The organism is Lentzea sp. DG1S-22 (genome assembly GCF_036321065.1).
In the GTDB taxonomy this organism is placed as follows: Bacteria; Actinomycetota; Actinomycetes; order Mycobacteriales; family Pseudonocardiaceae; genus Lentzea; species Lentzea jiangxiensis.
The window spans coordinates 2,969,803-3,196,088 of sequence record NZ_CP143276.1; the positions used below are offsets into that span (position 1 = coordinate 2,969,803).

Annotated in this window: 215 protein-coding genes, 2 tRNA genes and 7 pseudogenes (2 of these 224 only partly in view); 104 read left to right on the forward strand and 120 right to left on the reverse strand. The window is 71.3% G+C overall.

From position 1 onward, the window contains the following. Nucleotides 1-455, reverse strand: the beginning of a protein-coding gene (locus tag V1227_RS12825; RefSeq protein WP_442916530.1) for an aldo/keto reductase. The gene continues 580 nt to the left of window position 1, outside the view; only the first 455 of its 1,035 coding nucleotides appear in the window; it begins with the start codon at nucleotides 453-455; the stop codon falls past the left edge of the window. 62 nt (nucleotides 456-517) lie between these two features. Here V1227_RS12825 and V1227_RS12830 point away from each other — a divergent pair, with 62 nt between their 5' ends. Together V1227_RS12830 and V1227_RS12835 are read left to right on the forward strand one after the other, a co-directional pair. Continuing rightward, on the forward strand, nucleotides 518-907 hold the full coding sequence (locus tag V1227_RS12830) for a MerR family transcriptional regulator (protein WP_236224713.1): 390 nt from the start codon (nucleotides 518-520) through the stop codon (nucleotides 905-907). Nucleotides 908-917: 10 nt separating this feature from the next. Continuing rightward, nucleotides 918-1,586 (forward strand): MOSC domain-containing protein, encoded by a 669-nt coding sequence (locus V1227_RS12835; RefSeq protein WP_329792736.1) that lies wholly within the window; start codon nucleotides 918-920, stop codon nucleotides 1,584-1,586. 136 nt (nucleotides 1,587-1,722) lie between these two features. Here V1227_RS12835 and V1227_RS12840 read toward each other — a convergent pair. Continuing rightward, a pseudogene (locus V1227_RS12840) lies at nucleotides 1,723-1,918 on the reverse strand (transposase); the annotation flags it as partial. A gap of 42 nt (nucleotides 1,919-1,960) precedes the next feature. Here V1227_RS12840 and V1227_RS12845 point away from each other — a divergent pair. Beyond that, nucleotides 1,961-2,080, forward strand: a pseudogene (locus V1227_RS12845) (IS5/IS1182 family transposase); the annotation flags it as partial. Nucleotides 2,081-2,098: 18 nt separating this feature from the next. On the opposite strand, the gene V1227_RS12850 reads toward V1227_RS12845, so the two are convergent. The 5 genes and pseudogenes from V1227_RS12850 to V1227_RS12870 all read right to left on the reverse strand — a co-directional run bounded on the left by V1227_RS12850 (nucleotide 2,099) and on the right by V1227_RS12870 (nucleotide 6,594). Then, a complete protein-coding gene (locus V1227_RS12850) occupies nucleotides 2,099-4,468 on the reverse strand; it encodes an ATP-binding protein (RefSeq protein WP_329792737.1) in 2,370 nt (789 codons plus the stop codon). 327 nt (nucleotides 4,469-4,795) lie between these two features. Further along, nucleotides 4,796-5,235, reverse strand: a pseudogene (locus V1227_RS12855) (IS701 family transposase); the annotation flags it as partial. 159 nt (nucleotides 5,236-5,394) lie between these two features. After that, a complete protein-coding gene (locus tag V1227_RS12860) occupies nucleotides 5,395-5,799 on the reverse strand; it encodes a protein-tyrosine phosphatase family protein (RefSeq protein WP_329792739.1) in 405 nt (134 codons plus the stop codon). Between the two features lie 19 nt (nucleotides 5,800-5,818). Beyond that, nucleotides 5,819-6,208, reverse strand: a complete 390-nt coding sequence (locus V1227_RS12865; RefSeq protein WP_329792740.1) for a DUF1304 family protein — start codon at nucleotides 6,206-6,208, stop codon at nucleotides 5,819-5,821. Next, entirely contained in the window at nucleotides 6,205-6,594 is a 390-nt protein-coding gene (locus tag V1227_RS12870) for a cupin domain-containing protein (protein ID WP_329792741.1), read from the reverse strand. Before V1227_RS12870 ends, V1227_RS12865 begins: the two co-directional genes overlap by 4 nt. Nucleotides 6,595-6,683: 89 nt before the next feature. Here V1227_RS12870 and V1227_RS12875 point away from each other — a divergent pair, with 89 nt between their 5' ends. Beyond that, nucleotides 6,684-7,670: a response regulator transcription factor gene (locus tag V1227_RS12875; RefSeq protein WP_329792742.1), complete on the forward strand. Its 987-nt coding sequence runs from the start codon at nucleotides 6,684-6,686 to the stop codon at nucleotides 7,668-7,670. A gap of 37 nt (nucleotides 7,671-7,707) precedes the next feature. Here the strand turns inward: V1227_RS12875 and V1227_RS12880 are convergent, their stop codons facing one another. After that, nucleotides 7,708-8,190, reverse strand: coding sequence for a hypothetical protein (locus V1227_RS12880; protein ID WP_329792743.1), 483 nt, complete (start codon nucleotides 8,188-8,190; stop codon nucleotides 7,708-7,710). A 24-nt stretch (nucleotides 8,191-8,214) separates the two neighbouring features. Beyond that, nucleotides 8,215-8,616, reverse strand: coding sequence for a VOC family protein (locus V1227_RS12885; protein WP_329792744.1), 402 nt, complete (start codon nucleotides 8,614-8,616; stop codon nucleotides 8,215-8,217). Nucleotides 8,617-8,718: 102 nt separating this feature from the next. Here V1227_RS12885 and V1227_RS12890 point away from each other — a divergent pair, with 102 nt between their 5' ends. Beyond that, nucleotides 8,719-9,684, forward strand: a complete 966-nt coding sequence (locus V1227_RS12890) for a helix-turn-helix transcriptional regulator (protein ID WP_329792745.1) — start codon at nucleotides 8,719-8,721, stop codon at nucleotides 9,682-9,684. On the opposite strand, the gene V1227_RS12895 is transcribed toward V1227_RS12890, so the two are convergent. Continuing rightward, nucleotides 9,638-10,300, reverse strand: coding sequence for a Clp protease N-terminal domain-containing protein (locus V1227_RS12895; RefSeq protein ID WP_329792746.1), 663 nt, complete (start codon nucleotides 10,298-10,300; stop codon nucleotides 9,638-9,640). The genes V1227_RS12890 and V1227_RS12895 overlap by 47 nt on opposite strands. 93 nt (nucleotides 10,301-10,393) lie before the next feature. Here V1227_RS12895 and V1227_RS12900 point away from each other — a divergent pair, with 93 nt between their 5' ends. From V1227_RS12900 to V1227_RS12910, 3 genes are all read left to right on the forward strand, one after another. Further along, nucleotides 10,394-12,178: a serine/threonine-protein kinase gene (locus tag V1227_RS12900; protein ID WP_329792747.1), complete on the forward strand. Its 1,785-nt coding sequence runs from the start codon at nucleotides 10,394-10,396 to the stop codon at nucleotides 12,176-12,178. A 7-nt stretch (nucleotides 12,179-12,185) separates the two neighbouring features. Next, nucleotides 12,186-12,923, forward strand: coding sequence for an SDR family NAD(P)-dependent oxidoreductase (locus tag V1227_RS12905; RefSeq protein WP_329792748.1), 738 nt, complete (start codon nucleotides 12,186-12,188; stop codon nucleotides 12,921-12,923). 114 nt (nucleotides 12,924-13,037) lie between these two features. Next, a complete protein-coding gene (locus V1227_RS12910; RefSeq protein ID WP_329792749.1) occupies nucleotides 13,038-14,372 on the forward strand; it encodes a glycosyl hydrolase family 18 protein in 1,335 nt (444 codons plus the stop codon). On the opposite strand, the gene V1227_RS12915 is transcribed toward V1227_RS12910, so the two are convergent. Further along, the gene (locus tag V1227_RS12915) at nucleotides 14,265-14,663 is read right to left on the reverse strand and encodes a DMT family transporter (RefSeq protein WP_329792750.1); all 399 of its coding nucleotides are present in this window, start codon (nucleotides 14,661-14,663) and stop codon (nucleotides 14,265-14,267) included. The two genes, V1227_RS12910 and V1227_RS12915, sit on opposite strands and share 108 nt — an antisense overlap. Next, entirely contained in the window at nucleotides 14,663-14,977 is a 315-nt protein-coding gene (locus V1227_RS12920) for a DMT family transporter (protein WP_236224698.1), read from the reverse strand. The genes V1227_RS12915 and V1227_RS12920 overlap by 1 nt, the downstream gene beginning before the upstream one ends. A gap of 51 nt (nucleotides 14,978-15,028) precedes the next feature. On the opposite strand from V1227_RS12920, the gene V1227_RS12925 reads away from it, so the two are divergent. Then, entirely contained in the window at nucleotides 15,029-15,901 is an 873-nt protein-coding gene (locus V1227_RS12925; RefSeq protein ID WP_329792751.1) for a 5'-nucleotidase, read from the forward strand. A 187-nt stretch (nucleotides 15,902-16,088) separates the two neighbouring features. On the opposite strand, the gene V1227_RS12930 is transcribed toward V1227_RS12925, so the two are convergent. The 3 genes from V1227_RS12930 to V1227_RS12940 form a co-directional block, all read right to left on the reverse strand. After that, a complete protein-coding gene (locus V1227_RS12930; protein ID WP_329792752.1) occupies nucleotides 16,089-21,554 on the reverse strand; it encodes an ATP-binding protein in 5,466 nt (1,821 codons plus the stop codon). Between the two features lie 230 nt (nucleotides 21,555-21,784). Then, on the reverse strand, nucleotides 21,785-22,276 hold the full coding sequence (locus V1227_RS12935; protein ID WP_329792753.1) for a LysM peptidoglycan-binding domain-containing protein: 492 nt from the start codon (nucleotides 22,274-22,276) through the stop codon (nucleotides 21,785-21,787). Between the two features lie 78 nt (nucleotides 22,277-22,354). Beyond that, nucleotides 22,355-22,439: transfer RNA gene (locus V1227_RS12940), tRNA-Tyr, on the reverse strand. Nucleotides 22,440-22,576: 137 nt separating this feature from the next. Here V1227_RS12940 and V1227_RS12945 point away from each other — a divergent pair. Next, entirely contained in the window at nucleotides 22,577-22,786 is a 210-nt protein-coding gene (locus V1227_RS12945; RefSeq protein WP_329792754.1) for a hypothetical protein, read from the forward strand. Between the two features lie 9 nt (nucleotides 22,787-22,795). After that, complete coding sequence (locus tag V1227_RS12950; RefSeq protein WP_329792755.1) at nucleotides 22,796-23,224, forward strand: DUF4383 domain-containing protein; 429 nt, start codon at nucleotides 22,796-22,798, stop codon at nucleotides 23,222-23,224. A gap of 6 nt (nucleotides 23,225-23,230) precedes the next feature. Here the strand turns inward: V1227_RS12950 and V1227_RS12955 are convergent, their stop codons facing one another. The 3 genes from V1227_RS12955 to lnt all read right to left on the reverse strand — a co-directional run bounded on the left by V1227_RS12955 (nucleotide 23,231) and on the right by lnt (nucleotide 26,037). Then, nucleotides 23,231-23,704, reverse strand: coding sequence for a TspO/MBR family protein (locus V1227_RS12955; RefSeq protein ID WP_329792756.1), 474 nt, complete (start codon nucleotides 23,702-23,704; stop codon nucleotides 23,231-23,233). Between the two features lie 115 nt (nucleotides 23,705-23,819). Next, complete coding sequence (locus tag V1227_RS12960; RefSeq protein WP_329792757.1) at nucleotides 23,820-24,587, reverse strand: polyprenol monophosphomannose synthase; 768 nt, start codon at nucleotides 24,585-24,587, stop codon at nucleotides 23,820-23,822. Then, the gene (gene lnt / locus V1227_RS12965) at nucleotides 24,571-26,037 is read right to left on the reverse strand and encodes an apolipoprotein N-acyltransferase (protein ID WP_329792758.1); all 1,467 of its coding nucleotides are present in this window, start codon (nucleotides 26,035-26,037) and stop codon (nucleotides 24,571-24,573) included. The genes V1227_RS12960 and lnt overlap by 17 nt, the downstream gene beginning before the upstream one ends. A gap of 185 nt (nucleotides 26,038-26,222) precedes the next feature. Here lnt and V1227_RS12970 point away from each other — a divergent pair, with 185 nt between their 5' ends. From V1227_RS12970 to V1227_RS12980, 3 genes are all read left to right on the forward strand, one after another. After that, complete coding sequence (locus V1227_RS12970) at nucleotides 26,223-26,372, forward strand: hypothetical protein (RefSeq protein WP_329792759.1); 150 nt, start codon at nucleotides 26,223-26,225, stop codon at nucleotides 26,370-26,372. 344 nt (nucleotides 26,373-26,716) lie between these two features. Then, nucleotides 26,717-27,322, forward strand: a complete 606-nt coding sequence (locus V1227_RS12975) for a TetR/AcrR family transcriptional regulator (protein WP_236224690.1) — start codon at nucleotides 26,717-26,719, stop codon at nucleotides 27,320-27,322. 120 nt (nucleotides 27,323-27,442) lie between these two features. Continuing rightward, the gene (locus tag V1227_RS12980; RefSeq protein WP_090098842.1) at nucleotides 27,443-27,637 is read left to right on the forward strand and encodes a PspC domain-containing protein; all 195 of its coding nucleotides are present in this window, start codon (nucleotides 27,443-27,445) and stop codon (nucleotides 27,635-27,637) included. Between the two features lie 56 nt (nucleotides 27,638-27,693). Here V1227_RS12980 and V1227_RS12985 read toward each other — a convergent pair whose 3' ends face one another. After that, nucleotides 27,694-28,473, reverse strand: a complete 780-nt coding sequence (locus tag V1227_RS12985) for a bestrophin-like domain (RefSeq protein ID WP_329792760.1) — start codon at nucleotides 28,471-28,473, stop codon at nucleotides 27,694-27,696. 262 nt (nucleotides 28,474-28,735) lie between these two features. Between V1227_RS12985 and V1227_RS12990 the strand changes: the two genes are divergently transcribed. From V1227_RS12990 to V1227_RS13010, 5 genes are read left to right on the forward strand one after another with little or no spacing between them, the layout of a single operon-like run. Beyond that, complete coding sequence (locus V1227_RS12990; RefSeq protein WP_329792761.1) at nucleotides 28,736-30,796, forward strand: hypothetical protein; 2,061 nt, start codon at nucleotides 28,736-28,738, stop codon at nucleotides 30,794-30,796. A 21-nt stretch (nucleotides 30,797-30,817) separates the two neighbouring features. Then, nucleotides 30,818-31,372: an EF-hand domain-containing protein gene (locus V1227_RS12995; protein WP_329792762.1), complete on the forward strand. Its 555-nt coding sequence runs from the start codon at nucleotides 30,818-30,820 to the stop codon at nucleotides 31,370-31,372. Between the two features lies 1 nt (nucleotide 31,373). After that, nucleotides 31,374-32,147: a GNAT family N-acetyltransferase gene (locus tag V1227_RS13000; protein ID WP_329792763.1), complete on the forward strand. Its 774-nt coding sequence runs from the start codon at nucleotides 31,374-31,376 to the stop codon at nucleotides 32,145-32,147. Beyond that, nucleotides 32,144-34,540, forward strand: a complete 2,397-nt coding sequence (locus V1227_RS13005; RefSeq protein WP_329792764.1) for an excinuclease ABC subunit UvrA — start codon at nucleotides 32,144-32,146, stop codon at nucleotides 34,538-34,540. The genes V1227_RS13000 and V1227_RS13005 overlap by 4 nt, the downstream gene beginning before the upstream one ends. Before the next feature lie 16 nt (nucleotides 34,541-34,556). Next, nucleotides 34,557-35,114, forward strand: a complete 558-nt coding sequence (locus V1227_RS13010; protein ID WP_329792765.1) for an EF-hand domain-containing protein — start codon at nucleotides 34,557-34,559, stop codon at nucleotides 35,112-35,114. On the opposite strand, the gene V1227_RS13015 is transcribed toward V1227_RS13010, so the two are convergent. The 6 genes from V1227_RS13015 to V1227_RS13040 form a co-directional block, all read right to left on the reverse strand. After that, complete coding sequence (locus V1227_RS13015; protein WP_329792766.1) at nucleotides 35,111-35,533, reverse strand: SRPBCC family protein; 423 nt, start codon at nucleotides 35,531-35,533, stop codon at nucleotides 35,111-35,113. The genes V1227_RS13010 and V1227_RS13015 overlap by 4 nt on opposite strands. Before the next feature lie 13 nt (nucleotides 35,534-35,546). After that, nucleotides 35,547-36,680: a Glu/Leu/Phe/Val dehydrogenase dimerization domain-containing protein gene (locus tag V1227_RS13020; RefSeq protein ID WP_329792767.1), complete on the reverse strand. Its 1,134-nt coding sequence runs from the start codon at nucleotides 36,678-36,680 to the stop codon at nucleotides 35,547-35,549. Between the two features lie 21 nt (nucleotides 36,681-36,701). Further along, nucleotides 36,702-37,727 (reverse strand): transcription termination factor Rho, encoded by a 1,026-nt coding sequence (gene rho, locus V1227_RS13025; RefSeq protein ID WP_329792768.1) that lies wholly within the window; start codon nucleotides 37,725-37,727, stop codon nucleotides 36,702-36,704. A 239-nt stretch (nucleotides 37,728-37,966) separates the two neighbouring features. Continuing rightward, entirely contained in the window at nucleotides 37,967-38,524 is a 558-nt protein-coding gene (locus V1227_RS13030; RefSeq protein ID WP_329792769.1) for a DUF4360 domain-containing protein, read from the reverse strand. 30 nt (nucleotides 38,525-38,554) lie between these two features. Next, a complete protein-coding gene (locus tag V1227_RS13035) occupies nucleotides 38,555-40,825 on the reverse strand; it encodes an acetate--CoA ligase family protein (protein WP_329792770.1) in 2,271 nt (756 codons plus the stop codon). Beyond that, complete coding sequence (locus V1227_RS13040) at nucleotides 40,822-41,988, reverse strand: acyl-CoA dehydrogenase family protein (RefSeq protein WP_329792771.1); 1,167 nt, start codon at nucleotides 41,986-41,988, stop codon at nucleotides 40,822-40,824. Before V1227_RS13040 ends, V1227_RS13035 begins: the two co-directional genes overlap by 4 nt. 560 nt (nucleotides 41,989-42,548) lie before the next feature. Here V1227_RS13040 and V1227_RS13045 point away from each other — a divergent pair. After that, the gene (locus V1227_RS13045) at nucleotides 42,549-43,019 is read left to right on the forward strand and encodes a hypothetical protein (RefSeq protein WP_329792772.1); all 471 of its coding nucleotides are present in this window, start codon (nucleotides 42,549-42,551) and stop codon (nucleotides 43,017-43,019) included. A gap of 154 nt (nucleotides 43,020-43,173) precedes the next feature. On the opposite strand, the gene V1227_RS13050 is transcribed toward V1227_RS13045, so the two are convergent. The 9 genes from V1227_RS13050 to V1227_RS13090 form a co-directional block, all read right to left on the reverse strand. Then, entirely contained in the window at nucleotides 43,174-43,527 is a 354-nt protein-coding gene (locus V1227_RS13050) for a GntR family transcriptional regulator (protein WP_236224676.1), read from the reverse strand. 124 nt (nucleotides 43,528-43,651) lie between these two features. Further along, on the reverse strand, nucleotides 43,652-44,020 hold the full coding sequence (locus V1227_RS13055; RefSeq protein ID WP_329792773.1) for a hotdog fold domain-containing protein: 369 nt from the start codon (nucleotides 44,018-44,020) through the stop codon (nucleotides 43,652-43,654). A gap of 26 nt (nucleotides 44,021-44,046) precedes the next feature. Next, nucleotides 44,047-44,799, reverse strand: a complete 753-nt coding sequence (locus V1227_RS13060; protein ID WP_329792774.1) for an OAM dimerization domain-containing protein — start codon at nucleotides 44,797-44,799, stop codon at nucleotides 44,047-44,049. Further along, nucleotides 44,796-46,364 carry a lysine 5,6-aminomutase subunit alpha gene (locus V1227_RS13065; RefSeq protein ID WP_329792775.1) on the reverse strand — a complete coding sequence of 523 codons (1,569 nt, stop codon included), beginning with the start codon at nucleotides 46,362-46,364 and terminating at the stop codon, nucleotides 44,796-44,798. Before V1227_RS13065 ends, V1227_RS13060 begins: the two co-directional genes overlap by 4 nt. Nucleotides 46,365-46,367: 3 nt before the next feature. Then, nucleotides 46,368-47,057, reverse strand: a complete 690-nt coding sequence (locus V1227_RS13070) for a toll/interleukin-1 receptor domain-containing protein (protein ID WP_329792776.1) — start codon at nucleotides 47,055-47,057, stop codon at nucleotides 46,368-46,370. Beyond that, the gene (locus tag V1227_RS13075) at nucleotides 47,054-48,607 is read right to left on the reverse strand and encodes an amidohydrolase (protein WP_329794016.1); all 1,554 of its coding nucleotides are present in this window, start codon (nucleotides 48,605-48,607) and stop codon (nucleotides 47,054-47,056) included. The genes V1227_RS13070 and V1227_RS13075 overlap by 4 nt, the downstream gene beginning before the upstream one ends. Further along, complete coding sequence (locus V1227_RS13080) at nucleotides 48,600-49,610, reverse strand: L-erythro-3,5-diaminohexanoate dehydrogenase (RefSeq protein ID WP_329792777.1); 1,011 nt, start codon at nucleotides 49,608-49,610, stop codon at nucleotides 48,600-48,602. Before V1227_RS13080 ends, V1227_RS13075 begins: the two co-directional genes overlap by 8 nt. A gap of 70 nt (nucleotides 49,611-49,680) precedes the next feature. Beyond that, on the reverse strand, nucleotides 49,681-51,189 hold the full coding sequence (locus V1227_RS13085; protein ID WP_329792778.1) for an alpha-amylase family protein: 1,509 nt from the start codon (nucleotides 51,187-51,189) through the stop codon (nucleotides 49,681-49,683). Then, entirely contained in the window at nucleotides 51,186-52,145 is a 960-nt protein-coding gene (locus V1227_RS13090; protein WP_236224670.1) for a TIGR03885 family FMN-dependent LLM class oxidoreductase, read from the reverse strand. Before V1227_RS13090 ends, V1227_RS13085 begins: the two co-directional genes overlap by 4 nt. 100 nt (nucleotides 52,146-52,245) lie before the next feature. Between V1227_RS13090 and V1227_RS13095 the strand changes: the two genes are divergently transcribed. Beyond that, nucleotides 52,246-52,641: an SsgA family sporulation/cell division regulator gene (locus V1227_RS13095; protein ID WP_329792779.1), complete on the forward strand. Its 396-nt coding sequence runs from the start codon at nucleotides 52,246-52,248 to the stop codon at nucleotides 52,639-52,641. A 4-nt stretch (nucleotides 52,642-52,645) separates the two neighbouring features. Here the strand turns inward: V1227_RS13095 and V1227_RS13100 are convergent, their stop codons facing one another. Both V1227_RS13100 and V1227_RS13105 read right to left on the reverse strand, forming a co-directional pair. Further along, a complete protein-coding gene (locus tag V1227_RS13100) occupies nucleotides 52,646-53,206 on the reverse strand; it encodes a GNAT family N-acetyltransferase (RefSeq protein WP_329792780.1) in 561 nt (186 codons plus the stop codon). Next, nucleotides 53,203-53,667 carry an FxsA family protein gene (locus V1227_RS13105; protein WP_329792781.1) on the reverse strand — a complete coding sequence of 155 codons (465 nt, stop codon included), beginning with the start codon at nucleotides 53,665-53,667 and terminating at the stop codon, nucleotides 53,203-53,205. The genes V1227_RS13100 and V1227_RS13105 overlap by 4 nt, the downstream gene beginning before the upstream one ends. A gap of 130 nt (nucleotides 53,668-53,797) precedes the next feature. Between V1227_RS13105 and V1227_RS13110 the strand changes: the two genes are divergently transcribed. Next, the gene (locus V1227_RS13110; protein WP_329792782.1) at nucleotides 53,798-55,186 is read left to right on the forward strand and encodes a KamA family radical SAM protein; all 1,389 of its coding nucleotides are present in this window, start codon (nucleotides 53,798-53,800) and stop codon (nucleotides 55,184-55,186) included. 97 nt (nucleotides 55,187-55,283) lie between these two features. Here the strand turns inward: V1227_RS13110 and V1227_RS13115 are convergent, their stop codons facing one another. Together V1227_RS13115 and V1227_RS13120 are read right to left on the reverse strand one after the other, a co-directional pair. Then, a complete protein-coding gene (locus V1227_RS13115) occupies nucleotides 55,284-56,126 on the reverse strand; it encodes a cytochrome c biogenesis CcdA family protein (protein WP_329792783.1) in 843 nt (280 codons plus the stop codon). Beyond that, nucleotides 56,123-56,683 (reverse strand): protein disulfide oxidoreductase, encoded by a 561-nt coding sequence (locus V1227_RS13120; protein ID WP_329792784.1) that lies wholly within the window; start codon nucleotides 56,681-56,683, stop codon nucleotides 56,123-56,125. The genes V1227_RS13115 and V1227_RS13120 overlap by 4 nt, the downstream gene beginning before the upstream one ends. Before the next feature lie 155 nt (nucleotides 56,684-56,838). Between V1227_RS13120 and V1227_RS13125 the strand changes: the two genes are divergently transcribed. From V1227_RS13125 to V1227_RS13150, 6 genes are all read left to right on the forward strand, one after another. Further along, the gene (locus tag V1227_RS13125; RefSeq protein WP_329792785.1) at nucleotides 56,839-57,210 is read left to right on the forward strand and encodes an STAS domain-containing protein; all 372 of its coding nucleotides are present in this window, start codon (nucleotides 56,839-56,841) and stop codon (nucleotides 57,208-57,210) included. A gap of 199 nt (nucleotides 57,211-57,409) precedes the next feature. Then, nucleotides 57,410-57,850, forward strand: a complete 441-nt coding sequence (locus V1227_RS13130) for a hypothetical protein (protein ID WP_329792786.1) — start codon at nucleotides 57,410-57,412, stop codon at nucleotides 57,848-57,850. Then, on the forward strand, nucleotides 57,847-59,064 hold the full coding sequence (locus tag V1227_RS13135; RefSeq protein WP_329792787.1) for a PPE domain-containing protein: 1,218 nt from the start codon (nucleotides 57,847-57,849) through the stop codon (nucleotides 59,062-59,064). The genes V1227_RS13130 and V1227_RS13135 overlap by 4 nt, the downstream gene beginning before the upstream one ends. Then, nucleotides 59,061-59,333, forward strand: a complete 273-nt coding sequence (locus V1227_RS13140; protein WP_329792788.1) for a hypothetical protein — start codon at nucleotides 59,061-59,063, stop codon at nucleotides 59,331-59,333. Before V1227_RS13135 ends, V1227_RS13140 begins: the two co-directional genes overlap by 4 nt. Then, nucleotides 59,326-59,997, forward strand: a complete 672-nt coding sequence (locus V1227_RS13145; RefSeq protein WP_329792789.1) for a hypothetical protein — start codon at nucleotides 59,326-59,328, stop codon at nucleotides 59,995-59,997. The genes V1227_RS13140 and V1227_RS13145 overlap by 8 nt, the downstream gene beginning before the upstream one ends. After that, complete coding sequence (locus V1227_RS13150; protein ID WP_329792790.1) at nucleotides 59,994-60,602, forward strand: hypothetical protein; 609 nt, start codon at nucleotides 59,994-59,996, stop codon at nucleotides 60,600-60,602. Before V1227_RS13145 ends, V1227_RS13150 begins: the two co-directional genes overlap by 4 nt. Here V1227_RS13150 and V1227_RS13155 read toward each other — a convergent pair. Next, a complete protein-coding gene (locus V1227_RS13155) occupies nucleotides 60,517-61,287 on the reverse strand; it encodes an AraC family transcriptional regulator (RefSeq protein ID WP_329792791.1) in 771 nt (256 codons plus the stop codon). The two genes, V1227_RS13150 and V1227_RS13155, sit on opposite strands and share 86 nt — an antisense overlap. A 28-nt stretch (nucleotides 61,288-61,315) precedes the next feature. Between V1227_RS13155 and V1227_RS13160 the strand changes: the two genes are divergently transcribed. Beyond that, nucleotides 61,316-62,086 (forward strand): ESX secretion-associated protein EspG, encoded by a 771-nt coding sequence (locus V1227_RS13160; protein WP_329792792.1) that lies wholly within the window; start codon nucleotides 61,316-61,318, stop codon nucleotides 62,084-62,086. Here the strand turns inward: V1227_RS13160 and V1227_RS13165 are convergent. The 4 genes from V1227_RS13165 to V1227_RS13180 are packed head-to-tail and all read right to left on the reverse strand — an operon-like array spanning nucleotide 62,083 to nucleotide 64,403. Then, nucleotides 62,083-62,391, reverse strand: a complete 309-nt coding sequence (locus tag V1227_RS13165) for a hypothetical protein (RefSeq protein WP_329792793.1) — start codon at nucleotides 62,389-62,391, stop codon at nucleotides 62,083-62,085. The genes V1227_RS13160 and V1227_RS13165 overlap by 4 nt on opposite strands. Next, a complete protein-coding gene (locus V1227_RS13170) occupies nucleotides 62,388-62,669 on the reverse strand; it encodes a YbaB/EbfC family DNA-binding protein (RefSeq protein WP_329792794.1) in 282 nt (93 codons plus the stop codon). The genes V1227_RS13165 and V1227_RS13170 overlap by 4 nt, the downstream gene beginning before the upstream one ends. Further along, nucleotides 62,666-63,685 (reverse strand): CHAP domain-containing protein, encoded by a 1,020-nt coding sequence (locus V1227_RS13175; protein ID WP_329792795.1) that lies wholly within the window; start codon nucleotides 63,683-63,685, stop codon nucleotides 62,666-62,668. The genes V1227_RS13170 and V1227_RS13175 overlap by 4 nt, the downstream gene beginning before the upstream one ends. 1 nt (nucleotide 63,686) lies before the next feature. Then, the gene (locus V1227_RS13180; protein WP_329792796.1) at nucleotides 63,687-64,403 is read right to left on the reverse strand and encodes a type VII secretion target; all 717 of its coding nucleotides are present in this window, start codon (nucleotides 64,401-64,403) and stop codon (nucleotides 63,687-63,689) included. Nucleotides 64,404-64,572: 169 nt separating this feature from the next. On the opposite strand from V1227_RS13180, the gene V1227_RS13185 reads away from it, so the two are divergent. Together V1227_RS13185 and V1227_RS13190 are read left to right on the forward strand one after the other, a co-directional pair. Beyond that, nucleotides 64,573-65,607, forward strand: a complete 1,035-nt coding sequence (locus tag V1227_RS13185) for an aldo/keto reductase (protein ID WP_329792797.1) — start codon at nucleotides 64,573-64,575, stop codon at nucleotides 65,605-65,607. A 122-nt stretch (nucleotides 65,608-65,729) separates the two neighbouring features. Continuing rightward, a complete protein-coding gene (locus V1227_RS13190; protein ID WP_329792798.1) occupies nucleotides 65,730-66,137 on the forward strand; it encodes a peptidase inhibitor family I36 protein in 408 nt (135 codons plus the stop codon). A gap of 127 nt (nucleotides 66,138-66,264) precedes the next feature. On the opposite strand, the gene V1227_RS13195 is transcribed toward V1227_RS13190, so the two are convergent. Both V1227_RS13195 and V1227_RS13200 read right to left on the reverse strand, forming a co-directional pair. Then, complete coding sequence (locus tag V1227_RS13195) at nucleotides 66,265-67,620, reverse strand: AfsR/SARP family transcriptional regulator (protein ID WP_329792799.1); 1,356 nt, start codon at nucleotides 67,618-67,620, stop codon at nucleotides 66,265-66,267. A gap of 242 nt (nucleotides 67,621-67,862) precedes the next feature. Continuing rightward, nucleotides 67,863-68,384 (reverse strand): hypothetical protein, encoded by a 522-nt coding sequence (locus V1227_RS13200; protein ID WP_329792800.1) that lies wholly within the window; start codon nucleotides 68,382-68,384, stop codon nucleotides 67,863-67,865. A gap of 341 nt (nucleotides 68,385-68,725) precedes the next feature. Between V1227_RS13200 and V1227_RS13205 the strand changes: the two genes are divergently transcribed. After that, complete coding sequence (locus tag V1227_RS13205; RefSeq protein WP_329792801.1) at nucleotides 68,726-69,427, forward strand: GAF and ANTAR domain-containing protein; 702 nt, start codon at nucleotides 68,726-68,728, stop codon at nucleotides 69,425-69,427. Beyond that, a complete protein-coding gene (locus tag V1227_RS13210; RefSeq protein ID WP_329792802.1) occupies nucleotides 69,424-69,951 on the forward strand; it encodes a hypothetical protein in 528 nt (175 codons plus the stop codon). Before V1227_RS13205 ends, V1227_RS13210 begins: the two co-directional genes overlap by 4 nt. Here the strand turns inward: V1227_RS13210 and V1227_RS40640 are convergent. The 3 genes from V1227_RS40640 to V1227_RS13220 form a co-directional block, all read right to left on the reverse strand. Beyond that, nucleotides 69,869-70,315 carry a hypothetical protein gene (locus V1227_RS40640; protein WP_442916489.1) on the reverse strand — a complete coding sequence of 149 codons (447 nt, stop codon included), beginning with the start codon at nucleotides 70,313-70,315 and terminating at the stop codon, nucleotides 69,869-69,871. The genes V1227_RS13210 and V1227_RS40640 overlap by 83 nt on opposite strands. A 26-nt stretch (nucleotides 70,316-70,341) precedes the next feature. Then, entirely contained in the window at nucleotides 70,342-71,064 is a 723-nt protein-coding gene (locus tag V1227_RS13215) for a substrate-binding domain-containing protein (protein WP_442916490.1), read from the reverse strand. Between the two features lie 61 nt (nucleotides 71,065-71,125). Further along, entirely contained in the window at nucleotides 71,126-73,000 is a 1,875-nt protein-coding gene (locus V1227_RS13220) for a Stk1 family PASTA domain-containing Ser/Thr kinase (RefSeq protein ID WP_329792803.1), read from the reverse strand. A gap of 267 nt (nucleotides 73,001-73,267) precedes the next feature. On the opposite strand from V1227_RS13220, the gene V1227_RS13225 reads away from it, so the two are divergent. Next, nucleotides 73,268-75,367 carry a putative bifunctional diguanylate cyclase/phosphodiesterase gene (locus V1227_RS13225; protein WP_329792804.1) on the forward strand — a complete coding sequence of 700 codons (2,100 nt, stop codon included), beginning with the start codon at nucleotides 73,268-73,270 and terminating at the stop codon, nucleotides 75,365-75,367. 21 nt (nucleotides 75,368-75,388) lie between these two features. Here the strand turns inward: V1227_RS13225 and V1227_RS13230 are convergent, their stop codons facing one another. Beyond that, nucleotides 75,389-75,988, reverse strand: a complete 600-nt coding sequence (locus tag V1227_RS13230) for a biliverdin-producing heme oxygenase (protein ID WP_329792805.1) — start codon at nucleotides 75,986-75,988, stop codon at nucleotides 75,389-75,391. A 218-nt stretch (nucleotides 75,989-76,206) separates the two neighbouring features. Continuing rightward, nucleotides 76,207-77,199, reverse strand: coding sequence for a MerR family transcriptional regulator (locus V1227_RS13235; RefSeq protein ID WP_329792806.1), 993 nt, complete (start codon nucleotides 77,197-77,199; stop codon nucleotides 76,207-76,209). A 115-nt stretch (nucleotides 77,200-77,314) separates the two neighbouring features. Between V1227_RS13235 and V1227_RS13240 the strand changes: the two genes are divergently transcribed. After that, nucleotides 77,315-77,980: a DUF6226 family protein gene (locus tag V1227_RS13240; protein ID WP_329792807.1), complete on the forward strand. Its 666-nt coding sequence runs from the start codon at nucleotides 77,315-77,317 to the stop codon at nucleotides 77,978-77,980. A 35-nt stretch (nucleotides 77,981-78,015) separates the two neighbouring features. Here V1227_RS13240 and V1227_RS13245 read toward each other — a convergent pair whose 3' ends face one another. The 11 genes from V1227_RS13245 to V1227_RS13295 all read right to left on the reverse strand — a co-directional run bounded on the left by V1227_RS13245 (nucleotide 78,016) and on the right by V1227_RS13295 (nucleotide 87,645). Beyond that, nucleotides 78,016-78,798: a glycoside hydrolase family 16 protein gene (locus V1227_RS13245; RefSeq protein ID WP_329792809.1), complete on the reverse strand. Its 783-nt coding sequence runs from the start codon at nucleotides 78,796-78,798 to the stop codon at nucleotides 78,016-78,018. 180 nt (nucleotides 78,799-78,978) lie between these two features. Then, complete coding sequence (locus tag V1227_RS13250) at nucleotides 78,979-79,962, reverse strand: hypothetical protein (RefSeq protein WP_329792811.1); 984 nt, start codon at nucleotides 79,960-79,962, stop codon at nucleotides 78,979-78,981. A gap of 45 nt (nucleotides 79,963-80,007) precedes the next feature. Next, the gene (locus tag V1227_RS13255; RefSeq protein WP_329792813.1) at nucleotides 80,008-80,694 is read right to left on the reverse strand and encodes a S1 family peptidase; all 687 of its coding nucleotides are present in this window, start codon (nucleotides 80,692-80,694) and stop codon (nucleotides 80,008-80,010) included. Further along, nucleotides 80,646-81,032, reverse strand: a complete 387-nt coding sequence (locus V1227_RS13260) for a hypothetical protein (RefSeq protein WP_329792815.1) — start codon at nucleotides 81,030-81,032, stop codon at nucleotides 80,646-80,648. The genes V1227_RS13255 and V1227_RS13260 overlap by 49 nt, the downstream gene beginning before the upstream one ends. Before the next feature lie 214 nt (nucleotides 81,033-81,246). Next, nucleotides 81,247-82,380, reverse strand: coding sequence for a glycerate kinase family protein (locus tag V1227_RS13265; protein WP_329792816.1), 1,134 nt, complete (start codon nucleotides 82,378-82,380; stop codon nucleotides 81,247-81,249). Between the two features lie 8 nt (nucleotides 82,381-82,388). After that, complete coding sequence (locus V1227_RS13270; RefSeq protein ID WP_329792818.1) at nucleotides 82,389-83,675, reverse strand: SLC13 family permease; 1,287 nt, start codon at nucleotides 83,673-83,675, stop codon at nucleotides 82,389-82,391. 64 nt (nucleotides 83,676-83,739) lie between these two features. Beyond that, entirely contained in the window at nucleotides 83,740-84,393 is a 654-nt protein-coding gene (locus V1227_RS13275; protein WP_236224635.1) for a response regulator transcription factor, read from the reverse strand. Next, entirely contained in the window at nucleotides 84,390-85,685 is a 1,296-nt protein-coding gene (locus V1227_RS13280) for a sensor histidine kinase (RefSeq protein ID WP_329792821.1), read from the reverse strand. The genes V1227_RS13275 and V1227_RS13280 overlap by 4 nt, the downstream gene beginning before the upstream one ends. Before the next feature lies 1 nt (nucleotide 85,686). Further along, the gene (locus V1227_RS13285; protein ID WP_329792823.1) at nucleotides 85,687-85,974 is read right to left on the reverse strand and encodes a hypothetical protein; all 288 of its coding nucleotides are present in this window, start codon (nucleotides 85,972-85,974) and stop codon (nucleotides 85,687-85,689) included. 67 nt (nucleotides 85,975-86,041) lie between these two features. Then, nucleotides 86,042-86,698, reverse strand: coding sequence for a hypothetical protein (locus V1227_RS13290; protein ID WP_329792825.1), 657 nt, complete (start codon nucleotides 86,696-86,698; stop codon nucleotides 86,042-86,044). 107 nt (nucleotides 86,699-86,805) lie between these two features. Next, nucleotides 86,806-87,645: an ATP-grasp domain-containing protein gene (locus V1227_RS13295; protein WP_329792826.1), complete on the reverse strand. Its 840-nt coding sequence runs from the start codon at nucleotides 87,643-87,645 to the stop codon at nucleotides 86,806-86,808. Nucleotides 87,646-87,848: 203 nt separating this feature from the next. Here V1227_RS13295 and V1227_RS13300 point away from each other — a divergent pair, with 203 nt between their 5' ends. Next, the gene (locus V1227_RS13300) at nucleotides 87,849-88,226 is read left to right on the forward strand and encodes a hypothetical protein (protein ID WP_329792828.1); all 378 of its coding nucleotides are present in this window, start codon (nucleotides 87,849-87,851) and stop codon (nucleotides 88,224-88,226) included. Nucleotides 88,227-88,282: 56 nt separating this feature from the next. Beyond that, nucleotides 88,283-88,750, forward strand: coding sequence for an SRPBCC family protein (locus V1227_RS13305; RefSeq protein WP_329792830.1), 468 nt, complete (start codon nucleotides 88,283-88,285; stop codon nucleotides 88,748-88,750). 246 nt (nucleotides 88,751-88,996) lie between these two features. Here V1227_RS13305 and V1227_RS13310 read toward each other — a convergent pair whose 3' ends face one another. Together V1227_RS13310 and V1227_RS13315 are read right to left on the reverse strand one after the other, a co-directional pair. Beyond that, the gene (locus V1227_RS13310) at nucleotides 88,997-89,332 is read right to left on the reverse strand and encodes a hypothetical protein (RefSeq protein WP_329792832.1); all 336 of its coding nucleotides are present in this window, start codon (nucleotides 89,330-89,332) and stop codon (nucleotides 88,997-88,999) included. 130 nt (nucleotides 89,333-89,462) lie between these two features. Then, nucleotides 89,463-89,699: a hypothetical protein gene (locus tag V1227_RS13315; RefSeq protein WP_329792834.1), complete on the reverse strand. Its 237-nt coding sequence runs from the start codon at nucleotides 89,697-89,699 to the stop codon at nucleotides 89,463-89,465. A gap of 333 nt (nucleotides 89,700-90,032) precedes the next feature. Here V1227_RS13315 and V1227_RS13320 point away from each other — a divergent pair, with 333 nt between their 5' ends. From V1227_RS13320 to V1227_RS13330, 3 genes are read left to right on the forward strand one after another with little or no spacing between them, the layout of a single operon-like run. Further along, nucleotides 90,033-90,212: a hypothetical protein gene (locus V1227_RS13320; RefSeq protein ID WP_329792836.1), complete on the forward strand. Its 180-nt coding sequence runs from the start codon at nucleotides 90,033-90,035 to the stop codon at nucleotides 90,210-90,212. An 18-nt stretch (nucleotides 90,213-90,230) separates the two neighbouring features. Next, entirely contained in the window at nucleotides 90,231-90,476 is a 246-nt protein-coding gene (locus V1227_RS13325) for an SRPBCC family protein (protein WP_329794017.1), read from the forward strand. 6 nt (nucleotides 90,477-90,482) lie between these two features. Further along, a complete protein-coding gene (locus V1227_RS13330; protein ID WP_329792838.1) occupies nucleotides 90,483-91,292 on the forward strand; it encodes a glycosyltransferase family 4 protein in 810 nt (269 codons plus the stop codon). Here the strand turns inward: V1227_RS13330 and V1227_RS13335 are convergent. Next, on the reverse strand, nucleotides 91,284-91,664 hold the full coding sequence (locus tag V1227_RS13335) for an NAD-binding protein (RefSeq protein ID WP_329792840.1): 381 nt from the start codon (nucleotides 91,662-91,664) through the stop codon (nucleotides 91,284-91,286). The two genes, V1227_RS13330 and V1227_RS13335, sit on opposite strands and share 9 nt — an antisense overlap. After that, nucleotides 91,661-91,972, reverse strand: coding sequence for a DUF3099 domain-containing protein (locus tag V1227_RS13340; protein ID WP_329792842.1), 312 nt, complete (start codon nucleotides 91,970-91,972; stop codon nucleotides 91,661-91,663). Before V1227_RS13340 ends, V1227_RS13335 begins: the two co-directional genes overlap by 4 nt. Nucleotides 91,973-92,586: 614 nt before the next feature. On the opposite strand from V1227_RS13340, the gene V1227_RS13345 reads away from it, so the two are divergent. Continuing rightward, nucleotides 92,587-92,838 carry a hypothetical protein gene (locus V1227_RS13345; RefSeq protein WP_329792844.1) on the forward strand — a complete coding sequence of 84 codons (252 nt, stop codon included), beginning with the start codon at nucleotides 92,587-92,589 and terminating at the stop codon, nucleotides 92,836-92,838. Here the strand turns inward: V1227_RS13345 and V1227_RS13350 are convergent. Continuing rightward, a complete protein-coding gene (locus V1227_RS13350; RefSeq protein WP_329792846.1) occupies nucleotides 92,831-93,496 on the reverse strand; it encodes a hypothetical protein in 666 nt (221 codons plus the stop codon). The genes V1227_RS13345 and V1227_RS13350 overlap by 8 nt on opposite strands. 158 nt (nucleotides 93,497-93,654) lie before the next feature. Here V1227_RS13350 and V1227_RS13355 point away from each other — a divergent pair, with 158 nt between their 5' ends. Together V1227_RS13355 and V1227_RS13360 are read left to right on the forward strand one after the other, a co-directional pair. After that, the gene (locus tag V1227_RS13355; RefSeq protein ID WP_090098728.1) at nucleotides 93,655-93,942 is read left to right on the forward strand and encodes a WhiB family transcriptional regulator; all 288 of its coding nucleotides are present in this window, start codon (nucleotides 93,655-93,657) and stop codon (nucleotides 93,940-93,942) included. Beyond that, a complete protein-coding gene (locus V1227_RS13360) occupies nucleotides 93,942-94,799 on the forward strand; it encodes a MerR family transcriptional regulator (RefSeq protein WP_329792848.1) in 858 nt (285 codons plus the stop codon). Before V1227_RS13355 ends, V1227_RS13360 begins: the two co-directional genes overlap by 1 nt. Here V1227_RS13360 and V1227_RS13365 read toward each other — a convergent pair. After that, entirely contained in the window at nucleotides 94,780-96,150 is a 1,371-nt protein-coding gene (locus V1227_RS13365; RefSeq protein WP_329792850.1) for a cryptochrome/photolyase family protein, read from the reverse strand. The genes V1227_RS13360 and V1227_RS13365 overlap by 20 nt on opposite strands. Before the next feature lie 210 nt (nucleotides 96,151-96,360). Here V1227_RS13365 and qcrB point away from each other — a divergent pair, with 210 nt between their 5' ends. Continuing rightward, entirely contained in the window at nucleotides 96,361-98,025 is a 1,665-nt protein-coding gene (qcrB, locus tag V1227_RS13370; RefSeq protein WP_329794018.1) for a cytochrome bc1 complex cytochrome b subunit, read from the forward strand. 4 nt (nucleotides 98,026-98,029) lie between these two features. Here the strand turns inward: qcrB and V1227_RS13375 are convergent, their stop codons facing one another. Both V1227_RS13375 and V1227_RS13380 read right to left on the reverse strand, forming a co-directional pair. Then, nucleotides 98,030-98,689, reverse strand: coding sequence for a response regulator transcription factor (locus V1227_RS13375; RefSeq protein ID WP_329792852.1), 660 nt, complete (start codon nucleotides 98,687-98,689; stop codon nucleotides 98,030-98,032). After that, the gene (locus tag V1227_RS13380) at nucleotides 98,686-99,894 is read right to left on the reverse strand and encodes a sensor histidine kinase (protein WP_329792854.1); all 1,209 of its coding nucleotides are present in this window, start codon (nucleotides 99,892-99,894) and stop codon (nucleotides 98,686-98,688) included. Before V1227_RS13380 ends, V1227_RS13375 begins: the two co-directional genes overlap by 4 nt. 261 nt (nucleotides 99,895-100,155) lie before the next feature. Between V1227_RS13380 and V1227_RS13385 the strand changes: the two genes are divergently transcribed. Together V1227_RS13385 and V1227_RS13390 are read left to right on the forward strand one after the other, a co-directional pair. Then, a complete protein-coding gene (locus V1227_RS13385) occupies nucleotides 100,156-100,620 on the forward strand; it encodes a MauE/DoxX family redox-associated membrane protein (RefSeq protein WP_329792856.1) in 465 nt (154 codons plus the stop codon). After that, on the forward strand, nucleotides 100,617-102,092 hold the full coding sequence (locus V1227_RS13390; RefSeq protein WP_329792857.1) for a phytoene desaturase family protein: 1,476 nt from the start codon (nucleotides 100,617-100,619) through the stop codon (nucleotides 102,090-102,092). Before V1227_RS13385 ends, V1227_RS13390 begins: the two co-directional genes overlap by 4 nt. 1 nt (nucleotide 102,093) lies before the next feature. Here the strand turns inward: V1227_RS13390 and V1227_RS13395 are convergent. Next, nucleotides 102,094-103,761, reverse strand: a pseudogene (locus V1227_RS13395) (ABC transporter permease subunit); the annotation flags it as partial. Next, complete coding sequence (locus V1227_RS13400) at nucleotides 103,761-105,254, reverse strand: ABC transporter substrate-binding protein (RefSeq protein WP_329792858.1); 1,494 nt, start codon at nucleotides 105,252-105,254, stop codon at nucleotides 103,761-103,763. The pseudogene V1227_RS13395 and the gene V1227_RS13400, both read right to left, overlap by 1 nt. Before the next feature lie 169 nt (nucleotides 105,255-105,423). Between V1227_RS13400 and V1227_RS13405 the strand changes: the two genes are divergently transcribed. Then, nucleotides 105,424-105,738, forward strand: coding sequence for a hypothetical protein (locus tag V1227_RS13405; protein ID WP_329792859.1), 315 nt, complete (start codon nucleotides 105,424-105,426; stop codon nucleotides 105,736-105,738). After that, the gene (locus tag V1227_RS13410; protein WP_329792860.1) at nucleotides 105,731-106,036 is read left to right on the forward strand and encodes a hypothetical protein; all 306 of its coding nucleotides are present in this window, start codon (nucleotides 105,731-105,733) and stop codon (nucleotides 106,034-106,036) included. The genes V1227_RS13405 and V1227_RS13410 overlap by 8 nt, the downstream gene beginning before the upstream one ends. Here V1227_RS13410 and V1227_RS13415 read toward each other — a convergent pair. Both V1227_RS13415 and V1227_RS13420 read right to left on the reverse strand, forming a co-directional pair. Then, nucleotides 105,949-106,374 carry a hypothetical protein gene (locus V1227_RS13415; protein WP_329792861.1) on the reverse strand — a complete coding sequence of 142 codons (426 nt, stop codon included), beginning with the start codon at nucleotides 106,372-106,374 and terminating at the stop codon, nucleotides 105,949-105,951. The genes V1227_RS13410 and V1227_RS13415 overlap by 88 nt on opposite strands. A 554-nt stretch (nucleotides 106,375-106,928) precedes the next feature. Further along, nucleotides 106,929-107,252, reverse strand: a pseudogene (locus V1227_RS13420) (FHA domain-containing protein); the annotation flags it as partial. A gap of 282 nt (nucleotides 107,253-107,534) precedes the next feature. Between V1227_RS13420 and V1227_RS13425 the strand changes: the two are divergent. Continuing rightward, nucleotides 107,535-108,821, forward strand: coding sequence for an ABC transporter substrate-binding protein (locus tag V1227_RS13425; protein WP_329792862.1), 1,287 nt, complete (start codon nucleotides 107,535-107,537; stop codon nucleotides 108,819-108,821). Nucleotides 108,822-109,157: 336 nt separating this feature from the next. After that, on the forward strand, nucleotides 109,158-109,871 hold the full coding sequence (locus V1227_RS13430) for a cellulose binding domain-containing protein (RefSeq protein WP_329792863.1): 714 nt from the start codon (nucleotides 109,158-109,160) through the stop codon (nucleotides 109,869-109,871). Between the two features lie 21 nt (nucleotides 109,872-109,892). On the opposite strand, the gene V1227_RS13435 is transcribed toward V1227_RS13430, so the two are convergent. After that, the gene (locus V1227_RS13435; protein ID WP_329792864.1) at nucleotides 109,893-110,285 is read right to left on the reverse strand and encodes an STAS domain-containing protein; all 393 of its coding nucleotides are present in this window, start codon (nucleotides 110,283-110,285) and stop codon (nucleotides 109,893-109,895) included. 275 nt (nucleotides 110,286-110,560) lie between these two features. Here V1227_RS13435 and V1227_RS13440 point away from each other — a divergent pair, with 275 nt between their 5' ends. Together V1227_RS13440 and V1227_RS13445 are read left to right on the forward strand one after the other, a co-directional pair. After that, complete coding sequence (locus tag V1227_RS13440) at nucleotides 110,561-111,574, forward strand: BtrH N-terminal domain-containing protein (RefSeq protein WP_329792866.1); 1,014 nt, start codon at nucleotides 110,561-110,563, stop codon at nucleotides 111,572-111,574. Nucleotides 111,575-111,696: 122 nt separating this feature from the next. Further along, a complete protein-coding gene (locus V1227_RS13445; protein WP_329792868.1) occupies nucleotides 111,697-113,940 on the forward strand; it encodes a transglycosylase domain-containing protein in 2,244 nt (747 codons plus the stop codon). Nucleotides 113,941-113,955: 15 nt separating this feature from the next. Here the strand turns inward: V1227_RS13445 and V1227_RS13450 are convergent, their stop codons facing one another. From V1227_RS13450 to V1227_RS13465, 4 genes are all read right to left on the reverse strand, one after another. Beyond that, nucleotides 113,956-114,726: a L,D-transpeptidase family protein gene (locus tag V1227_RS13450; RefSeq protein WP_329792869.1), complete on the reverse strand. Its 771-nt coding sequence runs from the start codon at nucleotides 114,724-114,726 to the stop codon at nucleotides 113,956-113,958. 64 nt (nucleotides 114,727-114,790) lie between these two features. After that, nucleotides 114,791-115,453 carry a DUF4166 domain-containing protein gene (locus V1227_RS13455; RefSeq protein ID WP_329792870.1) on the reverse strand — a complete coding sequence of 221 codons (663 nt, stop codon included), beginning with the start codon at nucleotides 115,451-115,453 and terminating at the stop codon, nucleotides 114,791-114,793. Continuing rightward, nucleotides 115,450-116,160: a hypothetical protein gene (locus V1227_RS13460; protein ID WP_329792871.1), complete on the reverse strand. Its 711-nt coding sequence runs from the start codon at nucleotides 116,158-116,160 to the stop codon at nucleotides 115,450-115,452. Before V1227_RS13460 ends, V1227_RS13455 begins: the two co-directional genes overlap by 4 nt. Before the next feature lie 74 nt (nucleotides 116,161-116,234). Further along, complete coding sequence (locus tag V1227_RS13465; RefSeq protein WP_329792872.1) at nucleotides 116,235-116,930, reverse strand: TetR/AcrR family transcriptional regulator; 696 nt, start codon at nucleotides 116,928-116,930, stop codon at nucleotides 116,235-116,237. 94 nt (nucleotides 116,931-117,024) lie between these two features. Between V1227_RS13465 and V1227_RS13470 the strand changes: the two genes are divergently transcribed. Then, nucleotides 117,025-118,164, forward strand: a complete 1,140-nt coding sequence (locus V1227_RS13470) for a sensor domain-containing diguanylate cyclase (protein WP_329792874.1) — start codon at nucleotides 117,025-117,027, stop codon at nucleotides 118,162-118,164. Between the two features lie 7 nt (nucleotides 118,165-118,171). On the opposite strand, the gene V1227_RS13475 is transcribed toward V1227_RS13470, so the two are convergent. Then, nucleotides 118,172-119,239 (reverse strand): spore photoproduct lyase family protein, encoded by a 1,068-nt coding sequence (locus V1227_RS13475; protein ID WP_329792876.1) that lies wholly within the window; start codon nucleotides 119,237-119,239, stop codon nucleotides 118,172-118,174. A 181-nt stretch (nucleotides 119,240-119,420) separates the two neighbouring features. On the opposite strand from V1227_RS13475, the gene V1227_RS13480 reads away from it, so the two are divergent. Both V1227_RS13480 and V1227_RS13485 read left to right on the forward strand, forming a co-directional pair. Continuing rightward, nucleotides 119,421-120,017, forward strand: coding sequence for a hypothetical protein (locus V1227_RS13480; protein ID WP_329792878.1), 597 nt, complete (start codon nucleotides 119,421-119,423; stop codon nucleotides 120,015-120,017). Between the two features lie 56 nt (nucleotides 120,018-120,073). Next, a complete protein-coding gene (locus V1227_RS13485; RefSeq protein WP_329792880.1) occupies nucleotides 120,074-120,277 on the forward strand; it encodes a hypothetical protein in 204 nt (67 codons plus the stop codon). 14 nt (nucleotides 120,278-120,291) lie between these two features. On the opposite strand, the gene V1227_RS13490 is transcribed toward V1227_RS13485, so the two are convergent. Further along, nucleotides 120,292-121,188: an oxidoreductase gene (locus V1227_RS13490; RefSeq protein WP_329792881.1), complete on the reverse strand. Its 897-nt coding sequence runs from the start codon at nucleotides 121,186-121,188 to the stop codon at nucleotides 120,292-120,294. A 43-nt stretch (nucleotides 121,189-121,231) separates the two neighbouring features. On the opposite strand from V1227_RS13490, the gene V1227_RS13495 reads away from it, so the two are divergent. Further along, the gene (locus V1227_RS13495; RefSeq protein WP_329792882.1) at nucleotides 121,232-122,500 is read left to right on the forward strand and encodes an erythromycin esterase family protein; all 1,269 of its coding nucleotides are present in this window, start codon (nucleotides 121,232-121,234) and stop codon (nucleotides 122,498-122,500) included. On the opposite strand, the gene V1227_RS13500 is transcribed toward V1227_RS13495, so the two are convergent. Further along, nucleotides 122,436-123,362, reverse strand: a complete 927-nt coding sequence (locus tag V1227_RS13500; RefSeq protein WP_329792883.1) for a DMT family transporter — start codon at nucleotides 123,360-123,362, stop codon at nucleotides 122,436-122,438. The two genes, V1227_RS13495 and V1227_RS13500, sit on opposite strands and share 65 nt — an antisense overlap. 69 nt (nucleotides 123,363-123,431) lie before the next feature. On the opposite strand from V1227_RS13500, the gene V1227_RS13505 reads away from it, so the two are divergent. The 3 genes from V1227_RS13505 to V1227_RS13515 all read left to right on the forward strand — a co-directional run bounded on the left by V1227_RS13505 (nucleotide 123,432) and on the right by V1227_RS13515 (nucleotide 126,142). Further along, on the forward strand, nucleotides 123,432-124,280 hold the full coding sequence (locus tag V1227_RS13505) for a LysR family transcriptional regulator (protein WP_329792884.1): 849 nt from the start codon (nucleotides 123,432-123,434) through the stop codon (nucleotides 124,278-124,280). Between the two features lie 63 nt (nucleotides 124,281-124,343). Beyond that, complete coding sequence (locus tag V1227_RS13510; RefSeq protein WP_329792885.1) at nucleotides 124,344-125,192, forward strand: MEDS domain-containing protein; 849 nt, start codon at nucleotides 124,344-124,346, stop codon at nucleotides 125,190-125,192. Next, on the forward strand, nucleotides 125,189-126,142 hold the full coding sequence (locus tag V1227_RS13515; RefSeq protein WP_329792886.1) for an anti-sigma factor RsbA family regulatory protein: 954 nt from the start codon (nucleotides 125,189-125,191) through the stop codon (nucleotides 126,140-126,142). The genes V1227_RS13510 and V1227_RS13515 overlap by 4 nt, the downstream gene beginning before the upstream one ends. Nucleotides 126,143-126,641: 499 nt before the next feature. On the opposite strand, the gene V1227_RS13520 is transcribed toward V1227_RS13515, so the two are convergent. Then, complete coding sequence (locus tag V1227_RS13520) at nucleotides 126,642-126,944, reverse strand: hypothetical protein (protein ID WP_329792888.1); 303 nt, start codon at nucleotides 126,942-126,944, stop codon at nucleotides 126,642-126,644. 95 nt (nucleotides 126,945-127,039) lie between these two features. Continuing rightward, nucleotides 127,040-127,276, reverse strand: a complete 237-nt coding sequence (locus tag V1227_RS13525; RefSeq protein ID WP_329792890.1) for a hypothetical protein — start codon at nucleotides 127,274-127,276, stop codon at nucleotides 127,040-127,042. Nucleotides 127,277-127,887: 611 nt separating this feature from the next. Between V1227_RS13525 and V1227_RS13530 the strand changes: the two genes are divergently transcribed. Continuing rightward, nucleotides 127,888-128,979 carry a glycosyltransferase gene (locus tag V1227_RS13530; protein ID WP_329792892.1) on the forward strand — a complete coding sequence of 364 codons (1,092 nt, stop codon included), beginning with the start codon at nucleotides 127,888-127,890 and terminating at the stop codon, nucleotides 128,977-128,979. A gap of 10 nt (nucleotides 128,980-128,989) precedes the next feature. Here the strand turns inward: V1227_RS13530 and V1227_RS13535 are convergent, their stop codons facing one another. The 4 genes from V1227_RS13535 to V1227_RS13550 are packed head-to-tail and all read right to left on the reverse strand — an operon-like array spanning nucleotide 128,990 to nucleotide 132,416. Then, entirely contained in the window at nucleotides 128,990-130,216 is a 1,227-nt protein-coding gene (locus V1227_RS13535; protein ID WP_329792894.1) for a glycosyltransferase, read from the reverse strand. Next, complete coding sequence (locus V1227_RS13540; RefSeq protein WP_329792895.1) at nucleotides 130,213-131,082, reverse strand: DUF3152 domain-containing protein; 870 nt, start codon at nucleotides 131,080-131,082, stop codon at nucleotides 130,213-130,215. The genes V1227_RS13535 and V1227_RS13540 overlap by 4 nt, the downstream gene beginning before the upstream one ends. A 15-nt stretch (nucleotides 131,083-131,097) precedes the next feature. Beyond that, a complete protein-coding gene (locus V1227_RS13545) occupies nucleotides 131,098-131,808 on the reverse strand; it encodes a hypothetical protein (RefSeq protein WP_329792896.1) in 711 nt (236 codons plus the stop codon). Continuing rightward, nucleotides 131,805-132,416: a hypothetical protein gene (locus V1227_RS13550; protein ID WP_329792897.1), complete on the reverse strand. Its 612-nt coding sequence runs from the start codon at nucleotides 132,414-132,416 to the stop codon at nucleotides 131,805-131,807. Before V1227_RS13550 ends, V1227_RS13545 begins: the two co-directional genes overlap by 4 nt. Nucleotides 132,417-132,641: 225 nt before the next feature. On the opposite strand from V1227_RS13550, the gene V1227_RS13555 reads away from it, so the two are divergent. Next, on the forward strand, nucleotides 132,642-133,007 hold the full coding sequence (locus V1227_RS13555) for a hypothetical protein (protein ID WP_329792898.1): 366 nt from the start codon (nucleotides 132,642-132,644) through the stop codon (nucleotides 133,005-133,007). 42 nt (nucleotides 133,008-133,049) lie between these two features. Here the strand turns inward: V1227_RS13555 and V1227_RS13560 are convergent, their stop codons facing one another. The 3 genes from V1227_RS13560 to V1227_RS13570 form a co-directional block, all read right to left on the reverse strand. After that, nucleotides 133,050-133,574, reverse strand: coding sequence for a hypothetical protein (locus V1227_RS13560; RefSeq protein WP_329792899.1), 525 nt, complete (start codon nucleotides 133,572-133,574; stop codon nucleotides 133,050-133,052). 115 nt (nucleotides 133,575-133,689) lie between these two features. Continuing rightward, nucleotides 133,690-134,868: a putative glycoside hydrolase gene (locus V1227_RS13565; protein ID WP_329792900.1), complete on the reverse strand. Its 1,179-nt coding sequence runs from the start codon at nucleotides 134,866-134,868 to the stop codon at nucleotides 133,690-133,692. 4 nt (nucleotides 134,869-134,872) lie between these two features. Beyond that, on the reverse strand, nucleotides 134,873-135,613 hold the full coding sequence (locus tag V1227_RS13570; RefSeq protein ID WP_329792901.1) for a lysozyme: 741 nt from the start codon (nucleotides 135,611-135,613) through the stop codon (nucleotides 134,873-134,875). 284 nt (nucleotides 135,614-135,897) lie between these two features. Here V1227_RS13570 and V1227_RS13575 point away from each other — a divergent pair, with 284 nt between their 5' ends. Genes V1227_RS13575 through V1227_RS13585 form a run of 3 tightly spaced genes read left to right on the forward strand, consistent with a single transcriptional unit; the run spans nucleotide 135,898 to nucleotide 139,375 of the window. After that, entirely contained in the window at nucleotides 135,898-138,156 is a 2,259-nt protein-coding gene (locus V1227_RS13575; protein ID WP_329792902.1) for a transglycosylase domain-containing protein, read from the forward strand. A 58-nt stretch (nucleotides 138,157-138,214) separates the two neighbouring features. Beyond that, complete coding sequence (locus tag V1227_RS13580; protein WP_329792903.1) at nucleotides 138,215-138,946, forward strand: anti-sigma factor; 732 nt, start codon at nucleotides 138,215-138,217, stop codon at nucleotides 138,944-138,946. 42 nt (nucleotides 138,947-138,988) lie between these two features. Then, nucleotides 138,989-139,375: an NAD-binding protein gene (locus V1227_RS13585; RefSeq protein ID WP_329792904.1), complete on the forward strand. Its 387-nt coding sequence runs from the start codon at nucleotides 138,989-138,991 to the stop codon at nucleotides 139,373-139,375. 62 nt (nucleotides 139,376-139,437) lie between these two features. Here V1227_RS13585 and V1227_RS13590 read toward each other — a convergent pair whose 3' ends face one another. Both V1227_RS13590 and V1227_RS13595 read right to left on the reverse strand, forming a co-directional pair. Continuing rightward, nucleotides 139,438-140,085 (reverse strand): fasciclin domain-containing protein, encoded by a 648-nt coding sequence (locus tag V1227_RS13590; protein ID WP_329792905.1) that lies wholly within the window; start codon nucleotides 140,083-140,085, stop codon nucleotides 139,438-139,440. 224 nt (nucleotides 140,086-140,309) lie between these two features. Next, nucleotides 140,310-141,815 carry a molybdopterin-dependent oxidoreductase gene (locus V1227_RS13595; protein WP_329792906.1) on the reverse strand — a complete coding sequence of 502 codons (1,506 nt, stop codon included), beginning with the start codon at nucleotides 141,813-141,815 and terminating at the stop codon, nucleotides 140,310-140,312. Between the two features lie 315 nt (nucleotides 141,816-142,130). Here V1227_RS13595 and V1227_RS13600 point away from each other — a divergent pair, with 315 nt between their 5' ends. Next, complete coding sequence (locus V1227_RS13600; RefSeq protein ID WP_329792907.1) at nucleotides 142,131-142,964, forward strand: endo alpha-1,4 polygalactosaminidase; 834 nt, start codon at nucleotides 142,131-142,133, stop codon at nucleotides 142,962-142,964. Nucleotides 142,965-143,019: 55 nt separating this feature from the next. Here the strand turns inward: V1227_RS13600 and V1227_RS13605 are convergent, their stop codons facing one another. Together V1227_RS13605 and V1227_RS13610 are read right to left on the reverse strand one after the other, a co-directional pair. After that, entirely contained in the window at nucleotides 143,020-144,249 is a 1,230-nt protein-coding gene (locus V1227_RS13605; RefSeq protein WP_329792908.1) for an extracellular catalytic domain type 2 short-chain-length polyhydroxyalkanoate depolymerase, read from the reverse strand. Nucleotides 144,250-144,451: 202 nt separating this feature from the next. Beyond that, the gene (locus V1227_RS13610; RefSeq protein WP_329792909.1) at nucleotides 144,452-144,916 is read right to left on the reverse strand and encodes a MarR family winged helix-turn-helix transcriptional regulator; all 465 of its coding nucleotides are present in this window, start codon (nucleotides 144,914-144,916) and stop codon (nucleotides 144,452-144,454) included. Between the two features lie 102 nt (nucleotides 144,917-145,018). Here V1227_RS13610 and V1227_RS13615 point away from each other — a divergent pair, with 102 nt between their 5' ends. The 4 genes from V1227_RS13615 (at nucleotide 145,019) to V1227_RS13630 (ending at nucleotide 149,576) form a co-directional block, all read left to right on the forward strand. Beyond that, complete coding sequence (locus tag V1227_RS13615; protein ID WP_329792910.1) at nucleotides 145,019-146,182, forward strand: FAD-dependent monooxygenase; 1,164 nt, start codon at nucleotides 145,019-145,021, stop codon at nucleotides 146,180-146,182. Between the two features lie 9 nt (nucleotides 146,183-146,191). Continuing rightward, complete coding sequence (locus V1227_RS13620) at nucleotides 146,192-147,022, forward strand: PhzF family phenazine biosynthesis protein (RefSeq protein WP_329792911.1); 831 nt, start codon at nucleotides 146,192-146,194, stop codon at nucleotides 147,020-147,022. Nucleotides 147,023-147,177: 155 nt separating this feature from the next. Further along, nucleotides 147,178-148,563: a PP2C family protein-serine/threonine phosphatase gene (locus tag V1227_RS13625; RefSeq protein WP_329792912.1), complete on the forward strand. Its 1,386-nt coding sequence runs from the start codon at nucleotides 147,178-147,180 to the stop codon at nucleotides 148,561-148,563. Further along, nucleotides 148,560-149,576, forward strand: coding sequence for a cobalamin B12-binding domain-containing protein (locus V1227_RS13630; protein WP_329792913.1), 1,017 nt, complete (start codon nucleotides 148,560-148,562; stop codon nucleotides 149,574-149,576). Before V1227_RS13625 ends, V1227_RS13630 begins: the two co-directional genes overlap by 4 nt. A 37-nt stretch (nucleotides 149,577-149,613) precedes the next feature. Here the strand turns inward: V1227_RS13630 and V1227_RS13635 are convergent, their stop codons facing one another. The 3 genes from V1227_RS13635 to V1227_RS13645 are packed head-to-tail and all read right to left on the reverse strand — an operon-like array spanning nucleotide 149,614 to nucleotide 150,859. Beyond that, complete coding sequence (locus V1227_RS13635; RefSeq protein ID WP_329792914.1) at nucleotides 149,614-149,868, reverse strand: Smr/MutS family protein; 255 nt, start codon at nucleotides 149,866-149,868, stop codon at nucleotides 149,614-149,616. 27 nt (nucleotides 149,869-149,895) lie between these two features. Continuing rightward, on the reverse strand, nucleotides 149,896-150,240 hold the full coding sequence (locus V1227_RS13640) for an STAS domain-containing protein (protein ID WP_329792915.1): 345 nt from the start codon (nucleotides 150,238-150,240) through the stop codon (nucleotides 149,896-149,898). A 1-nt stretch (nucleotide 150,241) separates the two neighbouring features. Then, a complete protein-coding gene (locus V1227_RS13645; protein WP_329792916.1) occupies nucleotides 150,242-150,859 on the reverse strand; it encodes a DsbA family oxidoreductase in 618 nt (205 codons plus the stop codon). A 72-nt stretch (nucleotides 150,860-150,931) separates the two neighbouring features. Between V1227_RS13645 and mrf the strand changes: the two genes are divergently transcribed. Beyond that, nucleotides 150,932-152,020, forward strand: a complete 1,089-nt coding sequence (mrf, locus tag V1227_RS13650) for a ribosome hibernation factor-recruiting GTPase MRF (protein WP_329792917.1) — start codon at nucleotides 150,932-150,934, stop codon at nucleotides 152,018-152,020. 14 nt (nucleotides 152,021-152,034) lie between these two features. On the opposite strand, the gene V1227_RS13655 is transcribed toward mrf, so the two are convergent. From V1227_RS13655 to V1227_RS13665, 3 genes are read right to left on the reverse strand one after another with little or no spacing between them, the layout of a single operon-like run. Continuing rightward, nucleotides 152,035-153,294: a glycosyltransferase 87 family protein gene (locus V1227_RS13655; protein WP_329792918.1), complete on the reverse strand. Its 1,260-nt coding sequence runs from the start codon at nucleotides 153,292-153,294 to the stop codon at nucleotides 152,035-152,037. Then, nucleotides 153,284-154,510 carry a mannosyltransferase gene (locus V1227_RS13660; protein WP_329794019.1) on the reverse strand — a complete coding sequence of 409 codons (1,227 nt, stop codon included), beginning with the start codon at nucleotides 154,508-154,510 and terminating at the stop codon, nucleotides 153,284-153,286. The genes V1227_RS13655 and V1227_RS13660 overlap by 11 nt, the downstream gene beginning before the upstream one ends. Continuing rightward, nucleotides 154,503-155,576, reverse strand: coding sequence for a glycosyltransferase 87 family protein (locus V1227_RS13665; protein WP_329792920.1), 1,074 nt, complete (start codon nucleotides 155,574-155,576; stop codon nucleotides 154,503-154,505). Before V1227_RS13665 ends, V1227_RS13660 begins: the two co-directional genes overlap by 8 nt. A gap of 212 nt (nucleotides 155,577-155,788) precedes the next feature. Here V1227_RS13665 and V1227_RS13670 point away from each other — a divergent pair, with 212 nt between their 5' ends. Beyond that, complete coding sequence (locus V1227_RS13670) at nucleotides 155,789-158,125, forward strand: ATP-binding protein (RefSeq protein ID WP_329792921.1); 2,337 nt, start codon at nucleotides 155,789-155,791, stop codon at nucleotides 158,123-158,125. Nucleotides 158,126-158,206: 81 nt separating this feature from the next. Here the strand turns inward: V1227_RS13670 and V1227_RS13675 are convergent, their stop codons facing one another. From V1227_RS13675 to V1227_RS13690, 4 genes are read right to left on the reverse strand one after another with little or no spacing between them, the layout of a single operon-like run. Beyond that, entirely contained in the window at nucleotides 158,207-159,112 is a 906-nt protein-coding gene (locus tag V1227_RS13675) for a carbohydrate ABC transporter permease (protein ID WP_329792922.1), read from the reverse strand. After that, entirely contained in the window at nucleotides 159,109-160,386 is a 1,278-nt protein-coding gene (locus V1227_RS13680) for an ABC transporter permease subunit (protein WP_329792924.1), read from the reverse strand. The genes V1227_RS13675 and V1227_RS13680 overlap by 4 nt, the downstream gene beginning before the upstream one ends. Before the next feature lie 8 nt (nucleotides 160,387-160,394). After that, nucleotides 160,395-161,669 (reverse strand): ABC transporter substrate-binding protein, encoded by a 1,275-nt coding sequence (locus tag V1227_RS13685; protein WP_329792926.1) that lies wholly within the window; start codon nucleotides 161,667-161,669, stop codon nucleotides 160,395-160,397. Nucleotides 161,670-161,681: 12 nt separating this feature from the next. Continuing rightward, nucleotides 161,682-162,872: an ABC transporter ATP-binding protein gene (locus tag V1227_RS13690; RefSeq protein ID WP_329792928.1), complete on the reverse strand. Its 1,191-nt coding sequence runs from the start codon at nucleotides 162,870-162,872 to the stop codon at nucleotides 161,682-161,684. Nucleotides 162,873-163,006: 134 nt separating this feature from the next. On the opposite strand from V1227_RS13690, the gene V1227_RS13695 reads away from it, so the two are divergent. The 4 genes from V1227_RS13695 (at nucleotide 163,007) to V1227_RS13710 (ending at nucleotide 167,057) form a co-directional block, all read left to right on the forward strand. Then, entirely contained in the window at nucleotides 163,007-163,693 is a 687-nt protein-coding gene (locus V1227_RS13695) for a response regulator transcription factor (RefSeq protein WP_329792930.1), read from the forward strand. Continuing rightward, complete coding sequence (locus tag V1227_RS13700) at nucleotides 163,690-164,904, forward strand: sensor histidine kinase (RefSeq protein ID WP_329792932.1); 1,215 nt, start codon at nucleotides 163,690-163,692, stop codon at nucleotides 164,902-164,904. The genes V1227_RS13695 and V1227_RS13700 overlap by 4 nt, the downstream gene beginning before the upstream one ends. 333 nt (nucleotides 164,905-165,237) lie before the next feature. Next, nucleotides 165,238-166,707 carry a sigma-70 family RNA polymerase sigma factor gene (locus V1227_RS13705; RefSeq protein WP_329792934.1) on the forward strand — a complete coding sequence of 490 codons (1,470 nt, stop codon included), beginning with the start codon at nucleotides 165,238-165,240 and terminating at the stop codon, nucleotides 166,705-166,707. 131 nt (nucleotides 166,708-166,838) lie between these two features. Beyond that, complete coding sequence (locus tag V1227_RS13710) at nucleotides 166,839-167,057, forward strand: hypothetical protein (protein ID WP_329792935.1); 219 nt, start codon at nucleotides 166,839-166,841, stop codon at nucleotides 167,055-167,057. Between the two features lie 218 nt (nucleotides 167,058-167,275). Here the strand turns inward: V1227_RS13710 and V1227_RS13715 are convergent, their stop codons facing one another. Continuing rightward, nucleotides 167,276-168,004: an SDR family oxidoreductase gene (locus tag V1227_RS13715; protein WP_329792936.1), complete on the reverse strand. Its 729-nt coding sequence runs from the start codon at nucleotides 168,002-168,004 to the stop codon at nucleotides 167,276-167,278. A 107-nt stretch (nucleotides 168,005-168,111) separates the two neighbouring features. Here V1227_RS13715 and V1227_RS13720 point away from each other — a divergent pair, with 107 nt between their 5' ends. Next, entirely contained in the window at nucleotides 168,112-168,495 is a 384-nt protein-coding gene (locus V1227_RS13720) for a MerR family transcriptional regulator (protein ID WP_329792937.1), read from the forward strand. Nucleotides 168,496-168,839: 344 nt separating this feature from the next. Here V1227_RS13720 and V1227_RS13725 read toward each other — a convergent pair whose 3' ends face one another. Beyond that, a complete protein-coding gene (locus V1227_RS13725; RefSeq protein ID WP_329792938.1) occupies nucleotides 168,840-171,557 on the reverse strand; it encodes an AfsR/SARP family transcriptional regulator in 2,718 nt (905 codons plus the stop codon). 156 nt (nucleotides 171,558-171,713) lie between these two features. Here V1227_RS13725 and V1227_RS13730 point away from each other — a divergent pair, with 156 nt between their 5' ends. From V1227_RS13730 to V1227_RS13740, 3 genes are all read left to right on the forward strand, one after another. Next, nucleotides 171,714-172,730, forward strand: a complete 1,017-nt coding sequence (locus tag V1227_RS13730; RefSeq protein ID WP_329792939.1) for a LacI family DNA-binding transcriptional regulator — start codon at nucleotides 171,714-171,716, stop codon at nucleotides 172,728-172,730. Between the two features lie 159 nt (nucleotides 172,731-172,889). Continuing rightward, a complete protein-coding gene (locus V1227_RS13735; RefSeq protein ID WP_329792940.1) occupies nucleotides 172,890-173,786 on the forward strand; it encodes a hypothetical protein in 897 nt (298 codons plus the stop codon). A gap of 20 nt (nucleotides 173,787-173,806) precedes the next feature. Continuing rightward, entirely contained in the window at nucleotides 173,807-174,505 is a 699-nt protein-coding gene (locus V1227_RS13740) for an aminoglycoside 3'-phosphotransferase (RefSeq protein WP_329792941.1), read from the forward strand. Here V1227_RS13740 and V1227_RS13745 read toward each other — a convergent pair. Next, on the reverse strand, nucleotides 174,502-175,242 hold the full coding sequence (locus V1227_RS13745) for a DUF1684 domain-containing protein (protein WP_329792942.1): 741 nt from the start codon (nucleotides 175,240-175,242) through the stop codon (nucleotides 174,502-174,504). The genes V1227_RS13740 and V1227_RS13745 overlap by 4 nt on opposite strands. Nucleotides 175,243-175,368: 126 nt before the next feature. Then, complete coding sequence (locus V1227_RS13750; RefSeq protein WP_329792943.1) at nucleotides 175,369-175,596, reverse strand: hypothetical protein; 228 nt, start codon at nucleotides 175,594-175,596, stop codon at nucleotides 175,369-175,371. Between the two features lie 273 nt (nucleotides 175,597-175,869). Between V1227_RS13750 and V1227_RS13755 the strand changes: the two genes are divergently transcribed. Beyond that, nucleotides 175,870-176,421 carry an inositol monophosphatase family protein gene (locus tag V1227_RS13755; protein ID WP_329792944.1) on the forward strand — a complete coding sequence of 184 codons (552 nt, stop codon included), beginning with the start codon at nucleotides 175,870-175,872 and terminating at the stop codon, nucleotides 176,419-176,421. A gap of 108 nt (nucleotides 176,422-176,529) precedes the next feature. Here the strand turns inward: V1227_RS13755 and V1227_RS13760 are convergent. Then, nucleotides 176,530-176,602, reverse strand: a tRNA-Gln gene (locus V1227_RS13760). A gap of 297 nt (nucleotides 176,603-176,899) precedes the next feature. Here V1227_RS13760 and V1227_RS13765 point away from each other — a divergent pair. The 9 genes from V1227_RS13765 (at nucleotide 176,900) to V1227_RS13805 (ending at nucleotide 195,869) form a co-directional block, all read left to right on the forward strand. After that, the gene (locus V1227_RS13765) at nucleotides 176,900-178,441 is read left to right on the forward strand and encodes a glycoside hydrolase family 13 protein (protein WP_329794020.1); all 1,542 of its coding nucleotides are present in this window, start codon (nucleotides 176,900-176,902) and stop codon (nucleotides 178,439-178,441) included. Between the two features lie 91 nt (nucleotides 178,442-178,532). Further along, entirely contained in the window at nucleotides 178,533-179,417 is an 885-nt protein-coding gene (locus V1227_RS13770; RefSeq protein ID WP_329792945.1) for a WGR domain-containing protein, read from the forward strand. Beyond that, complete coding sequence (locus V1227_RS13775; RefSeq protein WP_329792946.1) at nucleotides 179,414-181,990, forward strand: DUF4132 domain-containing protein; 2,577 nt, start codon at nucleotides 179,414-179,416, stop codon at nucleotides 181,988-181,990. Before V1227_RS13770 ends, V1227_RS13775 begins: the two co-directional genes overlap by 4 nt. Nucleotides 181,991-182,070: 80 nt before the next feature. Beyond that, nucleotides 182,071-185,739, forward strand: coding sequence for a DUF4132 domain-containing protein (locus V1227_RS13780; RefSeq protein WP_329792947.1), 3,669 nt, complete (start codon nucleotides 182,071-182,073; stop codon nucleotides 185,737-185,739). A 120-nt stretch (nucleotides 185,740-185,859) separates the two neighbouring features. Then, entirely contained in the window at nucleotides 185,860-189,699 is a 3,840-nt protein-coding gene (locus tag V1227_RS13785; RefSeq protein ID WP_329792948.1) for a DUF4132 domain-containing protein, read from the forward strand. Further along, complete coding sequence (locus tag V1227_RS13790) at nucleotides 189,696-190,766, forward strand: ATP-binding protein (protein ID WP_329792949.1); 1,071 nt, start codon at nucleotides 189,696-189,698, stop codon at nucleotides 190,764-190,766. The genes V1227_RS13785 and V1227_RS13790 overlap by 4 nt, the downstream gene beginning before the upstream one ends. Then, nucleotides 190,766-192,967, forward strand: a complete 2,202-nt coding sequence (locus V1227_RS13795) for a DUF5682 family protein (protein WP_329792950.1) — start codon at nucleotides 190,766-190,768, stop codon at nucleotides 192,965-192,967. Before V1227_RS13790 ends, V1227_RS13795 begins: the two co-directional genes overlap by 1 nt. Further along, complete coding sequence (locus V1227_RS13800; RefSeq protein WP_329792951.1) at nucleotides 192,964-194,067, forward strand: VWA domain-containing protein; 1,104 nt, start codon at nucleotides 192,964-192,966, stop codon at nucleotides 194,065-194,067. Before V1227_RS13795 ends, V1227_RS13800 begins: the two co-directional genes overlap by 4 nt. Then, on the forward strand, nucleotides 194,064-195,869 hold the full coding sequence (locus V1227_RS13805) for a hypothetical protein (protein ID WP_329792952.1): 1,806 nt from the start codon (nucleotides 194,064-194,066) through the stop codon (nucleotides 195,867-195,869). The genes V1227_RS13800 and V1227_RS13805 overlap by 4 nt, the downstream gene beginning before the upstream one ends. Nucleotides 195,870-195,879: 10 nt before the next feature. Here V1227_RS13805 and V1227_RS13810 read toward each other — a convergent pair whose 3' ends face one another. The 3 genes from V1227_RS13810 to V1227_RS13820 all read right to left on the reverse strand — a co-directional run bounded on the left by V1227_RS13810 (nucleotide 195,880) and on the right by V1227_RS13820 (nucleotide 198,737). Further along, nucleotides 195,880-197,151 carry a tetratricopeptide repeat protein gene (locus V1227_RS13810; protein ID WP_329792953.1) on the reverse strand — a complete coding sequence of 424 codons (1,272 nt, stop codon included), beginning with the start codon at nucleotides 197,149-197,151 and terminating at the stop codon, nucleotides 195,880-195,882. A 14-nt stretch (nucleotides 197,152-197,165) separates the two neighbouring features. After that, nucleotides 197,166-198,083, reverse strand: a complete 918-nt coding sequence (locus tag V1227_RS13815; RefSeq protein WP_329792954.1) for an ArsR/SmtB family transcription factor — start codon at nucleotides 198,081-198,083, stop codon at nucleotides 197,166-197,168. 96 nt (nucleotides 198,084-198,179) lie between these two features. After that, nucleotides 198,180-198,737 (reverse strand): TetR/AcrR family transcriptional regulator, encoded by a 558-nt coding sequence (locus V1227_RS13820; RefSeq protein ID WP_329792955.1) that lies wholly within the window; start codon nucleotides 198,735-198,737, stop codon nucleotides 198,180-198,182. 149 nt (nucleotides 198,738-198,886) lie between these two features. On the opposite strand from V1227_RS13820, the pseudogene V1227_RS13825 reads away from it, so the two are divergent. After that, nucleotides 198,887-200,187, forward strand: a pseudogene (locus V1227_RS13825) (MFS transporter). Here the strand turns inward: V1227_RS13825 and V1227_RS13830 are convergent. Then, complete coding sequence (locus V1227_RS13830; RefSeq protein ID WP_176959810.1) at nucleotides 200,138-200,296, reverse strand: hypothetical protein; 159 nt, start codon at nucleotides 200,294-200,296, stop codon at nucleotides 200,138-200,140. The pseudogene V1227_RS13825 and the gene V1227_RS13830 sit on opposite strands and share 50 nt — an antisense overlap. Before the next feature lie 19 nt (nucleotides 200,297-200,315). Here V1227_RS13830 and V1227_RS13835 point away from each other — a divergent pair, with 19 nt between their 5' ends. The 5 genes from V1227_RS13835 to V1227_RS13855 all read left to right on the forward strand — a co-directional run bounded on the left by V1227_RS13835 (nucleotide 200,316) and on the right by V1227_RS13855 (nucleotide 208,610). Then, on the forward strand, nucleotides 200,316-200,930 hold the full coding sequence (locus tag V1227_RS13835; RefSeq protein ID WP_329792956.1) for a hypothetical protein: 615 nt from the start codon (nucleotides 200,316-200,318) through the stop codon (nucleotides 200,928-200,930). A 99-nt stretch (nucleotides 200,931-201,029) separates the two neighbouring features. Next, the gene (locus V1227_RS13840) at nucleotides 201,030-203,582 is read left to right on the forward strand and encodes a glycoside hydrolase family 97 catalytic domain-containing protein (RefSeq protein ID WP_329792957.1); all 2,553 of its coding nucleotides are present in this window, start codon (nucleotides 201,030-201,032) and stop codon (nucleotides 203,580-203,582) included. Beyond that, entirely contained in the window at nucleotides 203,576-206,461 is a 2,886-nt protein-coding gene (locus tag V1227_RS13845) for a discoidin domain-containing protein (RefSeq protein WP_329792958.1), read from the forward strand. Before V1227_RS13840 ends, V1227_RS13845 begins: the two co-directional genes overlap by 7 nt. Nucleotides 206,462-206,465: 4 nt before the next feature. Then, entirely contained in the window at nucleotides 206,466-207,782 is a 1,317-nt protein-coding gene (locus V1227_RS13850; RefSeq protein ID WP_329792959.1) for a DUF2185 domain-containing protein, read from the forward strand. Between the two features lie 84 nt (nucleotides 207,783-207,866). After that, nucleotides 207,867-208,610: an alpha/beta hydrolase gene (locus tag V1227_RS13855; protein ID WP_329792960.1), complete on the forward strand. Its 744-nt coding sequence runs from the start codon at nucleotides 207,867-207,869 to the stop codon at nucleotides 208,608-208,610. Here V1227_RS13855 and V1227_RS13860 read toward each other — a convergent pair. After that, complete coding sequence (locus V1227_RS13860; RefSeq protein ID WP_329792962.1) at nucleotides 208,532-209,023, reverse strand: metallophosphoesterase family protein; 492 nt, start codon at nucleotides 209,021-209,023, stop codon at nucleotides 208,532-208,534. The two genes, V1227_RS13855 and V1227_RS13860, sit on opposite strands and share 79 nt — an antisense overlap. Nucleotides 209,024-209,248: 225 nt before the next feature. On the opposite strand from V1227_RS13860, the pseudogene ku reads away from it, so the two are divergent. After that, nucleotides 209,249-210,034 (forward strand): annotated as a pseudogene (gene ku, locus V1227_RS13865) (non-homologous end joining protein Ku); the annotation flags it as partial. Between the two features lie 10 nt (nucleotides 210,035-210,044). On the opposite strand, the gene V1227_RS13870 reads toward ku, so the two are convergent. Continuing rightward, nucleotides 210,045-210,719 carry a PP2C family protein-serine/threonine phosphatase gene (locus V1227_RS13870; RefSeq protein ID WP_329792964.1) on the reverse strand — a complete coding sequence of 225 codons (675 nt, stop codon included), beginning with the start codon at nucleotides 210,717-210,719 and terminating at the stop codon, nucleotides 210,045-210,047. A 70-nt stretch (nucleotides 210,720-210,789) separates the two neighbouring features. Beyond that, a complete protein-coding gene (locus V1227_RS13875; RefSeq protein ID WP_329792966.1) occupies nucleotides 210,790-211,728 on the reverse strand; it encodes a helix-turn-helix transcriptional regulator in 939 nt (312 codons plus the stop codon). A gap of 43 nt (nucleotides 211,729-211,771) precedes the next feature. Here V1227_RS13875 and V1227_RS13880 point away from each other — a divergent pair, with 43 nt between their 5' ends. Both V1227_RS13880 and V1227_RS13885 read left to right on the forward strand, forming a co-directional pair. Then, nucleotides 211,772-212,848: an epoxide hydrolase family protein gene (locus V1227_RS13880; RefSeq protein ID WP_329792968.1), complete on the forward strand. Its 1,077-nt coding sequence runs from the start codon at nucleotides 211,772-211,774 to the stop codon at nucleotides 212,846-212,848. A gap of 32 nt (nucleotides 212,849-212,880) precedes the next feature. Then, nucleotides 212,881-215,496: an AfsR/SARP family transcriptional regulator gene (locus tag V1227_RS13885; protein WP_329792969.1), complete on the forward strand. Its 2,616-nt coding sequence runs from the start codon at nucleotides 212,881-212,883 to the stop codon at nucleotides 215,494-215,496. On the opposite strand, the gene V1227_RS13890 is transcribed toward V1227_RS13885, so the two are convergent. The 3 genes from V1227_RS13890 to V1227_RS13900 form a co-directional block, all read right to left on the reverse strand. After that, nucleotides 215,476-217,023, reverse strand: coding sequence for an outer membrane protein assembly factor BamB family protein (locus tag V1227_RS13890; protein ID WP_329792970.1), 1,548 nt, complete (start codon nucleotides 217,021-217,023; stop codon nucleotides 215,476-215,478). The two genes, V1227_RS13885 and V1227_RS13890, sit on opposite strands and share 21 nt — an antisense overlap. Before the next feature lie 180 nt (nucleotides 217,024-217,203). Continuing rightward, entirely contained in the window at nucleotides 217,204-217,575 is a 372-nt protein-coding gene (locus V1227_RS13895; RefSeq protein WP_329792971.1) for a hypothetical protein, read from the reverse strand. Nucleotides 217,576-217,621: 46 nt separating this feature from the next. Further along, nucleotides 217,622-218,395: a TetR/AcrR family transcriptional regulator gene (locus tag V1227_RS13900; protein WP_329792972.1), complete on the reverse strand. Its 774-nt coding sequence runs from the start codon at nucleotides 218,393-218,395 to the stop codon at nucleotides 217,622-217,624. A gap of 78 nt (nucleotides 218,396-218,473) precedes the next feature. Between V1227_RS13900 and V1227_RS13905 the strand changes: the two genes are divergently transcribed. Both V1227_RS13905 and V1227_RS13910 read left to right on the forward strand, forming a co-directional pair. Beyond that, a complete protein-coding gene (locus tag V1227_RS13905) occupies nucleotides 218,474-220,732 on the forward strand; it encodes an excinuclease ABC subunit UvrA (RefSeq protein WP_329792973.1) in 2,259 nt (752 codons plus the stop codon). Further along, nucleotides 220,729-221,511, forward strand: a complete 783-nt coding sequence (locus V1227_RS13910) for a siderophore-interacting protein (protein ID WP_329792974.1) — start codon at nucleotides 220,729-220,731, stop codon at nucleotides 221,509-221,511. Before V1227_RS13905 ends, V1227_RS13910 begins: the two co-directional genes overlap by 4 nt. Here the strand turns inward: V1227_RS13910 and V1227_RS13915 are convergent. Next, on the reverse strand, nucleotides 221,501-222,490 hold the full coding sequence (locus V1227_RS13915; protein WP_329792976.1) for a methyltransferase: 990 nt from the start codon (nucleotides 222,488-222,490) through the stop codon (nucleotides 221,501-221,503). The genes V1227_RS13910 and V1227_RS13915 overlap by 11 nt on opposite strands. A gap of 154 nt (nucleotides 222,491-222,644) precedes the next feature. Here V1227_RS13915 and V1227_RS13920 point away from each other — a divergent pair, with 154 nt between their 5' ends. The 4 genes in view from V1227_RS13920 to V1227_RS13935 are tightly spaced (at most 13 nt apart) and all read left to right on the forward strand, a layout consistent with a single transcriptional unit that may run on beyond the window. Further along, entirely contained in the window at nucleotides 222,645-223,559 is a 915-nt protein-coding gene (locus V1227_RS13920; protein WP_329792977.1) for an ABC transporter permease, read from the forward strand. After that, nucleotides 223,556-224,551, forward strand: coding sequence for an ABC transporter permease (locus V1227_RS13925; RefSeq protein WP_090098238.1), 996 nt, complete (start codon nucleotides 223,556-223,558; stop codon nucleotides 224,549-224,551). Before V1227_RS13920 ends, V1227_RS13925 begins: the two co-directional genes overlap by 4 nt. Nucleotides 224,552-224,564: 13 nt before the next feature. Continuing rightward, on the forward strand, nucleotides 224,565-226,235 hold the full coding sequence (locus V1227_RS13930; protein WP_329792978.1) for an ABC transporter substrate-binding protein: 1,671 nt from the start codon (nucleotides 224,565-224,567) through the stop codon (nucleotides 226,233-226,235). Then, nucleotides 226,232-226,286: the beginning of an ABC transporter ATP-binding protein gene (locus tag V1227_RS13935; protein ID WP_329792979.1), read on the forward strand. It continues 1,478 nt past the right edge of the window; 55 of the gene's 1,533 nt are visible here — the first part of the coding sequence; it begins with the start codon at nucleotides 226,232-226,234; the stop codon falls past the right edge of the window. The genes V1227_RS13930 and V1227_RS13935 overlap by 4 nt, the downstream gene beginning before the upstream one ends.

Below are 226,286 nucleotides of genomic sequence, written 5' to 3' on the forward strand. Positions count from 1 at the left end.
GTCGACGAGCCGAACGCACGGATCTTGCCCTGCCGCACCAGGTCCGTGAGCACGGACAGGGTTTCCTCGACGTCGGTCCTCGGATCGGGCCGGTGCACCTGGTAGACGTCGATCCAGTCGGTGCCGAGGCGGCGGAGGCTGTCCTCGACGGCGCGCACGACGTACCTGCGCGAGTTGCCGCCGCGGTTGCGGCCCTCCCCCAGCGGGAAGTGGAACTTGGTGGCGAGCACGACGTCGTCGCGCCGGCCCTTCACCGCCTTGCCGACGATCACCTCGGAGTCGCCCACCGAGTACATGTCGGCGGTGTCGACGAAGTTGATGCCCTCGTCGAGGGCCCGGTGGATGATCCGCACGCCCTCCTCGTGGTCGTTGTTGGCGACCGAGCCGAACATCATGGCGCCGAGGCAGTGGTGGCTGACCTCGATGCCGGTTCCCCCGAGCACGCGATAACGCATAGTCATGCAGGGCAACCTAGGAACTAGAGTCGTCTCCAGGTCAAGAACCTATGCTCGGACGCATGGGCTTGAGCATCGGACAGGTCGCCGAACGCACCGGGCTGAGCGTGCACGCGCTGCGGTTCTACGAGAAGGAAGGCATCCTCGCGCACCAGGTCCACAGAGGACCGGGTGGCCGCAGGGTCTACACGCAGCAGGACGTGGACTGGCTGCGCATGTGCATCATGCTGCGCATGTCCGGGATGCCGGTGCCGGAGATCCGCCGCTACACCGAGCTCGTCCGCCAGGGCGACGGCAACGAGCCGCAGCGGCTCGACATCCTCAAGGAGCACCAGGAGCGCGTGCGGCAGCAGATGGTGCAGCTGCAGGAGTGCATGGACCTGATCACCTACAAGGTCGGGAAGTACGAGGACTACGTCAATTCGATCGCCGCCCGCGCGGTCGGGCAATAGGGTGCGGACCATGTCTGTCGTGCTCTCGCTGAACATCGCCCGCAAGACGGTGCCCGTCGACTACGCCCGCACGGGGGCGACCGGAATCGGCAAGCACCCGGTCGACGGCCCGCTGGAGGTCACCGCGCCCGGTCCCAGGGGGACGGCCGGCAGCGGTGTCGCTGGCGACTCGATCGGTGACCGGTCGGTGCACGGCGGCGACTACCAGGCCGTGTACGGCTACGCGCGCGAGGACCTCGACTGGTGGGCGTCCGAGCTCGGCGTCGAGCTCGGCAACGGCCAGTTCGGCGAGAACATCACCACGCAGGGCATCGACCACACGACGGCGCTGGTCGGCGAGCGCTGGCGGATCGGCACGGCGCTGCTGGAGGTCACCGCGCCGCGCATCCCGTGCCGCACGTTCGCCGAGTTCCTCGGGCAGCGCGGCTGGGTGAAGCGGTTCACGCAGGTCGCGCGCCCCGGCGCCTACTTCCGCGTGCTGGAGCCGGGCCTCGTCGGGCCGGGTGACGAGATCACCGTGGTGCACCGGCCCGGCCACGACGTGACGGTCGAGCTGTTCTTCCGCGCCGTGACGACCGAGGCGGACCTGCTGCCCCGGCTCCTGGAAGCCGGCGACTCGGTGCCGCCCGAGGTGGTCGAGCTGGTGCACAAGCGTTCGGTGGTCGAGCTCGACTCCTAGTGGTGCTTTGTCAGGCGCTGCTGACCTGAGTTGTTGTTGTGGGGTGTTCGGGTCTGGACGGGTTGTCGGCAGGTGTGGCAGATGCCTGTCCAGACCGCGAGTAAGGCCTGGAGTTCGCGCAGAACCGCGTAGAGGGTCAGGCCTGCGCAGGGGCTTTGGGGTGCGGCGGAGCTGGGTGCAGATGGCCTGGGCGACGGTGGCGAGGGTGACGTGGCGGTGCCGGCCGAGCCAGGAACGGCTTTGAAGTGGTCCAGGCCGAGGCCGTCTTCGAGTTCGCGGTGGCCGTGCTCGATGCGCCAGCGGATCTTGGCCAGCCGCACCAGGTCCCGCAGTTCTCGGCTCCGACCTGGGCACGGTCAGGTAGGTCGTGGAGCGCACGATCAGCCTGGTACCACGGCATGAAACGGCTGCGCATCCGTTGGGAACGCCGCGACGACATCCACGAAGTCCTCCTCGGCCTCGCCACCTGCATCATCTGCTGCCGACACGTCTGACGATGGTGTCAGGGCCAGTTAGTCTCGACCGCCCCGATCGGTCTCGTTCAGTTCGTCGAGTTGCCGTTGGACGCGTTGGGCGTCGGTGACGCGGCTTTGTTCCCGGTACAGCTCCAGTGCCTCCCGCCAGACCGCGCGGACCTGCTCGTGCCCCAGGGCGGCGTGGGGGTGGCCGAGGTTGTCGAGGGTGTTTGCGATCAAGTAGGTGTTGCCGAGAGTGCGGAACAGGGTGAGGGCCTGCTGGTAGTGATCAAGGGCCTGGTGGTGGTCGCCGGTGCGGTGAGCGATGAACCCCAGGCTGTCCAGGACGGACGCCTCGACTTCGAGGTCATGTTGGTGTCGCAGCAACGCAAGGGCGGCGCCGCAGTGGTCGCGGGCGGTGTCGAAGTCGCCCAGGCGCGCGGCGTACCAGCCCACCGCGTTGAGCGCGATGGCTTCCCGCACCGGATGGCCGAGGGTGCGATGGAGAGCGAGGGCATGTCGGGCGTGGTCGAGAGCCTGCCGGTCGTCCCCTCGTCGTTCCCAGGCGAGTGCAAGCATCTGGTGGGTGTGTGCTTGTTCGGTGAGATCACAGTGGCGCACGGCTTGGTCGAGGGCGCGGTTGAGGTGTCCGGATGCCTCCTCGTGCAGTCCCAGCAGCGAGCAGACATTGCCGAGGAACCGGTGAGTGCGACTGCGGATGGTGGGATCGGACAGGTGTTCGGCGGCGTCCAGCGCCATCCGCCACGAGGCGAGCGCATCGCGCAGGTGCCCCCGTCGGCGGAAGAAAGTCTCCAACGTCCAGGCAAGGTGCCAGACGATGTGGTGGCGTCCCAAGGCGATTGCGGTGCTTTGGGCGGCGAGGAGGGTGGCGTGTTCGGCCTCCAGCCAGGCCGTCGCGGCTGCGGCGTCGGGCAGCGGGTGCGGGTGGACGTCGGGCGCGGGTGGGTCGGGCCGTACGGGCTGGCGGTGAGGAGCGAGGAGGCGGTCGGCGGTGCGGGCAGTGTGCAGATAGAAGTCCACCACCCGTACCAGGGCTGTCTCTCGTACGTTGTCGGGCAGGTTGTGGGCAGTGGTGGCGGCGTAGTCACGGACCAGGTCGTGCATCGCGTACCGGCCATGTGACTGTCGTTCAGTGAGAGATGCTTCTTCCAAAGCGGAGAGGGCCTTCCGTGCACGGGCCGGAGACAGACCGGTAAGGGAGACCACGGCTGGCAGGGTGGTGTCGGTGCCGGGAGCGATGCCCAGCAACCCGAACACGGCGCGCTGCGTGTCAGTGAGTTGGCGTAGGGACCAGGACAGCACCTTGGGCAGGCTCGCTGCGGGGTCGGTGTCGTGGTCGAGTGTCTCAAGTCCCAGTTGGCGCAGTTCGGCGGCGGTCTCAGCAAGGGAAGTGGCGGGGCGGGTAACAGCGTTGCGGGCAGTGATCGACAGTGCCAGCGGGTAGCCCCGGCACAATTCGATCAGATCCTCGACGGCGTCGGATTCGGCGACGATGCGGTCGCTGCCGACGCGCGCGGCCAGCAGGGCGTGTGCCTCGTCCGGGGTGAGGACGCCCAGGGTGAGGTGGCGGGCGCCGTACCGGTCGATCAGGGAGGCGAGCCGGTGGCGGCCAGTGACCAGCACGGTGCAGGTGGGACTGCCAGGCAGCAGCGGAACGACCTGATCGGCGGTCGCTGCGTTGTCCAGCACGATCAGCATCCGCCTGCCCGCGACCAGGGTCCGGTACAACGCCGCCTGCGTGTCCAGGTCCGGTGGAATGCGTCCGGGATCTACACCGAGGGCGTCGAGGAACCCGCGCACCGCCGCCGCCGGGGCCACCGGGTCGCTAGCCGCGCTGAACCCCCGCAAATCCACGAACAACTGCCCGTCGGGGAAGCGGTGCAGGTTGCGGTGCGCCCAGGCCAACGCCAACCAGGTCTTGCCGATTCCTCCCGCTCCGCCGATCGCCGAGACCATCACGGTCGCACCTGCGACGGGTAGTTCGGTGCGGATCGGTCCAGGTAAGGCGGTACCCGCTCCACTCGGGGCGGCGGTGATCAAAGCATGGTCCAGCTCGATCAGGTCTGCTTCCCGCCCAGCGAACAGCCCCGGCGCGGCGGGCAGTTGCCGCGGTACCACCTGCGCCAGCGGAGAAGGTGCCGCGTGCAGGTGCACATCGCCGTGAATTGCGCCGGCTTGCACTACGCCGCCCGCATGACCTGATGTCGTGTTATATACCTCAGGTCTGTGTCGAGCGTGGGACGCGTCAGGCTCTTGGGACTGCTGCGGCTCGGGTGCCATCACCTCGAACACCTCCTCGGCCTGGTCGGCAAGTCGCAGCGTCGCACCGCGGTCGCCGGATGCCGGCCAGCGCTGGCGAAGTTCACCCGACCGCTCGAACTCGCTCCACAGAGTGACGGACATCATTGGCGAGTCGTCACCGCGACCTACTCTTCGTGAGCGGAGTGCACTGTCCGGTCACTGGTCACCGGGCTGGGGTTCGATCTCACGGCCGGGTTGTGGTGGTTCGGGGTCGTCGCGGTGAGGTTGGTGACCGGCGGCTGGTTTCCGGTGCGCGACCAGCGCGATCGTGTGCGGGGATCAGTTCCGTGTGAACGTTCCTGTCGTCCCCGATCGCGGACGCCCTCGGGTTCATCCGCGCGCAGCTCGAACTCGTTGTGCAGGCTGTCGATCCGCCTGGTGCAGTGGTGGCGTTCGGCGCGGTCCTGCACGATGGGTGAGGGCGGGATGGCGCCAAGACTCGGGCAGGAACAACCGCCAGTCCACCGCGGCCGAGGCCCAGTCGGTGACGGCGTGCACCCTCACCTCGATCTGGCAGTTGCCGCGCTTGCCCACCCCTCCGCAACACATCCGCGCCACACCCGGCGACGACGTGCCGTCCTCGGGAAACCGGTGTCGTCGATGGCCAATGCGTCCGGATCGACGAACTCCGCCGCCCACACCGCCAAACGACGCCGGACCTCCATGTGATCCCAGGTCGAGGTCGTGACGAACTGCTGTAACTCCTGATGGTCAACATGCAAGCGCTCGGCCGTGGGCTGCATCGACTTGCGCTTGCCGTCCAGCAACAGCCCAGGCAGATACAACTCGCCCTTGCCCCGCTGATCACGCCGAGCGAACCCGTCGAACATCTCCGCGGCGAAGTTTTCGATTGCCGGGCGAATCACGGCCATCTTCTCCGGCCCCACCCGCCAAAAGATCACCCCCGCGACACTTCCAACACCGCACCTGGCAAAGCCCTACTAGCGGTGCGGCGCAGAACGTGGCGGTGGGTCCGCACTCAGACGGCGCGCTGAGCACGGATCGCGCCACCGACGTTCCGCGACGCGCCACTAGACCGGGAAACGCCTGACCCAGCGCTTCTGCCACGGCGTCTCGACGGCGCGTCGGTGGTAGTTCGCGCGCGTCCACGCCACGGCCTCGTCGGCGGGCACCCCGGCGAGCACGGCGAGGCACGAGATCACCGTCCCGGTGCGTCCCACGCCCCCGCTGCACGCCACCTCGACCTCCTCGCCCGCCAGGGCACGGGCGTGCAGCGAGCGGATCAGCCTGATCGCGGCCTCGTGGTCGCGCGGCAGCCGGAAGTCCGGCCAGTCGATCCAGTCGTGCTCCCACGGCACGTCAACCGGCTTGGGCTGCAGGTACACCCCGTACCGCGGGTGCGGTTCCACGATCTTGCCGTCGCGCAGGCCGCGGCCCGTGATCACCGCGCCGTCCGGCAGTCGGACCTTCTTCACGCCACTCCCCAGAGGTCTCTCAAGCGAAGACCAGCACCACCAGCGGCGGAACCCCTTCCGCCGCAACGCCTCCCCACGCCTGGTTGCGGGGACGGCTCAGCTCCGGCTGGTCGGCCACGGCCAGCACCACGCTGCCCAGCAGCGTGAACCACGACACGTAGAAGATCAGCGTACGACCCACGAGCTCCTGCCCGCCGTGCAACGCGAAAAGCCCCACGACCAGACCGCCGGCCAGGAACAGGTTGTAGAACCCCACCCCGAACGCCCACAGCCGGATCGCCGGCACGTCCGAGGCGGGCTGGCCGAACATCGACCGGTGCACCCGCCCGATCGGGAACGCCTCGCAGATCCACACGACCACGTGGACCAGGGCGGCGATCCCGGCGGCGACCTGGGCGACGACGCTCACTGCGACACCCCGTGCCGCGACAGCGCCTCCAGGCCGTTCGACGACAGGTCGCGGAAGAACGCGCCCATCCGCTCCCCCACGGCGAACGCCAGGAACTGCACGGACGGCGTGTGCACGGTGAAGGTGTGCAGGGCGTCGGGCGGGATGGCGATGGCGTCACCCGGTGACAGGTCGTGCAGCTCTCCCTCGAGGAACACGGCCATGCGCCCGTGCAGCACGTAGTACACCTTCGGCCACGGAGTCCGGTGCGGTGGCGCGGCCTCGTCGCGCGGTGCGTCCACCTCGAACAGTTCGCAGGCACCACCGGTGTCCTTGCCGGAGATGCGGACGGTGATCTTCGCGTCGGGCACGGACAGCTCTTCGCCCTCGCCGGCTGTTGTCAGCATGCCCGGAAGGGTCCGCTCGTGGCGGGAGCGGCTGCATCCCGGAAAACTGGGATCCCCGCCGGGGCCGGCCCGGGCGCATACTGCGAAGCATGTGGGAGGGTCGGGCGCAGGGCGCGCGACGCGACGTCACGGCACTGGCGAGCGCGGGGCTCAACGTCGCGGAACTGCACGCGGCGGCCATCGCGCTGGTGGACCACGTCGTCCCGTGCGAACTCACCTGCTGGGCGTCGATGGACCCGGACTCCGGAGCGTTCAGCACCATGACGAGCGGCGCCAACCGCATCCCGCAGCAGTACGAACCCGTGCTCGCGACGTGCGAGTACACGCCCGGCGAACCGCACACGTTCGCGGCACTGGCCCAGCGCGGCGACACGGTGGCAAGGCTCGAGGACCAGCGGTCGACCCGGCTCAACGAGGTCTGGCGGCCGCTGGGCCTACGGCACGAACTGCGGGCGTTGTTCCGCGCCGACGAGACGTGCTGGGGTGGCGCGGGAATGGTGCGCACCGGCGACTTCAGCGAGCGCGAACTGGAGTTCATGGTCTCCGTGGCTCCCGCTCTCGGCGCCGCCACCCGGGTCGCGGCACGGACGGCGGCCCGGCGGACGGGGACGCCCGCCATCGTCGTCGTCACCGGTGACGGGACGATCCGCGCGTCGACCGCCTCCACGGCGCAGTGGCGCGACGAGCTGGAGGAGGTCGCGCCGGGCCGGTTCGCGGTGATGCTGCGGGCGGCGGCCGCGGGAGCGCGCTCGGGCACGTTCAAGGCGCGGGTCCGCGACGCCCACGGCGGCTGGGTCCTGCTGGAGGCGAGCAGGCTCGTGGGCGACGACGACTTCGACGCGGCCGTGACGATCAGCCGGGCGTCCGGCGCGGACCTGCTGGGGCTGCTGCTCAAGGCGCACGGCGTGACCAGCCGCGAGCAGGACGTCTGCCACGAGGTGCTGGCCGGGCAGCCGACGTCGGAGATCGCGGCACGCCTCACCATCTCGCCGTACACCGTGCAGGACCACCTCAAGTCGCTGTTCGCGAAGTTCGGCGTCCGCAGCCGCGCGGAGCTCGTCGCCAAGCTGTCCTGACCGGCCGCCCCGCCGGAGGTGCTGCCGGGCCGCAGGTTCAGCGAACGGCGCCCTGCGGCCACAGAACCGTGACCGGCACACCGCGCGACCGCGCGTAGGCCACCACGTCGGCCGTGCCGCCGGGGCCGCGTCCCGGCCGGCCGTCCCACACCGCGAGCAGCGAGTCGGACTCGTCGACCATCCGCCGGCCCGCCTCCCTGTAGGCCTCCGGGTCCGGTGTGACGTGCGGGAGCTGGACGACCCGGCCCGCACGCGCGAGCAGGCCGTCGTACACGGGCCGGTACCCCTCCGGCAGCGCCTCGCGGTAGCGCGTGGCCGGCAGCACGGCGACGAGCTCACCCCCGGCGTCCAGCACGGCCTGCGCGAACACCGCGTCCGCGCCGTCGGCAAGGCACGACACGCCCACCACCGCGGTGTCCGAGCCGTCGCGTGCGACGACGGCGCGGATCATCCGGCCGACCTCCTCCTCCAGTTCGGAGGAGAGGCCGCGGTGTCCGGTGATGGCGAGCCGAGTCGTCACCCGTGAAGGATAGGCAGAGCGGTGTCAGCGGCGGTTCCGTTCCGCGATGGCCAGGTAGTGGACGTTGGTCATGACGCCGAGGACGTTGCCGAACGGGTCGACCACCGACGCCGTCACGAACCCCTCGCCCCGCACGCGCGGCTCGTCGTGCGGCTTCGCCCCGAGCTCGCGGAGCCGCTCCAGCGTCGCCTCCAGGTCGTCGACCGCCCAGTACAGGATCTGCCCGCCGGGGGCGTCCGAGGGCGTCACCGCGAACTTCCGGTTCACGATGCCGAGCTCGGCCTGGTAGTCGCCGATCCGGAACTCGACGTAGCCCAGCACGCCGTCGGGGGTGCTCCGCTCGAAGTACGCGTCGACCCCGAGGAACTCCGCGTACCAGTCGCGGGCCTCGGCCAGGTCGTCGGCGAAGTAGGACACGGTCGACATTCCTCGCAACACAACTGCCTCCAGGGAGTTTCGGTCCGTTGCCGGTGAGCTTCGGCCGTAAAGTGCTCATCCACTGAGCACTTTCCGCGGGAATCTGGAGACATGCGCGCAGACCGTCTCGTCGCCACCCTTCTGCTGATGCAGGCCCGCGGCCGGGTGACCGCCGCCGAACTCGCCGAGGAGCTGGAGGTCTCCCGCGCCACCGCGCGCCGCGACCTGGAGGCGCTGTCCGCGGCGGGGGTACCCGTGTACCCCCAACGCGGACGGGGCGGCGGCTGGTCGCTGGTCGGAGGTGCCCGCACGGACCTCAGCGGGCTCACCTCGGCGGAGGCGCGGGCGTTGTTCCTGGTCGCCGGGCCCGCGACGTCCGTCGCACCGGAGATCAGGTCGGCTCTGCGCAAGCTCGTGCGGGCGTTGCCGCGGACCTTCCGCGCCGACGCCCAAGCCGCTGCCGGGGCGACGGTCGTGGACACGGCGGCGTGGGGCGAGGACGCGAAGGACCGGCCGGACCTGGTGGCGGTGCTGCAGGAGGCCGTGGTGCGGCAGGTGCGGGTCCGGCTGACCTACCGCAAGCGGGGCGAGGCACCCCGAGGCCGCGTGGTCGACCCGTGGGGGCTCGTCGACAAGGACGGCACCTGGTACTTCGTCGCCGGCACGGACGACGGGCAGCGCACGTTCCGGCTCGACCGGGTTCTCGGCGCCTCCCTCACCGGCACCCCCGCGTCCCGGCCCGCCGGCTTCGACCTGGCGGGCGCCTGGGACGAGGTGGTCACCACCGTGGAGCGCAAGCGGTCGGAGACGACGGCGGTCGTGCTGGTACCCACGCGGTTCCTGGAGATCTTCCGGCACCAGCACGGCCGCCACTGCACCGTCGTCGAAGAACGGGGCGAGCACGCGAAGGTCGAGCTGACGGCGCCACGCCCGCTGGACATCGCGCGCAACGTCGCGGGCTGGGGCGGCCTGGTCACGGTCGAGTCGCCCGAGGTCGAGGAGCACCTGGCGCGCATCGGCGCCGAGCTCGTCAGCCGATACCCGCGTGCCGCTCCAGCCGAGCCAGCCGAGTCATGATCATCTCCAGGACCTGGGCCGGGTCCGGTGCCGCCTTGCGCTGCTTCTGCAGGTGCGCGATGCCCGCGAGCGCCGTCTGCACCGCCCGGCGCGCGCTCTTGATGTCCACGCCCAGCCGCCGCAGCTCCTCGCCGCCCCCGCCGTCCGGTTCGGCGACGATGCCGAGCAGCAGGTGCTCGCAGCCCACGTAGTTGTGCCCCAGCGCGATCGACTCGACGACCGCGAGCTCCAGCGCGGACGCCGCGTCGTCGGCGAACCCCGGCCCGTCACCGGTGCTCGCGGGAGCGGACGACAGCGAGCCGGGGTCGATGTCGAGCGCCCGGAGCACTTCCAGGGCGAGGTTCGCGCCTTCGGAGACCATGCCGGCCAGCAGGTGCGCCGTGCCGATCTTCGAGCCCCGCGCGCTCCCGGCGGCGTTCTCGAGCGCCTTCCACGCCCGCTCGGTGAACTGCGGGGGTCTGTCGCTTGCGAGATCCTCGAACGTGAGTGCGCGGATCGCGGTGATCCGCTTGACCGAACCTTCGAGTGCCCGTTGGCAGATCGCCGACACGGGGATGTTCATGTCCTTCACGGATTCCGCCAGGTCATCGGGGAGGTACACGTTGATTTTTGGCATAACCCCATTAGTACCCCCATATGGGGTTATGGTCAACGGCGAACGCGGCAACCGTCACACTTGTGAGTGATCAGAGGGGACGGGAGCACCCGCGTGGAGGAGAGCAGCAGGCTCATCGGTAGCCGCTACCAGCTGAAGAAGAAGATCGGCCAGGGCGCGATGGGAGTCGTCTGGCAGGCCTATGACGAGCAACTCCAGCGCGTGGTCGCGGCGAAGGAACTGCTCGCGCTGGACGGTGTCGACGACGCCAGGGTCGAGCGCGCGAAGGTCAGGGCGATGCGCGAGGCCCGGCTGGCGGCACGACTGGAGCACCCGAACGCCATCCGCGTCTACGACGTCGTGGAGGACGACGGGCGCCCCTGGCTGATCATGGAGTACCTGCCGTCGCGCAGCCTCGCCGCCGTCATCGCCGAGCAGGGCACCCTGCCGCCGCGCGAGGTGGCCCGCATCGGCTGCTACACCGCCGCCGCGCTGGCCGCCGCGCACCGCCACGGCATCCAGCACCGCGACGTGAAGCCCGGCAACGTCCTGATCGGCGACCAGGAGGTCAAGATCACGGACTTCGGCATCTCGCGCGCCACCGGCGAGGACGCCACGGCCACCGCGACCGGCACCGTCGGCACACCCGCGTTCTTCTCCCCCGAGGTCGCCCGCGGCGAGGACACCGGTCTGGCCTCCGACGTCTTCTCGCTCGGCGCGACGCTCTACAACGCCGTCGAGGGCAACCCGCCCTTCGGCACCGCGGACAACCACCTCGCGATGCTGCACCGCGTCGCCGGCGGCGCGATCATGCCGCCCGCCAACGCCGGTCCGCTGCTCGCGCCCGTGCTGTTCCGGCTGATGGCCAACGAACCCGAGCGCCGGCCGACCATGCAGGAGGCCGTCCACCTGCTGGCCGCGGTCGTCAACGAGACGCCGCAGGCCTCCGAGGCGACGGTGGTCATCCCGTCGACCGTGCAGCTGCCGGTCGAGGCCCAGCCCGAGGGGAAGGCGAAGCAGGATGCCGGTGCCGCGGCGGCCGGGCTGGTCGCGGGTGCGGCGGCGAGCGAGGCGGCCGGACTGACGGCCCCCAAGCCCGAGGCCGCCGAGGCGACTCCCCAGGCGACCCCCGAGCCGGAGCCGGAGCCGGAGCCCGAAGCGGTACCGGAACCCGAGCCATTGCCGGCACCGGAACCCGAGCCGCAGGCGGCACCGCAGCCCGCGCCCGAACCCGAGCCGAAGCCCACCGTCGTCCAGGCGGCCGTGCCGAGCGCCGCGGCCGCCGAGACGCCCCCGCCCGCGCCTCCCGCCGAGGACGAGAACCGCCGCAGGTTCCCGCTCGTCCCCATCGCGATCGTCCTGCTGGTGATCGCGGTCGGCGTCGGCTCGTTCCTGTTGTGGCCCAAGGGCGACGGCGGCCAGAACGCCCAGGCTCCGACGAGCGGCCCGCAGTCGACGGGAACGCAGGCCCAGCCGACGACCGGGGAGACCCAGTCGCAGTCGCAGCCGCCCGCGGAGACCAGCCAGACGCCACCGGCCGGCTCGCAGACGCCCCCGCCGCAAAACACCCCGAGCCAGCCCCCGCAGCCGCCCGCCGGACCGGCCAACGCCCAGGAGGCGCTCACCTCCTACTACGCGTTGCTGCCCGGCGACCTGCCGACGGGCTGGACGTTGCTCACCGACTCGTTCAAGGCGGGACGCGGGCTGACCTGGGAGGGCTACCAGTCGTTCTGGCGCAATTACACCTCGGTGCAGCTCTCGAACTTCGTGCCGCAGGGTCCCAACGCCGTCACGGCGACGCTGCAGTACCTGCAGGGCCAGAACGTCGTCCTGACCGAGACGCACACGTTCACGTTCGTGCAGCAGAACGGCAAGTGGCTGATCAACAGTCAGGCATGATCTCCCCATGACCCGACGCGCACTCGTCACCGGAGCCTCCCGCGGCATCGGCGCCGCCATCGCCCACGCGCTCGCGAGCGGTGGCCACCGCGTCGCCGTCCACTACCGCTCCGGCGCGGACGAGGCGCGGGCGGTGGCGGCAGCGCTGGACGGAGACGGCCACGTCACCGTCCAGGGCGACCTGGGCGCTGACCAGGCGGGGCAGGTCGTGGCCGAGACCGTCGAGAAGCTCGGCGGTCTCGACGTCCTGGTCAACAACGCGGGCATCTACTTCCACCACCCCATCGGCACCACGAGCTTCGAGGAGTGGCAGCAGGCCTGGCGCCGCACGGTCGAGCTCAACCTGTACGGACCGGCCGATCTCGCCTGGCACGCCGTGCGGCACATGCAGCCCGGTGGTCGCATCATCAACGTCGGCTCCCGGGGCGCCTTCCGCGGCGAACCGGACGCCCCGGCGTACGGCGCGGCCAAGGCCGGTCTGCACGCGATGACCCAGTCGCTGGCCCAGTCCCTCGCCCCGAAGGGCATCGCGGTCGCGGGCGTCGCGCCGGGGTTCGTGCGCACCGAGATGGTCACCGACCTGCTCGACAGCCCGGCGGGCGACGAGATCCGCGCGCAGAGCCCGTTCGGGCGCGTCGCCGAGCCCGAGGAGGTCGCCGCGGCCGTCGCGTGGCTCGCCACCGAGCACGCGGTCTGGGCCAGCGGCACGATCATGGATGTGAACGGGGCCTCCTACCTGCGGTGACGTCTCGCAGGTCCGACCGGAACGAGTTCCGGTCCCGAGTCGATCTTCCGGCAACCGGTCTAGACCACTAACGTCCGCGGTGGGCGCTCGACGAAGTGGAAGGCCACCCCTGCAATGCGTTCACTCCGCTCCCGCCTCGGTGCCGCCGGCCTCGCGCTGGCCGCCGCCGCGGCGACCCTGACCGTCATGGCGCCTGCCGCGCAGGCCGCCTACCCCGCCGGGTTCAAAAGCGTCGGCTACATGCCGTCGTGGTCCGGCAACGTCAGCACGCTCCCCTACAACAAGCTGACGCACATCAACTACTCGTTCGTGCTGCCGAACGCCAACGGCACGCTCCAAGGAGTGCCGGACCCCGCCAAGCTGCAGCAACTGGTGAGCCTCGGCCACCAGAACGGCGTCAAGGTCTCGATCGCCGTCGGCGGCTGGAACGACGGCAACGACGACAACTTCGAGATCCTCGCGGCCAGCGCCAACGGCCGCACGACGTTCGTCAACGCGTTGATCAACCTCGTCAACCAGTACAACCTCGACGGCGTCGACATGGACTGGGAGTACCCGGACCCGGGCGTCGAGGGCGACAACTACACGCTGCTGATGCGCCAGCTCGGCGACCAGCTGCACAGCCGGGGCAAGCTGCTGACCGCGGCCGTCATCTCCGAGGGCGGCACGGCGAACGGCGTGCAGCCCGCGGTGTTCGGCATCGTCGACTGGCTGAACATCATGGCCTACGACGGCGGCAGCCCGCACGCGAACTACGACTGGTCGATCGCGTCGGTCAACTTCTGGAAGAACCGGGGGCTGCCCGCGAGCAAGGCGGTCCTCGGCGTGCCGTTCTACAGCCGGCCGACCTACATCTCCTACCGCGACCTCGTCGCGCAGGACCCGGCCAACGCCAACCGCGACACCTACAACGGCAACTCCTACAACGGCCTGCCGACGATCCGGCGCAAGACCCAGTGGGCGCTGGCCAACGCGGGCGGCATCATGAACTGGGAACTGTCCCAGGACACCACCGGCAGCACCAGCCTGCTCAACGCCATCTGGGAGACCGCCGGCGGCGGCACCCAGCAGCCCACCGGCGGCACCATCACCGGTTTCGGCGGCAAGTGCGTGGACGTGGCCGCGGCGAGCTCCGCCAACGGCAGCGCGGTGCAGCTCTACACGTGCAACCGCACCAACGCGCAGCAGTGGACGCGCAACGGCAACACCCTGCGCGCCCTGGGCAAGTGCCTCGACGCGTCCGGTACCGCCAACGGCTCCGTGACGCAGCTGTGGGACTGCACGGGTGCGGGCAACCAGCAGTGGACCTTCGAGTCGAACGGCCAGCTGCGCAACGCGGCGTCAGGAAGGTGTCTCGACGCCACCGGGAACAGCTCCGCCGACGGCACCAGGCTCCAGCTCTGGGACTGCGCCGGCACCGCCAACCAGCGGTGGACGATCAACGCCTGACTTCAGGAACTTCAGACCGATGACGCAGCCGATGATCCCGGCGAGGAACACGATCTTCCACGCGGAGACCGGTTCCTCACCGGTGATCATCGCCCACGTCACCGTCAGGGCCGCACCGACGCCGACCCACACGGCGTACGCGGTGCCGACCGGAATCCGTTTCATGCCCACGGAAAGCCCGACCATGCTCAGCGTGGCGGCCACCACGAAGAGCACGTAGGCCCCCTGGGACAGCGCCGTCGCCCACACGGCTTCGAGCACGGCGCTCGCCAGCAACACGGCCCAGTGCATCAGCTCACCACCTTCAGGCCCGCGACGCAGCCGATCAGCGCGACCAGCAGCAGCGCCCGCGCCACCCCGAGCTTCTCCTCACCGCGCAGCACCGCGACGAGCACCGTGAGCACGGCCCCCACGCCGACCCACACCGCGTACGCCGTGCCGACCGGGATCCCCCGCATCGCCCACGCGAGACCGACGACGCTCAGCGTCATCGACACGGCGAACACCACCACCGGCCAAGGCCTGCGGAACCCGCGCGACGCCGCGAGCGCCGTCGCCCACACCGCCTCCAGCACGCCGGAGGCCACCAGCACCACCCAGTACATTGGTACGATCGTACCAGAAACGCTCCCGCGTGGCCGCTACGATCCCGTGCTGTGGCTCCCAGCCTGGAGAACCTGCTGGTCGTAGGCGTCGCGTCGAGCGCCCTGTTCGACCTGTCCTCCTCCGACGCCGTCTTCCACGCCGAGGGCGAGCAGGCCTACCGCGCCTACCAGGAGGCGCACCTGGACGACCCGTTCGCGCCGGGCGTCGCGTTCCCGTTCCTGCGCAGACTGCTGCGGCTCAACGCGTCGGGACCGCTCGTCGAGGTCATCGTGCTGTCGCGCAACTCCCCCGACACCGGCCTGCGCATCCTGCGGTCGGCGGCCCACCACGGCCTCACGATCACCCGCGCGATCTTCACCGAGGGCCGCGCGCCGCACGAGTTCATGCCGGCGCTGAACATGTCGCTGTTCCTGTCCGCCAACGAGAACGACGTCCGGAAAGCGACGCTGGCCGGCATGCCCGCGGGCCAGGTCCTCAAGTCCTCGTTCCAGGACGACGATGATCCCGCGCTGCGCATCGCGTTCGACTTCGACGGCGTCCTGGCCGACGACGCCTCCGAGCGCATCTACCAAAGCGGCGGCCTCGACCACTTCCAGCGGCACGAGGCCACGAACGTCGTCACCCCGCTCGACCCCGGCCCGCTGCGCGACTTCCTGGCCGGCGTGAACCGCGTCCAGCGCCAGGCCGAGTCCCGGATCCGCGTGTCGGTGGTGACCGCCCGCTCCGCGCCCGCGCACGAGCGCGCGATCAACAGCCTCAAGGCCTGGGGACTGACGGTGAACGACGCGTTCTTCCTGGGAGGACTCGAGAAAGCCCCGATCCTCGACGTGTTGAGGCCGCACATCTTCTTCGACGACCAGCGCGGCCATCTCACCCAGACAGTGCCGTGCGTGCACATCCCGTTCGGCATCGCCAACGAGTGATCAGCGGTGCCACCACCGCTTCGGCTTTCCCGGCGCCCGCACCGGGTCCAGCCCCTGCCCTCCAGCCACGTCACGCTTTCGGCGTCGGTCGTGGTGTTCACCGGGAGCGCCACGATCCGCGGATCGCCGTCGCAGGGAAGAAAAGGCCCGGCCATCCGAAGACGACCGGGCCTGATCCTGAGCGGGCCTACCTCGTGAGACCGTCCTCGATCGCCTTGATGATCGCCGGCCGCAGCTCCGCCGCCGTGATGATCGCGTCGACCGCGCCGACCTCCACCGCGCGCTGCACGCTGTGCACGCGGTCGAACTCGGCGGCCATCTCGTTGAGCTTCTCCGTCCGCACCGACTGCCGCGTGGACGACAGCTCGGCGGTCAGCGCGGCGCGCTCGGCACCGGATGCCTCGGCCACGGCGGACTCCAGCTTCTTCACGCGCGGGTCGTTGGCCGTGCGGCCGTCGACCTCGCGGGCGAACACCACGGCCGCGGCGGGTGCGCCGCCGATGACCGAGGCGAAGGAGCCCTCGACCGCGAGCACGGTCATGGACGGGTTCAGGGCCTTCGAGAAGACCACGAACGCGCCGCCGTGGTAGCGCGAGATCACGGTGAAGACGATCGGGCCGCGGAAGTTGACGATCGCGCGGCCGATCTCGGCGCCGTACTCGAGCTGCAGCTCCCGCATCGACTCCGGTGAGCCGTCGAAGCCGGACAGGTTCGCGAGCACCACCAGCGGGCGGTTGCCCGAGGCCGCGTTGATCGCGCGGGCCGCCTTCTTCGACGACTTCGGGAACAACGTGCCGGCGGTGTAGGTGTCCGGGCCGTCGGTGGGCGGGAAGCCGGTGCGGGCCACGCCACGCGACTCGATGCCCAGCAGCGTCACCGGGATGCCGCCGAGGTGCACGTCCTGCACGACGGCGGTGTCGGCGTCGGCCATGCCCGCCCAGCGCTCCAGCACGTCGTGGTCCTGGTCGGACAGGGCGCGCATCACCGTGCGGATGTCGAACGGCTTCTTGCGGTCCGGGTTCGCCTCGGTCGAGAAGATCTCGCCGACCGTGGTGAACGGGCTGTCGCCGACGACGTGCGGGTACGACGAGACGTCCCGGGACACGGGGTCCGACGTGGCGACGCGGCGCGGACCGGCCTCACCGGGGGCGATGTAGCTGTGCTCGTAGTGCGCCAGCAGCACGTCGAACGCCGACCGCAGGTCCGGGGCCCAGTACTGCGCCTGGCCGTTCGGGCCCATGACGCGGTCGTAGCCGCCGATGCCGTAGTTGTCCTCGGCCGAGACGCCGCCGGAGAAGTCGAGCGCCTGCTTGCCGGTCAGCACCATCGCCGAGTCCGGCGTCATGACCAGGATGCCCTTGGTGTGCATGAGCATCGTGGCCTCGGCGTTCCAGTACGGCTGGGCGCCGACGTTGATGCCGTTGACGACGACGTTGATCTCGCCGCCGTCCTGCGTGAACTCGACGATCCGCTTGAGCGCCGCGGCCACCCAGTCCATGTTCTCGACACCGGAGCTCATCGAGATCTTCGCGCCGGACGACAGGGAGAACCACTCCAGCGGAACGGAGAGCTCCGACGCCAGGTCCAGGGCGTGGATCACCCGCGAGCACTCGGGCTCGGCCAGCGCGCCCAGCGACTTGGTCGGGTCGCCCAGCAGCACCACGCGCTTCATGCCCTCGGGGTACGCGGGCGTCGGCGTGGTCACCACACCGACGACGATGCCGGCCTTGTTGCCACCGCGCGGGCGGTCGACCGGCACCAGCGCGCCGTCGACGAGGTCGTGCTCGACGAACGAGCCGCCGTCGCCGACGAGCATGTCGACCAGCTCGTACGGGTAGATCGTGCCGCGCGACTGGGCGCGCAGGACGTTCTGCCGGTAGTCGTCGAGCGGCTGGATCGGGGTGGTCGGCGGCTGCACGAACGAGAACCGCACGCCCGAGCCGGCGTCCTGGGCGATCCGCACGCCGACGTCGCTGAGCTCGCCGGACACGGGGTCCTTGCGGCGCGCCAGGAACAGCACCTCCTCGAGGTCGAGGCCCGTGGTCGTCGGCAGCACGCGCTGGCCGATCGCGTCCAGGTCCTTCGACGACAGGTCGGTGGGCGGCCACGCGTAGAGCACCACGCGGTTCGTCGCGAGACGGGTGCGGCCACCGGACTGCGCACGGGCGCGGCGGATGCCGTCGAGGCACGTGGCCAGCACGTCCTCCGCGGCGGGCAGGGCGACGATCCGGCCCTCGTCGTCGCGCAGCGGCGTCAGGTCGCGGACCTGGCCGAGCGCGACGAGGCGCTCGTCGGACTTGTTCGCCTTGGCCACCGCGCGGAACAGGTACACGTCCTCGTCCACCGAGGACAGGCGGGTGAGGTCGAACTCGCGCAGGCGTTCGAGCTGCATGCGTTCGGCGATGCGCGGGTGGAGCCCGCGCACCAGCCTCTCCTCCGCGAACCCGCCGGACGACGGGCGGAACGTGAAGTGGTGGTGCATCGACTCGCCGCGGCGGCCCGCGACCGTGGTGGTGATGCGGGTGATCGTCGGCGGCAGCTGGTGCGCGGCCAGTGCCGCACCGAGCCCGGCGGCCATCTCGTCCTGGTCGGACGGACCGTCGGCCCAGTTCACGTAGAGGTCGGCGACGACGGCGCTGCCCTCACCGTGCTTGACGACGTCACCGATGGCGTCGGTCAGCGACGGGAACTCCACCGCGGTCGTGATGAGCCGGGTCTGCTCCGGTTCGTTCTCCGCGATGAAGAACGAACCGCTGACGCGCGGGTTCTCCAGCGCCTTCTTGGTGTAGTAGCGGCGGGCCAGCACCTCGAGCAGCGGGGTGTTGTCGGCGCCGGGCTTGCCGATGCGCTGGCCGAGCAGGCGCACCAGCGGTTCGGCCGACGCGACCATGGCGACGATCCGCTCCTCGCGGTCGGCGGCCCGCGGGTGCGCGTCGAGGTGGATCAGGTGCTTGCGGACCTCGCTGTGCACGCGGGCGCGGTTGCGGCGCACCAGCGGCTGCGCGAACCACGTGAACACGACGCTGCGGGCGAGGTCGGCGACCGCCGGGTAGCGGACCTGCGTCGCGGCGACGATGCGCTCCAGCACCAGGCCGACGCGCACCCGCTCGGACTCGACCGGCGGCGCCTCCTCGACCCACAGGCGCAGCAGGGCCGTCGCGACGGCCGCGTCGAACACACCGCGACGCTGCGCCACGAAGATGCGGAAGACCGCCTGCTCCAGCTGCGGCGTGCGGTCCAGCTCGGTGATGCCGTAGTGGCCCATCACGTTCGTCAGCTTGGCGCGGAAGCTCTCCGGCAGCGCCGCGCGGTCCGCGTCGAGCGTCTTCAGGTAGGTGTGGAAGTGCTCGCGCGGGGAGTGGATGTGGTTCTCGGGCTTGCTCTCCTCGCCCGCGGGACGGTTGCGCGAGAGGTCGCACAGGTCGGCGAAGATGCCGAGCAGCTGCGCCTCCGCGACGAGCGGCCGTTCCTTCAGGTCCTTCCGCGCGCGCAGGTAGTCGGTCAGCACGCGGTCGGTGTCCGCGGCCGTGGTGTCGAAGCCCAGCAGCAACGCCCGCAGGTCGTCCTGACCGCGTGCGGCGAGCTCCTCGGGACGGACGTCCGTGCGCGGGGCCGGCAGCTCCAGCTCGACCGACGACTCGGACTTCGCCACGTCGGCGGCGCCGGAGGAGTCCTCGACCTCCTCGAGCTTCAGCAACGCGCCACCGGCGGGCACCTGCGTGCCGACGACGACGTTGAGCTCCTTCAGGCGGGCGCGGAACGGCGCGCGCAGCACCGTCTCCATCTTCATCGCCTCGAGCACCAGGACCGGGGCACCGGCCTCGACCTCGGCACCGACCGCGAGCGGCGTGGCGACGACCAGCGCCGGCATGGGCGAGCGCAGGACGCCGCCCTCGTCGCGGGTGACGCGGTGCGTGACGCCGTCGACCTCGACCTGGTGGACCGGGCCGTGCGTGCCGGTGACGACGCGGAACCGCGTGCCGTTGACGGTGATCTGGCCGACGTGGTGGTCGAAGCGCTCGACGTCGACGTCACCGGTCAGCACGGTGTCGGAGTCCGCCGCGCACACGCCGACGCGGTACTTCGCGGGACCGACGCGGGCGACGTTCACGACGTAGGGCTGGCCGCGCAGCACGAACTCCAGCTTGCGCGCGCCCTCGTGGTTCGTGCGCGGCTGGCCGCCGCGGGCGGACGCCAGCAGCTCGGAGCGGTTGATCTGCTCCTCGTCCTCGTAGACCTCGATGCCGGCCGCGGCCAGCGCGATCGCGGAGTGGCGGTGCGAGACCAGGCCGCCGTCGGCGCGGACGCGGTCGATCCACGAGGTGTCGGCGGAGCCGTCGATCACGGCGGGCTCGTCGAGCAGGTCGAGCACGAAGCTCTTGTTGGTCGTGCCGCCCTCGATGATGACCGTGGTCTCGGCCATCGCGCGGCGCAGCTTGCCGAGCGCCTCGTCGCGGTCGCGGCCGTACGCGATGATCTTGGCGATCATCGAGTCGAAGTCGGCGGGGATCTGCGAGCCCTCGGCGACACCGGTGTCGACGCGGATGCCGGGGCCCGCGGGCAGCTCCAGACGAACGATCGTGCCGGGGCACGGCGCGAAGTCGCGGTCCGGGTCCTCGGCGTTCAGGCGTGCCTCGACGGCGTGGCCCTGCTCGACGGGCTTGGCGCCTTCGAGCTTGCCGCCACCGGCGACGTGCAGCTGCGCCTTGACGAGGTCGAACCCCGTGGTGATCTCGGTGATCGGGTGCTCGACCTGCAGGCGGGTGTTGACCTCGAGGAACGCGAAGAGCTTCTCACCGGGGTGGTAGAGGAACTCGACGGTGCACGCGCCGCGGTAGCCCACCGCGTTCGCGAGCCGCTCGGCCGAGGCCTTCAGCTCGTCGACCTGGTGCTGCTCCAGCACGCAGGAGGCCGACTCCTCGATGATCTTCTGGTTGCGCCGCTGCACCGAGCAGTCGCGGACGCCGAGCGCCCACGCCGTGCCCTGGCCGTCGGCGATGACCTGCACCTCGACGTGCCGGGCGCCGGTGACGAGGCGCTCCAGGAACATCACGCCGGAGCCGAACGCGCGTTCGGCCTCCAGGCTGGTGCGCTCGAAGTTCTCCTCCATCTCCTCGGGGGAGGTGATCTTGCGGATGCCGCGGCCACCACCACCGGCGGTCGCCTTCAGCATCAGCGGGTAGGTGACCTCCTCGGCCACCTCGAGCGCGCGCTCGAGGTTCTCGACGGCGCCACGGCTCCACGGCGCGACGGGAACGCCGACCTCCTCGGCGATCAGCTTCGAGCCGATCTTGTCACCGAGCTTGCGCATGGCCTCGGCGGACGGCCCGACGAAGGTGACCCCGACCTTCTCGCACAGCTCGGCGAACTCGGGGATCTCGGCGACGAAGCCCCAGCCGACCCACGCGGCGTCGGCCTTCGTCTCGACGAGGGCCTTCTCCAGCACCTGGAGGTTCAGGTACGGGCGGTCGGCCGCCAAGCCGAGGTTGTAGGCGAGGTCGGCTTCCCTCACGAAGGGCGCCGACTTGTCGACATCGGTGTACAGGGCGACGGTCTCGATCCGTTCCCCTGACTCGGCGGCGAGTTCACGGACGGCGTGGATCAGCCGCATTGCGGCTTCCCCGCGGTTGACGATCGCTACACGACTGAACAACGACTTCTCTCCTCGCGGACAGACAACCTCAGCGGCAGTCGCCGCCCAATCGATGTACACACTCTCGTCTACTACCCGGTAACAAAACCGCTGGAGCGGAACGAGTTGAGCAGCGTGCTTTGTATGAAATCAACAAGGCGCCAGGTCCTCGGCACAGCTTCACTTGAGCCCGTGTCCCAACTCACCGCCGCATCGGGGCGACCACGACCGCGGGCCGCCCCGCCACGGCGTCAGGACAGCGGGACGCGGATCACGCTCCCCGGGGTGATGGTGTCGGGATCCGTGATGACGTGCGGGTTGGCCCGCACCAGCCGCGTGTAGAGGTTGCCGGCGCCGTAGAAGTGGGTGGCGATCCCCCACAGCGTGTCGCCGGGTTTGACCTCGTACTCCTGGTAGACGCGGTAGCCGGGCACGATCCGCGGCCCGTACACGACCGGCACGATGACCTTGTCGAGCTCCGCGCCGTCCTTGGGCGACTGCCAGAACACCTCGACGAAGAGCCGGTCGAGCGCGAACGACGCGCCCGAGACGTCGACCTCGATCCGGAACTGGCCGTGGCCGCCGCCCCCGTCGCCTGCCGTGAAGCCGCCCACGACCTCGTCGTGGCCTTCGTGGATCCGGTAGCCGAACTGCGCCTCGAACGCCCCGCCCGCGGTACCCGCGACCTGGACACGGCTCCCGACCAGGCCGAGCGGCCGGGGCTGCTGGATGTCGATGGACATGGTTCCCCTTTCCTCCGCTGTTGAGGTCGCGGGGAGCGAGGGGGTCGTTGCCGGGGTTCACCCCGGTGGCGCAACGGCTGGTGGTGGAGGTCGGAGTCGAACCGACTCTGCGCGAGGGCTCCCGTTTTACAGACGGGCGGGGCTCCACAGCCCCTTCTCCACCATTGCTCGTTCATTCTTCGAGCGCACGAAAAAGCCGCCCGACCCGCTGTGCACGGGTGGGCGGCTCTCGACGTCGGCGAGGCCTTACGGCGTCACGACGGAGAGCCTGAGCTGGGCGGATAGCTGCGATAACGGCGCATGCGGATCATCATGCGCGTTCACTCGCAGCGGCGCCAGCCATTTCTCGCGGACTTCCACGGAAACGCGGCTCCGGCCTCGGGCGATGTTGCCGACGACAAATCGCGGCGTGGAGGAGCACTTCACCGGCTCCGGCTCAGCCGTCCCGGTGCGTCCGCGATCACCGGGATGGAGGTGGTGCGGGAGTTCATTCCGGCCACCGCCGGGTAGCCACCTCGCATGCGACCAGTTCAAAAGGCCTCCGCAGCGGTCGGCGCGGCGTTCCTGCTCGTCGGGGTGCTCGGGTTCGTCCCCGGGATCACCTCGCGCTACGACGAGCTGGCGTTCGCCGGCCACTCCGGTGCCCTCCTGCTCGGCATCTTCGCCGTGTCCGTGCTGCACAACCTCGTGCACCTGCTGTTCGGCGTGCTCGGCCTGCTCGCCGCGAAGAGGGCCCAGGCCGCCCGCGCGTTCCTGATGGTCGGTGGCGGCCTCTACGTGTTCCTGTGGGTCTACGGCTCGGCGATCGGCGAGCACACCGACTCGAACTTCCTGCCGGTCAACACCGCCGACAACTGGCTGCACCTGGGCCTCGGCGCCGGGATGCTCCTGCTCGGCGTGGTGACCACCGCGGTCGAACGCGCCCGCAGCAAGTCCCCCGTCAACTGAACGGGGTCAGTTGAGCAGGGCGATCGACAGGTTCAGCGCCGCCGCGAAGCTCACCCAGCCCAGGTAGGGCACGAGGAGCAGAGCGGCGGCCCTGTTCCGCCGCCGGAACGCCACGACCAGCGCGGCGATCGCGAGCCACAGGACGACGATCTCGGCGAACGCCACCCAGAACCAGCCGAGACCGAAGAACAACGGCGTCCACGCCGCGTTGAGCACGAGCTGCCCGCCGAACAACGCCAGCTCGCCGCGGGTGGCACCGGACCGCCAGGCGAGCCAGCCCGAGACGGCGATCATCACGTAGAGCGTCGTCCAGACCGGTCCGAACAGCCACGCGGGCGGCGCCCAGGACGGCTGCTCCAGCGCCGTGTAGGTCGAGCCGGCGGAGACGGAGAACAGCGAGCCCACCACGGCGGTGACCAGCACCGCCCCGGCGACCAGGGCGAATGCGCGGACCGGGTGCCGGTCGGATACGAGCGTCATGCGACGCAGGTACCCGTTCACCGTCGCGGCGAAGCTCGCACGATCCCCAGCACGGCTTGGCGCGCTCGGCGGTGTCCGGCGGCCGGCCTCCCCGCCGCCGGACACCCGCGCCGCGCTACTTCCTCTTGCCGCTGAACAGGTCCTTGACCTGGTTGCCGCGCCGCCGCAGGCCCCATTTCGTCACGCGGATCAGCGCCTCGCGCACGATGTTGCCGCTCATCTTCGACTCGCCGAACTCGCGCTCCTGGAACGTGATCGGCACCTCGCGGACCCGGAAGCCCAGCTCGAGCGTCCGCCACAGCAGGTCGATCTGGAAGCAGTAGCCCGCGGAGGCGACCGAGGCGAGGTTGAGCTTGCGCAGGGTGTCCGCGCGGAACGCCCGGTAGCCGCCCGTCATGTCGCGGATGTTCGCGCCCAGGGCGAGCCGCGAGTACAGCGAGCCGCCCAGCGAGAGCAGCTTGCGCTGCGCCGGCCAGTTCACGACCTCGCCACCCGGCACCCAGCGCGAGCCGAGCACCAGGTCGGCCTGGGGCAGGGCGTCGAGCAGCCGGTGCAGCTGTTCGGGGGCATGCGACCCGTCGGCGTCCATCTCGCACACGACGCCGTAGTCCCGCTCCAGCGCCCACTGGAAGCCCGCGACGTACGCGGCGCCCAGACCGGCCTTCTCGGTGCGGTGCATCACGTGGACCCGGTCGTCCGCGGCCGCCATCTCGTCGGCGAGCTGCCCGGTGCCATCGGGGCTGCCGTCGTCGACCACCAGCACGTGCACGTCGGGCAGTGCCGTGTGCAGCCTCTTGACGATCTTTCCGATGTTGTCCCGCTCGTTGTAGGTCGGGATCACCACCAGCACCTGCCCGAGTTCCTGGTCAGGCTGCTGCGCCATTCGAGTCCTTCCGTCGTCGTGTGAAGCCCAGCGCCAACGCCACAAGGCCCGCAGCGGTGATCACCCACTCGGGCCAGGCTCCTAGCCGAGTCGCCAGCGTAGTCTGTGACCTCAGCGGCAGTGTCGCGACCAAGGCGTCCGGCTCGAACAGCCCCGTCTTCCGAGTGACGGAACCGTCGGGTTCGACGATAGCGCTGACGCCCGAGGTGGCGGCCACCACGACCGCCCTGCCGTGCTCGACGGCGCGGACCCTGGACATGGAAAGCTGCTGGTAGGTCATCTCCGTGTACCCGAACGTGGCGTTGTTCGTCGGGATCGCGATGATCGTCGCGCCGGCCGTCACGGAGTCGCGGACCACTGAGTCGAACGCCACTTCGTAACACGTGTCGATCGCGACCTTCGCGGGTCCCATGACGAAACCCTCCGGGTCCGTGCCGGGCTGGAAGACGCCCGCCCGGTCGACCTCGGACGCGAACAGCCGGAAGAACGACCGCATGGGCATCGTCTCGCCGAAGGGCTGCAGCTTGCGCTTGGTGTAGGTGTCCGTCGGCCCCTTCTCGGGGTCCCAGAGCACGACCTGGTTGCGCGGCAGCCCGTCGGTGCGGTCGAGCACCACGGCACCGACCGCGACCGGCGCCTTGATCGCCTTGGCGGCCGCGTCGATCACCGCGGCGGCGTCGGCGTTGCGGAACGGGTCGATGTCGGAGGAGTTCTCCGGCCAGATCACGACGTCGGGCTGCTCGGCCCTGCCCGCGGCGATATCGGCCGCGAGCTGCGTCGTCCGCTTGGCGTGGTTGTCGAGCACCGCCCGGCGCTGGGCGTTGAAGTCGAGCCCGGCGCGCGGCACGTTGCCCTGGATCGCGGCGACCGTGACGGTCCCGGCGGACGGGTCCACGCCGACGGGCACCACCAGCCCCGCCACCACCGGCACCGCGACCAGCGGCAGGCCGAGCTTCCAGTTCCTCACGAGCCAGAACAGCCCGAAGCCGGACAGCACCACCGCGAACGTCACGAGCGGCGCCCCGCCCAGCGACGCGAGGGGCAGGAACCAGCCCTCCGGCTGCCCGAACGCGATCTTGCCCCAGGTGAAGCCGCCGAACGGGAACACCCCGCGCAACGCCTCGTCCGCCACCCACAGGCACGCCGCCCACAACGGCCAGCCGGGCACCCGCGAGACGAGCGCCATCGCCGTCGTGCCGAGCGAGATCATCAGCGCGCACGCCAGCGACAGCGGCAGCGAGGCGACCAGCCCGACGAACTCGCCGGTCCACTGCAGCAACGGCACCATGAACCCGAGCCCGAACAACAGCCCGTATCCGAAGCCTGCGCGCGCACGCTTGCCGTAGATCACGTGCGCGAGCACCGCGAAGCCGACCGGCGCCAGGAACCACAGGGGGCGCGGCGGGAAGCTGAGGTAGACGAGCACTCCGCCCGCGACGGCGAGAGCCATGCTTGTGAGCAGCGGAAAGCTCACCTTCCGCCGGCGGGCGGGCGAGTGCGGCGATTCCGGCGCGACGGGGGGTGCGACCACCCGGCCAGCCTACGAGGCCGGAGGTGGACGGGACGTGTGGCCTCCGTCGATCCCGTGCCGGAACGGCGTCCACGGAGCACGATCGGCAAGCCACCCCGTTCGCCGTGGTCGAGATCCGGGAGGGCGACATTCGGGTACGTGACCCATTGGCCGTGGACGACTATTGGGGTGAACCGCCGTTGAGCGAAATGGCGGATGGCTGGTTCAACACCGGCCGCACGGACTATTTCGACAACGATGGCACCCGCACTTGAACGATCGCGGCAAAGACGTCATCGTGACCGGCAGGACTTCTGACAACGTTTGCCCGCGACTTCTCGACGGCTTCGTCGTCGCGCTTCCCGGCGTCCGGCACACGGCGGCTTTCGGGGGCCTGACATGGCACTCGACGAGGTCGAGCACCGGTTTCGGATCACCGGCGGACCGGATGTCGACGCCGACGGCATTGGGGACGGCGGCCGCAGAATTTGGGCGAGTTCCACCGGCCGCGGGCGTCGCGGTCGTCCCGGAACTGCCGTCGGCGAAAGCCGGAAAGGCGGACAAGCGCAAGCTCCGCCGGAAGTTTCGGTAAGGTTCCGCGTAAATCAGGAGGTGACGGATGCCCCGTCCAAGCGTGGAAGCCGAACGCAAGGCGCAGATCCTCGCGTCCACCTGCAAGGTGATCGCGGCCGAGGGCTTCCGCCACCTCCGGGTGTCCGACGTCGCCAGGGACGCGGGCGTCTCCGGTGGCACGGTCCACTACTACTTCGAGACCAAGCGCGAGCTCACCGACGCCGCGTTCGAGCACTGCTTCGAGCTCTCGGTCAAGCGCCGCCGCTGGATCCTCGAGTCCGACGAGCCCCCGCTGTCCCGCCTGCGCATGGTGGTCGAGTCGTACCTCCCCGAGGGCGCCGAGACCGTCGAGGCGTGGAAGGTCTGGGCCGAACTGTGGGTCGAGGCCATCCGCAGCCCCGAGCTGCAGGAGCTCAACGAGCGCTTCTACGGCGAATGGCGCGACATCGTGGCGGGGATCTTCCGCGACGGCCAGGCCTCCGGCGAGATCGCGGCGCCCGGAGACCCGGTCGAGCTGGCGAACATGATGGTGAGCATGCTCGACGGCCTCGCCCTGCAGGTGCTGGCCGGGTCGAAGGCCATGACGGTCGACACGATGCGCACCACGTGCCTGAGGTTCGTCGACCAGCTCACCACCGTGTCCGTCGGCTGACGCTTCGCGGGCCCCTGCTGTTGCGGTCAGGAGCCCCGGTATCGGGTGACGTGGCTCATCCGGGTCAAATCAGGGTTGGTCCCGATGCAACAAACCGCTGATCCTGGGCATCCTGGGTGCATGACCACGACAGTTGCTTTGAGCAGGCCCAGGACCAACCGGATGATCGCGGGTGTCTGCGCGGGGCTCGCCCAGCGCTGGGGGATGAAGGCGAGCACCGTGCGCCTTCTGTTCCTGCTGTCCTGCCTTCTGCCCGGACCGCAGTTCGTCGTCTACATCGTGCTCTGGGTGATCATGCCCAGCCGCAACTACTGATCAGCCCGCTGCCCCGTGCCGCTCACCGGCACGGGGCAGCGGCATGGTCTTCACGGCTACCGGCTCTGCTCGGAAGGTATGCCCGCCAGCTCCTCCATCAGGCTCGTGAACGCCTCCGGTTGCACCCGGAACCATCCGTCGAACGGCTGTGTCATGCCCACGCACAACACGCACACGATCGCCAGCACGGCCGAGGCGAGGCCCATCTGCAGGAAGTGCCGCTTGCGCGCGGTGAATCCGATCAGGATCGGGTAGATGACCATCGCGACGGCTCCGACGATCGTCCCGACCAGCATGATGCTGCCGGTGTTGTCGAGGCCCCTCGCCGAGTCGAGCCGGTCGCGCCGCAGGTCGGTGATCTCCCGCATCCGTTCGAGGGAGCGTTCCCGCGCGCTCTTCACCTCCTCCGGGGTGGAGGGCAGGCCGAGGATCTCGGCGTGCAGCGCGTGGAGCGTCTCGGTGGTCTTGCCGTCCGACTCGCCCACCTGGAGCTTCGGCCACTCCCGGTAGGCCACCAGCTTCGGGTACTCGGTCAGCAGCGAGCGGATGTGGTCGCGCTGGGGTTGCGGCATGGCGGCCGTCTGCCAGTAGACGTCGGCGACGGCGGCGGCCTCCCTGGACGCGTTGCCCTCGGCGGTACCGCCCGCCTCCCAGACGATCACCATGTAGAAGGCCAGCGCGACGATGAACAGGCCGCTGATCACCGCGCCGAGGAAGCCGCGCGAGTCCCCGTCCCGGTCGTCGGCCTGCTCGTGGGTCCGTGAACGCCCGAAGAGCAGGAGCGCTGCCGCCGTGACGACCACCGACGCGAGAACGACTACCAGCCCGGTCCACATGGCATCAATCACCCCACAGCGGACGCCGTTTGACCACCAACACCACGCTTCCCGGCACTGTTGTGCGCCCAACGGGAGCAACGGGCGTTGATCATGAGCACGGTCCGTCCACATCGGAACCCGGACGCCGAAGCCGTTGACACGAACAGGAGAACCGAGGCTGTCCGTCCTCGACGGAGAGTGAGGACATCATGATCAACGCTCGGTGACAACCGGGGCGGAGCGTGCCAACCTGTGGCCGATCCCGACCGGAAGGCGTGGCATGCGTGCACCGATCCTCATCGCCGTCGTGCTGCTGGTCCCCCTGCTGGCACCCGGCCCGCCGGTGGCCGCGGACGAGGTGTGGCGCACGCAGTTCGACGCGGCGGTGTACGGGGACGTCACGGTCATCGGCAACTCCGTCCTGAGCTGTCCGACGCCCGAGCAGGCCGGGCCCCACCCGAAGTACCCGCCGAAGTCCTGCGCGGACGCGCTGGACCGCAAGGGCCACGGCCCGTCGGCGCTGAACAACAGCCACCGCATGTCCTGGACCGACGTCGACGACGACCCGGCGACGTTCACCTCCTCCCGGGCCCAGCTGGCGATCCCGGCCGGCGCCACCGTCGCCCACGCGAAGCTCGGCTGGGCGGGCAGCGCCACCTGCCGCGACGCGGTCGCACCTCCCGGCTCGCCGCGCGACCCGGTCGTCCTCAACGGCACGCCGGTCAGCCCCGGCCGGTTCGTCCAGGACTCCCCCGAGGACCTCTCGCACACCGACAACGCCTTCTACAGCGCCGAAGCCGACGTCACCCGCGCGCTGACCAGCGGCACCGTGACCGTGGGCAACGTCTGGGCACCGCAGGGGTTCGACTGCTTCGGCGGCTGGTCGCTGACGGTCGTGTGGAAGTTCGAAGGCCCCACCGCGGCGGCACCGGCCCGGCGCCACGTCGCGGTGCACGGCGGCCACGTCCGGCTCCCCACGAAGAAGCCGGTGCTGACCACCCCGATCGCACCCACGCACCCCGCCGGAGGGGCGATCCGGGTGGGGGTGACCGCCTACGAGGGCGACTGGGCCACGGACGGCGACCAGCTGCTGGTCAACGGCACCTCCATCGGCGGGAGCAACGCGTTCATGTCGTCCGCACAGGGCGCACCGCACCTCAACAACATGAGCGTCGACGCGCGCACGTTCACCCTCGGCGACAACGTCCTCAAACCCGGCAGCAAGAGCGCCGAACTGGAGTTCCGGAGAGCCGACGACGCGTTCCTGGTGCAGAACGTCGCCTGGTCGTTCCCGCTGCCCGAGCTCGCGCTGGAGGTGACGCCCGAGCAGCCCGCGGCGCACCCCGGGACCACCGTCACGCAGACCGCGACGATCACCAACACCGGTGACGCGCCCGCGGCCGGGGTGTCGGTGTGCGGCCACCAGGTCGGTACGGTCGACTCGCGCGCCACGGTGACCCGCACCTGCTCGTCCACGGCGGCGGACGACGACTACCAGGCCACCGTCGCGGTGACCGGGAGCAGCCTCGCGGGTGACCCGCTCGCGGTGCAGAAGGCGTCGGCGGTCGACGTGCTGCACCCGGCGTTGCGCGCGATCGCCGCGACCGAGTCGATGACCGCCCTGCCGGGCCAGGCCGTGAAGTTCACGACGACCGTCACGAACACCGGCGACACCCCGCTCTACGGCCTCAGCGCCCGCGCGACGTCGGGGTGCGAGCCCATGCAGGGCCAGCTCGACCCCGGCGCGATCTCCGCCGTCGACTGCACGGCGCCCGCGGGCGACGAGAGCGGCGTGCTGACCGCCACCGTCACGGCGTCGGACAAGATCGGCGGCAAGGTCGAGGCGACGGCGTCGACGCAGGTCGAGGTCATCTACCCGCGGCTGACGATCAGCGCGCTGTGGTCGAAGGACCGCGCTCGGGACGGTGAGGTCGTCACGGTCACCATCACCATCACGAACCTGTCGGACCTGCCGATCACCGACGTCCGCGTCGAGGGCGAGCCCGCCGCGTGCCGCCGGGTGTTCCCGGTGCTGCAACCGCGTCAGCGCATCACCTACACGTGCCTGGTCACCGCGCCGGTGAACTCCCGGCTGACGGTGTCCGGCGCGGGAGCGGGTACCGCGATCAGCGAGAGCACCGTCGTGCGGATCGACTCGGTGGCCGCGCCGCCGTCCTCCGAGCCGGCACGGCCCACGCCGCCCGCCGAACCGGCGCCTCCCCGTCCGATCGCGCACGTGCAGCCGGTGTCGAAACCGGTGGCCGGCGCTCTGGCCGCGCTGCTCGGCGTGGTCGGCATGGTGGTCGTCGCCGCCGGGCTCTCCGGGCTGGGCCGCCGCTGACAAATGAGGTAGAAGGACCTCATGGAGATCACCGCCTTCCTGGAGCGCAAGCTGGCCCGCCGGTTTCGCACGTACGACACCGACGGCGACGGTTTCGTCGAGCGCGAGGACTTCACACAGGCGGGTGAGCGCACCACGGAGGCGTTCGGGCTGGCGGCCGACGCCCCGAAAGCCGTCCGGTTCCACGCGCAGCTGGCCGGGTTGTGGGAGCTGCTCTCGTCGGTCGCCGACACCGACGGCGACGGGCGGATCAGCGTCGAGGAGTACAAGACGGCGTTCGCGAACGGGCTGCTGGAGGCGCCCACGTCGTTCGACGAGCACTACGTGCCGTTCCTCGACGCGGTGATGGCGATCGCGGACTCCGACGGCGACGGCAGGCTGACCCTCGAGGAGCACGTCCGGTGGACCGGCGCGCTGATGAACCTCTCCGAGCACGACGCGCGCGGGATCCACGACCTGCTGTCCGACGAGGACGGGTTGCTGGCCACCAAGGCGCTGCTGGAGGCGATCCGGGAGTTCTACTTCTCGGAGGACCCGGCCGAGGCCGGCAACTGGCTGCTGGGGTCGTTGGACTGACGTGCTGCTCAAGACGCTGCAGGAGCACGCGGCACGGGCCCAGCCGGCCGCGCACGTCGAGGAGGCGGGCGGCTGGTGGCTGCGGCACTCCCCCGGCGACGCCTGGTGGGTGAGCGCCGCGCTGCCCCACGACCGGGAGGACCGGGTGGCGCTCGCGGAGGAGTTCTGCGCCGAACGCGGGGCGCCGGTGCGGATCCAGATCACGCCGGGCGTGTGCGCGGCCGACCTGGACGCGAGGCTGGGCGACCGGGGCTACGAGCGGGGCCGGGACATGTCCCTGCAGATCGCCTCGACCGCCGAGGTGCTGCGCCAGGCCCACTCCGACGCCGGCGAGGTCGTCACCCGGCCGACCGACGCGTGGCTGGCGGCGTGGCACTCGGTGACCACGCGGGACGTCGGCGCCGAACGCGACCTGCTCAGCCGGGTCGAACACCCGAGCGCGTACGCGTACGCGCAGGTCGACGGCCAGGTGGTGGCCGTGGGCCGTGCGGTGGCCGAAGAGGGGTGGGCAGGCGTGTTCGGCATGGCGACGCTGCGGCACGCACGGGGCCGAGGCGCCGCGCGGTCCGTGCTCGCCGCCCTGGCCACGTGGGCGGCCACGCAGGAGGCGAACCACATGTACCTGCAGACGCAGCGGGGGAACGCCACGGCGTTCCGGCTCTACGAACGGACGGGCTTCCGCGAGGTGTCCGCCTACCACTACCGCATCCGTCCACATCCGATCAGGAATCAAGAAGGCAGGAGCGGGGTGCGCGGGCTAGGTTCTGCGCCATGACCAGGACAGCACCGACGCCGCACGATGCCGACACCCACGACCTGATCCGCGTGCAGGGCGCACGCGTGAACAACCTGCGCGACGTCGACGTCGAGATCCCGAAGCGCCGTCTGACCGTCTTCACCGGTGTCTCCGGGTCCGGCAAGAGCTCGCTGGTGTTCGGCACGATCGCCGCGGAGTCGCAGCGGCTGATCAACGAGACCTACAGCGCGTTCGTCCAGGGCTTCATGCCGACGCTGCCGCGTCCCGAGGTGTACCTGCTGGAGGGCATCACCACGGCGATCCTGGTCGACCAGCAGCGGATGGGCGCCGACCCGCGCTCGACCGTCGGCACCGCGACCGACGTCAACGCGATGCTGCGCATCCTGTTCAGCCGCCTCGGCACCCCGCACATCGGCGGTCCGCAGGCGTTCTCGTTCAACGTCGCCTCGATCTCCGGCGCGGGTGCCGTGACGATCGAGAAGGGCGGCCAGAAGGTCAAGGAGCGGCGCGAGTTCTCCATCACCGGCGGCATGTGCCCGCGCTGCGAGGGCCGCGGCCAGGTCTCCGACATCGACCTGACCGAGGTCTACGACGAGACGAAGTCGATCCTCGAGGGCGCGATCAAGGTGCCCGGCTACAACGTCGACAACCAGTGGACGGTGCAGACGTTCACGCAGTCCGGGTTCATCGACCCGGCCAAGCCGATCCGCAAGTACACGAAGAAGGAGCTGCACGACTTCCTGTACAGGGACCCGGTCAAGATCAAGGTCAACGGCATCAACCTGACCTACGAGGGCCTGATCCCGAAGCTGCAGAAGTCGATGCTGTCGAAGGACCGCGAGGCGCTGCAACCGCACATCCGCGCGTTCGTGGACCGCGCGGCGACGTTCGGGACGTGCCCGGAGTGCGCCGGCACCCGCCTGACCGAGGCGGCGCGGTCGTCGAAGGTCAGGGGCCAGTCCATCGCGGACCTGTGCGACATGCAGATCACCGACCTGGCGGAGTGGATCCGCGGGGTGGAGGACTCCTCCGTCGCCCCGTTGATCGACAAGCTCGCGCACACGCTCGACTCGTTCGTCGAGATCGGTCTCGGCTACCTGTCGCTGAACCGGCCCGCGGGCACGCTGTCCGGCGGTGAGGCGCAGCGCGTCAAGATGGTCCGGCACCTCGGGTCGGCGCTGACCGACGTGACGTACGTGTTCGACGAGCCGACGATCGGCCTGCACCCGCACGACATCCAGCGCATGAACAACCTTCTGCTCCGGTTGCGGGACAAGGGGAACACGGTCCTGGTCGTCGAGCACAAGCCGGAGACGATCGCGATCGCGGACCACATCGTCGACCTCGGTCCGGGTGCGGGCCGGGGCGGCGGCACGATCTGCTTCGAGGGGACGCTGGAGGGGCTGCGGTCCAGCGGCACGGTGACCGGGCGCCACCTGGACGACCGGGCGTCGCTGAAGCCGTCGGTGCGGGAGCGGACCGGTGTCCTGCAGATCCGCGGGGCGTCGGCGAACAACCTGCGCGACGTGGACGTCGACATCCCGCTCGGCGTGCTGACCGTGGTCACCGGCGTCGCGGGCTCGGGCAAGTCGTCGCTGATCCACCGGTCGATGCCGCGCGACTCGGGCGCGATCGTGGTCGACCAGACGCCGATCAAGGGGTCGCGGCGCTCGAACCCGGCCACCTACACCGGCCTGCTGGAGCCGATCCGCAAGGCGTTCGCCAAGGCCAACGGCGTGAAGCCCGCGCTGTTCAGCGCGAACTCCGAGGGTGCCTGCCCGAACTGCAACGGCGCCGGCGTGGTGTTCACCGACCTCGGCATCATGGCGACGATCGAGTCCCCGTGCGACGTCTGCGAGGGCAAGCGGTTCGACCAGGCCGTGCTGGAGTTCAAGTTCGGCGGCCGCGACATCTCCGAGGTGCTCGCGATGCCCGTCGCCGAGGCCGTCGAGTTCTTCGGCTCGGGTGACGCCCGCACGCCCGCGGCCCACGCGATCCTGCAACGGCTCGACGACGTCGGCCTGGGCTACCTGTCGCTCGGCCAGCCCCTGACCACGCTGTCCGGCGGTGAGCGGCAGCGCCTGAAGCTGGCCACGCACATGGCGGACAAGGGTGGCGTCTACGTCCTGGACGAGCCGACGACGGGTCTGCACCTCGCCGACGTCCAGCAGCTGCTCGGGCTGCTCGACCGCCTGGTCGAGGCGGGCAAGTCGGTGATCGTGATCGAGCACCACCAGGCCGTGATGGCCCACGCCGACTGGATCATCGACCTCGGTCCCGGCGCAGGTCACGACGGTGGCAAGGTGGTGTTCGAGGGCACACCCGCCGATCTCGTCGCCGACCGCTCCACGCTGACCGGCGAGCACCTCGCCGACTACGTGGGCGCCCCCGCGCGTCGCAAGAAGCGGTGAAGGGTAAACAGGAGACATGAAGATCACGCCGTTCCTGGACCGCAGGCTGAGCCACAGGTTCTCCACCTACGACACGGACCAGGACGGCCACGTGCAGCGCTCGGACTTCGAGCTGGCGTGCACGAGGCTGACGTCGGCGTTCGACCTGGACGCCGGCGACGAGCGCGCCAAGCGGCTGCACGAGCAGCTGCTGGGTGTGTGGGAGCACCTGGTCGCCATGACCGACGTGAACGACGACGGGCAGATCAGCCTGGCCGAGTACAAGTCGGCGTTCGTCCGCGGCCTGCTGGGCCGCCCCGAGGCGTTCGACGACGTCTACGTGCCCTACCTCGACGCGCTGCTGGCCGTCGCCGACCACGACGGTGACGGCCGGATCGGCCTGGAGGAGCACGTCCGCTGGTCGCAGGCGATGATGGACGTCTCCGAGGCCGACGCACGCGCCGTGCACGCCCGGCTGGACCACGACGGCGACGGTCTCATCGGCACCGAAGACCTGCTGGCGGCGTGGCGGGGGTACTACTTCTCGGAGGACCCGGACGGGCCGGGCGCGTGGCTGCTCGGGCCGCTGCCCTAGGCGGTCTCCGCGACTTCCTTGATCGAGGCGGCCTCGGTCTCGACGTACCGCGTGATCGTCGACCTCGTCATCAGCCAGCCGAGCCCGGACATCAGCCCGCCGAGGGTCAGCGCGAGGGTGAGGCGGCTGCCGCCGGGGTGCGGTTCGACGACGTGCCCCGCCGTGACCGTGACGCCGCTCGACCTCGACTCCCAGGTGAAGGACCGGCCGTCGGTCAGTTCGGTGACCGTCAGCACCGCCTCGGCCAGCTTCGGCTGCTTGATGCTGGCCCGTGACCCGACGGCCAGCGGCCCGTCGTCGAGCTTCCGCAACGACTCGACCGTGGGGATGCGCTCGGGCCAGCGCTCGACGTCGGTGAGCACCGCCCAGACCCGCTCGGGAGGGGCCGCGACCGTGACTGTGCGCTGCAGGCCAGGCATGGCGCGAGTGTACTCAGAACCGCCGTTCGACCTCCTCGATCGCCTCTGCCGCAATCCGTCTCGCCGCCTCGCGCGGTGACGCTTCGTCGTCGAGGACCCGGGCGACGAGCCGGCGCATGGTCGTGCCGATCTTCGCGAACGCCGACTCCGCGGTGGGCTCGATGTCGCCGAAGAGCGTCCACCACCACCAGGAGTTCGTGGCGGAGTTGGCGACGACGTCCGGGATGACCAGCGCGCTGATCCTGGCCTCCGCCTCGGCCGTGACCGGCATGTTGGCGGCCTCGACGAGGAGCTTCGCCTGGACGGCGTGGGCGTTGTCCTCGTGGATCGCGTAGCTGGTGGCGGCGGGGACGAGGACGTCCGCCTCGACGCTCAGCCACCGGTCGCCGTCGAGTTCCCGGTCCTCCGGCCTGAGCTGCGCCCGGTCGATGCCGCCGTGCGCATCCCGGGACAGCAGGAGGGTTTCCACGTCGAGTCCGTCCGGATTGGACACCACGCCGTGGATGTCGGCGAGCCCGACGACCCTGACGCCCGCGCGGGCGAGGTAGCGGGCCGTGGCGCCGCCCATCGAACCGAAGCCCTGCACGAAGGCCGTGGGGTTCTCGATCCGGAGGTGTTGGACGCCTTGGAGAGCTGCTTGCGCCACTCCGTAGCCACCGACGAGCTCGTCCAGGCCGACGCCGTCGACGGTGACGCCGAAGGCGTCCGCAAGCCGTTGGCGTGCTTCGTGTTCGTCGTCGAGCAGCGGGTAGACCGCCTGGATGGACGACCGCAGCCCGATCTTCCCGATGGCTTCGTCGATCGTGGACTGCCTGAGCCCGAGGTCCTCCCCCATGGTCCAGAACCGTTCGATGTACGGCGACATGGCGAACAGGTAGGCCGTGAGGACTTCGGTCGCCCTGGCGTCGTAGGGGTCGAAGTCGATGCCGCCCTTGGCGCCGCCGAGCGGGACGTAGCGCGCCTCGGGGTCGTAGTTGAGGGCTTCCTTGGCGGTCATCCCCTCAGCGAGACCGCGCACCTCGTCGAGCGTGCACCCCGCGCGCATCCGCAGACCGCCGCTGCTGACCCCGCGCACGAGCCGGTCGATGACGAGGTAGCCACGTGCCCCGGTGGCCGGGTCGTTCCACGTGACCTCGAGATAAGTCATGCGGCACAGCGTATGCCGTGCTCACCTCGCCATCTGGAGGAGGAACTCCGCGTTGCTCTGCGTCTTGCGCAGCCCGTCGAGGAGCACGTCGACGTCGCGCTCGGCCACGGCACGGCGGATCGCGTCCGTGATGGCGAGCTCCTGCCGCGACACCAGCAGCTCCGCCTTGCGCGTGCTGGACTGGTGCAGGTCCACCGCGGGGTAGACCCGGCGCTGCGCGGCCTTGCGGTCGAGCTTCAGCTCGGCGTTGCCGGTGCTCTTGAGCTCCTCGAAGATCGCGGTGTCGGCCAGCGACCCCGTCTCGACGAGCGCGGTGGCGAAGATCGTGAGGCTGCCGCCGTTCTCGATGTTGCGCGCGGCGCCGAGGAACTGCTTGGGCGGCGTCAGCGCCCTGGCGTCGATGCCACCGCTGAGGATGCGCCCGCCGTTCGGTTGCGCGAGGTTGTAGGCCCGCCCCAGCCTCGTCAGCGAGTCGAGCAGGACGACGACGTCCTGCCCGTCCTCGACGAGCCTCTTCGCGCGCTCCACCGCGAGCTCGGCGACCCGGATGTGCTCGCCGGGGTGCTCGTCGAAGGTGGAGGTGAACATCTCGCCCGGGATCGTCGTGCGCATGTCGGTGACCTCTTCCGGCCGTTCGCCGACGAGCGCGACGATGAGGTGGACGTCCGGGTGGTTCTTCGCGATCGCCTGCGCGATCTGTTGCAGCACAACGGTCTTGCCTGTTTTGGGCGGCGCGGCGATCAGCGCCCTCTGCCCCTTGCCGACCGGCATGACCAGGTCGACCGTCCGGCTGGTCAGCTCGTCCGCGTCGTGCTCGAGCCGCAGCCTTTCGTTGGGGTAGAGCGGGGTCAGGTCCTCGAACCTCGGCCGGCGGTGCGGCTTGAGCCCGTTGACCGTGTCGACGCTGACGAGCCTGTCGTTCCCGGCCTCACCGCTGATCCGGTCGCCGCGGCGCAGGTCGTGCTGCCGGACGAGGCTCTGCGGAACCTGCGGTCCGTCAACGAGAAATGCCTTGTTGTTGCGAATGTCGAGTACACCGAGGTGCATCGGGTCTGTCCTTTCAGGAGGGTGAAGTCGCGCTTCATCGACTCCGCACCTTCTGACGCGGGAGGAGAGCGCTCGCAGATGCAGCCGCATCTGAGGTGTGTGTCCACCGGCTTCGCCGAAACCGGGGGCTGTCCACTGCGAACCGGAGAAGGTCCAGCAGCTGGTCGGAGCTTACGTGCGACTGGTCGCGCACTGCCGTTACAAGCGGACTGTAGCAGACAACGCCCGCAGCGCGCTCGCTATTCCGCGCACTTCTTCCACGAGAGCCGGAACGTGCTGCTCACGCTGGAGTCCGTCGAGTCCATCGTCAGGAAGCTGCCCGGACCCCTGCCGGTGACCTTCAGCTCGGTCTCGACGGCCAACGGCTTGCGGTCCTTGCACGGCCCGTGCGCGATCCCGCTCGGCGTGTCCGTGACGTGCCAGTTGTCGCTCATCGCCTGGAACTCGCGGCTGCTGTGCCGCGTCGGGAACCCCGCGAACCGGTAGCTGTTCCGCACCACGCCGCGCGCTTTGTCCGTGAGGTGCGCGAACCCCCGGTAGTCGGTCGCCGCGATGCCGTACGTGTAGCCCGCCGCGTGGTGGAGCCCCAGCTCGATCGTGCAGCTCTTCTTGGCCTCGCTGCCGTTGCCCTGCACCAGGAAGTCGCTGTAGGTGATCGTGAAGGCCTGGTTGTCCTCGGACATCGCCACCGTCGTCGTGCCGGCCGGGCACCCCGTGCCCGCGACGCTCGTCACCTCGACCGCCACCGGCCCGGGAGGAGGTACCAGCGACGCCAGCAGTGCCACCACAGCCCACATCCGGGCCTCCTCACGTCACTGCAGGAGAACCTATCGAGCCGCGCAATCACGCAATCGGAGCAGCACGTCCTGCTGCGGTTCGGGGACACGGGCGGGGATGACCAGCGCGTCGACCGCGATCACCCGGCCCGGGCCCACCCGCACGGGGTTCAGCTCGATCTCTTCCAGGTCCGGTCTCGCTGCGAGCGTCTCCGACATTGTGGCGATCACGTCAGCCAGCTGGGCCACATCTGCTTCCGGCTCACCGCGCCTGCCTGACAGCAGCGGCGCCGAGGTGAGGCGTTCGAGCATCTCCCGTGCCGTGGCGGGAGTGACGGGTGCGAGCTCGACGGTGGTGTCCCTGACCAGTTCGGCGTGGATGCCGCCCACGCCCACCAGCACGACCGGGCCGAACGAGTGGTCTCTTCGTGCGCCGATGATGAGTTCGACGGTGTTTCTCCTGTTGTCCATCTCTTCCAGGACGTACGTGCCCGGGCCCAGCCGTGCCCGCATCCTTTCGAAGGCCGGGACAGGGTCGGTGAGGTCGAGTTCCACTCCGCCGTGCTCGCTCTTGTGGGCGAGCCAGTCGGCTTTGAGCGCGAACGGTGGCCGGAGCTCGGACGCCTCGATGTCGGCCGCTGTGGTGACGGCGTGGGCTCTGGGGAAGTCGACGAAGCTCAGCAGGTCGCGGGCCGCGAGGTAGCCTGGCCGGTAGGGTACGGCCTGGTCGGCTTTTCGAGTGGCTTGCTCCGCTTGTTGTACGGCTTGGTCAGCTTTTCGAGCGACTCGCTCGGCTTGATGTACGGCTTGGTCGGCCTCACTCGCGGCCCACTCCACCCGACCTGTGACCCGCCCGGCCTCACGAACGCCTCGCTCGGCCTGACGTCCGGCCCGGCGGGGCGCCGCCGCCCCGGGCAGGCTCACGCAGGCGTCCCCTCCAGGGGATCCCCCCGCTTCCATTCTTCCCGCCGGCACCGACAGTTCCGGGCCGCTGGCCGCACGAACGGACCGTTGATCAAGCACGCCGAACCGCGCTGCGTCACCGAGCGCAGCCACCACCCGCTCGATCGTGTGCTGCACCGGCACCCCGCCGGCCCTGAGCGCCCGCACCGCCGCGGACCCCTCCCGCATGCTGTGCACCACGACCGGCACGCCGGTTTCCCTTGCCAGCGCACAAATCCGTTCAGCGACCCCCACTTCGGCCGAGGCCAGCGAGGGCGTGTCCTCTCCGTAGCTGCCGAAGTACCCGGACAACACGACCGAGTCGACTTCTCCCCCGCGCACCAACACTTCCACGGCACGGGCGTAGTTCACCAGATCCCGTTCCCCCGCCCCCGCGAGGTCGATCGGGTTGCGCCGCGACGCTCCCTCCGGCAGCCCGTCCACCGCGGTCAGCGTCGGCACCACCAGTCCGGCCGTCACCGCGAGGTCCGCCGCGATCGCCCCCTGCCCACCCGAGTCCGAGATGACCCCGACCCTCACCCCGCGCGGCACCCCGGACGTGAGCACCGCCGCCAGGTCGACCAGAGCGGCCGGCGTGGAAACCCTGCGCGCACAGGCACGCCGGCAGGCCGCGTCGACAACGTCCAAAGAGGACGTCAACGCACCCGTGTGCGTCAAAGCCGCTTCCCGAGCCGCGATCGACGACCCGACCGTCAGCAGCACCACCGGTTTGCCCGCCGCTCGCAGCGCCGACATCGCCGCCACGATCCCCGGACCGAAACTCTCCAGGTACACGCCCACGACAGTGGTCAGGTCGTGGGACACCAGGTCCAGCAACGCCTCCGTCGCCGTCACGTCGGCCTGGTTGCCGACCGACACGAACCGCGAGATCCCGATCCCCGACGCCGCCGCGAACCCGGCGATCTCCAGCCCCACCTGCCCGCTCTGCGACACCACGCCCAGCGAACCGGCCTGGAACTCACCCCACGCGAGGTGCAGCGACGTCGCCGCGTCGAACACCCCCAGGCAGTTCGGCCCGAGCAGCCGCGCCCCGGACTCGCGGATCCGGCCGATCACCCGGTCGTCGATCCCCGAGGGGATGCCGACGAACCCGCGCACCCCCACGGCCAACGCCTCGTCCACCACCGCCGGCACGTGAGCCGCGGGCACGGCGAGCACGACGAGTTCGGGAGCCTCGTCCAGTTCGGAGAGCGACCGCACCGTGGGCCGGCCCAGCACGGCACCCCCACCCCGGTTCACGAGGTGCACAGCGCGTCGGTCATGACCGACGAGAGCGCCGCGAGCGAGCCAGTGCCCCCACTTGGCGGGGTCGTCGCTGGCACCGACCACGGCGACGGACGCGGGATCGGAGAAGATCATCTGGCACCGAGGCCGCGGGAGATGATGAGCCGCTGGATGTCCGAGGTGCCTTCCTCGATCTCCTCGAGCTTGGCGTCGCGCATCCAGCGCTCGACAGGGTACTCGCGGCTATAACCGTTGCCGCCCAACGTCTGCACGGCCGCATGTGTGCACCACATGGCGTTCTCGGAACCGACGAGCTTCGCCATCGCCGACTCCTGCGCCACGTCGTGCCCCTCGTCGTACAACGTCGCCGCCCGCACGGCCAGCAGGTGCGAGGTGTCGACGCGCGTCGCCATGTCCGCGAGCCGGAACGCCACCGCCTGGTGCCGGATGATCGGCACCCCGAACTGCTCGCGTTCCCGCGCATAGCCGCTCGCGAAGTCGAGCGCCGCGCGGGCGAGGCCGGTCGTGGCGGCGCCGATGAGGATGCGCGAGGCGTCGAACGTCCGCATCAGCCCGGCGAACCCCTGCCCCTCCTCGCCGAGCCGGTTCCCGACGGGCACGCGCACGTCGTCGAGGAACACCTCCGCGTTCACGATCGCCCGCTGCCCCATCTTCCTGAACGGCGGTCCGACCGAGAGACCGGGCGCGTCCCGCGGCACCACGAACGCGGTCACCCCACGCGCACGCTTCGCCGGGTCGACCGTGGCGAAGATGACGAACATCTCGGCGTACGGGGCGTTGGAGATCCAGGTCTTCTGTCCGTTGAGGACGTACTCGTCGCCCTGCCTCCGCGCGGACGTCCGGATGCTCGCGGCATCCGAACCGCTGCCCGGCTCGGTGACCGCGACGGCCGTGAGCGGTGGTTGCCCAGTCCCCAGCGGAGTGAGGAACCGCTCCTGCTGTTCGGGCGTGCCCAGGTTCTCGACCGGCGCGCTGAAGAAACCGTTGGACGTGATCAGGTTGCCGATGCCGATGTCGCCGTGGCAGAGCTCCTGCTGGACCAGCACCTGGGTGAGCAGGTCGGTGACGCCACCCCCGCCGAACCTCTCACCGATCATGAAACTCGTCAGCCCGAGCTTCGACGCCCTGTCCCAGACGTCGAGCGGCGACTCGGTGTCCGCCTCGTCGACGGCGCGGGCGCGCGGACGGATCTCCTCGGCCGCGAACTCCCTCGCGAGCGCGACGAACTGTTCCTGTTCGGTGGTGAGCCGCAGGCCGTCTCGGACGGTCCGCCCCATCTCGCACTCCTAGATTGACTGACGAGTCAGTTACTCGCGGTCCACGGGGCAGCCTAGCTCCGGATGCGAGCCTGAGAAGAGCGCGAACGGGTGATGAACGCGCTGGTCGCCGGGGGTGCGTCGGTGGGGGCGGGGAGACCTACCCGGAGTTGTCCACAGATCGCCCAACGGTGGGTTGACACGCGCGTTCGGGCGCTATGTTGGGGTGGAGGTTGGTGGTCAGCCCCCTGGGTGGGCGGGGCCTCTCCCGCGGCCGTCGCTCGGCTGCTTCGGGGATGGTCTCCGGCCGGCACCGGGAGCTCGGTTGTCTTGCAGCGAGGCGGTGTGCCAGTCGCTCAGTCGTCCGCAGAGTTCGGCGACGTTTACAGCCACCTGCGAGGCGGTGTGCCAGTCGCTCAGCTGCCCGCAGAGTTCGGCGACGTTCGCACAGCCACCTGGGAGGCGGGCGCGCTGCCGCCCAGCAGACGGCACCCGGCCGGTCCGCACGCCACGACCAGGCGCCGACCGCCGCGGTGTCGCGCTTTCGGCACGCCCCGGCACCGCCTGTCAGCGTGCCGACCGTGGAGATCATCGACGGCCCGAAGATCGTGTCCCAGCCCGAGATCCACTACGTCGGCCTGCGCGTCATCACCCCGTTCCGGGGCATGCTCGCCGTTCGCGACAAGCTCATGGCCGAGCTGCACGAGCGAGGCCTCACCGAAGCGGGCCCGACCTTCCACCGCCTCAACGTCATCGACATGAACGGCGACATGGACATGGAGGTCGGAGTCGTCGTCGAGCCGCACCAAGGCGAGGCCGCGCTTCCGGCAGGGAGCTACGCCACCCTCACCTACGTCAACCACGCCCGCCGGGCGAACAAGCTCCTCCTCGACTGGGCCGACGACAACGGCCACGGGCTGGACAGGTGGGACGACCCGGCCGGCGACCGCTTCGGCTGCCGCTACGAAGCGTTCCTCACCGACCCGAGAACCCAGCGCAGGAAGACGACGTGGCGGGTACAGCTGAACATCCGCCTGGCTGACGCTCAGTGAGCAGCCCACCGACGATGATCACCCGGCCGGAGCAACCGGGCTGACCGCGCACCACGCTCGCCCCGGACCCGCGCCGCACACGGGGTGCGGTACGCGGCCGGGTCGGAGTCCCAGGTGCAGGGTGGTGGCGCACTGCACTCGGGTGGGTGACGCCTCAGACGTGCAGGGCGGCGCGGACGATCTCCAGCGCCTCCTGGCGGGTGAGGCCCACTTCGACGGACATCGCCGCGTACTGGGCCGCCGCCGCGCGGACCCGTTCCCGGTTGCTGTCGCCGTTCGCGCTGACCACGGTGCCGGCGCGGCCCCGTGTCTCCACGAGGCCCGCTTCCTCCAGCTCGCGGTAGGCGCGCGCCACCGTGTTGACCGCCAGGCCCAGGTCCTTGGCCAGGGCGCGCACCGTGGGCAGCTTCGCTCCCACCGGCAGCTCCCGGTTCGAGATCGCGTGTGCGTAGTGCACCCGGACCTGCTCGTACGGAGGTGTTTCCCCCTGGTGATCGATCTTCACCACGCCGCTTCCTCCCCGCATGTAGCTACTTCTGTATTGACCAACGGAGGAAGGCGGCGAAGGTTGCGGTCGATTCACCTCACATCGGTCTGGTCCGCTCCCACCGGCTCGGGGCGCGCCGGTGTCGTCATTCCGCGGCCTTCGGCGCCACGACGGTGCCACGCGCGCGCGTCACGACGATCGGTTCAGCCAGCACGCCGGCCGCCGAAGGTCCGCGTTCGGGTGCCGAACGGCACACCACGCGGGCCTCGAACTCGATCTCGCGCGACCGCTTCCCGATGCGCACCAGCGTCGCCGTCGCCTCCACGACGTCGCCCGCCTGGATCGGCGCCGTGAACTCGACGGAGCTGTACCCCGCGAACAGCCCTTCGTCCGAGTCGGTGTGGATGAGCATCTCCGTGGCGACGTCGCCGAACATGCCGAGCCCGTAGGCGCCGTCGACGAGGTTGCCCCCGTAGTGGGCGTGGGAGTGCGGCACGTACCGGCGGTGAGTCACCGAGAAACCTTCGACCAAAGCCCCGCTCACGCGGCGACCCCCTTCTTAGCCTGCATCGCGTGCACCAGGTAGCTCGCGACCTCACCCGGCGTGGTACCCCGGGAGAAAACTCGATCAACCCCGAGCTCGCCCGCCATCAGCGGGTCGAACCGGGGTCCGCCGGCGACGAGCAGCGGCCGCCTGTCCCCCATCGCCTCGCGGAACGCCGCGGACATCTCCTGCGTGTTCAGGATGTGCGCGTCCCGCTGGGTCACGACCTGGGAGACCAGCACGGCGTCGGCCTTCTCCGCGCGGGCGCTGCGCACCAGCTCCGGAACGCTCACCTGCGCGCCGAGGTTCACGACCTTCAGCTCGCGGTAGTACTCCAGGCCCTTCTCGCCCGCGAAGCCCTTGATGTTGAGGATCGCGTCGATGCCGACGGTGTGCGCGTCCGTGCCGATGCAGCCGCCGACGACGACGAGCTTGCGCCGCAACACCTTCTTGAGCGTCGAGTTGACCTCGGCCGGGCTGAGCAACGGGTACTCGCGCTCGACGACCTTCACCTCGTCCAGGTCCACGAGGTGCTTCACCGAGCCGTAGACGACGAAGAACGTGAAGTCGTCGCCGATGGGGCTGGAGTGGACCACCATCGCGGGGTCCATGCCCATCTTGTTCGCGAGCTGCTGCGCCGCGCCGTCCGCCTTCGGGCCGAAGGGGATCGGCAGCGTGAACGACGTCTGGACCATGCCGTCGCCGGTGGTGTCGCCGTACGGCCGCACGTACCTCTTGGGATCGGTCACTGCGCCGCCTCCAGCATCTCGCTCGCGGGGTTGAAGTACGCGTCGGCCTTCTCGACGACGCCGTCCGCGCCCTTGCCCTTGTCCGCGGGCCGCTTCATCAGGCCGAACGTGCCGTCCGCGATCGCGTTGAGCAGCCCGTCGTCGACGATCCGCTCGAGCAGGTCGACGGCCTCGCCGAGGACCTGGTGCGCGCGCTTGACGATGAGCCCGTCCGGCGCGGGCCGGAAGTCCTCGGCCAGGCTGCCCGCCGCGTTCAGCACGTACCGCACGTTCTGCAGCGCGAGGTCGCGGTCGGAGAGGAACGGCGTCACGACCGCCTCGGTCATCATGCCGACGAGCAGGATGGACTGCCCGGTGAGGACACCCGCGAGGTTGAAGAACCCGTCCAGCAGGTAGCCGTTGAACACGTCGCCGGTCATGTGCTTGGTCGGCGGCATCCACTTGAGCGGCGCGTCCGGGAAGAGCTCGCGCGCCAGCAGGGCGTGGGCGAGCTCCAGCCGGAACGAGTCGGGCACCTTCGGGTTGATCTCGAACGCGTGCCCGAGGCCCAGCAGGTGGTCGGGCAGTCCCGCCTCGTGGGCGAAGTGCTCGTTGAGGAGCTGGCTCACGGTGACGGTGTGGGCGGCGTCGACTGCGTCCGCGGTGGTGAGGTAGTTGTCCTCGCCGGTGTTGATGATGATGCCAGCGCGGGCGTGGACCTGGCGGGAGAAGCGCTGGTCGACGAACGTGCGGATCGGGTTGATGTCGCGGAACAGGATGCCGTACATCGAGTCGTTCAACATCATGTCGAGCCGCTGGAGCCCGGCCAGGACGGCGATCTCGGGCATGCAGAGCCCGGACGCGTAGTTGGTCAGCCGCACGTACCGGCCGACCTCCTTCGACACGTCGTCGAGCGCCGCCCGCATGATCCGGAAGTTCTCCTGCGTGGCGTACGTGCCGGCGAACCCGTGGTGCGTGGCGCCTTCCGGCACGTAGTCGAGCAGCGACTGCCCCGTCGAGCGGATCACCGCGATGACGTCGGCGCCCGCGCGGGCCGCGTTCTGCGCCTGGACGACGTCCTCGTCGATGTCGCCGGTCGCGACGATCAGGTAGATCCACGGGCGCTGCGCGGGGTCGCCGAGCTTCGCCACGAGCTTGTCGCGCTGGACCTTGTTGCGGTCCACCGTCTTGAGCCCCTTGGCGACAGCGGACGTCGACGCCTTCCTGGCCGCGGTCAGGTCCTTGCCCGTGGGGATCTTGAACTGGACCTGGCCCGCCGCCGTCGCCTCGGCGAGCTCCGTGAGGCTGCCGAGGTTGTGCTCCCTGAGGGCGTGGAACGCCGGCAGCACCACGCCGTGCTCCAGCCCGCACTGCTCGCGGACCGTGTCGATCACGCGGTTGACCCACGGCACGTCACCGGCGCGGTGGGTGGAGTCCGCGCCGGTGATGCCGGCCAGGCGGAGTGTGGCGCGCTCGACGGCGACCGTGGTGTGCGCCTTCGCGAGCGACACCACCGGTTCGGCCGCCCGCGCGGCGAGTTCCCGCGCGGTGGCGACCACGTTCGGATCGAGGTCGAGCAACGCCATGAGTCACTTCCCTTCTGATTCTGCGTCCGGCATTTTGATATCGGCACCCTGTTGCCGGTCCAGGTAGAGGTGCACAGGGCCGCTCTCGATGTGCACGTTCTGCTTACTGCTGTAGCGATCGGCGGCGTGGCTCTCGCGTTGCAGCTCACGAACCGCGACCAAGATCTCGTCCAGCACATCCCGCTCGTCGCGACGCTCCGGCTCGGCCGGTTCCGTCTTCCGGAAGTCAGCCACCTTCACGCTCAGGTTCGGCCATTCGTGCTCGAAGTAGCGGCGAAGCCTGTGCTCAGGCAGCGGCTCCGGAAAGCCGTCATTGATCGCCTTGACGAGTTGGAACACATCATCTTGGTCAGTTGCGTCCACAGCTTGGAACTGGGCCAGCGGTCCCACGACGTCAGCTTTGCGGAGATCGAGCAACAGCGGCACCACTCGCGCTTCGCCAGTGCTCTTGGAGATCGCGCCCGCCTCGAAGTTGATCCACGGCGAGTCCTGGTTTGCCGCAGTCAGCACGACGATGCCGAACTGGGTTCCCTCCAGTTCTTTGCCCAGTTCCGACATGCTGCGGGTGCCCTTGGCGACATCACGCTCGGACATCCACGGTTTCACCGATTGGATCACCAGCTGAAGCCACTCGCTGAGGAACAGCGCGAACTTCTTTGTCTCCGGTTTGCTCCACGAGATGAAGATCTTCATCGGGCCTCCCGCTCGTAGATAGTCCGGCCGTTCAGCACGGTCCGCACGCAGACGGGCGCCGGGCCGGTCAGGTCGGGCAGTCCCGGCACACCCGAGCGCGGGTCGGTCGACCAGCGCTGCACCCGTGCGTCCGAGCCGGCCACGACGAGGTCGCCGGTCTCCCACACGGCGTACGTCGCGGGAGCGCCGGGCTGCAGCGTGCCGGTCAGGCCGTCGTCCACGCCCGCCGCACGCCAGCCGCCGCGGGTGTGCGCGGTGAACGCGGCACGCGGCGACACGCCGAAGCCCTCGGTCTTGTGGTGCACCGCGGCGCGCACGGCAGCCCACGGGTCGATGGCCGTCACCGGGGTGTCCGAGCCGAACGCGAGCACGACGCCCGCGGCCGCGAGACGCGAAAAGGGGTTGAGCCCCACTCCGCGCTCGGCGCCGAGCCGCTGGGCGTACATGCCGGTCGGGCCGCCCCACTCGGCGTCGAAGAGCGGCTGCACGGAGGCGATGACGCCCCACCGGGCCAGCTTCTCCGCCTGCTCGCGGGAGACCATCTCGACGTGTTCGAGGCGGTGGCGGGCGGAGGCCAGCTCCGGGGTGCCGAGCGCCTTCTCGGCGATCTCGAAGCCCTCGACCACCGCCGCCATGGCGGCGTCGCCGATGACGTGGAACCCGGCCTGCACCCCGAGCTCGGCGCATTTGACCAGGTGGTCGGCGATCTGCCGGGCGTCGAGGTAGAGCGCGCCGGACGTGTCCGCGTCGGCGTAGGGCTCGGTCAGCGCCGCCGTGCGCGAGCCCAGCGCGCCGTCGACGAAGTGGTCTCCGGCGAGGCCGCGCACCGCGACTCCCGGCAGGTCGTGGCCACCCCAGTAGGCCACGACCTCCGGTCCCCCGCCGTGGGCGAGGAGCTCGCGCAGGTCGTCCTCGCCGGAGATGTCCGGGCCGGCGCACTCGTGCACCGACGCGATGCCCTTCGACGCGGCGTGGTCGAGGAACGCGCGTTGCGCCGCTTGGCGCTGTTCGGACGTGATGGCTGCCTTGGCCGTGCCGCGCACGTGGTGGTGGGCAGCGCGGGAGAGAGGGCCGTCGGACGAGTAGCCGTCGGCGTTCCGGGCCTCGTCGGTGATCAGGTTCGAGGAGACCAGCGCCGAGTGCACGTCGATGCGCGACAGGTACACGGTCTTGCCCCGCGCGGCCTCGTCGATCTCGGCGCGCGTGGGCGGGCGGTTGTCCGGCCAGCGCGTCTCGTCCCAGCCGTGCCCCCACACGAGGGGCCCCTCGGCGGCGCGGACCGCGTCGAGCAGTTCGTCCACAGAGGACGTCTTGGTCAGGTCGAGGCCGGTCAGCAGCAGGCCGGCGGACGTGGCGTGCACGTGCGCGTCGACGAACGCGGGCGCGACGAACGCGCCGTTCAGCTCGATGACCTCGGCGTCCGGGTGCAGCGCGCGCCCGACCGAGTCCTGTCCGATCCACACGACGACGCCGTCCGTGATGGCCATGGCCGTCGCATCCGGTGCGTAGATGCGGCCGCCGACCAGAAGTTGCGTACTCACGTCACGCAGTCTGCCGTTGCTCGAACAGCGCCCGCACACCCGCCTGCGTCCGGACCAGGTCCAACGCGAACTCGGCGTGACCGGGCACGTAGCCGTTGCCGACGATCATCTCCACGTCCGCCGCGAGACCCTCCGCTCCCAGAGCGGCGGCGCTGAACGAGGTCGCCATCGAGAAGAAGATCACCGTGCCGCCGTCCGCGGTCGCGAGGATGGCGCCGTGCTCGCATCCGGGCACGTCCACGCACACGACCGTGACGTCGACCTGCTTGCCCACGGCCTCGGCGACGGCGACCGGGTTGCGCGCGTCCGCGATCACGACCTCGTCCGCGAGACCGGACTTGCGGACCTGCTCGGCCTCGCGTTCGGTCGGCACGAGGGCGACGAGACGTTGCGCACCGGCCTGACGTGCCGCCGCAAGAGAGAGCGACCCGGACTTACCGCCACCGCCGAGCACCAGCACGGACCCACCGGGGTGCTTGCGCACCACGCGGTCGGTCAGTGCCGGTGCACCGCACACGTCGAGCACGGACAGCGCCAGCTCGTGGGGCATGTCGTCCGGCAGCACGGCCGCGATCGACCGCCCGAACAGCACCGCGGTCCCCCGGCACGGCACCTGCTCGTCCTCGCCGTCCCAGTCCTGCAGCCCGTCGTTGATCCTCAACGGCGTGAGCGTGAGGCTCACCAGCGTCGCGATCCGGTCGCCCGCCCGCAGCCCGAGCGGCGACCGCGGGCCCACCTCGAGCACGGTGCCGAGCAGCATGCCGCCCGATCCGGTGACGGGGTTCTGCATCTTGCCGCGCTCGGCGACGATGTCGAGCACGGCCTGACGCACCTTCGCGCCGCTGCCGTGCTCCTCCCTGAGCTGCCGGAAGGAGGCCGCGTCCAGGTTGAGGCGCTCGACAGCGACGATCACCTCGTCGGCGGCGGGTACGGGGTTCGCGTCGAGCCGCCACGCCTGCTGCGGCAGAACACCGGCAGGCTCCAGGACGCGGTGCAGTCCGTACGCGCTCACGCGAAAATCCTTCGGTCGACGACGCTGTCTCGAAGATATCTTCACGTGAGCCGTCAAGATTGCGCAAGTATCACTCGGTGTTCACGCGGTACCAGCGGCAGTCGTAGGGCGCGAGGTCCACCTTGGCACCGGTCTTCGCCGGCTTGACGGTCTCCCCCGTCATCACGTTCGTGAGCACGCCCTCGGCGGGCACCCGCACCGTGATCTCCTGGTCCGCGAAGTTGTGCACGGCGATCACCGCCTCGCCGTCGCAGTCCGCGCGATGGGCGAACACGGTCGGGTCACCCACGTCGAGCACCTGGACCTCGCCCCACGCCAGCTCGGGGCACTCGCGGTAGCACTCGACGAGCCGCCGCATCCAGTTCAGCAGCGAGTCCTCGTCGTGGCGCTGGCGTCCCGCCTCCTCCCAGTCCATCGGCACGCGCACCGCCAGCCTGCCCTCCAGCGACAGGTCCTCCTCCAGCCCGATCTCCTCGCCGTAGAACAGCACGGGCGTGCCCGGCAGCGTGAACAGCAGGCTGTAGACCATCCGGATGCGGCGCTGGTCGCCGTCGAGCATGCCGGGCAGCCTCCGCCGCAGCCCACGGCCGTAGAGCTGCATCTTCGGGTCGGGGCCGAACGCGTCGAAGACCTCCTGGCGTTCGTCGACGGGCAGCTTGTCCAGCGTCAGCTCGTCGTGGTTGCGGACGAACGTCGCCCAGTGGCCGTCGCGCGGCGGCTTCGGCCGTTCCTGCAGGGCCTTGGTCAGCGGTCCGCACGACCCGCGGGCGAGCGCGAGGTACATCGCCTGCATGCCCACGAAGTCGAAGCACATCGTCAGCTCGTCGCCGACGCCCTGGCCGTAGAACGGCATCGTGTCCTTGTACGGCAGGTTCACCTCGCCCAGCAGCACGCCCTCGCCGTTGCGGCGGTTGAGGAACGCGCGCAGGTCGGTGAGGTAGTCGTGCGGGTCGGGCAGCTCGAGGGCGTCTTTCGCGTCGTTGTGCTCCAGCAGGAACGGCACGGCGTCCACGCGGAAGCCGCTCAGGCCCAGCTCCATCCAGAAGCCCATGATCCTGGCGATCTCGTCGCGCACCTCGGGGTTCGCGACGTTCAGGTCGGGCTGGTGCTTGTAGAAGCGGTGCAGGTAGTACTTCCCGACCTCCTCCGAGTACTCCCAGAGGCTGTTCTCCTTGTCGGGGAACGTGACGCCCTGCGGACCGTCCTCCTGCGGCTCGTCCTCCCAGACGTACCAGTCCCGTTTGGACGGGTCGTGGAACCACGGGTGCTGGTCGGACGTGTGGTTGACGACCAGGTCGGCGATCACGCGCAGGCCCCGGTCGCGGCAGGCGCGCACGAACTCGACGAAGTCGCCGAGCGAGCCCAGCCGCGGGTCGACGTTGTAGAAGTCGGTGATGTCGTAGCCGTCGTCGCGTTCCGCCGTTGGGTAGAACGGCATCAGCCACACACACGTGACGCCCAAGGCGTGCAGGTGGTCAAGGCGTTCCGTGGCGCCGCGGAAACCCTCGTCGGAGAAGGTCTCCACGTCGAGGCAGTAGAGGACGGCGTTCTTCCACCAGACGTCCGAGGTGCGGATCACCGCGTCACCTCCGGCAGCACGTGCTCGCCGAACGCGTCCACGAACGGCAGCAGGTCCTGGCCGACGTGGTGCAGGTAGATCTCCTCGAACCCGAGCGAGGCGTACGTCTGCAGCTGCTCGGCGTGCCACTTCAGGTCCGCAGAGATGTTGACGACCTCCGCGACCTGCTCGGGCGTGACCTTCTCGGAGACGACGTCGAAGTGCTCGGCCAGCTCGAGGTCCCAGCAGACCGGCGGGCGGAAGATGTTGCTGCGCCACTGGTCGTGCGCGATGGCGGACGCGGCGTCGTCGTTCTCGGCCCAGCTCAGGTGCACCTGGAGGTGGAGCTTGCCCCTGCCGCCGGCGTCGCGGTAGGCGTCGGCCACGGTGCGCAGCCGCTCCGGGGACGCGTTGACGGTGATCAGGCCGTCCGCCCACGAGGCGCACCACCGCGCGGTCTCCGGGCTCACCGCGGCACCGATCAGCAGCGGCACCTCGTCGGGCAACGTCCAGAGCTTGGCGCGGTCGACCGTGACCAGGCCGTCGTGGCTGACCTCCTCGCCGGACAGCAGCGCGCGGATGACGTCGACGCACTCGCGCAGGCGTGCCGTGCGGATGTCCTTGCGGGGCCAGCCGTCACCGGTGATGTGCTCGTTGCTCGCCTCGCCGGTGCCGAGCGCGGCCCAGAACCGGCCGGGGTTCATCGCGGCGAGCGTGCCGATCGCCTGGGCGGTGATCGCCGGGTGGTAGCGCTGGCCCGGTGCCGTGACCACGCCGAACGGGAGGTTCGTGGCCTGCAGCGCCGCGCCGAGCCAGGACCAGGCGTACCCGGACTGGCCCTGGCGCGCGCTCCACGGCGAGAAGTGGTCGGAGCACATCGCGGCTCCGAACCCGGCCTCCTCGGCCCTGCGCACGGCGGTGAGCAGGTCGGTGGGGTGTATCTGCTCGTGGGATGCGTGGATGCCGTAGACGGTCATGCGACTTCAGTACCCAAAGAGAACTTTGGGGAAGCTTTGAACCGATCCCCGACGGCGCCCGTGTCGGGTGAGGCACCCTCACCGCGGAGGAGGAACGGCGATGTTCAACGAGACCAGGCTCGGCACCGCCACCGTCGTCGAGTTCATCCGGCCGGACGGCTCGGCCGAGCCCATGGACGTCGACCTCCAGTACCGGTCGGACGATCCGCATGCCGTGACCCTGCGTTTTCACACGAAGGACCAGGAGTCGGTCTGGCTGGTCGGGCGCGCGCTGCTCTCCGAGGGCCTGCTGTCGCCCGCCGGTCTCGGCGACGTGCGGCTGCGTCCCGCCGACGGCGACGTGCTCGTGCTGGAACTGCTCACCGAGGACTCGCACGCGGTCTTCCACCTGTCGGCCGAGGAGCTGCGCCGGTTCCTGAAGTCCACCTACGCCGCCGTGCCCGCCGGGCAGGAGGTCTTCGACTGGGACCTGCTGATGAAGGACCTGCTCGGCTAGGGCCCTAGAGGCGCAGGCCGAGCACGAGCTCGTCCGCGGAGTCGATCACGCGGAAACCGAGGTGCTCCCAGAAGCCGATCGCGTGTATGTTGTAGTGCCGCACGTGCACATGCACGCCCTTCTCCAGGCGTTCGAGGACGCTCCGAACGAGCGCGCCACCGAGCCCCCGGCCCTGCGCACGCGGCAGCAAGTTCGCGTGCATGTGCGCCGGGTAGGCGCGCACCATGATCGGATCGACCCGCGCCGGCCGGTGGACCAGCTGCACGACCCGGTTCGCGTTCGGCCTCAGCGGATAGCGAACGCGCAGGTCAGGCCACCAGTCGCGGTCGCAGCGGTCTTCGAACGCCTCCGTGTCCGCCGTCGCCAGCGCGTACCCGCAGACGCCGAGGTCGTCCTCCGCCACGAACGCCAGATCAGGCTCGAACGCCACGTACGGCCCGACGTAGGCGTGCCCCAGCAGGCGCGGGTCGTCGAACAGGTGCCGCGCACCCTGGCCACCATCGCCCGTGTCGAGGCAGATGTCGTAGAGCGAGTCCAGGTCGGACGGGTCGTACGCCCGGATCACGTCAGCTCGCGCCGCTCCGTGATGACCACCGGGCCGGCGTCGACGTCGAGCACCTCGCCCTCGACGACCTGACCGGCTCCGAAGCGGCGTTCGTGCTCGAACTTGAGCGCCGCCGCCTCCGCCTTGCGCGCGACCCGCCTGCTCACGAGCTTGCGCGTGGGCGGGAACAGCAGGAACAACGCCACCACGTCGCTGATGAAGCCCGGCACCATGATCAACGCACCGGCCGCCGCGATGAGCACGCCGTCGGCCATCTCCTGGTGCGGCTGCTGGCGCTGGAACACCGACTCGCGGAAGGCGGCCAGCGTCTGCGCGCCCTGCCGGCGCACCAGCGACAGACCGACGAGGGTGCCGAGCAGGAGCAGAGCGATCATCCAGAGCCCGCCGATGGCGTTGCCGACGGCGACCATGACCGCGACCTCGGCGAAGAAGCCGAGCAGCAGCAGCGCGAGAAGGGGCATGCCTGATGAACGCACGAGAGCCGCCGATTGCTCCCGACCCCACCTCCACCAGGCCTTGATCTGAAATATTTACGGCAAGCTGGCGGTGTGACAGGATATCTTTACGCGACCTCGACGCTGAGGAGTACGGATGACCGCGCTGCACGACGCCCCCACGGCGCTGGAGCGGCTGGACCGCCAGCCGTACACGTATGTCCGCCGTGAGCTGGTCGAACCGGACTGGCGACGCTTCCCCGGCTGGTCACACGTGACCGAAGCGCAGTGGCGCGACGCCCAGTGGCAGCGCGTGAACTGCGTGAAGAACGTGAAGCAGCTCCGCAAGGTCGCGGGCGACCTGCTGACCGAGAAGTTCTACGACGACCTCGCCGCGGACCAGTCGGCGTTCGCCACGATGTCGATGCTGATCCCGCCGCAGATGTTCAACACGATGGCGGTCGACGCGGACCTGAACCCCGACGCCTTCACCGAGGCGTTCCTGAACGACCCGGTGCGCCGCTACATGCTCCCGGTCGCCTCCGACCGCGACCCGAGCTGGCCGTCGCACCCGCACTCCCAGCGCGACTCGCTGCACGAGGCGGAGATGTGGGTCGTCGAAGGCCTGACCCACCGCTACCCCACCAAGGTCCTCGCCGAGATGGTGTCGACCTGTCCCCAGTACTGCGGCCACTGCACCCGCATGGACCTGGTCGGCAACTCCACGCCGTTGATCGACAAGCACAAGCTCTCGCTCAAGCCGGTCGACCGCCAGGACCAGATGATCGAGTACCTGAAGAAGACCCCGGGCGTCCGCGACGTCGTGGTCTCCGGCGGCGACGTGGCCAACGTCCCGTGGCCGCAGCTCGAGTCGTTCCTGATGCGCCTGCTCGACATCGAGACGGTCCGCGACGTCCGCCTGGCCACCAAGGCCCTGGCCGGTTTGCCGCAACACTGGCTGCAGCCCCGCGTCGTCGAGGGCCTGGAGCGCGTGGCCCGCACCGCCTCACGCCGTGGCGTGAACCTCGCGATCCACACGCACGTGAACCACGCCCAGTCCGTGACGCCTCTCGTCGCCGAGGCCGCTCGTACCGCGCTTGAGGTGGGCGTGCGGGACGTGCGCAACCAGGGCGTCCTGATGAAGGGCGTCAACGCCACCTCCGACGACCTGCTGGACCTCTGCTTCGCGCTGCAGGGGGAAGCGAACATCCTGCCGTACTACTTCTACATGTGCGACATGATCCCCAACGCCGAGCACTGGCGGGTGGCGGTGTGGGAGGCGCAGGAGCTGCAGCACGCGATCATGGGCTACCTGCCCGGGTATGCGACTCCTCGCATCGTGTGCGACGTGCCGTACGTCGGGAAGCGGTGGGTGCACCAGCTCGCGGAGTACGACCGGGAGCTCGGGATCTCCTACTGGACCAAGAACTACCGGACCGGGATCGAGCTCGAGGACCCGGAGGCGCTCGACCGCCGCTACCCCTACTACGACCCGATCTCCACGCTCGGCGAGGCCGGTCAGAAGTGGTGGACCGAGCAGGCCTGATGGACGCGATGGGGCCGTTTCCGGGACATCTTCCCGGAGGCGGCCCCATCGGCATTTCCAGCTCAGCCGTCAGCGCCCCGGTCCAGGGCACCGCTGATCACCGAGTCCGCACGCGCCGCCGGACCAGCAGCACCCCGCCCACCACGAGCAGCACCAGCACGACGACGAACGGCACCGGCCCGATCGCGGTGAACCACTCCACCAGCAGCCCCTGGAGCCGTCCCGCCGCGTCGACCACCGGGTCGGACGGGTCCGCGTCGCCGAAGAACAGCCGCAGCTCGTAGACGCCGTAGTACGCCACGTACAGGCCGACGAGCACCAGGAGCGCGCCGCCGAGCCGGGACGCGTGCGGCAGCAGGGAGCGGGCCCGCCGGGTCATCACGTCGCTGGCCAGCGCGGTGCCGATCGCGAGGACCGTCACCACCAGACCCATGCCCAGCGCGTAGGCGAGGAACGCCGTGACGCCCTCCAGCAGGTCGCCGCCGCGCAGCGTCGAGCCGGCGACGGCCAGGAACGGGCCGATGGTGCACGACAGCGACGCGATCGCGTACGCCACGCCGTAGCCGAACATCGAGCCCACGTGCCGGTTCGGCGCTCCCCTGCTCGGTTTCGGGATCAGCAGCGTGATCTCCCGGCCCATCAGCAGGAGTGCTCCCACCACGACGAGCGCCAGGCCGATCGCCACCGTCACGAACGGCAGGTAGCGCTGCACCGACGAGGCGACCACGGAGAACGCCAGGCCGAACAGGCCGAAGACGGTGACGAACCCGAGGGTCATCATCGTGCTGGAGACCACGGCCCTGGTCAGCAACCGGGCGCGGGACTGCTCGCTCGCGCCGGTCACGACCAGCGCCAGGTAGGCGGGCAGCATCGCGAACCCGCACGGGTTGACCGTGGCGACCATCCCGGCCACCACGGCCACCAGCAGCGTCTGCGTCATGCGATCGTGCTCAGCCGCTGCTTCAGGTCCTCTTCGGACAGTTGGCTCGTCACGACGTCGACCTTGCCGTCCGCGCCGACGAAGGCGTAGGCGGGCTGGGCGGTCACGCCGAAGCGCTTCCACACCGCGCTGTCCTCGTCCGCGACGTGCTGGAACGACTGCAAGCCGTACTTCTGCACGAACTGCTGCATCGCCGGGACCTTGTCGAGCGCGGCGACGCCCAGGAACGTGACCTTGCCGGCGTGTTCCTCCGCGGCGGCGGCCATGCCGGGTGCCTCGCGCTGGCACTTCGGGCACCACGGCGCCCAGAACCACAGGACGACCGGTTTCCCTGCCAGGTCCGCGCCGTTCAGCTCTTTGCCGTCAACGGTCTTGGCGGTGAACTTCAGCTGGTCGGGCACCGCGGGAGTGCTGCTCGCCGGCGCGGCGGCGCTCGTGCGGGAGGTGGTCTGCGGTGTGGTGGGGGCCGGTTGCGGCGCACCCGCCGGAGCGCCCCCGCACGCCGCCAGCGCGGCGAGCAGAGCGAGTGACCCGGCCATGACTCTGAGTACCGACATGAGCAAAATCCTGCCGTATGACCGGTTCGCAAGTTGTTACGAACCTCTGACGGCGCATTCACCGGTGCAGGACTGTATGCTGCATACGTGAGCGGTTGAAACGCCAGCTGCCCTCTTCCCGAGAGCCACTTCATCAGGGCCAGGAGAGTGCCGCCATGCTGGACAGTTCACTTTCACCGCTGCTCGTGCAGCAGGAAATGCACGGTCTTTCGGTCGTCCTGCACATCGCCGGCGAGCTGGACCAGGTCACGGCCCCCGCGCTGCGCGCCGAGCTGCAGACCGCCCTCGCCGCGGCGACACCACCCCATTCGCTCGTGGTCGACCTGGCAGAGGTCGAGTTCTTCGGTTCCGCCGGTCTCAACGCGCTGCTGGAACTGCGGCGCGAGACGGTCGCGAAGGGCGTTCAGCTGCGGGTCGCGGCAGCGCACAAGACCGTGCTGCGCCCGCTCGGGATGACCGGCGTCGACCGGGTGCTGGGGCTGTACCCGGACGTCGAGCAGGCGCTGGCCGCCGACTCGCACGTCTGACCTGCCGCGAAGCACCGCCGCCGTGGGCGGTCGATCGGACTCGCATGCGGCAGTTCCACCTCGGTAGCCATTGGGCCTGCCCTTGCCCAGGGGCGCAACGTTCGTGCCGATCCGTGCATCGGGGACTGGATCTCGCGACCACGCGCGGTCAGTATGTTCCGCTGAGCCGTCGAAACACGAACAAGGGGAGTGTGCGCCCGTGGTCAGGGTGGACAGCGTGGACGAGGCCGAGCGCTTGAGGAAATCGCTCCGGGACGAGGGGGTCCTGGAGGTCGTCGGGCCGGTGTCCGGTATCGGCCTGGTGGGCATTCCCACGACGGGCGCGGACAGCATCGAGATCGACCCCGGCGACTTCGACCGGGCGATCCGGCTGCTGCACCAGCGCCGCGACGAACTGGCGGGCCACCTGGCGGGCAGCGCCGTGCTGGCCACGCCGCTGCCGGACGGCAAGGGGCCGGTCGCGGTGCAGATGCGCAAGGCGTTCGGGTTGCGGGCCAGGGACGCCGAAGGTGGTGTCCGGGCCGCGTTGACGTCGTACGTGCGGCAGCTCGACCTGGTGATCGACGCGCTGGAGACCGTGAAGAAGACGCACGTGGCCGTGGACGAGAACGCCGCCGCGACGTTCAAGAGGCAGCCATGAGCAGGCGGGACAGGGGCTACTACTCCGAGGAGCACAAGCCGTCCGCGCGGCAGATCCGGCGCGAGAAGCGGCTTCGGGCGCAGCGTCGCAGGAACCTGCTCGAGGACGCGTTCGACTCCGGGACCATCCGCTGGGAGGCGTACACGCACCAGCAGATGTGGGACATGGTGCACGCGGCTGACGTGCCGGGGATGTCCGTGCGCAGCGCGCAGTGGCAGGAGCTGGCACCCCGGCTGCGCGACACGTCCCGGTCGGTGCAGAACATCGTCGACAAGCTCACGTCGTCCTGGCGCGGGCCGTCGGCGGAGCTGGCGGCCCAGGCGGCCTCGGCGCTGACGTCGTGGGGCGAGACGGTCGGCGACTCCTCCGAACGTGTGGCGCGCGGGCTCGAGACCTACACCACGGTGCTGCAGGAGACGAAGCGGCGGATGCCGGAGCCCGTGCACTACTGGGCCGAGCGGCACTTCCGGGAGGGCTACGACGTCAAGGTCGTCGACGGCCCGCAGGGCGCGAACCTGCTCGACCAGCTGATCGACGACCACATGCCGTCCAAGACCGAGGCGCGCAACGCCAAGGCGGAAGCGGTGGCCGTCATGCAGGTCTACGAGAGCGAGAGCAGGAACACCCGCAGCACTCTGCCGATGTTCGACACGGCACCGGAGGTCGCGCGGCCACCGGCACCCGTCTCGCCGCCCGTCACCCCACCGCCCGTCACCTTGCCGCCCGAGCCCACGCCGGTGGTGACGCCGCGGCCACCGGAGCCGGTGCCGGTGCCGGACATCCGCCCGCCGGCGAACGACGACAGCACGACGGTCGCCGCGTTCGGCCCCACCGGGGCTCCGCACGGCACCGGGGTTCCGCACGGCACCGGGGTTCCGCACGGCACGACGGCGTTCGGCGCACCGGCCGGCGGCGTGCACGGCACGACGACGGGGATGCCGGGAGGGTTCGCGTCGGGATCACCGGCCGGTACCGGACCCGGGGTGCCGGGCGGCGCCACCGGGGTGCTGGGCCGCCAGGCCGGGAGCGGCGCCGTGGCGGGCCTGGGCGGCCGCGGTTCCGCGGCCGTGCCCGGGGCGGGTGGCTACGGCATGATGCCGCCGGCGGCCGGGGCCAACGGCGACGAGGACCGGCAGCACACCAACCGGTACGCGGAGCCGATGGACTTCCTGGACGACATCCCGCCGGGTGCGCCGCCCGTGCTGGGCGGATGAACGACGGGTACGTCGTCGACGTCGCCGCCGTCCACGTGACGGCGCGGCGGCTGGACGACGCGGGCGACGCGGTGACCGAGGTGGTAGGGGCGCTCGGACTCGGATCAGGCGGCGACCTGGGACCGGGCGTCACCGAGGCCGTGGACGAGCTGATGCGGTCGTGGGAGGACAGGATGGCCGCGCTCCGCACCGCTCTCGCGGACACCGCCACCGAGCTCCGGTCGGCCGGGGCGGCCTACCGCGACGCCGACGAGCTGCGCCATGACTGAGTACCGCGGCCTCGGCTTCGACCCGGTGCCGGGCGACGCGGGAGCCGTCGCCTCGGCGGGTGAGCGGTGCCGGCACGCGGTCGAGGCCCCGGCACCACCGGCCGGGTGGGAAGGGGCCGCGGCCGAGGCGTTCGCGGCGCGACTGGCCGGGATGCGCGACGACCTGGAGACCGCGCGGCGCACCCTGGGTGCGGCCGCCGACGTGCTGGACGAGTGGGCGGGGACGGTGCTGGCGAACCAGCGCAGGGCGGAAGATCTCGACAGACGCGCGCGCGAGCTGCGGCGTGCGATCGACGATGCGGACAACGACGTGGTCCTCGCGTCCTTCCGCGGCGGTCCGGCGCACGAGGCCGCCTCGGGACGGCTGGAGGGGCTGCGCCGCGAGCTGGACGGCGTGCTGGCGGCCGCACGGGACCTCGAAGCCGACCACCACAGCGCCGCACGGCGGGTCGCGGAGCGGTTGCGCCGCCTCGTCACGGGCGGCGTCGAAGCGGCCGGAGACGTGCCGAGCCGCGAGGAGCTGTTCGGCGGTGTCGTGCGCGCGTTGAACTCCTACTCGGCGTTGGGCAGTGAACTCGCCGGGATGCTGTTCACGTCACCACGCACCTCCAGCACACCCGGCGGCGGAGCGGCCGCCTTCGTCTCGGCACTCGGTGAGCGGTGAGACTCACGCCGGTACGGGGCGTCATCCCGGTGTCCACGAGCTCGGCCGAGGCGACGTCCGCCGAGTTGTTGTCCCTCCTGCAGCGGTTGCGCGGGCCCGACCGGGCGCGCGACCCCGGCCTGGAGATCGCGGCCGCGCAGGCCGCCGAACTGGCCCAGCGGCACGACGCCGGTGTCGTGGCGGTCGTCGAGCACCACGACGCCGACCCCGCGGTCCTGGTGGCGGGTCTGGTCGCGGTCGAACGCGTGCTGACACCGGAGGCCGCGCGGGAGCTGTGCTTCCACCTCGCCGACGCAGGTGGCCCCGGCATCACCGACCTCACCAGCGCCGAGACCGCGAACGGCTACCCGGCGGTGATCGTCGAGCGGGTCCCGGCGACCGGTGTCGGGGCGCAGCTGCAGATCGTCGTGCCCGATCCCGCCCGCCCGAGGATCGCCGTGTTCACCCTGCACTCCCCCACCGGACGCGGGTGGCTGGAGCTGGCCGGCATCGCCGGGCGGTTCGTCAACGGCGTGGAGTTCACCTCGGCAGGGCGTGGCGGCGGTACTCCGTCGGCGGCTGCCCCACCAGCGCGCGGAAGGCACGGGAGAAGTGCGTCGCACTGACGAACCCGCAGTCGCGGGAGATCTCGCCGACGCCGCGGTCGGCCTTCGCCGGGTCGGCCAGCAACGCCTTCGCGCGGTCGATGCGCAGCATCTTGATCCGTTCGGCGACGTTCGGCTCGCCCTCGAACACCTGGTACAGGCGGCGCAGGGAGATGTTCAGCGCCCTCGCCACCTCGCCCGGCGTCAGCGACGGGTCGGCGAGGTGCGCGCGGATGTGCTCGAGCGCGGCGCGCCGGTGCCCGGTGGCGATGTCGGCGCGCTCCAGCTCGTCGCGCAACGCGCTGCGCAGCACCATCTCCGCCAGCCCGACGAGGTGGTGCGCCACGCCGACCGGGTCCAGGACGTCCCGGGCGGCGAGCACGTGCCCGACCGCGCTGGAGAACGCGGTGCGCAGGCCTTCGCCGACCTGGACGGGCTGGAACATCAGCCGGCGCAGGTCGGTGAACCCGGTCGACAGCTTGGCCTCGGGCACGGTCAGCACGATCGTGCCGACGGGCAGCACGTGCAGCGAGCAGTCGCCGAACACGTGGGTGTTCTCGGGCACGGAGCGGTGGACCGGGCACCGCATCAGCAACTGGACCGACTGGGGCGTGGACGGCGAGCCGGTCAGGGCGGCCCTGGCCGCCGCGGCACCGGACGCGCGCACGACCAGCACCCCGCTAGCGACCTCCGCGTCCTGGTGCACGCGGACAAGATTAACCACGGGAGTTCCGATGGCACGGCGTTCACCGGCGACCGGCGTGGTCGTCCTGTCCCACCTGGAGTTCGACCTGGTGTGGGAGGACCTCGGCTTCGGTGACCCGCCCCTGGCCCTCGACGTGCCGTCGCACGGCGCCACCGAGGCCGACCGGGACCAGCTGGGCACCGAGGTGTTCGCCTCGCTGGCGAGCGCCGGGCTGATCCGCGACGACGAGGTCGATCCCGAACTCGAGGAGCTGCTCGGGATGCTGCGCCACCACACGACGTCCGTCGACGCGCTGGTGTTCGGCGAGCAGCCCTGGCGGGTGCTCGCCGCGGTGCGGGGCAGCCGCGGCGTGCTCGCCGTGCTCAACACCGAGGAGCTCGCGCTCGAACCCTTCGCGGGGGACGGCCTGGTGCGCGCGGTGGTGAAGGTGCTCGGCGACCGCCCGGCAGGGCCGGGTGACCAGGTGCGGCTGCCGCGGGCGGCCTGCTCGGCGGCGCTGCGGGGGTACGCGGAGAGCGGCTACAGCGGTTTGGAACGGGCGTTGGCCGACGCGGGCGTGCGGGGCAGCGCGATGCGTCCGCTGATCACCATCGCGGAGTCGGGCAGGCTCGGTGCGGGACAGCTGGCCGTGAACGGTGCTCGGGGCCGTTCGCCGGTGCTCGCCTGGTCCGACACGACCGCGGGCCGCTACGTCGTCACGACCGAGGACGTCCGCGGCGAGCAGTGGGTCCGGGTGGTCCCCGCCGACCTGGCCTGGATCACCCGGCGCCTCACCGACCTGGTGGAGGAGTCCTCTTAGGACACCGGGAGCACCACCGGCTCGTCCAGCACGGCCGCGAGCACCTCGGCGCCCGCGGCCAGCGCGGCCTCGGCGGCGCAGGCGGTGAGCCGCTGCAGGCAGGCGGCCAGCGCGACGGGCCTCAGCTCCATCGCGCGCGGGCCGAGCTCGAGCCCGACGAGCTTGCCGTGCAGGTCGACCGTCACCACCACGTCGTCCTCCCGGGCGGAGCGGGTGATCGCGTCCAGCGCGGCGCGCAGGCCGAGCGGTTCGCGTTGTTCGTCCTCGGCCAGTTCCTCTTCGAGCGACCGCGGCTCGTGCGTCATCGGACCATCCAGCTCTCCGGTGTGGTGGACTCGATCTCCTCGGTGAGCTCGGTGTCGACGCGGAGGCCGAGCGTCTCCAGGTGCTCCTCGCCGAGCGTGTGCCGAGCCCTTTCGCCAGCCCGCGCGGTCGCGAGCCGCACCAGGGTGAGGATCTCGTCCGCCAGTGCGGCACGCCCCAGGCGCATCGACCGCTCGGTCAGCGTGATGGCGCGCATCCCGCCGCCCACACCGACCTCGATCGCGATGCCGGTGGCGTGGTGCGCGTGTCCGGTGATCACGGGTGCACTCCTCCGTAGAACTTCGTGCCGCTGAGCTGGTGGGTGTTGCGGCGCACCTGGTCTCCGGAGTTGCCCTCGATCAGCGTGACGGTGTCGCCGTCAACCTTCTCCACGATGCCGATGTGCTTGCTCGTGGAGGGGCTCTGCGGGCCGGTGCCGAACAACAGCACGTCGCCCGGCCGCACGTTGTCCTTCAGGTTGCCGTTGCCGTACGCCTTCCCGTGGCGCTGCCCCCAGCGGTAGACGTCGCCGGTGAAGGGCAGGACCGGGATGTCCACACCGGCCCTGCGCCACATCGCCGTGGCGAACGACGAGCACCAGAAGGTCGTCGGCCCGTACGGGTTCCGGTTGCTGCCGGGCGGGCTCTCCCGCGTGCCGATCTCACCGCGGGCGGCGGACACGATCTTGCCGGCCTTCGCACCGGACGGCTTGGTGACGCCCCCGCCGCGCCGTGCGGCGCGAGGATCGGCGATCCCGTCGGTCTCGATCTCCTTCTCGAGTGCCTTCAGCTGCCGCTTGGCCTCGTCGAGCTCGGCCTTGACCTGCCGCACGTTGCGCACGGACTCCCGCGTGTAGCGCGGCTCCAGGTCCGCCGCGGCGGCGACGGCCTTCATCAGCGCGGCCTGCGATCCGCTCGCGACCCCCGCGTCGAGCAGCGCGGCGGCCTTGGTGACGTACTCGTCGACCAGGCGCTGGGCGGCCGTGTGCCCGGTGACCAGCGCGCTGCTCGCCCCGGCCACCACCTTCTCGGCCTGGGCGCTGACGGACGCGGTCATCCGGATCTGCCGGACGAGCCGGTCGGAGCGCCGTTCGAACTGCTCCGAGTTCGCACCCTCCCAGTGGCCGAGCGCGTTCCCGGTGGCCTTGCGCACGGCGTCCTGCTGGTCGTCCAGCGCGTTGCCCGCCCGGTGCAACGCGAACTGCACGCGCAGCGCGTCGTCGGCCTTGCCCGCCAACGCGTTGCGGTGCCCGATCATCCTGCCGGCGAACTCGCGCGCGACCGCTCGGGTGTCCACGTCAGCCCCGCTTGAAGCCGTCGGCGACCGCGTCGTCCTGAGCGCGGTAGCTGTGCGCCATGCGCCCGGTCGAGCGCGCCAGGCGGTCGGCGTTGCGGCCGACGCCGTTCACCTGCCGGTGCAGCGCGGCTCCGAACGCCTCGAGCGCCGAGGCGAAGCCGGTCTCCTTGCCGATCCGCCCGAAACTGCCGTCGGCGATCTCCCGCACCTGCCGCACGTGCCTGGTGCCGATCGACGCCAGGTCGTCCGCGATGTCCCTGCCCTGCTTGACGTAGCGGTCGAGCGCGGCCGGGTCCACCGCGAACCCGCCACGTCCCCCTCCCCCACCACCGCCGGGCCGCGACGGCGTCCCGGCGTCCCGTGCCGCTTTGCGGGCGACGTCGAGGTACTTGCGGTAGGCGCCGTTGGTGTAGGTCGACCAGGGCGTCCACGACTTGCCGTCGTCGGACAACGCGTTCGCCACCTTGGCGTTGACGCGCGGGTCGAACAGCTCGCGGTTCGAGTCGAGCCCGTACTGCCTGCGCCGCTCGGGCCCCAGCGCGCCCAGCATGTTGATCTGCCACAGGCCGTAGGAGTCGTCCGGTGGCCTGGCGTTGTGCGCTCGTGCGTCCCCGTTGGACTCGGCGAGGGCGACGGCGATCGCGATCGTGAGGCCCTGGCCTTCGAACCCGGCGGCACGGGCGTGCTGTGCGATCTGCTCGGGGCTCAACCTGCTCATGCGGTCAGCTTGGCCGCTCACCGACGCCGGCGACATCGGTGTTGCGCGCTGGGGCAGCAGCGCTGCGCGGAGGGACCATCCGGCAGAAGCGGACGTTCCCCGGCACCTACTGCTGGGAGCGTAGCCGCCACAACGAGCCGAACGACCACCTCCGACGAAAGGCCTTCTCGTGCGTATGCGCACCTTGGGACGCACCGGCATCCAGGTCAGCCCGTTCTGCCTGGGCACCATGAAGTTCGGCCCCCACGGCAACCCCGACCCCGACGACTGCGTCCGCATCATCCACCGGGCACTCGACGCGGGCATCAACTTCATCGACACCGCGGACGTCTACGGCGGCGACGGCGAGACCGAGCGGATCGTCGGCAAGGCGTTGCGGGGTCGTCGCGACGACGTGGTGCTGGCCACGAAGTTCAACGGGCCCATGGGTTCCGACCCCAACCGCCAGGGCAACTCGCGCCGCTGGGCCATGACCGCGGTCGAGGACTCGCTGCGCCGCCTGGGCGTCGACCACCTCGACCTCTACCAGGTGCACCACGTCGACCACCGCACCGACGCGGAGGAGACCCTGTCCGCCCTGACCGACCTGCTGCGGTCCGGCAAGGTGCGCGCGATCGGCACCTCCGGCCTCCCGGCCGCGCAGATCGTCGAGGCGCAGTGGCTCGCCGAACGCCGCGGGCTCGCCCGTTACCGGACCGAGCAACCGCACTACTCGATCCTCAACCGCGGCGTCGAACGCGACGTCCTGCCCACCTGCGAGCAGTACGGGCTGGGCGTGCTGACCTGGAGCCCGCTGGCCGCGGGCCTGCTCACCGGCCGCTTCCGGCCCGGCGGCGAACCGGTCTCGGCCGGCACCCTGCACTGGCTGCCCCGGCACATGACCGACGAGCGCAAGCACGCCGCGGTCGAGCGGCTCGTCCCGATCGCCGAGGAGGCGGGCCTGTCGCTCACGCACCTCGCACTCGCGTTCGTGGTGAGCCATCCCGGTGTCACCTCGGCGATCATCGGCCCGCGCACCGCGGACCACCTCGACGACCTGCTCGCCGGTGCCGGCACCACGCTCACCGACGAGGTCCTGGACCGGATCGACGAGGTCGTGCCACCCGGCACGGACCTCGGCGCGGTCGACGTCGCCCCTGTGCCGGACGCGCTGACCCGTCCGGGTCTGCGTCGTCGTCCGGTGCAAGACCGTGCCGCGGTGTGACGGTGGCCGGCTTCCCGGCTGTGGCGGCGCGGTGGTCAGCCGCGGTTAGCGGATTGTTAGCGCGATTGCCCAGTCTCGGTCCCGGAGGCGAGACCGCCTCTTCCTGAGAAGGGGGAATTCTCTTGATCCGCAAGACTTTGACGGCCCTGGCCGGCGCCGCGTTCGCGGCGTCGCTGATGTCGACGCCCGCGAGCGCGTCCTCCGTCCCGGAGATCACCGAGCCGGGCGGCGACGTGTCGGCCACCGCCTACAGCGACTGTCCCGCGGCCCGGCTGTGCATCTGGACGGGTCTCAACGGCACCGGTGCGATCGGCATCTTCCGCGTCGGTGACGCCGACCTCGGTGCGGCTCCCGGCCCCAGTGGGCTCAACAACAACGCCGAGAGCATGTACAACCGCACCAGCCAGCGGTGGTGCCACTACGACGGGGCCAACTACACGGCCCTGATGGCGGCCGGCGGACCCGGTGGAGGGGCGAACATGCTGCCCGAGTTCCGCAACCGGATCACCTCGTTGCGGGTCTGCCCCTGACCGGTGACGCGGTGGGGCGTCACCGTTCCCGGCGATCGAGCAGGCAGGTCCTGCTCGATCGCCGCCGCCGAGTCAGCGCGCCCAGGTACCGCACCGTCCACAGTGGCCGAAGTGCGGGTGGCACGCCTCAGCCGGTCCCCACCGCGCGTTCCTCCGCGAGCCAGGCGGCCAGGTCCTCACCCGTCCACTGCGGATGGTCGAGCAACAGCGCTCCCGCGATCCGCAACGCCAGCGGCAACCCTCCGCAGCGCGCCAACAGGGCGTCGCCCGGGGGCACTCCGACGATCCCGGTCAGCAGTTCCGCCGCCTCGCGGGCGTCGAGCAGTCCCATCCGCACCAGCCGCGCGCCCTCCAGCTCGCCGAGCGTCCGCCTGCTCGTCACCAGCACCGCGCAACCGGGTTCGGCCGGCACGAACGGCCGCACCTGGCGTGCGTCGACGGCGTTGTCGACGACCAGCAGCACCTCCCGGCCGGCCAGCAGGTCGCGCAGCAGCGCCGAGCACTCGTCCTCGGAGACCGGCACGAGGTCGGCAGGTGTCCCGAGGGCACGCAGGAACTGGTGCAGCGCCGCCGTCGTGTCGTCGCCCCGCAACGTCGCGAAGAGCTGGCCGTCCGGGAACCGCTCACGCACCCGATGAGCGAGCTGCACGGCGAACGACGTCTTGCCCAGCCCCGCGGCGCCCGAGACGGCGACGAGTGGCGGGCAAACCCGGCGCGGCGCGGTGAGCACGTCCGCCAGCTCGGCGAGCCACTCCCCGCGACCGACGAAGTCGGGCAGCGCCGGGGGCAACCGGCGCGGCGGACGTGCCCTACGCGGCAGCGGAAACGTGGGCTGCACACCCGGTTCGCCGCGGAGGATGCGGCCGTGCAGCGCGCACAGCCGCGCCGACGGCTCGACGCCCAGCTCGTCCACCAAGGTGCGGCGGAACGCGAGGAACACGTCGAGCGCCTCGGACACCCGGCCGCGCCGCGCCAGCGCGGTCATCAGCTGGGCGCGCAACCGTTCGCGCAGCGGGTGCTCGGCCACGGCGGCGGTCAGCTCGCCGATCAGGTCGGCGGTGCTGCCGAGCAGGAGGTCGGCGTCGACGCGTTCCTCGAGCACCGTCATCCGCAGCTCGTCCAGCTGTGCGGCGATCGGCTCGCCGAAGTGCGGGTCGGCGGGACCACGCCAGCGCCCGAGCGCCTCGCGCAGCCGCGCGGCCCCCAACGCCACGTCACCGCCCGCGATCAGCTCACGCCCGGCCGCCAGGCCCTGCCGCACCAGCTCGACGTCGAGCTCCACCGCCTCGGCGCGCAACACGTACCCGGTCGCCGCTGTCGCGATCCTCCCCGCGCCGAGGAGCCGCCGCAGCCGCGAGATGATGCCTTGCAGCTGCACCTTCGCCGACGCCGGTGGCGCTTCACCCCACAGCTCGTCGAACATCCGGCCGACCGGCACGACCTCGTTCGCGTTCCACACGAGCAACGCGAGAACCTTGCGCATTTGCGGTGTGCCCACGGTGATCTCGGCACCACCGCATTCCACCTGAAACGGTCCGAGCAATCGGAAAAACCACATCCCCCAGTACCTCCCCGCCACTCAGGGTGGCACACGGCCGGGGCAGAAGCTGGTTGTTCGATTACATCCAAAACCTCACACGCGAGCGCTCGTGTGGAATGTTGGTCTTCAATTCCGGCTCACAGCGTCAATTCTGAAAACTCTTTCGCGATTCGTGCACGAGAGGATCAGGCCTGTCCGCCTCCGGTCACGAGGTAGTAGGCGTCGGCCGTATCGCCATCGACGCCCACGAAGTGCTCGAGACGTGCCGCCGCCTCCCGCGCCAGGACGACGAGGATGTCGAAGCCGTGGTCGCCCGCGAGCGCTTCGAGCACGGGCGCGGCGAGGCCGACGTCGCTGTTGACCACGGCGGTGACGAGGTTCGCGGCGTGCTCGACCGCCTTCGCGCAGTGGTGTTCCTCGCGCAGCACCATCATCCCGATCGGAACGCGCGCGTCGGGCTTGAGTCCTCCCATCGGCAGGCCGTGCACCAGGATCGAGGTGAGCAAGTCCACCGCGGCCAGCCGTGAAGCCTCGTCCCGCAGCGCCATCCGCACGGCGACGATCGCGTTCGCGTGGTCCCGGCGGTTGATCGCGCCGATGGCCACTCGCGCCCAGGTCGCCCCGTCCGGCTCTCCCCCGGCGGAGACGATCGTGGGGGCGTCCGGCGAGGTCGTGCCGGCCGGAAGGTCGTCCCGGTCTGAGATCATGTGCGGTCGCGCCTCTTCCGTTCGGAACCCGTTGGTGCGGCTGCCGATGGTAGATCTTGGCAGCGCGACGTCATCGGCTCGGACGATCGGTTTCCTCGCCGAGGCAGCACTCGGTAACAGCCAGGTCGGTGCGCCGGAGCTGTTCACCACTCGTAAAGCGGCACGGACTGAGCCTGGAAACGCGCAGGGCGACCGTGTGTGAACAGCAACAGCCGCAGTCGCACGATGGAGTGATCTGTGGACGTCGCGAGCGGACCGCTCGCCTGCCGCCAATTCAGGTTTACGCGACGCCTTGAACGGGTATAAGCGATTTGCTTCGAACTCTGGTGCTGGAGGACATCATGAGCGCGGCTGATGGCGGCCTCAACGAACTCGCAAGAACGCTCGGCGACATCGCAAGAACGCTGCAAGCGGAACCCGACGTCGACACGACTCTGCGGGCGATCGTCAAAGCCGCCGTCGACTACGTCCCGGCAGCCACGTACGCCGGGATCTCCCTGCTGGAGCACGGGAAGATCCGCACCGTCGAGCCGACCTCTCCCACCGTCGAGATCATCGACCAGCTCCAGTACGAGTTGCACGAGGGACCGTGCATCGACGCGATCACCGAACACGTGACCTTCCGCGTCGGCGACGTCGGCCACGAAGCCCGATGGCCGTCCTTCGGCCCGGCTGCGGCGGAGAACGGCATCCACTCCCTGCTGTCCTACCGCTTGTTCGTGACCGACAAGACGCTGGGCGCGTTGAACCTCTACTCGGACCGGATCGACGCCTTCGACGACCGCACCGAGCAGGACGGCCTGCTCTTCGCCACCCATGCCGCCATCGCGCTGGTCGGCGCGCAACGCGAGGCGAACCTGTCGATCGCCGTCGAGAGCCGCGACGTCATCGCCACCGCCAAGGGCATCCTCATGGAGCGCCACGACATCGACGACGCCTCCGCTTTCCGGATGCTGGTGGAGGCGTCCCAGTCGACCAACATGAAGCTGCAGAAGGTCGCGGCCTGGCTGGTGGAGAACCGGGCCGAAGCCCGGTCGTTGTGACCGACGCGCGCCGTGAGCGCACAAGCATCGTGGCAGAACCGCTCGGTCATCATGAGCTGGTCGCCGTCGCCAGCTATCGGCTGATCACCCTGCGGGACCAGGACAACGACGCCGGTGCGGGTCTGGACGAGGCGATCGCGCGAGCGCAGACAGCCGTAGTGGCCTCGACCGGTTACGAGCTGGTCATCAACTGCGCCCAGGACCTCTTGCCCGTGTCGGCACGACTCGAAATGTGGTCCGGGCGACCCGCATCGGCCGACGAGCCGGGCTGGTCGGCGCCGCAGGTCTTCGAGCTCGAATGTCCCAGCGGGCTCCTGGTGCTCGGCTCTCCCACCGGGGAGGCGCTCGGCGCCGAGCTGCCCACAGGGCCGGGCGTTTACGGGTTCGAGGTCGCTCACCGAGGACGCGACCGAGCGCTTGCCATGAGCCAGGAAGACCTCCTCAACGCACGGCAGGGCGGCTTCGAGCAGTACCGGATGCGCGTGTGGTTCGCCGGTGAGCTACCCGACGACGAAGACGAGTAGCCGGCTCCAGCTCGGCCGTGCAACGGCTGCGTCCGCACCCTTGCCGGCCTCGGACAGCAAGAGACGCAACGGATGTCTCCAGCGATAGGCGTTCCCGATCGCCGTCCGGCCAGCGGAGCTGGTCGTCGGTGTAGTAGCCGGACTCCACGAGAACCCTGTGGTAGTTGGCCTTGTCGACGCTCACGGGGTTCAGGAGGAACGCCGGCACGACCTTGACGCCGTTGTCGTAGTCGTTGAGGTTATTGAGCTGCAGCGGTGTCCGGCCCTTCAGCACGGCTTCCGCCATCGACGCCGTGACCTTCGCCAGTTCGCAGGTGTCCTTGTAGATGGTCGAGTACTGCTCGTTGGCGATGATGGACTTCACCGAACCGAGCTCGACGTCCTGTCCGGTCACGACCGGGAAGCGGGGCCGTAACCCTTGTTCTTCAGCGCGGCGAGGATTCCGAGGGAGATGCCGTCGTAGGGCGACAGCACGCCGTCCACCTTCGCGCGCCGGTACGACGCGGTGACGATCTCCTCCATGCGTTTGCGGGCGGTCTCGCCGTCCCAGCGGAGGGTTGTGACGGCCTGGTAGTCCGTCTGTCCGCTGCGCACTACCAACTTGCCGTCTTCGATGTACGGCTTGAGGACGGACATGGCTCCGTTGAAGAAGAACGCCGCGTTGTTGTCGTCGGCGGAGCCGGCGAACAGCTCGACGTTGAACGGCCCGGCGGCGCCGTCGGGGCTGCCGCGGAGGAGCTGGTCGTAGGCGATCACCGGGATGCCGGCCTCCGCGGCCATCCTCAGCTGGGCGGTGAGGGCCGAGCCGTCCACCGAGGCGATGATCAGGAGTTTCGCGCCGGCCGCGATCTGGCTCTCGACCTGCTTCGCCTGGCTGGGCACGTCGTTCTGCGCGTACTGCAGGTCGACGCGGTAGCCCCGGGATTCGAGGTCCCGCTTGATGTTCTCGCCGTCGCTGAGCCAGCGCTGCGACGTCGTCGTCGGCATGGTGACGCCGACGAGAGCGCTCTCGGGTGGCTTGGGTTCCTGGCCGGTCGCGGGCGTGCCGCAGGCCGCCAGCAGCAGCACGACCACGAGCATCGACGAGTTGACAACCGGAGGTGGAGGGATCAAGCGGGGTCACGGAAGGAGCGCTTCAGCCATCGGAAGCGCGAATGGGTCTGGCGGACGGACCTCAGGCGCCCGTGATGGTGATCATGGTCGCGGGTGGCACGCGCTGTCCCGGTTCGACCGACTGGGCGGCGCAGACCACGTCCTCACCGTTCGGCGAGGCGACGGTGACCTGCAGACCGAGCGCCTGCAGTTCCGCCCTGGCGTCCTTGACGGGTTTGCCGCGCACCTCGGGCACGGTGACCGCGGTGGCGACCACCAGCGACACCGTGGTCTGGTCCGGGCCGAGCATCGTGCCGGGCGCCGGGTCGGTCCTGATGACGCGGCCCGGTTCGACCGCCGGGGAGAACTCGGCGGGCGCCTCGACGCCCTGGAGCCCGTTGCGCCCCAGTTCGGCGAGCGCCTCGTCCTTGGTCATGCCCGCCACGTTCGGCACGGGCTTCTTCGGCGCCGGTCCCTTGCTCAGCACCAGTGTCACGGGGGCGCCGATCTGCAGCGGCGTGCCGGGGCGCGGTTCGAGTCCGATCACCTTGCCGGACGGGACGGTCTCGCTGAAGACGTTCTTGGCCTCGTCCGTGACCACCTTCAACCCGGCGTCGCCGATCTCCTTCGTCACCGGCTCGACGTCGGCGCCCGCGTTGACGAACGGCACCACCGGGCGGCCCCGCGAGACGTAGACCGTGATCGAGGAACCCTTCTCCAGCTCGGTTCCGTTGCCGGGTTCGGTGCGCAGCACGTTGCCGTTCGGCACGTCGTTGCTCGGCACCCGGACGACCTGGGCGCTCAGCGACGCGTCCCGCACCTGCGCCATCGCGTTCGCCTCGCTCTGACCGCTGACCAGTGGCACGGAGGTGCGGCTCCCCGCGCCCAGCCACCACCACAACGAACCGGCGACCAGCACCGGCACCACCACCGCACCGGTCCAGAGCGCGGCGCGGCGGTGCCGGCGGCGCTTCTCCTCGACGGGGTCGACCTTCTTCGACCGCGGCCTGGGTGCCCGCGGGGGCTTGCGCACCGGTGTGGTCCGCTCGGCTGCCGACGCGGTGTTCTCGCGGGGGACCGCCGGCACCGGGCGCATCACGATCGTGCGGTCCTGCTCCGGTGGCGTGCCGGGCTCGGGGACCGGCTGGGGCTGCAGACCGAGCTCGGCCCCCACTCGTTCGAGCTCCGCCAGGAACACCGCGGCGTCCGCCGGGCGCAACGCCGGATCCGACCGGGTCGCCCTGCGCACCAGGTTGTCCAGTGCGAGCGGAACCCCCGCGATGGACGGCACCGCCGGGACCGGGTGCGGCACGCCCACCGCACCGCGGCCGGGCACCCCTCCCGTGAGCATCTCGTAGAGCACGATCCCGACCGAGTAGACGTCGCCCCGCGCGTCGCGGACGCCTCCGCCGACCCTCTCCGGGGACGCGTAGGCCCTGTCGCCACCGGCAGGTGCAGCCGCCCTCGGGCGGAGGGTGCCGAAGCCGGCGAGCTGCACCTTGCCACCCTTGCCGATGAGCACGTTCTCCGGCCTGACGTCGCCGTGCACCAGTCCCGCGTGGTGAGCGGCGCCCAGCGCCGACAGCACCGGGCCCACCACGCTCAACGCGACGGCGGGGGCGAGCTTCCCGCGGTCCGCCAGGAGGCCGCGGAGGGTGCCGCCGTCCACGAACTCCGTGACCAGGAAGACGTGGTCACCGTCGACGCACTGGTCGTGGACGGCCACCACGGCGGGGTGCCGCAGCCGTGCGGCGGAACGCGCGCCGCGCTCGAACTCCGCGACGAACGCCGGATCCGGCGGCAGCGTCGTGTCCAAGACCTCGACGGCGATGGCCCGGTCGAGCCGGACGTCCACACCCCGGTACACGGTGGACGTCGCGCGGGGCTCGATCACCGTGTCCAACCGATAACGCCGCTCGAGCAGCGCACCTGTCAGATCGGGGTTGGACTTCGGCACAGTCGCAGATGATAGCCGCGGGCAATCTCCGGCGGATTGCACTCGCGCCAGAACGCCGACCGGACGCACTTCCCCATTCGCCGTCCGTGATCACGCGGTCGAATCCAGGTCGACCGCCGGCCGAGGACGCCCGAACGGCGGTTGAGTTCCCTTCGCCTGGTACGAAGATGTTCTGATCGGTGTGGCCGGTGGCAGCACGCGCCGGACTCGGATGATGCGAATTGGGGCGAGTTGACCGGGGACTCCCGCGAACGAGTCGGCGGGCACGTGGCCGAACCTTCCTCCGGCCGCGTTTTGCGCAACGTGAGGGTGCTGACGAACGTTTTCGCGTGGCTGGGCGGTATCGGGCTCGCAACGCAGTTGTTGTTCGCGGACACCGCATTCGCCGCCAAAGCGGTGCTGGTCGTGCTGCTGCTCGTGGTGCTGGTGTCGTGGCGGTGGCCCGATCGCGACCGGTGGGTGATCGCGGTCGTGGAAGCGGCGGTGCTCGCCGGGTCGGTGCTCGTCCTCCCGGCGCCCCAGCCCGCCGTCGCGTTCCTGTTCGGGGTGGTGACCAGGAGAGCGCTCGGTGGCGGGAGCAGCAGGGCTCTGGTCAAGGCGGTTCCGGCTCTGGCCGGCTACCTCGCCGGTCAGGGCGTCCTGGTGGTGGCCGCCGTCCGCGCGGGAAGCGTCGCCTTCGACGGGCTGGTGCCGAGGCTGATGCCGCTCCTCGGTCTCGTCATCGGATCCGCCGCCCTGCACGCCACCGTGCGCGCGGTCCGGCACGAGCGGGACGCACGTCAGGCAGTCCACGCCGTGATCGACGCCAGTCCCGTCGGCATGCTCCTCGTCGATGACGCCGGCACCACGCTGTTGAGCAACGCACGGGCTCACTCGATGTTCGGCCGGCGAAACGGTTTGTGCCAGCCTTTGTGCATTCACGGGAACAACGTGGTGCTATGCGAAAAATGCGGTGGTGGCACAAGACCTTTCGAACTGAACGCCGACGGCGCGGTGCTCGAGGTGCACACCGCGAAGGTGCCGCAGGAATCGCGGCCGGAACTGACGCTGGTGGTCGCCGTCGACGTCAGCGAACGGCGCCGCCAGGAGGACGCTCTCCGCGTTCGCGCGGAACAGGACGATCTCACGGGGCTGGCCAGCCGGCCGCATTTCCTGCACCTGCTCGAGGAAGCGCTGGGCACGGGTGAGCCCGTCGGCCTGCTCGTCATCGACCTGGACCAGTTCAAGGAGGTCAACGACGCCGACGGGCACCACGCCGGCGACGAGTACCTGAGGGAGTTCGCCCGGCGGACGGCTCCGGCGATCCCGCCAGGGGCGACCGCGGCGCGGCTCGGAGGGGACGAGTTCGCCGTGCTGGCACCGCGGTCCGGCGCGGACGGGTCCGCCCAGCTGGCCGGCCGTGTGCTGAGGGCGCTCACCACGGGACCGGAGCGGGAGATGCGCGCGAGCGTCGGGGTGGCCGTCTCCACACCCGGAACCACCGCGGCGGAACTGCTGCGCGACGCCGATGCCGCGATGTACATCGCCAAGCAGGAAGGAGGTGCACGGGCGAAGCTGTTCCACGACGAGATCGGCGCCCGTGTGCAGGCCAGGCAACGCGACAAGGCGGACCTGCGCGCCGCCGTGCACGGCGGCCAGATGGTCGTGCACTACCAGCCGATCATCGAACTGGCCACCTCGCGCGTCACCGGGGCGGAGGCGCTGGTCCGCTGGCGGCGCCCCGGCCGGGGTCTGGTGAGGCCGGACGAGTTCATCGGGCTCGCCGAGGAGACGGGGCTGATCGTCCCGCTCGGCGCCCAGGTGCTCGAAGCGGCCTGCGCGCAGGGGGCGCGGTGGTCGAGCGAGGGCCGGGCTCTCGGCGTCACGGTGAACGTCTCGACGCGGCAGCTGTCGTCCGCCGGCTTCGAGACGTCGCTGCTCCACGCGCTGCGCGCGACCGGGATGCCACCGGAGAACCTGACCCTGGAGGTGACGGAGTCCGTGTGGGCGGACGACGCCGCCATGCAGGGGCTCATGGCGGTGCGCGACAGCGGGATCCGCGTGGCGCTGGACGACTTCGGCACGGGCTACTCGTCGCTGAGCTACCTGCAGCGCTACCCGTTCGACTTCGTGAAGATCGACAAGTCGTTCGTCGCCGCGCTCGGCGAGACGGGGCGGACAGCGGGGGTCCTGCGGTGCGTCATCGACCTGGCGGACGTGCTCGGAGCCCGCGCGATCGCCGAAGGGGTCGAGACACCCGAGCAGGCGGAGTGGTTGCGCCGCGAGGGGTGCGCCTACGCGCAGGGGTACCTGTTCGGCAGGCCCCGGCACCCGGACGGCTGGGACGACCAGTCCGCGACCAGGGGCGCGCGACCCGTCCGCTCGTGACGGCGGCGACCACGCCTTCGATCAGCGACGTGCTTTCCACGAAACGGGCGCCTGCGGGTCGTCGACGTCCCGCGAGACGGCCAGCCAGTCCTGGAACCGGGCGAAGCAGCGGTTCGCCGCCTCGCACGCCGCTGTGACGTCCTGAGCGGGCAGGACGGCCTCCGCCATCACGCCGAACCGCCGGAACCCGCGCCGGGCGTCACCGTCCGCGACGAAGAACGACACCGGTGCCGGGCCCAGTTCGTCGCGGACCCACCGGGTGATCACCCGGCCGCCGAGTTTCGCGCCCTCGACGACGTAGAGCGCGCCGATCAGGGCGGGGAGCGCGCGCACGTCCGGAGCGGACGACCGCGGCAGCGAGGCGACGCGCTCCGGGCTCCAGCCGAGCGCGCGGAGGTCCGCGGTGAGCCGCCCCGCGCCCGCCGACAGCTCCCACGGCAGCGCGTGCGCCGTGATGGAAGCCGTCAGGGCTTCCTCCAGCGGTTCGTGGAAGCCGAGGAACGCCGACAGCACCGACTCGTAGCGCGACGGCGTGATCGTGCCCGGCAGGAACCCGAGATCGTCTTCCAGGGCGCGGTGAGCGGCGCGGGTCTCGCTGCGCAGGCGCGCCAGCAGCGTCACCCGCTCAGGCCGTTCCGGGACGCGCGGGTCGACGGGGTCGGCACGACGACGATCACGTCCTCGGTGGGCACGGGCTGGACTCCCGATCGTGCACGGCGTCGTCGAACGGCACAGCGGTTCGCCGCGGGCGGCGGTGGCACGACCGCGGCCTTCACGCTACCTCGCGACCCGGCGCGGTCGTGAGCCGGCCGGGGTCGTGCGGGACGAGCCCTCGACCCTCAGCGAGGCTCTGCCGCCGAGGCGCGCAGTGCCTCGGACAACCACACGAACGGGAACTGCTCCTGCGCGGTGCCGTTCACGGCGGTGACCAGCTCCATGTACCGGTCGAACGGGCTTTCCGGGTTCGGGGGCGCGGAGTCCCATTCGGCGCCCGCCAGCATGTGGTCGGCCGTCTGGAGCCGGAACTCCGGCGTGTCCGGGATCCCCGGTTCGTCCGGCGTGGCGAACACGCCGGTCAGCCAGCCGATCCACTGGTCGGCGATCTCCCGCCCCCGCGGCGAGTCCGGCGGCACCTGCTCGCGTGCCGCGTCGATCGCGGCCTGACCGATGGGCGTGGCCTCCTCGAAGGCGTCCAGCATCGGCGAGGAGGACATCATCGGACCGGCGCCGGTGGTGCACACCTCGCGCAGCTCGCGGCGCAGGGCGTGGCGGACCTCGCTGTCGCTGACCAGTTCGGCCAGCTCGATCCACGCCTCCAGCTGGGCGGCGCTCGGGTGGTCGGGGAGCTCCGGGCGCGCGGCCCGCCACCACTCGACCATGCGCTCCGGCGCCTCCCAGCCGGTGGTGACCTCGGTCCAGAAGTCGTCGATCAGCCGGTCGCGCTCCTCGTCCGACATGCCCACCAGCTTGTGCATCAACGTGACCTGCTCGGCTGTGGAGTCCTGGCGCAGGATGGCCGACAGGACCGCGCGACGGCTGCGCAGCCGTGACTCCTGCTGCGCCAGCAGGGCCATGTGCGTCGTGGCCAGTTCGCGCAGCGTCGCCTCGCCGGCCAGCACCTGCTTGATCTCGTCGAGGCCCGCGTCGAGCTCCCGCAGCGTCCTGACGAGTTCGAGGCGGGCGATGGCGGACACGTCGTAGAGGCGGTGGCCCGCCGCGGTGGTCGCGGCGGGCGTGACGACACCGGCTTCCGCGTAGTACCGGACGGCGCTGACGCTCAGGCCGGTCCGCCGTGCCACGTCTCCGATGGCGTACAGCTCGTTCATGTCCATGTCGACCACTATGGGATCTCAAGCGGCTTGAGGTGCAACCCCGAGGGGTGGTTCGAGCCGCGGCCCGCGGTGCCGGGAGATCGCGGCGGTCCGGGCGGTTGCCTACACTGCGCGAGTGGCCACCGTGGACGAGGTTCTGGCTGAGGTCGCCGCGCGCTACCGAACGAGGGAGCCGCGTTCCTGGCCCGCTCCCAGGCCCGCCGGCGAGAGCCCTCGCGAGGAGGAGTACTCGCGGCTCACCGATCCGGACCGCTACCGCGTCGTGCACCTCCGGTCCCGCGCCTGGGCCGACACGCTCGTCGCGCGGGCCGACGCGGTGATCGCCCCGGTGCCGTCGTACCCGACGAGCGAGAACCACACTTCGGGGCGCGGTGCCCGGCTCGCTTCACGACGTCCCGGAACGCTGCCGCTGTTCCTGCTCGAACACGACGTCCGCCAGGCAGGCGGTGCACCGCTGCCCGCGCTGGACATCGCGGTCGCCGAGCCGGGCAACGTCGTGGCGTCCCACCCTGACTGCGGGTGCGACGCCTGCGACACGGGTTCCGCCGGCCTGCTGGAAGCGATCGACCGCACGATGACGGCTGTCGTGGCCGGCCCTTACGTCTCGATGCGCGCCGCCGAGGGGTGGTTCGCCCGGTGGCACCCGCAGGGGTGCGAGATCAGCGGCACGGGTCCCGGCCTCCGCGACGTCGCACGCCTGTGCGAGCGCCTCGTCGAGGACGAGAACACTCCGCTGCCGGAGGGCGTCGTGGCCCACGTCGGCCGATCATGGCTCCACTGAAGGCATCAGCGGCTGCCCGGTGGCGCGCCCGAGGACTACGCCCTTGTCCGTCCGATGTAGACGTTGCGTGCGCGGTAGACCGTCTCCGCGGTGGGGCCGGGACTGCCCGACGAGCCCTCCATCTGCAGGTTGATGATCAGCCACAGCGGCTTGCCTGCGAAGTTCCTCCCCGTGTGCTTCGCGATCCACCTGCCGTCGAGGTAGTAGTGGATGTCGACGTCGGTGGCGTTCACCTTGGTGATCCACGCCCGGTAGGTGTGCCAGGAGCCGGGCGAGGAGACACCGACGACCGAGCTCGACACGTCGCTCGACGTCCGGAACGTGTTGAACCAGTTCCTGCTGTCCCCCTTGAACTCCAGGACGTCGCTCTCGGGCGGCCAGCTGTTCACGCCGGTGAGCCAGAAGGCGGGCCAGGTGCCCCGTGCGGAGGGCGCCTGGAACTCGCCCTCGACCTCCCAGTTCGGGAACTGGTCGTTGACCACGACGTGTTCCTTGGCGTGGATCGCGCCGGAGTGGTAGCGGATCGGCAGGTGCGGGTCGGCGCTGCTGTTGCCCTCGTTCCACGAGATCCGCGTCGCCTTCAGCGTGAGCACACCGCCGGACAGCGACACGTGGTTGTGGTCGGTGGCGCTCGCGTACATGCGGGCGGTGCCGTTGTGGTCGGAACCCCACGGGTAGCGGTAGTTCCACTCCGACTCCAGCGCCCCGTAACCGCCGAAGGAGCTCGGACCGATCACGTCCTCCCAGGCGGCCGCCCGTGCGGGGCTCGGGAAGCCGCCCGTGAGCACGAGGACCAGTGCGGTCGCCGCGATTCTCATGGATCGCACTGTGGAGCAGGAAGTCGCGGCGACGCAACGGTTTCTTCGGTTCGACGGCCGTTTCGAGTCGAACAGGGCGAACGGAACGCCGACGTGGTCAGGGCTTCTTCGACGAGTGGTGTCCGAGGACCTTCCGGTCACGACCCACTTCTCGAAGCGTCGGCGGTGCAGCGGACGGGGTCAGACGGCCCGGGCGATGGCGATGTTGCCCGCCAGCCGGTCCCCCGCCTCGTAGATCATGTACTCGTGGCCCTGGTACGTGCCGAACGACGGCGCGGCCGACCTGCCGTTGTCCGGCGCCCCGGACAGGGAGTCGTGGAAGACGCCCAGGTGCCTGCGCAGCGAGAAGTCGCGGCCGACCTCGGTGATGAGGATGTTGCCGCCGCTGCCGATGTCGGTGTTGTAGACGACGTAGACGCTGTTGTTGCGGAAGAGCAGGTGGGGTCCGCCGACGTTGACCGCGCCGACGTCCTGGTGCCGGATCAGCGGGGTCTGCGAGAACGTCCAGTCGCGGGCGTTCGCCGACCAGCCCCAGCCGATGTCGCGGTGGTTCGTCCGGTTGTTGACCATGAACACCATCACGTACCGGGCACCGCGCGAGGGCAGGTCGTGCCGGAACACCCTGGCGTAGGACGTCTCCGTGGTCCCCTCGGGCTGCAGCCGCGTGGACAGCACCTCCTTCTCGTAGGTGAAGTTGATGCCGTCGGCGGAGCTGGCCAGGCGGGTCACCGTGTTCTCGCCGTGGAAGTACAGGTACATGCGCTTGACGTCGTCGTTCCACATCGCGTGCGGCGACGACACGTGCGACACGCTGTACTCACCCGGCCAGCTCCGGGAGATGATCGGGTTCCCCGGGTACTCGGTGAACTCCTCGTCCAGGGTGTTCGCGTAGGCCAGGCAGATGCCGCCGGGGGCGTCGTGCGGCGCGTAGTAGAGGTAGTAGGCGGCCCGTGCGCCCGCGATCCGGTCCTTGGTGCCCCGGATGGTCGGGAAGATCAGCTCGCCGGTGGGGTTGTAGCGGAGCTTGCTCTTGACCAGGGCGAGCCGGCGGTACCGGTAGTCCGGGAACCCGGCCGGCGCCGCGGCGGCGGGGACGGCCGTGCCCGCGGTGCCCGCCAGCAGGGCCGCGCTGCCGAGCAGCAGCCGGCGACGGTTCACTGTCATGGAATGCTCCTCAGCGGTGGGGTTCCTCTGTGGACGGTCAGGTGGTCAGTAGACGGCCACTCCGTAGGCCCGGAGGGCTTCCGTGACGGGCTGGTGGAACGACCGCCCGCCACTCGTGCAGTCACCGCTCCCACCCGAGGTCAGGCCGAGCGCGGTGGTGTCGGCGAACAGGGGCCCGCCGCTGTCGCCGCCCTGGACGCAGACCGTCGTGCCGATCATGCCGGTGACCGTCGTGCCGTCGACGTAGTTCACGGTGACGTCCAGGCCGGTGACCTTGCCGCGGTGGAACCCGGTCGTGCTGCCGCTGCGGCCGACGGTCTGACCGACCACGGGGTCGCCGGCGCGGGCGATGTCGCGCCTGGTGCCGTTGTGGAGGTCGACCTCGCCGGGCCTGCTGACGTCGGCGGTGCAGCGGAACAGCGCGTAGTCGTTGCCGGGGAAGCTGGTCCCGACCCGCGACGCGACGACCTGGCCACCGGACGTGCTCCAGGTGGACGTGGCGTTGCCGCAGTGGCCGGCGGTCAGCAGGTAGGCGGTGCCGGTGCCGGGCGTCTTCACGTTGAAGCCGAGCGAACACCGCACGCCGCCACCGAGGATGGCGTCGCCACCCGTGATCGCCGGTCGGAACGCGCCGCCGACGTGCTCCAGCCGCGCGGTGTCGCCGAGGCCGTCGACCACGGTCTTCAGCCGGGCGAGCGCCGGGCCGGTGACGGTCGCGTCGGCGGACACCACGACCCGGTTGGTGACCGGGTCGACTCCCCAGAGGTGCCCGGAATCCGTGCTGTGCGGTCCAGCACACCGGCGCTGGCGCCGAGTGCCGCGGCGCTGTGCTTCACGACCCGCGCACGCGCTCCGGCCGCGATCGCGGTCCTCGCCGCGGTCGTGCCGGTCACCGTGACGACGAGCCGCCCGCTTTCGTCCACATAGGACCCTGCGCTCGCGGGTCCGAGCCTCGCGCCGAGGGTGCCGGCCAGCTGGTCGGGTGCGGCCGCGGCGATCGGCGCGCTCACGACGAGGCCCGCCGCCAGGGCCGCGACCGCGGCCAGGCTGAGGGTGGCAGTGCGACCCATCTCGTGCTCCTCGACTGTTCCGTGACGGGAGGCGGGGCGGCGCGCCCGGGGTACGGACAGCCAGAGTGCTCGTTTCGGAGAAATGCGTCCAGACGATAATTTTTATTTGTCCGGGACAGCGCGGCGCGAGGAAACCCGTCAACCCGCGAAAGGCGGAAACGGTGTCGACGTCTCGATTGGACCGTGGGGTCGAGGCACGCCGGCCGCCGCACGATCAGGCGAGCGCCGCGCCGACCAGGAGCAGCCGCAACGTGCGTTCCGTCGCGTCGGTGAGGAGCTCGGCGGTCGCGGCCATCGCGGTGTCCAGGGTGACCGGCGCGGCGATGATGCTGGCGTAGGCGTCGATGCCAGCGTCGTGGTTGACGCGGGCGTTCTCCCCGATGGTCCCGGCGAGCGCGATGACGGGCTTCCCGTGCTTCTTGGCCCGGCGCGCCACCTCCGCGGGCACCTTGCCGTGCGGCGTCTGGCCGTCGATCGCCCCCTCCGCGGTGATCACCAGGTCGGCGTGCGGCAGGCGGGCGTCGAGGTCGGAGTGCTCCAGGACGACCTCGAAGCGCGGGAGCAGCGTGGCGCCGAGTGCGTGCAGGCCCGCGCCGAGCCCGCCGGACGCGCCGCCGCCGGGCATGGTGCGCACGCCGGGGCCGAGCAGGTCCGCCCACGTGTCGAGGGCGTCGCTGAGCAGCTCGACCTGGGCGGGGGTCGCCCCCTTCTGCGGCCCGAACACGCGCGCCACGCCGCGGTCGCCGCACAGGACGTTGTGCTGGTTGCAGGCCACGGTGATCTCCACCTTGTCGAGTCTCGGGTCCACTTCGGACAGGTCGAGGGCGGTGGCGCCGGCCAGTGCCGCTCCCCCGCGTCCGATCTCCCGGCCTCGCGCGTCGGTGATGCGGGCGCCCAGTGCCTGCAACGCGCCCGCGCCGCCGTCGGACGTGCCGGAGTCCCCGCACCCGACCAGCACCTGGTCGACGCCGAGGTCCAGGGCGGCGCGGATGAGCTCGCCGACGCCGTACGTGGTGGTCGTGGCCGGGTCGCGGTGCCCGCGCGGGACGAGCCGCAGCCCCGCCGCCGCGGCCATCTCGACCACGGCCGTGCGGGGGCCCGGCCCGCCGAGGAGCGCGAAGTGCGACAGGACCTCCTCCCCGACCGGACCGGTGACGGCGACCGGCACGAGGGTGCCGTTCGTGGCTTCGGCGAGCGCCGCGGCCGAGCCCTCCCCGCCGTCGACGAGCGGCGTCTTGTCCACGACGGCGCCGGGGACGACGCGGTAGATGCCCCGCGCGATCGCGTCGGCGACGGCGCACGCGTCGAGTGACTCCTTGAACCCGCTGGGAGCGACCAGGAAACGCATGGGTGACCTCATTTCAGTGGGAGGCCGAGGTGTGGCCAGAGGTGGACGGAGCAGGCCAGGACGAGCGCACCGGTGACCGGGGCGAGGACGAGCGAGAGCTTGAGCAGGTGGCGGGGCCGGTAGGTGTGGGCGAAGAGCGCGACGGGTTTCGCCGACGACGAGAAGGTGTGGCAGAAGCCCGCGGCCGCGGTGGAGGCGAACGCGAGGGCGGCGGGGTTCATCCCGGCGGCCACGGCGAGCGGGATGACGATCGGGATCAGCACCGACGACCGCGCCGAGCGGGACTGCACGACGAGGTGCGCGAGGAGGCTCACCGCGATCACGGTCGGCAGCAGGTGGTCCGGGCTGATGAGCCCGGCGACGGACTCGGCGGCGCCGGAGCGGACGAGGGCGGTGCCGAGCACCGTGGTGGCGGCCATGAACAGCAGCAGCGACCACGGGATGTCGGCCAGCGCCGCCTTGAGCGTGGTGGTGCCGAGGCGCGGGCTGGTGATGGCGACGGCACCGGCGAGCGCGACGACCTCGGGCGGGACGTGGTGCCACGGCTCGGTGACCCAGGCGATCGAGACGGCCGCGAGGATGCCGAGGGACGTGGTCTCGGCGCTGGTGAGGGCCTTGGCGGGCACCGCCGTGCGCAGCGTCCCGGCCGGCGCCGCGAGCTCGACGGTGGGCGGGTCTGCGACGAGGGGCTGCCTGCGGTCAGCCCGTGCCGTGAACAGCCACAGCACCACCTCGGCCGTGACGTGCGCGCTGACGACCGCGAGCGGCAGCCCGAGCAGCAGCCACTGCCCGAAGCCGATCCCCTCCCCCGTCGCCTCCTCCAGCAGCGCACTGGTGATGAGGTGCGCTCCCGCGCCCACCAGCGTCGCCACCGCCGTCAGCAGGATCACCGACGGGAACAGCACCCCGAGCGCCCGCGACACCCGCGCGTTCACCCTCAGCTCCCGGTGCACGGGCAGGGTCAGGGCGGCGCGGCCCGAGGTCGACGGCACGAAGAAAGCCGTGAGGAGCAAGGCGAAAGCGGTCAGGTGCACGAGCCCGCGCACCGATCGCGCCCGGCCCATCAGCGAGGTCGCGAGCCGGGCGGGCAGGCCGGAGTCCGACACCCCGCGGGCGAGCACGAAGGCGGCGATCAGCAGCCACGTCGTCGGCCCGCCCAGCACCTCCAGCGCCGAGGCGGGCAGGACGCCGAACAGCAGCAAGACCACCACGGCGGCGAGGGCGACCAGCGTGTCGTCCAGCGGGGTGCACACCCACAGCACCACCGCCACCGCGAAGACCACCATCGTCAGCATCACGAGGACGATCCTGCGCGCGCAGGCTGATCCACGGGTGAGGCCCGGATGAAGGAGTTCTCATCTAGACGAGGCGGTAGCCCATGCCCCGCACGGTTTCCACGCGGTCGACGCCGATCTTGCGCCGCAGGGACCTCACGTAGACGTCGACCACGTTGGACCCCGGGTCGAAGTCGTAGCCCCAGACGTGCGACAGGATCTGCTCGCGCACCAGCACCTGCCCCGGATGCCGCAGGAACAGTTCCAGCAAAGCGAACTCGCGGGCCGTGAGGTCCACCGACCCGGACGGCAGCACCGCCTGGCGGGTGCGCAGGTCCAGCGACAACGTCCCGGCGGTCAGCACGGTGGCCTCGGGCACGCCGGGCGGGCGCAGCCGGAGCCGGACGCGGGCCAGCAGTTCCTCGAAGCGGAACGGCTTGGTCATGTAGTCGTCGGCGCCACCGGACAGCCCCGCCACGGTGTCGTGCACCGAGTCGCGGGCGGTCAGGATGATCACCGGGGTGGCCACGCCCTGCTCGCGCAGGGAGCGCAGGACCGAGAACCCGTCGAGGTCCGGCAGCCCCAGGTCGAGCACCACCAGGTCGAAGGAGGCGGCCCACGACAGCGCGTCCGCCCCCGAGGCGACCACGGAAGTGGTGAAGCCGTTGGCACGCAGGCCTTTCTCGACGAACGAGGCGATGCGCGCCTCGTCCTCCACGATCAGGATCCGGCCGGTCATCGAGGCACCTCCACCACGAACGTCGCTCCCTGCCCCGCCACCGAACGCACCCGCACCGCTCCCCCGTGCGCCTCGGCGATGGCCTTCACGATGGGCAGCCCCAGACCGGTGGAGCGGGAGAACAGCATCGACTCGTCGCTCACACCGGGGCCGGAGTCGGCCACCCAGAAGGAAACCACGCCGTCCACACCGGACCCGAAGCGGATGGTGCCACCGGAACCGGTGTGGCGCACGGCGTTCGACGCCAGCTGGAGCACCGCCTGGGTCACGCGTTGCGGGTCCAGCACGGCCTCCCCCTCCGCGATCGACTCGAGCACCCAGCGGCGGTCGCCGAGCGCGCGGAGCTTCGCGTCGATGTCACTGGTCAGCTCGGGCAGGCTCACGGCGACGGGCCGCAGGAAGTCCGGCCGTTCGGACTTGACCAGCAGCAGGAGGTCCTCGACGAGCCGGGCCATGCGGTCGAGCTCGTCGGTGCACAGCCGCACCACCTCCGCGCGCTCCTGCGGCGAGTCGCCGAGCAGTTCCAGGTGGCCGCGCACGATCGTGATGGGCGTGCGGAGCTCGTGGGAGGCGTCGTCGAGGAACTGGCGCTGCAGCCGGAACGAGCGGTCGAGCCGGTCGAGCATCGAGTTGAACTGCTGGGCGAGCGCGGCCACGTCGTCGTTGCCGGAGACCGGGATGCGGCGCGTGAGGTCGGCCTCGGTGATCTCGGCGGCGGCCTGGCGGACCACGCGGACCGGAGCGAGGATCGCGCCCGCGACGAACCACGCGATCAGCGCGGCGATCAGCAGGCCCGCCAGCGAGACGAGCACCAGCACGCGCACCGTGGAGTGCACCGGCGCGTGCACGCCGTCTTCGAAGTAGCCGGTGACGAACCACATCTCCGCCGGCGCCACCGTGTGCACCTTCGCCCAGCGGAACGGGCCGGCGGGGGTGGCGACGACGCCCCAGGGTTCCGCCGCCGAGGTGATGCCGCTGAGCGCCGCGCGGTCCTTCTCCAGCTCGTAGGTGACCTCGGAGCGCTGGACCAGCACGCGGCCCGGCAGCACGGCGACGTGGAGCTCGTGCTGGTCGGGGTACTGCAGGCGCATGTGGGCGTCGGCCACGGCACCGGCGTCACCGGTGTGGTTCTCGGCGTAGGTGCTGAACTCGTTGGTCTCCTGCTCGAGGGCGCGGTTGACGCGGTCGTCGACGTCCACGAGCAGGAAGCGCCACACCACGACCACGACGGTCGCGAGGACGAGCGCCATGAGGCCGAGGAGCCAGCACATGATCTTCACGCGTGCGGGCACGTCAGTCGTCCTCGCCGTCGTCGTCATCGACGGGTGGGGGCGGTGGCAGCACCGAACCGGGGGCGGGCGTGGGTGCGGGCACCGCGGTGGAGGTGGGGGCGGACGGGACCGACCGTCCGATCCGGACCTCGGGCGCACGCACGTCGGGCGGTACAGGCCGCACCACCGTCAGCACGAGCAGCACGGCCGCGAACGCGCACACCACGCTGAGCACGGCCACGAGGACCGTGCCGGTGCGGGCGGACGGCAGCATGCGGCCGAGCCTGCCCCAGCCCACCGGATCGCGCATGAGGACAAGATGAAGATCTCTTCATCCACCGCTTCGCGCGAACGTCCGGGGTGGAGTCGTAGGCGTGCTACGGCGCGAGTGCGAAGCCGGCCCGGATCTGGGCTATCAGGACGTCGAGGTCCGCGACCGGCGGGATGTCGGCCGCCGTGGTGGCCAGCAGCCGTGCGGTCTCGGCAGCGGCCCGCCGGTCCTGCCGCGGTTCGGGGATGCCGGCGATGCGAGCGCGCCCGTTCGGGCCGCGGGTGATCGTGACCGCGCCGAGGCGGTGCCGCACCAGCGGCCGGGTGGAGTCGAGCAGGAAGTGGTCGAAGACCAGGGGTGTGCCGACCCCGCCGTGTCCGGCGCGCTCGAGCTCGCGCTGGTCGAACCGCAGCAGCGCGCGCCTGAGCGACCCGTTCTCGAGGCGCTGGTCCCGCAGCAGGATCGAGTACCGGCGCGCGGGGTCGATGCGCACCTCGCGGTCGGCGGCGTTGTCGAGCAACCCGGCGAGGACGCGGTACCTGGCGGCCATCGGAGGTGTCGCGTGCCGGTCGGCTCGCAGTTCCGCGCGCACCAGCCACACCCCCACTCCCGCCGTGAAGGAGCAGACCGCCGCGGCCGCGACGCTGATCCACCCCAGGTGGGCCGAGAGGACAGCTCCGGCACCGGCCGTCGCGAGCACGACTGGCGTGAACGCGAACGCGCGGCGCAGCCAGCGGGGCGGAGGTGAGGACGATCGGCGCATACGACCTCCCGTGCAGGAACCGTCGTCGACTGATCGGTGGGACGGGAGCCGCCGTTACGGACCCGGCGCGGACCACGTCCACAGTGGACCCCGCCGCGGCGCAACCCTCAGATCAGCGCACCGACGAACGTCTCGGCGCGCAGGGAACGGGGCCGGTCGCTGACCTGCCCGTCCCCCAGCTCGACGACCCGCCACACCCCGTCGTCGCGCAGGGCCAGGTCCACGGTGACGAACGGGAGGCGCAGGCCGGCGACCAGCGGTTCGACCGCGGTGAGATCGACCTCCGCGTCGAACTCCCCGCCGGGGGCGTCCGGGTGCGGACCGGTCAACCGGCAGACGCCGTCCACCCACCAGGTCCTGACCTCGGCCGACACGAACCGCTCGAACCGCCGCAGGACGAACCCGCCCTGCAGGTCGTCACCGCGCAGCTCCCGGAAACGGCGGGCCACCGCCCAGGCACCGTCCCGGTCGGCGACGTCGGGGATGAACATCGCCTCGTCCCAGTGGTGCTTCATCGACTTGGTGTGGTCCCGCACCACCGCGGGGCCGGCGCCCAGCTCAGCGCACGCGCGGTCGAACTCCGCCCTGTCGTGCCCGGTGGTCCACACGGACAACGGCGTGACCGCCGCCAGCGCCTCGTACCACCCCGGCAGTTCGTGTGCCTTGCGGTAGTGCGCCTCTCCCGTGCGCAGCATGACGCCACGTCGGCGCAACGCGGCGTCGAACTCCGCGTAGCGGGCGCTGCCGACCATCCAGCCGCGGTACAGCGCGTCGCCCGATCCGGACACCCGCCTGACGGCCTGCTCGGCACCGCCGGGCCGTGTCATCGCGTCGTGGTCGACGTACGAGACCTCGAGGCCCGCGGCACGAGCGGCGGCGGCCTCGGCCGCGAAGTGGTCGTCCACGCGGGCGGACCGCAGCACGTCGGAGGGGAACAGGAGGATCACTGGACCATCATCGTCGTGCCTTGACGCGATCTCCACGGAATTGCACACGGCCCCGAAGGCACCTGAAGCCGCGCGATCACCGGGCCGGCAGGACCTCGCACTCACACGCTCGGGTGCATCGATCGCATCCGAACTCTGCGGATCGTTTTTGAGTCGATTTTTTGGGTACCGCTCTACCGGTGAGGATCGCGGAGGGAGCAGCCATGTCCGAGAAGAGCCGCAGCGTGGTGGCGACACGGGCGCTGGGCGCGGCGACCGCCGTCTACAGCGCGGCACTGGTCGTCTCGCCGCGGGTGCTGGCGAAGCCGACGGGCCTGACCACCTCGCGAGACGAGGTGCCCGCGCCGGTGCGGACGCTGGTGGCCGCGATCGGCGCGCGGGATGTCGCCATCGGCACGGCCATGGCGCTCGCCAAGCCCGGCGGGGTGCTGCGGGCAGCGGTCATGACGCGGGTGGCGGCGGACCTCGCCGACGCCGCGGTGTTCGGCCTCACCCTCCCGGATCGCACGGCACGCCGGAAGGTCGCGGTCTTCGCCCTGTGCTGGGCGGCGCTGTGCGGCGTGTCCGGGCTGCGCCGCTGACCGGGCGATCTCCGCGACCACGATTCCCAGTTGTCCAACAGTCAGGAGTTCACGTCATGAGCACGATCACGAAGTCCGTCGACGTCCACGCCGACGTGACGAGCGTCTACAACCAGTGGACCCAGTTCGCCGAGTTCCCGCGGTTCATGGAGGGCGTCGACGAGATCCGGCAGCTGGACGACACGCACACCCACTGGACCGTGAGCATCGCCGGCGTGAAGCGCGAGTTCGACGCCACGATCACCGAACAGCATCCGGACGAGCGGGTCGCCTGGCGCTCGGACTCCGGTCCCGACCACGCCGGTGTCGTGACGGTGCACCGGCTCGACGAGGACCACACCCGCGTCACGGTGCAGATGGACATCGACCCGGAGGGGTTCGTCGAGAACGTCGCCGACAAGCTCGGAGTGCTCGACCGGCGCGTCCAGGGCGACCTCGACCGGTTCAAGGACTTCATCGAGAACCGCGGTGGTGCCGAGACCGGCGCCTGGCGCGGTGACGTCGAGCGCCCCGGTCAGTTCTGACCGCGGCCCCCGATCCGCCGCGGTGTTCCGGCCGAGTCCAGGTGGGGCCTCGTACCCGGCGCGGAACACCGCGGCGCCCCCGTGTGGGGCGAACATGCTGAAGCGCCCGGCTGCAAGGTGCAGCCGGGCGCTTCGCGAGAGGGCCTGAGCCACCGCGCGCCGCCACCGTCCTCGGGCCGTACCGGCCCCGAAGTGACCAACCGGTAGGTGCCGGTGAGTCGGCAGCGACGCGCGGTGTGCCGCGGATCAGCCCTTGTCGTGGCCGTGGTGGCCGTGGTGGCCGTGGCCGTGGTGGTCGTGGTGGTGGTGCTCGTGAACCTCGATGTCCGGGTTCGCGCACGCGCCGCTGTCGTTGTTGGAGAGGATCGGAACCGCGATGACGTTCACGTCCACGTGGCAGACGTTGATGTCGCTGAGCAGCTCCGAGTCGTCCAGGTTGACGAGGCCCACCTGGTGGGTGTGGTCGTACTCGGCCACGTAGGCCGCCATGTCATCCCAATCGCTCTGCGACGCGAACGCGGGCGTACCCATCATCATGAAACCCGCACCGATAGCGGCGACGGCGAATGCCTTCTTCAGCATAGTGATCTCTCCTCACGAACCAGCCGTTGAAATTACACGTGCTACGAAGGAGGAACGGAGCGCCGGTGTCCGCCGAGGCCCCGTTCCCCGGTCACAGGACGGCGCACCGCAACGCGGGCGCCGTCGCGCGTCACTTGTCGTCGGGGTTGGCGCAGAGGCCGCTGTCGTTGTCGGACAGCACCGGCACCGCGATGACGTTGACGTCGATGAAGCAGGCGTTGATGTCGCTGACCACCTCGGAGTCGTTCAGGTCGACGAGGCCGAGCTGGTCGGTGATGTCCAGCTCAGGGGCATCGGCCAGCGCGGGGGTACCAAAACCGAGGAAGGCGCCCGCGATAGCGACGGCCGCCCCTGCCTTCTTCAGCACAGAATTCTCCTTGCTCGATTCTCCGCAACAGATTGCGTCGGCGACCAACGTCGTCCGCAAGTCCGGCGGAACCGTACCCAAACAATCGGGGGGTGATCAAACCGAAGGGCGGCAAGAAAGCCGAAAGCCTCATCTTTCTCACACTTTGGAGTGATGCTCGGCCATTCGGCTTTAGGCCTCGTTCAGCGGCCTAGCAGGCACTATCTCCGAGCTCCGCGAACACATCCTGCTATGGGGTGAAAAATTGCGGCACACGCGCCCCGGAAGACGACCGGCGACGCCGGCGAGCCCGGTCGTCGTGCACGCCCGGGCCGCCGGTGTTCGACTGGAAAGGTGCCCCGGAGAAGCGTCTCCGTCACCGCCACCGTGCACGCGCCCGCCGCGAAGATCTTCGACCTGCTGACCGACCCGTCGATGCACCCGCTGATCGACGGGTCCGGCTCCGTCCGCGCGCCGCTGCCCGGCGCGCCGGGCCGGCTGGAGCCCGGGTCCGCGTTCGGCATGGACATGTAGATCGGCCTGCCGTACCGGATCGAGAACACGGTGGTCGAGTTCGAGGAGAACCGGCTGATCGCGTGGCGGCACTTCAACGGTCACCGCTGGCGCTGGCGGCTCGCCCCGCTCGGCGAGGACGTCACCGAGGTCACCGAGACGTTCGACTGGTCGACCGCCCGGCTTCCCCTGCTGTTCGACCTCTCCCCCGTCCCGCGGCGCAACACAGCGTCGATGAAGCGGTCGCTGGACCGGCTCGCGGACCTCTTCGGCGCGACCGCCTGACTCGTCGTGCAGGCGCCGTGGCGGCGGGCGGACCAGGTGATCACCATCGGTGGCAGGCAGGACGAGGTGCTGGCGCACTTCCCCCAGCTCACCCCCGGAACGCTGATGGCACTCGAGGAGGGCATCACGCCGGGTCCCGCGCCGGCGGAGCGGTCGCTGGTGGAGGAGCTGTTCGTCCCGTCGGCGCTACCTCGTCTGGACGCGGGTGCGCGCGGCCTGCCCGTGCTGCTCAACGTGGGGCGGCTGCACCCGATGAAGCAGCAACCCCTGCTGGTGCGGGCGTGGCTGGAAGCGGGCCTGCAGCGCCGGACAGCGCTGGTGGTCATCGGCGGTTCGTCCACCGACAGGACGCCGGACGAGCAGGCGGTGCTCGACGAGGTCCTCGCGCTGGCCCGGTCGACGCCCTCGACACGAGGGCGGCTCGCCGTGCTGCCCGCCTGGTCCAACGACGACGTCCGGCGGTTGCAGCACGAGCTGGCGGCCGCCCCACCGCCTTCCGGGGCGCCGCACGTGTACGCCTGCTCCAGCGTGAAGGAGGAGTTCGGCATCGCGGTGCTCGAAGCCATGGAAGCCGGGCTGCTCGCGGTGGGACCGCGGCGCGGCGGCCTGTCGTGCTACGTCGACCAGGGGCGCAACGGGTTCCTGGTCGACACGTCGACCGCCCGGTCGCCGGGCGAGGGGCTCGCGCACGTCGTCGGTCTCGGCGCCGCCACCGCCCCGGTCGCGGCGGCCGGGCAGCGGACGGTGCACGAGCGGTTCGACATCGACACCGTGGCGGAGCCGTTCGCGGCGCTCTACCGCCGATTGTCAGGCTGACCGGGCATGCACGAACACGTCGTCCGCGCCCAGCCTGGTGAACAGCTCCTGGTTGGCCGGCTCGCGCACCGCGACGGTGATGATCGCGGTGCGGTTGAGGCTGCGCGCGGCCGCGGTGACGAGCAGGCCGTCCCGGTCGTCCCCGACGGCGACGACCACGCGTGCGGCGAACGGCGTTCCCGCCCGCTGCAGCGCGCAGAGGTCCCGCCCGTCACCGCGGAGGACCTCGGCGCCGTTGGCAAGGGCGCCGGTCAGCGCGACCTCGTCCACGTCGAGCACCACGACTGCGGACGGCCGCGAGTTCAGCGGGAGGTGCCGCAGCACGTCCAGCGCGGCGTCTCCGTAGCCGACGACGACGGTGCGGCCGTTCACCGCGGCTCCTTCCCCGTGCGGGCCGGCAGGATCGCCCGGCGCGAGGGCCGCAGGCGCTGGACGTCCTCCGCCTTGCGCGGTGGCCGGTCGTTGGCGATGAGCACGGCCATCCACGGCAGCGGTACCGACAGCAGGATGAACACGAGTGCGAGCCACCAGATCTCGGCGAACAGCACGGCCAGCACGATGCACGGGATGCGCAGGCTCATCATCGTGGCGTACCTGCGGCGGCGTGCGGCGAGCTGGTCCTGGTACGACGGCGCGGCCGAGGTGATCAGCACGGGGCCTTCGTGGCGTTGGGTGTTCACAGGCAGACCTCCGTTTCCCTCTGTGGTTCGCACCGGACACCGTTCAGGTTCGGGTTCCTTGCGTCACACCAAACTCCCCGAGCGAGGTGCATCCGCGGAGGCGGTGCCGGTCGTACCCCTCACGACCAGTTCCGCTCGACGGATGAGGAGTGCGTTCGATGCGCAACCGCATGATCGCCGCCGCACTGGCCTTCGGCATGGCTGTGGCCGGTGGTGTGGCCGTGGCCACACCACCGCCGCCTCCCCGGTGCCCGCGTCGGCCTCGCGCAAGGCGTGGGGGAACTTCTTCAAGGGGCGCACCGACCTGACGCTCGATCCCGCGGCCGCGGCGGTGGTGGTCGTCGGCCGCGAGACCCGTGCGGAGAGGGACCTGCCGGCTCCACCGGGAGCCGTGTGGAACCGCATCGCCGCCGAGACGGGGACGGCGGCCCCGCCGCGCCGGTGGCGTGCGTTGCTCGTGGTGGCCGCCGTGGCCGCGGTCGTAGGCGCCTCCGGTGCGATCGTGGTGGACCGCGTCTCCACGACTCCCGCGGCTGCCGAACAGGTTGTGGCTCGGGCAGATCTGGCGAAGCTCGCCGGCGCTCCGGACGGCGCCCGGGGCACCGCGCGGGGTCGTGCGCACCCCCGGTCGCACGGTGCTGCGGGTGTCCGTCGACGGGATGCCGGCACCGGACGGCCTGTACCAGGTGCGGCTCCACGACGGTGCCGCCACGATGATCCTGCTGGGCGTGCTCACGGGCGGCCAGGCCGACATGCCGTTGCCCGAAGGCGTCGACCTGCGGACCTACCGGGTGGTGGACGTGTCCGCCCAGCGACTGGGGCAGCAGGAGCACGGGACCAGCGTGCTCCAGGGCAACCTCAGCTGAGCGCGGGGCGGCGCAGCCGGAACAACGCCGTCGCCGCCCCGACGCACACCGACGCCACGGCCGCGATCACGGCCGGCACCGGCTGCCCGGCCTGGGCCGCGGCGACCACCACGGCGACGAGGGCCCACGCCACGCCGACGGGGCCGTCGACAGGAGCCCCGCTCTCGGCGAGGGCGGTGGTGAGGTTGACCCAGATCGCCACGCTGCTCCAGCCGGTGTAGACGCCCAGCATCGACCACAGCAGCACGCGCGGCGCCCGGTGCCACCGCGCGATGTCGGCGGCGTGGCGCAATGCGGTGGACAACGCCTTGAGCAGCGCGGTCACCATCACCACGAACACGGCCACGGTCGACCAGACCGGTTCCACCTCGGCGGCGACGAGCCACAGCGTGAACCCGGCGAAGACCACGGACAGCGGCCGCGCCAGCCGGTCGCGCACCTGCTGCCCCGGTGTCCGCGTGACCAGCGCCCAGACCGCGTAGGCCAGGCACAACGCCTCGACGAGGCCCCAGATCGAGAAGGCGTACCCGGCGGGGACGATCGCCGGTTCGCCGGCGCGGTCCGAGGTCGTGAACTCCCCGCCGCCGAGCGCGGTCACGAGGACCGGGCTCACGACCTGCCCCACCGCCAGCACGACGAGGACGACTCGCCAGGTCACCGCGGTTCGCCCATCAGCGGTCGGCAGCACACCGGTCCCCTCTCGCTCGTCCCCATCGTGGCGGAGCGGCCCGCATGACAGCCGCCTCGGATTGCGTCGATTCTGAGTCGATTCTAGTATCGACAGGTCACCAGGTTGCCCAGCCGAGGATGTGTGCCATGCCTGAACTGTCCCGCCTGCCTCAACCGGTCACCGAAGCGTGGGACTGGCAGCTGTCCGGTCTCTGCCGTGGCATGGACAGCGCCTACTTCTTCCACACCCCGAACGAACGCGGCGCCGCCCGGGAGAAGCGCGAGGCCGCGGCCAAGGCGATCTGCCACCGCTGCCCCGTGATGGAGAAGTGCCGTGCCCACGCCCTGGAGGTGCAGGAGACCTTCGGCATCTGGGGCGGGCTCGGCGAGAGCGAGCTGCGGGCCATGCTCTCCCGCCGCCTGCGCCAGTCGTGATGTACCCGCCGCGCGCGGTCGCGGCCATGATCGGGGTGTCGCCGAGCACCCTGAAGACGTGGGACCAGCGCTACGGTCTCGGTCCCTCCGCGCGCACCGGCGGTGGGCACCGCCGCTACGACGAGGACGACGTGGCCGTGCTGCGCCGCATGATCGCGCTGACCGGGCAGGGCGTGGCACCGGCCGCGGCGGCCGAACTGGCACGGCAGGTTCCCGCGCCGCGGACGACGCCCGCCACGCTGAGCGAGGACGTGGCGAGCACCGCGAGGAAGGGCTTCCTGAACGCGGCACGGCGGCTGGACGAGCCGCTCATGTCGGACCTCGCCGCGAAGCTCGTCACCGAGCACGGTGTCGTGCCGTCGTGGGACTCGGTCTTCGTGCCGTGCCTGGCGGAGCTCGGGGCGGTGGTGACGGACTCGGGCCGGGGTGTGGAGGTCGAGCACCTGGCCAGCTCCAGCATCCTGAGCACCTTCCGCGCCGTGCCGCGTCCCGACAAGCCCGGAGTCCTCGCCGCGCTGCTGTCCTGCGCGCCGGAGGAGCAGCACGTGCTCGCGTTGGAGGCCCTGGGGGCGGCGTTGTCCGAAGCGGGTTCCTGGTGGCGCAACCTGGGTGCCCGTGTGCCGCCGGAGGCCCTGTGCGATGCCGTGGAACGGCTGCGGCCGGCCGTGGTGGTGATCTGGGCCCACAGCGCCGAGCTGGCGTCGCTCGTGCCGTTGCGGGAGCTCCGCACCGGTTCCGAGGCCCTGCTCGCCGTGGCCGGACCGGGGTGGGCGGGCATCGCGGCGCCCTCGTTCGTGCGCAGGCCCGGCGACCTGGCGGAGGCGGTCCAGCTCGTGCTCAGCCGCGCCGGGACCTGAGTTCCCTCCTGGCGCCGGAGAACCGGGCGTGGGCCTCTTGCAGGTCCACGATCGGCGCGGGATAGCCGAGTCCTCCGCGCGCAACCGGATCGAGGTCCCACGGCCGGTGCACCGCCGGTCCCGCGACGGACCCCAGCTCCGGCACGTACCGGCGCACGTAGTCGCCGTCGGGATCGTGGTTCTCCGCCTGCCACAACGGGTCCATGACGCGGTCGGGCCGGGTGTCGGTGCCCGTCCCGGCCATCCACTGCCAGTTGAGCTGGTTGGCGGCCAGGTCGCCGTCGACGAGGTGCCGCAGGAAGAACCGCGCTCCCGGCCGCCAGTCGAGGTACAGGGTCTTGCACAGGAAGCTCGCGGCCAGCAGCCGTGCCCGGTTGGACAACCAGCCTTCGGCGACGAGCTGGCGCTGAGCGGCGTCGACGACCGGGTACCCCGTCCGGCCCTCCTGCCACGCGAGCAGCTCGTCCGGCGCGTCACGCCACCGGTCCCCCTGCCCGCGGTAGTCCTCCCACGCCACCTCCGGGCGGGCGGCCAGCACCTGGTCGTAGAAGTCGCGCCACGCCAGCTGCCGGGCGAACTTGCGGGCGTCCTCCGTGGTGTCGCCCGTCGCGCACCGCACCTCGGCCCCGGACAGGCACCCGAAGTGCAGGTACGGCGACAGCCGGGAGGTGGTCCGCGTCAGCAGGCCGGCAGCTTGCTCCGCGAAGCCGTTCACCCCCTCGTCCAGCCAGGACCGCAACCGCTCGCGCCCGGCGGTTTCCCCGCCTGCCGGAAGCCTTTCTGCCGGTTCTCCCGCGCAGAACTCCTCCGCCGCCGGCAGCGCGCCCACGTCCAGCGGAGGCAGCCGCAGACCCGTCGGCGCGGGAAGGGGCGGTCGTGGTGGAATCCGGCTCCACTTCTGGAAGTACGGCGTGAACACCCCGTCGTGGTGAGCGGGATCGCTTTGCAGCGCGGACGATGCCACGGCGCGGTGGACGTCGTGGTGCACGACGAGCCTATCTCCCACCACATCGCGCAGTCGTTGCTCACGGCCGTGCGCGAAAGCACTCGCATCGGCGGCGACGTGGACGCGCGTCACTTCGTGCTGCCGCAGCAACTCCGACACCACGGACTCCGGCGCACCACGACGGACGACGAGCGCCGCTCCCCTCGCTTGCAGGCTCGCGTGCAGGTCGTGCAAGCTGTCGGCGAGGAACGCCGCGCGGTTCGGGTTCGCGAAACCCGTGGCCACGAGGCGTTCGTCGAGCACGTACAACGGAATCACGTGGTCCGCGTCGGCCGCGGCCCCGACGAGCACGGGGTTGTCGTGCACCCGCAGGTCGCGGGTGAACAGCGCGATGGACACAGCCATCTCCCCACCCTCGCACAGCGGCACGGGACTCCGCCCGCTGAGAACGGTTCCCCGCGATGGGCGACGACTCTCAGCGTCCCTCACCTGGCTTCGTCACACCGTTGAGCAATGCGCCGTGCCCGTGCCTATGGTGAGACCGGAGAACGGTTGGTTCGTTGCCCGCGGCGTCCACGTCGAGGCTGTGGGTCCGGCGTTCTGGGAGCGGAAGTCATGAGTGCCATCACCACGCCGACGAAGCCGGCCAAGACGGCCGGACGCGTCGCAGGGGCGGCGGCCAACGCTGCCGACGAGCGCTTGCACGCGGCCTCGGGGTTGCGCAAGCAGTTGAACAAGGTCTTTCCGACGCACTGGTCGTTTCTGCTCGGTGAGATCGCGTTGTACAGCTTCATCGTGTTGTTGTTGTCGGGTACGTATCTCGCTCTGTTCTTCGATCCGTCGATGACGGAGGTCACCTACAACGGTGCGTTCGAGAACTTGCGTGGGATCGAGATGTCGCGGGCGTTCGCGTCCACGCTGGACATCTCGTTCGAGACCCGTGGTGGGTTGTTCGTGCGTCAGGTGCACCACTGGGCGGCGTTGCTGTTCATGGCGGCGATCGTGGTGCACATGTTCCGGATCTTCTTCACCGGTGCGTTCCGCAAGCCGCGTGAGATCAACTGGGTCATCGGCATCGTGTTGTTCATGCTGGGCGCGATCGAGGGTTTCCTGGGTTACTCGCTGCCCGATGACCTGTTGTCGGGTACGGGTCTGCGGGTGATGGCGGCGTTGCTGATCTCGTTCCCGGTGATCGGTACGTGGTTGAACTGGTTGATGTTCGGCGGGGAGTTCCCGGGCACCGACATCATTCCGATGCTCTACACCGCGCACATCCTGATCATTCCGGCGATCATCCTGGGGTTGATCGCGGCGCATCTGGCGTTGGTGTGGTATCAGAAGCACACGCAGTTCCCGGGGGTGGGCCGCAAGGAGACCAACGTGGTCGGTGTGCGGATCATGCCGGTGTTCGCGGCCAAGGGTGGCGGGTTCTTCGCGATCGTGGTGGGTGTGATCGCGGTCATGGGTGGGGTGTTCCAGATCAACCCGATCTGGAACATCGGCCCGTACAACCCCGCGCAGGTGTCGGCGGGTTCGCAGCCGGACTGGTACATGGGCTGGACCGACGGTCTGGTGCGGATCTGGCCGGCGTGGGAGTTCTACCTGGGCAACTACACGATTCCGGCGCCGTTTTTGCCGTTCATCCTGGGGTTGCCGTTGCTGACCGGTATCGCGGCGGCGTATCCGTGGATCGAGCGCAGGATGACCAAGGACTACGCGCATCACAACCTGTTGCAGCGTCCGCGTGATGTGCCGGTGCGCACGTCGCTGGGGTGGATGGCGATCACGTACTTCATGGTGTTGTTGCTGATGGGTGCGAACGACATTTTCGCCTATCAGTTCGACATCTCGTTGAACTTGACGACGTGGATGGGCCGTATCGGCATGCTGGTGCTGCCGCCGGTGGCGTATTTCATCTCCTACCGGATCTGCATCGGCCTGCAGCGTGGTGACCGTGAGGTGCTCGAGCACGGTGTGGAGACGGGCATCATCAAGCGTTTGCCGCATGGTGAGTTCATCGAGGTCCACCAGCCGCTGGGCCCGGTGGACGAGCACGGGCATCCGATCGCGTTGGCGTATCAGGGTGCGTCGGTGCCGAAGAAGATGAACAAGCTCGGTTCGGCCGGTCATCCGGTCGCGGGTAGCACGTGGTCGCCGGACCCGGTCGAGGAGACCGTGGCGTTGCAGAACGCGCGCCGCCGGCGGAACGTGACCGAAGGCCTCAGCGCGGAGGCCACCGCGGGCCAGCTCGCGGGCAAGCCGTCCGACCCGAAGGCCTGACCGTTCACCCGCCAGGGCGCACGAACCCCGTCTCATAGGCGTGGACGACGGCGTGGACGCGGTCACGCAGGTCCAGTTTGGACAGCACTCTGCTGACGTGCGTCTTCACCGTCGTCTCGCCGAGGAAGAGCTGTGCCGCGATCTCGGCGTTGCCCGCCCCCTTGGCCAGCAGGGCGAACACCTCGCGCTCCCGGTCGGTGAGGCGCTCCAGGCGCGGGTCCGGTGGTGGCGCCGCGGGGGTGGCGAGGTGCCGTTCGACCAGCCGGCGCACGACCGCCGGCGCCATCGCCGCGTCCCCGCGCAGGACGGCGCGGATGGCGACGAGCATCTCCTCGCTCGTGGCGTCCTTGAGCAGGAACCCGCTGGCACCGTGGCGCAGGGCCTGGTCCACGTACTCGTCGAGGTCGAACGTGGTGATCACCAGAACCCTGGTGCCCGGGCTCGCCTCGCAGACCCGCCGGGTCGCCTCCACGCCGTCGAGCACCGGCATCCGGACGTCCATCAGCACCAGGTCGGGGCGGTGCTCGGTGGCGAGCCGCACCGCCTGAGCGCCGTCCGCGGCCTCGCCGATGAGCTCGAGGTCCGGCTGGCTGCTCACGATCATGCGCAACGCGCTGCGCATCAACTCCTGGTCGTCGCAGATCAGCACTCGTGCCCGGGTCACGTCCAGTCCGTCCCTTCCCCGCCGCCGACCGGCAGCACGGCCTCGACCGCGAACCCTCCGTCCGCGGTGCGCTCCGCGCTCACCGTTCCGCCGTACATGGCCACGCGTTCCCGCACACCCGCCAGACCGTGCCCGCCGGAGGACAGGTCGGCCAGCGGTCCGCGCGCGTCCGAGGCGGCGGTGTTGCGCACGCTCAGCCGCACCTCCCGGCGGTCGGCCGCCGTGCCCCAGTCCACCACCACCCGGGCCGAGGCGGGAGGGACGGCGTGCTTGAGGACGTTGGTCAGCGCCTCCTGCACGATCCGCACGACCTGCACCACCAGCCCTGCCGGCAGGTCGTCCGCCCCGCCGCGCTCGTCGAGCTCGGCGGTCAGCCCGGCGGCCCGCACACCGTCCACGAGGGCGCGGAGATCGGCGCCGGTGGGCTGCGGCGCGGTGCCGGTCGGTTCCCGGCGCAGCAGGTGCAGCATGCGCCGCAGCTCCCCCATCGCGTCGCGACCGCCCCGGCTGATGTCGCGCAACGCCTGCTCCACCTGGTCACCGCCACTCGTGAGCGACATGCGGGCGCCTTCCGCCTGCATCACCATCGTGCTCACCGCGTGCGCGACGACGTCGTGCATCTCGCGGGCGATCCGCGTGCGCTCCTCGGCCACCGCGGCGCGCGCCAGTGCCTCCTTCTCCCGTTCGGCCCGCACCGCGCGGTCCTCCACGGCGAGCAGGTACGCACGGCGAGCGGAGACGAACTCCCCCAGCAGCCAGCACGCGAGCAGCAGCGACACCACGAAGCCGACGGCGACCACGAACTCCCGCCACTGCCCCTCCCTGGCGTCGAGCGACCGCACCGCCCACCAGGACACGACGACCGCGCTGCCGGCGAGCGCGAGCCACACCTGGCGCCGCCTGCCGTAGACGGCCACCGAGTACAGGACCGGGGCCAGGGTGAGGTTCACGACCGGCACGAACGTGCCCCACGGCGACGTCAGGAACTCGAGCACGATGGTCGCGAGGACGACCGCCACCGCGGTGCCGGGCCGCTGACGGCGGATCAGCAGCGGTCCGACCAGGCCGACGACCACCGGCACCTGCAGCCACCACGGGGACCGGGTCACGAGGCCGACCGGCAGGGACGGCCACAGGAAGTACGCGACCAGTGCCAGGTCGAACACCAGCGGCCGCGCCCGCAGCCACCCCATCACCCGCCGCACGTCCACTCCAGGTCCGGCCCGCGCACGCGGGTCCCTCGCGCATCACACCCCGTCGGGTTCCCACCCGCAGGGTAGAGAACTCCGCCGCGTGCCGGGGTCCTCCTCCGAGCCCGACGACGTCCTCCTCGAGGAGGACACGGCGTCGTCCGCGCGGCCCGCCGAACGGACCCGGCGCAGGACGCGGTGCCCGGGACTGCGCACCGACGATGGGAACCGACGCCGGGCTGACGGGCAGCGCGGCCGGAACAGTGGAGCGGAGCGATGATCTGGAGCAAGGCGCCGTCGAAGGTGGTCCTCGTGATCAGGCTGCTGATGGCACTGGTCTTCGCCTTCTACGGGTGCGTCAAGCTGGCCGGCGGCCAGTACTACTACGGCGACTGGGACGACCTCTCGAAGTCGGCCGTGGACGGCACCTCGCTGGTCTGGCTGTTCTACGGCTACTCGCCCTTCTACGGCCGGGTCACCGGCCTGTTCGAACTGGTCCCCGCGCTCATGCTGCTGTTCCGCCGCACGACGTTCATCGGTGCTTGCGCGCTGTTCGCGGTGGGGCTGAACATCACGCTGATGGACTTCGCGTTCGACTACCCGTTCGTCAAGTACATGGCGGCGCTCTACACCGTCCTCTGTGGATTCCTCGTGGTGCAGGACCGCGCCAGGCTGCGGGACGTCTTCTCCGATCCGGCCGTCGACGCCGCACGGCGCTCCCCCGAGAACAGCCGGGGATGAGCGCGGTGGTGAAGGCGGTCGTGGTGGGTTCCGGTCCCAACGGGCTGGCTGGAGCGGTGCGCCTGGCGCAGCACGGCGTCGAGGTGACGGTCCTCGAAGCCTCCGACCGGCTCGGCGGTGGTGCCAGGACCACGGAGAAGCTGGTGGCGGGAACGCTGCACGACGAGTGCTCGGCCGCACACCCGACCGCCGTGCTCTCGCCGTTCCTGCGGACCCTCGGCCTGGAGCGGTACGGGCTGCGGTGGCGGCATCCCGAGGTGGTGCTCGCCCACCCGCTGGACGACGGCACGGCCGCGGTGATGCGCGGGACCGCCGAGGAGACGGCGGCGGGACTCCCGGGAGAAGACGGTGAGCGGTGGCTGAAGGCCTTCGGTCCTCTCGCCGCGCACGTCGAGAGCAGCGCGGACGATCTGCTGGGGTCACTGCTGCGGTGGCCGTCCCACCCGGTGCACCTGGCCCGCTTCGGGTTGCGCGCGGCACCGCCGGCCGCGCTGATGCGCCGGTGGTGGCGTTCGCCGGCGACGCAGAGCCTGTTCCTCGGCGTCGCCGCGCACGTGATGCACGACCTGCACGCGCCGATGACGTCCTCGGTCGCGGCCGTGCTGATCGCGGCGGGGCACCGGTTCGGGTGGCCGGTCGCCGAAGGCGGATCGCAGGCGATCACCGACGCGTTGACCGCGTTGCTGCTGGACCTCGGCGGCAAGACGGTGACGGGGACGAGGGTCGAGTCCTCTTCGGACCTCCCGGACGCCGATGTCGTCCTGCTCGACACCGCTCCTTCGGCAGCGGTGCGGATCCTCGGCGACCGGCTTCCGCCGCGGGTGCGCCGGGCCTACGGCCGCTGGCGTCACGGGCCGGCGGCGTTCAAGGTCGACTTCGCCGTGCGCGGCGGGGTGCCGTGGAGCAACGCCGACTGCGGCGCGGCGGGAACCGTGCACCTCGGCGGAGGTCCGGACGAGGTGCTCCGCACCGCTCGCGAGGTCCACCGGGGCACGATGCCGGCGGCGCCGTTCGTGCTGGTGGGACAGCAGTACCTGGCCGATCCCAGCCGCTCCGCGGGCGATGTGCACCCCGTCTGGGCCTACGCGCACGTGCCCCGTGGACACGCCGGGGACGCCACCACGGCGATCATCGGCCAGATCGAGCGCTTCGCCCCGGGGTTCGGCGAGCGGATCGTGGCGCACTCGGCGAAGGACCCGGCCGAGTTGGAGCGGGACAACGCGAACTACGTCGGCGGCAACATCCTGACCGGGGCCAACGACCCGTTCCAGCTCGTGTTCCGGCCGCGCCTCACCCCGCACCCGTACGACACCGGTGTGCCGGGCGTGTACCTCTGCTCCGCCGCTACGCCGCCGGGAGCGGGAGTGCACGGGATGGGCGGCTACCACGCGGCCGGCCGGGCACTCGCCACCCTCGGGACGAGAGCAAGGCGGACAACGACATCGTGGCCACGGCGACGAGCAGGAGCATGAGCGCGGGGCTCAACGCGGCCAGCGGTGCCCGTTCGACGTAGGGCAGCGACTCGGCCAGCATCAGGCCCCACTCCGGTGCGGGAGGCTGGGTGCCCAGGCCGAGGAAACCCAGCGACGCCAGCGCCAGGGCAATCCCGGGCAGGCGGAGGACGGCGTTGCGGGCGACCGGGCCGGCGACGGCGGGCAGGACGTGGCGGAGCTCGATCCACGTCGGTGTGGCACCGAGTGCGCGGTGGGCCGTGATGTGGGTCGAGGCACGTGTTTGTTCCACGAGCGCGCCGGCGTGCGCGGCCAGGGCGGGCCACGAGACCAGTGCGACGGCCAGCGAGGCGCCGACCGTGCCGGGGCCCAGCACCGCCGCCACGAGGATGCCCGCGATCACCGGCGGCATCGCGTTCGCCGCCTCCGCCGCGCCCCGCGCGACACCGGGGAGGAAACCGATGGCGAGAGCAGCGATGCAGGAGCACGCGCACACCGCCACCGCCACGCCGATCGTCGCCGGCGCACCGTGCGCGATGCGTGCCAGGACGTCCCGCCCGAGTCCGTCCGTGCCCAGCGGGTGCGCCCGGCTCGGGGACGCCAGCCGGGCCGCCGTGTCGATCCGCAACGGGTCGCGCAGCAGGCCCCAGCCGATCACCACCGCCGTCAGCGCCGCGCTCGTCGCGGGAACCGCTGCGTGCCACCGGTTCGGTCTCCAGTGGACGATCGCGGGCAGCGACAGGGAGGCGTCGCGCAGCGCCGGGCCCAGCATGCGCCGGCGGACCAGCCCGACGACGGCACCGGCCGCGAGGCCCAGCAACACGAGCGCGAGCACGCACGCCTGCAGCATCGGCACGTCCTGCGCCCGCGCCGCTCCCAGCGCCGTCCTGCCGATGCCGGGCACGGCGAAGACCGCCTCCACCGCCACGGCGCCACCGGTCAGCCCGACGACCACCAGACCGGCCTGGGGCAGCAGCGGTGGCAACGCCCGCCACAGGGCGCCTCGGACGAGAACGGATCGGCCACAACCCCAGGAGCGCCACACGTCGACCCAGGGTTCGCGGAAGACGGCGGGAAGCGCGTCGGCGAACAGCGTGCCCAGCACCGCTCCCGCCGGGATGCCCAGCGCGAGCGCGGGCAGCACGAGGTGTTGCGGGCCTTGCCAGCCGTACGGCGGGAACCAGCCGAGCCACACCGACAGGACCACCAGCAGCACGGCCGCGAGGAGGAACTCGGGCAACGCGGCGAGCGCCGCTCCCGCGCCACCGGTCGCCCCGGTGGCGTCGCCGCGAGCACCGCGCAGCAGACCCGGCACGCACAACGCCGTGGTCACCAGCAGTGCCACGACGATCGCCGCGCCCATCAGCGTCAGGGAGACGCCGAGCCCGGACAGCACGGCGGGCAGCACCTCGGCGCCGCTGGTCCACGAGCGGCCGAGGTCTCCGCGCAGCAGTCCGGCCGCCCAGCGGCCGAGCACCTCGACGGGGCCGGCGTCGAGACCGAGCTGCCGGCGCACCGCCTCCAGTGCCTCCGGTGTCGGCTCCTGCTCGGCCGAGCGCGCCCGCAGCACCGACAGCGCCGGATCGCGCCCGGACAGCCACGGCAGGAGTCCGACCACCGCGGTGATCAGGGCGAGCGCGCCGATCCGGGAGACCACGGCCCCCGCACGCCCGCGCGGCGACTCCGCCATCACTTCACGTGCGTGGCCGACGTGACGAGCGCCCGTTCGCGCGGGTCCTTGACGGAGCCCTCGACGGAGGTGGCGTCGCCCTGGATCACGCGCTCGTGCAGCATCGGGATGGCCGCGTCGGTGCGCAGGACGGCCGCCTCCGCTTCCATGATCGCCGCGCGACGCCGGTCACCGGCCTCCGCCGCCTCGGCCTCGCGCACCGCCCGGTCGACGTTCTCGTCGCACAGCTGGGCGATGTTGAAGGAGCCGGCGCAGGTGAAGTCCGACTTCAGGTAGGCGACGGGGTCGCCCGAGTCGAGCACGGTCGCGCGGGACAGGACGAACGCGTCGAACCTGCCGGCGAGCATGTCCTGCTCGATGTGGGCGTACTCGCGCACGACCTGGTTCACCTCGAAGCCCGCGTCCTCGAGCTGCTGCTGGAGGATCGAGGCGACTTCGGGGAGCTCGGCGCGGTCGGTGAACGTCGCCAGCGTGATCGTCGCGCCGTGCGCCCGGCCTGCGGGCACGCGCCCGGTGAGCTCCTTGCGGGCCTGCACGGTCCACGGCAGCGCGGGTCCGAGCAGTCCCTTGGCGGCGTCGGCGCGGTTCTCGTAGACGCCGCTGATCAGCTGGTCGCGGTTGATCGTCTCGCGCACCGCGGCCCGCACCGCCGGATCGGCGAAGGGTCCTGTCTTCGTGTTGAGGTACAACGTGTTGGTGCGCGGCATCGGCACCTCGCTGATGGTCGGCGGGTCGAGCAGCGCCGCCTGCGAGACCGGCACCGCTTCGGCGATGTGCGCCTCCCCGCCGCGGATCGCCGCGGCCCGCGCGGTGCCGTCCGGGACGAAGGACACGTCGATGCCCGCCGCCTTCGCCTTCTCACCCCAGTAACCGTCGAAGCGGTCGAGGGTCGCGCTCGTGGTCCCGCCGACGTTCACCAGCCGGAACGGCCCGCTGCCGGTGCCGACCGGGTTGACCTTGCCGTCCGCCGCGTACGCGCTTTCGGCCAGGATGGACAGCTGCGGCGACGACAAGCGTTGCGGCAGCAGCGGATCCGGCGTGCCGGTCGTGACGACGAGCTTGTCCCCCTCCACCGCCGCGGTCAGCGCGACGCCGTCGAGGATGCGCGGCTTCGGCACGGCCTTCGTCGCCCTGGTGAGGGTGTTCGCGGCGGCCGCGGCGGTCAGGGTGCTGCCGTCGTGGAAGCCCACGCCCGGCCGGACGGTGAACTCCCACGCCGTGTCCGAGGTGCGCCGCCACCCGGTGGCCAGTCCGGGACGGGCGTCGCCGTTGGCGTCCAACGTCACCAGCGTCTCCGCGGCGGACCAGCGCGACAGCTTGAAGGCGTCGTCGCTGAACGGCGACAGCCCCGACCGCGGCGGTTGCATCATGGCCAGCTTGATCCTGGTCTGCCCGGACGGACCCGGTCCTCCCGCGCTGGAGGCGAAACATCCGGCGAGGAGGACCGAGGCGGCGGCCAGTCCGGCGGCGGTCAAAGGCGCGCGGTGGTGCATGAGGCTTCCTGACGTCGGGAGGGTGGCGACCCGGAGACGCTAGCTCATGACAATCATTTGCATCTAGATCGCGAGGCGCACGTCACGATCCACCCGACCGGATGGACGGCGGAACGCCGCACGCGTCCAATCGAACACATGTACGACTGCGGTGATAGGTTCTCGCGTCATGGATCGGCAGCTTCTCGAACCGTCCCGAATGGACGGCGAACTCACGCACAGGTACGACTCGGCCGGGCGTCCGGTGGCCCTCCTGCCGGCGAGGTGCAAGCTCGGCCGGCACACGCTCGGCCACTCGCGGTTCCGGGCGGTCGTGCGGGACGGTGAGGTGCGCATCAGCTGCCTGGCCTGCGCCACCGACAACGCCTCCTGGCGGCTGGCCGTCACGACGCCGCCCCCCGACAGCGCCGAGCTGTCCGACGAGCGCTACTTCGAGCTCCGCGCACAACGAGCCCTGACAGCGGCCGGCGGCGACGGTGCTTGACAGTCCATTCACGACCTGGGAGGGCGACGACGTCCACGGCCGCAGGCCCGTCGTCACCGGCGTGGGCGTTCGCCTCGACAGGCTGTTCGCCCGGCCACCCGGTGCCGCGAGGCGCGTCATCGCGAGCGGGCTCGACCTGACCGGCGAGGCGCACGGCCGGCTGCACGGGCGCTTCCCCGGCGTCGAGGGCGACTGGCTCGGCGTGGTCGACTACGAGATCGGGTACGCCGACGGCCGCCGGGACAAGCTGTACCTGGTCGACCAGCTCGTCCCGTTCCACGTGCTGCGCAAGCGCTGACCGCGCTCCGCGATCACAGGCTGAGGCCGACCGCCGCCCGCGTTGCCGAGCACCTCCTTCACCGGGAGGACCCTGCCGGCGACGCTGCGGCGTTCGCCACCCTCCACGACGCCGCGGTCGACCTCGTCCAGCGCGTCGTGAGCCGCGTTCCTGGCGCGGTCGGTGAGCGGGGCCGAGTCGAGCTCGTCGCGGAGCGCGCGCACGAGCTGGGACACCTGCTGCACGTCGAGTCCGCTGGAGAAGTGTTGCCGGCCGTACTTGTTGTTGATGTCGCCTTGGGCGGCGTTGTTCATCGTGCCTGCCGTGACGTTGCCGTGGAAGTGCACTCCACCGTTCATCGGACTCACCGCTTTCTGCGCTCGCGCGCGGACTTGGACACCACCAGGCCGACGGCGCTCACAACCGCCCCGAGGACGAACAGCCCGAAGCCGACCACGCCGAGCGGAACGCCGCCGAGGACCGGCGGGCCGGGGAGCTCGGGTGGCGTGAACTCCGCCGCCGGGGGGACATGCCGGTGGAGATGGACGTGATGAAGCGGAAGATCACGAAGGCCCAGAGGCAGAAGTCGGCCAGGGCGGTCAGCTGCCCCAGGACCATCAGGACCCTGCCCGCGCCCCAGCCGGTGGCGAGCTCGGTGATCGCCTGACCTTCGGGGGGTCGTGAACTCGTACCGGTGGTGCTGGCGCTGGTCGTAGGAGTTGTTGACGTCGCGGCCCGCGTGGTTGAACGTTCCCGCGGACACGTTGCCGTAGGAGACGCCCGGACGCCGCTGGACCTGCGTCGGGGGACGGTGCGCCCCTTCCACCGGGTCGCGGAAGACCGCCGCGACCGGGCCGAACTCCAGGCGGTCGCCGTGGTGCGGCTCCTGGTCCCTGCCCGCGACCAGCCTCGTGCCGTTGAGCCACGTGCCGTTCGTGGAGTTCGCGTCGTTGACCCAGGTGGTGCGGCCGTCCCGCCGGAGCCAGGCGTGCTGAGCGCTGACCTCGGGCGGGGGAGCCGGAGATCCGCCTCCTCGCCGCGTCCGACGAGCGCCAGGCCGCGAGGCAGGTCCAGCCGGCTGCCGCCGACGACCTGGATGAACGGAGAGCCTTTTTTCCGCCATGTGGTCACCTCCCGCAGAGGCATGCTCTTGAAGGAGCAGCGCGGGGTGCGCCGGGTACCACGACGGCCGGAACCGCTGCCGCGCCGGCGCGAGATCCCTGCGTGTTTGCGGCATCGACCCGCCATTCCACCTGGGAGCGTTCCCAAGACCGAGCGGCTCATCGACATCGTCCGGCGCGGCCGATCACACGCGGACCGGCACATGTGGGCCCCGCGAACGCGAAGCGACTTCGCTTTTGCGGCAACAACTGCACCCAAACGGAACCGGCCGGATGTTCACGGACGTGACCGGGGACGACTCGGAGTTGTGAAGCGCTTGACACCTCGTCGTCACAACCTCAGACTCCCAAATTCCTGGGAACGCTCCCAGGTCCGCCGCCGCTTGAGGAGTTTCGACGTGCGTCCCCGCCGCTGGATCAGCGCGGTGGTCTGTGTCGTCGCTTCCGCCACCGTCGCTTCGTGCGGCGCGGGGGGAGCCGCGAACCGGACCGCCGACGGCAGAACCGAGCTGACCGTCGCCACGTTCAACGAGTTCGGTTACGAGGAGTTGTTCAAGGAGTACGAAGCAGCCCACCCGGATGTCAAGATCACCCAGCGCAAGACGGGCCAGGGTGCCCCGCACCACCAGAACCTCTTCACCAAGCTGGGCGCGGGGTCTGGGCTCGCGGACGTCGAGGCGGTCGAGGAGGGGTACCTGAGCCAGGTCATGGCCAAGGCCGACCAGTTCAACGACCTGCTGGAGATCGGGCCGCGGGAGACGACACCGGACCGGTGGCTGAAGTGGAAGGCCGATGCGGCCACCACCAGGAACGGCAGGCTGATCGGGTACGGTACGGACATCGGCCCGCTGGCGATGTGCTACCGCAAGGACCTCTTCGCGCAGGCCGGCCTGCCGTCCGACCCCGAGGGCGTGAAGGCGCTGTTCGCCACGTGGGGCAGCTACTTCGCGGCGGGTGACCGCTTCGTCTCGAAGGTTCCCGGCATCGCCTGGTTCGACAGCGCGGCGCAGATCTTCAACGCCATGCACAACCAGCACGACGTCGGTTACTTCGACAAGGGCGACAACCTCGTCGTCGAGTCCAACCCGGACATCCGCAACGACTGGAACGCCGTCACGAGCGCTGTGGCGAAGGGACAGTCGGCGAAGCTGGTCGCCTTCAGCAGCGAGTGGAACACGGGCTTCAAGCTCGGCCGGTTCGCCACGAAGACGTGTCCGTCGTGGATGCTCGGCGTCATCGAAACCCAGGCGGGGCCGGAGAACGCCGGCAAGTGGGCCGTCACCGACGTGTTCCCCAACGGCGGCGGCAACTGGGGCGGCTCGTACCTGACCGTGCCGAAGCAGAGCAAGAACGCCGGGAAGGCCGCCGAGCTCGCCGCGTGGCTGACCGCGCCGGAGCAGCAGATCAAGGCTTTCCAGGCGAGGGGCACGTTCCCCAGCCAGGTCGACGCGCTCGAGAACAGGGCGTTGCTGGAGCACGTGAACACCTACTTCGACAACGTGAAGGCGGGCGCGCTGTTCGCCGCGCAGGTGCAGAAGGTCAAGGCGGCGCAGCACAAGGGTCCCGCCGACGGTCAGATCCAGGAGAACGTGTTCGGCCCGGCGCTGCAGTCCGTCGAGCAGGGCAAGCGCCCCGACGACGCGTGGAACGCGGCCGTGGAGGAGGCCGAGAAGATCGCCGGGTGACGCTTCGAGTCGAATCGAGCGTCGATGCGGAAGCCGTGTTGACCGCCGCGAGCACCGCCCGGATTCCGGGAGCGCTCCCAGAATCCGGGCGGGGTGTGAGGAGAGCGGATGAAGCGGCGGTACGGGGTTTCGGCGCGCTGGTCGCGGCTGTGGTGGCCGCGAGCGGGATGGTCGTCACGGGGACGGCGGCCCAGTCGGCGGCGGTGGCCGCGGCGGGCGGCACGGGCACCTGCACACCAGCGGGAACAAGATCCTGGACAGCACGAACACGCCGGTGCGGCTGACCGGCATCGACTGGTTCGGGATGGAGACCGGCAACAAGACCTTCCACGGCCTGTGGTCCAGCCGCACGAGTACGCCACCTCGGTCTACGACCAGCCGTGGTTCAGCGCGCCCGGCTACCCCGCCGACATGCCGGCGATCTGGGACAGGTACTGGGGCTACCTGCACCGGCAGAACACCGCGCCGCTGATGATGGGCGAGTTCGGCACGACGCTCGCCAACCCGGTCGACGAGGTGTGGCTCGAGAACCTCATGGCCTGCACGGGGACCGGAGTCGACGGCATCCCGTTCACGTACTGGTCGTGGAACCCCGGCTCCGGTGACACCGGCGGCATCGTCGGCGACGACTGGACCACGGTGAACCGGGCGAAGCAGAGCATCCCGCAGCCGTACCTGATCCCGCCCACCAGCGGCGGTCCCGGCACGACGACGACCACGACCACCGGTGGCGGTACGGGCGCGTGCAAGGCGGCCTGGAAGCTCGACAAGTCGTGGCAGGGCGGCTTCCAGGGCTCGCTGACCGTCACCAGCACGGCGGCGAGCGCGGCGAACCCGCGGAAGATCGCGTTCACCCTGCCCGGCGGTGCCACGATCTCCAACGGCTGGAACGGCACCTACAGCCAGTCCGGCGCCGCGGTCACCGTGACCGCGCCGTCGCACAGCCGGTCACGGGGTGCGGGAGCGGCCGTGTCGCTCGGCTTCACCGCGAACGGTCCGGCGGGCGCACCCTCGGCCGTCACGCTCGACCAGGCGGTCTGCACCACGTGACGGCACGGCCGGCCGACCCGGTCACTGACCGGGCTGGTCAGCCGCCTGCGGCTGCTTGCCCGCCATCTTCACGGCCTCGTCCACCGACTCCGCCATCGGCAGCACCTGGCTCAGGGCGCTGGCCATCAGGGGGCGGGCCGCCGCGGCCTGCGTCGCCACGATCGCGAACCCGACACCGTCGCTCTGGGCCTGCGCATGCAGCTTCAGCAACACGGACAACGCCGAGGAGCCCATGAAGTCCACGGCGAGCTCCACCACGAGGCCCTCCGGCCCCTTGGCGAGGTGGTCGAACAGGGCCGTCCCGACCTGGTCGACACTGATCATGTCGAGCTCGCCCTTGACCACGGCGACGAGCACGCCGTCGTGGTCGCTGGTCTGAACGCTGGCCGTCGACGCCGTCTCGCTCGATGTCACTGAACACCTCACCTGGAGTTTCGCAGCAGTACTTCTCGCCGATTTTACGAAACGCGGGAGCGGAACGCCGTTTCAGCACGAAAGGCGGTTCCCGCGTCGTTCACCACACGCCGAGGAGGTTTGACCGCACGCCGAACGGTCAACCCGCCACGGTTGCGGCATCGGGGTGGCCCCGGCGGCCGGAGGCGGTGGCGCTCGCGAGCAGTTGACCCTCACACCGTGGGAGGGTCCAGGCTGCCGATGGCCATCCGGAGTCCGCGAGGCGCAGGAGTTCCATGATCATCGAGAACCTCTCGTTCCCCGCCGGCGTGCACTGCGAGACCACCACCCTCGGCGCTCTGCTGCGCCACGACGGCGTCGAGCTGTCCGAGCCGATGCTGTTCGGGCTCGGCGAAGGGCTCGGCTTCGTCTACTGGGACGGCAGGAACATGGACTTCCCGTTCCTCGGCGGACGCGTCAAACCGGCCGAGCTGACCCGGACCGCGACCGCACACCTGGGGGTGGCGCTGCACGTCCGGGAGACGGCGTCGCCGCGGAAGGCCTGGGAGAACGTCACCAGCGCGCTCGGCGCGGGCCGCCCGGTCGGCCTCCAGCTCGACTGCTACCACCTCGACCACTTCACGACGAAGGTCCACTTCGGCGGTCACTTCGTGGCGATGTACGGCTACGACGACACGCACGCCCACCTGATCGACACCGCCCAGCAGGGCGGCGCCGTGAAGACCACGCTGACGAGCCTGCACCGGGCCCGCGCCGAGCGGGGGCCGATGACCGCCCGCAACCTGTCCTTCACGGTCGAGCCCGCCGCCGAACGACCCGACCTGGGCGAAGCCGTCCGGCGGGCGATCTCCCGCAACGCCCGCACGTTCCTCACCCCACCCATCGCCAACCTCGGCCACCGCGGCATCGCCAAGGCGGCCGAGCAGGTGACGCGGTGGCTCGACCGGGCCGCCGACCCGTCGCGCGACCTCCCGCTGGCCGCCGGCCTGATGGAGCACGGCGGCACGGGTGGTTCGTTGTTCCGCAACCTCTACCGCGACTTCCTCGCCGAGGCCGCCACGATCACCGATGACGACGACGTCCGCCTCGGGCACCGGCTCTACGCCGAGATCGCTCCCCTGTGGACGGAGGTCTCCGGACACGTCGCGGCCGCGGGCGACACCGGCGACCACGGGCACCTGGCCCGTGCCTCCGCGGTCCTGCGCGACCTCGCCGACCGGGAACGCGACGCCATGCGGGTCCTGGCCCGCGTCACCACTTCGGTCCACAGTGGATCCTCCAACGGGTGAGGGAATGCTCGGAAAGCACGCTGCGTGAACAGTTCCCGATGATCGATTCATTCGAAGCGGGCGCCTGACTGGTGATGCTCCGGGTAACCGCCCGGAGCTGAAACGACTGAGGGAGTCCGTCCTTGGATCGCACGAAGATCGCACCCCGCCTCGCCGAGCTGGCCGGACTGTGCGTGCTCGCCGGTGTGCTGCTCGCGGGGATGCTCTTTCCGGTCACGGCGACGATGGGAGCGCTGTCCAACGAGCTCAGCGATCAGGTGGACGCCACGCTGGCGCAGATGCTGAGCACCGACCCGCCGCTGATGACGACCGTGACCGACAGGAACGGCACACCGATCGCCCACCTCTACGACCAGTACCGGGTGCGAACACCACCGGAGAAGATCTCACCGCACATGAAGGACGCGTTGCTCGCGATCGAGGACCACCGCTTCTTCGACCACCACGGCGTCGACTGGATCGCGTCCGCGCGTGCGGCGGCGCACAACAACGCCAGCGGGTCGGTGCAACAGGGCGCGTCGACCCTGACACAGCAGTATGTGAAGAACTACCTCGTGCACGTGCTGGCCCGCACGGACAAAAGCGCCCAGCGCGCTGCCCAGGAGCAGAGCATCACCCGCAAGCTGCGCGAGGCCCGCATCGCCGTCGGCCTGGAGACCGCGCTGTCCAAGGACGAGATCCTGGCCCGCTACCTCGACCTCGTGCCGTTCGGGTCGACGATCTTCGGCGTCACCGCCGCCGCCCAGGCCTACTTCGGCACGACACCGGACAGGCTGACCGTTCCGCAGGCCGCGATGCTCGCGGGCATGGTGAACAGCCCGACGGCCCTCGACCCGGAGAAACGGCCGGACAAGACGTTCGAGCGCCGCAACCTCGTGATCGACGCCATGGCGGCGCAGGGGAAGCTGTCCGAGGCCGACGCGGCTCGCCACCGGTTCGCACCGCTCGGTCTGGCCAAGCCCGTCCGTCCACTGCAGACGGGCTGCGTCGGCGCCGGGCCGTCGCACGGGTTCTTCTGCTCGTTCCTCGTCGGGTACCTGACCGAGGCCGGTTTCGGCCTGGAGGAGCTCAAGACCGGCGGCTACCGGATCGAGACCACGCTGGACCCGCAGATCACCGCGCACGCCAAGCAGGCCGTCGAGGCGCAGGTCCCCAAGAACACCCCCGGCGTCGCGAACACCATGGCCGTGGTCCGGCCCGGCAAGGACAGGCACGAGGTCGTCGCGTTGGTGGCCAACCGCGACTACGGGCTCAAGAAGGAGGAGTTCCAGACGCAGTTCGACCTGCCGAGCGGCGTGGAGAACAAGTTCGGCACGGGCTCGGTCTACAAGATCTTCACCGCCGCTGCGGCGCTGCAGAAGGGGATCGGCATCGACACGGTGATCCCCTCCCCCCGCACCTACACGTCGAAGGTGTTCAAGGGCGGGGCCGCCTCCTGCCCCTCCACCGGGGAGCCGAACACGCGCTGGTACTGCCTGTCGAACCACAACGACCGCTATCCACCGCAGATGCCGCTGCGCCAAGCGCTTGCGACCTCGCCCAACACCGCGTTCGTGATCCTCGAGGAGAAGACCGGCCTCGACGCGGTGGTGGACATGGCGTCCAAGCTCGGCATGCGCAAGACCATGGCCACCAACATCGCCGGCGTGCCGCCCAGCCTGCACGGCAACAAGGACCTGCGGATCTCCCAGGCGCAGTACTACTCGTCCAACGCCTCCTTCACCCTGGGACCCGCGCCGTCGAGCACGCTGGAGCTGGCGAACGTAGCCGCGACGATCATGAGCGGCGGCACCTGGTGCGAGCCGACCCCGGTGCGCCGGGTCCTCGACCGCCGCGGCAGGCCGGTCCAGCTGGCTCACCGCCCGTGTGAACAGGCGGTGCCCGAACCGGTCGCCCGTGCGCTCGCCGCCGGTCTGAGCGAGGACAGCAAGGGCGCGGGCAGCTCCTCCGCCGCCGCGCGCAAGGCCGGGTGGACGCGTCCGATGATGGGCAAGACCGGCACGACGGAGGAGTACAAGTCCGCGGCCTACGTCGGCGCCACGCCCGACTACGCGGGCGCCGTCCAGGTGTTCAACGACAGCACCTCACCCCAGGGCATCTGCATCGGCGACGGCGCGCCCCGCCTGTGCCCCGAAGGCAACATCTACGGCGGCACGCTCCCGGCCGCGACCTGGTTCGACACCATGACGAAGGTGCACGCCGGCCTGCCGGAGAGGCCGTTGCCCGAGGTCGAGGAGCGGTACCGGCGCGGCGACGGGCGGACCCGGGTTCCCGACGTGAGCAGCACTCCGCTGGCCGCCGGGCGGCCTCCGGCCCCCTCGGCGGTGATCCCGCCGCCCCCGATCGCCGCGCCGCCCGCCCGCTGACACCGGTCCCGCGGGTCAGCGGGGCGTCAGCGCGATCACCGCGCCGGGACGGACCCAGCGCATGATCGACACCAGCGCGCTCGCCGCGACCGCCACGCAGCCGGCGGTCGCGGCGCCGTTGGTGACGTGCACGAAGAACGCACTCCCCCCGCCGGGCACGCGTTGCCCGTTCACCCCCATCACCAGGGCGTAGTCGTACACGGCGCCCTGGTCGGCGAGGTTCTCCGACCGGCTCTCGTCGAACGGGCACGTTCCGCGGGCACACCGCTGATGCGTGTTGTAGAGCGGACTGCCGACGTCGCTGACCCACCAGTCCGAGCCGTCGACCCGGAAGTACGGCACGCCCGAACCGGGATCGGCCTGCCTGCCGAACGCACCGGTGATCCCGAAGACCCCGGCCGGCGTCGCGGACGACGACTCCCCGTAGGAGCTCGAGATGCCCGGCGGGCCCACCTTCGCCGAGATCCCGCCCGACACCCGCGCCCAGTCGCTCCCGGACTTCTGCCACGTCGTCACCGTGGCGTCGGAGCCACCAGCGCCGACCACCGAGATCACCTGGGTCGCCCCGCCCACGCGGTCGGCGAACCACGGTGTTCCCAGCCTCGGCCGCGAGGTCGTGTCCGTGGCGGTCGGCCGCGGCAGGAGCGACCTGTCCGCGGCGGCCGAGAGCGCCGTGCCGCCGGAACCGGTGAGCGGAGACCCGTTCGCGGACACGACGAGCAACGAGGTGAGAGCCATCGCCGCCACGACGGGGCACAGGACTCGGACCGGGAGAGGAGACTTCACCCAGCCATCCTGGCAGGAGTCCACGGCGCCCGAGGCGAAATCCGCCCTCAGTCGCGCGCGGACATCACGCCCTCGCCTGCTCCCGCACCGGCCTGACCGCGCTCGGCACGTGCCCGCCCTCGGGGTAGGAGCAGGTGAAGGTGCCGTGGTAGCCGAAGAGCGGCCCGAACCGGTGGTTGGTGACCTCGACGTCGATGCGGAACCGGCCCGCCTCCTCGTCGTAGGACTCGCGGACCTCGGCGGTGCCGGTGACCAGGCGCGGGACGCGGAAGTGCAGCGGGCCCTCGTGGAAGCGCTGTTCACCGCTGCGGATCAGCAGCCCGCCGCGGTCGTCGACGGACAGGTGCAGGTCGACGGCGACGTGCTGGTGGGTACCCAGGTAGTCGACGACGCAGCCGCGTTCGGGGCTGTAGATCATCGTGGCGTCCCAGCGCCGGGGCCGTTCGAAGGCGAAGGTGCGGACGAAGCTCACCGTCTCCCGGCCCAGCGAGTCGCGGTAGGCGTAGTTCTCGATGGTGAACGGGATGTCGCTGCCGTGGCCCGGGAGGAGGATGTGCCGCCGGGCCCCGAGCCACAGGAACGGGCGGGTGAACCCGCGGCCGTGCCACACCCGCTCCATCGTGCCGGTGCCGACGCAGCCGATGCCGTCGAAGCGGAACCGGCGTCGCAACTGCGGGTGCAGGCGGCCGAAGTCGTCGCCGAGGGCGCGCTGGAAGATCGACGTCATGGTTGCTCCAAAGTGGACAGGGTCGACGGCGCCGTCGACGAACGGCGGTCCGGCGGGGTGCGCCGGCACCTCCTGGCAGCGGGCGTGGACGGCAGCGGCGGAGCCAGCAGAGCCCCCGCCGTGAGCGCGGCGGCGAGGGCGGCCGGACCGGTCCGCCAGGCGACGGCGCAGACGACGACCCTGGTTCCCGCGTCCAGCAGCGCGCGGCGAAGCGAGACCTCGGGCGGTGTGCCGCGCTCGAGCCACAGCCGGAGCCGGTCGAACGACCAGGCCGTCCCCCACCCCATCAGCAGGCGGAACGGGCGGTCCGCCAACGCGCCCAGCCGTCCCCAGCCGGGCCGGTAGTCGTAGCCGGTGAGGAACCGGACGCCCGCGCCGGTCGGCACGTACCGCCAGTAGCCCGCCCCGGAGCGGATCAGCGACAGCGGGTGCGCCGAGCGGAAGCGCAGCGCGGACGTCCGCGACCCGTCGGGCCTGGTGCGCTCGCCGACGCTGACGCCGGTCCCGTCCACCTCCAGGCCGGGCAGGACCCGGACCGCGTACCGGAAGTGCTGCTCGGCGTCCGGGTGCGCCTTCGGCAGGTAGTCGATCGTGGTGAACCGGAGGTCCCACCGCTGGTGCGGGCGCGGTTGCCGGGTGAACCGCCACACCTCGTCCAGGTCGGCCCGGATCACCGTCTCCACGTAGAGCGTTCGTCGCCTCGCCACGGCACCCCCTCGGATTTGAGCAGTTGCTCAAACACGAGGGTAGCCGCATTTGAGCAGTTGCTCAAACATCTCTTCTACCTGCGGTTCTTGGCCGTCTTGCGCAGCTTGGCGCGCAGGGCGCGGACCGCGACGGGTCCGAGGTCGTCCACCACCTCGACGAGCACCGCCAGCCGGTCGAGGGAGTCCAGCGCCGCCTTCGCCCCGTCCGGGTCGACGCCCTCGTACAGCTCCAGCCCGATGAACCCGGCGCTCACCGCACGTGCGAGACCAGGCGTGTCGACCAGCTCGGACACCGGCGAGCCGGCCAGCAGCCTCGTCAGGGCACCTTCGATCGGACTGATCCACAACCGCAGAGACGCGGCGGTGGCCTCGGCGAGCACGGGATCGGCCTGCGCGCCGGCCAGCAGCTGGGCGAGCACCATGACGTTGCCCTCGGCACGCTCCTCGTCGTGCAGCGCGCGGCCGAGCGCGAGGAGCTGACGCAGGTCGGTGACGTGCTCGAGGCGTTCGGCGAACAGCTCGACCCTCGCCCGCGTGGCGGCGAGGCACGCGGCCTGGAGCAGGTCGTGGACGGTGCCGAAGTGGTAGAAGACCAGCGCCTGGTTGACCCCGGCGGTGGCCGCGATGCTCCGCGCCGTGGTGCCGGTCAGGCCGTGCGTGCGGATGGTCTCGATCGCGCCGTCGATCAGGCGTTGTCGGGTGTCGGCCACGGCATCACCGTAGAGGCCGCCTGCTCCGGCGATGCCGCCGATCACGTGGAGGGCGGTCAAGCCCTTGCCTGTCACCCGTTCGTGCAGTTGGTCGCGTCGATCGGAGGTTCTAGTTTCGAGATCGTCGTGCGGGCAGGCGAACAGGAGCTCATCAGTGGCATTCCCGAACACCGAGGTGCGGGCGGGCCTGCTGTCGAAGAGGACGCTGGTCGTCGCGTCGCACGCCGTGGAACGGGCGGCGCTGGCGGGTGACCGGGCCGAGCCCGCGATCGTCCTCGCGCTGTTCCAGCGGCTGCCCTACTTCCTGCGGGAAGCGGAGGTGTACCGCCGGATCGGGGCGCTGGCGTCGGTGACGGTCGTCGGCATGGTCTCCGACGTGCGGCCCGACCTGCCGGCCGGTGTCACGCCCGTCCTGCTGCGCTCCGGGGAGGAGCTGGCCCGGGAGTGGTCGGTGGTCGTGCTCACGCCGACCTTCGGCGCCTCCGTCGTGGCGACCGACCTCGAGGAGCTGGATCCGGGTGGCAGCACCCTCGAGGCGAGCAGGGTGTTCCAGGGCAGGTGGGCGTTCCGGCGGGAGGAGGCGTACGCGGAGGCGGTCCGGCTGCGCGACGCGCTCGGTGACCGGATACCGCCGGACGTGCGCAGGCGCTTCGACTCGGTGCTGAACGGCATCACGGAGCCTCCCGCCGGCGAGGTGGAACGCCGCGCGGAAGCGGCGCTGCGGCACCTGACGTCACGACTCGTGGCCGCCCGGGACGCGACCGAGCTCTCGGCGTCGCGCGCCGGCGAGGAGATGCGGGACGCGCTCGACCCGTGGACCGGCCTGCACACCGTGGACTCGGTCAACGCGTGGCTGGGCAGGCAGCTGGCGGACACCGTGCGGCTGGGGCTCGTGGTGATCCGCGTGCCGGGGCTGAGCGACTTCGTCGACGTCCACGGTCCGAGCGCGGCGGTGCACACGGAGAACAACATCGCCGACGTGCTCCGCGTCCACCTGCGTCCCGGCGACCGCGCCGCCAGGCTCAACGGTGACGAGTTCGTGCTCGTGCTGCCGGGCACGTCACCCCAGGCGACGCACGCGGTCGCGGACCGCGTGCTCGGGGCGTTGCGCGGGCTGCACGACACGTACCCCTACCTCCCCGTCACCGCGGAGGTCCGCGTGCAGCACACCCGTGACCGCCCGTTCGACATCGGCGGCCTGGGCGCCCGGCGAGCGCCGGTCACGCCACAGCGGCCCTACACGCTGTCCGGCACGTTCGACGAGGACGAGTGGGCGGCGCTGATCTCGCACTGACCGCGGTTCAGAAGGCGTACCGGACGCGCAGGTAGGGGGCGTGTTCGGCGACGAGGGCGAGGAAGGAGTCGAGGAGCTCCCTCTTGAGGCCCCGCCGGTAGCGGACGTTGACGCCGCCGCCCTCGCTGCGCTTGACCTCCTGGAGGTCCGGCCGCCACAGCAGGTCCTCGGCCCTCGGGTGCCAGCGCTGGTTGACCTCGTGCAACGGCCGGTTGTGGGTGAGCATGATGACCTCGGCGGCCAGCTGGTCGCGGGTGGCGGACGAGGTCGCATCGCCGAGCGACTCCAGCAGGACGCGCCAGTCGTCTAGCCAGCCGTCGTGGACGACGACCGGGCTGAGGTTCACGTGCACCTCGTAGCCGGCGGCGCGGAAGTCGTCGAGGGCGGCGAGGCGCTCGGCGACGGGGGTCGTGCGGATGTCGAGCAGCTTCGCGGTGCGTTCGGGCATCAGCGAGAACCGGACGCGGGTGCGGCCCCGCGGGTCCCAGTCCAGCAGGTCGCGGTTGACGTACTTGGTCGCGAACGACGCCTTGGCGGTGGGCAGGTCGCGGAACAGCCGCACCAGGTCCCGCACGTTGTCGCTGACCAGCGCGTCCACCGAGCAGTCGGAGTTCTCGCCGATGTCGTAGACCCACGCCCGGTCGTCGATCTGGCCGGGCTCGGTCATCGGGCCCTGCCGGGCGGCGTGGCGGGCCAGGTAACCGGTGATCTGCTCGATGTTCGCGAACACCGTGATCGGGTTCGAGTAGCCCTTGCGCCGCGGCACGTAGCAGTAGGCGCAGGCCATCGCGCACCCGTTGGCGGTGGACGGGGCGATGAAGTGCGCCGAGCGGCCGTTGGGCCGCGCGCTCAGGGACTTCTTCACGCCGAGGACGAGTGCTTCGCGCTTGATCCGCACCCACCGCTGGGCGTTGGCCTCGTCGCCGTGCAGCTCGGGGATGCGCCAGTGGCTGTCGACCTCGACCCGGTCGGCGTCGGGGAACCTGTCGAGCACCTCGCGGCCCCGCGGCAGCAGCGCGGCGGCGGGCTCCACGTAGATCCGGGTCGGGCTCAGCAGCGGTGTCGAGGTGCTCACCCTTGCAGTGTCCGGACGACACCGACAAAAACCGCCACCGGCGCGGCCGGAGTCGTGCCGGTCACAGCGGAAGTCGCAGAGAGCTCGCCTTCGACTTCACCGGGTTGCCCGCTGCCTGGGGGAAGCACGAACCGGAACGCTGTCCGGGGTGTGCGGGACCGGCCGGGGAAGGGCGGGAGCGGTGGAAGCCAGCGAGGTGGGGCCGTCCGAGCGCCTCGACGTGGCGATCGCCGAGTTCAACGCGCTCAGAGCCGAGATCGCCGGGCGCTCCTCCGCTCAGCACGGCCTGCTCAACCTGAGCCTCGTGGCCACCGCGGCGATCGGGACCATCGCCTTCGCGGATGCCGCGCGACGGCCGGTGCTGCTCCTGCTGCCGATACTGACCTGCGTCTTCGGCGTCCTCTACTTCGACCACCACTTCGCGATCGCGACGATCGGGAAGTACATCAAGAGCGAGCTGGCGCCGGACATCAGACACCACGTGTCGTGGAGCCGGGCTCTGCGCTGGGAAGAGTTCGTCAGGGTGGAGGCGTCGAGCCGCACGGGTCTGGCGAAGGGGATGGTCAGGTTCGACCTGCCGATCATCTTGGCCTTCGTGGTCGTTCCGGCACTTTCGACGATCCACGTCGCCTCGTTCGCGAGCGGGCCTTGGTTCCGGGTGGCCTGGTCCGTCGGTGTGCTCGCCGAGGCGCTGACCGTCGTGGTGGGCGTGGTGGCCACGCGCGACTGGCGTTCCGAGACCGGACAGCACGACCGAGGTGGAGCAGGCTCCACCTGATTCAGGGAAGTCTGCGGTATCGGCCCCACCGGCGGGTCGAAACTACGGTCATTCCCATGAACAACGCACCGAACTCCACGCCCGCCCGCAACCGCGTCCTGCTCGCCGTGGTCCTGGCCGGCAGCCTCGCGGCCAACGTCGTCACCCAGGCCTTCGGCCTGAGCCTCTTCATCAGCGCCGCTTTCGGACTGGTCGCCCTCGCCAGCGGTGTCGCGCTCTTCTCCAGCTACCGCAAGGGCCGCGGGGAGTCGCGGAGCTGAAGCGAACGCCGTGGTCAGGGCTTCGCGGTCAGCGGGAAGGTCACTCCGGTCAGCCGTTCCGACGTCTCCCACAGCCGCCGCGCCACCACCGGGTCGCTGGCCGCGGCCGACCGCCCGACCAGCGCCGGGTGGCCGTGCAGCTCGAACCGCCCGTCCGGGCCGACGTAGCTCGCGCCCGGCAGGTCCTGGGTCGCCGCGTACAGCGACGGCAGCGCGCCCTGCTGCTCGGTCTGCGCGAGGTGGCGCCCGGCGATGTGCACGATCTTGACCAGGTGCCGGTTGCGGCCCTTGGTGCCCAGGTTGCTCGCCGTGTAGCCGGGGTGCGAGGACAACGCGCGCACGGACGACCCGGCCTCGCGGCAGCGGCGGTCCAGTTCCAGGGTGAACAGCAGGTTCGCGAGCTTCGACCGGCCGTAGGCCTTCACCGGGCTGTAGCCGGCACGGGCGAAGTCGAGGTCGTCGAGGTCGAGCACGCCCGCCTTGTGCGCGCCGGACGCCACGGTCACCACGCGGTCGGTGATCGACGGGAGCAGCAGGTTGGTCAGCGCGAAGTGGCCGAGGTGGTTGGTGCCGAACTGCAGCTCGAACCCGTCGGCCGTGTGACCGTGCGGGGTCATCGCCACGCCGGCGTTGTTGACCAGGACGTCGATCTCGCCCCGCCAGCCGTCGGCGAACGCGCGCACCGACGCGAGGTTCGCCAGGTCCAGCTCGCGCACCTCGGTGGCCCCGGACATCGCGGCCGCCGCCCGTTCACCGGCGGCGACGTCGCGCACCGCGAGCACCGTGCGGGCTCCCGCCGCGGCGAACGCGGCGGCCGTGCCGCGGCCCACCCCGCTGGCCGCGCCGGTCACCACGACGGTGCGGCCGGTCAGGTCGGGGAGGTCGTCGGCGGTCCACCGGGGCTTCTCCACGACCGCCAGTCTAGGCGGGTGCCCTGGCGGGTAGCCGAGGCCGATGAGGCACCGCTTCGGGGACGACGTCGCGGCACTCTGCTCGCCGCTGACCGGTCCCGGCGACTTCGACGAACTCGTCGACCGCGTCGGGGACGCGCGTGTGGTCATGATCGGCGAAGCCAGTCACGGCACCCACGAGTTCTACCGGTGGCGCGCCGCCCTCACCCGGCGGCTGATCACCGAGAAGGGCTTCTCCTTCGTGGCCGTGGAGGGAGATTGGCCCGACTGCGCCAGGGTGGACCGGTCGGTGCGCCGGTCGGCGGAGGACCCCCGCGCCGCGCTGCTGGCGTTCGACCGGTGGCCGACGTGGATGTGGGCCAACGAGGAGGTCCTCGACTTCACCCGCTGGCTGCGCGCGCACAACGCCGCTGTGGACGGACAGGTGGGCTTCCACGGCTTGGACGTGTACTCGCTGTGGGAGTCGCTGCGCGAGGTCGTGGCGCACCTGCGCGAGCACGACCCCGAGGAGGTGCCGGCGGCGCTGGCCGCCTACCGGTGCTTCGAGCCCTACGGCGAGAGCGTGCGGGACTACGCGCTGGCCACGCGGTTCGTCCCGGTCAGCTGCGAGAACGAGGTGGTCGACCTGCTGGCCCGCCTGCGTGACCGCGCCCGGGACGCCTCGGCGTTCGGGGCGTGGCAGAACGCGGAGGTCGTGGCCGGGGCCGAGCGCTACTACCGGGCGATGATGGCCGGCGGACCGGAGTCCTGGAACATCCGCGAGCACCACATGGACGACACCCTGAACCGGCTGCTCTCCCACCACGGCGCCGATTCGCGGGCCGTGGTGTGGGCGCACAACACCCACGTCGGCGACTCCCGTGCCACGAGCATGGCGGCGTCCGGCACCGTCACCCTCGGCCGGCTCGCCCGGGAACGCCACGGCGAGGACCGGGTCGCGCTGATCGGGTTCGGCAGCCACCACGGCACGGTCGTCGCGGGGAGTTCCTGGGGCGCCCCGGTGCGCGAGATGCCCGTGCCGGCCGCGCGACCCGGCTCGCTGGAGCACGTGCTGCACGACACCGCGCCCGAGCAGGCTTTGCTGGTCTTCCCCCGCGACGACCGGCCCGGCCTGCTCACCACCGAGCTCCCCCACCGCGCCATCGGTGTCGTCTACGACCCCGCGCACGACCGCGTGCGCAACTACCTGCCCACCAGGCTCGGAGGCCGGTACGACGCGTTCCTCTGGTTCGACGGGACCCGTGCGCTCAGTCCCCTGCACGGGCGCCGGGCCGACGCCCTGGAACCGGAGACGTTCCCGAGCGGTCTCTGACGGGCCGCCGGGCGAGCAGGATCGCGCCGACGACCACGCCCCCTCCGGCCAGGGTGTGCCACCCCACCGGCTCGGCCAGCAGGAAGTAGCCGAGCGCGGTGGACCACAGCGGCGTCACGTAGGTGACCGTGGCCGCGACCGTGGGGCCGGCCTCCCGGATCAGGTCGAGGTTGAGCACGTACGCGTAGCCCGTGCCGACCGCGCCCAGCACCAGCAGCGCGAGCGCGGCGGACGTCCCCGGCCAGGACGGCGGTCCCGACAGCAGAGGTGCGGCCAGGCCCAGCTGCACGGTGGCGCAGGTGATCTGCACGGCGGACAGGGCGCTCGCCCGGTGGGGCACGCCGGACAGGAAGCGCCGGGTGTAGGCGAACCCGGCTCCGTAGCAGGTGGTGGCGCCGAGGCAGGCCAGGCCGCCGGCCAGCACGTCGCCGTCCAGGCCGCGCCACACCCCGAGCAGCACCAGCACCCCGCAGAACCCGAGCAGCAGCCCCGCGAGCCGCGTCCTCGTGACCTGCTCCCCCGGCACGACCAGGAGCGCGAACGCCAGCGTCGTCAGCGGCGTGGTCGCGTTCAGCACGCCCGCCAGCACGGAGTCCACCCGGGACTCCCCGAAGGCGAGCAGCGTGAACGGCACGGAGTTGAGCAAGGCCGCGACCACCGCGGCGTGCCCCCAGGTCCGCGGGTCACGCGGCACAGCCGCCCTCTGCGCCACGCAGATCGCACCCAGCGCCAGAGCGCCGAACAGGCAGCGGGCCAGTGCCACCTGCACCGGCGGCACGCCCGCGTCCACCGCCACCTCGATCAAGGCGAAGCTGCTGCCCCAGATCGCGGACAGCAGCACGAACTTTCCCGTAGACCCCACGGCGCGAGCATCACGGGCGAGGCATCATGAGTCCAACAAGTGTTGATCGAAGGAGCATGAGAGACACTCATGACGTTGAACTTCGCCCAGCTCAGGGCGTTCCTCGCGGTGGTCGACGAAGGCGGGTTCGGTGCGGCCGCGGACGCGCTCGGCATCACGCAGTCGGCCGTCTCGCACGCCGTCGCGTCGCTGGAGCGCTCGCTGGGCCACCCCGTGCTCTCCCGGCGCGGACGGAGCACACCCACCTCGTTCGGGGAGGAGCTCCTCGCCCACGCCCGTGCCGCCGTGAGCGCGTCGGCCGCGATCACCGACCTCGCCGAACGGCGCCGCGTCGGTGCTCGGGGGACGATCCGGCTCGCGGCACCGCCGACCGTCTGCCAGGGCCTGCTGCCGGACCTGCTGACGCGGTGGCGGGCGGAGTTCCCCCTGGTCGACGTCAGGGTGTTCGAGGGCGAGGACGACGAGGTGGCGGAGTGGCTCGCCGGCGGCACGGTCGAGGCGGCGGTCCTGGTCGACCCGCCGACCGGCCGGGGCTCGCAGATCGGCGAGGACGCCTTCCACGCCCTCCTGCGCGGCGACCACCCGCTGGCGGGTCAGCCCCGGATCGGCGTCGAGGAGCTGGCCGACGACCCGTTCCTGCTCTCGCGCGGGGGCTGCGAACGGCACGTGCGGCAGGCGCACGCGGGCCACCCGTTCGCCCCGCGGCACCGGGTGCGCGAGCTGGGCACGCTGCTCGCCATGGTCCGCTCGGGCGTCGGCGTGTCGCTCGTTCCGGGCCTGGTGGCGTCGATGCTGCCCGCCGGCCTGGTCATGGTGCCCCTGCGGGAACGCGTGGTGCGCAGGCTGGTCCTCAGCGGTCCGGCCGGTCGCGAGTGGCACCCGGCCGTGACGGCCCTGGTGGACTCGGTCCGGGGATGACCGGGACCCCTGCGGTGGGTCCGCGCTTCTGCATCCCGTCCCCCTGGGGCTATCCTGGAGGGGATGCGGAGATCCGGAATGGTGGAGAACGTGCGGGGCTTCGGTCTCCACGACCACGTGTGCTGGAGCTTTGACGACCGCACCCAGTTCCGCGACCACGCCGTGGAGTTCCTCGCCGAAGGGCTCGAGCTGGGCCAGGCGGTGCGCTACATCGGCACCGGGAACGCCGAGCGGCTGCGCGACGAGCTGATCGGCGTCAGCGCGCTCGGGACCGCCCTGCGCGACGGGACCGCCGAGGTCGTCTCCCTGGACGACGTCTACCCGGTCGGCTCGGTGGTCGACCCCGCCGCCCAGGTGCTCGTGTACGCGGCCGCGACGGAGAAGGCCCTCGCGGACGGCTTCACCGGGCTGAGGGTCGCGGCGGACTGCACTGCGCTCGTCGAAAGCCCGCAGCAGCGGGCCGCGTTCGCGACGTACGAGCACCTCATCGACCGGTACATCGCCGCCCACCCGTTCTCCGCGATGTGCGCCTACGACAGCCGCCGGCTCACCGGCGGAGCGATCGAGCAGGTCGCCTGCATGCACCCGAACACCAACGCGGGCGACGTCCGGTTCCGCCTGCACGGGACCGACCGCGCCGGATGCGCCGCCGCTCTGGGCGGCGAGGTGGACAGCACCTCCCGCGAGGCGTTCGCCGAAGCCCTCGAGCGCGCCGACCCGCGTCCGGTGGACGGCGAGCTGGTCGTCGACGCGACCGGGCTGACGTTCCTCGACCACAACGGCCTGCTCCGGCTCTCCGCGCAGGCACGCCGCAGCGGAGCGACCCTGGCGCTGCACACGAGGTGGCCCGGCGCCGTCCGGATCGTCCGGGCGCTCGACCTGTCGGACGTGCGGGTGGAACTGACCTCATGACCGCTCCGCAGACCGCCCCGGCCACCGGGGCCTTCATCCACCCCGCGGTGTTCTACGCGACCGACCGGGAGTACCTCGCCGCACTCGTGCCGTTCGTCACCGACGGGCTCGCCGCGGGCCAGCCCGTGGCCGTGGCGGTGCCGGGACCACGGCTCGACCTCCTGCGCACCGCGCTCGGCGACCAGGCGGACGACGTCACGCTGATCGACATGCGGGACGCGGGCCGCAACCCCGGGCGGATCATCGCCGGCGTGCTGCGCCGGTTCGCCGACGCCCACCCCGAAGGGCACGTGCGCATCATCGGCGAGCCGATCTGGCCCGGCCGCACCGAGGTCGAGTACCCCGCCTGCGCGCAGCACGAGGCGTTGATCAACCTGGCGTTCGCCGGCCGTGACGTCACCATCGCCTGCCCCTACGACACCGCGCGCCTGTCCGACGAGGTCATCGCCGACGCCCGCGCCACCCACCCGCTGCTGTGGGAGCCGGACCGCCGCCGCACCAGCGCCGAGTACGCGCCGGACGCCGTGGTGAACCGCTACAACCTGCCCCTCGGCGATCGCGCGGACGGCAGCGCGGAGGAGTTCTTCGTCGCCGTGCTGGACGACGTGTCCCCCGCCCGGCGACGCGCGGCCGCCTTCGCCCGGAGCCTCGGCCTGACCGACGACCGCGTGGCCGAAGTCGAGCTGATCGTCACCGAGCTGGTCACGAACGGTGTCCTGCACGGCGGTGGGGCCTGCCGGTCGCGCCTCTGGCGGGAATCCGGCCACCTCGTCTGCGAGGTGCGGGACGAGGGGCGCTTCGCGGATCCGCTCGCCGGTCGTCGTCCGGCTCCTCCCGACCAGATCGGCGGCCGGGGTCTGCTCATGGTCCACGACCTGGCCGACCTGGTGCGCGTGCACACCTCCGACCAGGGCACGACGCTGCGCGTGTTGGTGCGGCTCGACGCCTGACCTGCGCTGCGTCACAGCGCAGCCACAGCCTGCGCAATGCAGCGTGCGAACGTCAAAGCACTGATCGCGATTCTCGGAGCAGCGCTCGCCGCGATCGGGGACGCCCGTCCCGCCGACGCGGACTCGCGGCGCCGTCATCGGAAAGGGCTGGTCCGGTGACGCTCGAAATGACGGCATCGGCCGACCGGTACCGGCAGTTCTACGGCTACCCCGGCTGGTTCTCGCTGCGCAACGTCAGCAGCGGCAGGTGCCTGGTGGTCCGCGGGGGCAACGACGAGGCCCGGCTCATCCAGTTCGACCGACGTCCTATGTGGACCAGGCGTGGCGGCTGGTCGGCTGACCCGCAACGCCGCGCAGCGCCCCGCCAGAACCGACGGGGCGCTGCGCGGTCGAGCAAGACACGACGGACGCGATCGCCATCCCGCCCTGGCGCTGGCGACCTCGGGGTGCGCCGGCGTGTCCGGACCACCACCACGGGCCGGGGGTGGAGGTCCTGCGGTCAGCGGTCCGAGTCGTCCTCGTAGGAGGCCTCGACCTCGATGTCCGGGTTGGTGCACGGGCCGCTGTCGTTGTTGGAGAGGATCGGCACCGCGATGACGTTCACATCGATGTGGCAGATGTTGATGTCACTGAGGAGCTCGGAGTCCTCCATGTTGATGAGGCCGACCTGGTGGTTGTGCTCGTACTTCGACGCGAGGTCCTTCAGGTCGTCCATCGCGTCACCCTGCGTCGCGAACGCGGGCGTGCCCATCATCAGGAAACCCGCGCCGACGGCGGCCGCGGCAAAAGCCTTCTTCAGCATGACGTTCTCTCCTCGGGAACCAGGTGGTGATCTGCGCGTGCGAAAAGCGGGGAACGGCGCCGGCACCCCTGCCTGGCTCCGTTCCCCGCCTCACGTCACTTGTCGTCGGGGTTGGCGCAGAGGCCGCTGTCGTTGTCGGACAGCACCGGCACCGCGATGACGTTGACGTCGATGAAGCAGGCGTTGATGTCGCTGAGCACCTCGGAGTCGTTCAGGTCGACGAGGCCGACCTGGTCGGTGATGTCCAGCTCAGGGGCATCGGCCAGCGCGGTGGTACCAAAACCGAGGAAGGCGCCCGCGATAGCGACGGCCGCCCCTGCCTTCTTCAGCACAGAGATCTCCTTCATTGAATCTGGGAACGGATTGCCTCGCCGGCAGATACCGGCGGCAAGTCCGAGGGGACCGTATCGAGACAGCTGGTTCGAACAAAATCGGAAACGGCTTCGCGACGGCGCGCACAACGCTTGAACCACACTTTCGAGTGATGCTGAGACACTCATGTTTGGTCGTTGTCGGCGCATGAGCTGGAGGTATATGACGAACGCCCGGCGCGCACCCTGCTTTGGAGTGAAGATCCCGATCGCACCACGTCCGCATCCGGCTCCGAGAACTGCTAGTCCTGGTCACAGCGGTGCCCGACCAGCGGCGTCACGAGGAGAGAACCAGCCCGACCGCCCTCGATCGACCCCTTCTGAGCAGCGTCTTCACGTCACTCCGGCACAACTGGCCAAAAGCGGCGTTCTCCTCGCCCCCGTCCTCGGCGGGTCGACATCGGCTCTCGAACGGGCGCAGACCCGCCGCGAAGCGGGACGAGGGGAACGGCACACCTGCGTTTGTCGGCGGCACCGGCACCCAATACGGTCGGACGCATTCACCACCGGACCTCGTTGAGTTGAGCCGGCAGCTCGGAATCGCGCTGGAGACCGAGGATGCGATCGGACGAATGCGAATAGCGATGTTGTCCGCGCAGGCAAGTCCGCTCTCCGAAAGCGCGGGGCGGGCCGCGCACGTGGCAGAGCTGTGCGCGGCGTTGAGCGCGTCGATGCACGACGTGGTCGTCTATACGCGACGAGAGGACGCCACGTCGCGTGAAACGGTCAGCAGCCCCGAGGGGTACCAGGTCGTGCACGTTCCGGTGGGACCGGAACGCGCGCTCGGGGACGACGAGCTCGCGGCTCACCTCGGTGACTTCGCCGAGTTCGTCGCCGGGCGGTGGCGGAGGCGTCCGCCCGACGTGGTGCACGCGCACCACTGGACTTCCGGACTGGTCTCGGTGATCGGGGCGCACCGCCTGCGCATCCCGGTGGTGCACTCCTTCCACGGCCTGGGTGGCGCCGGGGCCGGGCTGCGGGCGACGGCCGAGGGCCTCATCGCGCGGCGGGCCGCGCGGATCGTCGCGACGAGCTCGGCGGAGGCGGCGGAGCTGTGGCAGTCCGGGGTGCGGCGGGCGCACGTGTCGGTGGTGCCCAGCGGCGTGGACCCCGGTTTCTTCACGCCCGAGGGGCCGGTCGAGGTCCACGACGGGCGGATGCGCGTCCTGCTCACCGGGGAGCTGGACCCCGGCAGCTCGGCGGCGATCGGCGCGGCGTTGTCCACTGTGGACAACGTGGAGCTGGTGGACACGAGCGCGGTGCGGCGCGGGGACCGGCCGGCGGTGCTGAGGTCGGCCGACGTCGCGGTGTGCGCGCCGCTCGCCGAGAGGTACGGCATGGCGGCGCTGGAGGCGATGGCGTGCGGGGTGCCGGTGGTGGCCACGGCGGTGGGTGCCCTGAGCGATGTCGTGCTGCCCGGTGTGACGGGGGTGCTGGTCGCGCCGCGGGACGTGCGGCGGCTGGCGCGGTCGGTGAAGGCCCTGCTGTCCGACGAGACGCGCAGGGAGCAGTTCGGCATGGCCGCCCGCGACCGCGTCCTGGGCCGGTACTCGCGGCGGCGGCTCGCGGGAGAGGCGCTCGCGGTCTACGAACACGCCACCCGCGCCGCGACAGGGGGTGAGGCGGCGCGATGGGCGGCCGGGAACGCCGCGCGACCGGGGTGAGGCCTGGGCGTCACCCCGCCGGTTCGTCGCGCACGAGCGGCCGGCGCAGGCGGGCGTAGACCTGGGCGGGCCCGCGCTGAGCGGTGATCACCTCGGGTCCGGTCGCGTGCTCGTACGCGCGGACCGCGTCCAGGCCGACGCGGTCCCACCCGTACCGGATGGTGACGCGGTCCTGGCCCGCCGCTCCGAGCGCCTGGCGCCGCACCTCGTCGCCCAGGAGCGCCCTCAGGGCCCGCGCCAGCAGCGTGGGGTTGTGCGGCGGGACGAGCAGCCCGGTCACCTGGTGCACGACGGACTCGGCGAGGCCACCGGTCGCCGACGCCACCACGGGCACCCCGCACGCCATCGCCTCGAGCGCGACGACCCCGAACGACGGACGCCGCCGCGGGCACGCCACCACGTCCGCGGAGCGGATCAGCGAGGGCATCTCCGAGTGCGGTACCCGGCCGATGATGCTGACCCTGTCCGCGACGGCGTTCCGGGCCATCAGCTCGCACAGGCGCTCGTACTCGGCGTTGCCCTTGAGGAAGCGCCGCGGAGGACCACCGGCGACCACGAGCTCGGTGTGGCCCACCGCGGTGAGGGCGATGATCAGGTCGTCGACGCCGTCGTCCGGGGAGAGGTCCGCGGTGACGAGGACGCGCAGTCTCCCGGTGCGCGCGGTGGCCGGTCCGCCCGGCGTGAAGACGGACGTGTCCACCCCCCACGGCACGGTCGAGATCCTGGACCGCCGCACGCCGAGCCGGACCAGCTCGCCCGCCTCCTGGGCGGACGTCGCGACCACCCCGGTGGCGCCGCGGGCGACCAGCCGCTCGATGTCGGCGGAGTCCCCTCCCCCGAGCCCGTGGAAGCTCTGCACGATCGGGATCGCGGTGCGGCGCGCGCTGAGCACGGCCGCGAGGCCGGAGGTCCAGTGGTGGGCGTGGATGAGGTCCGGCGGGCCGGCGGCCCACTGGGTGTTCAGGAACTTCGCGAACTCCCCGGTGTGCGGCACGACGCCGTCCTGGTCGAGGGTCTCCGCCGGGCCGGCCGGGACGTGCACCACCTCGAACCCGTCGGCGAGCCGGACGCGTTCCGGCAGGCGCGGGTCGGTCCGGCGGGTGTAGATCGACAGCTCGTGCCCCAGCCGGTGCAGCTGCTCGGACAGCTTCGCCACGTGCAGGCGCCGGCCGGCGGCGTCGGGGTCGCGCAGCGCGGTCAACGGGTTGCCGTGCAACGAGATCATCGCGATCTTCACCTGGTCACCTCCGGGTGTGGCCACGGGTTCGCGGTGCACGTCCTGCCGTCGCGGGGAACGGTCAGGCCCTGCGGCGTCCTGGCGGTGACCCGCGCCAGCTCGTCGTTGGAGACGGAAAAGGTCTGCTGCATCATCACGGGCGCGGGTGCGCCGTCGGCGGGGCAGAACTCGTGGCCATGGCCCAGGAAGTGGCCCATCTCGTGGTTGATGAGGTAGCGCCGGTAGCCCTCCAGGTCGCCCTCGAACGACTCGGCGCCGCGGAACCACCGGGGCGCGCTCACGTAGATGACGCCGTCGATGTAGCAGGAGGTGTCGTAGGGCAGCTCGAACCCGCAGGTGGCACGGGCGGTCCGGGTCGCCGTGAGCCTGATCCGCACGTCCGGTTCGGCGACGTCCACCCGGCGGAAGGCGACGCCGCCCGTCGCCGTCCACCCGCGCGGGTCGGCGAGCGCGGAGTCGACCGCCGCGGCGAAGGCCTGGTGCTCACTCGGCAGCACGGCGCCCTGCTCGACCTCGACGGAGTACGTGTGGACGGTTCCCCTGCCGAACTGGGCCGTGGTGCCCGCGATGGTCCGCCACCAGCCCTCGCCCTCCTCGCGCACCGCGACCCCGGGCGGGAGCTCCGGCCCCGGACGGGGCACGGTCTGGGCGACGAGCGCCGGCGGCGGTGCCGGGGCGGACGACGACGGAGGAACGGAGGAGGAAGGCGGGGGCACCGTCCTCACCGAGATCGTGGCCGCCGGAACAGGCACGCGCACCTGCTCCTGCGACGTCATCTCCGGCTGCGGCCAGGTCTTCAGCAGTCCGATCGTCACCCCGGCGAGTGCCGCGGCGAAGACGTACACGACGATTCTTCCGACGGTCATGAGGCACTCCCCCGGTCACGAACAGCTGAACAGCACGGGGCAGGGCGCGTGGTGCAGCGCCGCCCTCGCCGCCGGTTGCAGGCCCTCTCCCGGCCCGCGTTCCCGGCCGGACACCACGAGCAGGTCGCTCGGGAACAGCCGCGTCTCCTCGGCCACGGACCTGGGCACGTGCACCAGCTCGACGATCACGTCCGGGCACGCGGCGTGGACGAGGTCCGCGGCGGCGTCGAGCAAGTCGCCCGGCTTCGGGCACGGCCGGGGCAGCACGCGCAGGCGCGTCGCTCCCCGTGCGCGGCACAAGGTCGTAGCCCGCTGCAGCACGCCCTCGCCGCCGACGCTGTCGAGGACGGCGGTCACGACGCCGAACCGGCCCGCGATGGCGGCGGGGTTCCCCCTCACCACGACGACGTCGCGGCAGTCGCCACCGGCGATCGGGGGCATGGCCAGAGCCTGCTGCCGGGAGATGACCACCAGCGCGCCCTCCCAGCGGGCGGGCGGGGAGCAGTCGTGGCGTTCGACGTGGACGGGCAGGCCGGGCCGTTCGGCCACCAGCGCCGCGACCTCGGCGTGGGCGGGGTCGTTCCCGGCGGCTTGCACGACCAGGCCGATGCCCAGGGCCTCCGCGCACGCGGCGGCCCAGCGGACCCCGGTGACGCCGCAGTCGCGGACGTCCACGAGCACGCAGGTCGCGGTCGTGAGCGCGGACCCGTGGGCGAGGGCGGTCATCGCGTCACGCTCGGTGTGGTGGGCGCCGCCTCCACGGCCGCGGGCTCCGGGCTCCTCGGCAATGGCATCTCCTGCACGGAGGCGATCTCGGCGTACCACTGCTCCAGCAGGCGCTGCCGTTCGCCGAGGTCGGACAGCAGGACGCGGGACCGTTCCAGCGCCTCGCCGACGATCTCCCGCGCGCGCTGGCCCGCCTCGGCCAGCCGCCGCTGGGTCTCCTGCTCGGCCTCGTCCAGCAGGCGGGCCTGGCGGCCGGCGGCCTCCTCGGCGCGCTGCTCGGCCTCCTCGGCCCGCGTCCTGGCCTCAGCCTCGATCTCGTCCGCCTTGCGCCTGGCGACGTGCAGCAGGTACCGGATGCACCCGGAGACGGCGTTGTCCTTGTCGTGTCCCGCGTGGATCGCGCGGTACTCCGCGAGCTCCGTGCGGGCCTCCTCGAGGTGACGGGTGAGCTCCTCGGCCGTTTCGAGCGCCGCGTCGCGATCGGCGCAGGCCAGTTCGAGCTGGCGCTCCAGCCGGGCGTACTCCTCGTCGACCTCGCGGCGGTCGTACCCGAACATCTGCGTGCCGAAGGTCCTGTGACCGTCGTCCAGGAAGTCGTCCATGGCCATGACCGGTGTCCTTTCCTGAACGTTCGTCGGTAGGTGTCGAGGTGGCAGTACCCGTGAGGAGGACTGTCAGACATTCTTGAACGCGCAAGCACCCGCTCTAGTGAATTCCTCACGGACCGTCATCAACGTCCGGTCACGGGTAACTCGACCGGCTCTCTTCGACGGAGGGAGGCGCAAAACGCGATCGGGTGGGTACACGCGGGTCATCTCACCTGGAGGTAGTGCGTGAACGATTCCTCTGCCGGCGATGTCGTCTGGCAACCGTTCGTCGACGCGTTGTGCTCCGCCGCCTGGACCTGGGACGCCCACCTGGGACGGATCTCGGGCAGCGACGGGCACCCCGTCCCGATCAGCTCCGAGCAGGCGCAGAACGTCCTGCTCGCCCTCACGTCCCTGGCGCGGCGGATGGCGGCGGCGACCGCGTCGATCGTGGGCGCCATCGCCGACGCGGAACTGGATCCGGCGTCCGAGGAGGAGGCTCTCTCGGAACAGGTGGAGTCGTTGGGGCGCATGGCGTTGTTCGCCGAGGCGATGCACCACGCGGCCGAGACGGCGCAGGCCGTGGTCACCCGTGAGCAGAAAAACGCGTAGGCGCGCCGGGTGGCCCCGGCGCGCCTCGGTCCGTGCTGGAGGTCAGTTCTGGCGGAGGTAGGCGATGTAGGACTCGGCCGCGTTGCGCGCACGCTGGCGCAACGCCTGCGGGTCCGTGGCCGCCGCCGCCTCGAGGCCCTCGCAGCTGCTGGCCAGCGCGTCCGGGCCCAGCGCGTTCATGGCCATGTCGGGCAGCTCCTCCTTCATGCACCGCACCGCCTTCCCGACGGCGTCCGGGTTGCAGTGGTCGGCCGGTGAGTAGCACTTCTCGACGACGTCGTCGACGACGGGTTTGGCGCGCTCGTAGATCATCTCCATGCTCCCGAGGCCGGACACCGCCTCCGGGAGCACGACGTCGGTCAGCTCCCGCACGTCGCGGCGGTCTGTGCCGGGCTGGAGCTGTGCCTGGCACACGCGGGACATGAACTCCTCGCGCGTGATCTCCGTCAGCTTGCCGACGGTGTCGCTGAAGTTGCCGTAGCACGCGATGGCGTTCGCCGCCGCCGGCGCGAGCACCAGCGGAATCGCTGCGATCAACGCGGCCAGTGCGGTGGTCCTGGTTTTCATACCGTCCTCCTGGGACTTCAGCCGATCGGTTCACCGACTGGTACCCCCGCGTCCGCACCGCGCACGCGGCCGGAACCGGGTTCGACCACATCGGGTGACGGGTGGTCGCGAAGCGTCATCGCCCGGCGGGGACGACGAAGTCGGCCGGAACGTCCGCGCCGTCCGCCGCGACGACGCCGAAGCACGCTCCCGCCGCGCGCACGGCGTCCCGGACCTCGGCGAGGAAGTCCACATCGGACTCACTGCCGAAGTGGTCGAGCAGGACGTCGTCGAAGCCGAGCGACGCGGCCTCGCGCGCCAGTGCCACGACGTAGCCGCGCACCTCGGGATGAGCGGAGTTGGTGAGCGTCAGCGCGGTGTCCCCGAGGTGGTCGCGCATGCCGGACCGCGCGGACGCCCGAGCGAGCACGGGGTCGTGGAACGCGACGATCCTCGCGACCGCGCGGACCCCGGCGCGGTGCAGCTCGTCGACGGCGGCGCGCGGGTCGTACCTGCTGTTCACCGCGCCGATCTGCTGGGCCAGGGGGACCCGGGACGAATGGGCCACCTGCCCGGTCTCGTCCTTGACGTCGAGCCGGACGGCGTCGATCTCGCCCCGGCGCGCCATCGCGAGCACGCGTTCCCGCGCCGATGGGGACGCCCAGTCCTCCACCGTCACGTGCTCCGCGCGCACGGCGGGACGGGGCACCGGCACCACCACGTGCCGTCCTGCCGAGTTGCCCGCCGCGTCGCGTGCTTCCACGAAGATCGTCGCGGGCGCCGACGCGACCACGGCCGTGAAGACGCCGTTGTCGACGTGGGCGCGGGTGTGGCCGATCCGCACGAGCTCGGCGCCGGCGGCGGTGCCCCTGATGATGACTGGTGCGCGTGGTCCGCCGGATCGTATGTGCTGCACGGCAAGAGAAGGCGCCGTGTTGTCGATTGTGAACTCGTGGTCCACCACAGCGTCCACGACCAACGCCGTGGCGCTGCGGACGCGGGCGGTCAGCAGGTGCCTGCCCTCGGTCGGCACGAACCCGTCGAGCAGCAACCTCTCCCCGTCGCGGCGCGGGGTCACCACGGCGTCGTCCACGAAGACCTCCACCCGGTCCAGGCTGTCCTCGTCGTCCGTCCCGATGCTGATGCCGCGGAACGCCGAGGCCCGCAGCACCGCGCCGTCCTCGATGCCCTCGACGGTCAGGCCGATGTTCCTGATGTGCGCCACGGACGCCACCACGACGGTCGACGAGACCGCGAACACGACGCCGAGGAAGACCAGCAGGATCAGCTCGGACCTGCGCACCGGGGCGGACATGGGGTCATCCCGTCGCCAGGGCGGCGAGACGGTCCGCGCCCCCGTTGAAGACGTTCTGGTCGATCGGCGACGAGGTGAACTGCCAGATCGTGTGGAACGGCCAGCGGTACGGCATCGGGCCGACCGTCGCCGCGTACCTCGCGAGCCACAACGGGTTGGTGGAGCTGAAGTCGCCGGTGCGGCCGGTGCACCTGTCCCACCACTGGGCCGACGTGTAGATCACCGGCCAGCGCCCGGTGAGCGCGTGGTAGGTGTCGCTGAAGCTGCGGATCCAGTTCACCATCGCGCCGTGGCTCAGGCCGTAGCAGGTGTCGCCGCCGTAGGGGTTGTACTCGATGTCGAGCGTCCCCGGCAGCGTCCTGCCGTCCTTCGACCACCCGCCTCCGTTCGCCACGAAGAACCGGGCCTGCGTCGCGCCGTCGGACCGGTTCGGCAGGGCGAAGTGGTAGGAGCCCCTGATCATGCCGACGGCAGCGGACCCGTTGTACTGCTGGGTGAAGTTGGGGTTGCGGTAGGTGGTCCCCTCGGTCGCCTTGACGTAGGCGAACCGCTTGCCCGAGCGCCACCAGTGTCCCCAGTCGACGGCACCCTGGTGGCTGCTGACGTCGATGCCGTCCACCCGGCCCACCCCGAGTTCCGGTGGCGACAGCAGCATCTCGCTCGTACCCTCGTGCTTCGCGATCTGCGAACCGGCGGAGTGGTCGTCGGAGCCTTCCGCCGCCCGCACGGGCGCAGGGATCAGCATGCTCACGATCGTCGCGATCGCGGCGGCGCGAACGACGCGAGATCCGGCACTTCCTAGCGAAGGCATTGGATTCCTCCCCGGTGCGTGAATGTCCTGATGGGCAGCTACCCGTGCCGGGAACGGAAAAACCGGACACGGTCCGGTTGACACGAGCGAGTGACTGGAATGCTTCTTCCGCACAGCGGGTGACCATTTCACCGGCTCCGGTTCATTCGAACCGGGCGCCTGACCGCGCATTCGCCGGGTAACCGCCGGAGACCACCGTCGGCGAGGGGAGTGTGGTCGTGAACCGCTGGAGGATCGCGCGCTGCGCGGGGAAGCTCGCGGGCCTCTGCCTGCTCGCCGGAGCGCTGGTCGCCGGCCTCCTCTTCCCCGCCACCGCGACGCTGGGCGCGCTGTCGAACAACATCAGCGATCAGGTCAAGTCCACTTTGGCCCAGATCCTGAACACGGAACCACCGTTGATGACGACGGTGACCGACAAGGACGGCACGCCGATCGCGTACCTGTACGACCAGTACCGGGTGCGCACGCCGCCGGACAAGATCTCGCCGCACATGAAGGACGCCCTGTTCGCGATCGAGGACCGCCGGTTCTACGAGCACCACGGTGTCGACTGGTTCGCCACCCTGCGCGCCGCCGCCCGCAACAACGCGAGCGGGTCGGTGGAGCAGGGCGCGTCGACCCTGACGCAGCAGTACGTGAAGAACTACCTAGTGCACGTGCTCGCGCGCACGGACAAGAACGCGCAGCGCGCGGCCCAGGAGCAGAGCCTCACCCGCAAGCTGCGCGAGGCCCGCATCGCCGTGGGTCTGGAGACGGCGCTGAGCAAGGACGAGATCCTGGCCCGCTACCTCGACCTCGTGCCGTTCGGGTCGACGATCTTCGGTGTCGCCGCCGCGGCCCAGGCGTACTTCGACACGACCCCGGACAAGCTGACGGTCCCCCAGGCGGCCACGCTCGCGGGCATGGTGAACAGCCCGACCGCCCTCGACCCGGAGGCGCGGCCCGACAAGGCGATCGAGCGCCGCAACCTCGTGATCGACGCGATGGCGACGGACGGGAAGGTGTCCAAGGAGGACGCGGACCGGCACAAGGCGTCCCCGCTCGGGCTGCAGGAGCCGGTGCGCACGCTGCAGACCGGCTGCGTCGGCGCCGGGCCGTCGTACGGGTTCTTCTGCTCGTTCCTCGTCGAGTACCTGACCGAGGCCGGCTTCAACCTGGAGGAGCTGAAGATCGGCGGGTACCGGATCGAGACCACGCTGGACCCCAAGATCACCGAACACGCCAAGGCCGCGGTCGAGGCGCAGGCACCGAAGAACACGCCGGGTGTCGCGAACACGATGGCCATCGTGCGTCCCGGCAAGGACGCGCACGAGGTCGTGGCGCTGGTGGCCAACCGCGACTACGGGCTCAAGAAGGAGGAGTTCGAGACGCAGTTCGACCTGCCGAGCGGCGTGGAGAACAAGTTCGGCACCGGCTCGGTGTACAAGGTCTTCACCGCGGCGGCGGCGTTGGAGAAGGGGATCGGCATCGACACGGTGATCCCCTCCCCCAACTCCTACACGTCGAAGGTGTTCAAGGGCGGCGCCACGTCCTGCCCGCCCACGGGTGAGCCGAACACCTACTGGTACTGCCTGTCCAACCACAACGACCGCTACCCGCCGCAGATGCCGCTGCGCCAAGCGCTTGCGACCTCGCCCAACACCGCGTTCGTGATCCTCGAGGAGAAGACCGGCCTCGACGCGGTGGTGGACATGGCGTCCAAGCTCGGCATGCGCAAGACCATGGCGACCAACATCGCCGGCGTGCCGCCGGACCCCAAGGGTCCCAAGGACCTCCGCGTCAACCAGGCGCAGTTCTACGCGGGCAACGGCAACGCGTCCTTCACCCTGGGCCCGGCTCCGTCGAGCACGCTGGAGCTGGCGAACGTGGCCGCGACGATCATGAGCGGCGGCACGTGGTGCAAGCCGACTCCGATCAAGAAGGTGCTGGACCGCAACGGCAAGCCCGTCGAGCTGATCAAGCCGCCGTGCGAGCAGGCGGTGCCCGAACCCCTCGCCAACGCACTGGCCGTCGGTCTCAGCGAGGACAGCAAGGGCCAGGGCACGGCGGCGTCCGCGGCGGGCAAGGCCGGCTGGAAGCGCCCGATGATGGGCAAGACCGGCACGACGGAGGAGTACAAGTCCGCGGCCTACATGGGGGCCACGCCGGACTACGCCGCCGCCGTGCAGGTGTTCAACGACAGCACCTCGCCCCAGGGCATCTGCATCGGCGACGGTGCGCCCCGCCTGTGCCCCGAGGGCAACATCTACGGCGGCACCGTGCCCGCCGGGACGTGGTTCGACGCCATGACGAAGGTGCACGCCGACCTGCCGGAGAGGCCGTTGCCCGAGGTCGAGGAGCGGTACCGGCGCGGCGACGGGCAGATGAAGGAGACGGCGCCTCCTGCCGAGGCGGCCACGTCCCCGGCTCCCGCCCGGCCCTCACCGGCGTCCCCGGTGCCGCCGGCACCGCCGTCGTCCGCGCCACCGCGGCGGTGATCTCGGGATCGATCCGGTCCACGCCAATCCGGTCATCGGACGGCTTCGAAGTACGAGCGTGAAACCGGGACCGACGCGTGCGACGAACCCGCACCTGCTGACCGGTGTCCACGCGCTCGGCGCGCTGCCCGACGCCGAGCGCGCCGAGTTCGAGGAGCACCTGGGCCGGTGCCGGGCCTGTGCGGACGAGTCGGCCGGACTGGTGGCGGCCGCGGCCGTGCTCGGCGGCGCCGTCGACCACGTCACCCCGGCGGACCTGCGGACGAGGGTCCTCGAGGCGTTCCGGCTCGTGCGGCAGGTTCCGACCGGCTCCGAGACCGTGACCGTGTCGTCCCGGCGCCAAGGCTTCCTGCGGGCGGGTGCGCTCTTCGCGGCCGCCTGCCTGACCGCCGCGGCGGTGGCGGGGGTGCACGGCGCGCTGACCGGTTCGGTGGTCACGCCGGTGGCCGCTTCCCCGCACACCCCGGTCGGTGACCTGCTGGCGGCGCCGGACCTGCGGCTCGTCGCCGCGGGAGACCGGGCGGGCACGGTGGCGCTGTCGCGCAGCCGCGACGAGGTGCTGTTCCTGGCGGACGGCCTGCGCCCGCTGCCCGGCGACCGCGTCTACCAGCTGTGGCTGGTCGACGAGCACGGCCCGCGATCGGCGGGGACGGCGCGTGCGACGGGCGAGGTGGTGTCGCTGCTCGCCGGCGGCGTGGGCGGGGCCGGCGAAGTGGTGCTGACCGTCGAACCCGCGGGGGGATCACCGGGGCCGACGAGTGCGCCCGTCGTCACGGTCGACCTCCACTGAACCGGACGCAATCCGGCGGGGGTGCCGCACCGAATCCCGGGAATGACCGATCACATCCTCGTCATCGGATACGGCGACACCGGGCGTCACGCCGTGAACGCGGCGCTGGCCGTGCAACCGGACGCGCGGATGACCGTGCTGGACCTCGACTGCGTCGCCGCGGCGGAAGCCTGGGCCAACGGCGCCGACGCGGTCGTCGGGGACGGGCGTGACACGTGCTCGCTCGACGACGCCACCGCCGACCTCGCCGACCGCGTCATCATCGCGGTCCCGGACGACCTGGACGCGTTCCTGATCACGAGGGCGGTGCGTCCGCTGAACCAGGACGCCGTGATCGTGGCGGTCATCCGCGAACCCGCCAACCGCGCCATCTTCGCGTTCGACGGTATCGTGACCGTCCATCTGGGACAGACTGACGGCCGGACATGAGGAACTCCGGGAACCGCGTGGTGACGCGGTTCCCGGAGCCGCGATCCCGTGCCCTGGAGATGTCAGGCGGGCAGCAGGACCGAGTCGATCAGGTACACCGTGGCGTTGGCGGTCTTCACGCCACCGCAGATCACGTTGGCGTCGTTGACCTTGATCGCGTTGCCGGAGCCGCTGACCTTGACGGTGCCGGTCTGCACGGTCTTCTGCTCACCCGCGATCTTGTCCGGCGCGATCTGGCCGGGGACCACGTGGTAGGTCAGGATCTTGGTCAGCAGCGCGTCGTCGGTCTTGAGCTTCTCGATCGTCGCGGCGTCGATCTTCGCGAACGCCGAGTCGACCGGCGCGAACACCGTGAACTCCGCGCCGTTGAGCGTCGAGACCAGGTTCACCTTCGGGTTGAGCTTGCCCGACACCGCGCTCACCAGCGTCGTGAGCAGCGGGTTGTTGCTCGCCGCGACCGCGACCGGGTCGGCGGCCATGCCCGAGACGGAACCGGCACCGGACGGCACCTGCTTGGCGTAGTCGGCACAACCCGGGCCGACGAGGTTCGCGGCCGGGTCCGCCATCGCCGACGACGACGGTGCCATCGAGGTCGTCGTGGTGGTCGTGGAGCTGCTGCTGGCCATGTCGCCCGAGCCGCACGCCGCGCCGAACAGGGCGAGCGAGGCGGCGCCGAGGGCCAGGACGGTGTTGCGGACGGTCTTGTTCATGACAGGACATCTCCAAGGGGTGAGTGGAACTTCTGTTGCTCGTGATTCGCCACCGCTCCGAGGACGGATGGGTGTGGTTATCCTTCTGTTACCAACGGATTCGCGAATCGCGCGTGACTGCGGTGACGTTCCGCCTGAAATCGCAGTCCACTGTGGATCTGCAAGCCGGACCGGACTCGACCCTGCTCGACGACGACTTCCTGCGACCAGGCGGCGGTGACCGGTCAGCCGGCCACGGACGTGAACACCATCGAGTGCCAGCCGGTGGCACCGTCCGGAATCGGCGCGGCGCGCTCGTTGGTCTGCGTGTAGCCGTTGCGGTCGGTGGCACGGCATTCCACGGTGTGGTTGCCCTCCGGCAGGTTCAGCTCGATGCGCCACATGCGCCACGTGTCGACGTTGACTTCGGTGGCGAGCGTCGCCTGCTGCCACGCCCCGCCGTCGACCCTCACCTCGACCTTGTCGACGCCCAGGTGCTGGGCCCACGCGATGCCCGCGACGACGAACCTGCCCACCGGCACCCGTTCGAAGGACTTCGGCCGGTCGATCCTGGACATCACCTTGACCGGTGCCCTCTTCGCCCAGCCGCGCTCCGCCCAGTACGGGTCGAACGCGTCGAAGGTGGTGAGTTCCATGTCCACCAGCCACTTCGTCGCGGAGACGTACCCGTAGAGACCGGGAACCACCATCCGGACCGGGAAACCGCGCTCCAGCGGCAACGGCTCACCGTTCATCCCGACGGCCAGCAACGCGTTCGAGCCGGGCGCCATGATCGACGCCACCGGCGTGCCGCACGTCCAGCCGTCCACGCTGCGGCTCGCGAGCTGGTCGGCACCGGGCCGCACCCCCGCCTCGCGCAACAGCTCCGCCAGGTCGACCCCGATGAAGTTCGACGTCGAGATGTACGGACCACCCACCTCGTTGGACACGCACACGAGCGTGATGGTCTTCTCCACCAACGGCCGCCGCAGCAGGTCGTCGTAGGTGAGCACCATCTCGTTGTCCACCATGCCGTGCACCCGCATCCGCCAGTCCTCCGCACGCAGGCGGGGAATGCTGAGCGCGGTGTCCACGCGGTAGAACTTCTCGTTCGGCGTCAGGAACGGCGGGGTGCCCTCGCGCGCGAAGTCGGCGCCGAACGGGATCTCCGGCGCCTTCTGCCCCGGCCGCAGCGTGATGCCGCGCCGGGACGCCTCGACGTCCACCCGTCCGGCGAGGAACTGGCCGCCGGCCGCCGCGACACCGGCGCCGGCCGCGATCGCCGCCGTGGAGATCAGGAAACGCCGCCTGTCCTGCGCCGGCGCGGCAGCGGGCGCCTGGGCCCACAGCCAGCGGAACGCGGCGACACCGACGACGAGGCTCGCCAGCGGTGCCAGCACCGCCCACGTGGTCGAGGTGGGCCTGGCCAGCACGGCGGCGATCCCCAGCAGCCCGAGCGCGCCGGCGAGGGCGGTGCCGGGCCACGGGCTGCGCCGCGACAGCAGCCCCGCCACCACACCGAGCGCGACGAGCACGACGGCCATGCCCGCGAGCAGGACCACCTTGTCGTTCTCGCCGAACGTGCGGATCGCGAAGTCCTTGACCGGGTGCGGTGTCAGGTCGATCGCGGTGTTGCCTACCGCCAGGAACGGCGAGGCCAGCGGGCTCACGAGTCCCGCGACGAGGTGTCCCGCCGCCAGCGCCGCGGCCACCGACACCAGGCCGATGAGGATGGATCGTGTTGCCTTCACACCCCTGGTTCGGAGCAGGCCGCCGACCAGATTGGCCGGGTCCCCGATCAGGCGACGACGCCCGTCGAGCGCCACCGGTGACGACGAGGTCGGTCGTGTGCCCGGGCAGAGGCCGGAAGCGGTGTCGAGCGCGTTCGCCACGACCTTCAGCGACCTCGTGGTGGCAGGGAGGCGGGCCGCTCGCGATCGGTCCCGCACGGCTCGAAGACGCAAGGGCTGTGACCGATTGAGATCGCTTTCTGGCCCATCCGGGGGCTCCGTGGCTAGGGTCGCCCGCACTCAACCACTTGTGAGCGATGAAGGAGTCTGGCGCTTATGACATCCCCTGCGCGCGCCCTCACCCGGACCGCGCTCGCGGCGGTCGCCGCCGCGGCGTGCGCCGCCGGACCGCTGACGCCCGCGAGCCAGGCGGCTGCGGTCGAACTCCCCCCGGTCGGCGCGGTGCTCGACTACCAGCTCGGCTCCGCCTACACCCCGCCGGGCGGCGTGAACCTGGTGACGCGCGACAGCACCGCGTCGCCCGCACCGGGCATCTACAGCATCTGCTACGTCAACGGGTTCCAGTCCCAGCCCGGTGACCGCGACGTCTGGCTGAACCAGCGCGGCCACCTGGTGCTCAAGGACTCCTCCGGCAGGCCGATCACCGACCCGAACTGGCCGGACGAGCTCCTGTTCGACACCTCGACGGCCGCGAAGCGCACGGAGCTCGCCTCGATCATCGGCGCCACGATCGACCGGTGCGCGGCCAAGGGCTTCAAGGCGGTCGAGGTCGACAACCTCGACTCCTACCTGCGCTCCCGCGGCAAGCTGAGCGTGAACAACAACCTCGCCTACGCGAAGCTGCTCGCCGACCGCGCGCACGGCAAGAACCTCGCGATCGGCCAGAAGAACTCCGCCGAGCAGGCCTCGCGCGGACGCACCGAGGTCGGGTTCGACTTCGCGGTCTCCGAGGAGTGCCACCGCTGGGAGGAGTGCTCGTCCTATTCCGACGTGTACGGCTCGCACGTGATGGACATCGAGTACACCGATGACCTGCGCGGCACGTTCGAGGACGTCTGCGACGACCCGGACACCCCGGCCACGACGACGTTGCGCGACCGCTACCTGGTCGGGCCGGACGATTCCGGCTACGCGTTCGACCACTGCTGAGCCGACCGCCGGGGGTGGCGGTGCGCACCGCCACCCCCCGGAGCTCACGCGCCGATCAGCACTTCACCCAGTGGTTCGGCGAGGTCTGCCGGATCGCGCTGGTGGTGAAGGTGTTCCACAACCCCAGCGGCTGGTTCGAGCCCAGCGCGTAGGTCTGCCCCAGGTTGGCGTAGGCGCGGCCCGCGACGGTGTGGGCGTAGTTGCTCGCGGTGACGCACTGCGAGGTCGGCGGAGTGGTGGTCGTGGTCGAGGGCGGCGTGGTGGGAGTGCCGCCGGACAGCGCCCTCACCATGTTCACCACGGCCGTCATCTGCGGGCCGGTCTTGAGCGGGTACCGCGCGGACTGGTAGCCCCACCAGTCCCAGCAGCCGCGCGGGTTCCCGGTCATCGTGGTGGCCTGCGGGTAGAGCACGATCATGTTGTTGGTGTCGGCGTACTCGTTGAGATAAGCCTTGTCCAGCAACGCGTTGCCGATCAGCCCGAAGTACTGGTAGCACCCGTGCAGGGTCACCATCAGCTTGCAGGGCCCCGTTTCGCACGACCTCGGCACGTACGCGAAGCCCTCGCGGCCCATGCTGATCGCCGCCGCGTCGCCGCCGGGCGCGTGGGTGTTCTGGTCGAACCGGACCAGTCTGCCGGACAGCGCCGAAGCGGCAGGGTTCACCTGACCGAAGAGGTGCGTGAGCATCTCCTTCACCGGGTCGGTGGTGCCGCACCTGTTGACGTACGGCGAAGTCGTGGTGCCGCAGGCGTTCGGGCCGATCGGGCTGATCCACGCGTGGCCCGCCGCGGTGGCGTTGTCGTACACGACCCGCGCCCCGAAGTCGCGGTAGTAGGTGGCGAGATCGTCGTTCACCGCCCGGTCGACCGTGTCGTCGGCACTGCCGTGGAAGAGCCACACGGGATCGCCCGCCAGGTTCTGCGGTGGGTCGACGGACCCGGCCGAGGCGCGCGTGCGGGTCAGCTGCTCCAGCTCCGCCGGCGTCTTGCGGGCCTGGAAGGTGTCCATGCACGCGAGCAGGGCGGTGTTGAGGTCGTTCTGCGCGCAGTCGTAGGCACCGGCGGAGAAGATGCCCGCGCCCTGGAAGACGCTCGAATACGCGACGTGGAGCTGGTTCGCCATGAAGCCGCCGGACGACAACCCGCTGACGTAGGTACCGGTGACGTCGTACTTGGTGAGCGAGCCGGACTGCGGTGGCGGGACGGCCGCCAGCGAGATCGACAGGGATGCGGCGGCCAGGCCGGTGGCGGCCGCCAAAGCCAGGACCACGTTCCTCGGGCGCATGTGTTCGCCTCCGTCATTGCAGGCAGGACATGGCTTCCGAGGTTAGGAGCCGGCGAACGGGCAGCACCACGTGTGCGGGCTACACCTCGCCCGGCGCGCGGACGTTGCGCGGCACCATTGCCCCCGCCACCGCTGGAGGACTACGGAGAGATCGCTCCCGGCCCCGGGCGTGCAGGGTTCCCGCGCGACGGGCCCGGTCCGGTCAGCCGAGGTCGGCGACCCGCGCCTGGAGGTCGTCCACGAACCGGCCGAGCAGCCGCCCGAACGTCTGCTGGTCCTCCTCCGGCCAGTCGGCGATGGCGCCCGTGAACCAGCCGAGCACCGCCTCCAGGTAACGGCCGGCCGCGGCGGACCCGGAGCCGGTCAGCTCGATCAGGCGGGCGCGCTGGTCGGTCGGATCGGTGACGCGCTGGACGAGGCCGGCGCGTTCGAGGTCGTGCAGGAGCCGCGTGACGTGCGGGCCGACGACCTGCATCCGCGCGGCGATCTCCCCCACCCTCAGGGGCTGACCGGCCATGCGCAGGGTGATGAGCACGGTCAGGCCGGGCCGTTCCAGGCCTACACCGACCTGCTCCATCGCCCGCTCGACCAGCTGGCTGCGGTTCAGCACGGTGCCCAGCTGCATGAGGTGCGGTAGCAGCGCCGCGGGGTCCAGGCCCTCGCTCATCTCACTTACCTAACTTAGGTATATTCTTGCCTCGGTCGCAGTGAACCGTAGCGATCATCGCGATCCGAAAAAGGATACCTAAGTTAGTTATCTGGAGGGACCATGAGCACCGTCCTGATCTCCGGCGCCAGCATCGCCGGGCCCGCACTCGCGTTCTGGCTGCGGCGGCGGGGCGTCGAAGTCACCGTCGTGGAGAAGTCCCACACCCTGCGCGGCGGTGGCTACCCCATCGACATCCGCGGCACCGCGCTGGCCGTCGTCGAGCGCATGGGGCTGCTCCCCCGCCTGCGGGAAGCCCACGTCGACACGCGGCGGATCACGTTCCTCGACGCCGACGGCCGCGAGGCCGCCTCGCTGCGGCCGGAGGTGCTGATCGGGGGCGACGGCAGCGACCTGGAGGTCCGCCGCGGCGACCTCGCCGAGATCCTCCACGAGACCACGCGCGACGACGTGGAGTACCTCTTCGACGACACCGTCGTCGCGATGAGTGACGGGCCCGGCGGTGTGGACGTGACGTTCCGCAGCGGCCTCCAACGCACCTACGACCACGTCATCGGCGCCGACGGCCTGCATTCGGCCGTGCGCGCGTTGACGTTCGGACCGGAGGAGCAGTTCCACCGCTACCTCGGCTACTGCTTCGCGGGCTTCACGATGCCCAACCACCTCGGGCTCGACCACGAGGCCCTGCTGTGGAACGAACCCGGTCGCGCCGCCGCGCTCTACGCGGTGGGCAGTGGCGAGAACGTGCACGGCTTCCTCAGCTTCGCCCGCGACGAGGCACCGTTCGGGGCGTTCCGCGACCCCGAGGCCCAGCGCGACCTGGTGGCGTCGGTCTTCGCCGGCGACGGCTGGGAGGTCCCGCGCCTGGTCGAGTCCCTGCGTGCCGCCGACGACCTGTTCTTCGACACGGTCAGCCAGATCCGCATGCCGCGGTGGTCGTCCGGGCGGGTCGCGCTGGTCGGGGACGCCGCGTACGCGCCGTCGTTCCTCACCGGGCAGGGATCGAGCCTCGCACTGGTCGGCGCCTACGTGCTCGCCGGTCACCTCACCTCGGCTCCCGAGCGGGCGTTCGAGGCCTACGAACGCTCCACGCGCCCGTTCGTCGAGGCGAACCAGGGGCTGGTCGAGAAGGGCAACGCCGAACTGTTCCCTGGCACCGCGGAAGCACTCGCCGCGCGCAACGCCGCCTTGCGCGCACGGACCACCATGCCTGCTGAGGCCAGCCGTCCGGAGCACTCCGCGATGACGTTGCCCGATTTCGGTTAACGTCGCTGAATGCGGACGTTCAGCCAAATCGACGTGTTCACCGACGAGCTCACCAAAGGCAACGCGCTCGCGGTCGTGCACGACGCGGAGGGCCTGACCACGGAGCAGATGCAGGCCTTCGCGAACTGGACGAACCTCGCGGAGACGACGTTCCTCCTGCCGCCGACCGATCCCGCCGCCGACTACCGGGTGAGGATCTTCACCATCAGCCGCGAACTGCCGTTCGCGGGCCACCCGACACTCGGCTCGGCCCGCGCGTGGCTCGAAGCGGGCAACACACCGCGCGATCCCGGCCTGCTGGTGCAGGAGTGCGGGGCCGGGTTGGTGGAGGTGCGCCGCGACGGCCCGCGGCTGGCGTTCGCCGCTCCGCCCCTGGTGCGCAGCGGTCCGGTCGACGACCTGGAAGCCCTGGCGGCGGCACTCGCCATCGCGCCGGGTGAGATCGCCGGTGCGCAGTGGGCCGACAACGGGCCCGGATGGGTGGCGGTGCTGCTCCACTCCGCCGAGGCGGTGCTGGCCGTGCGACCCGATTACGCCCTTTTCGGTGCGTTCACCGGCATCGGCGTGGTCGGGCCGCACCGCGCGGGCGGAGAGGCGGCGTTCGAGGTCAGGGCCTTCGTCAACGAGGGCGAACGCTTCGAGGAGGACCCGGTCACCGGTAGCCTCAACGCCGCCATCGCCCAGTGGCTCATCCCGGCGGGAATCGCCCGGCAGCGGTACGTGGCGGCCCAGGGCACCGCACTCGGCCGGCGCGGGCGCCTGCACCTCGACCAGGTGGAGGGCCGGATCTGGGTCGGCGGGAACACCGTGCTCGGAATCACCGGACAGGTGGCGCTGTGATCGTCCTCAAAGGACGCTGTACCCCCGATCCAGGGGCTCAAACGTTGTTCTTGATCCGGTTCGGATGAGATGATTCGGAGGTGGTCACGGTTTCGAGCTGGTTGCATTCGCCGTGCCCCGCGCTTGTGGTTGACGCCGCCGGTGCAGTGCACGGCATGAACCACGCAGCCAAGACGCTCCTCCCCCAGCAGGTCTCCCCCACGCGGTGGCGCCACGGCGAGTCCGTGGACATCGCCGAACGCAGCTACGCCGCGCACCGGGTCGACCACGCGGACGGCACCGTCACGTGGTGGCTGCTCGACGAGACCGACCTCCGGCTGGAACGCGAGCGCGCGCAGTTGCTGACGCGCATGTCGAGCGCCCTGATGACGTCGCTCAACCCCGAGCGGTGCATGACCGTCGTCGCCGAGCTCGCGGCCGAGCACCTGGCGGACGAGGCGCTGGTGATCGCGCCGCAGTCGGACCACGGCCACCCCGTCACGCGCTGCCGCCGCGGCGAGGCGCCGACCTACGACCTGAAGCACGTCGACGTCGAGGAGGTCGTGGGCCTCAGCGAGGCGCTGCGCGGCTTCCCGCCCGTGCCGTCCCGCTGGATCGACCCGGCCGTGGCGCCGGCCTGGCTGGCCAGGGACGTGGTGTCCATCGTCGTGACGCCGCTGCCCGGTCACGGCGTCCCGGCCGGTGCGCTGATCCTCATCCGGCGGGACAAGCAGTTCACCGAGGACGAGGAGGCGTTCGTGCGCCTGTTCGCGTCCCGCGCGGGAGTCGCGATCTCCGCGGCCAGCCTGTTCACGCAGCAGGCCGAGATCACCGAGCGGCTGACCCGCGACCTGCTGCCGCCCACCCTGCGGCGCCACGAGCACGTCGACCTCGCCGGCCGCTACCGCGCGTCCGGCGCGACCGAACGCGTCGGCGGCGACTTCTACGACGTCCACCAGCTGCCCGGCGACGAGCTGTTCGTCGTGCTCGGCGACGTCTGCGGCAAGGGGCTCGACGCGGCGGTGCAGACCGGCAGGGTCCGCACGGCGCTGCACGCGCTGCTGCAGGTGGTCACCGACCACGACCGGATGCTCGACGCCCTCAACCAGGCGCTGCTCACGACGGACCGGTCGCGCTTCATCACCACGGTCGTCAGCACCGTCCGCCCCGTCGACGAGGGCCTGCACGTGAAGCTGACCTCGGGCGGGCACCTGCCGGCGTTGATCGTGCGAGCCGGGGGCACCGTCGAGGTGGCGAACACCAGGGGCACGCTCGTCGGCATCCTGGAGAAGATCGCCACGACGACCGACGAGGTCGTGCTGGCGCCCGGCGACTCGTGCCTGCTCTACACCGACGGCATCACCGAGGCGGTCGGCGGCCCGCTGGGCGACGAGGAGTTCGGCGAGGACCGCCTGCGCCGCGCGCTGGAGGCCTGCGGTGGCATGCCGGCCGAGGCGCTCGTCGAGCACGTGCACATGCTCGCGGCCCAATGGGTCGGCAGCGGCATCCACGACGACATGGCCGTTCTCGCGATCACCGCGCCTCGGAGGAGGTCTTCGTGAAGGCTGTCGACGCGCTGTGGGAAGCCGCGCTGGACGGGGACGAGCACCGCGCGACCGACGTGGTGCTCGAGGCCGCCGCCGAACTGGGCCACGAGGCCGCGCTGCTCGACGTGGTCGGCGGTGTGCAGCACCGGGTCGGCGGTGAGTGGGCCGCGAACCGGATCAGCGTGGCGCAGGAGCACGCGATCACCGCGATCAACGACCGCGCGGTCACCGCGTTGTCGATCACGAGGCCGCGGGTCGAGCCGGTGAACGGCCGCGTGACGGTGGCGTGCGTGGACGGCGAGTGGCACGCGCTGCCCGCGCGGTTGCTGGCGGAAGTGCTGGCGCTGCGCGGTTTCGCGGTCGACTACCTCGGCGCGCAGGTGCCCACGCCGCACCTGATCACGCACCTGCACCGCACGGGCCCGGACGTGGTGGCGCTGTCCAGTTCGATCGCCACCCGGCTGCCCTCGGCGCACGCCACGATGACGGCCTGCCAGGCGGCGGGCGTGCCGGTGATGGTGGGAGGGGCCGCGTTCGGCCCGGACGGCGAGTACGCGCGGCGGTTCGGCGCCAACGCGTGGGCCGCCGACGCCCGCTCCGCCGCGGACATGCTGCTGTCGCAGAAGCTGCCGAAGCCGACGGCGCCGCACCAGCCGATCGACGACCTGCCGCACCTCGCCGACCAGGAGTACACGCTCGTGACGCGGAACGCGCGTGATCTCGTGCGCTCGGTGTACCGCGGCCTCGAAGACCGGGTGCCCGCCATGCTGTCCTACAGCGACGAGCAGAAGCACCACACGGCCGAGGACCTCGCGCACATCGTCGAGTTCCTCGCCACCGCGCTGTACGTGGACGACGACGCTCTGTTCCGCGCCTTCCTCTCCTGGACGAGTGATGTGCTCGGCGCGCGCGGAGTTCCGCCGCAGGTGCTCGAGCCGGCGCTCACGCTGCTGTCCGAGCAGCTGCGCGACTTCCCACGCGCACAACGGATGCTGGCCCTGGTGCCGGACAGAACACTCTCCGCATGAGTGCGTCGACCGCGTGATGCGGCGCACGCGCTGAGCGCTACTTCAGGTGCACCAGCACCATCCCGTCGTTGCCCGGCGCGACCTCGGCCCGCCGGTACAGCTTCTTCACGTGCGGTTGCCCGAGCATCGCCAGGACGCGGCTCCTGAGCTTGCCGGACCCCTTGCCCGTGACGATCTCCAGCAGCGGCACGCCCTGACCGGCCGCGCGGAACAGGGCGTTGCGCACGGCCCGGGCGATGTCCTGGTCGCTGCGGAAGACCGGGTGCAGGTCGAGGGTCAGCTTGTCGGCCAAGGGTTTCCCTCCATCACCGGGCAATCCCTACCTGCCCCGCAGCGCCTCGTCGAGGCTGAGGTACAGCTCCAGCGTCTCGTTGAGCGTGGTCGCCCGCAACGCCCGCAGAACGCTGCCCCGCGGGGAGACCAGCCGCAACGGGATGCCCCGGTCCTCACCGAGCAGGTGGTACTCCACGAGCACCGAGAGCCCGGCGGACGCGAAGAACTCGACCTCGCTCACGTCGAGCACCACCGGCAGCTTCGCGCCGAACGCTTCGGCGAGCTTTTCGCGCAACTGGTCCGCCGTGTAGGAGTCGACCTCCCCCTCGGCGCGCAGCACGACGGCGGACGGCAGCTGTTCCACGTCCACCTTCAACGGCGTTTCTTCCACCTCACACCTCCCAGGCCTGGGTCAGGGCACGCCCGAACACCTCGGCCGGCTGGGCACCGGCCACGGCGAGACGCCCGGCCACGACGACGAACGGGACACCGGTGACGCCCAGGTCGCGGGCGCGCTGCTCGTCGGCGCGCACCTCGTCGGCGTGGGCGGCGGGGTCGGACAGGACCGCCTTGACGTCGGCGGGGTCGAGCCCGGCCCCGGTGGCGATCTCCGACAGCGACTCGGGGGTGAAGAGCGAGCGCGCTTCGGCGAAGTTGGCGCGCAGCACGGCGTCGAGGACCTGCTGCCCGATTCCGCGTTCCCCCGCGAGGTGCAGCAGGCGGTGCACGTCGAACGTGTTGCCCACCTCGCGGTCCAGCCGGTAGCCGAGGCCCTCGTCGCGTGCGAGCTGGGCGACGGACTCCTCCATCTCGGCGGCGCGCGGGCCGAACTTGGCGGCGAGCACGTCCTGGACGGACTCCACGCCCTCCCTGCCGGGGTCCAGCTCGAACGCGCGGTGCACCACGGTGATCTCGGCGCGGTGCTCGAACTCGGCCAGCGCCTTCTCGAAGCGCGCCTTGCCGATGTAGCACCACGGGCAGATGACGTCAGCCCAGAACTCGACCTGCATCGTTCGATCATGTCATGCCTGGCGCCACCCGCGATTCAGAAACGATAATCGTTGTCATGTACTGTGCGGGGCATGGCAGCGCGGGTCGTATTGGTAGCTGGGTTCACCCACCACGACGTGGCCGACGAACTGTGGCGGGCTTCACCGGAGTCGGTGCTGGTCAGGCACGACCTGAGCGGCCTGGCCGACGGGGTCGTGCGGCGCTGGGTGGACGGCCGGCTCACTGTGCTCGAACTCGCACACGGGTGCGTGTCGTGCACCCTCCGGCTGGACCTCGTCCCGTTGCTCGAGGAGCTGGACGGGCGCGTGGTAGTGCACCTCGACCCGGTGCTCGAACCGGAGGCCGTGTGCTTCGCGCTGGGCGAGACGGACGTCGAGGTCGAGGCCGTCGTCACAGTCGTCGACACGGCGACGTGGCTCGACGACGCGACCGGCGGTGACTCCCTCGCGGACCGGGGCATGCGCGCGGCCGAGGGCGACGAGCGGACGGTCGCGCAGGTCGTGGTCGGGCAGGCGGAGTTCGCGGACGCGCTGGTGCTGACCGGCTCGTGCGACCCGGTGCTCGCCGCGGTGCTCGACCGGCTCACCCCGCACGCCCCGCGGCGGACCGCCGACGGCTTGGACGTCACCGCGCTGCTCGCGGCGATCCCGGCGGAGTCGCGGCGCGGCGAGATCGACGACGGCTTCGCTCCCCTGCTCCACGGACAGCCATCTCTCGAACCGGCGCACGGTGTGGCGGTCGTCCACTTCACCGAGCGGCGCCCGTTCCACCCGATGCGGCTGCACGACTCCATCGACGTGCTCCTCGACGGCGTGGTGCGCGTGCGCGGCCGGGCGTGGGTGGCGAGCCAGCCCGACGCGGCGCTGTGGCTCGAGTCGGCGGGCGCCGGGCTGCGCGTGGGCAACCTCGGCCCCTGGCTCGCGGCGACCGACGACTGGTCGGAGGCCGACGCGGACCGGCGTGCGGCGGCCTCGCTGCTGTGGGACCCGTACTACGGCGACCGCAACCAGGAGTTCGTGGTGATCACCCGCTCCGCCGACGCCGCCCGGATCGAGGCGGCGCTGCGGTCGGCACTCGTGACCGACGAGGAGCTGGCGCTGATCACCGAGCTCGACTTCGCCGACCCGTTCGCCGAGTGGCACGAGGAGATGGAGCTGTAGGTGCGCACCGCGTGTCAGGAGCCGGTGTTCATCGGGGTGGACCTCGCCGCGACCGGGCTCGCGGCGGGTCGTGAGGTGTGGCGGACGGTCTTCGACCACGCGACCACCACGAGCGTGACCAGCGCGAACGCCGGGTAGGCCCAGCCGAGCAGCGACAGCCAGCCGGGCCGGCTGACCGTCCAGATCGTCGGCTGCCGGTCCAGTTGGAACGCGATCACGTCCAGGAACATCACCGGGACCCAGAGCGTCAGCAGGGTGGTGCGGGCCCACAGCGCGACCTTCTCGTGCACCGACCAGATCAGCAGCGGCGCCACCCACACCCAGTGGTGGTCCCAGGAGATCGGTGAGAGCAGCAGCCCGAGGAACTGCACCGACAGCACACCGATCAGCACGTCCCCCGCCCGCACCGCCGCGGTCAGCGCCACCAGGGCGATCACCGCGGAGACCACGGCGGCGACGATCCACGGCCACGACATGCCGACGTCGTACCCGAGGCTGCGCGACAGCGCCCCGCGCAACGACTGGTTGTGCGCGGTGGCGACCGGGCCCACCCGGTCCGGGTCGCCGAACAGCACGAACCAGTACTGGTGCGCCTGCTCGAAGTTCACCGCGAACCCGAGGCCGACGCTCACCGCGAACGCGGCCACCGACCACACCGCGGCCTTCCACCTGCCGGTGGCGAGGAAGTACAGGCCGGAGATCGCGGGCACGAGCTTCACGCCCGCCGTGAGGCCGATCCCGGTGCCCGCGACCCCGTGGTCCCGCGCCACCAGCGCGGCCAGCACGACTCCCGCCAGCAGCAGGTTGATCTGACCGAACTCGAAGGTGTGGAAGACCGGCATCATCCACAGCAGCACCGCGGTCCACAGCAGCGCCCGCTGCCGCCACACCTTCGCGTCGGCCATCCACCCCTGCCCCGCGACCAGCCGCAGCGCCACCCGCACCACCCAGTACAGGCACACCACCGTGAGCACGCGGAAACCCCACTGGGCGGCACCCCAGAACAGCCACGTCATCGGCAGGAACACCAGCGCGCCGAACGGCGGGTAGGTGAACGGCAGCGGGAAGTCCGCGGGCGAGTGCGGCGAGAACACCCGGTACAGGTCGCCTTCCAGCACGTGCGGGGCGAGCGACCAGTAGACGCGCAGATCGATCGAGTCGTTGCCGAAGCCGGTGACCATGACCCGGGTGCGCACGAGGGCGGACACCACCAGGAGCCAGGGCGCGACGGCGAGCAACCGCTGTTCCAGCCGTGCGAAGTGCTCAGGTCGCAACACGTTCTGCTTTCCGGGTCGTCTGCAGCAGCTTCGGCGTCAGCGCCAGGGTGATCAGCGCGAGCGCCGGGTAAACCCAGCCGAGCGCCGCGAGCGGCCAAGGTCTGGGGATCTCCCAGATGGACGGCTGCCGGTCGATCAGGAACGTGATCACGTCCGAGCAGACGGCGACTACCCACGCACCTGCGAGCACCCGGCCGCGGTGCGCGTGGACCAGCCACGGCACCAGCGGGATCACCCACAGCCAGTGGTGGCTCCAGGAGATCGGCGAGACCAGGAGCCCGAACAGCTGCACGGTGACCACAGCGGACAACGTGTCCCCGGCGCGCACGGCCGCACGCAGCGCAGGCCACGTCAGCGCGGCCGACACCGCCACCGCGAGCAGCCACGGCCACGACATCCCCACGTCGTACCCGAGCGTGCGGGACAGCGCGCCGCGCAACGACTGGTTGATCACCGAGCCCACCGGCCCGACCCGGTCGGCCGCACCGAGCAGCTCGAACCAGTAGCGCCGGGAGTCACCGGCGGAGACCAGGAAGCCGAGCGCGACGGTGGCCAGGAAGCCCGCCACCGACCACGCCGCGGCCCTCCACCTCCGCGTGGCCAGGAAGTACAGGCCCGAGATCGCCGGCGTGAGCTTCATCCCGGCGCCGAGACCGACGCCGAACCCCGCCACGCTCTGCCGGACCGCCACCATCGCCGCGAACACCCCGGCCACCAGGACGAGGTTGATCTGTCCGAAGTCGAGGGTCTTGCGCACCGGCTCGAACCACAGCGCGACCGCGGTCCACAGCAGGGCGCGGCGGCGCCAGGTGCCGTCCCAGTTCTCCTCCGCCCCGGCCGCCAGCAACCTCAGCGACGTCCGCACCAGCCACCACAGGCAGACCAGCGACAGCACCTGCCAGAAGACCGCGGCGGCGACCCAGGGCAACGCCGACACGGGGAGGAACACCGCCGCCGCGAACGGCGGATACGTGAAGGGCAGCGGGAAGTCGGCCGTGAACGGCATGGTGGTCGTGTAGAGCCGGTCGCTCAGCACGTTCGGCGCGAGGCTCCAGTAGACCCTGAGGTCGATCATGCCCCAGTCCGCGGGGTGGCCGAGCGTCCAGGCGTAGACGCCCAGGGACAGGCACAGCACCCACGGCGCGAACCTCAGCACACGCTGCTCGATCACACGGACCACCGTACGGCGAGCGCTCCGGCCGCTTTCAGGCAGTTCGGCCGGAGGTCTCGGCCGAGCCGGCCGGTGCCGCCCTGGTCCGTTGTGGAGCGAGGAGCACCGCGGGCACCGCGAGCGCGACCCACACGTAGGTGTCGAACTCGTGCAGTCGCGTCACGAACACCAGGAACACCGCGGCGAACGCGGGCCAGGCGTTGCCCCGCAGCGCGAGGAACAGCAGGACCGGCACGCACCACACCCAGTGGTGCAGCCAGGACACCGGTGAGGCCAGCAGTCCGGCGGCCGCGATGACGAACAACGCGACGAGGTCGTCGCGCGTCCGCCGGGCCACGACCACCGCGGCGGCGACCACGGCGGCGGCCAGTGCGGCCCACAGCAGCGTTTCCGGGCCGGGTGCGAGGCCGAGACCCCGCAGCAGCCCGCGGATCGACTGGTTGGTGGACAGCGACATGTCGCCGATGCGGCCGGGGTTCGGCAGCGCGTGCAGCCAGTACCGCAGCGAGTCCGCCGGTGCGGCCAGGAACCCCACCACCGCGAGGCCGGCGAACGTGGTGACCGACGTGATCGCGGCCCTCCGGTCGCGCTTCACCAGGAAGTAGAGCACGAAGATCGCGGGTGTCAGCTTGATCGCCGCCGCGACACCGATCAGCACACCGCGCCAGCGGCGGTCGGTGACGAGCAGCACGTCGACCACGACCAGCGCCAGCAGGAACAGGTTGATCTGGCCGTAGCCGAACGTCGTCCAGACGGGGTCCAGCGCCAGTGCGCCGATCGCCGCAGGCGGGCCCACCGCCCAGGTGAGGCGCGGCTGGACCTCGGCCGTCACCGCGAGGCACACCACCGTCAGCAGGACGAAGCCCGCGGCCACCACCAGCGGGGCGAGCAGGCCCTCCGGCACGAAGCCCAGACCGCTGAACAGCACCGCCGCGATCGGCGGGTAGGTGAAGGGCAGCCGGGGGTCGAGCGGCGGACCGGTGAAGCCGTCGTAGAGCGGGCGGCCCTCCAGCCAGGCGAGGCCGCCGAGCCGGTAGACGTCCAGGTCGATCGGGTGGTGACCCGACCAGGCGAACAGCAGCCAGACCAGCGCGGCGAGCCAGAGCACACCGGAGAGCCGGGGAATGGTTCCGAGCGGAACCGCATCGGTATTCCGCGTTGGTGAAACGGTGGACACCTATTCGAAATTATCCGCGAAGACGGTTGTCCACCTTGCTGAACAACCGGCAGATCCACCGGAAGAAACACTCCCGCCAGCAACGACGTGACGACTCGGACGTCTGGTGGTAGGCACGGGTGCGCTGGAGAGGAAGGGGGCGCATGGCGAGCACGACGGCGTTCGGTGATTTTCTCCGCTTCTACCGATCGCGAGTTCCGCTGACGCAGGAAGAACTGGCGGAACGCACCGGCCTGAGCACACGGGCGATCAGCGACATGGAGCGGGGCCGCACGCTCAGCCCGCAGTTCCGCACCGTCCAGCTGCTCCTCGACGGGCTCGGGCTGCGCGACGAGGAGGCGGCGGAGTTCACGGCGCTCGCCCGCGCGAGCCGGGTCGTGGCGGCGCAGGACCGGCCCGGGACGCCGTTCACCGCGACGTCCTCCTCGCTGCCGCCGGTGCTGCTCGAGCTGACCGGCCGCGAGTCCGAACGGCTGCTCCTGGAGGGGTTCGCGGCCGACGCCTCGTCGTCGTCACGGCTGCAGATCGCGGTGGTCCACGGCGCTCCCGGCTCCGGCAAGACCGCGCTCGCCGTCGACGCGGGCCACCGGCTGGGCGCGCGGTTCGCGGACGGCTGCGTGTTCCTCGACCTGCGCGGCACCGACACCGAGCCGCTGACACCGGACCGCGCCGCGCACCGGCTGCTGCGGTCGTTCGGCGTGGAGGAGCGCCAGATCCCGTCCGACCCGGACGACAAGCTGTCGCTGTACCGCTCGCAGCTGCGCGACCGGACCGTGCTGCTGGTGCTCGACAACGCGGCGAACGAGGCGCAGGTGCGGCCGTTGCTCGCGTCGAGTCCCGGCACGCTCGTCCTGCTGACCAGCCGCCGCGTGCTGACCGGCCTCGACGCCCGGCACCGCCTCGCGCTGGAGCTGCTGCCCCCGCACCACTCCGTCGAGCTGCTCGGCGTCGTGACGGGCGCCGAGCGCGTGGCGGCCGAGCCCGAGGCCGCCGAGCGCGTCGCCGAGCTGTGCGGCGGCATGCCGCTCGCGTTGCTGATCGCGGGCAACCGCCTCACCAGCAGGCCGCGGTGGACGATCAGCCACCTCGCCGGGCAGCTGGAGGACGAGGGCAGGCGCCTGTCCGTGCTGCGGGCGGGCGACCTGCAGGTGCGGGCGGCGTTCGAGATCTCCTACCACCAGCTCGGTCCCGGCGCCGCCGCGTTGTTCCGCAGGCTCGCCCTCGTGCCGAGCCCCGGCGCCGACGCGGCCCTGGCGTCCGTCCTGACCGACGACGCCGAGGAGGCGCTGGAGGAGCTGGCCGACGCGTCGTTGCTGGGCATCAGCGAGACGCCCGGCCGGTACACGCGCCACGACCTGCTGCAGGTGTTCGCGCTGGAGCGGCTCGAACTCGACGAGGACCCGGCCGTCGTGGCGGACGTGCGCACGCGTCTGCGGCACTGGCTGCTGGACGTCGCCACCGGCGCCGCCCGCTTCTTCGACCACGACCGGGAGGCCACGCCGTCCGGTCCCGTGCACCACAGGGAGTCCGCCTCCCGCTGGCTCGAACTGGAGCGGGAGAACTGGCGCGAGGCACTGCGGTGGGCCGTCGAGGCGGGCGAGCACGACCGCGTTCTCGCGCTGGCACAGGCGATGCACTGGTACTCGGACATGCACGGCGTCGGCGACCTGTGGCGCGACGTCTTCACCGCGGGCGCGAACGCCGCCCAGATGCTCGGCAACGCCAAGGACGCCGCCGAACAGCTCAACTACCTCTCATGGGCGCTCTACGCGTTGTGCGGCCGCCCCCACGAGGCACTGGCCGTGCACGAGAAAGCCGCTCTTGCGGCCGACGACACCATCACCGAGGCCTGGACCTGCTACTACGGCTCGGCGATCCACCGCCGCGTGGGCGAAGCGGAGGAGGCGGTGCGCCTCGGCCGCCGCTCCGTCGAGCTGTTCGAGCGAGCCGGCTACCAGATAGGCGAGAACCTGGCCCTGTCCCTGCTGGGCCTGATGCTGCACACAGCGGGCCACCTCGCCGAGGCCGTCGAGGTGCAGCAGCGCAGCGTCGACCAGCACCGCAAGGCAGGCGGCGACGACGAACTGCTGTCGATGATGCTCATCCGCCTGGCGACGACCGCGGCCGCCTCGGGCGAGGTGCCGGCCGCACTGGACCTGCTCGACGAGGCCGAGTCGTTGTTCCGCCGGCACTCCAACACCGCCGGCACCGCGCGCGTGCAGCACAACCGCGGCCTGGTGCTGATGGACGCGGGCCGGTTCGCCGAAGCCCGCGCGCAACTGCGGGCGGCGCTGGCCGAGGCCCGGCTGTCGGACCACCGGGTGGAGATCATGGCCCGGCTGGCCGAGCTGGCCGACGCCGCCGGGGAGCCGGGGCAGGCCAGGGAGCTGCGGGTGCGGGCGCTGGCGGAGTGCGACCGGTACGACACCCCCTCGGTGCGGCGGACGGCGGCGGAGCTGGTGGCGGCGTTGACGCACTGACGAAGTGCATTGATGGCGGCAGGCAGGACAGGAAAAACCGTCGTCCACGGATGCGCCGTCCGGCCGGCCACCTGACGGCCGTCACTTCGTCGACCCCGCCAGCACCCCCTGCACGAAGTACTTCTGGAACAACAGGAACACCCCCAACGGCACGACCATCGACAGGAAGGCCCCGGTGGCCAGCAGATCGATGTTCGTCCCGAACTGCCTCAACTGAGCCCGCAGGGCAACCGTGATCGGTGCCGAGTCCTGGTCCGCGAACACCAGAGCCACCAGCATGTCGTTCCACACCCACAGGAACTGGAAGATCGTCAGCGAGGCGATCGCCGGCTTGGCCACCGGCAGCACGACGCGCTTGAAGATCACCCACTCCGTGGCGCCGTCCATCCGCGCGGCCTCGATCAGGTCGCGCGGGATTCCGGTGAAGAAGTTGCGCAGCAGGAAGATGGCGAACGGCAGGCCGAACGCGACGTGGAACAGCACCACGCCGGTGATCGTGCCGAACAGGCCCAACGCGCCGAACAGCTTCGCCACCGGGATCAGCGCGACCTGGATCGGCATGACCAGCAGGCCGACCACGACCACCGTCAGGGTCTCGCGGCCGGGGAACTCGATCCACGACAACGCGTACGACGCCAGCGACGCCATCACCACGACCAGGACCGTGGCGGGGACGGCGATGTAGAAGGTGTTCAGGAACGACTGCCACACCGCCTTGTTCGCCACGAGCTCGGCGTAGTTCGACAGCGTCAGCTCCGCGGGCTTGGTGAACACGGTCCACCAGCCGCTCGCGGTGTTGGCCGACTCGTCGCGCAACGACGCGATCAGCAGGCCGAACACCGGCACCAGCCAGAACAGCGCGATGAGGGCCAGCAGGAGCTGCACGAAACCGTTGCCCAGCTTCGAGCCCAGCCTCGTCAGCACACCGCGTCTGGGCGTGCCGGACACCGGCACGTCGATGCGGACCTCGTCGGCCACCGGGGTCATGACCGCTCCCGTCGGAATCGGCGGATGTTGAACAGCATGGCCGGGGCCACGAGCAGGAACAGGACCACCGCGAGCGCGCTGCCCGCCCCCTGGTCGCCACCCGTGCCGAACGACACCTGCCACATCTGCAGCGCCAGCACGTTCGCCTCGGACTGCACCGAACCCGGCGCGATGACGAACACCAGCTCGAAGATCTTCAGCACGTTGATCACGAGCGTCACGAACACCACCAGCAGCACCGGCGAGAGCAGCGGGATGGTGACGCGGCGGAACACCTGCCACTCGGTCGCGCCGTCGACCCTGGCGGCCTCCAGCGCGTCGCGAGGGATCGCCGAGAGGCCCGCGGCGATGAACGTGATCGCGAAGCCCGTCATGATCCAGATCCACGACGAGATGATCACCGGGGTGATGAACGACGACCCCAGCCAGGTCAGGCCGCGGAACGGCAGCGCGAAGTTCTCCGGTGGCAGCCGGACGGTGACGTCGGCGGGTCCCAGGTCGGGGAACGTGAACCTGCCGTCGTCACCGGTGGTGGTGCGGGCGACGACCTGCCCGTCCCGCACGGCCTCCACGGCGATGCCCGGCAGGCCGCGCTCGACCGGGTCGACCTTGCCGGCGTTGCCGCCGACCGACACGTCGAGCCACACGACGCCGCGCAGCTCGCCGGTGCCGGCCGTGGGTTGCGACGCCGGGACGGCCTGCGGGGGCACGTCCTGCGGCGAGAACCCGATGAGCGGCAACGAGACCGTCTCGCCGGCCTTCGACGGGCGGAGGGCGGTGAAGCCCGCTTCCGTCGCGACGTGACCGTCGCGCGGCCGGGCGCCGGGGTACCGGGAGGCCGGGCTGAAGACGTCGTGCACGCCGACCAGCACCGCGTTGACGACGCCCTGGTTCGGCGCCTCCTCGTAGACGAGGCGGAAGACGATGCCGGAGGCGAACAGCGAGATCGCCATCGGCATGAACAGCACGAGCCGGAACGCGGTGGCCCACCTGATGCGTTCGGTGAGCACGGCGAGGACCAGGCCGATGCCGGTCACCGCCGCGGGGGCGACGACCACCCAGAGCACGTTGTTGCGGAACGCGGTCAGCGTCCGCGGGTCGGTGAACGTGTCGACGTAGTTGCGCAGGCCGACGAACTCGTCGCCCGAGGCGTCGAAGAAGCTGCGGACCAACGAGAACACCAGCGGGTACAGCACGAGCGCCGCGAGCACCACCAGCGCGGGGACCAGGAACGGGATCGCCTGCCGGGGCGAGCGCCCCGGCGCGGCGTCCACGCGAAGCCTCATTCGCCGTAGGCCTTGGCCGCGTTGGCTTCGAGGCGCTGCATGGTCCCGTCGACGTTCTTCGGGTCGGCCAGGAAGTCCTGCAGGTCCTTCCACTCCCCCGCGCCCTTCGTGCCGCCGAACGCGGCCGGTGCGAGGTCGGACATGTCGAACCGGACGTTGTCGCCCGCGTCGACGATGCGCTTCGCGAGGTCCTGGGTGACCTCGTCGGGGTAGGCGCTCTCCGGGATGTCCCTGTTGGGCGAGAGGAACCCGCCGAGCCCCGCCCACACCTTGCCCGACTCCGGCGAGGCGAGGAACTCCATCAGCTCGGTGGTCACCCTGTCGTCCTTGAACTGCACGGCCATGTCACCGCCGGCGACGACGGCGTCCTCGCTGCCCGCGACCGAGGGGAACGGGAAGAACTTGGCGTCCTGGCCGACTTTCGCCCCGGTGTTGGTGGTGATGATGCTCGCGACGAAGTCCGCCTCGAAGACCATCGCGGCCGTGGGCTGCTCGCCGAAGACGTTGATCACGGACTTCGGGAACTCGGTCTGCAGCGCGCCGCTCGCGATCAGCGTCGGGTCGCCCCAGAGCTTCGCCAGCTCCTCCAGCGCCTTGCGCACCGAGGGGTCGGTCCACGGGATCTCGTGCCTGGCGAGCTTGTCGTAGTTCTCCGGACCCGCGGTGCGCAGGTAGACGTTCTCGAACCAGTCGGTGAGCGTCCAGCCGTCCGCACCGCCCACCGACACCGCGGCGAGGCCGGTCTCGGAGATCGCCCTGCTGGTCTCGACCAGGTCGTCCCACGTCGCCGGCGGGGTGGCGCCGACCTGCCGGAAGGCCTTCTCGCTGTACCAGAACGCGGACTTGTTGGCCGCCTTGAAGGTGAGGCCGTAGAGCTTGCCGTCGACGCTGCCGAGCTGCTTCCACACCGCCGCGTTGTGGTCCGTGACGGCCTTCTCGACGTCGGCGTTCACGGGTTTGAGGGCGCCGGCCTTCGCGAACTGGGCGACGAGGCCGGGCTGGGCGATCAGCGCGACGTTCGGTGGTGTGCCGCCCGAGATCCTCGTCTGCAGCACTGTCGGGAGCTCGTCACCGGCGGGTGTGTACCTCACCTCCGCGCCCGTCTTCGAGCTGAACGCCTGCAGCACCTGCTCGAAGTTCTTCTGCTCGTCCCCGGTCCAGGGGCCGACGACCTCGACCGCCTGCCCCTTCAGGTCCTCACCGGTGCCCGCGGCACCACCGGAGCACGCGGCGGCGGTGAGCGCGAGAAGCGCGATCCAGTGCTTCCTCATCGAAGCTCTCCTCTACTTCCAGATCGAGGACCCGGTGACCGGGTCGAAGAAGTGCAGCCGGGAGGTGTCCACCCAGGCGGCGACGGGTTGTCCTTCGTAGATGCGGGTGCGCGGGCTGAACCGGCCGACGAGGACGGTGCCCTTGGCGGTCCTGGGCAGGTCGTCGGTGCCCGCGTCCCTCGCGAGCTCGCGGGTGTCGTCGGTGACGACGGGCGGGACGTCGACCGGGAAGTGCACGAGGACGTCGGAGCCCATGGCCTCGACGAGGTCGGCGACGGAGTGCAGGATCTCGCCTTCGCGGGCGTCGGCGAGGGCGGTGTCCTCCATGTCCTCCGGGCGGATGCCGACCACCACCTCGCGGCCGACGTACTGCCTGAGCCTCGGGCGTCGCCGGAGAACGGACTCCGGCAGCAGCAGGGCGTCGGAGTCGAGGGACACCCAGTACCGGCCGTCGTTCTCGTCGAGCCGCGCGGACACGAGGTTCATGCCGGGCGAGCCGATGAAACCCGCGACGAACAGGTTGACCGGGCGGTCGTAGAGCTCCTGGGGCGGCCCGACCTGCTGCAGCACCCCGCGCCGCATCACGGCCACGCGGTCGCCGAGCGTCATGGCCTCGGTCTGGTCGTGCGTGACGTACACGGTCGTCACACCGATCTCGCGCTGGATCCGCGCGATCTGCGCCCGCATCTGCACGCGCAGCTTGGCGTCCAGGTTGGACAGCGGCTCGTCCATCAGGAACGCCTGCGGGGCGCGCACGATCGCCCTGCCCATCGCGACGCGCTGCCGCTGGCCGCCGGAGAGGTTGCGCGGCTTGCGGTCGAGGTGCTCGGTCAGCTCGAGGACCTCGGCGACCTCGCGGACGCGGTGGTCGATCTCGGACTTGGGGAGCTTGCGCAGCGTCAGGCCGAACGCGATGTTGTCGTACACGTTCAGGTGCGGGTAGAGCGCGTACGACTGGAACACCATGGCCACGTCGCGGTCACGCGACGGCACGTCGTTGACGAGCTGCTCGCCGATGTGGATGGTGCCCTCGGTGATCTGCTCGAGCCCGGCGATCATCCGCAGCGCCGTCGTCTTGCCGCACCCCGACGGGCCGACGAGCACCAGGAACTCACCGTCGCGGATCTCCAGGTTGAGGTCGGTGACCGCACGGGTGCCGTCACCGTAGGCCTTGCCCAGCCCCGTCAGAACGACTTCTGCCACGCCAGCTCCCCCGGTTCGGTGTGACTGCAGACGGTAGGACCGCCCGCCCTAAGTGAGATTTAAGGACGAAACACGATCGCGATAAGCTCGCAACACCCCTCCCCATCGGCGGGTCCGCTGCTTACGCTGCGTGTATGTCGAAGGTGCTGGTGGTCGAGGACGACCCGGTGGTCCAGGCTGCGCTCGTGCACGCGCTGACCGACCTCGGGCACGTCGTGCAGGCCGTCGGCACCGCCGTGGCCGCGCTGCGCGAGGCGGGCACGGCGGAGCTGGACCTCGTGATCCTCGACCTGGGGCTGCCGGACCTGGACGGCGTCTCGGCCCTGCGGATGCTGCGCGGGGTGAGCAACGTGCCGGTCATCGTGGCCACCGCGCGGGGCGCCGAGGCGTCGGTCGTCAGCACGCTCAACGCGGGCGCGGACGACTACATCGTGAAGCCGTTCTCGTCCGAGCACCTGGCCGCGCGGATCAACGCGCTGCTGCGCCGCACGGGTGGTGCCGCGCCCGCGTCGGCGGACATCGTCTCCCTCGGCGACCTCCGCATCGACCTCGCCCAGCGCTCCGCCACGCTCGGCGGTGCCGCGATCGCGTTGAGCAGGCGGGAGTTCGACCTGCTGACCTACCTCGCGCAACGGCCGGGGCGCGTGATCTCGCGGCGGGAGCTGTTCCAGGCCGTGTGGGGCAACCCGTACGTCGGCGACGACAAGACGATAGACGTCCACGCGTCGTGGCTGCGCCGCAAGCTCGGCGAGACGGCCGCGCATCCGCGTTATCTGCACACCGTCCGAGGAGTGGGGTTCAAGCTGGCGGCGCCGGAATGAGATCGGTCATCACCCGTGCCCTGCTGCTCGCCGCGGGGCTGGTGACAGCGGTTTTCCTCGCCACCGCCGGGTTCCTGGCGCACTCGAACGCCTCTTCGTCCGCCGCCGCGGCTGACCGCCAGGACGTGGCGGTGGTCGCCGGTGTGCTCGCGGTGTCCTCTGACGCCGACGCCGTGCGGGGGACGATCGCACGCACGCGGGCCGGCGCGGAGGGCCGGTTGTCGGTCGTGCTCGCCTCCGGGACACGGCTCGGCGCGGGCGGTGGTGCGCCGGCCGCGTCCGTGTCGGGAGCTGTCGTCTCCGTTGTCCCCGCTGCCGTTCCGTTCCCGTTCGGCGCGGTGTTCCTGATCGCCGGAATCGCCCTGGCCGCCCTGGGACCGGCGGTGTGGCTGGGACACCGGCCCTTCACGCCGGTGCTGGCCGCGTTGCGGGAGCTGTCCTCGTCGGTGGGGCGGCGGGTGCGGCTGCGCGGGCCTCGCGAACTGGAGGAGCTGGCCGCCTCGATCGACGAGGCCTCGTCGCGCACGGCCCAGCTGCTCGCGAAGGAGCGGGAGATGATCGCGGACGTCTCGCACCGGCTGCGGACCCCGCTGGCGGCCCTGCGGCTGGACGCCGACGCGATCGGGCCGGGTCCCGTGGCCGACCGGATCCGCAGCGCGGTCAGCACCCTGGGCCACGACGTCGACCGGATCATCCAGGCGCTCCAGCCCGCCGAGGGCGAGTCGCCCGGCACGTGCGACGTGGCGTCGGTGGTCGAGGCGCGGATGGGGTTCTGGTCCGCGCACGCCGCCGACCAGGGCCGGGTGTGCGAGGTCGACGTCGGCGAGCCGTGCCGGGTGGCGTTGTCACCCGACGCGCTGGGCGCCGTCGTCGACGCGCTGCTGGAAAACGTCTTCCGGCACACTCCCCCGGCCGCTCCGGTCGGGGTGTCGGTGGTGCGCCACGCGGGCTGGGTGACGCTGGTCGTCGAGGACGGCGGCACCGGTGTCGCCGACCCGTCCTCCGCGTTGCACCGCGGCAGCAGCGGAGGCGGGTCGACCGGGCTGGGACTCGACATCGCCCGTGCGGCCGCCGAGGCCACGGGCGGCACGATCCACCTGGAGAAGGGCCGGCTGGGCGGGGCGCGCGTGCGGCTGCGGTTCGGGGAGGCCAACAGCCACCACGAGCCGGCGAGCCCGCGCGCGTGGCGGCTGTGGCGCGGCCACCCCTGACCGTCAGGGCGCGTCGAGTTCGAACGGGTCGTGCGGCGGACGGGGTCCGACCAGTTCGAGGGGAGTCCTCTGTGGACGAATACAGACCGGGTGACCACCGCGGCGACCGCCCTCGTCACGCGCGGCGCACACCGGAACCGGCCGGGTCAGGAACTCGGTCGCGAAGAGGAGAACGGGCGACCGCCAGGGTCTTACGGCCTGTGTTGGTCGAGACTTGGACCAGTCCGAAAACCTCTTTTATTACATCAGGTTCGGATGCGTGGATTGTTCGCGTTGAGTCATGTCGATAGGGTCCGCACATCAGTGCTGAGCAACGCGGTAAGGCGGCTTTCTTTGATCGGGCAGCGCGGACGACCGCCGTCGGACTCCGACCTGATCGACGCCGTCAGAGACGGCCAGGTCGAGGCCTACGGCAAGCTCTACGAACGCCACGTGCGCTCCGCGAACCTCCTGGCGATGCAGTTGTCCACGTCCCCGGCGGACGCCGACGACCTCGTGTCGGACGCGTTCGCGAAGGTGCTCGCGGCGTTGCGGTCCGGCGGCGGTCCGGGCACGGCGTTCCGGCCGTACCTGCTGACGGCCGTGAGGCACGCCGCCTACGACCGCACCCGCAAGGAGAAGCGGCTCGAACTGGCCGGTGACGTGGAAGAGGTTCCCGGCGCCACCAAGGTGACGAGCGTGCCGTTCCGCGACAAGGCCGTCGAGGACCTGGACCAGACGCTGGCGGCCACGGCGTTCGCGGCGCTGCCCGAGCGGTGGCAGACGGTCCTGTGGCACACCGCGATCGAGGGCCAGACGCCCGGCGAGATCGCACCGCTGCTGGGCTTGACTCCGAACGGTGTCTCCGCGATGGCGTTCCGTGCGCGCGAAGGCCTGCGCAAGGCGTTCCTGCAGGCGCACGTCAACCAGGAGCCGTCGGAGCAGTGCCGCCCGACGGTCACGAAGCTGGGCGCCTGGACGCGCGGAGGCCTGAAGGGCCGCGACGCCGTCCACATCGACGAGCACATGGACACCTGCGCCGAGTGCCGCAAGCTCGCCAGCGAGCTGTCCGACGTCAACGGCGCGCTGCGGGGCATGGTCGCCCCGATCGTCCTCGGCACGGGCACCGCCGGGTACCTGGCCGCCGCCGCGACCGCGACCAAGGGCGCCGCGGTCACCCTCACGGCGTCCTCGTGGCTCGGCGTCGCCGCCTCGGCCGCCGCGGTCGTGGTCGTCGCCGCCTCGGGCGTCGTCACCTCGGAGACCCCCGGCAACTCCACCCCCGGCGCCGCGCCGGCGATCACCACCACGGCCGGCACCACCGCGGCCAACCAGCCCGGCTCCCCCCAGAACGCGGGCAGCGCCCCCACGGCCGGCTCCGCCGGTCCCGCGCCCACCCAGGGCGCCCAGCCGAACGCGAACACCGGCCAGGCGGCGGTCACCACCACGACGACGGCCGCGGGCCCCGGCGGCGTCCAGCTCGCGAGCAGCGCACCGAGCGGCATCGCCATGACCACCAAGGGTCCGGCCGACGACATGGACATCAAGATCACCAACAACGGCTCGGCACCCACCACCGTGCCGGCGCTGACGCTGACCATGCCGGAGAAGATCAAGACCGTGGGACCGGGCAACGTCCAGGCCGGGGTGATCGGGTGTCCGGCGGGCACGGGCACCGTGACGTGCGAGGGCGGGCAGACCCTCGCACCCGGAGAGTCGATCACGTTCCGCGCGAGGCTGCAGGCCGGACCGAAGGCCGAGAACGGCGTCATCACCGGTGTGGCGGGACCCCTGCGGATGAGCATCCCCATCACGATCTCGTAGCGCCCGAGTCCACTTCGGACGGCGGAACCCACCCGGACAGCGCACCATGAAACGCGTGCAAGAGCTCACGGCGGCGCTCGCCGGGCTCGAAGCGCCGTTCCGCACGCTCGTCGACGACTCGGAGTGGGCGCATGGAGTTCTCCGGCTTGCGCCCGCCGGCGCACGCGTCGAACCTGATCGACGTGACCCTCGCCGGGGTGGGCGATGTCGACCTGCGCAACGACGCCCACATCGAGGAGATCCGGTTCGTGCCCGGCCCGGAGCAGGAGCGGGATGGTTTCTCCCTGCCCTGCACCGTATTCGAGTTCGGCTTCTACGCGGTCGAGCTGAGGGCGACGGTCGTCGGCTGAGCCTCGTGCGTGAGTGAAAGTCCCGGCGGTCCGCACGGACCGCCGGGGCTTTCGGCGTTCGCGCCTGCTCGCGATCGACCGCGTCTCGGGCAGCGTCACCGTGCGCGAGCCGCCGCCCAGCTCGGTGTAGGTGCGGGTCAGGTTCCGGGGTGGCCGCGCCCGAAGCCGATGCCACCCGGCGCCGTGACCGGCCGGGCCGGTCGCCGGGTCCGGGCCGGTTACCCGGCCGTGCGCTTCCGGATCGGGCGCGCGGCGGCGGCGTAGAACTCCGCCGGGTCCTGGGCGAGGCCGGCTTTCGCGGTCCGGCTCCACTCGTCCACGAGGACCTCGACGGCGCCGTCCGCCAGGCCGTCGAGCGCGGCCCCGATGACCTCGCTCGGCTCGAGCTTGGGCCCGTCGTAGTCGGCCGTCATGTCGGTGGCGGCGGAGCCGAGGTGCACGCCCAGCACCTGCGTGCCCTGCCCGGCGAGTTCGACGCGCGTGCCGGCGGTCAGGCTCCACTCCGCCGCCTTCGCGGCCGAGTACGACGTGGCCCCGTCCCAGGAGAACCAGGACAGCACCGACAGGACGTTGACGATGGCCCCGCCACCGTTGCCGCCGAGGATGTCGGCGAAGGCGCGGGTGACCGTCAGCGTGCCGAAGAAGTTGACCTCCATCTCCCGGCGGACCTGCGCCAGGTCGCCGCGGATGAGGTTCTGGCCGGTCGCGATCCCGGCGTTGTTGACGAGCAGGGTCACATCCCCCGCCTGCCGGGCGACCCGCTCGACGCTGTCCGGGTCGAGCACGTCCAGCGCCACGGGCACGACGCCCGGCGTCGTGATGGTGCTGGTGTCGCGCGCGGCGGCGTACACCTTCTTGGCGCCCCGCTCCCTCAGTTGTTCGACGAATTCCCGGCCGAGGCCGCGATTGGCCCCGGTGACCAATGCGACCGATCCCGCGATGTCCACGATGGTGTCCTTTTCTGCCGTGGTTCCGATCGCAGGGTAAAATCTGACACGGATGTCAGGTTCAATGAGAAGTGGGGGAGGTTACAGTGGGCGGAGAAGACCAGCGGATGCGCATCGGCGAGCTGTCGGCCCGCACGGGCGTCAGCATCCGCTCGCTCCGGTACTACGAGCAGCGCGGCCTGCTGACCTCCGTCCGGACGACGGGAGCGCATCGGCTCTATCCGGACGACGCGGTGGACCGCGTGCACATGCTTCGTCGGCTGTTCGACGCCGGTCTGTCGAGCGAGACGATCGCCGCGTTGCTGCCGTGCGTCGACACCCCCTCGGATGACATCACCGTGCAGACGCTGGAAGTGATGCGACGTGAGCGTGAGCGGATCGACGCGCAGGTTTCGGCCTTGCTCACCACGCGCGACCACCTCGACGCCCTGATGGCCGGGGCGGAGGACCACCTCGCCCGGCAGCGTGCCGACGCACTCGCCGCCGGATGATGTCGCTTCCGGCCGTCATCAGGCAGGTCCGCCACGAACGGCAACGGTCTGGTCGGCATGGGAAGGTCAGCGCGCGTGAAACGCACCCGCCACAGTTGCGCCCGCACGCGGCTGCAGCCGCAGGTCACGTTCAGCGACGCCTTCAGCGAGGCGGCCAGGCACCGGGACGGCGTCTACGTCGAGGGGTACCTGTGGGTCGACGGGCAGGCGGTCGCGGCGGCGTGGTGCGGCCTGGGTGACGAGGTCGTCTACGGGCCGCGCGCAAGCACCCGGGGTTGTTGCCGTTGCTGCGGGACGGGCTGCCGCGCGGCGCGGTGGTCCCCGGCGGGAAGCCGGGGCCGCGGTCACCCGGCTCCCAGCGCCGCGAACCGCTCGTCGGCCTCCTCCTGGTGCCGGGCGGCCTCGAAGGGGTCCGCCACCGCCTTCGCCAGGTGCTTGTGCGCGTTGGCGGCCTCCCGGCGGTCGTCGATCCGTTCCGCGAGGTCGAGCGCCTCCCGCAAGGGCGCCATGGCCTCCTGCGGCCGCCCGGCGGCCGTCAGCACCTCGCCGAGGTAGTTCAGCACCACCGTCTCGGTCGTCACGTCACCGATCGCGCGCACGGCCGCCAGCGCCGACTCCAGCGCCTCCAGCGCCTCGTCGTGCCTGCCCATGGCGTGCAGGATCATGCCCAGCGCGCTCTGCGTGTCCGCTTCGTCGCGGCGGCTGCCCATCTCGCGCATCAACGCCAGCGCGGACGTGCACGCCTGCAGCGCCTCGTCGTAGCGGCCGAGAGCGCTGTAGATGTTGCTGACGTTGCTCATCGCCTGCGACTCGAGGTGCCGGTCGCCGAGCTCGCGCGCCACCGTGATCGCCTGTTCGAGCAGGTCGGCGGCCTCGGCGTGCCGGCCGAGGGTGCGGTAGACCAGTGAGAGGTTGTTCAGCGTGCCCGCCACGCCCTGCAGGTCGCCCAGCTCGCGGAGCATCTCGATCGCGCGCTCGTTGTAGTGGATCGCCCTGGGGTACTGCGCGGTCTGCCAGAACACCATCGCGTAGTTCTTCGTGGTGATCGCGAGCGCGGCCGGCTCGTCCTTCGCGGCTTCCAGCGCCAGCTCGTTGATCGTCGCCCAGTCACGCGTATGGCCACGAACCATGCAGAAGAACGTCAACGCGCGCGCGAGCTGCCACGTGTGTGTGCGCCAGTCGCCGTCGAGCGACAGGGCCACGGCGGCGACGAGCGTCTGCCGTTCGGTCTCCAGCCACTCGACCGCGTGGTCGTAGTCGCGCAGCACCAGCCGCGCCCGCGGCCGGTAGGTGGTGTCGACCTCGTACCGGCGGGCGGCGGGCGACATCAGCCGCGTCGCCTGGTTCGAGGTGTCGAGGAAGTGGTCGAGCAGCCTGGTCAGCGGTTCGCGCGAACCGTCCACCTTGGACTGCGCGTACTGCCGCAGCAGGTCGTGCATCCGGTAGCGGCCGAGCGTCGTCGCCTCCAGCAGGTGCACGTCGACCAGGTCCTCGAGCATCCCGTCGCACTCCAGCAGGTCGAGCTCGCCCAGCGCCGCGGCCTGGTGGACGTCGAAGTCCGTGCCGTGGTGCAGGCCCAGCAGTGCGAAGAGCCGCTGGTGCCCCGCGGGCAGCTGGCCGAACGACAACGCGAAGACCGCGTCGAGTTCGGATAATCGTCCCTCGCGCAACCGCGTCGCGAGGTGCGCGGTGGTCCAGGTAGGACGGGAGCGCAACCGGCCGGCCGCCAGGCGCACGGCCAGCGGCAGCCTGCCGCACAGCTCGACCACCTCGCGGGCAGCGGGGTCCGTGCCGCGTTCGTCGCCGACGATCGTGGCGAAGAGCTGCAACGCCTCCGCCTCGGACAGCACGTCCAGCGTGAGCGTGGAGGTGCCCTCCAGCTCGACCAGCCGCGTCCGCGACGTGACCAGCACGAGCGAGCCCGGCACACCCGGCAGCAGCGGCCGCACCTGGTCGGCGCTCGCCGCGTTGTCGAGCACCACCAGCAACCTGAGGCGGGACAGCTCCGCGCGCCAGAGCGCGGCCCGCTCGTCCAGGCCCACCGGGATCTCTTCGAGGCCGAGCGCGCGCAACAGCACGTCGAGAGCGTCGGTCGGTTCCACGGGCGCACGACCGGCGGTGTGCGCGTGCAGGTCGATGAACAGCTGACCGTCCGGGTACTCCAGGCGGTGTGCCAGGTGGACGGCGAGCGTCGTCTTGCCGACGCCCGGCATGCCGTCGATCGCGGAGATCACGACCGCCGACCGACCGGTGACCGCCCTGGTCAGCCTGTCGATCTCGGCGGTGCGGCCGGTGAAGTCCGCGACGTCGCGCGGCAGCGTGTTCAGGGCGGGCCGGGGCTGGTCGCCGCGCAGCAGCCGGGCGTGCAGCTCCCGCAGGTCGCTGCCGGGATCGGTGCCGAGCTCGTGGGCGAGCAGCACCCGCACGTCCTCGAACGCCTGCAACGCCTCGGCGGGCCGGTTCGCCCGCTGCAGCGCGTGCATGAGCTGCAACCACAGCTGTTCCCGCAAGGGGAACTGCTTCGTCAAGCGGCGCAGTTCCGCGATCAGCCGTTCGCCCTGCCCCAGCTCGATCGCCAGGCGCGCGTGCTGCTCGGCGACGGTGAGCCGCCGTTCCAGCAGCAGCGCGAGCTCGGCCTCCAGGCGCGGCCCGACCGTGAGGCCGTCGAGCGCCGGGCCCCGCCACAGCGCCAAGGCCTCCTCGTACCTCGTGACCGCCGTCCGGTGGTCCCCCTGCTTCAACGCCTCGTCACCCGCCGCGCAGAGCCGGGTGAAGACGCCGACGTCGACCTCCTCGGACGGCACCACGAGCCGGTAGCCGCCGGGAACGGTGACGAGGTCGTCCGGCACGAGTTTGCGCAACGCCGCGACGTACGTGCGGATGTTCGATTCGGGAGCGGCGGGCGGGGATTCCCACACCGCGTCGCTCAGGTGTTCAAAACTGACCGTCTCACCCGCGTGCAGTGCCAGCGCTGCCAGCAGTGCCCGTTGCCGGGGTCCACCCAGCCGCAGTTCCTCGCCCCCACGCCAGATCTGCAGCGGCCCAAGAAGCCGATACCGCACTGACCCTCCTCGCAGGGCATGGTGCCAGAACTCGCCGGCGCTGTGCGGAATTTGTGCGGACGATCTTCGAAACTTGTCTCCCACCCGGAGTGCAGAGGGAGGACGAAGATGGACCTGAGCAGATCATGGACCGGCCAGGCAGCCTAAGATGACCGCATGACCGAGACGGCGAAGCGACGTCCCGGCCCCCGGATCGAAGAGGTCGCGAGGGTCGCCGGGGTGTCGAAGTCGACCGTCTCGCGCGTGATCAACGACGAGCAGTACGTCAGCGCGAAGGCCCGCGAGGCCGTCCACGCCGCCATCGCGCAGCTGGGCTACTCCCCCAACCAGGCGGCACGGGCCCTCGCCGGCAACCGCGCGAACGCGATCGCCCTCGTGGTCTCCGAACCGACCGGCCGCGTGCTGGCCGACCCGTTCTTCGCCGGTGTCCTGCGCGGCGTCCACTCCGAACTGGCCGGCCGGCACATGCAGCTGCTGCTGATGATGAGCCAGCCGACCGACACGAGCGACCTGGTGACGTACCTGAGCAGCGGCCACGTCGACGGGGCGTTGCTGGTCAGCCTGCACGGCGAGGACCCGCTGGTGCCGATGCTCGCCGAGATCGGCCTGCCGGTGGTCTCCGGTGGACGGCCGCTCGGCACGACCGTCCCGTTCGTCGACGCCGACAACTTCACCGGCGCCCTGGAGGCCGCGCGGCACCTGGCGTCGTTGGGGCGCAAGCGGATCGCCACCGTCGCCGGGCCGAAGGACATGGCCGTGGGAGCGGACCGCCTGAGCGGCTTCAAGCGCGGCCTGAGCGAGGCCAGGCTGTCCTCGAACCTGGTGGCGCACGGCGACTTCACGCCCGAGAGCGGTGCACGGGCGATGGAACGCCTGCTGCGCAAGGCACCGGACCTCGACGCGGTGTTCGTGGCCGCGGACATCATGGCGCTCGGCGCGCTGCAGGTGCTGCACGCGCAGGGCAAGCGCATTCCCGAGGACGTCGCGGTGGTCGGGTTCGACGACTCGGTGTTCGCCGCGACCGCCACGCCGCCGCTCACGACGATCCGGCAGGACGTCGAGGAGCTGGGCCGCACGATGACGTGGCGGCTGCTCGCGGAGCTCGCCGGTGAGGCCGGGCTGCCGCCGTCGCTGCTGCTGCCGACGTCGCTGGTCCGCCGCGCCAGCGCCTGACTCCGGCGGAACTCCCTTACATCGGTGATCGCCCACCATCCGTGACGGTCTTCGACTGCTTTTCACTCTTTCGGCACAACCTTGCAGCACTGTCGGTAACACCTCGTGCAAGTCCTCGATGGTCAGGCGTACCCACCCACCTCCGAGGGAGTTGCGACAGTGATCGAGAACTCGGCCGCCGGTCTGGTGATGGTCCCCGGCGAGGTGACGGTGACCGTCACCGGCGAACAGCACCACCAGGACGTCCTGGCGCGGTACGCCGTTCCGGACGGCGTCACGCGGCACGTGGCCGTCCACCTGACGTGGTGCACGATCGCCGCCGGGAAGCACCGGGGGCAGCGCGGGATCGAGGTGCGGCTCGACGGGCAGCGCGTCGGCGAGCTGACCGCCCTGATGTCGCGGCGGTACGCGCCCGTGCTGATGCACGTGGAGTCCGGGGGCGGGTCGACGGGCAGTGCCGCGTTCGTCCAGCTCGGCGGCAACGGGTTGCTGCAGATCTTCCTGCGGATGCCGCGGCAGGTGCCCCAGGGCGCCGTCGTCCCCGTGGCGGCGCGGCGCAGGTGGGTGGCGCCGGTGGCGATCACCGCCGCCGGCCTGCTCGCGTTCTTCTTCGCGATCGGCGTCATCGGGGCGGTGGTCGGCGGTTCGCCCGACAGGGGCAGCGCGGCCACTCTCACGACGACCATCTCACCGACTGCGACCACGACCACCACCGTGCCGTCCAGCACCACCACCACGACGACCACGACGACCACCACAACTACGACCACGACCACGACGACCACCACTCCCGCCGCGGTCGCCCAGCCGAAGCCGCAACCCCAGCCCCAGCCGCAACCCCAGCCGAAGCCTCAGCCGCAGCCCCAGCCGGCGCCGCAGCCCGCGCCCAAGCCCTCGTGCGACCCGAACTACAGCGGTTGCGTGCCGATCGCGTCCGACGTGGACTGCGCCGGCGGCAGCGGCAACGGGCCCGCGTACGTGTCAGGCCCGATCCGCGTCATCGGCTCGGACATCTACGGCCTGGACAACGACAAGGACGGCATCGCCTGCGAGTGACCTCCGGGCAGGATGACCACGTGGACATCCCCGACGAGGTCTTGCGCGCGGTCGGTCCGGACGCGGTGTGGTCCGACGAGCACGAAGGGCTGTCCGGCGACGTCTGGCGGGTGGGCTCCAGCTACGTCAAGCGCGCCGGGGTGGACGAACGCGACCGGCTGCTGTGGCTGGGCCGGCACCGCGAGGTGCCGGAGATCAGGGCGTTCGCCGACGGCTGGCTGGTGCTGGCCGACGTCGGCGCACCGTCGCTGGCCACCGCGGACCCGGTGCTCGCGGCGACCGTCCTGGGCGAGGTGCTGCGGTCGCTGCACTCGCTCCCGGTGGACTCCTGCCCCTACGACGCACGGGTCCCCGTGCTGCTGGAGCAGGCGCGGCGCAACGTCGAGGCAGGCCTGGTGGACCCGGACGACTTCGACGACGACAACCTCGGCAGCACGCCGGAGGAGTTGCTGGAGCGGCTGGCCGGCACGGCGCCCCGCGAAGAGGACCTCGTGGTCGCGCACGGCGACTTCTGCCCGCCGAACGTGCTGCTGCGCCCGGACGGTTCTACCGTGCTGATCGACGTGGGGCGGCTCGGCGTGTCCGACCGGCACCGCGACATCGCGCTGGCGCACCGGGAAGTGGGCGAAGAGGCCGTAGGCGCGTTCGACCGCGCCTACGGCCTCACCCCCCGCCCCGGACTGCTGGAGTGGTACCGCTTGCTCGACGAGTTCTTCTAGGCGCGCTCGTAGGGCGTCTTCTCCCCCGCCTCGACGCTGAACGGCAGGTGGTTGCCCGCGGGCGGCAGCGGGCAGGTGGCGAAGTCGGTGAACGCGCACGGCAGGTTCGTCGCGCGGTTGAAGTCGAGCACCACCTTGCCGTCGCGCGGCGTGGCGGCGATCTGCCGGTTCGTCGCGTACGTGGTGACGCCGCTGGTCCCGTCGGTGAACAGGATGCTCAATCCACCGTTGTGGCCGTTGAAGGCCGTAAGTGTGTGGTCGGCGCCGTTGTAGCTGAACCGCACACGACCCGGCGCCTCGTAGACGTGGCTGAGGCCCTCGACCACGGCGCCGACCGTCGTCGGGACGGGGGTGTCGAACGGCTCGTACTCGCCCTCCAGCACCCACTTCTCCTGCGGCTCGTAGGCGGGCACGCCCCTGAAGTTCCCGAGCACCTCGGCCTTGGGGTCGTGGACGCGGATCAGGTACCCGCCGCGGCGGGCGATCTCGATCTCCACGTCGCCTGCCTCGACGCGGGTGCCGGCACCGCTCTGGACGAGCTCGAAGCGCTGGGTCTCGTCCTCGTGGCGCCAGTAGGCAGCGTCGTCGTCTTGCCACCACTCGCCCGGTAGGCCGTCATAGGCGCGTGGAGTCGTCTCCAGCCAGTCGAGAGAGACCAGCGCGAGCCACCCGTACGGGTCGGCCAGGCTCTTCTCCCGTTCCGTCTTCCAGGTCTGCCAGTCCTCAGCGAAGCTCATGTCCTTGCCAACGGACGGCGCGCGGCATCGCTTCCCCGTTCCACGGAGTGGGAGACGAGGCCGAGTTCCGTCCTCGCGTACACGACGCTGCGGCCGTGGCGATGCGAGGCCAGTGGACGAGTGCGGTCACGCCAGCGCGGTCAGCAGGTCCGCGCGCACCCGGCCGAGCACCGCGGCCAGCGCGGCGGGGCCCGGGAAGCTGATCCGCTCGGAGAGGCCGCCGAGCATCGTGGCGAGTCCGTGCCGGGCCATCTCACGGCCGCGGTGGGCGATGTCGGCTTCCAGCACCGCGCGCACCCGGTCCCAGTGGCCGGCCGACGCGACCTCCCAGCAGGTCTCCAGCGCGCCGAACACCCCGCTCGCGTGGAGATCTCGCGCAGTGCGGCGAATTCATCCTCGATCCGGGTGAACGGCGTCAGCGGGCGCGGGCTGAGGAAGTCCGGCGTCCGGCCGCGGGAAGGGGACAGCGCCAGCAGGACCTCGGCGTCCACGTGGCGGAGCGGGAGTTCGCCGGGCGCCGTTTCCGGTTGTGGCGCAGGGCAGACGGCAGCGAGGTCACCTCGGCCGGCCTCGCGGTGGAGGACCTGGTGCGGCGGTTGCTCGCGGAGGCGGTGCCCGAGGACGCCGTTGCGGGAGAGGAACGTCCCGAGCGCGGGTACCTCGGGCCGCCGGTGGCTGGTCGACCCGATCAGCGGCACGGCGGGCTTCGTGGCCGGGCGGCCGGAGTACTCGGTGGACCTGGCGCTGGAAGGAGCACCGGTCGTCTCCGCCCTTCCCTCGCTGAGCGTCACGATGGCCGCCGGCCGGGGGATCGGATGCCGGATCTTCCGCGGTGAACGAGAAGAGATCGCCCGAGTATCCACAAGGGACGAAGTGAACGGTGCGCGTGTGTGCCTGCACGGCAAGAAGAAACCCGTGCTGCCGCAGTGCGTCGTCGTCGACAGCGGAGTCCCGGTGCTGAGCCTGATCAGCGGCGAGGTGGACGCCGTCGTCGCGGCGGGCGCCGGGCTGGACGAGTTCGACCTGGTGTGCCTGCCGGTGCTCGTGGAGGAGGCGGGCGGCCGGGTGGCGGTGGTGGAGGAGGACGTCGTGCCGGCCACCAACGGTGCCCTGCACGACGCCTTCCTGCCGTTGCCGGTCGCGCGTCCTGGTGTCGAACCAGGCACCCCGGGCTCATGAGGCCCAGGTGATCGCCGGATCCCGCGCGCTGGAGTGACCGACCGGACTCGCACCGGCTTCGACCAGGACCACAACCTGGCGCCTCGACTGCTTCGGCTTCGGTCACGGCTGCCCGTCGAGGGTTCGAACCTCGATCTCCGCGTTCAGAGCGCGGTGTCCGTGCCAATTGGACCAACGGGCATCAAAAAAGCCGCCTCGTCGCGATGGCGACGGGACGGCTCCCCGGGACATGAGTTCACCTCATGCCGAGGAGCACCAGTCGTGCTGATGGCGCATCTGTTGCATCACGGCTGGCTCCTTCCTCCGGTTCGTTGCGATCACTCTGACGGATGGTGTGCAGGCGGCGCAACGCAATTTCGACCCCTGCAAAAGTTTGCAAGCTAAGGTGGTCTGCTCCAGGAATCTTCAAGCGGACTTGCGGAAAACTTTTGCAACGTCTTTCCTGGACCGCTGACACACCCCATCGGAAGGCATGGACATGTCCCAGGACTGGTGGCGACACGCCGTCATCTACCAGGTCTACGTGCGCAGCTTCGCCGACTCGAACGGCGACGGCGTCGGTGACCTGCCCGGCATCCGCTCGCGCCTGCCCCACCTGCGCGACCTGGGCGTCGACGCGGTCTGGATCACCCCGTTCTACGCGTCGCCGATGGCGGACGGCGGCTACGACGTCGCGGACTACCGCGCCGTGGACCCCCAGTTCGGCGACCTGGACGACGTGCGCGCGTTGGTCGACGACGCGCACTCGCTCGGCATCCGCGTGATCGTCGACATCGTGCCGAACCACAGCTCCGACCAGCACGTCTGGTTCCAGGAGGCGTTGGCCGGCCGCAACCGCGAGCGCTACATCTTCCGGGAGGGTGCCGGCGACCAGCCGCCGAACGACTGGGAGTCGGTCTTCGGCGGGCCCGCCTGGACGCGGGTGGAGGACGGGTCCTGGTACCTGCACCTGTTCGCGCCGGAGCAGCCCGACCTCAACTGGGAGCTCCCGGAGGTGCGCGCGGAGTTCCGCGACGTGCTGCGGTTCTGGCTCGACCTGGGCGTCGACGGGTTCCGGGTGGACGTGGCGCACGGGATGGTCAAGGCGCCGGGGCTGCCCGACATCGGTCACGCCGACCAGCTCAAGCTGCTGGGCACCGAGCCGCTGCCGTTCTTCGACCAGGACGGTGTGCACGAGATCCACCGCGAGTGGCGCGAAATCGTCGACTCGTACGAGGGGCAGCGTGTGCTCGTGGCGGAGGCGTGGACGCCTTCTGCCGAACGGACGGCCATGTACCTGCGTCCCGACGAGATGCACCAGGCGTTCAACTTCCACTACCTCACGGCGGAGTGGGAGTTCGGGGCGTTGCGGTCGGTCATCGACTCGTCGCTCGCGGCGGTGGCCCCCGCCGGAGCGCCGACCACCTGGGTGCTGTCGAACCACGACGTGCAACGGCACGTGACGCGCTACGGCGGCGGCGAGACCGGTGTGCGGCGTGCGCGCGCCGCGCTGGCGTTGATGCTGGCGCTGCCGGGCTCGGTGTACCTGTACCAGGGCGAGGAACTCGGGCTGCCCGAGGTGCTGGACCTGCCGGACGAGGTGCTGCAGGACCCGATGTGGGAGCGGTCCGGGCACACCGAGCGCGGTCGCGACGGCTGCCGCGTGCCGCTGCCGTGGACCGCTACCGGGCCGTCGCTCGGGTTCGGCACGGGCGGGTCGTGGCTGCCGCAGCCCGCGGACTGGGCGAAGCTCAGCGTGGAGACGCAGTCGAGCGACCAGGACTCGATGTTGTCCTTCTACCGCAACGCTTTGCGCGTGCGCCGCGAGAACCCGGCCACGGGCGTGGACATCACGTGGGTCGACGGTCCGGCGGACGTGCTGTGGTTCGAGCGGGACGGCGTCGCGTGCGCGGTGAACCTGTCGGGCTCGGTCGTCGAGCTGCCGGACCCGGGGTCGGTGCTGCTGGCGTCGTCGTACTACGGGGTGCGCGACGGGCAGCTGCTCCTCCCGCCGGACACCGCGCTGTGGTGGAAACTGTGACCTGCGGTTTCGCTTGATCGACTAAAACTGTCGGACCCCCTGGGTACCGTCCGTGGACATCAGCTCCGGACCGGACTCAGGGGGTTTCGCAGTGCGCAGGTGGGAGCTCGTCGCCGCTGGCTCGGCCAAGTTCTGGGAGGTCGGCCTGACCGGTGCCGTGGCCACCGTCCGGTTCGGACGGCTGGGGGCGGCAGGCCAGACCCAGGTCAAGGAGCTGGCGTCCGAGGCCGCCGCCGAGGCGCACGTCGCGAAACTGGTGGCGGAGAAGGAGAAGAAGGGCTACCGCCCCGTCGCCGCCTCCGAGGCCCCTCCCGCCGGGACTGCTCGCGACGAGGACACGTGGGTGATGCCCGCGGCCTGGCTGAGGGACGTGGTGCGCCGCCGCGGCCTCGAGCCGTTGCCGAAGTTCAAGCTCGATTCCCGTCGTGCGCGGGAGTTGCGCGACTGGGTGGCCTCGGACCACTCGGTGATCGCCGAGGTGCTGGAGGACCCGAGGACCGATCGCGGCCTCGCGCAGGCCTTGCGCGATCAGCTCGGGGGCAGACCGAGCCCGCTCGGTGCGGCGGCGCTCGCGAGCGCGGCTTCCCTGCACAAGGCGACGGTCCACTGGTTGATCGCGGAACACGGTCTGCCGTTCGCGGCCGCGGCGGTCGCACACCGCACCACCATGTTCTTCGGCCGCGCGCGGCCCGACCTGGGCAGCTGGGTCCAGAAGGCCTACCTGCAGCCGTTCCCCGACCACCGCGTGTACCTCGACCACGTGGACGCCGCGAACCTGGTCCTGGTCCGATCGGCCCTCGCCGTCGCGGACGCCGAGACCCACGCCGCCGCCGTCGAGGCGCTGGAGGAGGTCGGCACCACCCGGGCCGGCCAGATGGCCCGCGCCTTCCTCGCACCTTCCAGGCACGACTGGTTCGAGGAGGCGAAGGCCCACTCGCCCGCCCGGGGGAGAACTGGCTCACCCTGTGCGCGGTGAGCACGCTGGACCAGTTCGCCCGCCTCGAGCACCGCGGGGTGACCTGGTCGCCGGTCGCCCTGCACACCGCGCTGCACGTGCTGGGGCCCGCGATCGCGCCGTTCCTCGCCGAGGAGGTCGACGAGGCGGGGCTCGACGCCGACCGCCGCAGGTCCGGGCTGGAGGTGCTCGCCGCCCTGCCGACGGACGAGGCGTTCACGCTCCTGCTGGACCGCGCGCGGGAGAAGTACGTGCTGCCTCCGCTGCTGTCCGCGATGGAGGCGTTCCCGCGGCGGGCGGCCCGGCTGCTGGCCGCCCGCGCTGCCGAGCCGCAGGCGCTGTCGCTGCTCCGGGCGCACCTGGAGACGCACCCCGACCTGGTGGTGCCGTCGGAAGCGGCGGCACTGGTCGCCGAGGCGAACTCCCGGCGCGTTCCGGAAGCGCCGGTCTCCGCGTTGCCCGGCGTCCTGGCCGACCCGCCGTGGACGCGCAGCCGCCCCCGGCCCGAGCCGGTCGTGCTGGAGGGCCTGCCCGTGCCGGCGCCGGGCGAGTGCTGGCTGCCGGGCGAGCGCGAGGAGTGGCTGGCGCTCCCGTCGTACCACAACGGGACCGACACGCCCGAGTACTGGGCGAACCTGGCCGAGTGGATCAGCTCCACCGGCCGCCCCTGCGGCCACGGCCTGTTCGAGGCAGGACCCGAGGACCTCGCGCGGTCGGTGATCGCGAAGTGGGTGCCGGACGACAGCTGGGACGGCGAGCGCTGGGGCAGGCGCGTCAGCGCGCGGTTCGGGCTGGACGCCGTCGCGCCGCTGCTGCACCTGGCCGCGAGCAGCCCGCACGGGTCCGGCTTCGTCCTCCTCCCGTACGCCACGGCCGAGGTGGCGGCGTTGATGGCGGACTGGCTGGCGCGCCTCAAGGCGGCCCGCTCGACCGCGCTGTCCTGGCTGGAGCGCCACCGCGAGACCGCCGCCCGCCTCCTGCTGCCCGCGGCGCTGGGCGTGGCCGGTCCCGAGCGCCACAACGCCGAAGCCGCACTGCGCCACCTGCACCTGGAGCTCGGTGTCGACGTCGTCGCCGTCGCGAACTCCGTCAGCGAGAAGGCGGGCGCCGCGGTCCGCACGCTGGTCGAGGTCGACCCGCTCGACGTGCTGCCCGCGAAGCTGCCGGAGATCGGCAATTGGGCCGACACGCGCCTGCTGCCCCAGGTGCTGCTCGAGGACCGGGCCACCGCGTTGCCGGCCCGAGCCGCGACGAACCTCCTCACGACCGCCGCGTTGTCCAGACCGGACACCGTCTACGCGGGCCTGCCGGTCGCCGCGCGGGCGTGCGACCCGGCCTCGCTCGCGGAGTTCGCCTGGGCGGTCTTCGAGCGCTGGCAGTCCGTGGGAGCCCCGGCCGGCGACGGCTGGGCGCTGACGGCCCTCGGCCGGTTCGGCGACGACGAGACCGTGCGCCGCCTCGCGCCGCTCATCCGCGCCTGGCCGGGTGAGAACGCGCACGCCAAGGCGGTGACGGGCCTCGACGTGCTCGCCCAGATCGGCACCGGGACCGCGCTCACCCACCTCAACGGCATCGCGGAACGCGTGAAGTTCAAGGCCCTCAAGGCGCGTGCGCAGGAGAAGGTCGCCGCGATCGCCGCGACCCTGGGCCTGTCCCGCGACCAGCTGTCGGACCGCCTGGTCCCCCGCCTCGGCCTCGACGACGCCGCCACCCTGGTGGTCGACTACGGCCCCCGCCGGTTCACCGTGGGCTTCGACGAGCAGCTCAAGCCGTACGTCCTCGACCCGGACGGCAAGCGCCGCAAAGACCTCCCCAAGCCCGGCGCCAAGGACGACCCGGTCCTGGCACCAGCGGAGCACAAGCGCTTCGCTGACCTGAAGAAGGCCGTCCGCACCATCGCGTCCGACCAGATCCACCGGCTGGAAGCAGCGATGATCACCCAGCGCACCTGGACCGCCGCGGAGTTCCACGAGGTGCTGGCGTCCCACCCCCTGCTCAGGCACGTGGTCCGCCGCCTGGTGTGGATCACCGACGCGGGCAGGTCCTTCCGCCTGGCCGAAGACCTGACGCTCGCCGACGCGAACGACGACGAGTTCACGTTGCCGGAGTCCGCCACCGTCCGCGTCGCCCACCCGGTCGGCCTGACCGGCGAACTGACCGCCTGGGGCCAGGTGTTCGCGGACTACGAGATCCTGCAGTCCTTCCCCCAGCTCGGCCGCCCGGTCCACGCCTTCGCGCCGGGCGAGGACCTCGTCCCGCAGCTGCAGGAGTACGTGGGCCGCAAAGCCCCCGTCGGCAGGCTCCTCGGCCTCACCCAGCGCGGCTGGGTCCGGGGCGAACCGCAGGACGCCGGCGTGGAGTGCTGGATGACCCGCCCGCTGCCCGCCGGTGGCGCCCTGGTCGCCTGCCTCGACCCCGGCATCGCGGTGGGCGCCGTGGACGTCTTCCCCGAGATCGCGTTCAGCTCCCTGTGGTTCTCCGCCACCGGCCGTGGTGCCTGGGTCGCCCCGCGTGACGGCGGACCGGCCACGTTCGAAGTGGACCCGGTGACCGCCTCCGAACTCCTCTCCGAACTCGAGTCACTGCACGCGTGACGCGGGAACGGCTGACGCCCGGAGCGCGTCAGACCGGCAAGCACGATCAACAACGTCAGTACCGAAGCAGGGAGCAGTCAGTGCGCAGGTGGGAGCTCGTCTCGGGCGGCTCGGCGAAGTTCTGGGAGATCGAGCAGGACGGCGTCGCGGTGACCGTCCGCTTCGGACGGCTCGACACCCACGGCCAGACCAAGACCAAGGACCTCGCCTCCGCCGAGGCCGCGCGGGCGCACGTGGCGAAGCTGGTGGCGGAGAAGGAGAAGAAGGGCTACCGCCCCGTCACCAACGGCTCGGAGGCGGCCTCCACCGGTTCAGCCGCTGCCTCCACCGCCGCTGCGACGGCGACCGCAGCCGGCGACCCGCAGACGGTGGCCTCCGCCCCGCCCCCCGCCACTGCCCTTCCAGCCACCTCCCCGGCCGCACCCTCCGCTCCCGCGGCCTCCTCCGAAACTTCCTCCCTCGCGACCTCCACGGCCACGACCTCTCCGGCTACTTCCGCTGCCATCTCGGCCTCTGCCTCCCCCACCACGAAACCCGCGCCCACTCCCGTCGACGAAGACACCTGGGTCATGCCCAAGGCCTGGCTGCGCGACGTCATCCGGCAGCGCGGCTTCCACCCCGCCCCGGAGTTCTCCGTCGACGAAGCCTCGGCCGAGGAGGCCCGGCGCCGAGCGGCCGAGCTCGGCACCACCGTCGAGGCCGTCCTGTCCGAGCCGTCGTCCGACCCGGACCTGGTGCGGGCGGCGCGCGAGCACCTCGCCGGCCGGACGAGCCCCGTCGGTGCGGCGGCGGTCGCGGCGATCACCGAGTGCGGCGAGCAGTCCGTGCACGCCTGGATCGCCGACCACGGCGTGGTGTTCGCGACGGAGGCCACGATCGAGTTCACCAGGCTGCAGTGCGCACCGGAGTGGTTCCCGCAGGACCGCAGGTACGGCGACCGGATCCTGGTGAGCCGCGGCGGTTACCTCCACATCATCCTCGACAACGTCGAGGGCAAGATGCTCAAGGCCGTCCGCTACGCGCTGGCCGTGGCCGACGACGCCGAGCGCGCCGCGGCGGAAACCGCGCTGACGGAGCTGGACGCGCTGCAAGACACCAACGTGAAGCTGCTGCGGGCGTTCCTGATGCCGGGCCGGCCCGGCTGGTTCAAGGACGTCAGCGGGACGCCGAACTCGCGCATGCGCTGGTGGATGCTCCCGTGCAGCGCCAGCACGTTCGAGGAGTTCCAGGTGGCGGGGTCCTCGCTGCCCAACAACAGCTCGCTCCTGCACACGGCGCTCTACGTGCTGGGACCGTCCATCGTGCCGTTGCTCGCAGCAGCGCTCGACCACAACTACCAGCTCGCGGACCGCCGCAAGCAGGTGCTCAAGGTGCTCGCCGCGATCCCCACGGACGAGGCGTTCACCGTGGCGCTCGACCGGCTCGACGCCAAGTACGTGCGTCCGACGCTGCTGAGCATGATGGCGGCGTTCCCGGCGCGGGCGGCGAGGTTGCTCGGCGAACGCGCCGGTGACAACCCCGAGCTGCGGCAGCTGCTCAGCGTGCACCTCAAGACGTACCCGCACCTGGAGACACCCGAGGGCTTCGTCGAGGTCGAGACCGCCGAGGTGCCGGAGGCTCCCGCCGAGGCGCTGCCGCCGCTGCTGGTCACGCCGCCGTGGGTCCACCGCAAGCCGCCGGTGAAGGCCGTGGTCGTGCCGGGCCTGCCCCTACCCCCGTCGTCGCTCGTGTGGGAGCCGGGCGAGCGGGAGGACTGGTTGCAGCCCGGGCACTGGGGCATCCGCCAGACGTGGCAGGAACTCCTGGAGGAGCACCGGGCGGGCCGGATCGGGTGGCGCATGCGGTACCTGCTCGCGCTCGCGCCCGAGGAGGTGGCGCGGCCGCTGTTCGCGGGCTGGGACGCCAGACAACTGGGCTGGAGCTTCGAGTCGACGGGCAAGATGCTGGCCGCGCGGTTCGGGTTCGACGCGCTGCCGTTGCTGCTGCGCATCGTCGACTCCAGCTCGAACGCCGCGGCGATCCTGCTGCCGTTCGCCACGCCTGAGGTGGCCGCGTTGATGGCGGACTGGCTCGTCCGGCTCAAGCAGGTGCGCAAGGTCGCGCTGGCGTGGCTCGGCCGGCACCGCGAGACGGCCGCACGCCTGCTCATCCCGGCCGCGCTGGGCAAGCCCGGCGCTCCGCGGCGCAACGCGGAGGCCGCCCTGCGGCACCTGCACGGTCTCGGGGTCGACGTGCCCGCGCTCGCCCCGACCCCCGAGGCGGCCGCGGCGCTGCGGACGTTCCTCGCCATCGACCCCGTCGAGGTCCTCCCCGCCAGGCTGCCCGCCGTCGGCGACTGGGCGGACACCCGCCTGCTGCCGCAGGTCCTGCTCGCCGGCCGCAGGCACGCCCTCTCGGCGGAGGCGGCGAAGCACCTGCTGATGACCGCCGCGCTGTCGAAGCCGGGCGACGTCTACGCCGGCCTGACGCTGGTCCGCGAGTCGCTCGACCGGGCTTCGCTGGCGGCGTTCGCGTGGGCGGTCTTCCAGCGCTGGCAGGAAATCGGCGCGCCGTCGAAGGAGAGCTGGGCCCTCAACGCGCTCGGCTGGTTCGGCGACGACTCGACGGTCCGCGCGCTGTCGCCGCTGATCCGCGTGTGGCCCGGCGAGAGCCAGCACGCCAGGGCGGTGTCGGCCCTGGACGTCCTCGCGGACATCGGCTCGGAGGTCGCGCTGTCGCACCTCAACAGCATCGCCGAGAAGGTGAAGTTCAAGGGCCTCAAGACGAAGGCGCAGGAGAAGGTCGCCCAGATCGCCGCCGAACTCGGCCTCTCGCGCGACCAGCTGGCCGACCGCCTGGTCCCCCGCCTCGGTCTCGACGACGCGGCGAGCCTGGTGATCGACTACGGCGAACGGAAGTTCACCGTCGGCTTCGACGAGCAGCTCAAGCCGTTCGTGCTCGACCCGGACGGCAAGCGCCGCAAGGACCTCCCCAAGCCCGGCGCCAAGGACGACCAGGACCTGGCACCGTTGGAGCACAAGAGGTTCATGGCGTTGAAGAAGGACGTGCGCACCATCGCGTCCGACCAGATCCACCGCCTCGAACGCGCCATGGTCGACCAGCGCACCTGGACGGCCGAGGAGTTCCACACGGTGCTCGCGGGCCACCCGCTGCTCTGGCACATCGTCCGCCGGCTCGTGTGGATCACGAACGAGGGCGCCTCCTTCCGCCTGGCGGAAGACCGCACGCTCGCCGACGCGAACGACGACGAGTTCATCCTGCCCGAGTCCGCCACCGTCCGCGTGGCGCACCCGGTGGACATCCGGGCCGAGCTGGAGGCCTGGGGCGAGGTGTTCGCGGACTACGAGATCCTCCAGCCGTTCCCACAGCTGGGCCGCCCGCTGCACGTCGTGCCGCAGGGCGAGGACCTCCTGCCGCACCTGAAGAAGTACCTCGAGGTCATGCTCCCGGTCGGCAAGCTCCTCAGCCTCACCAAGAAGGGCTGGAACCGCGGCGAACCGCAGGACGGCGGCGTCGAGTGCTGGATGACCCGCCCGCTGCCCTCCGGCGGCGCCCTGGTCGCCTCGCTGGACCCCGGCATCGCGGCGGGCGCGATCGACATCTTCCCCGAGGTCAAGTTCACCGAGCTGTGGTTCTCCGCCAACGGCCAGGGCTACCGGTCGTCCCAGCACGACGCGCGGACCACCCTCCTCGTGGACTCGATCACGGCCTCGGAGCTCGTGTCCGAACTGGAGTCGCTGCACTCGTGACGCCGCGAACCCAGGAGGTCTGAGCTGCGCCGCCCGGCGGCCGCACGAAATTGTCAGACCCCCTGGGTAGCGTCCGTTCCAGACCAACTCCCTTGTGTGGCCCCAGCAGGAGGTACAGCAGTGCGCAGGTGGGAACTCGTCGCGGACGGCTCCGCGAAGTTCTGGGAGATCGAGCAGGACGGCGCGGCGGTGACCGTCCGGTTCGGACGGCTGGGCACTGCCGGCCAGGTCAAGACGAAGGAACTGGCCTCGGTCGAGGCGGCCACCGCGCACGTCGCGAAGCTGGTGGCGGAGAAGGAGAAGAAGGGCTACCAGCCGGAGGGCACCGCCGAGCCGGCGGCGGCGACGTCCGCCGCCGGCCAGGGGTCTGCCGTCGCGGGACCCGGTGCCACGCAGGGACCCGACGCCGAAACCGCCGCACCAGCAACGGACTTACGGCAGTCGGGCGTCGCCGAGCCGGCCGACCGGCAGTCCGCCACCGCCGAGCCCACTGACCGGCAGCCCGGCGTCACCGAACCCGCCGACCGGCAGTCCGCCGAGTTCGCCGACCGGCAGGCCACCGCCACCGGCACCGCGACCCCACAGCCAGGTACCACCGAGCAGCCCGCCGCAGCTCACCTCGCCGGGCAGAAGGCCGCCACGTCCAGCAGCCAGCAGCTCGCCGCCGTGGCCACCACCCAGCCTGCCGCCGCCCCCACTCCCGGCGCCCCCACCCCCGTCGCTCCCGCGCCCGCCCCGGTCCTCGACGAGGACACCTGGGTGATCCCCAAGGCCTGGGCCCGCGACGCCGTGCGCCAGCGCGGCTTCGAGCCGGCCCCGGACTTCACCCTCGACCCCGCGAAGGCCGACCAGGCCCGCCGCCGGATCACCGAGAAGGCGGAAGCCCTCGAGACCGCCTTCCAGGCCGAGGGCTCGGATCCCGAGCTGGTGGGCGCCGCCCGCGCCCACCTCGACGGCAGGCCGACGCCTATCGGCGCGGCGGCGATCGCGGCGGTCACGGAGCAGGGCGTCCCGGCGGTGCACGCCTGGATCGCCGACCACGGCCTCGCGTTCGCGACCACGGCGGTGGTCGAGCTCATGGGCCTCACGTACTCCGACCAGTGGCACCGGAAGCGCGGCAACTGGACCGGCGTCTGCCTGCAGCGCGTCAAGAGCTTCCGCACGTCGATCGGCGACCCGGAGGGCCTGATGCTGACGGCCGTCCGGTACGCGATCGCCGTGGCGAGCCCCGAGGAGCGTGCGGCTGCCGAGAGTGCGTTGGAGGAGCTCGGCGGGTCGGGCATCGGGGTCGAGGTCCGGTCGTTCCTGCTGCCCGAGCGGGCGGACTGGTTCGACGAGACCTGCCGGCAGAACTTCACGCAGAGCCGGTGGTGGATGCTGCCGAGCAGCGCGCGGTCGGTCGAGGACTTCCGCAAGGCCGACGAGGCGCTCACGACGTCGGCGTTCGTGCTCTACACAGCCGTGTACGTGCTGGGGCCGGACATCGCGCCGTTGCTCGCCGAAGAGCTCGACTCCGACAGCCACCACCAGCGGACCGGCGGGCGCAAGCAGGCGTTGAACGTTCTCGCGGCGTTGCCGACCGACGAGGCGTTCACCATCCTGCTCGACCGCGTGGACGAGAAGTACGTGCAGCCCGCCGTCGTGGCGGCGATGGCGGCGTTCCCGTCGCGGGCGGCGCGGTTGCTGTCCGAGCGGGTGTCGGCGAGTGAGAGCGCGCGTCAGCTGTTGCACGCGCATCTGCTGTCCAACCCGCAGGTCTCCGTGTCGGACGAGGTCGCGGCGGTGCTCGCCGAGTCCGGGCTGGTGATCGTGCCGGACGCGAGCCCGGAGCAGTTGCCGCCGTTGCTGGCCTCGCCGCCGTGGCTGAACCGCAAGAAGCCGGTGAAGCCCGTGGTGCTCACGGACCTCCCGGTGCCGGCGCCGGGTGTCAACTGGTTGCCCGGCGAGCGCGAGGAGTGGCTGGAGGCGGGCGCGGCCTGGCGGGATGGGCACCAGGACTGGCGCCGGCTGCTCAAGGACTACGAGGCCGGCCGGATCGGCTACTACGACAACGACCTGTTCCTCCTCGCCCCCGACGACGCGGTGCGGCACCTGCTCGCGGACTGGGAGCCGCGCTACAGCTACGGCGTCGAGGAGTGGGGCAGGAACATCGCCGCGCGGTTCGGTCTGGATGCCGTGCGCGCGTTGCTTCGGCACGTGCAGTCGGCTCCGGCGGGGACGGGCGTGGTGCTGCTGCCGTTCGCGACCGTCGAGGTGGCGGCGCAGATGGCCGACTGGTTCGCGCGCACCAAGCAGCCGCGCCGCTGGGGCGTCGAGTGGCTGGCCCGGCACCGCGAGCAGGCCGCCCGGCTGCTGATCCCCGCGGCGGCGGGCAAGACCGGGGTTCCCCGCCGCAACGCCGAGGCGGCCTTGCGGCACCTGCACAACAACGTCGGTGTCGACGTGGCGGCGATCGCGCGGGAGTGCGGGGCCGAGGCCGCGATCGACCTCGTGCTGTCGGTCGACCCGGTCGACGTGCTGCCCGCGAAGCTGCCGGCCATCGGCCTGTGGGCGGACACCCGGTTGCTGCCGCAGGTCCTGCTGAGCGACCGCAGGCACGCGCTGCCCGCCGCGGCCGCCGCGCACCTGCTGATGACGGCCGCGCTGTCCAAGCCGGGTGAGCTCTACGCGGGGCTGCCGATCGTGCGCGAGGCGCTCGACAGGCACTCGCTGGCGGCGTTCGCGTGGGCGGTCTTCCAGGCGTGGGAGCAGGCCGGTGCGCCGTCGAAGGAGAGCTGGGCGCTGAGCGCGCTCGGCTGGTTCGGCGACGACTCGACGGTGCGCGCGCTGTCGCCGCTGATCCGCGTCTGGCCGGGGCAGAGCCAGCACGCCAGGGCGGTCGCCGGGCTCGACGTGCTCGCCGACATCGGCACCGAGGTCGCCCTGTCGCACCTCAACAGCATCGCGGAGAAGGTGCCCTTCAAGGGCCTCAAGACCAAGGCGCAGGAGAAGGTCGCCCAGATCGCTGCCGAGCTCGGGCTCTCGCGCGACCAGCTGTCGGACCGGCTGGTGCCACGTCTGGGCCTCGACGACGCCGCGACGCTCGTCATCGACTACGGCTCCCGCCAGTTCACGGTCGGCTTCGACGAGCAGCTCAAGCCGTACGTCCTCGACCCCGACGGCAAGCGCCGCAAGGACCTCCCCAAGCCCGGCGCGAAGGACGACCAGGACAAGGCGCCGTTGGAGCACAAGAGGTTCATGGCGCTGAAGAAGGACGTGCGCACCATCGCGTCCGACCAGATCCAGCGGCTCGAACGCGCCATGGTCGACCAGCGCACGTGGAGCGCCGAGGAGTTCCACACGGTTCTCGTGGCACATCCGCTGCTGTGGCACGTGGTCCGCCGGCTGGTCTGGATCACCGACGAGGGCGAGTCGTTCCGCCTGGCCGAAGACCGCACGCTCGCCAACGCCGAGGACGACGCGTTCACGCTGCCCGAGGACGCGGTCGTGCGCGTGGCGCACCCGGTCGACCTCCGGGAGACGGCGGCGGCGTGGGGCGAGATCTTCGCCGACTACGAGATCCTCCAGCCGTTCCCGCAGACGGGCCGCCCGGTCCACCTCCTTCAGCCGGGCGAGGACCCGCTGCCCCGGCTGAAGAAGTACTGCGGCACCCCGTACCCGATCGGCAAGATCCTCGGCCTGACCAAGAAGGGCTGGGTGCGCGGCGCACCGCAGGACGCGGGCGTCGAGTGCTGGATCACCCGGCCGTTCCCCGCCGGCGGTGCGCTCGTCGCCTCGCTCGATCCCGGCATCGCGGTGGGCGCCGTGGACGTCTTCCCCGAGGTCGGGTTCGGCGACATGTGGTTCTCCCCCAGCGGTCACGGCACGTGGTCCGCGCCCGCGGACGCTCCCACCACCCACCCGATCGACCCGATCACGCTCTCCGAGCTCCTCTCCGAACTGGAGTCCCTGCAGTCATGACCAGCACCCAGACGATGCAGCGCCCACCCGCCGAGGTGCGCTTCGCCGACGAGCTCGCGCGGCTGCGCGACACCGACACCGCGCCCAGGCCTCCGGGCTGGGCGCTCAGCCTCGACGCCGCGCGCCGGTTCGTCGTGGGCGACGAGAGCCGGGGCATCAGCAAGAAGTTCGTGGGCGATCCGTCCCTCGTGGACAGGGCGCTGGTCACGCTCGCGACGAGCCGCGGCCTGATGCTCGTCGGTGAGCCGGGCACGGCGAAGTCGTTGCTGTCCGAGATGATCGCGGCGGCGGTCTGCGGCGAGTCGACGCTGACCATCCAGGGCGGCGCGGCCACCACCGAGGACCAGATCAAGTACTCGTGGAACTACGCGCTGCTGGTCTCGGAGGGCCCGTCGCCGCGTTCGCTCGTGCCGGCGCCGATGCTGCGGGGCATGGCCGAGGGCAAGATCGTGCGGTTCGAGGAGATCACGCGCTGCCCGCTGGAGGTCCAGGACTGCATGTTGTCGATGCTGTCCGACCGCGTGATGGCGATCGGCGAGCTGAACGGCCCGGACGGCATGGTGTTCGCGCAGGACGGGTTCAACGTGATCGCCACGGCGAACACGAGGGACCGCGGCGTGAACGACATGAGCGCGGCGCTCAAGCGGCGCTTCAACTTCGAGACGGTGTTCCCGATCGCCGACTTCGACACCGAGCTCGCGCTCGTCGAGCAGGAGGCGGCGAAGCTGCTGGCGAAGTCCGGCGTGGAGCTCGCGCCGAAGCGGGACGTCCTCGAAGTGCTGGTGCGGACGTTCCGCGACCTGCGCGAGGGCACCGACCGGCTGACCACCGTCATGAGCACGGCCGAGGCGGTGTCGGTGGCGCACGCCGTCGGCCTGCGGGGCTGGTTCCTGCGCGGCGAGGTCGGTTCGGCCGCGGACGTCGTGGAGTGCCTGGCGGGCACGGCGGCGAAGGACAACGCGGAGGACCTGGCGCGGCTGCGGCGGTACCTGGAGCAGCACGCGTCGCGGCGCAAGGGCGAGCAGTGGCAGGAGCTGCACCGCGCCCGTCACCTGCTGCCCGGCTGATGGGGGCCGTGTTCGTCGGCGTCCGGCACCACAGCCCCGCCTGTGCCCGGCTGGTCGCCGCCACCATCGCCGAGCAGCAGCCCGCGTACGTGCTCATCGAGGGTCCCGCCGACTTCAACGAGCGCATCGACGAGCTGCTGCTGGGGCACGAGCTGCCCGTCGCGCTGTTCAGCTACTCCGACCAGCACGCGTCGTGGTCGCCGTTCTGCGACTACTCGCCGGAGTGGGTGGCGATCACCGAGGGCCGCCGCTGCGGCGCGGAGGTCAGGTTCATCGACCTGCCCGCGTGGCACGAGGCGTTCCGGGACGTGAGCAACAGGTACGCCGACGCCGAGCTGCGCTACACCGAGGTCGTCGAGAGGTTGTGCGCGGAGTTCTCCGTCGACAACGTCGACGTGCTCTGGGACCACCTCTTCGAGTCCCAGGACGAGCCGGAGGGCATGGCCGAGTACTTCGACCTGCTGCGCGGCACGGCGACGGCGGACGAGGGCGACTCGGCGCGCGAGGAGTACATGGCGCGCTGGGTGCGGGCGGCGGTGCGCGACGCGGGCGACAGACCCGTCGTCGTGGTCACCGGTGGATTCCACACCGCGGCGCTCAAGGCGAAGCTCGACGGCAGCACGGAATGGCCGGACGTGCCCGAGCGTGAGAGAGGTGCGAGCTATCTCGTGCCGTATTCGCACGCACGGCTGGACGCGTTCACCGGCTACCAGTCGGGCATGCCGTCCCCCGGCTACTACCAGCAGGTGTGGGAGACCGGGGCACGACGGGCGGCGGACTGGCTCGTCGAGTCCGTGGCCACGAGGCTGCGCAAGCGGCAGCAGCCGGTGTCGACCGCGGACCTCATCGCGGCCCACACCCAGGCCGGTGCGCTGGCGCGGTTGCGCGGACACCGGAACCTGGCGCGCACGGACGTCCTCGACGGCCTGACCAGCGCGTTGATCTCCGAGGACCTGACGCAGCCGCCACCGTGGACGCGGCGCGGCACGCTGCAGCCCGGCGCGCACCCGGCTCTGGTCGAGATGCTCGGCGCGCTGCGGGGCGACAAGGCCGGGCGGCTGCACCCGAGCACACCCGCCCCTCCCCTGGTCCACGCGGTGCAGGAACTGCTGAGCACGCACGGGCTCGACCACGAGGGCAAGATCGCGCTCGACCTCACCGAAGCGGCGGCGCTGGAGCGCAGCAGGATCCTGCACCGGCTGAGAGTGCTGCGGATCCCCGGCTTCGAACGCACGAGCGGCCCGTCCGAGGGCGCCCAGCCGCAACTGGACGAGCAGTGGACGCTGCGGCCGGTCGAGGAACGGCTGGCGGCGCTGATCGAAGCGGCCGAGAACGGTGCCACGCTGGAGGAGGCGGCCGGGGTGGCGCTGGAACGCCGGTCGCGGGACGCGCGGCTCGACGACCTGGCCTCGATCCTGTTCGACGCCGTGCTGTGCGGCATCTCGACGTTGTCCGGCAAGGTCAAGGCCTCGCTCGACGAGGGCGTGCGGGAGACCGGCGACCTGGCGGCGCTGGGCCAGGTGCTCGGCGGCGTGCTGGGGCTGTGGCGGCACGACAGGCTGTTCGGCACGAGGAAGGACGCCCTGCTGGGCTCGGTGATCGACGCCGGCACCGCGCGGGTGCTGTGGCTGGTCGAGGGCCTGCACGGCGGCCCGGCGCCGGCGGATCCGCAGCGGCTCAAGGCGATGGCGGCGACCAGGGACGCGGTGCTGCACGCCGGGTCCGCGCTGTCGCTGGACCCGGCGGACGTCACGGGCGTGGCGACGCGCGTGAGCAACGACGTGCAGGCACCACCGGACCTGAGGGGTGCGGCGCTCGGCCTCGCCTGGGCGCTGGGCACGCAGCCGGACGTGCGCAAGATCCGCGGCGTCGAGGCGCTCGGCGACTGGCTCGCGGGGCTGTTCGCGGTCGCGCGCGAGGAGGTGCTCGCGAGCCCCGACCTGGTCGGGGTCCTCGACGAACTGGTCAGCGCGATGACCGAGGACGAGTTCCTGGTGGCGCTGCCCGCGTTGCGGTTCGCGTTCAGCTACTTCCCGCCCAGGGAAAGGGAAACCATCGCGGCGACGGTCCTCGCGCACCGCGGTGTCCGGGGCAACGCGAGAGACGTCACCCGCCTCACCGCCGATCCGGTGCTCGTGGCGGAGGCGATGGCGGTGGAGAAGCGCGTGGACGCGTTGTTGGTGAAGGGCGGCCTGGCATGACGGACCTGGAACGCTGGCGGCTGATCCTCGGCGAGCCCGCCTCGCGCTGCACCGGAGGGCTGCAGGCGGAGGCGGCGCGCCGGGACGCCGCGCTGCAGTGGCTCTACGGCCGCGATCCCGAGCTGGCCGAACGCGGCGTGCGCAAGGGCGGCAGCGAGGACTCGGTGCTGCAGACCGTCGACTGGCTGGACGAGGTGCACACCCTCTTCCCGCGGGAGACGATCGAACGGCTGGAGCGCGACGCCGTCGAGCGCTACGAGATCACCGACGTGGTCACGGATCCCGAAGTGCTGCAACGGATCGAGCCGAACCCGGCGCTGCTGCGCGCGGTGCTGCGGACCAAGCACCTGATGAACCCGGCCGTCCTCGCGATGGCGCGCAAGATCGTCGAGGCGGTGGTCCGGCAGCTGATGGAGAAGCTGAAGACCGAGGTGCGCACGGCGTTCAGCGGCACGAGGTCGCGGCGGCCGAGCATCCACCGCAACTCCCGCAACTTCGACTTCCGGTCGACGATCAGGGCGAACCTCCAGCGCTACCAGCCGGAGGAGCGCAGGCTCTCCATCGAGCACGCGAAGTTCGTCTCGCGCACCAAGAGGAACCTGGAGCAGTGGCAGGTCGTGCTGCTGGTCGACCAGTCGGGCTCGATGACGAGCTCGGTGATCCACTCGGCGGTCACGGCGGCCTGCCTGTGGGGCCTGCCGGGCCTCAAGACGCACCTCGTCGCGTTCGACACCAACGTCGTCGACCTGACGTCCGACGTGACCGACCCGGTCGAGCTGCTGATGAAGGTGCAGCTCGGTGGCGGCACGGACATCTCCAGGGCGGTGACCTACGGAGCCGGGCTCGTCGACAACCCCCGCCGGTCGATCGTCGCCATCATCAGCGACTTCTACGAGGGCGGCGACGACGCGCAGCTGGTGCGCACCGTCAAGGGCCTGTGCGAGCAGGGCACCCACGTGCTCTGCCTGGCAGCGCTCGACGAGGAGGCGAACCCGGACTACGACCGGGTGCTGGGCCAGCGCCTCGCGAACGTCGGCGCCCACGTGGGCGCGATGACCCCCGGAGAGCTCGCGGAGTTCGTTGCGGAGAAGCTCAGGTGACCCGACCCGACCTGCTGGCCCTCACCCCGGACTCGCTGGCGGCCCTCGCCAACCGCGGCCTCGTGAAACGCGCCGCCAAGGAGCTGGACGCGGGCGTCGTCCCGGCGCTCGACACCGATCCGGCCGGTACCGTCCAGGGCAAGTTCCCCGACGGCACCACGACGACGCTGCCGCCGAACACCGCCCTCGACGCCGCCCGGTGCAGCTGTGGCGCCACGGGCGTCTGCCGGCACCGCATCGCCGTGGTCCTCGCCTACCAGCGCACGCAGGAGGCCACCGCGCCCACCGAGCTGTGGTCGCCGGGCGTGGTGACGGACGACGACCTGGTTGCGTTGATGGGCGAACGCACGCTGCGCCGGGCCCGCCGGGCGCACCAGGCGGGCTACCGCGCCAAGCTGCGCCGCCCGACCGCGGAAGACCAGACGGCGCAGGCGGAACTGCCGACGTGCACGGTCACGTTCCTCGTGCCCGGAGACCTCTCCTACGTCCACACCGACGCGGTCAACCGCGACGAGGCGCTGGCACTGGCCGTGTGGGCGTTCCGGGAAGCCGACGCCCAGGGCACCGACACCGTCGACGTGGGCGGATCTCCCACCACCGCGACGGACCTCACCGCCGTCACCGACCTGCTCGACCAGCTGCTGCTGGACGGCGCCACGAACGCGAGCGAGGTGCTGGACGTGGCGTGGCAGCGCCTGCACCGCGACCTGACCGCGCAACGGCTGCACTGGCCGGCCGCCGTGATCACCGACCTGCTCGCGCAGCTGACGGCCTACCGCGGGCGCAGTGCCGACTACGAGGCGGAACGCTTCGCGGCCCTGCTGACCGAGCTGCACGCCCGCACCACCGCCGCCGGTCCGCGGGCCGAGGTGCTCGGCCCGGACGAACCGGCGGAGACGCCGCTGCGCCGCGTCCGCCTCACGGCGCTGGGCGCCCGGATGCGCTCGGAGTCCGCGATGGACGTCTACTTCGCCTCGGGTGACGTGGTGCTGGTGCAGCGCGACACGGCCCTGCGCACCGGTCAGCGGCTGGCGGCGTCGAACGTCGTGTCCGAGTCGGCGACGCGCAGCGCGAGCCGGGCGGTGGCGCTGAAGACGAGCCGCGTGGCCAAGACCTCCCTCACGCCGGTCGGCACGGCGTGGAACGACCTCCCGCAGGCCCTGGTGGTCGACGACTACGAGGCGACGGCCGCGCACCTGGCCGGCCTGCCACCGCGCCAGGTCCGCGCGAGGGTCGAGGCGGAACTGGTCCGCGCGGTCCGCGTCACGGAGGTGTCCGGCCTGGCCTACGACCCGGCCGCGCAACGCCTCACCGCCACGCTCCACGGCCCCACCGGTGCGACGTGCCTGCTCGAAGCAACGCACCGGGCCACCGCACCGCACTCGCTGGACGCGTTGGCGGCGGCACTGCGCGCCGGCCCGACGATGATCACCGGCAGCGTCCGGCGGCACCGCGGCACGCTGGTGGTCGACCCGCTGGCCGTGCGGACCGAGGCGGGCGTGGTCGTGCTGGACGTGGCGACGGGCACGACCCCGCAGCCGCTGCCGCCGGGCTCGGCGACGGCCGATCCGCTGAGCGCCGCCGTGGACAGTGCGCTGACCGTCCTGGCCGAGGCGTCACACCGGGGCCTCGACCACCTGACGGGCAGCCTGCTGGCCCGCGTGCGGGAAGTGGGCGCACACCTGCACGCCGCGGGTCTGCGCACGGCGGCGGCCACCGTCACCGCGTTCGCCGAGTCCCCGTCCGCACCGACGTGGCTCGCGGCGAACCTGCGGCTCCTGGTGACCGCCGACGCCCGCTGAGGCCCGCACCTCACCTCCGGCGGACGCCCACGAGGTCGGCGCGTCCCCGGGACCGCCGATCACGACCGGCGTCCGCCGGGATCTCCGGTCCGGGCACGACGGACGAGGTCGGGTCGATGCGTTGCGACAGGACGTAGTCCTCGGCGGCCTCGGCTACCCGGCCGAGCCGTTCGAGCACGAAACCGCGCAGGTAGGCGGCTCGGGCGGCACCCCAGCCGCCCAGCGCGACGCCCTTGCCGTAAGCCTCCAGGGCCGCCTCGAGCTGCCCGCACGCGGCGAAGGCGTCGCCCTGCAACGCCCACGTCCGGTCGTCGCCGGGGCTGAGTTCGGCGAGTTCGGCCGCGTAGCCGATCGCGCGCTGGCCGAGCCCCACGGCGAGGTGGGTTCGCACGAGGAAGCAGTGCAGGGCGTAGGCCTCGTCCGCCCACGCCAGGCCGTCGACCTCGGCGGAACCCGGCGTGGTCGTGCGCAGCGACTCCAAGGCGCGCCCGAGCAGCCTGTGCGTCTCGCTGATGTCGCGCCGCACGAACGGAACCGCGGCGATCGCCCGGTGCAGCCGGGCGCGCTGCAGGGCGGCCGCGAAGCCGTTCTGCGGCAGTTCGGACGATGCTTTCGTCGCCAGCGCGGCGGCGGCCCGCATCGAGGTGGAGTCGGCTCCGCGGGCGGCGTTGCGGAAGACCACGAACAGGGCCAGGTCGCGGCGCACCTCGGCGGGCAGGCCGGACCGCGCGCCGCGCAGGGCCATCGCCTCGACGGCGGAGGACGGCAGGTGGCAGCGCAGGACGGCGAGCTCCTCCACCGCGAGGCCGGGCGAGAACACGTGCCGACGCGGGTCGATCACCGCCAGGCCGATCACGGACGCCGCCTGCTGCGGGTAGCCGAGGCGCAGCAACAGGTCGCAGGCCAGGCGCCGTTCGGGGACGCGCAGCGGGCCGCGGGCGCGTTCGTGCACGCGCCACCACAGTTCGGAGGCGAGGTCCACCGGGAACGTCGTCATGTCCGGGCCGGCGCCGTCGAGCCGGCCCCAGCTCGCGGCCGTCAGCAGGCGCTGCCGGGCGGACGGCGGCGGTTCGAAGCGCGGGACGGCCGCCGACTCCCCCGCGACGAACGCGCGGGCCTGGGCGTGGGTGATCCGGGCGTGCAGGGCCGAGGTCGCGCCGGGAGCGGACAGGCCCCCGTAGACGCGGCAGGCCACGGGAACCCCTGCGGTGCGCAGGGCGCGCAGGCGGGTGGCCAGTGCGGGCGGGCTCGGGTCGGTGCGGTACCGCGGCATCGCGGTCATGCTGGCCTCCCTGGTCAGTTCAGCAGTTCCCAGCCGCGCCGGGTCAGGCGGTGGCGGACCGACCTGCCGTTGCGGTGGGTCGAGACGAAGCCGGCGGTGCGCAGGGCGGTGGCGTGTTGCGACGCCGTGGGCAGGCTGATGCCCACGTGCCTCGCCAGCTCGGTGGTGGTGCGTTCGGATGTGAGCGCCCGCAGCACGAGGGTGCGGGTGCGGCCGAGGGCCGGTTCGAGGCTGGCGCCGCTCGGCTGCGGTGCGGTGATCGGGTAGAAGAGCAGCGGCTGGGGTTCGGTGAACATCGACACCGCCGGGCGGGTCAGCCCGTTCAGCACCGGCACGATCAGCATTCCGGTGCCGCGCAGGGAGATCTCGGTGTCCCAGCCGAGCTCGACGTGCAGGGCGGGTGAGGTCCACGAGATCGACGGGTGCAGGTGGCCGAGCAGCTCTCCGAGTCCGCGCGACACCGCCTGCGACGACCTCAGGCGCACCTCGGCGTCGAACGCCTGGCGCGTCTGCGACCAGTGCGGCCCGAGCAGGTCGCGGAAGCCGGTGGTCAGCGCCGAGCGCAGGTCGCGGCGGGAGGTCTGCGTGCCGGACGCGAGCGATCTCAGCCACGGCGAGGTCGTGCCCACGCTCGCGACCTGGTCGCGCACCCTCGCGCAGGGCACGTCGAGCACCTGCCGCACGGCCTCGTCGAAGTCGGGACGCGCGGAGCCCAGGAAGTCGGGGATGAACCGGCCGGGCCTGACCAGTTCGACCAGCGGGCGGATCCTCGGCAGCAGCAGGCGGTCCCAGTCACCGCCGTGGACCGTGAAGACGAGCTCGTACATCGGCAGCGGGGCCGGCGCGAACCTGGTGCGCGCCAGGTCTTCCAACTCGAACAGAATCGTCAGACCGCGGCCCTTCGCCACGGTTTCGGACAGCACGATCGGCATTTGCTTCCCCCCGGAGTGCAACCACTTCCGACGGTACGCAGGAATCGTTGTCCGGTGTCGGGTTTCTCCGGGGTTGACAACGTTCAGCGGACAAACTCAGACGAGCGGTCCAGTTTGTTCCGTGAGCTTGAGCAGCAGGTCACGGGTGTGTTCGCGTTCTTCGTCCGTCTCCTGGCCGCGCCACAGAAGATCAGCCAAAGTCACCCCGTCGAGTGCACGGGAAATGAGGTCCGCGCGGTGCGGGTGCAGGCCGTCTGAATCGGTTTGCCGGCGCCAGCGGTCCGCCGCGACGTCGAGGCGCTGCTGCAGTTCCGGAACGCCCAGCAAGGCCGTCACGACGGACGGGTGCGACCAGAGGTCGTCGTACGGCGCGAAGGTCGCCCTGATGTGCGCACGGGTCCACCGGCCCGGCACGTCCTCCGGTTCGAGCAGGCTCTCCACCGTCGCGTCGTAGTGGTCGAACCACTCCTCGATCAGGCCGACGATCAACGCCTGCTTGGACCGGAAGTGGTGCAGCAGGCCGCCCTTGGAGACGCCCGCCTCCTTCGCCACGGCGTCGAGGCTGACGTTCGGGCCTTGCGCGATCAACGCGCGCGCGGCGGCCGCGAGCACCTCTCGGCGGGTGCGGGGTGCGTTGCGCTGCTCTCCGGGCATCCGGTCAACCTAGCGTTCGCCGAACCAACCGTCTAGACGGTACGTTAATCTGCAGACCGGATGGTCGGCACAAGGGGGTTGTCGTGCGGAGGTGGGCCGCGCTGGGCGTGCTCGCGCTCGCGTTGCTGTTGATCGCCGTGGACGGCACGGTGCTGGCTCTCGCGCTGCCCGCGCTGCGCCAGGACCTGGCGCCGACGGACGCGCAGGTGCTGTGGATCGGCGACGTCTACTCGTTCGTGCTGGGCGGCCTGCTCATCACGATGGGCACGCTCGGCGACCGGATCGGCCGCAAGAAGCTGCTGCTCACAGGTGCGTTCGGCTTCGGGGTCGCATCGCTGCCGGCGGCGTTCGCCCCGTCGCGGAGTGGCTGGTCGTGGCCCGCGCCCTGCTCGGCGTCGCCGGCGCGACGATCATGCCGTCGACGCTGTCGATCATCCGCAACCTGTTCACCGACCCCGCCGAGCGCACGAAGGCGGTGGCGGTCTGGGCGGCGACCGCGACGGCCGGTGCCGCCCTCGGCCCGCTGATCGGCGGGGCGCTGCTGGAGCACTTCTGGTGGGGCTCGGTGTTCATCGTCAACCTGCCGGTGATGGCGGCGCTGGTCGTGTTCGGCGCGTGGTGGCTGCCCGAGTCGCGGGATCCCGACCCCGGCCCCTTCGACCTCGTGTCCGCGGCGCTGTCCGCTGTCGGCGTGGTGCCGCTGGTGTACGCGGTGAAGGAGGTCGCGCTGGCCGGTCCCACGTGGACGGCGCTGGTGGCCGGGCTGCTGGGCGTGGCGGGGCTGTGGCTGTTCGTGCGGCGGCAGCAGGCGTCCGAGCACCCCATGATCGACGTGGGGCTGTTCCGCACACCCGCGTTCAGCGGTGCCGTGGGCGCCGGCGTGATCGCGATCTTCGCACTGACCGGGCTGGTGTTCTTCCTGTCGCAGTACTTCCAGAACGTGCTGGGCTACTCGCCGCTCGAGGCGGGGTTGCGGGAACTGCCGCTCGGTCTCGCCGGGGTGCTCGTCGTCGTGGCGATCGGGCCGGTGGTGCGGCTGCTCGGGCGTGGCCGGGCGATCGCCCTCGGCCTGCTGGTCGGCGCGGGAGGACTGACGATCGTCGGCTTCTGGTCGAGCTACGGCCCGATCGCGGTGGCGCTCGTGCTCCTCGGCGCCGGCGTGGGGCTCGCGCTCACGCTCACCACCGACGCCGTGGTGTCCGCCGTGCCCGCGGACAAGGCCGGCGCGGCGTCGGCGGTGTCGGAGACGGCCTACGAGCTCGGTGCGGCACTGGGCATCGCCGTGCTCGGGACCGTGCTGTCGGCGTGGGCGCGCGCCGGCACCTTCACCGAGGCGGTGCGGGGAACCTCACTGGTGGCGGCCGCGCTCCTGGCCGTGGCGTCCTTTGTGGCCTACCGGATCATTCCGGGCGGTTCGCCTCGGCCAGCCGTTGGTGCAGGCGCTCCCTGATCTGCTCCGGGGTGTAGGCGGCGCGGCGGCGCTGGTTGCGGGCCGCGACCACGCCGCTCGCCGCGACACCCGCGAACGCCGCCAGACCGATCACCTTCCACAGCTTCATGTGCCTAGGCTACTGGCCCATGGCGACAACACTGGACCAAGCCGTGGAGATGACCCGCACCGGGGACGTGTGGGTGTTCCGCGGGCGCAGTGCGGCCGACCGCGCGATCCAGGCGATGACGAACAGCCCGGTGAACCACGTCGGCATGGCGATCGTGCTGGACGACCTGCCGCCGTTGATGTGGCACGCCGAGCTCGGCAAGTCGCTCGAGGACATGTGGAGCGGCACGCACCAGCGCGGGGCGCAGCTGCACGACCTGCGCGACGCCGTGGTGACGTGGCACGACAAGTACGGGCAGCGGGCGTGGCTGCGGCAGCTCGACCACGAGGTGACGCGGGAGATGGAGGATGCGGCGCTGCGGACGGTCGCGCGCCTGGACGGCACGCCGTTCCCGTCGACCGCCAGGCTCGCGTCGCGCTGGCTGCGCGGGCGGGTCCCGTTGCGGCCCGGGAACGACGCGAGCATCGAGAGCGCGTTCTGCGCGGAGATCGTGGCCGTGACCTACGAGGAGATGGGGCTGCTGCCCCGGCGCAGGCCCAACTGGTACGACCCGGGCCGCTTCTGGAGCGGCGACGACCTCGACCTGCTCGGCGGCGCGAAGCTCGGCAAGGAGATCGAGATCGTCGTGCTGTGAAAACCCTGTCCGCTCCAGGACTGATAATCATCAGCCCCTTGACCGGGAAAGTGGGACCGCCACACCATGGCAGCGGTCTCACCCTGGGAGCTGACAACGATGTCACGACTGCTCGTCCTCGTGCTCGCCCTGCTGTTGCCCGCCGTCCCCGCCCACGCCGCACCGACCTCCTGGACCGTCACCGGACCGGGCCAGGTCACCGCAGAAATAGCCCTGAACAGCGGAAATCTGACACTGGCCGTGCGCAGGCAGGGCCGGACGGTGCTCCAGCCCGCCCGCGTCGGGCTCACGACGACGACAGCCGACCTCACCTCCGGGCTGACGTTCACCGGCCGCACTGACCGCGTTGTCATCGAGCGCTACTCGATGCCGCACGGCAAGCGGGCGCAGCGCACGACCAGGATGACCGAGACCCGCCTCGGCTTCCGCACGACCTCCGGCGGTTTCGACCTCGTCGTCCGCGCCGCACCGGACGGCGTCGCCTACCGGTACGTGCTGCCGGCCGCCGCGACCGTCACCGGGGAGGCGTCGAGCTTCTCGCTGCCGGCCGGGTCGAAGGCGTGGCTGCTACCCTACAACGCCTGGTACGAGGCCAACCGCGTGCGCACCACGGCCGGTGAGGCCACCGGCGACTTCGGCTACCCGTCGCTGTTCCAGAACGGCCAGGACTTCGCACTGCTCACCGAGTCCGATGTGGACGGCAGGTACGCGGGCAGCAGGCTGCGCAAGCAGGGCGACGGCTTCCAGGTCGTGCTCGCCGACGACCGGGTCGACTCGACCGGCACGACGCCGTGGCGCACCGCGATCGTCGGCGACCTGAAGACCGTCAGCACCTCCACGCTCGTCGACGACCTCGCCACCCCGTCGAAGCTCGCCGACCAGACGTGGATCGAGCCGGGCAAGGTCGCGTGGTCGTGGCTGAGCGAGCACTCCAGCCCGAGCGACTTCGCGCGGCAGAAGCAGTACGTCGACTTCGCCGCCCGCAACGGCTGGGAGTACGCGCTGGTCGACGAGGGCTGGAGCTCCGCGTGGGTGCCGGAGCTGATCCGCCACGCCCGCGCCCAGGGCGTCGAGATCCTGCTGTGGCTGCGCTGGAGCGACCTCGACACGCCGCAGGAACGCGACACCGTGCTGCCCAGGATCAAGCAGTGGGGCGCCAAGGGCGTGAAGCTCGACTTCATGGAGTCCGACTCGCAGGACCGCTACCGCTGGTACGACGCGGTGCTGCAGAAGACGGCCGACCTGAAGCTGATGGTCAACTTCCACGGTTCCACCATCCCGCACGGCCTCGCCCGCACCTGGCCGCACGTGCTCACGATGGAGGCCGTGCGCGGCGCCGAGAACTATCCACCCGCCGCCAACAACCCCGTGCAGTTCTTCACCCGCAACGTCGCCGGCTCCATGGACTACACGCCCGTGTCGCTGGAAGTCGGCACGAAGGAGGCGTCGATCGCGCACGAGGTCGCGCTGCCGGTCGTCTACGAGTCGGGCTGGACGCACTTCGCGGACAAGCCCGAGGCCTACGAACGGCACCCGCAGGCGTTGCGCTACCTCAACCAGCTCCCGACCGCCTGGGACGAGACCCACCTGCTCGACGGCGACCCCGACACGCACGCCGTCGTCGCCCGCCGCCACGGCGACCGCTGGTTCGTCGGCGGCATCACCGCCGAGGACCGCACGCTCCAGGCACCGCTCGGCTTCCTCGGCGGCGGCCAGTGGCTCGTCGAGACCGTCCGCGACCCCGCCACCAGGGCCGACGTCGTTCGCGACACGCAGGTCCTGCGCGGCGGCGACACCCTGTCCGTCCCGGCTCGGCGCCACGGCGGCTTCGCGGCCGTCCTCTGCCGCTATCAGCCCGGCCTGCGGACGTGCGACCAGCCGATCCGCCAGGTCCCGAAGACCACGCTCACCGTCTCCCCCGCCGGCACCACCGACACCCCGCCCGGCTCGTCGATCGAGGTGTCGGGCACGTTCACCAACGGCGACCAGGAGATCCGCGACGTCCGGCTGACCGCCACCGCGCCCGAGGGGTGGTCGGTCACCGGCCCGGTCGTGCGGCGCGGCCGGATGGCACCGGGTGAGTCGATCAGCGGCCGGTGGCAGCTGCGGGCCGGCACGCGGACCGGCGCGGTCGACCTGCCGGTCGTCGCCACGTTCGGGGAGGTCCACGTCGAGCAGGCCGTCAAGGCGTTCGTCCCGCCGCCGCCACCCCGCAACGGCGCGCAGGTCAGCGACCTGCCGTTCACGAGCGAGACCAACGGCTGGGGCCCGGTCGAACGCGACAGGTCCAACGGCGAGAACTCCGGCGGTGACGGCGGCCCGTTGTCCGTCGGCGGGGTCACCTACGCCAAGGGCATCGGAGTGCACGCGCCGTCCGAGGTCTCGGTCTACCTCGGCCGTGCCTGCGAGCGCTTCACCGCGAAGATCGGCCTCGACGACGAGACCACCGAACCGGGTTCGGTCGTCTTCCAGCTCACGGGCGACGACGGAAAGCCGCTGTACGACAGCGGGATCGTGCGCGGGAAGGGTGCGGCACTGCCGGTCGACGTCGACGTCACCGGCGTGCGGATGCTCGGCCTGCGCGTCACCGACGGCGGCGACGGCCGCAACTTCGACCACGCCGACTGGGTGGAGGCCGCCCTGACATGCTGATCAACCGCAGAACGTTCCTGGCCGCCTCGGGGCTGCTGACGCTCACACCGGGCATCGCGCTCGCGCAAGGCGCGCAGGTCAAGGACACCTACCACGAGGTGCTGCTCCGGCACACGAGGTGGGCGGAGACCCAGTACGACAGCACGGCGAAGCGCTACCGGCGCACGGACTTCGGGTTCGCCGTCGTGCTCGGCAACGCCGTGCTGCTGACGCGGGGCACCTACGACGCCGCGCTCGCGGGCATCGAGAAGGAAGTGCTGCGCGAGCACACCCTCGCCACGATCAAGCACTTCGCGGCGAGCAACGTGCTCGCCGGTGGCGCCGAGTGGGGCAAGACCCTGTTCTGGGACACCACCTTCCAGTCCTACTTCGTGCTCGCGGCCCGGCTGCTGTGGCCCGACCTCGACGCGGCGACCCGGGCGAACGTCGAGGCCATCGCACGCGGCCAGGCCGACTACACGACGTCGCTCGGCACGGCCGACGACCCGCGCTCGGGCAGCTGGACGCCCAACGGCCTCGTCGGCGGCCACCGCGGCGACACCAAGCTGGAGGAGATGGGCGTCTACGCCCAGGCCCTCGCGCCCGGCCTGGCCTGGCACGGCGACGGCCCTGGCTGGCGGGAGGCGTTCGGCCGGTGGAGCCGCAACGAGGCGGGGCTGCCCGCCGCCGACCTCGCCAATCCTTCCACAGTGGACGGCGGGGCGGTCTCGGCCAACACCGCCACGAACCTGCACGACACGTTCATCGTCGAGAACCACGGCTCGTTCGGCCCGCACTACCAGGAGGAGCTCTGGCGCACCTCCGGCCGCAACGCCGTGCACTTCCTGCTGGCGGGCAGGCCGCTGCCCGAGGTGCTGACGAAGCAGCCGAACGGGGAGCTGTTGTGGCGCACCATCCTCGCCACGATGAGCGACGCCGGCGAGCCGTTGATGCCGATGGTCAACGACCGGGAGCACCTCTACGGCCGTGACGTCATCCCGCTCGCCTTCCGCTCCACCGTGCTGGCCGACCCGATGGCCGCCCGCGCCGAAGCCGCGCTCGCGTCGCGGCTGCTCGCCTACCAGGCCCACCCGCCGGTCCACCGGCTCGCGAAGTTCTCCGGTGAGGCGAAGTACGAACCGGAGGCACGCGCCGAACTCGCCATCAGCTACCTGCTGCACGAACTGCGACCGCCCGCGGAACCGGTGTCCGAGGAGGACTTCTTCGCCCGCGCGTCGATCACGATCGACCACGGCTCCGACCCCGGTCTGCTGACCCACCAGTCGGCGGCCGCGTGGGCGGGCACGGTGACGAAGCCGGGGTTCACGAAGCTCGCCTGGCAGCCCGCGCACGACGACTGGCTGTTCAAGATCAGCGGCTCCACCCCGATGCTGCTTCCCCGCGAGACCGTGACGGGGCGCAACACCGTTGCCTACCAACGGGTGCGCGACGGTATCGACGCCACGGCGAGCCTGCTGCGGTTCGCGGGCGGGTTCGCCGGCACCGCCACGCTCCCGACCGGCACGGTCGTGTGCGCGCTGCCCCGGCCCGGCCGCGTGGACGTGCACAACCTCGCCATGGCCGGGATGCCCGGACTCACCGGCTCGCGGACGTACACCGGGGCCGCCGGCCGCGTGACGGTGAAGGCGCGTGAAGGGTTCCGCGTCGACGAGCTGTCGTTCCCCGCGACGACGGCACGCCACGTCCGGATGCTCGGCGTGACGCCCCACGCCACCTACGGCTACTCCCTCTTCGAGTTCGAGGTGGACCAGGCCAGGGGCACGGCGACGGCGTCGTCCGCGGACCCCGGCTACGAGCCCTCCAAGGCGGTGGACGGCGATCCGGGCACGCGCTGGGCCGTCGCCCGTGCCGAACGCGGCCGCGCCGACAGCTGGCTCTCCGTCGACCTCGGCACCGCCAGGACCGTGCAGCGGGTGCGCCTGCGGTGGGAGACGGCGGCCGCGGTCGCCTACCGCGTCCAGACGTCCCCGGACGGTGCCGCGTGGACGACGGTGGCCGAGTACCCGAGGCCGGACCTCAGCACCACCGGCTGGCTCGACGTGGACGGCAGGGCGGGGTTCGTGGCGCGCTCGGCCGACCCGTTCACGGTCCAGGGCGACTCGATCACCGTGCCGTCCGGGATCGTCGAGGGGTACGTGAAGGCCGACCTCCGCTCGATCGCGGCGGAGCCCGCCCCGGTGTGCCCCGCGAACGTCCGGGCGAGCACCGCCGACGGGTTCCTCTGCCTGTTCAACCTCTCGGACGCGGACGTCACCGGAACCGTCCGCCTGCACGGCTCCCGGCTGTACCGGGGCACCCAGACCACGACGCGGACGGGCACGGACTACGCCCTCACCCTGCCCGCCGCCACGGCGAGGGTCGAGACCCCGTGGTTCACCGCGCAGGACATGCCGCCGGGCGTCAAGGCCGTCGTGCACGACGGCAGGCGCGTCACGTTCAGCGGTGGCCCGGCGAGGTTCACGCTGGTCCACCGGGACGGGTTCCGGCTGCCGGTCGTCCTCGGAGGACCCTCCGAGCGCACGGTGACCGTCCCGCAGGCGAAGCCGTTCCCGTTCGACGACCTCGCGCTCGGGCGCGTCACGTTCCCCCACTCCGTGCTGCCGCCGGGGATGAGCGCCCCGGCGAACGCGGTCGACGGTGAGCAGGACACGGCGTGGAAGCCCGGCCGTGACGGCCGCATGGTCGTCGATCTCGGGTCCGTCCAGCCGATCGGCAGCGTGAGTCTGAAGTGGACGGACGGCACGCCGCCGCCGCACACCGTCACCTACAGCCTCGACGGCAGGTCCTACGGAACCGGCAGGACCGCCCGGTACGTGGCCGTCTCGACCGGGTGGCGGCCGGGGCACGCGTCGCTGAGGAGCGTTTCGGTGCGACGATGACGGCATGCCGGAACTGCTGGGAACCGCGTCATTCCCGTCGGGCGACCTGCTGCTGATCGACTTCGGGCTGCTCAGGACCTGGTCGGGCGATCGGCCGCCGCTGGTGGAGGAGGGCCACGCGCCGCAGCACGTCGTCGAGCGGGCGAACGCCGCCGCGGACTTCGAGGTCGTCGGTCCCCAGGCCGCCGAGGCCGTGCGGGCGGTGGACCTGGCGGCGGTCAAGGGCCGCTACGGCTTCGACCTGCCCGCCGACGGCGAGCTCCTGGTCTCGGCCGTGGCCCGCACCGGGTTCGACGCGTCGGTCCGCCGGGTCGGGCGCATGCCGCACCTGGCCCGCGTGCGGGCCCTGCTCGACGACCAGCCCGGCGCCGAGGTGCCGTTCCACGGCGCGTGGGCGGTGGCGGTGCGCGGCGTGCCAGGAGGACCGCTGCGGGTGCTGGGCGAGCGGATGGACCCGGACGGCCCGGACCGGGGCAGGTGGCACTCGGTGTGGGTGGCCTGCGCGGAGGGCGTCGTGGCCCAGTCGGTCGAGTGCGGCTACGTGCTGGTCGACGAGGCCCGCCTGCTCTTCGCCGACGCCACGGCGTTGACGGCCTGGCGCACCGACGCCCCCGCCGACGGGCTCTTCGACCTCGCGTTCTGGGGCCGTGACGCCGACGAGGTGGCGGCCCGCGTCTCGGTGCCACCGTCCACAGCGGACGACGAGCGGCGCTGGACCGACCTCTCCTCCGAGGAGGTGCGGGCCCGCCACGAGGAGCTCGAGGCGCTCCGGGACGGCGGTCTGGAGTTCGCGCTCGACCTCCGGCCGCACGACGACCACTTCCGGGTGCTGCGCCGGATGCGGTCCAGCCCGGCCGGGTCGGGCACGGTCGAGGTGGGCGGCGCGCCGATGACCGGCTGGTTCACGACCTGGGGCGACGGGGCGTTCCCCGTGTACCGCGACCTCGCCGCGGACGGCACGCTGCTGCGGGTCAGGGTGGAGCTCGGCGCGCCGGAGATCGTCGTGCGGCAGCGGCGGTTCGAACGGCTCTGGTTCGGCGACCTCGCGAAGATGGCGATCGTCTCGGCACGGGTGGCGCAGGACGGCGAACCGGTGCGGTGGCTGTACCGGGAGCACGCCGAGCGCGAGCAGGACAGCGGCTGGCGGGTGTTCGCGGGCGACGAGTCGCAGGAGTACGCGGACGACTCGCGCAACGCCGAGCTCATGCCGTTGCGCGAACTGCTCCGGCTCGACGGCGAGCTGGAGCCCTTGTTCGGCCAACCGCACGGTGCCGCCTTCGAACGGGCGGAGACGGGTTTCGTCCCGGTGAGGCGTGTTTAGCCGCCGACCGTCTGGCAAACCAGAGGCATGTTCGACGGATTGCGTTCCGCTGCACGGGAAAGCGTCCTTCGTTCACTCTGGGACGTGCCGCGGCTGATGCGGCACCCCGTGTGGCGCGAGACCGATCCCGACCAGGGCGGCGGCCTGGGCGTGGTGCTCGTCCCCGGCTTCGGGGCAGGCGCCACGAGCCTGCTGCCGGCCGCCTCGTGGCTGCGTGCCCGCGGCTACGCACCGACGAACGCGGGCGTGGGCCTCACCGTCGGCTGCACCGCCGACCTGCTGGCGAAACTCCTGCACAGCACCGAAGAGCACGCCGAGCGCACCGGTCGTCCGGTGGTGCTGCTCGGCCAGAGCCGCGGCGGCGGCATCGCGCGCCTGGCCGCCGCCCGGCGGCCTGACCTCGTCTGCGGACTGGTGATGATGGGCAGCCCGGTCCTGGACCCGATGGGCGCGCACCCGAGCGTCATGCGCGTCGCCCGGTTCCTGACCCGCCTGGCCTCGGCGGGCGTCCCCGGCCTGCTGAACGACGACTGCCTGAGCGGCCCGTGCTTCGACGAGCACATCAAGGACCTCACCGAACCCCTGCGGGTGCCCGCGATCTCGATCTTCTCGCGCAGGGACGGCGTGGTGCCGTGGCAGCTGTGCCAGGACCCGTGCGCGGACTGCGTCGAGGTGTACAGCACGCACACCGGCATGGGCTTCGACCCGGCCGTGTACGAGGTGCTGGGCCCGATCCTCGCCTCCTGGGCTCAGGTGACGGGCACGATCCGCGCGTCGAGCAGCACCCCGTCCTCGACGTCGAGCAGCCCGAGCGTGCCCTGCGGCTGACGGCGCTTGTCGGTCGGCGACCCGGGGTTGAACACCCGCGCGCCGTCCTCCTCCTCGTCCCACGGGATGTGCGAGTGTCCGAACACGACCAGCCGCGCCCCGGGAAACCTGCGCCGCATCCGCGCCATCCGCCCAGCCTTCTGCCCGCTGTCGTGGACCATCGCGAACGGCAACCCCGCGATCTCCCCCTCGACGGTCTCGGGCGCACCCCAGGCCACCACGTCGGGCCCGTCGTTGTTGCCGCACACCGCGACCACCGGCGCGTACTGCTCCAACTCCTCCAGCACGGGCGCAACGCAGACGTCCCCGGCGTGCAGGATCAGCTCAGCCGACCGCAGGTGCTGCGCCACGGCAGGTGGGCACCGCTTCCAGAACCGGGGCGCGTGGGTGTCCGACAGCACAACGACTCTCACTCCGCGACCGTAACAACCAGGCCGCGCGCTCACCGGACAAGGCAGCACCCGCGCGTAACGGCGAAGCCGACCCGATCGAGCCAGATGGCTTCGAGCAGTGGTGATGACGCGACCACGACGGCGATTGTGTCTTGACTTCGGACACAAGGCGACTCCGCCGGACCCAGGCGCCGGCCACCCCGTCCACAAACGTTTACCTCACCGGATCGCGGGTATCTCCCGACAATGGCACGAGCGATCTGGAGCGGGTCCATCAGCTTTGGACTGGTCACCATCCCGGTGGAGCTGTACAGCGCCACCGAGGACCACACCGTGCACTTCAACCAGTTCCAACGCGGCACCTCCGACCGCATCCGCTACAAGCGGGTCAACGAACGCACAGGCCGGGAAGTCCCGTACGACAAGATCGTCAAGGGTCACGAGGTGGACACCGGCGAGTTCGTCGTGGTGGAACCCGAGGAACTGGACGAGATCGCCCCTGGCCGCAGCCGGACCCTGGACATCGAGGCGTTCGTCGACATCGACGAGATCGACCCGGTGCACTTCCAGAAGACCTACTGGCTGGGCCCGACCAAACCCGAGTTCTCCCGCCCGTACCTCCTCCTCGCGCAGGCGATGAAGAAGACGAACCGGGCGGGCATCGCCATGTTCGTCATGCGCGGCAAGCAGTACCTCACCGCGCTCACGGAGGACAAGGGCATCCTCGCCGTGCACACGCTGTTCTTCGCCGACGAGATCCGCAAGCCGAAGGACGTGCTGGACGTCGTGCCGGAGGGCCGGGCGCCGCGCGGCAAGGAACTCGACATGGCGGTGTCGCTGGTGGAGTCCATGGCCGACGACTGGCGTCCCAAGGACTACCGCGACACCTACACCGAACGCGTCACCGAGCTGATCAAGGCGAAGCAGAAGGGCAGTAAGATCAAGGTCGAGGACGAGCCGGCCGAGGCGACCGGGATCGTGGACCTCATGGACGCGTTGCAGCGCAGTGTCGAGGCGAGCAAGAAGAAGCGCGGCAAGAAGGTCAGCTGACGACGAGCGCCGTCGCGTTGTCGGTGCCGCGTGCGTACAGGGCCGCGCGCACCAGGCGTTCCGCCGACGCGTTGCCGGACATGATGGCCTCGATGCCGTTGTGCCCCAACGGTCCGTAGACGCCGTCGGACACCAGCACGAGCCGCGGCGCGCGGGTGAACGCACGGCCGATGTTCTCGGGTGTGGCGTGGCGGACGGTATTCGTCACGACGTGCTCCATGCGGCGTTCGGCCTTGATGCCGCGCTCACGGAAGTACTCGGCGACCGTGTGGTCCGTGGTGAGCTGCACGAGGTCCTCGCCGTCGGACGCGTACGCGCGGGCGTCGCCGGCCCAGGCCACGTCGAAGCCCCCGCCGGGGCGGGCCGTGGCGACCACGACCACCGCGTCCCCGGTGTGGACCTGCAGGGCGTCGCGGGCGGCGAGGACCGCGGCGACCGGGTCGGTGGGCAGGGCGGCGGCGCGGGCGGCGGCCCACGCGGCTTCGGCGGCCGCGGTCGAGTCGCCCACCCCGTCGGCGACGACGAACGTGCGGCGGCCGACGGCGAAGGCGTCGGCGTTGTGCGTGCGCGGACCGCGGTCCGTCGCGTGGGTCACGGTGAGCGCGGTGCCCAATGGCATGGTGCCCAGCGGCATGGTGCCCAGCGGCATGGTGCGATCGATCAGCATGGCGGACCTCCCTGACCTCCACTGAGCCGTGCGCGGCTGGGAGTCTGCTGTCAGGACCCTGAGAATTCCTCTAGAACTTCGCCGCCCGGCGGAACCTGTCCGCTGCCCGCAGCAGCGCGGCGGAGAGTTCCGGCGGGGAGACGACCTCGAACTCGACCGTGATGCTCGCGAGCATGAACACCACGTCGTCCATCGTCTCGCCGCCGACGCGCACGTGGCACGAGTTTTCGTCCACAGCCGAAACCTCGCCGTAGCTGCGCCACTCCACCGCCTGAGAGGCGGGCACACCGAGTCGCACGACGCCCTGCACGGGCCACCGATCGGCGACACGGGCCGCCACGAACGCCCCCGCGTCACCGCCGGGGATCTCACGGGGCGTGAACCGGGCGCCGAACGGCGTGCGCACGTTCATCCGATCGAGTCGAAAGGTCCGCCAGTCGTCCCGGAGCACGTCCCACGCGACCAGGTACCACCGCCTGCCCCACGTCACGAGCCGGTGGGGCTCGACCTCGCGCAGGGACTCCTCACCCGAGTGCCCGACGTAGCCGAACCGGAGCCGCTGCCGGTCGCGGCAGGCCGTGCCCACGAGCGTGAGCAGCCCGGACTCGACCACGGGCCCGGAGCCGGTGTGCGGCACGGTCGCGATCTCCAGCGCCGCCACCCGGTGCCGCAACGCCGAGGGCAGCACCTGCTCGACCTTCAGCAACGCCCGCACGGCCGTCTCGCCGATGTTCTCGATGCCGCTCGCGGTACGCAGCCCGACCGCCACGGCCACCGCCTCGTCGTCGTCGAGCAGCAACGGCGGCAACTGCGCGCCCGAGCCGAGGCGGTATCCACCGCCGGACGTGCCCATCGACGCGTGCACCGGGTAGTCGAGCGCGCGCAGCTTCTCGACGTCACGCCGCACGGTGCGAGTGGTGACACCCAGCCGTTCGGCGAGTTCCGCACCGGACCACTCACGGCGCGACTGCAGCAGACCGAGCAACTTGAGCAAACGAGCCGAGGACACTGTAGGACCATATCTGTCCTACAGTCCTCATAGCGTCACGAGCATGAAGCCGTTCGAGATCGCCATCCCCCAGTCCGACGTCGACGACCTGCACCGCCGCCTCGACCAGACCCGCTGGCCCGACCCCGTCGCCGGCGCGGGCTGGGCCCAGGGCACCCCGCAGGAGCACCTGCAGGAGCTCGTCCGGCGGTGGCGGAACTTCGACTGGCGCGAGCAGGAGCGGCGGCTCAACGAGATCCCGCAGTTCGTCACCGAGGTCGACGGCGTCCCGCTGCACTTCCTGCACGTCCGCAGCGCCAGGAAGGACGCCGAACCGCTGCTGCTCACCCACGGCTGGCCGACGACCTGCTTCGCGTTCGAGGCGATGATCGAGCCGCTGAGCCGCGACTTCCACCTCGTGGTCCCTTCGGTGCCGGGCTTCGGGTTCTCCGGACCGACGAGGGAGCTCGGCTGGACGATCCCACGCGTCGCGGACGTGGTCGCGGAACTCATGCGCCGCCTGGGTTACGACCGGTACGTCGCCCACGGCTACGACTACGGCGCCATGCTGACCCGCCGGCTCGGGATGCGGGACGAGGTGCGCGCGATCCACGTCAACCAGATCTTCTCCGCGGGCGTCACGGCCGAGACGGCCGACATGGAGGTCGAGGCGGAGCGGCGGTCCGTGGAGAAGGCCTACAGGTACGAGTTCGAGCAGTTCGGGTACGTGTCGATGCAGAGCACACGACCGCAGTCGGTGGCCTACGCGCTCACGGACTCGCCGGTGGCCCAGCTCGAGTGGATCGAGTGGGCGTTCCGGACGTGGAGCGACCCGGAGATCGGGGTACCCCTCGACGCGCTGCTGACGAACGCCTCGATCTTCTGGTTCACGAGGACCGCCGGCTCGTCGGCGCGCTACTACCAGGAGGGGGACGAGACGTGGGGAGAGCCGGAACCGCACTCGGTGACGCCGACGTCGGTCGCGGTGTTCCCGCACGACGTGGGGGTGCCGATCCGGCGGATGGCCGAACGCAACCACACCATCGCGCGGTGGACGGAAATGCCGCGGGGCGGGCATTTCGCCGCGTTGGAGGTGCCTGAGCTGATGGTCCGCGAACTGCGAGAGGCGTTTCTCTTGTGAGCGGGCAAGCGGAAGCGACTACGGTGATCACCGTGCGCTTCACGGTCTTCGGCGGGGTCTCGGCGCGGGTGGGCGGCACCACGACCGAGTTCGGTCCGACCCGCGTGGGCGCACTGCTCGGGGTCCTGCTGGTCGACGCGGGCCGGGTGGTCTCCGCCGACGACCTGGTCGAGCGGGTCCTGGGCGAGGAGCCACCACCGCGTGCCCGCGCGATGATGCGGACGTGGCTGACCCGGCTGCGGCAGACGCTGCCGGGCCTGGTCGAACGCGAAGGCGCCGGGTACGTGCTGCGCGTCGACCCGCTGGAGGTCGACCTGCACCTGTTCCGGCACCTGGTGCGGTCGGGCAGGACGGCGGACGCGGTGCGGCTCGCCGAGGCCGACCTCCTGTCCACTGTCGACACGCCGTGGGCGAGGCAGCTCCGGGCCGGCTTCTCCGGCGAGCTGCTCGCCGCCCGCCTCGACCACGCCGACGCACGGCTGGCCCAGGGCGAGCACGCGGCTCTCGTGCCGGAGCTGCGGGTCCTCGCCGCCGGACGCCCGCTCGACGAACGGATCGCCGCGCAGCTGATCGAGGCGTTGCACGGCAGCGGTCGCGCGGCGGAGGCGTTGCGCCACTTCGAGGTCGTGCGCGCCCGGCTGGCCGCGGAGCTCGGCGCCGAGCCGTCACGGCACCTCACCTCCCTGCACCGGCGCCTGCAGGCCGCCTCGGCACCGCGCCAGCTGCCCGCCGCGCCCAAGCCGTTCACCGGCAGGGCCGTCGAGCTCGCGGAGCTCGACCAGGCCCCCAACGGCGTCGTGGTGATCACCGGTACCGGCGGGGTGGGCAAGACCTCGCTCGCCGTGCACTGGGCGCACCGGGCGGCGGAGCGGTTCCCCGACGGGCAGCTCTACGTCAACCTGCACGGCTTCGGGCCGAGCGGGGCGGCGGTGAGCCCCGGCGACGCGCTGCTGCGGTTGCTGGCGGCGCTCGACGTGCCGCGGGCCAAGGTGCCGCACGACCTCGCCGGGCAGTCGGCGCTGCTGCGGGACGCGCTCGCGGACAAGCGGGTGCTCGTGCTGCTGGACAACGCCACCGACGCCGCCCAGGTCGAGCCGCTGCTGCCGCGCACGCCGCACTCGCACGTGGTGATCACCAGCCGCACCGAGCTGAAACCCGCGCACGCCAAGGCGTTGCCGCTCGGGCTGCTGCCGCCCGACGACGCCCGCGAGCTGCTGGCCGCCCGGATCGGCCACGACCGCGCGCGGGCCGAGCCGGAGGCGGTCGACACGGTGGTCCGCCGCTGCGCCCGCCTGCCGCTCGCCCTCGCGGTGGCCGGGGCGCGGGCCGCGACGCAGCCGGAGTTCCCGCTCGCGGCACTGGCCGATGAACTGGCCGACCTCGACGCGTTCGCCGACGACGATGACGTCACCGCGGACCTGAGGTCGGTGTTCTCCCACTCCTGCAAGGCGTTGAGCGCGGGCGCGCTGCGGTTGTTCCGGCTGCTCGGGCTCATGCCGGGCTCCGACATCGGTCTCGCCGGCGCCGCGTCGCTCGCCGGGCTGCCCGTCGCGCGGACCGAGGCCCTGCTGCGCGAACTGGTCACGGCGAACCTGCTCGACGAGCCGGACCCCGGCCGGTTCACCTGCCACGACCTGCTGCGCGACTACGCCGCCGAACTGGCGCTGGAGGGCGAGCGGGAGGAGGCGCTGCACCGGTTGCTCGACCACCTCGCGCTGACGGGCGTCGAGGCCGGCGTCGCGTTCACCCCGACCCGCCACCGCCCGGACACCCCGCGACCGGCCGAGGGCGTCGTGGTGACGACGTTCGGCTCCCGCGAGGAGGCCCTGGCGTGGCTGGTGACCGAGCACCCCGCGCTGATGGCGGCGATGGCGCACGGCACGCCGGAGCAGACGTGGCTGATCGGCTGGGCGCTCGCGGACGTCCTCGACCGGCAATGGCACCACCGGGACCTGCTGACCTCGCAGCAGCTCGCCGTCGCCGCGCTGGAACGGCTCGACGACACCGACGGCCTGGGCCGCACGCTGATCAACCTCGGCCGCGCGTTCGGGCGCCTCGACCGGCTCGACGAGGCGACGGCGGCGCTGCGGCGGGCGTTCGACGTCTACGACGGCAACCCGGCGGGCCAGGCGGCGGCGTTGCTGAACATCGCGATGCTCTGCCCGGACGACCGGATCGCCGAGGCGATCGAGCACACGCGGCGCGGGCTCGCGCTGTACGAGCGGTGCGGCGACCTCTACGGCCAGGCCAACGCGCTCACCGGGCTGGCGTGGGGCCACATCAAGATCGGCGCCCACCGCCGGGCCGTCGAGTACGCCGAGCGCGTGATGCCGATGTGGCAGGCGATGGAGCACGTCATCGGCGAGGGCGAGACGTGGGACAACCTCGGCACCGCGTACCTCGGCCTGGGCGAGCACGGCAAGGCCGCCGAGGCGTACGCGAGGTCCTGCGCGCTGTTCCGGCGCGGCGGCGACCTGCCGCTCGAGGCCGCGGCCTGCGACCGGCTCGGCGACGCCCACGCGGCCGCCGGAGACGCCGGGCAGGCACGCCGGGCGTGGCGCAGGGCGATCGACCTGCGCAGCCAGGCCGGCCTCCCGGCCGACCTGGTGCGCGCGAAGCTCCTGCGGCTACAGGCCGAAGGCGAGTAGCACGTGCCCGTGCGGGTTGACGAAGCCGGAGCTGTAGCCGGACTGCACGTAGACCATGCCGTCCGAGACCACCGCTCCCGCACCGGGTCCGGCGAGCACGCCGCCGCGCCCGGTCAGCCCGTTGACGCCGCGGACGTCTTGAACGGTGTCGTGGGCCCAGACGACCTGCCCGGTCTTCGAGTCGTACGCGCGGAGCTTGCCGTCGAGCGCGCCCAGCCACACCACCCCGGGTGAGCTCGACACCGGCAGGCCGTGCGCCCGGTAGCAGCCGGGCTGTCCGGCCGCTCCGCCCGTGGAGCAGCCGTCGGCGGGTGCCGGGGTCTCCCACAGCACCTTGCCGGTGGCGGGGTCCACCGCGAACAGCGTGCCGGGCTCGGCGTAGTAGGTCGCGATGTAGAGCCGCTTGCCGTCGTAGCTCGAGCCCCACTGGATGCCCGAGATGCCGCCGCTGGGCAGCGGCACGCCGAGCTGGCGACGCCACACGACCTGGCCCGTCGCGGCGTCGAACACGTGGTACACCCCGGACTTCTGGCCGACGCCGACGAGCCGGCGGCCGTCGGCGGTGAACAGGTTCGGCGTGGCGCCGATGTCGTAGTCGAGGTTGGTGCCGTCCTTCAGGCCCGGGCAGTAGCCCTCGGCGTCGGGCTGGTTGCAGGCGTCGCGCCAGGTGTCGGCGTCGGTGACCTGGTTGGTCCACCTCACCGCGCCGGTGCGGGCGTCGAGCGCGAGCAGCGAGTCGAACTCGCCGCCCTTGCCGGTGTAGTTCTGGCCCGTGCCGACGTAGAGCGTGCCGGTCCCGCGGTCGATCACCGGCGAGCTCCAGACTCCGACGCCCGACGGCTCGAACCGCTTGGCGCCGTTGGGCCAGGTGCCGACCTCGACCGGTTCCGGCACCGTGTAGTGGCGCCAGACCAGGGCTCCGGTGTCGATGTCGTAGGCGTCGATGTGGCCGCGGAACGTGCAGCAGTCGTGGGTGTTCGGCAGCATGTTCTCGCTGCTGGACGTGCCCACGTACACGAGTCCGTTGTGGACGATCGGCGAGCTGGTGGTGATCGAGGCGATGCCGTCGTCCAGCTGCACCTGCCACCTCAGGCGGCCGGTGCGCTGGTCGAGCGCGAAGAACCGGCTCGCGCTGTCGCCGAAGAACACCTTGCCGTCGGCCACCGCCGGGCCGTCGGAGTTGAACGCGTACCGGGTGGCGGGCGGGAGCGCGAACTCCCACTTCGCCCGCCCGTTGCGCGCGTCGCGGGCGTAGAACTTCCCGTCGGGGCCGCCGAAGTAGATCGTGTCGCCGACGACGGCGGGCTGGCTGCGGACGGCGTTGTACTCGCCCTGGGGATACGCGAAAGCCCACTTCAGCTTGAGCTTGCCGGCGTTGCCCGCGTTGATCCGCCATTCCGCGGCCTGGTGCCGCGACCCGTTGAGGTCCTTCTGCCAACCGGACCAGTCGCCGTTCGCGTGCGCGGTGGCGGGTGACGCGGTCAGCACTACGAGCGCCGCGGTGAGCAGCGCGGTGGTCTTGAGCATGGAATTTCCCCCTTCCGCCACCAGACTGGCAGTGGCGGAAGGGGAACACGTCCCCCCAAAGTCTCTTCGAGGGTTAACCGATCGGTTGATGCGTCACGACGTCGACGGCCGGACGGCCCCGGCCGACGACCGGGTCCCGCTCACCGGGCGAGGCAGGTTTTCGGAGTCCCGAGCGCTGTGTCACGGCTCTGCCACGGAGAAGTGGCCGGCGAACCCGGCGAACCGCTCCGCCAGCGGCCCCGTCCCCGTGCCGAGCGCGCGCCAGAGGTCGCGGTGCCCGCCCAGCGCGAACCGGTCGTCCACCAGCACCACCACGGACCCCCAGCTCGCGAGCTCCAGCGCGTGGACCTCGGACCCGCGCGGGAGGAAGACCAACGGCCGCACGCCGACAAGGGTGCGTGGCGCGTGCACGGCCGCGGTGAGGCCTTCCACGTCGTACCGCATCATCATGGTCGCGGGGCGGTACTCGTCGTGCGGGGTGGTGGCCGCGGTCGCCGGCGCGGTCAGCACCATCGCGCACGCGACGGCCACAAGCACTCTGACGATCGCCATGCGCCTGATCTCATCGAGTCCATGTGCGGTGAGCGTCCGCGCCGTGTCACGGTTTCGCTACAGCGCTTTCGATGCCGTCGAGGAGGACCTCCAGCCCGCTGCGGAAGTTCTCCACGGCGTCGTTCTCCAGGTACGGCAGCTCGGGGTCGACGGGGTCGCGGTCGTTCTCCAGCAGGTGCAGCATCGGGAACTTCTTCGCGAGGTCCGGCTCGACCTCCATCAGCACGGCCGACCGCGCGTACCACCACTCCTCGTCGCCCTCGCCGGTCTCGCCCCCGGCCGCCCGCGCCTCGGCGACGGACTGGGCGACGCCGCGCACGAAGTGGTTGACGGCCCCGACGATGCCGCGCAGCCGGCGGCCGGGCAGCCCGGTGGTCACGAGGATCGCGGCCAGCGACTCCACCACGGCGAACTCGTGCGGGCCGAGCACCGGCCGGGCCTGCGACACCTGCAGCACCCACGGGTGGCGGCCGTAGAACTCCCACATGTCCTCCGCCCACCGCGTGACGGCCGGGCGCCAGCCGTCGGCGACCGGGTAGGAGGTGGGCAGCTCGGCCATCGCGCGGTCGTACATCAGGTCGACGAGCTCGTTCTTGCCCGGCACGTACGTGTAGAGCGCCATCGCCGTGCGCCCGAGCCGCTCCCCCACCGCGCGCATCGAGAACGCCATGCCCTGCTCGTCGGCGACGGCGATGCCCGCGTCGACGATCGAGTCGACGCTCAGCCCGGGCTTGGGACCGGGGCGCTTCTCCGCCACCGAAGGCCGCCACAGCAGTTCGATGGAGCGGCGCGGGTCGCCCTGACCTGCGTAGACGACCACGGTTGCGACTCCTTACAGCGTAAAGTAACCTCGTTGGCCGATACTTTACGCCATAAAGAATCATTGGGGGAAGCAGCTGTGAACGCTGTCGCGGACAGCCACGACGTGATCCAGGTCCGCGGGGCGAGGGAGAACAACCTCGCGGACGTGTCGCTCGACGTCCCCAAGCGGCGCCTGACCGTCTTCACCGGCGTGTCCGGCTCCGGCAAGTCCTCGCTGGTCTTCGGCACGATCGCGGCCGAGTCGCAGCGCATGATCAACGAGACCTACACCGCGTTCCTGCAGTCGTTCATGCCGTCGATCGGCCGCCCGGACGTGGACGCGCTGCACAACCTGAGCGCCGCGATCATCGTGGACCAGGAGCGGATGGGCGCGAACTCCCGCTCCACCGTCGGCACCGCCACCGACGCCCACACGATGCTCCGGATCGTGTTCAGCCGCCTGGGCGAGCCCCACGTCGGCACGTCCGGCGCGTTCAGCTTCAACCTGCCCGAGGGCATGTGCCCGGCGTGCGAGGGCCTGGGCAAGGTCACCACCGTCGACGTGGACGCGATCGTCGACAGGACGAAGTCCCTGAACGACGGCGCGATCGACGCCCCGAACCACGGCGTCGGCACGTGGTACTGGCAGGTGCTCGCCAACTCCGGCCTGTACCCGGCCGACCAGCCGATCAACACCTTCACCGAGCAGCAGTTGCACGACTTCCTCCACAAGCCGACCACGAAGCTGAACATCGGCGGCAGCACCGTCACCTACGACGGCCTGATCACCAAGCTGCAGCGGACCGTCCTGTCCAAGGACCGCGAGTCGATGCAGCCGCACGTCCGGGCGTTCGTCGACCGGGCCGTCACGTTCGCCACCTGCCCGGACTGCGGGGGCGCCCGCCTCAACCGGGCCGCCCTGGACTCGAGGATCCGCGGCCTGAACATCGCGGACTGCTGCGCGATGCAGATCAGCGACCTCGCGCGGTTCGTGCACGAGATCGACGACCCGTCCGTCGCACCGCTGCTCGCGACGCTGCGGGGCACGCTCGACTCGCTGGTCGAGATCGGCCTCGGCTACCTCTCGCTCGACCGCGAGTCCGGCACGCTGTCCGGCGGCGAGTCGCAGCGCGTGAAGATGGTGCGGCACCTGGGTTCTTCCCTCACCGACATCACCTACGTGTTCGACGAGCCGACCGTCGGCCTGCACCCGCACGACATCCGGCGGATGAACGACCTGCTGCTGCGCCTGCGGGACAAGGGCAACACCGTGCTGGTCGTCGAACACAAGCCGGAGACCATCCAGATCGCCGACCACGTCGTCGACCTCGGCCCCGGCGCGGGCGTGCACGGCGGTCACCTCTGCTACTCCGGGGACGTGGCCGGCCTGCGCGCGTCCGGCACGCTCACCGGCCGCCACCTCGACCACCGCGCCAAGCTCCGGCCGGAGTTCCGCTCCCCCCGGGGCTTCCTGACGATCAGCGGCGCCCGCACCAACAACCTCAAGGACGTCTCGGTCGACCTCCCGCTCGGCGTGCTGACCGTCGTCACCGGCGTCGCGGGCTCCGGCAAGTCGTCGCTGATCCACGGATCGCTGCGGGGACGCCAGGACGTCGTCACGGTCGACCAGTCGCCGATCCGCGGCTCCCGCCGGTCGAACCCCGCCACCTACACGGGTCTGCTCGACCCCGTCCGGACCGCGTTCGCCAAGGCCAACGGCGTGAAGGCCGCGCTGTTCAGCGCGAACTCCGAAGGCGCCTGCGAGAACTGCAAGGGCATCGGCCTCGTCTACACCGACCTCGCGATGATGGCGGGCGTCGCGACGGTGTGCGAGAAGTGCGAGGGCAAGCGCTTCACCCCCGAGGTGCTGAGCTACACGTTGCGGGGCAAGAACATCAGCGACGTGCTCGGCATGTCCGTCGCCGAGGCCCGTGACTTCTTCCCGTCCGGGCAGGCGCACGCGGTGCTGAGCCGCCTGCACGACGTCGGCCTGTCGTACCTCTCGCTCGGCCAGCCGCTCACCACGTTGTCCGGCGGCGAACGGCAGCGGCTGAAGCTCGCCATCCACATGGCCGAGAAGGCGTCCACGTACGTGCTCGACGAGCCGACGTCCGGACTGCACCTCGCGGACGTCGACCAGCTGCTCGGCCTGCTGGACCAGCTGATCGACGCCGGCGGCACGGTGATCGTGATCGAGCACCACCTCGCCGTCATGGCCCACGCCGACTGGATCGTCGACATGGGCCCCGGCGCCGGCCACGACGGCGGTCAGGTCGTCTTCTCCGGCACCCCCGGCGACCTCGTGTCCACTTCGGACACCCTGACCGCCCGGCACCTGAAGGAGTACCTGTCGTGAGCCTGCTGACGGTGACCTCGGTCGAGCGCCTCACCCCGCGCATGGCCCGCCTGACGTTCAGCGGACCGGGTCTCGACGAGATCGGCACGTGGCCGGACCAGCAGCTGAAGCTGTTGTTCCCCAAGCCCGGCGGAACCGCACACGTGTCGGACTCCCCCGACGCCGGCACCTGGTACCAGGCCTACCTCGCGCTGCCCGACGACGAACGGCCGTGGATGCGCAGCTTCACCGCCCGCTCGCTGACCGGCGGGGTGCTGACCGTCGACTTCGTGCTGCACGGCGACAGCGGGCCCGCGTCGAGGTGGGCCGCACGCGCTCGGGTGGGCGACGTCCTCGGCCGGTTCGGCCCGTCACCGGACTACGCCCGCCCGCTCGGCACCGCGGACCTCCTGGTGTTCGCGGGCGACGAGACGGCACTGCCCGCGATCGGCTCGCTGCTGGAGCTGCTGCCTGCCGGGCAGCGGCGGCTCGTGTTCGTCGAGATCGCGGATCCGCTGGAGGAACAGGACATCCCCGACGTGCGGTGGGTGCACCGCAGTGCCGGAGAGGACCTGGTCTCGGTGGTGACGGCGGCAGAGGTCGTGCAGCCGGTGTGGGTGTGGCTCGGCGGCGAGGCGTCCGCCGTCCGGGCGCTGCGCAGGCACTTCGTCGGTCTCGGTGTGCCCAAGACCGACATCGAGTTCGCCGGGTACTGGCGCCGCGCGCTCACCCAGGACGACGCTCCCACCGCGGACGACCTCGCCGAAGCGCAGGAGCGGATCGCCGCGCTCAGCGAGTGACGCGGAACTCCAGCACGCTGCGCCCTCCGGCCACCGGGCTCACGGACTCCAGCACGAGTCCGTGGGCCGAGGCCAGTTCCGCGAGGTCGTCGGAACCGCGGTCGCGCCCGCCGAAGTGCACGAGCATCACCAGGTCGAACTCCGTGCTCCCGCCCGGGGACTCGACGACCAGGACACGCGCACCGGCCGGCGCGGCTTCGGCGCAGCGCGCCAGGATCCGGTGCGCCTGCTCGTCGTCCCAGTTGTGCAGGACGTCGACGAGCAGGTAGGCGTCACCACCGGGCGGCAGCGGGTCGAAGAAGCTGCCGCCCGTCACCTCGGCCCGGTCGCCGAGACCGCGCTCGCGCAACAGCTCCCGCGCGCCCGCCGCGCTGTCCTCCAGGTCGACCAGGTGGCCGCGGGTCCCGGGGTTCGCCTCCAGCACCGCGGCGAGCAGGCTGCCGCGCCCTCCGCCGACGTCGACGAGCGTGGCGAAGCGGCTCCAGTCGACCCCCGCGACCACCCCGGAGACCCAGTTGCACATCCGGTCGGTCATCTGCCGGTCGAACGCCTCCCGCAGGTGCGGCTGTTCGGCGAGGTCGGTCCAGAAGTCCCTGCCGTAGCGCACCGGGTAGGCGGGTTCCCCGGTGCGCACGCTGTGGAGCAGGTCGGCGAACGCCAGGTCGGCGCGCCCGGCGGCGGTGTCGTGGTGCAGCAGGTTGTTCAGGCCGTTGCCCGCTTCCGCGCCGAGCAGGGCGCCGAAGCCGGTCGTGCGGTACCCGGCGTCCGTTCGTTCGACCACGTCGAGGAACGCCAGGTGCGCCAGGAGCAGGTCGAGGGCGAGCGGGTCCACCCCGAGGCCGGGCGCGAGGTCGTGGGCGGTGGCGGGCCGGTCCCGCAGGCGGTCCGGCAGCCCGAGGGTGACCGCCACCCGCAGAGCCATCGGTGTGACCAGGCCGGACATCCGCCGGAGCGCTTGTACGTCGTCTTCGGTTCCCACGACGGTTCAGCGTCCCACGCCGTGCAACTGAGTTTGGTCAACACTGAAGCAATGGAGAATACAGATTCTCATGTTCTGGAACGAGCAGACGTGATCACAAGGTCGGCTTACTGTGCCGCCCGAGAGATCACCACGTCGAGAAGCAGGTCCGCAGTTGTCCACTCCCGTCGCGCGGTCCGTGCCCGCCGCGATCCGCGCCGTGCTCGCCCGCGACCGCTGGGCGCTCGCCGGCACGGTCACCGTCGCGGTGATCGCCCTGGTCGCGATCTTCGCGGACGTCCTCACCGCCCTCGAGGGCCACGACCCCTACACCTACGACTCGTCCGCGCTGGACGTGAACACCGGCCTCCCCGCCGGGCCGCTCGGCGGTGTCAGCGGTGACCACTGGTTCGGCGTCGAGCCCCTGACCGGCCGCGACCTGTTCGCGATCGTCGTGCACGGCGCGCGGACCTCGTTCCTGATCGGGCTCGCGGCGACGCTGGTGTCGATCGGGCTCGGCGTGCTGGTCGGCGCCGCCGCGGGCTACCTCGGGGGCTGGGTCGACCGGGTCATCACCTGGAGCGCCGACGTGTTCCTCGGCTTCCCGTACCTGGTGTTCATGATCGCGCTCGGCGCGGTGGTGCCGGCGGAGTTCCCGCGGGTGCTGCTGCTGGTCGTGGTGATCGGGTTCTTCGGCTGGCCGTCGACCGCGCGGATCGTGCGGGCCCAGGTGCTCACGCTCAAGGAGCGGAACTTCGTGAAGGCCGCGCGGGTGCTCGGCGCGTCGCCGTGGCAGGTGTTCCGCACCGAGCTGCTGCCGAACCTCTGGGGTCCGGTGCTGGTCATGGCAACGTTGTCGGTGCCGGGCAAGATCGGGCTGGAGGCCGCGCTGTCGTTCCTGGGCGTCGGCGTGCTGCCGCCCACGCCGAGCTGGGGCCGGTCGATCAGCGCCGCGATCGACTGGGTCGGCGTCGACCCGATGTACCTGATCTTCCCCGGCCTGGCGCTCTTCGCCGTCACGTGGGGGTTCAACGCGCTGGGCGACGGGCTGCGCGACGCGCTCGACCCGAGGTGGGGCGGCAACCGGTGAAGAACCTCAAGTTCGCGCTGACGCGCCTCGGCGGCATGGTGCTCGTGCTGCTGATCGTGGCCTTCTGCACGTTCGTCGTGTTCTACCTGGTGCCCTCGGACCCCGCGCTGCTCGCGTGCGGCAAACCGTGCACCCCGGAGAACCTCGCTCTGGCGCGGGAGTTCATGGGCTTCGACGAACCGTGGTGGCGGCAGTTCCTCACGTTCCTCGGCGGCATCTTCGCCGGGCGGACGTTCGGCACCGGTGTGACCGCGATCCACTGCTCCGCGCCGTGCTTCGGCTACTCGTTCCGGCAGAACGCCGACGTGCTGGAGCTGATCGGCGACCGGCTGCCGGTGACGTTCTCGCTCGCGGTCGGCGCCGCCGTGCTGTGGGTCGGCCTGGGCGTGGCGATCGGCGTGCACGCCGCGCTGCGCAAGGACACCTGGTTCGACCGGGCGGCGCTGGCCGGGTCCGTGATCGGCGTGTCCGCGCCGGTGTACCTGGTGGGCCTGCTCGGCATCCTCGTGCTCGGCTTCCAGCTCAACGTGGTGCCCGTCGGCAACTACACCGCCTTCACCGAGGACCCGGTGCGCTGGGCGTGGGGACTGGTGCTGCCGTGGTGCGTGCTCGCGTTCGCGCACGGCGCCCACTACGTGAAGCTGACCCGTTCGCAGATGCTCGAGACGATGAGCGAGGACTTCATCCGCACCGCCCGCGCCAAGGGCGTGCCGGAGCGGACCGTCGTCGGGAAGCACGCCCTGCGCAACGTGCTGCTGCCCGTCGTGACGCTCACCGGCATCGAGTTCGGCTCCCTGCTCGGCGGCGCGGTGATCACCGAACGCGTCTTCAGCCTGCCCGGTCTCGGCGGCCTGCTGATCGAGGCGGTCCACGGCCGCGACCTCGCCACGCTGCTCGGCTGCACCTTGTTCGCGGGGTTTCTCGTAGTCGTCGCCAACGCCGTCGTCGACCTGTCCTACGGCCTGCTCGATCCACGAGCACGGCTCACCTGAGGGGAGAAAGTCGTTGTCCAGCAAGAAACTCCTGGCGATCGTGCTGATCGGCGCCCTGGGGGCGTCGGCGTGCGGCGCGAACGACCCGAAAGCCCCCGGTGACGCCGGCGCCAAGCCCGAGAAGGGCGGCACGCTCCGGATCCTGTCCGAGTCGCGCACGCTCAACCTCGACCCCGCCAAGTCGCAGAGCCTCGCGATCACGTCGCTCGGCCTGGTGCACCGCAGGCTGACCGGCTGGCAGAACGCCGTCGGCCAGCCCGCGAAGGTCGTGCCCGACCTCGCCGACACGGGCAAGACGCCCGACGGCGGCAAGACGTGGACGTTCGTGCTGCAGGACGGCCTGAAGTTCAGCGACGGCACGCCCATCACGTCCGCGGACGTGAAGTGGGGCGTCGAGCGGTCCTTCGCCCCGGCGTTCGGCGGCGGCCTCGGCTACCACAAGGACCTGCTCGGCGGCGGTGACTACAAGGGCCCGTTCGAGGGCAGGGAGCTCGACTCGATCGAGACCCCGGACCCGAGGACGATCACGTTCAAGCTGACCCGCCCGTACGGCGACTGGCCGTGGATCGCCTCCACGCCCGCGTTCGCGCCGGTGCCGAAGGGCAAGGGCGCCGAGGCCGACTACCACGAGCGCGCCGTCGCCTCCGGCCCCTACCAGGTCGGCACGTACACCAAGGGCGTCGAGGTCAAGCTGATCCGCAACCCGAACTGGGACCCCGCGAAGGACCAGGTCCGCGGCGGCCTGCCCGACGAGGTGGTCTTCCAGCTCGGCCAGGACGCCTCGGTCGTCTCGCAGCGCCTCGCCGCCGACTCCGGTGACGACAGGTTCGCCTTCGGCTCCTCGTTCGTCTCCCCCGCCCAGCTCGCGCAGCTGCAGGCCAACCCGTCGGCGAAGTCGCGCGTCGTGACCTCGAAGTCGGGCGCGGTCGCCTACCTCGCGCTCAACACGCAGAAGGCGCCGCTGAACAACCTCAAGGTGCGCCAGGCGTTCCAGTACGCGGTGAACAAGTCCGCGTACCAGATCGCGTCGGCCGGCACCGCCCAGCTCGCCGGCGACACCGCCTCCACGCTCATCACCCAGGGCATCGAGGGCCGCGAGCAGTTCGACCTGTACCAGACCGAGCCGGAAGGCGACCCGGAGAAGGCCAAGGCGCTGCTCGCCGAGGCCGGTTTCCCGGACGGCGTCGAGAACCTCACGCTGGTGCTCAACAAGTCGAACAACCAGACCGAGAAGGCCGAGGCCGTCCAGGCGGCGCTGGCCCGCGCGAACATCAAGGTGACCATCCGGTCGCTGGAGGCGGACGCGTACGAGACCGAGACGAACCTCTCGGAGAACCCGAACTACGACCTCACCCTGTCGTCGTGGCAGCCGGACTTCCCGAGCGCCAACGCGAACATCCAGCCGCTCTTCGCCTCCTCGGAGATCGGCAAGGGCGGCTACAACACCTCGCGGTACTCGAACCCCGAGGTCGACAGGCTGATCGAGGAGGCGCAGTCCACCGTGGACGCCGCCGAGGCCGGGAAGAAGTGGGCGGCGATCGACAGGAGGATCATGCAGGACTCGCCGGTCGTGCCGCTGATCTACACCCGCAACTCGTTCATCCACGGCTCCAAGGTCGGCAACTTCTTCATCGCCGACTTCCCCGCCTACCCGAACTACCTCCAGGTGGGTATCTCCAGGTGAGCGCACTGCTGTCCGTCGAGGACCTCTCGGTGGGCTTCGGCTCGGGCTCCC

Excerpts from the sequence above, each read along its gene's own strand:
- V1227_RS12830 (WP_236224713.1), top strand. The coding sequence starts at position 518 with ATGGGCTTGAGCATCGGACAGGTCGCCGAACGCACCGGGCTGAGCGTG.
- V1227_RS12835 (WP_329792736.1), top strand. The coding sequence starts at position 918 with ATGTCTGTCGTGCTCTCGCTGAACATCGCCCGCAAGACGGTGCCCGTC.
- V1227_RS12850 (WP_329792737.1), bottom strand. The coding sequence starts at position 4,468 with ATGATGTCCGTCACTCTGTGGAGCGAGTTCGAGCGGTCGGGTGAACTT.
- V1227_RS12870 (WP_329792741.1), bottom strand. The coding sequence starts at position 6,594 with ATGCTGACAACAGCCGGCGAGGGCGAAGAGCTGTCCGTGCCCGACGCG.
- V1227_RS12875 (WP_329792742.1), top strand. The coding sequence starts at position 6,684 with ATGTGGGAGGGTCGGGCGCAGGGCGCGCGACGCGACGTCACGGCACTG.
- V1227_RS12885 (WP_329792744.1), bottom strand. The coding sequence starts at position 8,616 with ATGTCGACCGTGTCCTACTTCGCCGACGACCTGGCCGAGGCCCGCGAC.
- V1227_RS12890 (WP_329792745.1), top strand. The coding sequence starts at position 8,719 with ATGCGCGCAGACCGTCTCGTCGCCACCCTTCTGCTGATGCAGGCCCGC.
- V1227_RS12895 (WP_329792746.1), bottom strand. The coding sequence starts at position 10,300 with ATGCCAAAAATCAACGTGTACCTCCCCGATGACCTGGCGGAATCCGTG.
- V1227_RS12905 (WP_329792748.1), top strand. The coding sequence starts at position 12,186 with ATGACCCGACGCGCACTCGTCACCGGAGCCTCCCGCGGCATCGGCGCC.
- V1227_RS12910 (WP_329792749.1), top strand. The coding sequence starts at position 13,038 with ATGCGTTCACTCCGCTCCCGCCTCGGTGCCGCCGGCCTCGCGCTGGCC.
- V1227_RS12915 (WP_329792750.1), bottom strand. The coding sequence starts at position 14,663 with ATGCACTGGGCCGTGTTGCTGGCGAGCGCCGTGCTCGAAGCCGTGTGG.
- V1227_RS12920 (WP_236224698.1), bottom strand. The coding sequence starts at position 14,977 with ATGTACTGGGTGGTGCTGGTGGCCTCCGGCGTGCTGGAGGCGGTGTGG.
- V1227_RS12935 (WP_329792753.1), bottom strand. The coding sequence starts at position 22,276 with ATGTCCATCGACATCCAGCAGCCCCGGCCGCTCGGCCTGGTCGGGAGC.
- V1227_RS12945 (WP_329792754.1), top strand. The coding sequence starts at position 22,577 with ATGCGGATCATCATGCGCGTTCACTCGCAGCGGCGCCAGCCATTTCTC.
- V1227_RS12950 (WP_329792755.1), top strand. The coding sequence starts at position 22,796 with ATGCGACCAGTTCAAAAGGCCTCCGCAGCGGTCGGCGCGGCGTTCCTG.
- V1227_RS12955 (WP_329792756.1), bottom strand. The coding sequence starts at position 23,704 with ATGACGCTCGTATCCGACCGGCACCCGGTCCGCGCATTCGCCCTGGTC.
- V1227_RS12960 (WP_329792757.1), bottom strand. The coding sequence starts at position 24,587 with ATGGCGCAGCAGCCTGACCAGGAACTCGGGCAGGTGCTGGTGGTGATC.
- lnt (WP_329792758.1), bottom strand. The coding sequence starts at position 26,037 with ATGGCTCTCGCCGTCGCGGGCGGAGTGCTCGTCTACCTCAGCTTCCCG.
- V1227_RS12975 (WP_236224690.1), top strand. The coding sequence starts at position 26,717 with ATGCCCCGTCCAAGCGTGGAAGCCGAACGCAAGGCGCAGATCCTCGCG.
- V1227_RS12980 (WP_090098842.1), top strand. The coding sequence starts at position 27,443 with ATGACCACGACAGTTGCTTTGAGCAGGCCCAGGACCAACCGGATGATC.
- V1227_RS12985 (WP_329792760.1), bottom strand. The coding sequence starts at position 28,473 with ATGTGGACCGGGCTGGTAGTCGTTCTCGCGTCGGTGGTCGTCACGGCG.
- V1227_RS12990 (WP_329792761.1), top strand. The coding sequence starts at position 28,736 with ATGCGTGCACCGATCCTCATCGCCGTCGTGCTGCTGGTCCCCCTGCTG.
- V1227_RS12995 (WP_329792762.1), top strand. The coding sequence starts at position 30,818 with ATGGAGATCACCGCCTTCCTGGAGCGCAAGCTGGCCCGCCGGTTTCGC.
- V1227_RS13005 (WP_329792764.1), top strand. The coding sequence starts at position 32,144 with ATGACCAGGACAGCACCGACGCCGCACGATGCCGACACCCACGACCTG.
- V1227_RS13010 (WP_329792765.1), top strand. The coding sequence starts at position 34,557 with ATGAAGATCACGCCGTTCCTGGACCGCAGGCTGAGCCACAGGTTCTCC.
- V1227_RS13015 (WP_329792766.1), bottom strand. The coding sequence starts at position 35,533 with ATGCCTGGCCTGCAGCGCACAGTCACGGTCGCGGCCCCTCCCGAGCGG.
- V1227_RS13020 (WP_329792767.1), bottom strand. The coding sequence starts at position 36,680 with ATGACTTATCTCGAGGTCACGTGGAACGACCCGGCCACCGGGGCACGT.
- rho (WP_329792768.1), bottom strand. The coding sequence starts at position 37,727 with ATGCACCTCGGTGTACTCGACATTCGCAACAACAAGGCATTTCTCGTT.
- V1227_RS13030 (WP_329792769.1), bottom strand. The coding sequence starts at position 38,524 with ATGTGGGCTGTGGTGGCACTGCTGGCGTCGCTGGTACCTCCTCCCGGG.
- V1227_RS13035 (WP_329792770.1), bottom strand. The coding sequence starts at position 40,825 with ATGATCTTCTCCGATCCCGCGTCCGTCGCCGTGGTCGGTGCCAGCGAC.
- V1227_RS13040 (WP_329792771.1), bottom strand. The coding sequence starts at position 41,988 with ATGGGGCGGACCGTCCGAGACGGCCTGCGGCTCACCACCGAACAGGAA.
- V1227_RS13065 (WP_329792775.1), bottom strand. The coding sequence starts at position 46,364 with ATGGCGTTGCTCGACCTCGATCCGAACGTGGTCGCCACCGCGCGGGAA.
- V1227_RS13070 (WP_329792776.1), bottom strand. The coding sequence starts at position 47,057 with ATGAAGATCTTCATCTCGTGGAGCAAACCGGAGACAAAGAAGTTCGCG.
- V1227_RS13090 (WP_236224670.1), bottom strand. The coding sequence starts at position 52,145 with ATGACCGTCTACGGCATCCACGCATCCCACGAGCAGATACACCCCACC.
- V1227_RS13095 (WP_329792779.1), top strand. The coding sequence starts at position 52,246 with ATGTTCAACGAGACCAGGCTCGGCACCGCCACCGTCGTCGAGTTCATC.
- V1227_RS13105 (WP_329792781.1), bottom strand. The coding sequence starts at position 53,667 with ATGCCCCTTCTCGCGCTGCTGCTGCTCGGCTTCTTCGCCGAGGTCGCG.
- V1227_RS13110 (WP_329792782.1), top strand. The coding sequence starts at position 53,798 with ATGACCGCGCTGCACGACGCCCCCACGGCGCTGGAGCGGCTGGACCGC.
- V1227_RS13115 (WP_329792783.1), bottom strand. The coding sequence starts at position 56,126 with ATGACGCAGACGCTGCTGGTGGCCGTGGTGGCCGGGATGGTCGCCACG.
- V1227_RS13120 (WP_329792784.1), bottom strand. The coding sequence starts at position 56,683 with ATGTCGGTACTCAGAGTCATGGCCGGGTCACTCGCTCTGCTCGCCGCG.
- V1227_RS13125 (WP_329792785.1), top strand. The coding sequence starts at position 56,839 with ATGCTGGACAGTTCACTTTCACCGCTGCTCGTGCAGCAGGAAATGCAC.
- V1227_RS13135 (WP_329792787.1), top strand. The coding sequence starts at position 57,847 with ATGAGCAGGCGGGACAGGGGCTACTACTCCGAGGAGCACAAGCCGTCC.
- V1227_RS13140 (WP_329792788.1), top strand. The coding sequence starts at position 59,061 with ATGAACGACGGGTACGTCGTCGACGTCGCCGCCGTCCACGTGACGGCG.
- V1227_RS13145 (WP_329792789.1), top strand. The coding sequence starts at position 59,326 with ATGACTGAGTACCGCGGCCTCGGCTTCGACCCGGTGCCGGGCGACGCG.
- V1227_RS13160 (WP_329792792.1), top strand. The coding sequence starts at position 61,316 with ATGGCACGGCGTTCACCGGCGACCGGCGTGGTCGTCCTGTCCCACCTG.
- V1227_RS13165 (WP_329792793.1), bottom strand. The coding sequence starts at position 62,391 with ATGACGCACGAGCCGCGGTCGCTCGAAGAGGAACTGGCCGAGGACGAA.
- V1227_RS13180 (WP_329792796.1), bottom strand. The coding sequence starts at position 64,403 with ATGAGCAGGTTGAGCCCCGAGCAGATCGCACAGCACGCCCGTGCCGCC.
- V1227_RS13195 (WP_329792799.1), bottom strand. The coding sequence starts at position 67,620 with ATGCGCAAGGTTCTCGCGTTGCTCGTGTGGAACGCGAACGAGGTCGTG.
- V1227_RS13200 (WP_329792800.1), bottom strand. The coding sequence starts at position 68,384 with ATGATCTCAGACCGGGACGACCTTCCGGCCGGCACGACCTCGCCGGAC.
- V1227_RS13205 (WP_329792801.1), top strand. The coding sequence starts at position 68,726 with ATGAGCGCGGCTGATGGCGGCCTCAACGAACTCGCAAGAACGCTCGGC.
- V1227_RS13235 (WP_329792806.1), bottom strand. The coding sequence starts at position 77,199 with ATGGACATGAACGAGCTGTACGCCATCGGAGACGTGGCACGGCGGACC.
- V1227_RS13245 (WP_329792809.1), bottom strand. The coding sequence starts at position 78,798 with ATGAGAATCGCGGCGACCGCACTGGTCCTCGTGCTCACGGGCGGCTTC.
- V1227_RS13250 (WP_329792811.1), bottom strand. The coding sequence starts at position 79,962 with ATGACAGTGAACCGTCGCCGGCTGCTGCTCGGCAGCGCGGCCCTGCTG.
- V1227_RS13260 (WP_329792815.1), bottom strand. The coding sequence starts at position 81,032 with ATGGGTCGCACTGCCACCCTCAGCCTGGCCGCGGTCGCGGCCCTGGCG.
- V1227_RS13265 (WP_329792816.1), bottom strand. The coding sequence starts at position 82,380 with ATGCGTTTCCTGGTCGCTCCCAGCGGGTTCAAGGAGTCACTCGACGCG.
- V1227_RS13270 (WP_329792818.1), bottom strand. The coding sequence starts at position 83,675 with ATGCTGACGATGGTGGTCTTCGCGGTGGCGGTGGTGCTGTGGGTGTGC.
- V1227_RS13275 (WP_236224635.1), bottom strand. The coding sequence starts at position 84,393 with ATGACCGGCCGGATCCTGATCGTGGAGGACGAGGCGCGCATCGCCTCG.
- V1227_RS13285 (WP_329792823.1), bottom strand. The coding sequence starts at position 85,974 with ATGCGCGATCCGGTGGGCTGGGGCAGGCTCGGCCGCATGCTGCCGTCC.
- V1227_RS13290 (WP_329792825.1), bottom strand. The coding sequence starts at position 86,698 with ATGCGCCGATCGTCCTCACCTCCGCCCCGCTGGCTGCGCCGCGCGTTC.
- V1227_RS13300 (WP_329792828.1), top strand. The coding sequence starts at position 87,849 with ATGTCCGAGAAGAGCCGCAGCGTGGTGGCGACACGGGCGCTGGGCGCG.
- V1227_RS13305 (WP_329792830.1), top strand. The coding sequence starts at position 88,283 with ATGAGCACGATCACGAAGTCCGTCGACGTCCACGCCGACGTGACGAGC.
- V1227_RS13310 (WP_329792832.1), bottom strand. The coding sequence starts at position 89,332 with ATGCTGAAGAAGGCATTCGCCGTCGCCGCTATCGGTGCGGGTTTCATG.
- V1227_RS13355 (WP_090098728.1), top strand. The coding sequence starts at position 93,655 with ATGCCTGAACTGTCCCGCCTGCCTCAACCGGTCACCGAAGCGTGGGAC.
- V1227_RS13360 (WP_329792848.1), top strand. The coding sequence starts at position 93,942 with ATGTACCCGCCGCGCGCGGTCGCGGCCATGATCGGGGTGTCGCCGAGC.
- V1227_RS13365 (WP_329792850.1), bottom strand. The coding sequence starts at position 96,150 with ATGGCTGTGTCCATCGCGCTGTTCACCCGCGACCTGCGGGTGCACGAC.
- qcrB (WP_329794018.1), top strand. The coding sequence starts at position 96,361 with ATGAGTGCCATCACCACGCCGACGAAGCCGGCCAAGACGGCCGGACGC.
- V1227_RS13385 (WP_329792856.1), top strand. The coding sequence starts at position 100,156 with ATGATCTGGAGCAAGGCGCCGTCGAAGGTGGTCCTCGTGATCAGGCTG.
- V1227_RS13390 (WP_329792857.1), top strand. The coding sequence starts at position 100,617 with ATGAGCGCGGTGGTGAAGGCGGTCGTGGTGGGTTCCGGTCCCAACGGG.
- V1227_RS13400 (WP_329792858.1), bottom strand. The coding sequence starts at position 105,254 with ATGCACCACCGCGCGCCTTTGACCGCCGCCGGACTGGCCGCCGCCTCG.
- V1227_RS13405 (WP_329792859.1), top strand. The coding sequence starts at position 105,424 with ATGGATCGGCAGCTTCTCGAACCGTCCCGAATGGACGGCGAACTCACG.
- V1227_RS13415 (WP_329792861.1), bottom strand. The coding sequence starts at position 106,374 with ATGAACGGTGGAGTGCACTTCCACGGCAACGTCACGGCAGGCACGATG.
- V1227_RS13440 (WP_329792866.1), top strand. The coding sequence starts at position 110,561 with ATGATCATCGAGAACCTCTCGTTCCCCGCCGGCGTGCACTGCGAGACC.
- V1227_RS13455 (WP_329792870.1), bottom strand. The coding sequence starts at position 115,453 with ATGACGTCGATCTTCCAGCGCGCCCTCGGCGACGACTTCGGCCGCCTG.
- V1227_RS13485 (WP_329792880.1), top strand. The coding sequence starts at position 120,074 with ATGAACAACGCACCGAACTCCACGCCCGCCCGCAACCGCGTCCTGCTC.
- V1227_RS13495 (WP_329792882.1), top strand. The coding sequence starts at position 121,232 with ATGAGGCACCGCTTCGGGGACGACGTCGCGGCACTCTGCTCGCCGCTG.
- V1227_RS13505 (WP_329792884.1), top strand. The coding sequence starts at position 123,432 with ATGACGTTGAACTTCGCCCAGCTCAGGGCGTTCCTCGCGGTGGTCGAC.
- V1227_RS13510 (WP_329792885.1), top strand. The coding sequence starts at position 124,344 with ATGCGGAGATCCGGAATGGTGGAGAACGTGCGGGGCTTCGGTCTCCAC.
- V1227_RS13515 (WP_329792886.1), top strand. The coding sequence starts at position 125,189 with ATGACCGCTCCGCAGACCGCCCCGGCCACCGGGGCCTTCATCCACCCC.
- V1227_RS13520 (WP_329792888.1), bottom strand. The coding sequence starts at position 126,944 with ATGCTGAAGAAGGCTTTTGCCGCGGCCGCCGTCGGCGCGGGTTTCCTG.
- V1227_RS13530 (WP_329792892.1), top strand. The coding sequence starts at position 127,888 with ATGCGAATAGCGATGTTGTCCGCGCAGGCAAGTCCGCTCTCCGAAAGC.
- V1227_RS13540 (WP_329792895.1), bottom strand. The coding sequence starts at position 131,082 with ATGACCGTCGGAAGAATCGTCGTGTACGTCTTCGCCGCGGCACTCGCC.
- V1227_RS13545 (WP_329792896.1), bottom strand. The coding sequence starts at position 131,808 with ATGACCGCCCTCGCCCACGGGTCCGCGCTCACGACCGCGACCTGCGTG.
- V1227_RS13550 (WP_329792897.1), bottom strand. The coding sequence starts at position 132,416 with ATGGCCATGGACGACTTCCTGGACGACGGTCACAGGACCTTCGGCACG.
- V1227_RS13560 (WP_329792899.1), bottom strand. The coding sequence starts at position 133,574 with ATGAAAACCAGGACCACCGCACTGGCCGCGTTGATCGCAGCGATTCCG.
- V1227_RS13565 (WP_329792900.1), bottom strand. The coding sequence starts at position 134,868 with ATGTCCGCCCCGGTGCGCAGGTCCGAGCTGATCCTGCTGGTCTTCCTC.
- V1227_RS13570 (WP_329792901.1), bottom strand. The coding sequence starts at position 135,613 with ATGCTGATCCCTGCGCCCGTGCGGGCGGCGGAAGGCTCCGACGACCAC.
- V1227_RS13585 (WP_329792904.1), top strand. The coding sequence starts at position 138,989 with ATGACCGATCACATCCTCGTCATCGGATACGGCGACACCGGGCGTCAC.
- V1227_RS13590 (WP_329792905.1), bottom strand. The coding sequence starts at position 140,085 with ATGAACAAGACCGTCCGCAACACCGTCCTGGCCCTCGGCGCCGCCTCG.
- V1227_RS13600 (WP_329792907.1), top strand. The coding sequence starts at position 142,131 with ATGACATCCCCTGCGCGCGCCCTCACCCGGACCGCGCTCGCGGCGGTC.
- V1227_RS13605 (WP_329792908.1), bottom strand. The coding sequence starts at position 144,249 with ATGCGCCCGAGGAACGTGGTCCTGGCTTTGGCGGCCGCCACCGGCCTG.
- V1227_RS13610 (WP_329792909.1), bottom strand. The coding sequence starts at position 144,916 with ATGAGCGAGGGCCTGGACCCCGCGGCGCTGCTACCGCACCTCATGCAG.
- V1227_RS13615 (WP_329792910.1), top strand. The coding sequence starts at position 145,019 with ATGAGCACCGTCCTGATCTCCGGCGCCAGCATCGCCGGGCCCGCACTC.
- V1227_RS13620 (WP_329792911.1), top strand. The coding sequence starts at position 146,192 with ATGCGGACGTTCAGCCAAATCGACGTGTTCACCGACGAGCTCACCAAA.
- V1227_RS13625 (WP_329792912.1), top strand. The coding sequence starts at position 147,178 with ATGAACCACGCAGCCAAGACGCTCCTCCCCCAGCAGGTCTCCCCCACG.
- V1227_RS13645 (WP_329792916.1), bottom strand. The coding sequence starts at position 150,859 with ATGCAGGTCGAGTTCTGGGCTGACGTCATCTGCCCGTGGTGCTACATC.
- mrf (WP_329792917.1), top strand. The coding sequence starts at position 150,932 with ATGGCAGCGCGGGTCGTATTGGTAGCTGGGTTCACCCACCACGACGTG.
- V1227_RS13670 (WP_329792921.1), top strand. The coding sequence starts at position 155,789 with ATGGCGAGCACGACGGCGTTCGGTGATTTTCTCCGCTTCTACCGATCG.
- V1227_RS13675 (WP_329792922.1), bottom strand. The coding sequence starts at position 159,112 with ATGACCCCGGTGGCCGACGAGGTCCGCATCGACGTGCCGGTGTCCGGC.
- V1227_RS13685 (WP_329792926.1), bottom strand. The coding sequence starts at position 161,669 with ATGAGGAAGCACTGGATCGCGCTTCTCGCGCTCACCGCCGCCGCGTGC.
- V1227_RS13695 (WP_329792930.1), top strand. The coding sequence starts at position 163,007 with ATGTCGAAGGTGCTGGTGGTCGAGGACGACCCGGTGGTCCAGGCTGCG.
- V1227_RS13700 (WP_329792932.1), top strand. The coding sequence starts at position 163,690 with ATGAGATCGGTCATCACCCGTGCCCTGCTGCTCGCCGCGGGGCTGGTG.
- V1227_RS13710 (WP_329792935.1), top strand. The coding sequence starts at position 166,839 with ATGGAGTTCTCCGGCTTGCGCCCGCCGGCGCACGCGTCGAACCTGATC.
- V1227_RS13720 (WP_329792937.1), top strand. The coding sequence starts at position 168,112 with ATGCGCATCGGCGAGCTGTCGGCCCGCACGGGCGTCAGCATCCGCTCG.
- V1227_RS13730 (WP_329792939.1), top strand. The coding sequence starts at position 171,714 with ATGACCGAGACGGCGAAGCGACGTCCCGGCCCCCGGATCGAAGAGGTC.
- V1227_RS13745 (WP_329792942.1), bottom strand. The coding sequence starts at position 175,242 with ATGAGCTTCGCTGAGGACTGGCAGACCTGGAAGACGGAACGGGAGAAG.
- V1227_RS13765 (WP_329794020.1), top strand. The coding sequence starts at position 176,900 with ATGTCCCAGGACTGGTGGCGACACGCCGTCATCTACCAGGTCTACGTG.
- V1227_RS13790 (WP_329792949.1), top strand. The coding sequence starts at position 189,696 with ATGACCAGCACCCAGACGATGCAGCGCCCACCCGCCGAGGTGCGCTTC.
- V1227_RS13795 (WP_329792950.1), top strand. The coding sequence starts at position 190,766 with ATGGGGGCCGTGTTCGTCGGCGTCCGGCACCACAGCCCCGCCTGTGCC.
- V1227_RS13800 (WP_329792951.1), top strand. The coding sequence starts at position 192,964 with ATGACGGACCTGGAACGCTGGCGGCTGATCCTCGGCGAGCCCGCCTCG.
- V1227_RS13810 (WP_329792953.1), bottom strand. The coding sequence starts at position 197,151 with ATGACCGCGATGCCGCGGTACCGCACCGACCCGAGCCCGCCCGCACTG.
- V1227_RS13815 (WP_329792954.1), bottom strand. The coding sequence starts at position 198,083 with ATGCCGATCGTGCTGTCCGAAACCGTGGCGAAGGGCCGCGGTCTGACG.
- V1227_RS13820 (WP_329792955.1), bottom strand. The coding sequence starts at position 198,737 with ATGCCCGGAGAGCAGCGCAACGCACCCCGCACCCGCCGAGAGGTGCTC.
- V1227_RS13830 (WP_176959810.1), bottom strand. The coding sequence starts at position 200,296 with ATGAAGCTGTGGAAGGTGATCGGTCTGGCGGCGTTCGCGGGTGTCGCG.
- V1227_RS13835 (WP_329792956.1), top strand. The coding sequence starts at position 200,316 with ATGGCGACAACACTGGACCAAGCCGTGGAGATGACCCGCACCGGGGAC.
- V1227_RS13840 (WP_329792957.1), top strand. The coding sequence starts at position 201,030 with ATGTCACGACTGCTCGTCCTCGTGCTCGCCCTGCTGTTGCCCGCCGTC.
- V1227_RS13845 (WP_329792958.1), top strand. The coding sequence starts at position 203,576 with ATGCTGATCAACCGCAGAACGTTCCTGGCCGCCTCGGGGCTGCTGACG.
- V1227_RS13850 (WP_329792959.1), top strand. The coding sequence starts at position 206,466 with ATGCCGGAACTGCTGGGAACCGCGTCATTCCCGTCGGGCGACCTGCTG.
- V1227_RS13870 (WP_329792964.1), bottom strand. The coding sequence starts at position 210,719 with ATGCTGATCGATCGCACCATGCCGCTGGGCACCATGCCGCTGGGCACC.
- V1227_RS13880 (WP_329792968.1), top strand. The coding sequence starts at position 211,772 with ATGAAGCCGTTCGAGATCGCCATCCCCCAGTCCGACGTCGACGACCTG.
- V1227_RS13890 (WP_329792970.1), bottom strand. The coding sequence starts at position 217,023 with ATGCTCAAGACCACCGCGCTGCTCACCGCGGCGCTCGTAGTGCTGACC.
- V1227_RS13895 (WP_329792971.1), bottom strand. The coding sequence starts at position 217,575 with ATGGCGATCGTCAGAGTGCTTGTGGCCGTCGCGTGCGCGATGGTGCTG.